This is a genomic window from Paraburkholderia sp. 32 (assembly GCF_050435345.1).
Classification (GTDB): Bacteria; Pseudomonadota; Gammaproteobacteria; order Burkholderiales; family Burkholderiaceae; genus Paraburkholderia; species Paraburkholderia tuberum.
In genome coordinates, this window is record NZ_JBNDKD010000001.1 from 172042 (window position 1) to 402727 (window position 230686).

A 230686-nucleotide genomic window follows, 5' to 3' on the forward strand; every position below is an offset into this window, starting at 1 on the left:
GATGGCGAACACCCAACGGGATATAGGTCGATTCGTTTTCGCCAAGAAGAAATTGCTCTTGCCCGCGCGTGACGTGTGCGGTTCCACACACCACGACCCAATGCTCGGCGCGATGATGATGCATCTGCAACGACAGACGGCCGCCGGGCATCACGACGATGCGCTTCACCTGAAAGCGCTCGCCATGATCGATCGAGTCGTAAAAGCCCCACGGGCGACGCACTTTTCTGTGCGCATCGGCCTCCGGCGACTTCTCGGCCCTGATCCGCGACACGAGTCCCTTGATGTCCTGCACATGCGAGCGATCCGCGACGAGCACCGCGTCGTCGGTTTCGATCACGATCATGTTGTTGGTGCCGACGCAGGCGAGAAGCCTGCCTCCTTGCGAGCGTGCGTAGGTCGCGGTGGCCCCTTCGAACAGCACGCGCCCGCTGGCCGCGTTACCGCAGTCGTCCTTCTCCATCGCTTGCCATACGGCATCCCACGAGCCGAGATCGGACCAGCCTGCTTCGAGCGGCACCACCACGCCGGAAAACGCCGACTCCGGTTTGCCAAGCTGTTCCATCACCGCATAGTCGATCGAGTCGGACGGCGAACCCAGGAACCCCTCGGCGTCCGGCATGATGCATTCTTCAGTCTTCTTCGCGTCGCGGTATGCCTGAACGCAGGCCGCGTGCATGTCCGGCTGAAACTGCTCGATGACGGAGAGCCAAACCGACGCTCGCACGACGAAGATGCCGCTATTCCACCAGTAATTGCCCGACGCGACGTACTGGGCCGCGAGTTCCGTCGCGGGCTTCTCGACGAAGCGCTCGATGCGGCGCGCGCCGTCTGGCAACGCGTCGCCGAGCCGGATATAACCGAAGCCCGTGTCGGGCCGTTCGGGCGGTACGCCTAGCGTGACGATCGCGCCGTCGCGCGCCTGCCTCGCGGCGATGTCCAGCGCGTGGTGAAGCGCTTCGAGATTCGCGATCGCATGGTCGGCGGGCATTGCGACCAGAATGGCGTCTTCGTCTTCCGCGCATGCCGTCAACGCGGCAAGCGTCAATGCCGGCGCCGTATCGCGACGCGCGGGTTCGACCACGATCCGCGCGGTCACGCCGATCTCGCGCGCCTGCTCGTAAGTGGCGAAATAATGCTCGGTTCCGCAGACGATCACGGGATCGGCCGCGACGTTCCATGCGCCATCAAAACCCGCCATGCGCCCCATGGTTGCTTGCAGCAAAGTCTGATTGCCGATCACGTCGATCAGTTGTTTTGGAAACTGTTCGCGCGACACCGGCCACAACCGGGTGCCGGAACCACCGGCGAGAATCACCTGCACGAGCGTCGGCAACTCCGCCTCGGCAGAATCCTGTCGTATCGTTTCGACATCCGCTGCGGCTGCTGCCGCGGTAACCTTGCCCATCGCTCACTCCTTCGCATTGAAACCGGCTCGGGAACGCGTTTCCCTCGAGGACACCGCATAACGCGGTGTGCCGCGATCCACGCAAATACCGTCTGATGTGATTCATGACAGGGCGTGCGCGTCAAACGGACCAGACCAGTAGTTCGGTTCGCAGTGAAAGATGCATGCGCCTACGGCGAATCCGGCTCGATCGGGAAGTACGGAAACGACTGGCCGAATCGCAATGGTCTGCTCGACAACGACGACCGGAAAACGATTGAAACGAAAGATCGAATGCGGCAAACGACCTGCATCGGATCTAGTCGACATCGTGCCCCGATGAATTCATCATAGTTAGACCGCATTGCGACGCAGCCCATCTGGCGCGAAGCGCGGAAGTTTTGGCGGTGCTCGCGGACTGGATTTAACAAGCTTGCGAACGAGCTTGCACTTCTATTGCAGGGCGCACGATTGGAAATAAGCAGCGACACGTGCTACCGTTTAACGAACGTCCCGTGGCATTCATGTCAAAGATAAACAGCGGTGTGATCCCCGCGCGGCCCACACTGTGAGTTTTCCGCTGTTCCAATCTCGCCATCATCCAGCGCATGGGCACAACCCCAACCGGCGCGCCATTCGTTTTTCTGGAGTTGCAATGGCCTATATTTCGCTAGTCGCACTTTTCCTGACGGTCACGAATTTCGTGCCCATCAGTGCGATCGGCTTTGTCCCGTTGCTATTGCTGGCATGGCGCTTTTACGGCCGCAGTTATCCCGCGTTCATCGCGCCGCTTACCGCTTTCACGGTGCTCGCGACCGTCTCGACGCTGCTCTATGATCCGCAGTCGTTCCTCGACTTCGACTTTTATCGGCGCGACGGCAATTTTTTCATTTCCTATGCGCCCATTTTTGCCGGTTTCGTGTATGCGCACCGCTGGGATCTGCACAAGGTACTGCGTGCGCTGTTCATTTTCGCGGTCATCATCAATCTGCCGATGTACGTCTACTACATCGCCACGAACGGGCTGTTCAGCATCTTCGTTAATCCGGCCGACAGTTTCGGCAGCTACTTCATTGCGCGCAACGCAGCCGGCGGCTTCCTGGCGATGCTGTTCTGTCTCGGCATAGCGTGCTACCTGCAAAAACGCAGCAAGCTGCTGATCGCGCTGCTCGCCTGCAATGTGCTGATGCTGTTTTCGACCTACAGCCGTGGCTCGCTGCTTGGCGCGGCGGCCGTTCTGCCCTATCTGTACTTTGGCCGCAAGCGCTGGATGCTCGGCACGCTGATAGCCGTGCTGCTGCTAGCCTCGGTCGCCGTCGCGATCTACCATACCCAGCCGAACGTCGACTACATGGGCTATACGTTCGCGATTCACGCCAATGACGCCAAGGTCAACAACCTCGACATTCGCTACGAGTGGTTGTGGCCGCGAGCGCTCGCGTATTTCGTGCAAAGCCCGCTCGTCGGTCTCGGCTTCGGCTCCTTCGACGACCACATCGGCAGCCTCACCTCGTACTTCCATCTGTTCGCGGTGCCGTCCGACATAGTGATCGAGCACAGCGACTCGCACGCTCACAACTCGTATCTGAATATCCTCGCCGAGCTCGGCGTAGTGGGCTTGACGCTGATCCTCGCGTTCTTCTGGAGACTGATCGAGTGGAGCAGGCAGGGGGCGGCGTATGCCGCGTTGGTCGAGGGCGGCCGCCAGTTCGCGGCGTTCCGCTTCGTGGAGATTTCGTCGGTTTGCCTGCTGGTGATGTCGGCAACCGAGCATCGGCTCGTTTCGCCGTCGAATGTATTGATTCTTTCTCTGGTGATCTCGCTACTGCTAGCCGCGCGTCCGCTGGCGGCCACCGCATTCAGGCCCGGCCCGCGCGGAGCGCGCAAGGCGGGCATCGTGGGCACGCGAGCTGCGCAGCCCGTGCCCCAGCGCCCGACTCAGGGCGTAACGTCGGCAAGATGACGTTCTTCGGCCGGCAGCGACTGACTCGGCGCATAGGGAAGAAACTGTTCGACGCACGCATACGGAAGCCGCGCGTCGACGAAGCCCATCAGGGCCTTCTTGAAGTTCTCCGACGAAAACCGCTCGGCATTCTTGCGGCACACGCGTGCGTCGAACAGGGCTGCGTTGCTCTCGAACCGGGTAACGGCTTCGAGCAACGACGCGGTGCTTTGCTCACCGAAGAAAACCCCGGTGGGTCGCTCGAGCGGCAATCCCACCACCGATTCAAGCGCGCCACCGCGGCCGAAGGCGATCACCGGCGTGCCGCATGCCTGCGCTTCGACCACCGAAATGCCGAAGTCTTCTTCCGCCGCGAACACGAACGCGCGCGCGCGCCGCAAATGATCGACCAGCACATCGGACGGCTGATGCCCGAGAATCTGGACGTTGTCGCCGGCCACCGCTTTGATCTTCTTCATCTCGGGACCGTCGCCGATCACGACCAGCTTGCGTTCAGGCGTTTGCGAAAAGGCCTGAACGATCAGATCGATACGCTTATAAGGCACCATCCGCGACGCCGTCACGTAGAAATCCTCTTTCTCCGTACCAATAGGCATGTTCACCAGGTCGACCGGCGGATAGATCACGGTCGATTCGCGCTGATAGGCCTTTCTGATACGCCGCGCAATGAACTGAGAATTCGCGACGAGATGATCGACGCCGTTCGCGGAGCGCGAATCCCAGCCTCGAATGTAATGAAGCAGCACGCGCGCCAACGCGGAGCGCAGCCCTGTGTCGAGATGGGATTCACGCAGGTACTGATGTTGCAGATCCCACGCATAGCGGATCGGCGAATGAATGTAGCTGATATGCATCTGGTTCGGCCCGGTCAACACGCCTTTCGCGACCGCGTGCGAGCTCGAAATGACGAGATCGTAGCCTGACAGATCCACCTGCTCGATCGCAATCGGCATCAACGGTAGATAGGCGCGGTATCGTCTTCGCGCAAACGGCATCTTCTGGATGAATGACGTGTTGACGGACTTCCCCTTCACGCAATCGCGGTCTTCGAGAAAATCGACAATCGAAAAGACATCCGCATCCGGGAAACACTCGATGATGTTCTTCAATACTTTCTCGGCGCCGCCGGACACTACCAGCCAATCGTGAACAATAGCGACTTTCACTTCGACCTCCTGTGACAATCCACCCAAACTCCCACACACTCACGCGCCACTTCAATCGTCCTTTGCGCCGCCCGCCTGCGTACTAAGCCCGCACACCACCCGCACCCGCTCGAGCGCGCGCTCGGCGCCGGGCAACAGCCCGACCAGTTCGAGGCGAATCAACACGCTGAGCAGCGTCACCGACAGCGCCGCTTCGCCGATCACCCGAGCAGAGGCCATGCCAATCGCGCCAAAACGCGGCGCGAGAACGAGCGCCGCTGCGAGATTGACCAGCGCCGAGGCGACGCCGGCCATCGCGAGCACCCGGTCTTTCCTGCGCGGCACGAATACATAGAGCGCGACGAACTCGTTGAAAGCCGCGAACGGGAACATCCATGCAAACACCTGCAACACGTGCACGCTCGGCTCGAACGCGGCGCCGAGAATCAGCGGCAACACGAAAGGCGACAGCGTCAACGCGCCGCACAGCACGAGCAGGCCATAGCCGAGCAGCAAGATGGCGCCGCGCCGCGTCGTGACATGCGCGCCCGCCTTGTCGCCCTGCGCGAGTTGCCGGGTTATCGTCGGAATAAAGACTTGCGCCGCGGGGGCCATCAGGCTGAGTCCGATCGTCGCGAAACGCTCGGCGGCGCCGAAATAGCCGACCTCCGCGGGCGTCGAGAACAAGGTCAGCAAATACGTCGACGATGCCGTCAGGACGACGGAGCCGGACGAATAGCAGAACAGCATCGTCGACCTGCGCACGAGCGGCAGGACGCCGGCAAACGCCAGACGCGGCCAGCCGAGTTGCCACGTCGTCAAACCGTAGGCAATGATCAAGGACGCGATACCCGCAATCAGCAAACTCGCCAACACCCATACGGCATCGTTCGGTCCTTTGACGAGAGTCAGCACCAGCACGAGACTCAGCGCGAAGCCGAACACTTCGATCATGATCGGCGTTCGAATGTGTTGCCGCCCCTGAAACAGCCAGCCGAGATTGCATGCCGACACGATACCTAGCAAGGTCGCGAGCAGGCCGATCAGCGGCCGCTCCGACAGTAACGGTGAACAGAACGTCGCAATGATGCCGATGCCCGCGCCGATCACGGCGAGTGTCAGCCGCGCGCTGACATGCAGCGAATAGATCGCATTGCATTCCTGGGTCGACTGCGCTTTCGCCACCTCGCGCATGCCGACGAAGGTAAAGCCGAAGCCGACGAGCATCCATATCACGTTCATCAGCGACATCGACGCGAGTACCCGGCCGTATTCGGCCACGCCGAGCACCCGGCCATAGAACGGCACGACGATCAGGAGGTACACGTACCTCATGAAATAACCGGCGTAAACAAATACGATCAGGTTGGCGCTCGTTCGTCTATCCATGCCGTCCTCCTTCGCCTCAGCGTCCTGCGACGCGACGGCGCGCGAGCGGGTTCGCGATATAACGCACCGCGAAATCCGACAGCGGCGAATAAGGCACGAGACACAGGCTCGACAGTACGAGCGTGCCGAGCTTCTTCTTCAGGCTCCAGAACGGATTTGCAATGATCGTGTGCAGATAGTTGCGCGAATCGAGGATCATCCAATGCCAACGCCGGAACAGGGTCGCGCGATAAACGGAAGAGCAGAATGTCGCTTTCTCGTGTGAGAAGTCGAGAAATGTTGCCGGTAGTTCTATGTCGAGCCGATCTTTGGCGATATTGCGCAGAATGGCCCAGCGCATGTTGAACGCGCGCGGTGCTTTCGTCAGTTGTTCCGAGTTCGCGAACGACACCGTTTCACTGCCCGCGTTATGCACCCGGTAGCCGCCTAGCGACTTCGACACGGTAGCGATCGGTCCAGCCAGCGCGACGCCATAGATCGCATAAAAGTCCGCGCCATAGCGATTCACGCCCTCTTCGGGAACCGGGAAGATCTGCTTGAGCGCGCTCACCCGGTAAGCATTGCCAGACGCGGGCGGGGACGGATAGAGCCACCCGCCGCGCAGCAGCCTGCCGCAGTCGTGTGGCGGCTCGCTATTCGGCACATAGGCGCCCGTCAATGCGCCTTCGTTGTCCATCACGTCGAGCCGGAATTGCACCTTGGCCCACTCGCCGCCCTCGAAAAAGCGCATGACTTCGGTAACCGCGGATGGGTACAGCACGTCATCGGAATCGAGAAGGATCACATACTCGGTGGTGAGCGACGCGATTGCGTAGTTGTAGGCGGATACTTGCCCGCCGTTTTTCTTGCACAACGTCAGTACGCGATCGCCATAGCTTTCGATGATCGCGCGCGAACCGTCGGTCGAGCCATCGTCGACGACCATGACGGTGGTCGCCGGATAATCCTGCGCGAGCGCCGAGTCGATCGCCGCGGCCAGATAGTGCTCGTAGTTGTAATTGCAAATCGCAATGGTGACCTGCTTCATGATGTGTCAACGCTATCCGTCAGGTTCGATCCGCCGGCTCCCGGCGGTCGTCATGCTCGCGAAATATCGCTATGCCACTGCCTGCGTCACACGACGCACCACGAGATAAGCCAGATGTTTGGGCGGATTATTACCAGCGCCGTTCACCCGGTCGGGTACCTTGAATCGCACGTTCATCAAATCGTTGTCCCAACTCGATGCAACCTTGTCCGCTGCGCTCGCCTCGCCGCTCAGCGCATCGATGAAATCGACCTGCACCGCGTGCGAGCGCAGCGGCTCTAGCCCGCCGATGGAAATGTTCTGCCAGCCCGCGCTGCTGCTCACCTGCATCACGAGGTCGTTGCCGGAAAGCAAGGCATTTGCAGCAACACCCGGACCGCATTGCAGCGGCTTCGAAAAACTCGCCAGATGCCCGCCCGCTGTTTGATGCAACACGACCAAGCTTCGACCGGAAACGTTGTAGGTTCGTTCAGGCGGACCGGGATGCGTGAGACGAAAAGGTTCATAGCCGTCCCAGTGATAGATCATCGACAGGTACTTGTTCGGGTCGTCCCAATTCCTGCCGAGCGCCCACACCGCGAAGTCGAAGAAATAACGCGGCAAATAGTGCGGGTCTTTCATGTACTCGTTGCCGATCTCCGTTTGCCAGATGCCGCGCGCGGGACCGTTCTTCACATATCGCTGGTACAGCGATTCCATATCGGCAACCGGCAAGTAGTGCGTGTCGATGTAGTCGACCCAATCGAGCATGCGCTCTTTCAAGACCGGACTGCGATATTCGAGCCAGCGGTGGAAGTTATCGAGGCCGCCCTGGTCCGGCCAGCCGCCATACACCACATACGCGCGATAACTGCGAATGATGCGGGCCGCCGGAATATGAATCCGTTCGACGTAATCCTGCATCGCGCGTTCGTACGGTTTCGAGCGTTTTTCGTCCTTGCTGAACTCCGGGCCGTGCCAGAACACGGACTGAGGCAAGCCGCCGGACAATTTGCCGGCCGCCTCGTTCCAGATCTGGAAATAGCGCAGGTTATAAGGCGGCGCCGAATACTTTCGCACCACCGCGTCGACATACTGCTTCCACACATCCACGTCGACGGGTGCCGAATTGCTGTCGCCCGGCACAGTCGCATTCCATCTCGGCGTATAGCCGAGCACCAACAGCGAACCGATTCCATTGCGTTCGTTTCGCAACAGTGCCGACGGCAGATCGACATCGAACGCCGAGCTCGTTTTGTCGATGCGCATCGCCTCGCCGGGCCGATCAGGTTGACCAGGGCCGACCGTGTCACGGCCCCAGCTAATGCCCATCGCTCGCCACATCTCGATGTCGGCTTCCGATCCGGCCCAGCCGTTCGTGCCGATCAGATCGGTCATCATGCGGGCGCGCGCGTTTGCGGGCGCCGGGTCCGGTACCAATGCGAGAGCGGGCCGCAGACTCGACAACGGCGCGGCCGCACCCGCCGCCAACGCGGCGAGTGTGCGCAATGCACGTCTTCTGCCAGCACGGGTCTTCATGCGATCCATGTTCGGGCCCACCCATCGCTAGCTCGCGGACGCGCGCGGCGTCAGTTCGGGCAGCCGCTCGCCAGTCTTGATATCGAGGATTTCGAGCACCGTTTGCGCCGCGCGCTCCCAGCGAAACTCGCGCGCATGCAGCAGCCCCGCGCTGCGATAACGTTGGCGAAGATCGGCGTCGCTCATCATCTGCGCGATCTTGGCGGCGATGTCGTCCGCGGAGGTCGCGTCGCAGTACATGGCGGCATCGCCGCATGCTTCGGGTATCGACGTGCGCGCCGACGCGATCACCGGACAGCCGCAATACATCGCTTCCAGAGGCGGCAGGCCGAAACCTTCGTATAACGACGGAAACACGAGGCAGCCAGCGCTCTCGTACAGTGCCTTCAGTTCCGCGTCCGAGACGAAACCTGCCCACACGACCTGCCGCGAATGCACAGGATGCTCGACGCCTGCACCGCTGAAGATGCGCGGATACTGTTTTCCCACGATGACGAATTTGACGTCGCGCAGATGCCCGAGCCGCACGATCGCATCGAGCACGCCGCGCAGATTCTTGCGCGGATCGAGACTGCCGACGATCACGCAATAGGCGTCCTTGTTCAATTCGAGCCGTTGCAGCACCGATGGGTCGGCAACGATCCGGTCGAAATGATCCGCGCCGGGCGCCACCACTTTCACACGCGATTCGTCGATTTTCAGGTGATGGCAGATCCGCATTTTCGAAAACGTCGAGACCGTCAGAACGATCGGATGCGTGCGCGGCAAGAGCGCGAAACAAATGCGATACCAGAGCCGGAATTTCCTCGAAAAGCCTTGCGGCATGTCAAGGACGGCCATGTCGTGAACCATCACGACCTGACTGTGCTTGAACAGCGGGTTCGTATTGCACAGACTCAGCAGTGTGATGCCGCGTGCGGCGATTGGCAGCGTGATCTGCTCCCACAGCGTGCCGCGCAGCCACGGAAAGCGCCGTTGCGGTTTGAGCAGCGCCCCCGGCTCGACCGCGTTTTGCGGCACGAACACTTCCGGTTCGTCACCGGGCGCGGCGCGCATCTGCATGGCCCGCGTCAGCTCATACGCAACGCGTTGAACCCCCGTGATGGACTGAGAAGTAAACTTTCCGTTGATTGCAAAGGCCATCTGGTTCTCCGTTTTACGCCATCGCGAACGCGCTTTACCGCGGTTGGGGTCTCCACACGCTCAGGCGCCTCGCGGCGCTTGCTGTCCGACGTCGTTTTCGCCGAAATCGCTGGCATAGTTCGTTTCGTAGCCATAGTTCTTCGTGCTTCGACGCAGCGGAATGCCGTTGAACACCGCGCCCGCGATGCGCCCTTCCGCGCGTTCCACCTTTCTGAGCGTGTCGGCGATCTCCTCCTCGCTTTGCATGCCCGAGCGCAGCACGAGCAGAGATGCGCCCGCCTCGTTCGCGACGATCGAGGCGTCGGTGACCGCGAGGAAAGGCGGCGTATCGATGATCACCAGATCGAACTGGCTCGACAGCCGCTCGAGCACATCCTTCAGGTGCGGCCTCATCAGCAGCGCGGCGGGGTTCTCCGGGCGCACGCCGCATGACAGGAACGTCAATCCTTCGATGCGGGTCGAGCGCAGCGCATTGCGGAGCGGCAGGCGTTCGGACAGTACTTCGGAAAGGCCTCCACGATTGCTCTCGTTGAATAGCGAGGCGAGATGACCGCGTCGCATGTCGGCATCGATCAGCACCACCCGTGAGCCGATTTCAGCGTGCAGGATCGCCAGATTCGCGGCGACGAAGCTCTTGCCGGCCGATGGGGTGGGCCCGATGATCATCACGATGTTGTTGCGTGCATGCGCGAGATCGCGCGTGACGGCGGTCCGTACGCTGCGCAGCGCTTCGACCGACGTGTCGTGCGGAAAGCGCGCGGCGAGAATCCTGTTCTGGACGCCGGAATCGAACTGAATCTCGTGCAGACTCTTCTGCATCGGCGGATGGGCGCGCCCGGCTGCGGCCGGCAGCGATTTGCGCCCTGCGGTCGCATCGCGGTCGAGCAGCAGTTGCTGATGGCTGAACAGAATCTCGCCAAACACCGGCACGCTCATCTGGCGCTCGACATAGCGCGGGTCGGTCACGCCGATCATCACGTGGCGGCGCATGAAGACCAACGCGACGCCGGACACGATACCGAGCACCAATCCGCCGCCGAGCACGAGAATCGGCTGTGGCATGACCGGCATATGCGGTCTGATCGCGCGATCGAGAATATGCGCGCCGCCCGTCGTGCTGGCGCGGCGCACCTGCAATTGCTCGGCCTTCTGCACCATGCCGAGATACACCGTTTCCGCGACCTTCTGAGCGCGGATCAGATCGACGCTCGCGCGTTCCGACGCGGGCATGCCGTTGAAATGGTCGGAGAATTTCGCTTTCGCTTCTTTTAATTGCGCCAGTTGCTCGTCGACGTTCTGCACCCAGCGGCTCTGTCCCGTATAGCGCTCGAGCATTTGCGTGCGCTGCAATTGCAGCGCCGCGATCTGCTTGTCGAGATCGAGGCCGCCCTGCAAATAGGCTTGCGCCTCGTTGGTCGGCTGCATCGATTGCGAGCTCGAGCGGAAGTTCTTCAGCGCTTCCTCGGCTTTTCGCAATTCGCCGAGTAGACGCGGAAGTTCGCCGTCAATAAACGCGAGCGTCTGCGTGTCGTTCGCTTGCCGGCTCGCCACCGCGGATGCGAGGTATTGCTCTCCCAATGCATTGGCGACGGCCGCGGCTTTGTCCGGACTCTTGTCGCGGTACTGGATTTGCATCAGCCCAGAGTCTTTCACCTTGTCGCCAATCTTGACGAGACTGGTGAAGCGCTTGATGGCATCGAGCTCATTCCAGCGGATCACCTCGAACTTCGTGCCCGGCCGCGCAGCGAGTTCCTTCACGAGCATCGACACGCCGTTCTGCTTGAGCGGCACGCCGACCGTGCCACTCGCCAGCAACTCGCCGGACGGGCCGTGCAATTCGAAGGCGCCATTGTCGAGCGCGGTCAAGGTCAGCTTCTCTTCCTCGAGTTCGCGCGGCACGTCGAGCGCGGCGATCTGCACACGCTCGCCGCCCCATGCAAACGATTTCAGCCCGAGCCACGGCGCCGCGGGCTGTCCCGGTGTAGCGAATTTTTCGGCGATGTCGCCGAGAACCGGAAGCTTGTGCGGCTTCACCGAAATGTCGAATCGGAACTGGTCCATCACCGGCTGCAAAACTGCACGGCTTTCCATGACCGCCATTTCGGTTACCGACGACGGCGTCGGTGGCGGCAACAGTTCCTGGTTCTGCAACGCGAGTCCGAGGGCATTTGGCTCGGGTGGGTCCACGCGAATGATTACGTCAGCGGAATAGATAGGCGTGGCAATCAGAAGATACGCGACCGCGAACGTGAGGACGACGACCGTCGTCACCACGATCTCCCAGATGTGGTCGCGCATTAGCGTGAGCATCGCGCGGGCACTGAGTTGTCTACGCTCGGTATCAACAGCGGGATAGAGCGAGTTTTGCGGATAGTAATCCACCGGTCTGATCCTTGCAGGTTGATGAAACAAAACGATCGGCGATCGCTTTGCGTCGCCACGTCGCTATTTATGCCGCCGGCCGGATAGACCCTCGATTGGCTGGCAGCACGGCGAAGCGACGTGCTGTGTCGGGTTAGGTCGGGGAGCCGTGTTCGGGACCTCTCGAACCACGGAAGGCTACACAGCTATTGCTTATCCACCGCGGTATTGCCGATTGTTCTTCTCACGAATCAGCAAATGCGAAGCCCGCCATTCACGTAATCCGCGATTGACAATTTCTCTCTCGATGTTGCGCTGAAGCATAGTCCGCAAAGGATCGAGGCATTCGCCGGCGGCCCAAAGTAGGGTGCTATTGGCCGATAATGCGGAGCCTTTTACAAATGAAACAGAAGCCGGAAAGGCTTGTTGCGATCTGCAATTGCTGTAACAGAGTAATACGACAGGCATCGTACATCGCGACAGAACGCCAATTGCACGGCTCAAGTGCCAGGAATGCCCTTGTTATCCCGCAAATCGCGCCGAATCCAAGCCACTCGGCGCATTCCGCCGATGCCCCAGCACTGCGCTTGCAAGAATCGCGCTAATTGATCTGGAAAAAAATTCCGTGCAACGTTAATTAGTAGCACGCATTTCTGCGAATAGCGAGGTAAGAATTTCTTGAATCCTGACGATTACGCCAAAACACCCACGCATGCCGGCCAAGCTCGTCTCGCCCAAATCGATGCGCTAATCTCAATGCGTAGATTTTCCTGACTGGAGAAGCTCGCGTGATGAAGCACATTGGTCTATTCGTCTTTCAGGATTGTTCGATGGCAAGTACCGGCGCGATCGGCGACGCGTTCCGGCTTGCCAATGAGTTCAAGAGAACGGCTGGCGAAGAGGCGCCATACCGGTTTACCGTGGTATCCGACGGCGGCGGTCTGGTGACCAGTTCGTCCGGCATATCGATCTGGACGCAAGGCCTCGAACGCTACTGCCTCGCTGATTTCCACGCGCTCTTCGTGGCCTGCCGCGACGTCACCGAAGTCGCGGAATCCAACGACCGCTTTCTGTCGTGGATCTCGCTGCAAGGATCGATTGCATCTTTCGGCATGCAACAGGGTGCGAATCTCGCGGTCGTCTGCAACGATCCGCTGCAATCGATCGTGCCGATTTTTCTGTTCGACGACAGCGGTGACGCCGCGCGCACGCAAAGCAATGTGACGCCGACCGATCTCGCGCTCGCGCAGATCGAACGCGACATCAATACCGACACTGCCCGCAAGATCGGCCGCATCCTGCAAAACGGCTACGCCGAGAAAAGCCGCTCCGAGTTCGACGACGTCAACATCACGACGACGACGGAGAAGATTCGCGAATCGGCGCGCTGGATCAAGGAAAACTACAGCAAGGCCATCTCGGTTGCGCAGGCGGCCGAATCGGTGGCGATGAGCAAGCGCAATTTCCAGCGCCGCTTCAAATGCGAGTTCGGCATGACGCCGCTCGAATATCTGCTGCGCACACGCTTCGAGATCGTTCGCTCGATGCTGAAGAACACCGATCTGCCGGTCGACAAGATTGCGCGCCGCTGCGGAATGGGCGACGGTAATCGGCTTGGGCGGCTATTCAAGGAGCGCTATGGTATGTCGCCGACGCAATTCCGCGCGCAACAGCATGTGGATGCGGACGAACGCTGGCTGACGCCGGAGGAAAGCTGGAGTGCCGCGACCGAGATGTTGCGGCAAGCGCCGCTGACGCTTTGATTTCAATTCCCGTTACTCCGAGGACGACTCGTCGACTCGACCGCAAAGGGATTAGAACATGACGATCATCAAATCCGCCGAACTGGCCGCGCAGGATGCGGCCGTCGCGCCGAAAAACATGGCCTCCCTACAGTCCGGTGACAGTGCTCTGGCCGCGCCCTGCCGGCAGCCGGGCTTGCACACCGGTGCGCATGCGGCGCACGGGCAATCGCCATCTACCGCGAGAAAAATCAAGGAAGCGGCGAAAACGCTATTGCCGGACGCCCTTTTCCTAAGCCTGTTACATCACAAATGCATTGGCCGCTATCCGAACCTGATTCGTCCGGTGACGTTCAATGAGAAGATCCTGCAGCGCAATCTTCATCCTGATCCGCGCTATATCGACCTGACCGACAAGCTTCTGGTGCGGGAATATATTGCCCGGAAAATCGGCGACAAGCATTTGATACCGCTGATCGCAGCGCCCGATGCATTCACGCTCGAAGTGTTCGACGCACTGCCGGATGCTTTCGTAATGAAAGCCAATCACGGCAGCAGCTACGTCGAAGTGGTGAGAAACAAATCAGAGACCTCGTTCGAGAAGCTGAAGAAGCTCGCCGACCAATGGTTGCGCACCGAATTCTATTACGTTGGGCGCGAGCGGCACTATCGGACGATCGAGCCGCGCGTTTTCTTCGAGCAGTTGCTGCTCGATCGGCGCGGCCAGATTCCGGCGGATTTCAAAATGCACTGCTTTGGCGGCCGTCCTGGCGGGCCGATCATCTATATCCTCGTGATCTCGGATCGATTCGGCAACGCGACGCACGGCGACGTGTACGACGCCGACTGGAATCACCTCGATATCGCAATCGGCGACTACAAGCGCAGCGCGTTGCCCGCTCCGCGCCCGCCGCATCTACAGGCCGTGCTCGATGTCGCGGCCCGTCTGTGCGAAGACTTCGACTATGTGCGCGTCGACCTGTATGCGCCGGACGACCTCGTTTATTTCGGCGAACTTACATTTACGCCCGGCGCGGGCGTGCTGCCCTTCACGCCGGACAGTATCGATTACGAGTGGGGCAAGCTGCTGGCTTGAATCCGCTTTCATTCGTAGCGTTTTGCGTCCGCCATCCGAGCGGGCGTGCCGGTCAGCGCTTTCAGCGTTTCGAAGCCGAGCATGCGCTCGCGCAAAGAGATGGAGGCGGAAAAGGCAAGGACACAAGCCTGGGCGGCGAGCGCCGCCCGCCATCAAGCCGGCGACATGCCGTTTTGCAGCTTTGCGCCGTCGGCCTCGCGCGAGGCCAGAAACGCAAGCAACGCCTGGGCTGCTTCACGCTGGTGCGCCACCGTGCAGATCGCGGCGGTGAAAGTCGTGGTGGACTGGGTGGCGGCCGGAAGCTCGCCGAGCACGTCGATGCCCGCCACGTGAATCAATTCGCTCATCTGCTGAAAGCCGAGCGCGACTTCTGCGCGCGCGACGAGCGTGCCGACCGGCACACCCGGCGGCGCCTTCACGATACGCGAAGCGATCTGCCCGGCAATGCCCCAGCGTTCGAACAGCTTCAGTAGATGCGTGCCGCTCGGCCCCGTCGAGTAACCGATACTGCGCGCACCGAGAATCGCGTCGCGCAGCGCTGCTTCGGACGCGATGTCCGGGTGCGTTTCTCCGGCCGCGACCGCGACCGCGATGCCCGAGCGCGCGAGTCCGACGCGGCTCGCCGCCTCGACACAACCCGTCACCACGAGCCGCTCGATCGCGTCGGCGGCAAGCACGACGATGTCGAAGACTTCGCCATCCTCGACCCGGCGCGCCGCATCGACGCCGCCGACCGATTCGATCGCGACGCCCTGCCCCGCGCGCCGCTCGTAGAACGCGGCGAGTTCGGCCAGCACCTGGCGCGTGGCCATCGACGAAATGCCGGTGATCGGCGCGCGCGCGGCTTGATCGTTGATCATTGCGACCACGCCTGTCAGTCCTTGTAACGCAGTCCGGCCTGCTCGAGCGGCCCGCGCATGTTGTACATGTCGAGACCGAGCACCCCAGAGGCGAGTTTCGCGCGCTTCCCGGCTTCATTGGCCTCGCGCGCCGCAGCCTTGTCGAGCACGGCTTGCGCGGCGGCCGCCGGCACCACGACCACGCCGTCCTCATCGGCAACGACGACGTCGCCCGGTGTGACCAACGCACCCGCGCACACGACCGGAATGTTCACCGAGCCGAGCGTCGCCTTGACCGTGCCTTTCGCGGAAATCGCCTTGCTCCAGACCGGGAAGTTCATTTCGCTCAGCACGCTGACGTCGCGCACGCCGGCGTCGATGATCAACGCATGCGCGCCGCGCGCCTTGAAGCTCGTGGCCAGCAGATCGCCGAAGTAACCGTCGGTGCTCTGTGCGGTGACGCCGGCGACGACGACGTCGCCCGGCCGGATCTGTTCGGCCGCGACGTGCAGCATCCAGTTATCGCCCGGTTGCAGCAGCACCGTGACGGCCGTGCCGCTCGCGCGCGCGCCGGTATAGATCGGGCGCATATACGGTTGGAGCAGGCCCGTGCGGCCCATCGCTTCATGCACGGTGGCCGAACCGAGCGCGCCGAGTTTCGCTGCCACCTCCGCATCCGCGCGCTGGATGTTGCGATAGACGACTCCGATTTCATACATGATCACAGCCCCTTCGTTTTCAGCAAGGCGTCGAGACGCGGATAGACGCGCCGCGCGTTACCTTCGTAGATCTTGTAGCGCTGCTCCGGATTCATATCCGCGGCTTCGACGTAGCGCTTCGTGTCGTCGAAATAGTGACCGGTTTGCGGATCGACGCCGCGCACCGCGCCGATCATTTCGCTCGCGAACAGGATGTTGTCCACGGGAATCACGCGCGTGAGCAGGTCGATACCCGGCTGATGATAGACACAGGTGTCGAAGAACACGTTGTTCAGCAGATGGTCTTTCAGCAAGGGCTTTTTCAGTTCCTGCGCGAGGCCGCGGAAACGACCCCAGTGATACGGCACCGCTCCGCCGCCGTGCGGAATCACGAAACGCAGCGTCGGGAAATCGCGAAACAGGTCCGAGGTCAGGCATTGCATGAACGCGGTGGTATCCGCATTCAGGTAGTGCGACCCGGTGGTGTGGAAGCACGCGTTGCAGCTCGTGCTCACGTGAATCATCGCGGGAATGTCGTACTCGACCATCTTCTCGTAGATCGGATACCAGGAACGGTCCGACAACGGCGGGCTGGTCCAGTGGCCGCCCGACGGATCGGGATTCAGGTTGATCGCGACATTGCCGTACTGCTCGACGCATTTGACGAGTTCAGGAATACAGGTGGCCGGATCGACACCCGGACTTTGCGGCAGCATCGCGGCCGGCACGAAGTTCTCGGGAAACAGCCGGCTCACGCGATAGCACAGTTCGTTGCAGATCGCGGCCCACGTGCTCGAGATTTCGAAGTCGCCGATGTGGTGCGCCATGAAGCTCGCGCGCGGACTGAAGATCGTCAGATCGAGGCCGCGCTCGCGCATCAGTTTCAACTGGTTGTTTTCGATCGACTCGCGCAGCTCGTCGTCGCTGATCTGCAATTCCGACCCCTTCGGCATCCCGGAAGGACTCTTGATGCCTGCGATCTGGCGGTTGCGCCACGTCTCCAACGCTTTCGGCGCGGTGGTGTAGTGTCCGTGAATGTCGATGATCACCGTGATTCCTCAGTAGATGAATTTATCCAGCGGCGCCCGCGAAACGCACGCGCGCCGCGTTGCCTCACGCCTCAATGCGCGATATTCGGCTGCGCCACCGTTTCGGCGCCGTTCACACGCTGGCTCACCAGGATGGCAATAGCGGCGAGTGTGGCGGGGATCGCGAGCATCGCCAGGATCGCGCCGAACTGCCAGCCGAATCCGAGCAGCGCGCCGCCGATCGCCGAGCCGAAGATGCTGCCGAAGCGGCCCATGCCGAGCATCCAGCTCACACCAGTCGCGCGCGCAACGGTCGGGTAGCGGCCGGGTGCAAATGCGTTCAGACCGGTTTGCGCGCCGCTCATGCAGAAGCCCGCGGCAAACACCAGCAATGCAAGCGACGAAGACAGCGCGCCGATGTAGCCGAGCCCGAGCACGCACAGTGCGCCGCCGATATACGCGGCGCTGATGACCGGCGCTGGACGCGCCTTGTCCATGAGCCAGCCGACGAGGATCGCGCCGATCGTGCCGCCGATCTGGAACATCGCCGTGACGTTGGCCGCGGTCGTGACCGACAGACCCGCATCCTTCATCAGCGTCGGCAGCCAGCCGGTCAGCAGATAGATCACGAGCAGGCCCATGAAATACGTGACCCACAGCGCGATCGTCATCGAGCCATAGCCTTGCGAGAACAGCACGCCGATCGGCTTGCGCGTCGGCAGCGGCGGTTCGTTCGACACGAACACTTCATTGCCCGCGAAGTGCACGCCGCACACACGGCCAAGCACCTTGCCGATACGCTGCGCGGGCGCGCCGCGCACCGCGAGCAGACGGGCCGACTCAGGCAGCAGCCAGATCTGGAACGGGATCAGCACGAGCGGCAGCGCGCCGCCGAAAATCAGCACCGCGCGCCAGCCGTGAACCGGAATCAGCCAGCCGGCCGCGAAGCCGATCAATGCCGAGCCGAGATTGAAGCCCGTGAACATCACGGTGATCAGCAGCGCGCGCTTGCGTTGCGGTGCGTACTCGGACAGCAGCGTCGTCGAGTTCGGCATCGCGGCGCCGAGACCGACACCGCTGAGCAGACGCAATGCTGCCATCGAAAACGGCGATTGCGCGAACGCAGTCGCGATCGTGAACACGCCGAACAGAAACACCGACGTAATCAGCACCCACTTGCGGCCGATGCGGTCCGATGCCGGACCCGCGAACAATGCGCCAATCACGAGACCGAGCGGCGCCGCGCTCATCACGAGTCCGAATTCGGGGCGCGAAATCGCCCAGTCATGAATGATGGAAGGCGCGACGAAACCCATGATCGCGACGTCCATGCCGTCGGCGGTCACGATCAGAAAACACAGCACGACCAATAGCCACTGGTAGGGCGAAATCGACCGTTCGTCGATGAACTTCTTGATATCAATCCTGTTACCGCTGGTAGTACTGGTCATCAAAACTCTCCTGTCTCCTTCATTGGTCTCATCGCGCGCTCGAAGCGGGTAGCTTCGCAAAGTACGTCGACTCCGTAACCATCGTGGCGATGGGCTCCCACTCGGCTTACTCAAATAACTGGCATGAAGGTACGTTTCGTCCTTCGCGGGCCAAAGCGCGGGTTAACCATTGGGTCGATGCGAGTATCCGCATTCTCAGCGTTCCGCATAGCATCGGCGAAGCCCGTCCGATTCGCGCAAAGCCCCGCTGGACAAGCGTTCAAACCAGAGTCACGGCCCTTCGAAGCGGGCTTTTCGAACGCCTGCCGGTGCACACTCTGATAAACAGAACAGATGAAGCGGGAATGAACTCGCATAGAACGGCAGTGAGACGCCCGCTTTTCCGATCAACATGGATGCGCCGCGCTGGTAGCGGATTTGCCCCACACAAAAAGGGCACAAAAAGAAAAAAGCGGCTGACCGTGCTATGGCCATTCCGGTTCGGCTGAGCCGGCCTCGCGAGACCGGTTGGTACTGAATTACCGTTGTGCGCTACCCGGCTCAGGGTGCTGCGACACCCCTTCCGCGCTGCAACCTTCGAGCCAGCGTCCGTCCGTAGTCAGGAATGTCGTATGCTGCGTTTCCCATGCGGCGGGACGGCCTTCCTGCGCGATGTGCATCGTCATTGAAAGTCGATAGCAAGAACGAAAAGATTTCAGACACGACGGAATAACCGTCGATCGATCGCGTTACCGCTTCGGGCGCAATGCCAGTCTGACGCTCGCGGCGTACCTCGTCGCCCGATCCTGCCTGCGGCCCCATACCGGCGCCGACGGCATCCCGTTGACGGCTCCCGCGGCACCGGAATGATTGTCAACGAGCATGGAGTGGCCTTGAGGCACAACATGGTTCAACCCGGATGGGTGCGAATTACGCACTGGATCAATGCTGTCGCGGTCGTGCTGATGGTAATGAGCGGCTGGCAGATCTACGACGCGTCGCCGATCTTTCCCGCAATTGAGTTTCCACCTTCGATCACGCTTGGCGGCTGGCTCGCCGGAGCGCTGCAATGGCATTTCGCAGTGATGTGGCTGCTGGTCGCGAATTTCATCGTCTATCTGGCGCTGAATCTGGCGACCGGACGCTTTCGACGCAAGCTGCTGCCTGTCCGGCCGAAACAGTTGGTCGCCGATCTGCTCGCTGCGCTGAGCGGGCGCCTGAAACACGACGACCTCGCGCACTACAACTCGGTGCAAAAGCTCGCCTATCTCGTCGTGATCGCCGACATCCTGCTGATCGTGTTGTCGGGGCTCGCCATTTGGAAGTCGGTGCAGTTCCCGCTGCTGCGCACGCTGATGGGCGGATATGACAACGCGCGCGTGGTGCACTTCATGTGTATGAGCGTCCTGGTGGCGTTTTTCGTCATTCACGTTGCGATGGTTGCGCTCGTGCCCCGCTCGCTGCTGTTGATGCTACGCGGACGGTAAATCATGACGATCCGAAAACGAACCGCGCAACAAGGCACCTTCCTCGCGACGCATGGCGAGTCGATCATTCGCGATGCTCAGCGCGAACTCAAATCGCCTGCGCGCCGGCTGTTCGGCCGCCGGCTGCTGACGTTAGGCGGCATCGCGCTGCTGTCCGGTTGCGATCTGACCGACGACAAGGCGGTGAATACCGCGCTGCGCCGCATCTCGTTCTTCAACGACGACGTGCAGGCACTGCTGTTCGATCCGAACAAGCTGGCGCCCACGTATCCGGCATCGATGATCACACGGCCGTTTCCGTTCAATGCGTTCTATGGCGTCGACGAGGTGCCCGAAATCGATGCCGCGACCTACCGTCTGCAGGTCAGCGGCCTCGCGCACGGCAAGCGTACGTGGACGCTCGACGAACTGCGCGCGCTGCCGCAGGAAAGCCAGATCACGCGTCTTATCTGTGTCGAAGGATGGAGCGCGATCGGTCGCTGGGGCGGCGTGCGCTTTTCCGAATTCCTGCGCCGCGCGGGCGCGGACACGAGTGCACAGTACGTGTCGCTTCATTGCGCGGACTACAACTACTGGACGAGCATCGACATGCCGACGGCGCTCCACCCGCAGACGCTGCTCACGCTGACTTACGACGGTGACGTGCTGCCGCCGAAGTATGGTTTCCCGATGAGGCTGCGTGTGCCGACCAAGCTCGGCTTCAAGAATCCCAAGCATGTCGTCGCTATCGAAATCACGAACCAGTATCCGGGCGGCTATTGGGAGAACCAGGGCTACAACTGGTTCAGCGGCTCGTGACGCAATGATGTTGTTCTCCTTCCATCAACCACGCACAGCGTCATGTTGACGTGACGCGGGCTGAGTCGTGTCAGGATCATTGCGCGCGGACCAATACGAGCAGTCGACGGGTTGACAAAATATTACGTTTTTCACCGTGGTAGATCGCGTAGCATAGTGGGGGTATGTCCTGCGAGCGCCCCCACTCGCATTCGTTATTCAACCGCGGAGATTTCGGAAATGAGTATTTTTGGTGACATCGTGCACAAGCTGTTCGGCAAAGCGAAGCCGGACCAACCTCCCCCCGCGACAGAACCCACCCCCGACCCGGCCGCCGCGCAAGCCGCGACGCCCAGCGCTCCCGCCGCGCCCGCGCCGCTGACCGACGTCGACGTGGCCGCCGTGATGGATCAACTCGTCAGCGAAAGCGGACAGACGTTGAACTGGCGTACGTCGATTGTCGACACGATGAAGGCACTCGGCGTCGACAGCAGTCTCGAACACCGCAAGCAACTTGCCCAGGAATTGAAGTACAGCGGGGACATGAACGACTCCGCGAGCATGAACATCTGGCTGCACAAGCAGGTGATGCAGGCGCTCGCGGCAAACGGCGGCAAGCTGCCGCCCGATCTGGCAAGTTAAGCAGGACGAAGCAGGCGTTTCGCAGTAAGCGAAGCGCAGTGGAAGTCGCGCAGTAAAAATCACGCAGTAAAAATCAAACACTCAGTCCAGGTTGCCCGGTCGAAGCACGAAACCGGGCAACCGGACACTTCTCCGCTCGGCAATCAATGCTCACACAATCGACTATCGAGAGCGTGCATTGCACACGCCCGCGACAGCACGATTGCCATCAGCCCACGTATCGAATCGCGGGTGACGGAACACATTGCGATGGAATAGACGCGGCTATTGCGCCGCGGTGAGCTTGAGTCCCGGCCGCAACGGCTGGGGAGACTCCAGAGGAGCCTTGCGTTCGTCCGATACCTGTTCGATTCCCTTTCGCGTGACTTCTTCGAGGAAGGTCAGGCGAGCCCGATAGTAATCGGCACGCAGCTGTGCGTCGAGCACGAGCTGTTCGGCCTGAAACAGTTCCATGCGCAAGTTGTTCAGCGCGCGTTCGGCCTGTTTCTCGGGAGTAGGAGCATGTTGTGAAGCCCAGTTAGCAAGCCACCTTATCATGGTGAAGCCCTCCTTGAGTTCAATGCTCTGCTGCGACAAAGGCTATCAAATTATGGATGCGGCGTGTGTTAAATCGCTTCAGGCGTTGCTTATTGTGCGAGCTACCGCGGGTCGTCGCACGATCGACTTCACCGCCGCGCCTTGACTACTGATACCACAACACGCGCGAGGCGAAAAAAACCCGCACAGCAAAGGCGGGCAATCCCACTCTCTTTGAAAGCGTGTCACGAGGATGACACGCCACAAGTTTAGAGCTCGTGCAACCCCAACGTCCGTGTGCTGGCGATCACTTTGCGCGAATATATCGATCTCCAATCATGCGTCGCGCGCTATTGCAGCTCTTGAAGCGCTGCCACATTTTTCGCAATGGCCCGCGCGAACTGCGCGATCTGCCGGCCCTGCTCGATCAGATCCATGGCGGTCCGGAACGTGACCACGTCCGCCTTGTCCGCCAGCTGAAGCTTCGCGAGCACGACCTGACGCGCGGTCGCGGCGAGCTTGTCGATGCCGGCCTTCGCGTCGATGACCTTCGCGACCTCTTCCGGATCGCGCGTCTCGATCGTGCGGATCGACTGCTCGAGATTGCGGATCACCGCCTCGGAAAACTGCGTGGTCGCCGCATCGCGCAGACGCAGCAGATCGATCTGCTGCGTCATTCGTTGTTGTCCGACCGTCATCAGCGTCAGGCCGACAATGCCGCTGATGCTCTCCAGATGACTCGTGACCTGCGTGTAGCCGACCACCTGCTGACCTTCTTCCTCCGAGTGCTGCCGCTGCGACAGGCGGCCGATATATTGAAGAATCTCGAAGGCCAGCCGGTCGCTTTCCTTGTCCTGATCGAGCATCTGATTGATCTCTTCCATCGTGCCGGTCGACACCATCTGCGAGCCGCGTTGCACAACGTCGAGCACCTGCGCGCCGAGCCGGGTCAGCTCGATACGCACGCGTTGCAGTGCAAGCGCCGGCACCGCCAGCGACGTCTCGTCGAGATACTGCGGATCACCCGCGGGTTTGGCGGCCTTCGCGCGCTTCGGCACGACCAGTTGCGCGAGCCGCGCGATCGGACCGGCAAACCAGATCAGCAGCAGCGTGTTCGCCACGCTGAACAGCGTATGCACATTGGCTACCTGACGCGGCGCCTCGGCCGCGAGGCGTGCAAGCCCTTGCAGTTCCGGATGCGACGGCGATATCCAGCGCACGACCTCCGCCATCTGCGGAATCAGGAAGAGCGCAATCACGACGCCGAGCACATTGAAGATCAGATGCACGACGCCGACCTGCAACGCTTCCGGTGGCTTGCCGATCGAGGCGAGCAGTGCCGTGCCGCAGGTGCCGACATTCGCGCCGAGAATCAGCGTGATGGCGGCTTCGAGCGGCATCAAGCCCTGGCCGCTCAACGCAATCACGACCGCGAGCGTCGCCGCCGAGCTTTGCACAACCGCGGTGAAGACCGCCCCCACGATGACGCCGACGAGCGGATTGCGCATGTCCTGCATCGCGTCGATGAACGGCTGATAGGTGCGCAGCGGATGCGTGGACTCGCCCATCAGCTGGATGCCCATGAACAGCAGCCCTAGCCCCATTACGACGCGGCCGATCTGCCGCAGCAGCTCGCGCGGGGCAAACGCGTGCAGCACGAAGCCGATCGACAGCATGTAAGGCGTCAGACGCGAAACGTCGAAGGCGATGATCTGCGCGGTGATGGTCGAGCCGATGTTCGCGCCCATGATCATCGGCACCGCCTGGGTCAACGTCATCAGGCCGGCGGACACGAAACCGACCATCAGCACCGTCGTGATGGTCGACGAATTCAGCAGCGCGGTCACGACGGCGCCCGCCACCACGCCGCGAAACCGGCTTGCGGTCAGCACGCCGATCAGCGACTGCAGTTTCGATCCCGCGATCGCCTTCAGGCCGCCGGTCAAGAACTCCAGACCGAGAAGAAACAGCGCGAGGCCGCCAATCAACAGCCCGAAGATCCCAAGGAAGTTCAACCTGTCGGGATCGATGTCAGCAAGATAATCAGCCATCCTGATGTGCCTCTGATGATCACACGAATAGAGCGGGAGCGAGGGACGGCTTCGCGCCCCGCATCGACGACCGTGCAGGCAGCCTACCGCACGGTGTCCGGGGCAGGTACTTAAGCTAACGCTAAGGGTAAGAGGAAGACGGCGCGCAGGCAAGGACGGGAGGGCGGCCGGCAGTCTCGAGCGACCCCGGAGTTCGCAAAGCATGCAACCCGCAATCGACGTAATTCATTGCCACGTCAAGCAACGATTCCACCCCTGATTTGGCAGTTAACCCGTAGGTGAAAATGCCCATCGTCCCAGCCGTTGGCCGCTGCCAATAATAGGTCCATCCTCCAATCAAACTTGCTCAATTCACCCCAAACAAGAAGGAGGACTTATGGCAAACCGTGTTGCATACGTAACCGGCGGCATGGGCGGTATCGGAACCGCCATTTGCCAGCGCTTGCACAAAGAGAACTACACCGTCATCGCGGGCTGCGGCCCGAACTCGGCGCGCAAAGCCCGATGGCTGGAAGATCAGAAAGCGCTCGGCTATAACTTTGTCGCATCGGAAGGCAACGTCGCGGATTGGGAGTCCACCGCGAAAGCGTTCGAGAAGGTCAGGAAAGAAGTTGGTGAAGTCGACGTGCTCGTCAACAACGCGGGCATCACGCGCGACGGCATGTTCCGCAAGATGACGTTCGAAGACTGGGAAGCGGTGATCGACACCAATCTCACGAGCCTGTTCAACGTGACCAAACAGGTTATCGAGGGCATGGTCGGCCGAGGCTTTGGGCGCATCATCAACATCTCGTCGGTCAACGGCCAGAAAGGCCAGTTCGGGCAAACCAACTACTCCACGGCCAAGGCCGGCATTCATGGCTTTACGATGTCACTCGCGCAGGAAGTGGCGACCAAGGGCGTGACGGTCAACACCGTGTCGCCGGGCTACATCGGCACCGACATGGTCAAGGCCATCCGTCCGGAAGTACTGGAAAAAATCGTCGCGACAATTCCGGTACGGCGTCTCGGCACGCCGGAAGAGATTGCGTCGATCGTCGCGTGGATCGCGTCGGATCAAGCGGGCTTTGCGACCGGGGCGGATTTCTCGCTGAACGGCGGTCTGCATATGGGCTAGCGGGAACGGCGCCGCGTCGCGCGCGGCGCAGCCGTTTTCCGTTATGGACGTTGTCAGGTTCCGTGATGGTGGAGCGGCCGGCGCGAGCCGGCCGCCTCAGTGACGCTTATGACCAGAAAAGCGAGCCCTGCTCGCGCTGCACCCGCGAAGTCGCCGCGCACGCACCCGAAGGCTATGCTGCGCCCGATCGTACCTGCCAAAGCAGGCGAAATTTCGCTCGACTATCACATGACGCTCGAGGCATTACGCAGCGGCGCCGCCAACCAATATCACGTCGGCAGCATGGCGCAGGCCATTTACATGGCAATGCTGCTGAATCAGCGCGGCTATGGTTCGGCCGTACCCGAGCTGTTTCGCGACGCGGAGGGCGCGATTCTGCGCTGCCGGCAGGCGGGACTCGAAACGGGCATCTGCGTGGTCGATCACGACGCCTACGCGCTACTCGGTCAGGTTCTCACGCTCTTCGATCAGCAGCTCGCGGCGGCGCCAGTACGGGAGTTGATCGCGGTCAATGCGAAGCTGAAGACGCTGTTCAGCGCCGCCAATGGCCACTGCGACGGTAACGAGAACACCGCATGACGAGGCGCGTTGGCATTTACTTGCGCAATGCGCCGCGCACGCTCGACACATCGTTTCGCGTGACCGGTCCGGCCGCATTTCCCCATGTGGTCCGAACAAACGTGAGCACGCGCGCCATTTCGGTGTCCGTCAGCTTGCCGGCGAAAGACGGCATCTTGCGCGGCTCCGGTCCCGACTCGGTATGCGGACTGCCCCCGCCTTCGACCAGCAAGCGCACCAATGACGCGCTCGACGCCGACAACACCGCGGGGTTGCCCGCGAGGCGCGGATACTTGTTCGGCACCCCCGCCCCATCCATCTGATGACAGCGCGCGCAATACGATGCGTAAATGCCCGCGCCGGGTCTTTCCACCTCCCCGGTTTTCAGCGCCCGTACGGTTTGCTGCGCGGCGGCGGAGCGGGCGTTGAAATAGCCGCTTGGCGCGCGCGGCGGCAGGCTCTTCAAATACGCGGCGATCGCCGCGAGATCGTCGTCGCTCAGGTACTGCGTGCTGTCTTCGACGACCTGCACCATGCTGCCGAACGGGATGAGTCCGCCGCCGTGGCCGTTTCGAAGGAACTCGACGATGTCGGTCGCGGAACTTCGGCCAAGCCCCGAGCCCGGGTCGGCGCTCAGGTTCGGCGCGAACCAGTGATCGTTGGTGCCTCCCGTCAGATAGGCCGATGCCGACTCGTCATAGCCGCGCTCTTCGTACGCCGGTCCGCGCGGCGTGTGGCAGGCGCCGCAATGGCCGAGCGATTGCACCAGATACGCGCCGCGATTCCATTGCGCATCGCGTTTCGCATCGGCTTTGAACTGGCCTTTCGGCGCGAATGCCCAGTCCCAGAACATCAATACCCAGCGCTGATTGAATGGAAACGGCAAGCGCGTTTGCGGGGCAGGCGCCGCGACCGGTTGCACGCCGTGCATGAAGTATGCGTAGAGAGCATGCATGTCGTCATCGGTGATCTTCGCGAACGACGGGTACGGCATCGCCGGATAAAGCCGCTTGCCCCCGGGCGCGATGCCCTCGCGCAACGCGCGTGCGAAGTCGTCATAGCTATACCGGCCGATGCCGTATTGCGGATCCGGCGTGATGTTCGACGTATAGATCGTGCCGAACGGCGAACCCATGCCGAGGCCGCCGGCAAACGGCGGTGTGGCCTCAGGCGCCGCGCCCGGATGCGGGACGCGCGGCGCGGCGGTGTGGCAACCGGCGCAATCGGCGGCTTTGGCGAGATATGCGCCGCGCGCGACCTGCGCGGCGTCGGTGGAGGCGCTGGCGGCGTTTGCGGTCGCTGCTATCGTCAGCGGGCATGCGGCCGCGATGGCGAACCTGAGCGCGTTGAGAACGTCGCGCTTCATCACCACCACCTGCACGGCGATACGATCGCGACCGCGGCATCCGTTGCGATCAATGCGAACAGAAACAGCGTGCTGCACATCACCGCGACGTGCGTCAGAAACCAGTCGAGTTCGGCACGCGTGCGGCGCTCGCCGTTCAGCGCACCGAACTTCAGTGGCGCGACGCGGCGCAAATTGCGCCACGCAACCCACGTGCCGAACGCGCCCGCGATCAGACACACGGTGCCGAGCGCGACGAGCGCCGGACGCATCCACGACACGAGCGGCGCGCCGAGCGGATGGTTGTGCGGATAGCAGGCCTGCGCCGCGAGCGCTTCCGCGAGCATCATCTGCAACAGCCACGCGAACGGCGCCGCGAGCAGACCGATCAGCACGTAGGGCATCGAGATGTGCGAGTCTCTGGGCGCTGTCGTCATGACCACTCCCGGAACAGATACGGCGTCAGATACAGCGTGCTGAAAATGAACAGCCAGACGACATCGACGAAGTGCCAATACAGCCCACCGACCGACAGCGCCGCGCAGCGTTTGTCGTCGAAATAGCCGAGCGCGGTCCAGATCGCCAGCAGCGTCAGCACGACGATCCCGACCAGTACGTGCGCCATGTGAAAGCCGGTAATCGTGAAGTACAGCGAACCATAGAGATGCGAGGTCAGCCCATAGGGGTGGTTGTGCCATTCGCGCAACTGAATGCCCAGGAAGATGCAGCCCAGCACGATGCCCACCGCCATCGACGCGACACCGAGCCGCAATCGCCGCCGACGCACGCAGCGCTCGCAGAACCAGACGAACACGCTGCTCGATAGCAGAATGACCGTATTCGCGCTGCCGAGCCCGAGCTTCGGCAATCCTTCCGGCGGCCAATGCTGCTGGCTTTGCGAGGCCAGATACAGATACGAGAAGATCAGATAGCCGAACAGCGCGCCTTCGGTCGTGATCAGCGTGAAGCAGCCCCACCAGCCGCTCGATCGCTCGCCCGCGCTGCCAACCGGCAACGCACGCGCGGTCTCGTCCGGTTCGCTCGACGAGCGATTGAGATCCAGTGCATCGCTCATGTCAGCCTCCCGCATCCTCGACCGCGACCGGCTCGCGCTGGATCAGCGCGCGCTCGGGCCACAGCCACGTGATGATCGAGACCGCGCAGCCGGCCAGCATCGCCCCCACGAACACCCAGGCGGTCAACGCGAGCCCCGCGAACAGTAGCGCGGCAAAGACCGCGAGCCAGAACGGCGCGTACGAATCTTCGGGCATCTTCAGGATCACGTCGGGACTCGCCTCGAGCGCGGTCGTGCCCAACGCTTCGCGACCTTGCGCGAGCAGATAGCCTTCGTCGAGTTGCGAGCGTGTTTGAACCGCGTCGCCCGGCTCTTCGATCCGGCCTTCCCACAACGGATGCCGGCTCGCGAGCGTCGGCACCACCGCGAAGTTGTACGGCGGCGGCGGCGAGCTGATCGACCATTCGAGCGTCGGCGCGTCCCACGGATTGTTGCCGGCGACCTTTCCGCGCCTCAGGCTCACCGCGATATCGATCAGAAACAGCAGCACGCCGGCCGCAAACAGGAACGAACCGAGTGACGTGACGAGATTCACCGTGTTCCAGCCCATGTCGGCGGGATACGTGTACATGCGGCGCGGCATGCCGAGCAGTCCCGCGATATGCATCGGAAAGAACGCGACGTTGAAGCCGATGAAGAGCACCCAGAACGCGAGCTTGCCGAGACGCTCGTTCGTCATCCTGCCGGTGAATTTTGGAAACCAGAAGTAGATGCCGCCGATCACCGGAAATACGTTGATGCCAAGCAGCACGTAGTGCAGATGCGCGACGACGAAGTACGTGTCGGTGAGTTGCCAGTCGAACGGCACCGCGGCCGTCATCACGCCGGAGACGCCGCCGATCACGAACAGCAGCACGAAGCCCGCAAAAAACAGGAACGGCACGCGATACACGGGGCGACCGGTCCAGATCGTCGCGACCCAGGCGAACGTCGCGACCGCGCTCGGCACCGCGATGACCATGCTGGCCGAGCCGAAGAACGACAGCGCGAGCGCGGGGATACCGGTCGCGAACATATGGTGAATCCACACGGCAAAGCCGACCACCATCGTCGCGACCGTCGCCAACGCGACCGGCCCATAACCGACCAGCGGCCGGCGGCAAAAGACCGGCAACGCATCCGACACGATGCCCATGGCCGGCAACACGACCACGTAGACCCACGGGTGCGCGAAAATCCAGAACAGGTGCTGCCAGAGCAGCGGCCGCCCGCTATTGAGCACGTCGAAGAAATGCGTGCCGACGCGGCGGTCCATCCACAGCATCAGAAACGCGAGGCTCACCGACGGCACCGCCAACAGATTGCCGGCCGACGCGGTCAGCGTGCCCCACACGAGCACCGGCACGCGATCGAGCGACATGCCCGGCGCGCGCATCCTCAGCAGCGTGACGACGAAGTTCATCGCGCCGACCGTCGTCGAAATGCCGAGCAGCACCATGCCCAGCGCGTACACGTCGATATTCGGGCCGTTGCTGTACTCGAGGCCGGACAGCGGCACGTAGTTGAACCAGCCGGCGTCGGGGGCCTGTCCCGTCGGAAAACTCGCATACAGGAAGATGCCGGCGAACAGGAACACCCAATACGACAGCGCGTTCAGGCGCGGAAAGGCCATGTCGCGCGCGCCGAGCACGAGCGGCCATAGATAGTTCGAAAAGCCGGACAGAACGGGCAGCGCGTACAGAAAGATCATCGTCAGTCCGTGCATCGTGAACAGCTGGTTGTACTGTTCGGGCGTCAGCACCGTTGCGTTGGGGCGCGCCAGTTGAACGCGCATGATCAGCGCTTCGACGCCGCCCATCAGCAGAAAGATGAACGCGCTCACCAGGTAGCGCAAGCCGATGGTCTTGTGATCGACCGTCGAGAACCAGCCGCGCCAGCCGGGCCGCGACTCCCAGATTTCGCGCAGCCGCTTTTCCTGCTCGCTGCCGGGCTCGACACGGCCGCGCCGCGGCGTGCGGGTCAGCGCGGGTAGCGAAGCGGAAGCGGGATGATCGGACATTGAACGGACTCCTCGAGTGCGATGCGCTTCAATGCAGCGTCGCGAGATACGCCGACAACGCGGCGGCCTCGCTGGTGGTCAGCGCGATACTGGGCATCAATGCATCGGGTTTGATCCGCTGGGCGTGCTCGATCCAGTCGAGCAGATGGTCGGGCGTGTTGCTGAGCGCGCCTGCCGCGATCGTGCGACGCGAACCGAGATGGGTCAGATCGGGCGCCTGCACGCCAGTCGCCTTGGTGCCGCGAATCGTGTGGCAACCGGCGCAGCGCTCCTCGAACAGATGCTGGCCGGCCGCGACGGCCGCGTCGCCCGCGGGCACGGTGGCCGCGCGTCCCTGCGCGTCGCGCCACGCGTTGAACGCCGCGGCGTCCTGCGCGATCACTTCGAACGCCATATGCGCGTGCTGCGCGCCGCAGAACTGCGAGCACTGCCCACGATAAATACCGGGACGGTCCGCCTGCAGCCACTGCTCGTTGGTTTGGCCTGGAATCGTCTGCGTCTTGCCTGCGAGTTGCGGCACCCAGAATGCGTGCACGACGTCCGCGCTTTTGAGCTGAATCTTCACCGGCTCACCGACCGGAATATGAATCTCGTTCGCCGTGCTGAAGTTGCGGGCGGGGTTCGGATCGTCGCGGTAATCGGCTTTCCACCACCAGTCGTAAGCGGTCACGGTGATCGTCAATTGCGGATCCGACGCGGGCGACGCCACCGATTCGAGCGTGATCAATGCATAGACCAGCATCGCCAACAGCACGACCGACGACACCGCGGTGCCGATGAACACCCAGCGGATGCCGCCGGGCTCGGCGCTCAGCGCATCCGGTTGCGCCGTGGGACGCTTGCGGACCATCGCGCCGATCAACAGGCCAGCGACGATCAGCGTGACCAGCGTCACGATCGCGGTGAAAACCCAGCCGAGGTACAGCGTGGGACGAGCCGCCGGGCCAGCCGCATGCAGGAAGTAGTTCAGCGGCGCCACCGTGTTCGCGTGTGCGGAGTTGGCGAAACCGATAGTCAGCGCCGGTAACAACGTGACGCTGCCGCGCGTGACGCGCCGGCCTGACGTTCCGGATGCTGCCGCTGCTGCCACTGAGAACCCCGCTGACAGTGATGACCTTTCGACACGCATCGTCCCCTGCGAACGAAGCGACGCCCAAGCAGGTCAGCAAAAATCAGGCCGCGTATGGCGCGGGTGCGGGGGAGGTTCGCGTTGACTGCGGCATGTCAACAGAAGGGTGCATTCGCTCGGTTATGGGAATGCGTAAACGAGTCGTTGCATAGGCGTGGATTGTTGCCGCAAGATTTTATTTTGATATTGGCCTTCTCAAAATAAATCGCCTTTAAAATGCGCGCTCGCCACAACTTGATTATCTATTAATTCACTCTTATCGGTCGATCTGGAGGATTGATGTTTCAATGCTCGTTCGAATTGAATGGCAAGCCAATGAGCGAATTTCGGATTGGCGCTCTATCGTTTCCCGCATACTCTGGGCAGGGGAGTTATATCAATAAAGCGGCTGGAACGTGCACGCCGACGTATGGTGCTATTCCCGTGGGCAGGTATTACATTTTTGATAGAAGGTCCGGAGGCGCTCTCGGCCCATGGAAAGATCGGCTCAATCTGAATGGCAATAACAAGAGCGAATGGTTCGCGCTGTACGCTATCGACAGCGATATTGACGACGACAAACTCTTATGCGACGGCATCATTCGTGGCCAATTCCGATTGCATCCTAAGGGAAGGTTGGGGAAAAGCGAGGGCTGCATAACCATCGATCAACTCGCAGACTGGCATCATATCCGTTCAATATTTACCAACACGCCGAAAATATCCGTGCCTGGATCGGGATTTAAAGCGTACGGTGAGGTGATTGTGAGATGAAAAAACTCCTAATCTGCCTCTCGGTCGGCCTCAACTTACTGTTCGCAATCTTAGTCAATGCGCTGTGGTGGATGATGAATCCAGAAGCGCCGTTGAACTTTTCAAATCCAATATGGAAATGGGCGGGTCGCATGTACGGGGTCACGACGGCATATCAGGAATCCGACTTGGCGTTCTTCATGTCATCGGCCGCTATCGTGCTAGGGTTCGTCGCAGCCGTGCTGGTTTTCCGGTGGAGCATGAAGCGCGGTCAGCGAAAAGTTGGCGACTAGCCATCTCCGGTGGAAATAGTCGCTGCGTCAGCACCGAAAGATTCGCCCGAAGCCCGCCGCCCAGCGGGCTTCGCTCGGCTAGCTCCGCTTGCACGTCCGGTCGCCCAGCCTTAAAAACCGTGTCTTGCCATTGCCGACGCCTCGCGCTTTCGGCAAGGCTTCTTGCACTCGTAGACTGAGAACATTCTTCAAGGCAGTTTTGCCTTAGAGCGTGTTAGGCACTTTTCATAATCGGTGCAGCATGAACGAGCATAAGCATGGCGAAGACGACGAAGTGCAGGCCTGCCAGGGTTTCGGGCAGGCGCTCGTAGTCGCGTGCCAACCGCCGGAAGCGGTTGAGCCAGCCGAAACTGCGCTCGACCACCCAGCGGCGGGGCAGCAGCACGAAGCCCTTCTTCGCCTCAGGCAGCTTGATGACCTGCAGTTCAATGCCTTCATCACGTGCGGCCTGTGCAGCAGTGTCGCCCGTATAGCCCTGGTCAGCAAACGCAAGTTTCACCGTCTGACCGGTGACGTGCTGAACCTGACGCGCAAGCTCGGCCACCTGCGCGCGCTCCTGCTCGTTGGCCGGCGTAATGTGCACCGCGAGCAGCATCCCCAGCGTGTCGACAGCCATGTGAACCTTGCTGCCCCGCTTGCGCTTGTAACCGTCGTAGCCCGCACGCGGCCCGCTTTCACACGTGGACTGCAATGTGCGTCCATCCAGAATGACCGCACTGGGCTGGCCCTGACGCTGTTGCGCCACGCGCAGCACCGAGCGCAAATCGTTGACCATCGCCTCGAAACAACCCGCGTTCAGCCAGCGCTGCGTTTGCTGGTAGACCATTTCCCACGGCGGAAAGTTGGTCGGCAGCATGCGCCACGATGCACCCGCGCGCGCCATCCAGCGAAGCGCGTTGAACATTTCGCGCAGTTCGTATCGGCGCTGCGGTGCATCTTCGTTCATCAAGGTCAGATACGGAGCGGCGAAGCTCCATTCCTCGTCCGAAACATCTGTCGGGTATGGCTTGCGTTCTATCATCCCGCCAGGTTACCAGGTCTGACAGAAAGTGCCTAACACGCTCTAGCACGGTCCCACCATGACGGCGGTAGCTCAATTTCTCCGTCGTCGCCTTCCGCCGATGTGTCGTATATCAGAGAGTCCTCTGTCCAGAACAGCCGGATTCGCTCCGGATATCGATAAACTCGCTCGGCGAGCAATTCCGCCGCAGTTGCGCGGTACAGCCTCAAGGCGATCCGGTCTCGGGGCAGATATGCATACCGCGCGATGTATTTCCCGTCATCTGATTTCTGATCGTGAAATTTGGCTCCTTTCATTTGCGTGACAGCGGAACGATACTGGACCGCCCCGAGCGCGATAATCACACTCATCGTTACGATGAACACCCTGGCGAGAACCGATCGCAACGCCTTGCTCCTGAAGCTATTCATTGATCAAAAATGCACGACGATCGGCCGCTGGAGACGAATTGTATTGAAATCAGAGTAGACGATGAAATCACCTCCGCGATTGTGCTTCCGTTGCCACTGTCTGAAATCCCTGTTTCTGATCGGATAATAGACCTTACCCGGATTCGACAACGCCTGTGTTGGGCCAATCACGACAGGAAAATCTATCCAGGGTGAACCCGCCAGGTTCGCCAGTTCGGTGGCGGCCGAAATTGCCACCCCTCGCCTGCTCCAATGTCCCAGGTATTGCGACGTGGTGTCCAACTCGCCCTGAAAGGAGTAGCTATCCTTCACATAAACGACGATTTTCTCGATCACGCCGATTCTTTTCTGAAAGTCGTATTCGATCTCCGAAATAGCTGCATTGATCACGAAGGAACCGAGCGCTGCAGTCAGATCATCGGGCGCATGAGCAGTCGATTGGCGCAAGGCCGTTTTTGCTTTTTGCTCGAAAGTGCCATCTACGGTCACATACTGAAACTGGAAATCTTTGTGCAGTATCCGAATATCATGGCGACAGATACCCCACGCGCTCAGATACATACGACCGAATGACGTGTAACGCGCAACTATTTGCCGAACTGCGCTAGCCGCCTTTGAACTGTAAATCCTCTCGTTGACAAGATCTTCGTACTGCTCTCTGGCGCGTCTGAATCCAAGGACCCATTTCATTTTGATTATGCCGTGGTCATACATGCTGTCTGGATACGGCTTGCCGTCCTGGTTGATCTCGTTTTTCTGATCGTCCTCAGACCTCGAATAGTTGAGTTCTCCTGCGAACCATCGGTCCATCAGTTTTGCACCGACCGGCATCATCTCTTTGCGCATCGCGGCCGGGATGTCCTGGATGTCAAACGGAGGCACGGTCGTTGCACGCTTCGTCAGTCGAGGCGGTTCAGGCGACCGCGGTACTTCGGGCTTGCTCAACTGGGTCTTAGAACGCGACAAGGCCTGCGCGTTTTTGCCGTTGTCATCCGGCAGATTTCCCCGCTGAGCAGGCGCCGGCGGCCTAGACTTCGGTTCGGCTTGTTCTACATGTGCTTTCGGCGGATTTAGCTGCGCTGGCGGAGGCTTGTCCAACGACATACCGACACCGCGCACGGCGCGCGCGTCGTCCTGCTTGGTCCAGCGCCACAACAGTTTGTTGATCTTGTACACAGAAATTTCGTTAGGCACGCTATAGCTTCTCGCTCTAGATTTAACGTTCGTGAACTACTAATGACCGGAATGCGAGTCCACTGCCTTCTAGCCACCTGACATTAATAGCTAACTGACAGTTCGAAAGAAATCAGAGCACGCCCAAAATGGGCGTCCATTCACAATCTTTCGTGACGCCGAGCGACACGCCCGTCACCGCTCAACGTTCGCCCAACCACAAAAGGCCATGCGTTCGAACGTCTCTCTGCTCCGCCGCCTCGCCGCCCTGCTGATCGCCCTGCCCGTCGCCGCCGCTCTGCCAAGCTGCGCGAGTCCCGATGCGGACAACGTCGCGCACACCGGCCCGTATCGCGCCGACATCCGCCGCACCGCGCTCGGCATTCCGCACATCAACGCCGACAACTGGGGCAGCCTCGGCTATGGATACGGCTACGCGCAGGCGCAAGACAATCTGTGCACGATGGCCGAAAGCTTCGTCACCTATCGCGGCGAACGCTCGCGCTTCTTCGGCGCCGACGCGCGGCCCACGCTCGGCGCGACGTTCGGCCAGCCCAACAATCTCAATTCGGATTTCTTCTTCCGTTTCATCGTCGACGATGCGACCGTCGCGCGTTACCGCAAAAGCCAGACCGACGACATGCGCGCGTTGATCGACGGCTTCGTCGCCGGCTATAACCGCTACCTCGCCGATCTCGCGCACGGGGATTTCCCGGGCGCGCATGCGGCCTGCCGCGCGGCGCCGTGGCTCGGCAAGATCAGCAACGCGGACTTGTACCGGCGTCAGATCGCGGCGAATCTGGCCGGTGGCGAGGCGCGCTTCATCAACGCGATCGCGACCGCGCAACCGCCCCAGCCGATGCCGGTGCCGCCGCAAAGCGCGTTGCACGACGAGGCCCCCGTCGACCCACCGCTCGCGGAATTCGGCGGCCATGCGGGCATCGGCAGCAACGCTCTCGCGTTCGGCGCGGACGCGACGCACACCGGCAGCGCGCTGCTGCTCGGCAATCCGCACTGGTTCTGGACCGGCCCCGATCGCTTCTACCAGGCTCAACTCACTATTCCTGGCAAGCTGAACGTCAGCGGCGTGTCGTTTCTCGGCGTACCGCTGATCATGATCGGCTTCAACGACAACGTCGCCTGGACCCATACCGTCTCCACCGCGAAGCGCTTCGGCCTCTTCAAGCTGACGCTCGAACCTGGCGCGCCAACCCGGTATCAGGTCGACGGCAACAGCGAAGCGATGACGCCGACGCGCGTGAACGTCGAGGTACGCGCCGCCGACGGTTCGCTGCATACCGTGTCGCGCACGCTGTATCGTTCTCGCTTCGGAGCGCTGGTCAATCTCGGCACGATGTCGCCCGCGCTCGGGTGGAATACGCAGCAGGCGTTCGCGCTGCGCGATATCAATACCGACAACTTCCGCGTGTTCGAAAACTTCCGCGCATGGAATCAGGCGGCCTCGCTCGACGATTTCATCGCCATCCAGAAGAAGAACGCGGCGATGCCGTGGGTCAACACCCTCGCGATCGGCCGTGACGATCCGCGCGTCTGGTACGCGGATATCGGCGCGACCCCGGACGTGCCCGACGAACTCACGCAGCGTTGCACGCCGCCGGTCGGTCGGGCACTGGCGCGGATCATGCCCGGCGTGCCGGTCCTCGACGGTTCGCGCAGCGACTGCGACTGGCGCGACGAGCCCGGCGCGGTACAGCATCATGCGTTGCCGGTCGCGCAGATGCCGTCGCTGCTTCGGCGCGACTATGTCGGCAATTTCAACGACAGTTACTGGCTCAGCAACCCGGCCGCACCGATGACCGGCTATGCGAAGATCATCGGTGCGACCGCGACGCCGCAGACGCTGCGCACGCGACTGGGCCATACGATCGCGGCGCAATTGCAGAGCGATCCGCGCGGCGTTTCCGCCGATGCGCTCGGCCACGCTGCGCTCGACAGCCGCTCGATGTCGGCGTTGCTGTTCAAGTCACCCGTGCTCGAACGTCTGTGCGGCAGCGACACGCTCGCGGCCCTGCCGGCCGGCCCGAACGCCGACCCGCAGCGCGCGGCGTGCAAGGTACTCGCCGCATGGGACGATACGGCCGCGGCCGACGCAGTGGGGGCAACCTTGTGGGACGAACTGTGGCGACGTCTGCTGACGATACCGCCCGCGCAGCTATACGCGGTACCGTTCGATCCCGCGAAGCCGTTGACCACACCCGCAGGCATCGCCGCCGATCCGGCGCAGCTCGCCGCCGCGCTGCAAGACGCGCTCGCGGCACTGCAACGCGCCGGCATCGCGATCGATGCACCGCGCAGCGCGGCGCTCTACGTGCAACGCAACGACGAGCGCATTGCGCTATTCGGGGGTTGCGACGCGGGCGGCTATTTCACCTCGGCGTGTGCCGTGCATCCCTTCGATGCGAGCGGCTATTCGATGAACGTCAAGCCAATGGGCGACACCTATCTGCAGATAGTGTCGTTCGCCGGCGCTCAGGTGATCGCGCGCACGCTGCTCGCACCGTCAGAATCGGATGACCCGGCGTCGCCGCACTATGCCGACGGGACGCGCGATTACGCGGCCCAACGCTGGACGTTTATTCCGTTCTCCGAAGAAGCGATTGGGCACGATCCGGCGTTGAGTGTGCGCACGGTAAGTTCGTCGGATTCCGAGGGAAAAGCGCAATAAATAAGCGGTACGACGGGCAACAGGCCCGTCGTACCGCAGAAACTCACAGATCGAGCACCAGCAGCGGCGATTTCGCGCGCGAGCAGCACGGCAGGAACTGGTCGTTTGCCGCGCGTTCCTCATCGGTCAGATACGAATCCAGATGATCCGGCTCACCGGACAGCACCCGCGTCAAACAGGTACCGCACACGCCCTGCTCGCACGACGTGATCACTTCGACGCCATGCGCGGCCAGCGCCTGCACGACCGTGCATTCGGGCGGCACGTCGATCGTCGCGCCGCTGCTCGCGATGCGCACCTGGAAGCTGCCGCCCGTCGCCGCCTGATTCGCGGCCGCGCCGAAGAACTCGTAGTGCAGCCTGTTTTCCGGCCAGCCCTTCGCACGCGCGGTCTCGAGAACGAAGTCCATGAAGCCGCGCGGACCGCAGACATACAGGTGGGTGCCGGCCGGCGCATCGCTGAGCGTCTGCTCGATATCGAACGTCGAGCCGCCCGGATGGTCATCGTGATGAAGCTGGACCGACTTCGCGAAGCCAGCTTGTGCGAGACGCTCGACGAACGCCGTGCGTTCCTTCGAGCGCGTGCAGTAGTGCATGTCGAACGAAGCGCCCGTGGCGGCAAGCCGCTCGGCCATGCAAAGAATCGGCGTGACGCCGATCCCGCCCGCGAGCAGCAGATGATGAGCCGCATCGTCGGCGAGCGCGAAATGATTGCGCGGCGCGCTGATCTGCAGGCGATCGCCTTCGCGGACCAGATCGTGCACCGCTTTCGATCCGCCGCGTCCCCCTTCGTCGCGCAGCACCGCGATCAGATAGCGATGCGTTTCTCGCGGATCGTTACACAACGAGTACTGACGCACGAGCCCGTTTGGCAAATGCACGTCGACGTGCGAGCCGGCGTCGAAGGCCGGCAACGCCTGAGCGTTTTCGCTCGCGAGTTCGAAGCTCGCGATACCGAGCGCTTCGTCGCGCCGGCGCGCCACCACCACATTCAGCACGGGATGATTCATGTCGCCGGCCGCACGGGAATGACGCGCGTCACTTCAGCCTGCGGGGCGCCCGTCTCCGCGCGTTCCTGCGCGACGAGCCGATCGATCACGCGGCGGGACATCACGCCGCCCGCATCGATATTGAGCTTCAGCAGATTGCGCTCGGGCCAGCGCAACAGGTTCTGCTGCTGACGTTCGAGCATCTCCAGATCTTCACTGAAGATCTTGCCCTGCCCTTCGCGGATGCTCGCGGTCAGCGCCGCATCGTCGGGACGGAAATTGCGCGCCATGCCCCAGAAATACCAGATCGACGTTTCCGTTTCCGGCGTGATGAAATCCACCACGATCGACGACGCTTTCTGGTCGGCTGGCGCGTGATAGCCGCCATGCCCGGCATGCGCGACGCCTACCTCGATCAGCACGTGACTCGGCGGCGTGAAGTGGCAGATCTGCCAACGGTCGACGGGCACGTCGTCGGCGAGACCATTGCCGCGCAACGCCATCTTCCAGAACGGCGGCGCCGCGACGTTTTCCATGAAACGGCTCGTGTGCACGGTATCGGCTTCGGCCATGGTTTTGGGCGCGGCTTCGTCGATTTCCTTTTGCCCGATGCTGTTCGCGTGCACATAGGTCTCGTGCGTCAGATCCATCAGGTTGTCGATCATCAGCCGGTAATCGCAGCGGATGTGATAAAGACCGCCGCCGTACGCCCATTCGGCACTCTCGGCCCACTCCAGATGATGCAGCTTGGCGGCATCGGCCTGCGCCGCATCGCCGGGCCACACCCAGACGAAGCCATAGCGCTCGATCGCTGGATAGCTTCGAATCGATGGAAAGCCGTTGACGCGTTGCCCCGGCATGCCGGTCGCCTTGCCCTGACAGCCCATTTCGAGGCCGTGATAGCCGCACACGAGCGTGCCATCGCGCACGAAACCGAGCGACAGCGGCGCGCCGCGATGCGGACAGAAGTCTTCGAGCGCCACCACGGCGCCTTCCGCGTTGCGATAGAAAACCATCGGCTCGCCGCAGATCTGCCGGCCGAGCGGCTTATCCGCGACTTCATCGGGCATACATGCGACGTACCACGCATTCTTGGGAAACATGTCAGTCTCACTCCCTGGATTATTCATGGATTGCATTCAGCCTACTCATTGAGATTCAGTGTACTCAATGCGTCTTTGATGATTAAATGAAGGTTTTCCCCTAGACGAACTTTCAATCAGGTAACACGAACGCCGGTTCGCCATTTCCATTCGCAACGAAAAGGCGCGAGGTCTTCAGAACTAATATGGTCACTTCAACCGATACCAGCACTTCCGCGATCAGCATCGATCTGTACGACCAGCCCGGCCATTTGATCCGACGCGCGCATCAGATTTCCGTGTCCATGTTTCATGATCTGATCGGACGCGAGGTGACGCCCGTTCAGTATGCGGTGCTCAGAATGCTGCAGGAATTGCCCGGACTCGATCAGGTCACGCTCGCGCAGCGAGTCGGCCTCGACACGTCGACCACCGCCGATATCGCGGTACGGCTCGAAGCGAAAGGCTGGATCGTGCGCGAAGTTCTGCCGCGCCGCCAGCGTCGTCTATTGCTGACGCCGGCTGGAGAGCAGTTGCTCGATGAATTGATCCCCGGCGTCAACGCGCTCAATCACGGCCTGCTCGACGGGATGGGAGACGAGGATGCGCGAGAGCTATTGAGACTGTTGAGAAAGTTCGTGCATCTGAATAACGATCAGAGCCGCGCGCCGCTGCGCAGCGCGAGCGACGACGCGAATCCGAACTAGCAGACAGCGCGCTCTCCGTACTACGACGCCACCTCCACCACGATCTTGCCGCGCACATGGCCTTTCGCGAGCCGTTCCAGCGCCCTGGCCGTCGCATCGAACGCAAACCGTTCGGCGACCACGACACGCACGCTGCCCTTGTCGAGCAACGACGCGATCTCCGTCAATTGCCGGCCGTCGGGTCGCGCGGTATAACGCGTGGCCCGTGCGCCATGGTTCGACGCCTCGGTCTGCGACGGCTCGTTGAGCGTCGAGACCAGCGCGCCACCGGTCGCCACGGCCGACCACGAGCGGCGCTGCGTATCGCCGCCGATCAGATCGAACACGAGGTCGATGTCGCGCGCGACGTCTTCGAAGCGCTGCGCGTGATAGTCGATCACGCGATCCGCGCCGAGCGAGCGCACGAACTCGATGCCGTCGCCGGACGCCGTAGCGTACACTTGCGCGCCCTTCTGCTTGGCGAACTGCACGGCGAAATGTCCAACGCCGCCCGCGCCCGCATGGATCAGCACGCGGCCGCCGGCTTCGAGGCAGCCGTGATCGAACAGGCCCTGCCATGCGGTCAACGCGGCGAGCGGCACGGCGCCCGCGGACCCCACATCCAGTTTTTCCGGCGCATGCGCTAACGCGCTCGCGGACACGACGACGAATTCCGCGTACGCACCCTGTCCCTGGCCAACGAAGCCATACACCTGCTCGCCCGCGCGCCATTGCCCGACGCCCTCGCCAACCCGTTCGACCACTCCGGAAAAATCGCGCCCGAGCGTATAGGGCAGCTTCTCTTCACGAATCAACGGGTACTGGCCGGAGCGCGTCTTCAGGTCCACCGGATTGGCGCTGGCCGCGCGCACGCGCACCAGCACCTGGCCGGCGCCAGGCTCGGGGATCTCGATCTTCTCGGCCTTGAACACCTCGGGACCGCCGAAGCGGTGAATGCGATATGCGAGCATCGTGCTCATGATGGCCTGCTCCTCGAAAGGTCCTGTGTCAGCGGCGCTACTTTGCCGGCTGCGCGCAATTCGCGTTCCTCATCGCTGGGTTCTTTTTCATTCGCACGGCGTGCGCCGCTGGAAAACGCAACTCGAGCCCGCGCGCCGAGGCACGAGATATGCGAAAGGTACCGGTAGGCGCGCAGTCGTGATGTACTCATTCAAGGAGGAACCATGTCACAGCACCCCGCCCATTCCCAGGATCACCGCCACCCCGGTCAGCCGAATCCCGCTGACGTCGAAAAAGCACTCAGTGGTGTGGATTACCCGACCACACGCGAAAAGCTGGCCGCGCAGGCGCGCAAAAATCACGCGAATACCGACATCGTCGATCTGGTCGACCGTCTGCCCGATCACAATTTCGACAGCCCGGCCGCGGTGGCGAAGCAAATCGCGCGTATTCAATGACGCTGCGATCCGTCGAGTCGGAGCCGGACTCCGAACCCCATTCCGCCGGACTCGACGCGCGAATGAAGAAAACCGGCGATGTGCGTATCGGCATTTCCGGCTGGCGCTACCAAGGTTGGCGCGGCAGCTTTTACCCAGAGGATCTCAAACATGCAGCGGAATTACAGTACGCGTCGGCGCTGTTCGGCACGATCGAAATCAACGGCACGCATTACAGCCTTCAATCGCTCGATAGCTGGCAGCGTTGGTACGCGCAAACGCCTGACGGCTTCGTGTTTGGCATCAAAGGCGCGCGCTATCTGACTCATATGCTGCGGTTTCGCGATGCGAGCGCACGTGTCGGCATCGCGAACTTCTTCGCGCAGGGGCTGCTCGCGTTGAACGAAAAGCTTGGTCCGATCCTATGGCAATTTCCGCCGTCGTTCCGATTCGAGCCCGAGGCAATGGAGCGCTTTCTGAGCGTGTTGCCGTCCGACATCGCGAGCGCATCGGCGCTGGCGAAGCAACATGATGCGCGTGTCAAGACGCCTTATGTCGACATCGATCGCAAGCGGAAGTTGCGTCACGCGGTCGAAGTGCGCCACGCGAGCTTTGTCGATCCGGCGTTCGTGACCTTGCTTCGGCAATACGGGGTCGCGCTCGTCGTTTCAGATTCCACCGAACCGTGGCCCGTCGCCGAAGATCTGACGGCGGACTTCGTCTATCTTCGCCTGCACGGCAGCGAAGCCAAATACTCGGGTTCATATGGGGACGACGCTCTGCAACGATGGGCCGAGCGAATCGATGCATGGCGCGGCGGCTCGCAACCGGCCGACGCGCGCTTGATCGCGCCGCAACTCCGGCCGCCTCGCCGAGCCGCGCGAGACGTCTACTGCTACTTCGACAACGATGTAAAAGCTCGGGCGCCGTTCGACGCACAACGATTGATGAAAGGCCTCGGATTACGAGCGACGCACGCGCCGGCGTCATCCTGAGCGCTTGCCGCCGTGGGCCAGCTTCTGTGCGGTGCGCAACGCTGCGACGATGCGTTCGTACACCTCGCGACGCGTTTCAGGGTCCGGCGCGCGCAGCGCAAACGACGGATGGTACGTCGCGACCACGCGTTGCTCGCCGCGCTCGAGCGTTTTGTCGAACGCGTCCTGCAAGCGCGCGTGCGAGTCGTGAACAACCGCTTTCAACGCGGTCGCGCCCAGTGCCACGACCACGCGCACATGCGGCATGTCGAGCTCCTGCTCGAGCCAGTAGCCGCAAGCATCCACTTCACGCTGAGCGGGCGTTTTGTGCAAGCGACGCTTGCCGCGCGCGATCCACTTGAAATGCTTGACGGCGTTCGTCACGTAGACGTCGTTACGCTTGACGCCCGCTTCTTCGAGCGCGCTGTCGAGTAACGCGCCGGCCGGCCCGACGAAGGGCTTGCCCTGCAGATCTTCCATGTCGCCGGGTTGCTCGCCGACCAGCACGATCGACGCATGCCGCTGCCCTTCGCCGGGCACGGCCTGAGTCGCATTGCGCCAGAGCGCGCAACGGCGGCAATCGTCGAGCTTCGCCGGATGCTGATCGGGTTCGACATCCGCTGGCTCCGATTGCGGGTCGCCATGCGCGCGCTTTTTCCGCGGCCTGTCGGTCATGGGTACGACCGCGCGTGCTGAAGCAGCTTATTTCTCACTCTTCTTCGGAATCTTCGCGCCCGACTTGCGCGCCTGATTCAACGCGATCGCGACAGCCTGCTTGTGCGGCTTGCCATGCTTCGACTCGGTCTTGATGTTGTGCGACACGGTCTCTTTCGATGTACCTTTCTTCAGCGGCATGATCTTCTCCGGGTGTAGATGACGAGAGGAAAAATCAGGATCCGCACGGAATGGCGTCCCTGCACCGAAGCTACGCAGCATATGCTGTGCCCGGGAGCCTCATAGGCCGGATCGGCCGCGTCGAAATCAACCGGAAACGCCCGCTGCCACCGCGTTCAACGCCAGCGACACGCCGCCCACCAGAATCAGACTCGACGCCCACACCGCATCGAGGTTGAACCAGCTGCGCGACACGAACCTGAGCCCGAGGTAGCGATAAACGAGCCATGCGAGCACGCCGCCGGCCATCGTCATCGCGGCCGCATGCACCGCGGAGACCGACAGCGCCATGCGCAGACTCGTTTCGATCAGCGTTTGGGCGGCTTGGTGCGCGCTGTCCATTGCGTCTGCGCGGCACAGACCGAGGTAGATCGGCACCAGCATCAAGCCAGCGCCGTGCGCGATCGCCACCGCGAACGACCAGAGCGCGAGCCGCGACGGCGGAATTCTCGTCAGTACGCGCGGATGGCGCCGGCGCATCAGCAACACCAGACCGAAGCCGATCACCAGCACGCTCGCGCCGATCTGCATCTGACGCTGCCACGCGAGCACGCTGGCCAGCATCGCGAACGGCAGCATCATCAGCAATATGGCGAGCGCGTGCCCCGCCGCGAGATAAAGAAGCGCTACGACCAGCGCTTGCGAGCGCCGCTGCATCAGCGCGTTCGACACCGCGAGCGGCCACCCCATCGCCGGATTGAGTCCGTGATACACACCGCTCGCGAGGACGGCCAGCCACAGTGCCGCTTGCGGCGACACCGCGCCGCTCAAACGCCCACCGAGGGATAGCAGAACGAATCGGTCGAGCAGTCGCCGCCTTCGAGGCGAATCTGGTGCGCGCGATAGCCGGCGGGAAACTCGACGAAGTAATCTTCGGCGAGCTCGAGACCGCCATTGGGGTCGGCATGCGCCATGACTTGCACGCCGGGCACACCATCCGGGTAGAACTGGTCGTCCCACGTCGAATAGAGCGAGTTGGTCCAGTAGATGCGCTTGCCGTCGCGACTGATCTCGACCATCTGCGGACCGCCGGCGAAAGCCTTGCCGTTCAGATGCGGCGCGCAATGTTCGATTCCACCGATGCGCACCGAGCCCGTCAATTTCGGCTTGCGCGGTTCGCTGACGTCGTACTGGCGCATCTCGCCGGTGCCCCAGCAGGAGACGTAGAGGAATTTATCGTCGATCGAAAGATCGATGTCGGTGACGAGCGGCGGCACCGCGCCGAAACCTTGCAGCAGCGGCGGCAACTCGTCGGCATGCGCGGGCTCCGGTGGAATGGTCGCGGTCTTCTCGATGTGGAAGTGGCCGCCTTCGCGCCACCAGGTCCAGATCGACCCTTCCAGATTCGTCGTATCGACCACGACGCCGATAAAGCCGTACTCGCGGCTCGGGTCGTGCGCGGGCCGCACTTCGAGCGCCATCTGATGATTCGCGCCGAGATCGAGCGTCTGCACGTTGCGCCTCGCGCGCAGATCCCAGCAATGCACGCGGTGGCCGTATTTGTTCGCGAGCAGATCTTCGGGCACGATGCCGTTTTCGAATTGCGGCGGCAGCGCCCATTCGGTCGACACCATGTAGTCGCGCGGCAGATTCCACCAGAAGTCGTAATGCTTTTCCTGCGCGCCGCGCTCGATTTCCCAGCGGCCCAGCACCTCGAATGTTTGGCAGTCCATGATGAAGATTCCGGGCGGCCCGTCGGTGCCGTCCTTGCCACCACCGCCGAGCGTGCTCACGTAGATGCCCTCCGGTCCGCAATGCACGGTGTGCGGACGCGAATAGCCGGTCTTGCGGAAAATTTCCTCCGGCTCGATGATCTTGTGAATCTTCGCCTGGGTCGGATGCGGCTTCGTATCGACGATATAGATGCGCGACGAGCGCATGCCCGGAATGATCAGATAGCGACGTTCCAGAAACGCGTGGCCCGTCAACGGCGACAACGCGGACGAACACGCGTTCCAGCCGAAGTGATGGAATTCGTCGCCCTTGTTCGGCACCGGCACCGTGTGGACCACCTGGCTATAAGTCGGCGAACCGGGCTTCACGTCGATCACGGCGAGCGCGTCGGGCTGCGAGGAGTCAGGACTTAGCAGCACCGTGTATGCGTATTCTTCCGCCGGCGCATCCATCGCGAGCTTCGGCGATGCATGAAAGGTAGGATCGGGGCGCATTCTCATGACGGCACTCTCCCTGTCGTTCGAACGGTTCTGAACGGAAGCCCGGCCCGCCAAAAATCGAGCCAGCGTAACTTTAGATTTGTAGTTCACGATAGCGACGGACGCAACCGGAAATATGCACCCGAACGCAGGTTCGATCCGACTGCTGGGCCGCATCGCACGAGAACCGCCAATTTGGTGGGGCTGAAGCGGCGCGGGGAAGGCGGTATGGCGGGGTGGTATTGGAGGAATGAAAGGATGCTAGTCGCTTGGGGATATCACGCTATCTCGCACGCCGAGCCTCGACAAAGGCCTCGACATAACGCAGCGCCTGTTCGCACTGCTCGGGCGTGAACGCGTGAATGCTCGCCGGAACCGGATCGAAGCCAAGCTCGGTCGCGACCCACCGGATCGCTTTCGCGCGGGCTTCGAACGCGTTGACACCATCGCGGCGCACCTTCCCGGCAACGAGCGGTTCGAGCGCATCGTGCAGCTTGCTCTTCGACTCGCGCAACGTCGCGTCGGCAAGGCGGCCGAGCGGCAGGTTGTGTTTGCTGCGCGAATAAACGCCGATCCACGCCTGACATGCGGTGCAGATCCACAGCGGCCCTTGATCGCTGCGATAGGGGTAGGACTCGTCGCCGTAACGCGCGAGCAACGCACGGTTGCCGCAGTAGTCGCATGACGGCTGCGGCAGTGCCTTGACGGGCTTGCCTACGCGCATGGGCAGTGCCCCGGGGAAAATTCGCCGTACTTCATCGCATCGATCCGACTGGCGGAAACGGGTAGAGCCACACAGTTTAATGGAATGCCCGTACCCGCATGCAAGACTTAGCTTCTCTGCGCGATCGCCATCACCACCCGGCGCCGCGCGGCCAGGCCTTCCGCCGACCGTCGCCGGACCAGTTCCACCACCGCTTGCGGCGCCAACGCCGGATCGCCCGCGTCGAACGGCGGGGCTGGCGCGTATTCGAGTTCGAGCTGGATCGCCTGCGCCTCTTCTGCGCCCGCCAGTTCGGCCGCGACGGTCAACCCGAAATCGATGCCCGCCGTCACGCCGCCGCCGGTAATCAGATTGCCATCGCGGACCACACGCGCATGTGTCGGTATCGCGCCGAGCGGTTCAAGCAGCGAGTGAAACGCCCAGTGAGTCGTCGCGCGCCGCCCGCGCAGCAAGCCGGCCGCGCCAAGCAGCAACGCGCCGGTGCAGACCGACGTCACGTAGCGCGCGCTCGCGGCCTGTCGGCAAACGAAGTCGATCGTTTGCTCGTCTTGCAACAGGTCGGTCACGCCGCTTCCGCCTGGCACACAGATCACGTCGAGCGGCGGGCAGCTTTCGTAGGTCGTGCTCGGCGTCAGCACGAGCCCGTTACTCGACACCACGGGCTCCCGTGTCTTCCAGATCAGATGCATCGTGGCGCCCGGCAACGATGCAAGTACGTCGTGCGGGCCAGTCAGATCGAGCTGCTGTACTTTCGGAAAGACCAGAAAACCGATTTGCAGGTTCATAGGGATACCTTATTCAGGGAGAAATCGAAACACGTGATCCGCCGCGTCTTCCAGGTGGACGGATTGATTCTATGCGCGTAGTCTTTGGCAAGACTGCCATTAACCCCAGTTTTTCTGCCACGCGCGCTCTCTCTTACAGCCCCTGTTACACACGACATGTCCAGCGCTCCCCCCTCCATCGTGCTGCTCGCCTTCCCCAACATGCAACTGCTCGACGTCAGCGGTCCGCTGCAGGTATTTGCGTCCGCCAATGAGCTCGTCGCGCAGCGTGGGCTCGACGAACTCTACTCGCCCCGCGTCGTGGCAGCCGAAGCCGGGCCCGTCACGTCGTCGTCGGGACTTGCGGTACTCGCCGGTTCGTTGCGCTCGGTGAAAGCGCCGGTCGATACGCTGATCGTTCCGGGCGGCTGGGGGATTCGTCAGGCATCGGCCGATCAGCGTCTGATCCGCTGGACGCAGCGCCATGCGCCGCATTGCAGACGCGTTGCCTCGGTCTGCTCGGGCGCGTTCCTGCTCGCCGAGGCGGGACTGCTCGACGGCCGCCGCGTCGCCACGCATTGGGGGCGTTGCGACGAACTCGCGCAGGCGTATCCGCAACTGCGCGTCGAAGCCGATCCAATCTTTATTCGCGACGGGGCTATCTGGACATCGGCGGGCGTCACCGCCGGCATCGACCTCGCGCTGGCCATGCTCGAAGAAGATCACGGACGCGCGTTGGCGCTCGATGTCGCGCGCGAGCTCGTCGTGTTTCTGAAGCGGCCGGGGGGGCAGTCGCAGTTCAGCGCGACGCTGTCGCTGCAACATGCCGACGACCGTTTCGGCGAATTGCATACATGGATGACGTCGCATCTCGCATCCGACCTGTCGGTACCCGCGCTCGCGCGACGGCTTCATATGAGCGAGCGCAGCTTCATGCGCCACTACAAGGCGCAAACGGGCCGCACGCCGGCCCGCGCGGTCGAGCAGTTGCGCATCGAAGCGGCACAGCGCTTGCTAAGCGAGACATCCTGGTCGATCAAACGAATCGCGGCGCGGTGTGGATTCGGCAGCGAGGAAACGATGCGATGCAGCTTCGTGCGTCAGTTGTGCGTGGCGCCGCAGGTGTATCGCGAGCGCTTTTCATCGACGTGACTCGTCGACGCGAAAATGCGCGGCCGTCCGACATCACTCAGTAGCGACGTTTGACGATCAGCGTCGCGCCCGTATCGTGAGAATGCAGAACCGCGACGCGCGCGGTGCCGGAGAACACCCAGTCGTCGATCGTCAAGGACAAGCGTCGCTGCGGTGACTCGCCTATCGACAACACTGAACTGTTCATCTGAACGATAGACAATTGCGGCGCGGTAGATGGACCCAGATGCAGAGGATTCGAGGCATTTTGCGCGGCAGGTTTTGCGCCCGGTTCGGACACCGGTGCGAACTCCGGTCCGGACGACACCAATGCCTTCGCAGTGCCGAGCTGGACATCGCGCGTCACGTCCACACTATAGTAATTCTCCATTTGCGCGAAGAACGGCTTGCCCTGATCCCCGTGATACTCCATCGCATAGCGCTGCTGCTCGAAGTAGTGCCGAGGCTCGGGAATCGGCGGCACGACTTCGACGGGCGACGCGACGATGTTGGCGACCATCATCGCTTGCGGCACATCGCCGAAGGGGCCGCCCGCAAACGCGTAGCCGCTCATCAAGACGAGTACCGCTCCGACAATCCTCTCGTTTTGGCACGTCATCGCATGCCTCCAGTGAAGGAATTGAAATGTCACATGACACGGCGCTCCCGTCGAACCGAGCGCCTTGCAGCGTCGCTTGCACTCAGACATTGTAGTCAGTCATTGGCGTACTGGTAGGTCAAAGTGTTAGGTATCTCGCGTGTGTGGCGAGCGCATGCGGCTTCGCGACTCAGCGCTGGAGTCGACGTCGAAGTGGACCGATTGAGAATGATTCCTGGCAACGCTCTCCGGCCTCGAAGACCGGCAAGAGCTTCTGGCGCAAGCCTCGTGAGTCGGTCGATCCCGGCAACTCTTGCGAGGTTTCGCAAGCAACTACGCTGCTCGATTGGATACCTGCACCTTCAACCGTTGCAGCGTCAACGTTCGCGCTTGCGTGAGTCAGTCGACCCGTGTCGGCCGGCCATTGAATGCCGGCGCGATCTGCAAAACGATCGTTCGAATGCGCTTTCGCCAGGCGCGCGGCCATGCGAGAACGGCATCCGGCATGAAGCGCGCGACGAGCAGCAGCAACGCGAGCAGCGCTGGACACCAACGCAGATCGGTCGGCACCGGTTCGCGGCGAGCGAAGCGCGCATCGAGCAGCGCATCGCCGAACGATGTCACGTTCAGCAGGCGCCGGTAGTCGAGGCCAGTCTGCCCCGCCACCGACGCAAGGTACTCGCCGTGCAATTCGGACAACTCCTCGTGCGTTTGCGCCTCGACACCGGAGCCTGGCGTCGGCGGCAGCTGGATCACGTCGTCGGCCTGCCAGTAGCCGATCCGGTTACCGTTGGCGTCGGTCTTCGGAATCGCTGCGGGCTGGTCGCCCCCAACGCCGATCAGCCAGCCCCTGATTCGCGCGGCATTGATGCCCTCCATCAGCGGGCGCGCCGCCGATACCGGCGGCGCCTCCTGACCATCGGTGACGAACGCGATGGCCGCGCCGCCGCCGACCTCCTGCGCGACCCGCACGGCCGAATACACACCGCCCTCGGCAATGCGGCTCCAGTTGGTCCAGCGCATGCGCCCGTCGATGCCCTCGAGCGACACCAGCAGCGCGTCGTAGTTGCCACAGACTTCGACCGGCGCCATCAGCAGCAACACCCGTTGCCCCGTGAACACGCTCCAGCCGACCTTCGAGCCGCACGGCAAGCGCCCGAGCGCGTCGCGCATCGCGGCCTGCGCGAATTTGAGCCGGCTGACCGGAGCACCGTCGAGCACCACGTCCTCGACGTCCATGCTTTGCGTGATATCGAACGTCACGATGTAGTTAAACGTGTTGCGCGGCAAAGTGACGTCCGGCATCGCGACCGCCGCGATCAATGCGACGAGCGCGAGCGGCGTCAACGCCTGACGCCATCTGGCGAAGCCGCGCTCGCGCGAGACGCCGCTCATGGCAAGTCCTGGCTCTGCGGGTCACGCAGCTTGACGTTGTGCTGCTCTTTCACATCCGGCCCGGCGAGCGCGGACGGCGTTTCCGGCGCAAGCCACAGCGCGCGCTCGAGGTTGTAGCGCGCGTCCCACTCGTCGGGCGCCGCGCGCAGCGCGAGCCGGTAGCGCGCCTTGGCCTCACCGATCATCGCGAGAGACCTGACCGTCTGCGCCGTGTCGCCGCTGCCTTCGCGCAGGTACAGGTTGCCGAGATCGAACAGCGCCGCGCGGCCGACTTCGTCAGGCGGGCTGCCCTCGGGGATCAGACCGTTATAGAGCCGCGCCGCCGCGTCATACGCGCCCGCTTTCGACAGCGCTATCGCGCGGGCCAGTTGGACCTCGCGCGCGTCGTCGCCGGCAGCCTGGTCGCGCGCAGCGGCGTTCGTCGCGAGAATGGCCTGATCGACGCGCTCCGCGTGCTGCAGACGAACGAAGCCAGACGCGGCCCACGCGGCGCAACAGATCGCCACGGTGCCGAACAGCGTGTGGATCAGCGTGCGCTTCATGCCCAGCTCCTGACCTGCAACTGGTGCAGCAGCACCAGCAGCGCCGAACAGAACAGCGCGAGCGCGAAACAGTACAGACTCAGGTCCTGGCGAGGCAGATGCTCGACGAACGTCGTCGTCGCGTTCTGCTGCCGGTTGATCTCCGCGATCGCCGCCATCATCGCCTTCGGGTCTTCGGCCTGAAACAGCCTATACGGTGTCCTGAGCGTCAGAAAGAAGCGATGCAGCTGCGCTTCGGCCGAGGTTCCGCTGACGGGCTGCGTCGCGTTGAGATCGGGACTGAAGACGCTGCTGCGCAAGTAGATGAAGTAGAGGGCGATCCGGTTGCGTCGCAGTCCCGCCTCGATGCGCCGTTGCATCGTTTCGTCGAGCAACGCGCCGCCATCGGAGACGAGCACGATCGCGCGGCGGCCCGACGACAGGCGCCCGTCGAACTGCGCGATCGCCGCGAGCATGCCGCGATCGAGCTCGGTGTCCGGCATGCCACGGCCAATCGCCGTCGCCGCGACAGCGGCCTCGATCACGCGATGGTTGTACGTGAACGGCATCGCCAGCACGGGGTTGGTGCCGAACATCATGAACGCGAGCCGGTCGTTGGGCCGCTGCTCGACGAAGCGCGTCAACGCGGCGCGCGCCACGTGGTTCTTAGAGTCGCCGCGCGGCGCCTCGACGCCCTTGCTGCCCATCGGCTCGTCCATGCTCGCGCTGCGGTCCATCAGGATCAGGATCTGCGCGCCGCTGCCGGTGCGCAGCACCTGCAACTGCGAGCGCCCCGGCCCCGCCAGCCCGACGACGATCGCGGCGATCGCCAGTGCCGCGCCGCCGCGTACGAGCCAGCCGGCCGCGCGCCCGAGATCGTCGGCGGGCAGCCACGCGACGCTCGAAAACACCAGCGTGTCGCTGCGTCGCCGCAGCAGCGGCAGCGCGGCGAGCGGCAGCAGCGCCAGCATCCACGGCAGGGCGAAATCGAGGCTCATGGTCATCGCTGATGGCGCCTCTCCGCCCGATACAACGCACGGCACAGCGCGTGCAACGACAGCTCGCCGGGATTGCCGACGGCCTTCGGCGCCGGTGTGAAAAAGCGCTCGGACGACGCCAGATAGAAACGTTCGAGCTGCGCGCGCAGCGGTTGCAGATAGGGCGCGCGCGCGAGCAACGCGGATAGCGAAGCCGCATGCACGACCTGGCCGGCGGTTTCGTTCAGTGCGCGATGCAGGCAGACCCACGCATCGTTCGATGAAGCAGCGGGCGCCTCCGGTAGCCGCTGCATCTGCCGCCATGCACGCGCGAACGGCAGCCGTGCCGCCTCGCGTCGGTTGCGCGCCCACCACCAGCTCGCCCACGCGAGCAGGGTCGCGAGCAGCAGGCCGAGCGCCCACGCGATCTGCCGACGCCAGCCGGCCGTGCCCAGCATGGGTGCCTGACGATCGGGCCGCAGCGGCTGCAAATCCCCTGCGGCGAACGCCGTTTGCGGCGTCAACGGTCCGATGCTCGCCGGCCATTCGGCGACTTGCAATTGCGTGCCCGCTGCCGACGTCAACGTCAACGCGGGCAACGTGATCTGCGTGAGCGTCTGAGGCGCATTGACGACCTGATACGCGATCACCATCCACTTGCGGCCGTTGGCATCGGTTTCGAGCGTCACGGGCCGGCGTTCGAGCCACACGCCCGTGCGTCCGACCGAAGGCGGCGTGACCGCGCCGAGGTCCCGATCGTTGGCCTGCAGCAGCACGCGCTGCGTCAGCACATCGCCGAGCACATAGCCGAACGCGCGCGGCTCCTGAACGAGCGCGCTCGCCACGGCGGCGCTGGCCGTCGCGCTCGCGGCGCCGCAGAGCGACGCGATCAGCATAAGCAGCCCCGCCCGACGAGCGACGCCACCGCGCACACCGCGCGCGCTCATACCGTCATCTCCAGAAAGTAGCGCGACATCGCTTCCGGATCGAACGCGCCTTCGACATAGAACGGCCGGATGCCGCGCGCGCCGAACCCCGCGGCGAGTTCGTCGCGACGGCGCGCGACGCCTTCGCGCCAGCGCTCGCGCACATCGCGGGAAAGCCACACGCGACGCTCCTCGCCGGACTCCGCATCGTTGACGGCCAGCAGCGACGCGTGGTGCGGCGGCGTGATCTCGGCCGCGTCCCACACGACCATCGGCACCACACACGCATGCACCAGCATGTCGAGTACCGACGACAGTCGCGCGAGCGGCCAGTGGAAATCGGACACGACGAACACGAGCGCCTGGCGTCCAGCGATACGGATCGCGCAACGCCGCAATCCTTCGACGGCCTCGCGTCCGGCCTGACCTCCGGCCTGACCTCCGGCCTGACGTTCTGCCTGGCCATTCGCCTGACGATCAGCCGTTTCACCGGCGCGTTCGCGCAGCATGCTCGCGAGCAGCGAGCCGGTGCCCCGCCCCGTGCGCGCCGGCATGAACAGATCGTCGCGTTCCCCGCGATCGAAGGCCAGCATGCCGAGCCGGTCGCCGACCCGGAACGCGCTATGGCCGAGCGCTTCGACGAAATCGGCGGCGACCTCCAGCTTCGTTTTACGGCTGCCGAACCGCATCGACGCCGATACGTCGACGATCACGAACACCGGCACCGCGACGCGCTGCAAATGCACGCGCACGAGCCACTCGTCGCGCGCCGCGCGCAAGCTCGCGCGCAGATCGAGCCGGCGTGGGTCCGGGTAGTCGAACAACCGGCCGTGCATCGCGAACTGCTGACCCGAGCCGAAGCTCGAGCCCGGATGCGAGCCGGGCCGCGCGCCGGCCGCGCGCATCGGCAGACGGTAGTGGAATTCCGCGGTGTCGTTCATCGTGGTGCGCGCGCCGCCGGTCAGCGAGGCACGGCGACGTTCGCGACGATCCGCGCGATCAGCGCCTCGGCCAGCTCCTGGCGGCGTAGCTCGTAGATCGGTGTGAAGAACACGCGATGCCCCAGCGCCGGCAGCAGCACTTCGTGAATGTCCTCCGGAAGCAGATGCGTGCGTCCCGCGAGCCACGCGACCACGCGCGCGGCCCGCAGCAGCGCGCTCATGCCGCGCGGACTTGCGCCCGCGAGAATCAGCTGCTCCATGTCGACGCCGTCGAGCGCGATGCCGAAGCGCGCCGGCGTTTCCGTCGCCTGCCAGATGTCGTGCACGTAGCGCTCGATCGTCTCGCTCGCCTGCACGCCCTGCTGGATCGCCGCGCCGATCCGGTTCAACTGCTCCCACGCCACGATCGACGGTGTCAGTTGCGCGAGCAGGCCGTCGACGTCATGGAACCTCGTGTCGAAGACGAGGCTGCGCCGCGCGTCCTCGTCGGTCGGCGTCGGCATGTTCAGCTCGAACAGGAAGCGGTCGCGCGCCGCCGACGCGAGCTCGAAGGTCTCTTCCTTCTCGACCTTGTTGCGGTCGGCGTATACGGTCATGTGCGGAAAGCGGTGCTCGCGGTCGAACGCCCACACGGAACGTTCGGCCATCGCGCGCAACAGCAGCGATTGGACCTGTGGACGCGCGCGATTGATCTCGTTGAAGAAGAAGGTGGTCAGTTGCTCGCCGTGGCGCAGCAGCGGGCCCGGTTCGATGCGCGGCTTGCCGTCGGCATCGACATAGGTGTGATAGACGAGGTCGCCCGGCATCAGATCGATCGTCCCTTCGACGCGCTCGAAGTCGCCGCCGACCACGCGCGCGAACGCCCGCAACACGGTCGTCTTGCCGACCCCGACGCCGCCTTCGAGCAGCACGTGGCCGCGTGCGAACAACGCGACGCTGATGAGCCTCAGCGTCTGCTGCTGACCGACGACGACTCTCGCGACTTCGTTTTCGATCCGCTGGGCGTGAGAACGCCAATCCTGGAGCTGCTCGCCAGAAACCATCGCTGCGATCCCCTTCCGTGGTGGCTGGCGTTTATTTGCACGACGCTCGAACGTCGACGCGCTTCAAGCGCTCGCCAGCCTTCCGTTCAAGCATGGTTTATGCCGATCGTGAGCACGGGACCCAAGAGTTAAATCGAATGCGAAAAGTTGGCAGCCTGTCACGACAGCCGGGTACAGACTGTGCCATCGACGCTGCCTGGGACGCGTCGTTCACCAGCAAGCCGACGAGCGCATGACGTTACCGCTTCGCGCCGACCGGCGGTTTCGCAAACACCCCTGCAAACTGCGCATATTCCTGCTCCAGATGCACCGCCGCATGCTCGAGCAGAAACTGCCGGAACATCATGCTGGTCGGCGAAAGCTGCTTCGTGCGCAGATGCACGACCTGCCACGCGCGTTCGATCGGCGTGCCGTTCACGTCGAGCAGCGCGATCTCGCCGGTGCGCAACTCCAGCTGCAACGTATGCAGCGAGATCAGACTCACGCCCATTGCCCGCCATCACCGCCTGCTTGATCGTTTCGTTGCTGCCGAGCGTGATGGTTTTCGCGGGTGTGAACAGATGCTGCCGGAACATCGCCTCGGCGGCCATGCGCGTACCCGAGCCCGGCTCGCGCAGCAGGAAGGTGTCGCGGCGCAACTCCTGCAGATCGAAGCGGCGCGCGCCGCACAGCGGATGATCGAGCGGCGCGATCACCACCTGAGGATGACTCGCGAGCGGCTCGGCTGTCGTATCGAGTTCGGGCGGCGGGCGGCCCATGATCGCGAGATCGATCGCGTTGTCCTGCAACAGACGCAGCAACGCGTCGCGATTGCCGACCGAGAAGTGCACGTCGACTTTCGGGTATAGATGCGAGTACATCGCCAGCAGTTTCGGCGCGAAGTAGGTCGCCGAACTGACGATGCCCACGTTGATCGAGCCGCTGTCGGCCTGCTTCAGCGACATCATCGCGTCTTCGGTGTCCTTGATTTCGCCGAGAATGCGGCTCGCGTGATGGGTCAGCACCTCGCCCGCTTCGGTCAGCGTGAGCTTGCGCGCGATGCGCTCGAACAGCCGCAGGCCGACCGCCTCTTCGAGCTGATGAATCTGCATCGACACCGCCGGCTGCGTCAGATGCAGCTCCTCGGCCGCGCGCGCGAAACTCGTATAGCGGCTCGCGACGACGAAAATCTGCAACTGCCGCAGGGTCAGCGTGCGAACGAAATTCAGCTTGACCCGGTTCGTCGCGAAACTCGCGTTCTGCATTTGATTCAGCGACTCGCTCGCGGCGCATTCGATGACGGTTTCGCCGGCGCCTTGCCCGAGGGCAACTTGTTCAGTGCCGATTGAAAGCTCAACGACTCCGTATGCGCCGGATGCGCAAAGTCGTTGTTGGGACCCGGCACGTCGGTGCGGATCTGCACGACCTGGCCCGGCACGCCGTCGGCGAGCAGGAACGTGTAGCGCTTGCCCGTGTATTGTGCAAAGCGCTCCGCGTTCGGATCGTTCAGATAAGGCTGCACGACGATGCGCCGCGCGCTGACCGGCTTGCCGCCGACCTCGCTCGGCACGCTCTCGATCTGCGGCCCCGCGGCGAGCGCGAGACGCAGACGCTGCTGGAAATAGCGGCGCTGCCCGCCGGTGAGACCCTGCATCTCCGCGATGTCGTGTTCGAGAAAATAAATGATTGCCGGATTGCACTGCAGCCCGCCGATCGGCAGGTTCACGCTGCCGCTATGGTCGGACACCTGTGCGTCGCCTTTCGCGTTGTTCTCGCTCAGCACCAGCACCTTGACGACATCGGCGCTGCGAGACGGTTGCCCGGAATCGATCAGCGCGTAGTCGAGTTCGGTCTGCGCGGCGACGCCGTGCAGATGATCGGTCAGAAAAATCAGCCGCTCGGCCGGCGTGATCTCGTCGCCGCCCGGCGCCGACGCCGGACTCGCCGCACGCGCGGCGGCTGGCGCGAGGCACAGCGCACACAGCGTCCCCATCAGCGCGGCGCGTGCCGCGCGCAGCCAGGCGCCGCGCGCGCGCGTCATTGCGACGCGTCGCCGGGCTTGCCCGCCGGCGCGTCGACTGGTTTGAGCATCGGCACCTGGTAGGTCGCGAGGATGCTGTCGATCTTGTCGTGATTCGCGCCGATCCATTGATCCACCTTGTCCTTCCACTCCTTCTCGCCGTAGCGCACGCCCATCGAAATCGTGTAGTCGAAGCGGATGCCCGGCCCCGGCGGGAACGGCACGAGTCTGACCGAATCACCGGAGCGCTTCGCGAAGTAGCCGGCAATCGGCCCCCATAGGAACACCACGTCGACGTTGCCCGCGCGCAGGTCGTGCTCGATCATCTGGCCCGGGTACACGGCCGGATCGCCGCTTTGCACCTGGTACGACACCGCCTGGTCGATCAGGTTGTGGCCGAGCAGCCAGTCCACCGCGGGGGTTTGCGAAAAGATGCCGAAGCGCAGCTTGTGCAGTTGATCGGGCGGCAGCTTCAGCAGGTCGTCGGGCGTCTTGATGCTCGCGAACTCGGGGCGGTTCGGCAGCACCATTGCGTAGGTCGAGCGCAGATACGGCTGCGTCGTCGACGTCATTTCATAGCCCTTCGGCACGCCGATGATCAGGTCGCACCGATAGCGCTCGCTGCCGTCCTCCTTCTCGCGCAGCGTGTGGCGCACGAAGCCCATGCGCTGCGGAAAGTACGTGTATTCGAGCTTGTAGCCGAAGTCGCTCGCCATCTGGGCCGCGATGCGGTTCTCGTAGCCCTCGCCCTTGTCGTTCGACAACGGCATGTTGTTCGGGTCCGCGCACACCCTGAGCACGCCGTCCGCGCCGTCGTTGTTCGGCAGCGCGGGGCCGTCCGCCCGGACCGCGGCGCTCGCGAGCGCCGCGCCGCACAATGCGGCCGCGATCACGCTGACATGCACGGACATGCTTCTCTTATCACGCATCGTGAGCCTCCGGAAGAATGACGACACGGCGTTATTTGGCGTCGATGGCCTTCAGATCGCCCGGCTTGATCTGCCCATCGGAGCGCCCTTTCAGGTACGCGTAGAGGTTTTCCCAGTTCTTCTGCATCATCTGGCTCGTGCTGAAATCGGGCATGCCCTTGTCCACCCGGCCGCCGAACACCGTGCGATGAAACTCGGTCTTGTCCAGCGTCTTGAACGCGTCGATCAGCGACGGCCCGACCATGCCCTGCTGCTGCGCGCCGTGGCAGCGTTCGCAAGCGAGCGCGCGCCACGTCTTCCAGCCAAGCAGCGTATTACTGTCCACCTTGGTGCCGTCGACCACCTTGTACGCGACCTGCGCAATCGAAGGATTGTTCTGCGCGTATCCGACGGGCAGCACGACGAGCGCTGCGGGCAACACCGTGAGCAACAGGATAGATCGGCCTTTCATGCACATGTCTCCATCTGGGAATAAGCCGCGCCCCGATGCGTTTCATCGACGCATCCACCAACGGGCGCGATCTGGGGGTGATTCAATGCTTGCGCGAGACTGACGGGGCGGCCGTGCCTGTTCAAGCCGCCCCGCTGGTTCAGCCTTTCATTGCAGCCGTTCGTTCAGCTCTTTTCGCCAGGAATCGCGAACACGAACAGCGTGCCGCCGAGCGCGGTGTACTTCGCGAGATCTTTGTAGCCGCCGACCGCACCCAGACCTTCGGTCGGCTTCTCCAGACCAGCCGCCATGCCGATGCCGGCCCAGCCGCCGATGCCCGAATACACGCCGACGTACTGCTTGCCCTGATACTCATACGTGAAGACGTTGCCGATGATTCCCGACGGCGTCTTGAAGCGCCACAGTTCCTTGCCGTCCTTGATGCGCACCGCCTTCAGGTAGCCTTCCAGCGTGCCGTAGAACGCGATGCCGCCCGCGGTCGCCAGCACACCCGACCACACCGAGAACCTCTCCGGCTTCGAGTAGACGATCTTGCCCTTGCTCGCATCCCACGCGATGAAGTTGCCCATCGCGTTGCCCTCGTTCGGGCCCGGATACATCGACAGCGTGGCGCCGACATACGGCTGTCCCGACACGTAGTCGACATCGAACGGCTCGTAGTCCATACAGACGTGGTTGGTCGGCACGAGGAACAGGTGCGAGTTCGGATCGTATGCCGCCGGTTGCTGGTCCTTCGAACCGAGTGCCGCCGGGCAGATGCCCTTCACGTTGTGATCGGAGCCGGCCGCCTGCGTCGAGTACGCCGCGTTGCGGATCGGCAGGCCGCTTTGCAGGTCGACACGGTCGGCCCAGTTCACCGCCGGGTCGTACTTCTGCGCGACCAGCAGCTGTCCGGTGATGCGATTGAGCGTATAGCCGAAGCCGTTCCGGTCGAAGTGCACGATCGCGGGCACCTGCTTGCCGTTGATCGTCAGATCGGACAGGATCATTTCGTTGACGCCGTCATAGTCCCATTCGTCGTGCGGCGTCATCTGGTAGACCCATTTGGCCATGCCGGTATTCAGGTCGCGCGCGAAGATCGACATCGACCATTTGTTGTCGCCCGGACGTTGCGTCGGGTTCCATGTGCCCGGATTGCCGGTACCGTAGTACACAAGGTTGAGTTTCGGATCCCACGCATACCAGCCCCACGTGGTGCCGCCGCCGAGCTTCCACTGATCGCCCTTCCATGACTTCAGCGACGAATCCGCGCCCACCGGCACCATCTGGCCGTTCGAGTACGTCATCGTCTTTTGCGGGTCGAGCAGCATATCGTTGTCGGGGCCCGTGCTGTACGCGGTCCAGGCCGGTTTGCCGGTCTTGATGTCGTACGCGATCAGACGCCCGCGCACGCCGAACTCGCCGCCCGAGATCCCGGTCAGCACCTTGTCGCCGAATACGTGCGGCGCGTTGGTGTTGGTTTCGCCGGCTTTCGGATTGCCGTTCTGCGCGGTCCACACCACGTCGCCCGTCTTCGCGTTCAGCGCGACGAGCTTGGTGTCGGCCTGCTGCAGGAAGATCTTGCCGTCGCCGTACGCGAGACCGCGATTGACGGTGTCGCAGCACATCACGGAGACGACCTGCTCGTCCTGTTTCGGCTGATACTGCCAGAGGAAAGTCTGATCCTTCAGGTTGACCGCAATGACCTTGTTCGGAAACGGGGAGTGGACATACATCGTGTCGCCGATCACGAGCGGCGCGCCTTCATGGCCGCGTAGCACCCCGGTCGACATGGTCCATGCGACCTGAAGTTTGCCGACGTTGTTCTCGTTGATCTGCTTGAGCGGGCTGTAGCGGTGATTCGCATAATCGCCCGCCTGGGCCGCCCAGTTGGCTGGATTTTTCATCAGCGCGTCGAGCTGCGAATCGGCCTGCGCAGCCAGAGAGCCAAAGGCTGCGGATGCGAGGATCGCGAGCCCAAGAACTACAGTGCGTAAGTTCATGTCTCCTCCAGAATTGTCCTGCTGTTCAACTCACGAATGACCCACGCTACCTCATCGCATCGTGCGCGCCTTCTCGAGTGCAGGTAACGATTAACGCGCTATCCCGATTCGATGTCGGGCTTCGCGACGCATGAACGGCCGACGCATATTCCATGCCGGAATAGCGGCAACGTTTGCCGCTATTGGCTGCGCTGGCCCGGCGACTCGGCACGCGCGAGGTGTCGCGGCACTCGGGCGTTGCACGCCGATGCTTGCATGGCGGTAAGCTGAAGGGCCTGCATCACGCGATGCGGCACATACTGTGTCACTTGCGTGATACGAATCGTGTCCTTTGCGAATCACACGCCGCGGCACGGGCCTGTCACTTGCAACGATGCTTCATTCGGCGATCGATTCGCGCATTCGAGGAGCAACAGCCATGGCAAACACCGAGCACGTCTATACCGACGAAGAGATCCAGCAGCGCCTCGTCGGTCCGCTGCAGCACTGGTATCTGGAAGATGGCTGGCTGCGGCGCAAATACCGCACCGAGGGCTGGAAGGGAACGCTGATGGTGGTCAACACCGTCGGCCACCTCGCGGAAGCCGCCTGGCACCACCCCGATCTGACGGTCTCGTACGCATTCGTGACCGTGAAGCTGAAGACGCACAGCGCCAAGGGCATCACCGACAAGGACTTCGCGCTCGCGACGAAGATCGAATCGGTAGTCCACTGGCAGCCCGGCCTCGAGGACGGCCCGCTCGAAGGCACGCCCGCCGACGATCAGCGCTTCCGCTATATCAAGTACGACGCGCCCAAACCCGCGCAAGGCAGTTGACACGCGTTCCTGTCGCCGGATGAAACAGCGCGTGACACAGTGCGCCTTCGGCGTCACACAGCGTCCATGCGGCGGCGAAACCGCGTGGGGCGCGGCGTGCCCGTTGAGAGGTTCCAGTGGGCCGAACCCGCGGCGGCGGCCGTTGCGCGTGCCTGGTACGGCTTTCGCTTGACGTCGCCGGGCGCACTATCGCTGGAACCCGCGACGCGTTGCGGACGCCCCGCGGCCGAACCCGGTCTTGCGCACCCGCAAGGACACCTGAGGACACTCGAGATGCCGCTTCAGCTCCGCCGCCTGCCGCCACGCGCCCCCATCACGATCGATGCACCCGCGCGGCTGCATCTGGGCTTTCTCGATCCGAACGCGTCGCTCGGGCGTGCGTTCGGCAGCCTGGGGCTCGTCATCGATACGCACGGCACGCGGATCGAAGCGCGGCTCGCCGAACGCGAGCAGATCGGCGGCGTGGTCAGCGAGGCCGAGCGCGAGCGCATCGCGCTGAGTCTCGCGCGGCTGCAGGCCGCCTATGGACCGGCGACACTTGCGATCGACGTGCTGGAGGCACCGCGCGCGCACACCGGCCTCGGCTCCGGCACGCAGCTGGCGCTGGCGGTCGGCACCGCGTTCGCGCGCCTCGTCGGCCAGCCGGCGAGGAGCGCCGAGCTCGCGAGTCTGCTCGGGCGCGGCGCCCGCTCCGGCATCGGCATACTCGGCTTCGAGTGCGGCGGCCTGCTGCTCGATGGCGGCCCGCCCGGCGATCTGCGCCAGAGCATGCCGCCGCTGCTGTCGCGCCAGCCGTTTCCGCAGCCGTGGCGCGTGCTGCTCGTCAGCGACAACAGCCGCGAGGGCTTGCACGGTACCGAGGAACGCAGCGCGCTCGCATCGCTCGCGCCGTTTCCGCAGCGGCTCGCCGCGCATCTGTGCCATCTGGTGCTGATGCAGATCCTGCCCGGCGCCGCCGAACATAACTTCGCGCCGTTCGCGCACGGCCTCACCGAGCTGCAGCAGACCATCGGCGAATATTTCGCGAGCGCGCAAGGCGGCGTGTTCGCGAGTCCCGACGTCGAGCACGTACTGCGCGCGGTCGCTGCCGAACGCACCGCCGGCATCGGCCAGACCTCGTGGGGCCCGACTGGCTTCGCGGTGCTCGCGAGCGCGCGCGAGGCCGACCGCGCGCTCGCGACCGCGCGCGCCGTCGCGAGCGCGCTGCCGCATATCGAATGCAGCGTCGTCGCGGGCCGCAACAGCGGCGCGGCGATCAGCGGCGCCGAGGCGCGCGCGCCGCACATCGACGCCGCATGATGCGCTGCACCGCTCAGGCCGCCGCTTACATAAGGCGCTGCCACGCGCGGCGCGGCCTTGCCTTGCGCCGTCCCCGAGATTGCCACTAAAACGAGCCCCTGCCATGTCAGAAACCCTTGAAAGGCCCTACATCCTGCACATGTTCACGGCCACGCCGCAGATGAGTCCGTTCGACGTCAACATGGCCGCCGACGCCGGCTATCAGGTCATCGTGCCGTATTGCAACGTCGAAGCGGGCATGGTCGCGAATCTGACGCAGGACGCGATCTTCTCGCGCGGCCCGAAAGGGGTGTCGCGCACCGGCATCTTCATCGGCGGACGGGACGTGATGCAGGCCGCCGACATGCTCGACACCGCGCGCCGCGCGATGGTCCCGCCGTTCGAGGTCTCGGTGTTCGCCGATCCGAGCGGTTCGTACACGACCGCGGCCGCGCTCGTCGCGCTGGTCGAGCGGCATCTGGGCAAACAGCACGGCGTGGAGCTGGGCGGCAAGCGCGTGCTGATTCTCGGCGGAACGGGCGCGGTCGGGCGCATCGCCGCGGCGATCGCCGCGTCGCGCGGCGCCGACGTGACGATCGCGAGCCACCACGACCGCAATCGCGCGCTCGGGGCCTCGGCCGAAGTCAACGAGCGCTTCGGCATCTTCACGAACGGCATCAGCGCCACGACGCCCGCCGAACTGCGCGGCGCGCTCGCCGACGCGGAAATCGTGCTCGCCACCGCCGTCGCGGGGGCGCAGGTGGTCGGCAGGGACGACCTCGTGCATGCGAAGCGCCTGCTCGTCGCCGCCGACGTCAACGCGGTGCCGCCCGAAGGCATCGCCGGCGTGAACGTGATGAACGACGGCAAGCCGATCGACGGCGTGCCGAACGCGGGCGCGGTCGGCATCGGCGCGCTGGCGATCGGCAACGTCAAATATCAGGTCGAGCATCGCCTCTTCGTGCGCATGCGCACGGGTGGTAAGCCGGTCTACCTGGGCTTCCCGGAAGCCTACGACGAGGCCCGCGCGGTCGCGGCCGGTCTCGGCTGAGCGCGGTCGTCATGAAGTCGCACCGCCCGCTCATGCATGCGCCGTTGGTCGCGGTCGTCGGGCAGTCCGCGCGCTTGCTCGCGCAGTCCGCGGCGCGCGCCGGCCTGCATGTCGCCGCGCTCGATGTCTTCGGCGACCGCGACACGCGCGAGGCCGCCGAGCTATGGTTCGACATCGGCCGTGGTGATGGCGCGCTCGGAATCCACCGGGCGCGGCTCGTCGATGCGCTTGCGCGTGTCGCGCGCTTGCCGGGTTTGCTTGGCTGGATCGGCGGCAGCGGGCTCGAACCTTTGATGCCTCAGTTGTGCCGCGAATCCGGCTTGCCGCGCTTTCTCGGCAACGCTGCCGAGGCGATCGCGGCCGTGCGCGAGCCGCGGCGTTTTTTCGCGCTGCTCGACGCGTTGCGGATTGCGCATCCGGCTGTGTCGTTCGAGCGGCCCGCGACGGCCGAGGGCTGGCTGTTCAAGCAGGCGGATGGTTGTGGCGGTACGCACATCGAGGCGGCCGACCCGTTCCATTTAACGACCGACTCCGCGCACGGCTACTTCCAGCGCATTGGCCAAGGCCGCTCGCTGTCGGCGCTTTTCATCGGCGCGCACGGCAGCGCGGATCTGATCGGTTTCGCCGAGCAATTCACCTGCGCGATCGGCGATCTGCGCTTCGTGCATGCGGGCTCGATCGGGCCGATCGACTTGCCGCCAGCGTTCATCGCGCGCGTGCAGCAAGCGCTCGACGCGCTGTGCGCAAACACCGGCCTCGTCGGCATCAACAGCTGCGACTTCCTGTCGGACGGCACCTCGTTCGACGTGCTCGAAATCAACCCGCGCCCTTCGTCGACGATGGCGCTCTACGAAACCGCGTCGCCCGATGCATGGCCGGCCGGCCTGCTCGCCTGCCACCTCGACGCGTGCCGCCACGGCCGCGCGCCGTCGGCCGCGAGCCTCGCGCTCGCCCGCGCGCCGCGCTGGCGTGCCGGTCAGCGCGTGCTGTTCGCGCAGCGGCCGTTCAGCGTCTCGGCCGCGTTCTCGGACGCCTGCCTGCGCGATCCGCAATGCCGCGACGTACCGATGCCGGGCACCCGCATCGACGCAGGGCAGCCGGTCTGCACGCTGCAAGTGCGAGCGGCATCGGTGGACGCGGTGTTCACCGCGCTCGACGCGCAGCACGAACGCGTCGTCCAACGAATCGAAACCTGCGATGAACCCGACCATGCCTGCCTCCACGCCCACAGCTGAGACTTTCCCGCCCGCCGCGTTGCCGAGCGTGAACGCGCTTTCAGAGCGCCTCGTAGCACGGCTCGTCGATCAAGCGGCACAGCTCGGCGTCGCACTGACGCGCACGCGCGATGGCACCGTGATCGCCGACGCCGGCGTCGACGCGCGCGGCAGCCTCGACGCCGGCGTGCTGATCGCGCGCATCTGCATGGGCGGTCTCGGCCGCGTCGCGGTACGCGCGAACTTCGACGCCGCGCCGCTGTGGCCGACGATGCTCGAGGTCAGCACATCGTCGCCGGTGCTCGCCTGTCTCGGCAGCCAGTACGCGGGCTGGAGCCTGTCGGCGACCAGCGAGCAGACCGGCGGCAAGAAATTCTTTTCGCTCGGCTCGGGGCCCGCGCGCGCGCTCGCGGTCAAGGAGCCGCTATTCGACGAACTCGGCTATCGCGACCGCCACGAGCGCGGCGCGCTGGTGCTCGAAGTGGACCGCCTCCCGCCGCAGGTCGTGATCGACAAGGTGCTGCACGATTGCGGCCTCGCGCCCGAACACCTGACGCTGATCGTCACGCCGACACACTCTGTCGCGGGAACAGTACAGGTCGTCGCCCGCGTGGTCGAAGTTGCGCTGCACAAGGTGCATGTGCTCGGCGTACCGCTCGATGAGATCGTCGCGGGGACGGGCTCGGCGCCGCTGCCGCCGCCCGCGCCCGACGGCATTCAGGCGATGGGCCGCACCAACGACGCGATCCTGTACGGCGGCCGCGTGCACCTGAGCGTCCAGCACGACGAGATCGCGCAACGTCTCGCCGACACCCTCCCCTCCGCCAATTCGCGCGACTACGGCCGGCCGTTCGCGGACGTCTTCACGGCCGTCAACTTCGACTTCTATCAGATCGATCCCGCGCTGTTCGCGCCCGCCGAGGTGTGGGTCAGCAGCCTCGAAAGCGGCGCGACCTATCATGGCGGCCGGCTCGACGGCGGCCTGCTGCGCAAACAGTGGGGCGGCGAGTCCGTCGCGCGATGATGATCACATCAGGCGTGCGCATCGCGATCATGACCGACGAAACCGGCTGGCACACCGGCCGGCTGAAAAAGGCGTTCCGCGCGCGCGGCGCCGAGGCGCGTTGCGTCGATCTCGCGGATTGCCGCATCGACACCACGTGGCTGCCGCACGGCCTCGCGATCCCGGGCTTCGGCCGCACGCTGCCGGACGCGGTGTTCGTACGCGGCATCGCCGGCGGCAGCTTCGAGCAGGTGACGCTGCGGCTCGGCATCCTGCACGCGCTGCGTGAATCGGGCGTGCCGGTGTACAACGACGCGCGCGCGATCGAGCGCAGCGTCGACAAGTCGATGACGAGCTTCCTGCTGCATCGCGCGGGCGTGCCGACACCGGCCACCTGGGCCGGCGAATCCGCCGCGTTCGCGCAACGCGTACTGATGCGCGAAGCGGCCGCCGGCCGTCAGGTCGTGCTCAAGCCGCTGTTCGGCTCGCAAGGCCACGGGCTGAAACGGCTCGGCGCGCGCGGCGGGCTGCTCGCGCCATTGCCGTCGCTCGCGCGTTATCGGCAGGTCGCTTATCTGCAGCGCTTCGTCGCGAGCGACCGGCCGGGTTTCGACTGGCGCGTGCTCGTGATCGGCGGCAAGGCGGTTGCGGCGATGCGGCGCAGCGGCGGCAAGGGCTGGATTCACAACGTCGCGCAAGGCGCGCGCTGCGAGCCCGCCGAGCTGACGATCCCGCTCGCACAGACGGCGGTGCGCGCAACCGCCGCGCTCGGGCTCGACTACGCGGGCGTGGACCTGATCCCGAATGCCGACGACGCCGCGCTGCCCCTCGTGCTCGAAGTCAACGGCGTGGCCGCGTGGCGCGGTTTGCAGTCGGTCGTGCCGCTCGATGTCGCGGCGGCGCTCGTCGACGATCTACTCGATCGCAGGCTGGCCGAGCAAGCCGCTAGCGCCGGGTTGCCCGAGCAGTCTCCGCAGCGCCGGGCTTGAGCGCGATGCCCGACACTCATGCGATTCCCGTCGAGCACGCGCGCGCGGCCTTCCTCGAAGCCTGCGCGCTCGACGTCACCACGCCGAAACCCGGCAACGTCAGCACCCAAAGCCCCGGCCACGGCATGCACGCGGCCCAGTTCCTCGCCAGCGCGGACGCGTCGCTCGACGCGCTATTCGCGCGCGGCGAGCGCGTCGGACAGCGCATTCTCGACGCGGTCACGCGCACGCGCGCGGCCGTCGGCTGCAATACGAATCTCGGCATCGTGCTGCTGGTCGCGCCGCTCGCCGCGGCCCTCGACGAAACCGGCGAACCGCCGGTGTCGGCGCAAGCGTGGCGCGCGGCCGTCGGCGACGTGCTGAGCCGGCTCGACGTCGAAGACGCTCGGCTTGCTTACCGCGCGATCGCGCTCGCCAATCCCGGCGGCCTCGGCGACGCGCCCGAGCAATCGGTCCACGTACCGCCGACGATCGGCCTGCGCGACGCGATGCGACTCGCCAGCGAACGCGACAGCATCGCGCGGCAATACGCGAACGGTTTCGCCGACCTGTTCGACACCGGCCTCGCCGCCTATTTCGAAGCCTCGAGACCAACGCCCGAACCCGCGCCCGCCGATCCAGGCGAAATCGCGATGCTCAACCTGTTTCTCACGTTCCTCGGCGGCTGGCCCGACTCTCACATTGTGCGCAAGCACGGCCTCGCGCTGGCGCAGAGTGTCACGCTCGTGGCACGCGAACAGCGCGCGCGCTGGCGCCAAACGCGATCCGCCGCGCGCCGGCTCGGCAAGCGATCCGCAACTCGATGCTTGGGACGCCGAATTGAAGGCACGCGCGATCAATCCCGGCACCAGCGCTGACCTCGCGGTGGCCACGCTGTTTCTTGCGCGCTGCGTCGAAGGGCGCGGTTAACCCTGAATCGTCTGGACTGAAGAAGACCCGAACAGCCGCGTCAGCAGGCCCTTAGCGACAACTGGCACGGAACCTGTTAGTTAGTACCGCCGTGCATTCCCGCACCGCTCTCGCGATGCTGATCCGGACGATCGCGGGCGGCGCCTCGTCAGCAGGTCCATACCTACTCTTTTGGAGGAACAGAATGGCCAAGATCAACCGCGTCATGATCGGTGAGTCGCTCGTCGGCGACGGCAACGAGGTCGCGCACATCGACTTGCTGATCGGACCGCGAGGTTCGGCTGCGGAAACCGCGTTCTGCAACGCGCTCACCAACAACAAGGACGGCTTCACGTCGCTGCTCGCCGTCGTCGCGCCCAATCTCATCACGAAGCCCAATACGATCCTGTTCAACAAGGTGACGATCAAAGGCGCCAAGCAGGCCGTGCAGATGTTCGGCCCGGCGCAGCACGCGGTCGCGCTCGCGGTGGCCGACAGTGTCGAGGACGGCACGATCCCGCAGGAAGAAGCCGACGATCTGTTCCTCTGCGTCGGCGTGTTCATTCACTGGCAGGCCGAGGACGACAAGAAGATCCAGCAGTTCAACTATCAGGCGACGCGCGAGGCCATCAAGCGCGCGGTCAGCGGCGACCCGAGCGCGGCTGAAGTGATGGCGAAGAAGGGCAGCGTCGCGCATCCGTTCGCGCCGAACTGACGGCGCATGCAAGCGCAGGAGACGCGGCGCCGTTGCCGGCCCCGCCTCCTCGCGCATCCCGTCGCCTCGCGGCCGCAAGGCACGCATCTCGCGCAGCGGTTCGCGAAGCAGGCTCAATGCTCTCGCAGAGGCATTCCATGACCAACAGATGTCGCGCGCTTCTCGCCTTTAGCTCGCTCCTGCTCGCCGCGCCGCTCGCGTGGGCGGGCGGCTACAACTATCCGACCGAGGGTCGCGTCGAATACGTGCTCAGTTGCATGGACGATAACGGCCACGAGTTCGCGAACGTCTACAAGTGCTCGTGCGTGATCGACAAGATGGCCGCGTCGTTGCCGTACGACGAATTCGTCGACCAGTCGACCTTCTCGAAGTACGCGACGCTAGGCGGCGAAGGCGGCGCGGAATTCCGCGTCGACCACGCCAAGGCGCAAACCAAGCGCTTCCGCGCGCTGCAAACCAGCGCATATCAGGCGTGCGGACTCGGTCCGCAGAAGACGTCGACCGTGGCGAAATGACCACGGCCTGAAACCCGCCGGGCGTTCTGCGCGTCCCGCTCGGCGCGTCCGGCTCGGCGCCCCCGGCTGGGCGCGCCCCTCAATTCGGCACCAGCCCCTCGCCCAGCGACGCGTACCGCGCGAGACCCACGGCCGCCGCCGAGCCATCGCCGCGACGCCGCTCGATCTGCACGCCGACGGCCGCGAGGTCGGCGAACTTGGCCGGCTTCGCGAGCGACACGCGCACCCAGTGCGCGCCGAAGTCGGCGATCAGCAGTTGCGCGATCGTCTCGGCAAGCGCCTCCAGCAGCCGCACGCGATGCGACGCGAACAGCTCGAGCAGCGCCCCGCGCACGGCCGCGTAGTTGACCGTATCTTCGATCCGGTCCGTCGTGCAGGCGCGGATCGCTGGCACGCCGATAGCCAGGTTCACACGCACCGGTTGCGCAACATGCAACTCACTGCTATCGATACCGATGACCGTCTGGCCGATGAAATTCTCGATGAATACGATGTCCAGGCGCTCGGGCAACGCGCCGACTTGCGGGCCGGGATTGGCGCCGAGGCTGGAAAATGCGGCAAGGCGAATAGTATCGAAACGATCCATGATTTGATCTCCGCCGCGGCGCGGCCCAGGATTGAACAGCCAGTGATGACGAGCGAAACGATGCAACAGTAGAGCGGTAGAACTGAACGACGCGCGGCACACTCTGTGCCGAAGCTGCGACAGGCATGCAACCTGCAACCCGTTTAACGCGTCGCGCATCGAGAAAAGCAAATTCCGGGCACAGTGAGGTAAACCCAGTGTGACTTTCTGTTGAACCAATCCTGCATCGGGCGTACAGTTTTCAACACCCGCCTCGTAGTAGGGCCGGTCGGGAGGGCGCAGGCGAACCGAGATTGCGCCGCGCCAGGGGCAGGCAGGCTTGATAAAGCGGCATTCGCGGCGTGCGAAGCAGTCACGCTTGCGAAATGACGCAACGGAGGCAAATCCCATGTCGTTGCTCGCTGACAGCAGTACGCACGTCCGGGAAGTTCTGAACGTGGTCAACCATCAGTTGACCACGCGCCCGACAAGCGAACCCGTAGCTCAGTCGTGGACGCGCTGCATCAACGAATTCCAGCTGGACCCCGCGCGTTTCGTGCCGCCGCCGGTGCTCACCGAGTACGAACTCAGCGCGCGCCGTGAGGCGCTCGGCGATCTGATCGCGTGTTCGAAGCTCGAGATGACGACGCTCTATCAGCAACTGGCCGATCCCGAGCTCGCGGTCGTGCTCGTCGATTCTGGCGGCGTGATCGTGCATCAGGTGTCGTCCGTGCCGTTCGCCGAGGCGGTCGCCGTCGACGGCTTTCGCGTCGGCGCGCTGTGGAGCGAACGCGAAGCCGGCACCAACGGCATGGGCACCTGCCTCGCGGAGCGCGACTGCATCGCCGTCTGTCAGCACGAGCATTTCTATCCGCGCTATACGTCGCTGACGTGCTCGGCCGCGCCGATCTTCGACGACGGCGGCGAAATCGCCGGCGTGCTCGACGTCACGAGCCGCTCGAAGCTGCTGCAGCAGCACTCGCTGGTGCTGGTCGGCATGTCGCGTCAGATGATCGAAAACCGTCTGCTCGATGCGCGCTACCGGCACGCCAACATGATCCATTTCCACAGCCGCCCGGAATTCGTCGGCACGCTGCACGGCGGCAAGCTCGCGGTCGGCGACGACAGCACCGTGCTCGCCGCGAATCGCAGCGCGCTATTCCAGCTGGGCTTCCGCTCGCTGAGCGAGCTGCGCGGCCGGCGCATCGAGGAAGCATTCAACGCGTCGCTCGAAGACATGATCGCGCGCAGCATTCGCGGCTCGTTCCATCCGGTCACCGTCTACAGCGCAAACGCGACGAACCGCTTTTTCCTCGTCGCGCAGACGCCGCAAAACGCCACGGGGCGCGTGACGCGCGTGCTCGTCCCCGACTCCGCCATGCGCGCCAACGCCTCCGAAAAACACGAGAAACATCCGCCGGTGCCGAAGCTAGACGAGATCGCGCACCTCGAATTCGGCGACCCGCGCATGGCCTCGCAGATCCAGTTGGCCGCGCGCGTGATCCAGCGCAAGATTCCGATCGTGCTGCGCGGCCAGACCGGCACCGGCAAGGAAGTCTTCGCGCAGGCCTTGCATAGCATCAGCCCGCACGCCGCCGGTCTGTTCGTGCCGGTCAACTGCGCGTCGCTGCCGGAGAACCTGATCGAGAGCGAGCTGTTCGGCTACCGCGCGGGCGCGTTTACCGGCGCGCAGCGCGAAGGACGGCGCGGCAAGATCGTGCAGGCCAACGGCGGCACGCTGTTTCTCGACGAGATCGGCGACATGCCGCTCGTGTTGCAGGCACGCCTGCTGCGCGTGATCGAGGAACACGAGGTCACGCCGCTCGGCGCCGAGACCACCGTCAAGGTCAATTTCCAGCTGATCAGCGCGAGCCACCGCAATCTGCTCGAACTCGTGCAAAGCGGGCAATTCCGCGAGGATCTGTACTACCGGCTCAAGGGCGTCGAACTGAATCTGCCGGCGCTGCGCGAGCGCGTCGACAAGCTGCCGCTGATCCATCATCTGCTCGCGAACGAAACCGACGATCCGCCCGATCTGACGCCGGAAGCCGAACACGCGCTGCTCACCTACGCGTGGCCCGGCAACATCCGTCAGCTGCGTCACGTGTTGCAGATGGCCATCGCGCTGTCCGACGGCGAGCCGATCCGCTGCGAGCATCTGCCGCCCGAGGTCACGCAACGCACGTCGGCGGTCGACCTGCCGATCGCGCTGCGCCTCGCGAACGCGGACATGGACGGCCATCTCGCCGACGAGGCGGACATTTCTTCGCTGAACGCGATCCAGCTGAACGAGCGCGAAACGGTGCTGTCGCTGCTCGACGAGCACCGCTGGAACGTCAGCAACGTCGCGAAGGCGCTCGGCATCAGCCGCAATACGCTGTATCGCAAGATGCGCCGGCTGCACATCCGGCTGTCGCATGAAGGCTCGCCGACCGACGGCATGCCGTTCGATCTCGACGCATGACCGGGTCGTCCCTCAGGTCCTCCAGCGAGTCTGCTCGCAAGGGCGCCCGCGATCTCACCGACTTCAAGCCGGATGCGCACTTCGCGTGGTGCGTGACCGGCTCCGGTCATATGCTCGAAGAATCGATCGCGCTCGCGCGGCGCTTGCCGCGCGTCGATCTGTTTCTGTCCGCGGCGGCCGAGGAAGTGCTGCCGCTCTATGGCTGGTCGCTCGACAAGCTGCGCGAACACTTTCGCGTACTGCGCGACAACAGCGCGAGCGGCGTGCCGGTCGGCATGCTGTATCACGGCGTGTATCACACGGTCGTGATCGCACCCGCCACCAGCAACACGGTCGCCAAATGTGCTTACGGCATCTCGGATACGCTGCCGACCAATATGTATGCGCAGGCCGGCAAGCAATGCATCCCCGGCATCGTCTTTGCGTGCGACACCGAACCGAGCGTGATCACGCATAGCCCGGACGAATGGGTCGAATTGCGGCCACGGGCGATCGAACTCGACAACGTCGAGCGTCTGGCGCGCTTCGAATACACGACGCTCGCGCGCTCGCTCGACGAACTCGAAGCGGCGCTCACCCAACGCCTCGCGACCCTCGACCTCGCATGGACCACCTCCTCTTCCTGACCGGCCGGCTTGCCGAACCGAGCCTGCGGCGCGTGCTCGACGGCATGGCGCCGACGCCGTTCAGTTGGGAAGTGCGCGAAATCGGCCTGCAAGTGGCCGGGTTGATGACCGCCGACCTGATCCAGCGCCGCGTGAGCGCGCCGCTCGCCGCGCAGCGCGTGATCGTGCCGGGCCGCTGCCGTGGCGATCTCGACGCGCTGGGCGCGCACTACGGCGTGCCGTTCGAACGCGGTCCCGAGGAGGTCAAGGACTTGCCGCAATTTTTCGGCCGCAAGGCGAAGCCGTTCGATCTGAGCCGCTACGACACGGAGATTTTCGCGGAGATCGTCGATGCGCCGCGCCTCGACCTCGACGGCATCGCGGCGAGGGCGCGCGAGTATGCGGCCCAAGGCGCGGACGTGATCGACATCGGCTGCCTGCCGGACACGCCGTTTCCGCTTCTCGAAGACGCGGTGCGGCGGCTGAAGGCCGAAGGCTATCGCGTCAGCGTCGATTCGATGCGCAACGACGAACTGCTGCGCGGCGGCCGCGCGGGCGCCGACTATCTGATGAGCCTGAACCTCGACACGCTATGGATCGCCGACGAAGTGCCGTCGACGCCGATCCTCGTCGCGCGCGAACCGGCCGACCCCGCTTCGCTCGACGCCGCGATCGACGCGCTGTCCGCGCGCGGCCGCGCGTTTCTCGCCGATCCGATTCTCGATCCGATTCCGTTCGGGCTGGCCGCGTCGATTGCGCGCTATGTGCGTTTGCGCGAGCGCTATCCCGACATCGCGATCATGATGGGCATCGGCAACGTGACCGAATTGACCGAGGCCGACACGAGCGGCATCAACGCGGTGCTGCTCGGCATGGCGGCTGAATTGCGCGTTGGCGCGGTGCTGGCGACGTCGGTGAGCCAGCATGCGCGGCGCGCGTTGCGCGAAGCCGATGTCGCGCGCCGCGTGATGCATGCCGCGCGCGATGCGCAGGTGCTGCCGAAGGGCATCAGCACCGAACTCGCGACGGTCCACGCGAAACGGCCATTTCCGTACAGCGCCGAAGAAATCGACGAATTCGCGCGCGGCGTGCGTGACCCGAATTTCCGCGTGCAGATCAGCGCCGATGGCATTCACGTGTACAACCGCGACGGCCATCGTCGCGGCGACGATCCGTTCGCGCTGTACCCGCAGTTGAACCTCGAAACAGACGGCGGCCACGCGTTCTATATGGGCGTGCAGCTTGCGCGCGCCGAGATTGCATGGCGGCTCGGCAAGCGCTTCGATCAGGACCAGCCGCTCGACTGGGGCTGCGCGGTCGACCGGCCTGAAGAAGATCTCAGCGCATGGTGCGCGCCGGGCGAGACGCTGAAAAAGCGCTGAAACAGCAGCGCCATCACTGCATGGCGGCCACCCCCGCGGGTTCGTCGACAGTAGCCAGTTCGCCGCGCATGCCGCGGATCGCCTGCGCGCGATCGCCCGCACCGAACACGGCCGACCCGGCAACGAACACGTCCGCGCCCGCCGTGGCGACACGCGCGATGTTCGACGCCTTCACGCCGCCGTCCACTTCGATCAGCAAGGGCCGCCCGGTGCGCTGCATCGTCGTGTCGACGCGCTTGCGCAGCAGCCGCAGCTTGTCGAGCGTTTCGGCGATGAATGCCTGGCCGCCGAAGCCCGGATTCACCGACATCACCAGCACGACGTCGAGCATCTCCAGCACGTGATCGAGCGCCGCGAGCGGCGTGGCCGGATTCAGCGCCAGCCCCGCGCGCGCACCGTGCGAGCGGATCAGTTCGATGGTCCGATGCACGTGCAGCGTCGCCTCCGGATGAAAACTGATCAGGTTCGCGCCGGCCTCGGCAAACGCCGACACCAGCGGATCGACGGGCGTGGTCATCAGATGCACGTCGAACGGCAGCGTCGTGTACGGCCGGATCGCCGAGCACACGAGTGGGCCGACCGTCAGGTTCGGCACGTAGTGGTTGTCCATCACGTCCAGATGAATCCAGTCCGCGCCGGCCGCCGTCACGTCGCGAATCTCGTCGGCGAGCCGGGCGAAATCCGCCGACAGCAGCGACGGCGCAATCAGGAATTCGCGCATTGCGTTCTCCGTGGCAGTGGCGTTAGTGGTAGCGGCTCGCCATCGTGTCGAGCGGCAGCGGCTTGATGCGCGCCGCCTGCCCCGCGCAACCGAACGCCTCGAATCGCTCGACGCAGATCGCGCTCGCCGCGGCGGTGGCGGCCTTCAATGCCGCGCGCGGATCGAACTCCGCGCGCGCATTGGCGAGCGACTTGCGCATCGCGCCGCTCATCGCGAGACGGATGTCGGTGTCGATGTTGACCTTGCGCACGCCGTTCGCGATACCGCGGCGGATTTCGTCGACGGGCACGCCGTAGGTAGTCGGAATCTCGCCGCCATATTCGCGGATCACCGCGAGCCATTCCTGCGGCACCGACGACGAACCGTGCATCACCAGATGCGTGTTCGGAATGCGCGCATGGATATCGGCGATCCGGTCGATCGCGAGGATGTCGCCGGTCGGCTCGCGGCTGAACTTGTACGCGCCGTGCGACGTGCCGATCGCGATCGCGAGCGCATCGACGCCGGTCGCGTCGACGAAGCGCCGCGCTTCGTCCGGATCGGTCAGCAGGTGCTCGCGTGTGAGCTTGCCTTGTGCGCCGACGCCGTCCTCTTCGCCTGCCGTGCCGGTTTCGAGCGAACCGAGACAGCCGAGTTCGCCTTCCACCGACACGCCGACCGCATGCGCGGCGTCCACCACGCGCCGGCTCACCTCGACGTTGTAGTCGTACGCGGCAGGGGTTTTCTGATCGGGCAGCAGCGAGCCGTCCATCATCACCGACGTGAAGCCCGAGCGGATCGCCTGCTGACACACCGCGGGGCTCGCGCCGTGATCCTGATGCAGCACGAGCGGAATGTCCGGGTGCGCTTCGAGCGCGGCGAGCACCAGATGGCGCAGATACGGCTCGCCGGCGTACTTGCGCGCACCGGCCGACGCCTGCAGGATCACCGGGCTAGCGGTGGCCTCGGCCGCGCGCATGATCGCGTGAATCTGCTCCATGTTGTTGACGTTGAACGCGGGCACGCCGTAGTCGTGTTCGGCCGCGTGATCCAGCAGTTGCCGCAGGGTGATGAAGGCCATTGCGTGCTCCTCGAAATGAAATGAAATCTTGGCGAACGGCGGGCTCAACGCGCGCGGTCCGCGACGCGCCGCGCTGCGTCGAGCGCGAGCATGCGCAGCGCGTCGGCCATCGAGCGCGTGGCGGGTGCGTCAAGCGGTTGCGCGACTGCACTCATCGAATCTCTCCTTGCGAAATGAACCTCTGTATCCGTCCGGTACCGCTCAGGCGCGCGAGCGTCGGTCGATCAGTTGCAGGATCATCGGCGTGAAGATCAGCTGCATCGCGAGTCCCATCTTGCCGCCCGGCACGACGATCACGTTCGGGCGCGACATGAACGAGTCGTGCAGCATCGTCAGCAGATACTGGAAATCGATACCCTTCGGCCGCGCGAAGCGGATCACGACGAAGCTCTCGTCCGGTTGCGGAATCTCGCGGGCGGTAAACGGATTCGACGTGTCCACGGTCGGCACGCGCTGGAAGTTCACATGCGTGCGCGAGAACTGCGGGCAGATGTAGTTCACGTAGTCGGGCATGCGCCGCAGGATCGTGTCGACCACCGCTTCGTGCGTGTAGCCGCGCATCGTCTGATCGCGGTGCAGCTTCTGGATCCATTCGAGGTTGATGATCGGCACGACGCCGATCAGCAGATCCGCATGCCGCGCGATATCGACCCTGTCGGTCACCGCCGCGCCATGCAGCCCTTCGTAGAACATCAGGTCGGTATTGGGCGCGACCTCCTCCCACGGCGTGAAGGTGCCGCCGTCCTGCTTGTACAGTTGCGCTTCGCCCGCGTCGTGCACGTAGTGGCGAAACTGCCCGCTGCCGTTTTCGCCGTAGCGCGTGAACAGCGTTTCGAGTTCTTCGAGCAGATTCGCTTCCGGCCCGAAGTGGCTGAAATTCGGCACACCGTCGCGTTCGCGCTCCTGCATCGCCGCGCGCATGCCGTTGCGGTCGTAGCGATGGAACGCGTCGCCTTCGACGATCTGCGCATTGATGTGCTCGCGTCTGAAGATATGCGTGAAACTCTTCATGACGGTGGTGGTGCCGGCGCCGCTCGAGCCGGTCACCGCGATGATCGGATGTTTGACTGACATGCGTTTGTCTCCGGATGACTGTGTTCAGTGCGCTGAGCGCGCCGTCAGTCGCTGATCACGCCGTGAAATCCGGCAGGAACAACGAGCGCGTGCCGAACAGCGGCGACGTGAACGGCTTGTCCTCGCCGCGGTCGTATTCGCCGTGATAGCGCGCAATGCGCTCGACCTCGTTCTTCGAGCCGAGAATCACCGGCACGCGGCCGTGCAGCGCGCGCGGCGCGACGTCGAGAATGCGTTCCCGGCCGGTGATCGCGAGGCCGCCCGCCTGCTCCACGAGGAAGCTCATCGGGTTCGCTTCGTAGAGCAGGCGCAGGCGTCCTTCCATTGCCGGCGTTTTCGAGTCGCGCGGATACATGAACACGCCGCCGCGCATCAGGATGCGATGCACTTCCGCGACCATCGACGCGATCCAGCGCATGTTGAAGTCGCGCGCGCGGCAACCGCTGCGGCCGTCCTTGCACTCCTGCACGTAGCGGCGCACGGGCGGCTCCCAGAAGCGCTCGTTCGATGCGTTGATCGCGAACTCGCCGGTTTCCTCCGGAATCCGGATGTTCGAATGCGTGAGCACGAAGTTGCCGATCTCGCGCTCCAGTGTGAAGCCATGCGTGCCATTGCCGACCGACAGCACCAGCATGGTCGACGGTCCATACACGGCATAGCCGGCCGCGACCTGTTCGCAGCCCGGCCGCAGGAACGCGGCTTCGCTGCTTGCATCCTCTGCCGGGTCGCGCGTGCGCAGCACCGAGAAGATCGAGCCGACCACGCCGTTGATGTCGATATTCGACGAGCCGTCGAGCGGATCGAACGCGAGCAGATACTCGCCGCGCGGATAGTCCAGCGGAATCGCGTAGACGTGCTCCATTTCCTCGGACACCATCGCGGCCAGCAAGCCGTCCCACTCGCATTGCTGCACGAAGATCTCGTTGCTCGAGACGTCGAGCTTCTTCTGTTGCTCGCCGTGCGTGTTGAGCGTTTGCGCGGAACCGTAGTTGCCGCCTAGCGCGCCCTTGGTCAGCATCGCCGAGATCGACTTGATGGCCGCCGCTACGTCGATGAGCAGCGCGGAGAGTCCTGCAGTGTCGCGCGTGTCGTCCGTACACGGCGGGCGATCGAGCGTGTCGATCAGGAACTTCGAAAGTGTCGTGCGTCCGTCCTGCATGGCGTTCTCCGTCGATGGTGTCGTGATTCAGCCCGGCGGCGCCGTGACGGCGCGCGCGGTGGAAGGCGAATGCGAGGACTGCGGCGGCGCGTCGAACACGCGGCTCGCGCGCACGTCGGCGGCATCGATCAGCGTCAGCGTGGCGGCGTCGACCGGCTCACCGCCTTGCAAGGCGCTCGCGAACAGGCGGTTCGCCTGGCGCAGCCGCGCGCGGTCGAGCGCGTTGCGCACCGAGCGCGCGTTGGCGAAATTCGGTTGACGGATGCGGCGCGCCAGATAGTCGGCGAACGCGCGGCGCGACGCGGCATCGAAGCGGTAATGCATGGTGCCGAGCATTCGTTCGGCGATTTCGAGCAACTCCGTTTCCTCGTAATCGGGAAACGTGATGTGATGCGCGATGCGCGAGCGGAAACCCGGATTGCTCTCGAAGAACACTTCCATTCGCGACGCGTAGCCGGCCAGAATCACGACCAGGTCGCTGCGCTGGTTCTCCATCGTCTGCAACAGAATTTCGATCGCTTCCTGGCCGTAGTCGCGCTCGTTCTCCGGGCGATACAGGTAATACGCTTCGTCGATGAACAGCACGCCGCCCATCGCGCGCTTGAGCACGTCGCGCGTTTTCGGCGCGGTGTGGCCGATGTACTGGCCGACCAGATCGTCGCGTGTGACCGACACCAGATGATTGCGGCGAATGTAGCCGAGCCGGTGCAACACTTCCGCCATGCGCAGCGCAACCGTCGTCTTGCCGGTGCCGGGGTTGCCGGAGAAGCACATATGCAAGGTCGGCGCGCCGCCCGCGAGACCCAGCGAAGCCCGCGCGCGCTCGACCAGCAGATGCGCGGCGACTTCGCGAATGCGCGTTTTCACGGGCGCGAGCCCGACCAGATCGCGATCGAGTTCGCCGAGCACGTCGCCGATGCCCGAGTCGCGGTACAGCGCCGCGAGGTCGATGTGGGGCGCGGCGGCGTCGCTGTGCGCGGTGGACGCGGGCAGTGCGTCCACGATGGCGGCGTCTGTCATGGTTCCTCCTCGCTGCGGGTCGTCGTGTGCGTTGTTGCGCGATCAGAGGCGTCAGCCCGCCGCGCCATAACGCTCGCCCGCTGGCCGGTCGCCCGCGTAGCCCGTCATGCTGTAGCGCTGCGTGCGCCCCTGCGCGTCCTGCCGCAACAGCCGGAAGCCCGGCTCCCCGTCCGGCCGGTTGACGATGAACGACAGGCGCATCGTTTCGAAGGTGCGCACGGAGTCGAACGCGTTGACCTTGATGTAGTGCTGCGGCCGCGCCTCGCGGCAAGCCCTGACCTCCTGCAACACGCCGGCCGCGTCGTGCAGGTCGAACATCGGCAGACCCCACATTTCCCAGTAGGTGTTGCGCGGATGCGGGTCGTCGGTGAATTCGACCGAACAGGCCCAGCCCTGGCGCAGCGCGTAGTCGATCTGCAAGCCGATTTCCTCGTCGGTCAGCTCGGGCAGAAAAGAAAACGTTCCTTGAGTAATACGCATGACGAACCTCGTGGATGGTGTCGCGTTCGGAACGGCGTCAACGATGCCCCGCGCGGTGCCGTTGCACCGCGTCGCGGATGCGCTCGTGAGGCGCTCGCGGGAAAAGCTCGGCGTGGCTAGGCCGCCGTCGGCGTGGCGGCGAAATCGGGCGTATCGGTCGATGCGTAGTTGAAGCTCACGTCGCGCCACGTATCGAGCGCCTGCTTGAGCGGCGTGCACCAGCGCGCGGCGGCTTCGAGCACGTCGGGCCCTTCGCGCAGAATGTCGCGGCCCTCGTTGCGCGCCTTCACCATCGCTTCGAGTGCGACGCGGTTCGCGGTCGCGCCGGCCTGGATGCCGGCCGGATGGCCGATCGTGCCGCCGCCGAACTGCAGGATCGCGTCGTCGCCGAACAGATCGAGCAGCTGATGCATCTGCCCCGCGTGAATCCCGCCCGAGGCGACCGGCATCACCTTGCGCAAGCCGGCCCACGGCTGGTCGAAGAAAATGCCGCGCGACAGATCGACCGCGTTGTGCGCGTCGCGGCACACGTTGTAGTAGCCCTGCACCGACAGCGGATCGCCTTCGAGCTTGCCGACCGCGGTGCCCGCATGCGCGTGATCGACGCCCGCCATGCGCAGCCATTTGGCGATCACGCGAAACGAGATGCCGTGGTTGCGTTGCCGCGTGTAGGTGCCATGCCCCGCGCGATGCAGATGCAGGATCATGTCGTGCCTGCGGGCCCAGCGCGACATCGACTGGATCGCGGTCCAGCCGATCACGAGGTCGATCATCACGATGCACGAGCCGAGCTCCTTCGCGAATTCGGCGCGCTCGTACATGTCCTCCATCGTGCCGGCCGTCACGTTCAGATAGTGCCCTTTGAGCTCGCCAGTCTCCGCCTGGGCGCGGTTCACCGCCTCCATCGCGAACAGGAAGCGGTCGCGCCAGTGCATGAACGCCTGCGAGTTGATGTTCTCGTCGTCCTTCAGAAAATCGAGGCCGCCGCGCAGGCCTTCGTAGACCACCCGTCCATAGTTTTTGCCCGACAGACCGAGCTTCGGCTTGACCGTGGCGCCGAGCAGCGGCCGACCATACTTGTCGAGCCGTTCGCGCTCGACGACGATGCCGGTCGGCGGCCCCTGAAACGTCTTCAGATACGCGACGGGAATGCGCATGTCTTCGAGCCGCAATGCCTTCAGCGGCTTGAAGCCGAACACGTTGCCGATGATCGACGCGGTCAGGTTCGCGACCGAGCCCTCTTCGAACAGATCGAGTTCATAAGCGATATACGCGAAGTACTGCGGCTCGTCGGCGCGAGACACCGGCACCGGCTCGACGCGATACGCCTTCGCGCGATACATGTCGCAGGCGGTCAGGCGGTCGGTCCACACCACCGTCCACGTCGCGGTCGACGATTCGCCGGCCACCGCGGCGGCCGCTTCCTCGGGTTCGACACCGGGTTGCGGCGTGATGCGAAACAGCGCGATCACGTCGGTGTCTTTCGGTTCGTAGTCCGGTTGCCAGTACCCCATCTCGCGGTATTTCATCACGCCCGCCGCGTACCGTTCGCGCGGATTGTGCGGATCGCGCGCTTGAGGTTCGGGCTGGATCGGCGGTTGACTGAAATCGTTCATGACGTGTCCTCGAAGGTGGCAAGCGCACTGCCGGAAGACCGAAGCGCTTGAGTTGCACTGTAGGCACGGACACGCCCAAGGTGAATTCACGATTTTATTTGGCAGACTTAACGGATCGGTTATCGCTATCACATCGTGAGGTTCTTTTTCGAGCCGTGCGACGCGAATCGGAGCAGAATGTGTTGGTGAGCGAGGCGGGCGCGGCGTGACAGCGCAATCGGATTAGCGAATCGCGATGGCACACTTTGCTTCGTTTTCGCCACACCGCGCGGCTCTTTGCGTCTGGCAACCCGCGCGAGCGCCACGGCGTGGCGCAATTCGCCGGGTGCTGTATTGGCCGTCGAATGCACGCACGCCTGGCCGGCCGGAACGCGCATGGGCACGGAGCTTGCATGATGCCGGCTGCCGTCGACACCGGGCATCACGCCGGGCCGGCGGCGCAACGCTGTTCCACCCGCTGTTTCAACCGAAGGAGAAAGCACGTATGCAATGGACGACTCCGAGCTACACCGACGTACGCCTCGGTTTTGAAATCGTGATGTATGTCGCTACGCGTTAAGCCCGCAACCGGGCCGCACGCCGCGGCCCCCTTGCGGTTCCCGTTTGTGTTTGACCTCTGCTGACGGCCGGCCTTCCGGCGCTGTCGGGACACGCGTTCCCAGCCATGATCCACGAAACGATCGTCACCACGGCAGCGTGCGATGGCCGTCCTCATATCGCGCCAATGGGCGCGCGCTACGAGGGTGAGCGCATCATCCTCGCGCCGTTCCGTCCGTCGGTCACGCTCGACAACGTGATCGCGACGCGCGCGGCGGTGCTGAACTTCACCACCGACGTGCGGATCTTCGCGGGCTGCGTCACGCACTGTGCAACCGATTGGCCGACCGTGGCCGCGAGCCGCGTGCCGAGCGTACGTCTGGCCGAGTCGCTGGCCCACGCCGAGCTCGAACTCGACGAGCTGCGCGACGACGCCGAGCGCCCGGTGCTGGTGATGAAGTGCGTGCACCGTGAAAACCACGCGCCGTTCGCGGGCTTCAATCGCGCGCAGTCGGCGGTCGTGGAAGGCGCGATTCTGGTGAGCCGGCTCTTCATGCTGCCGGCCGACAAGGTCGATCGAGAAATGGCGTATCTGCAGATCGCGATCGACAAAACCGCCGGCGACAACGAGCGCACCGCATGGAGCTGGCTCGTCGCCGCGATCGCGCGATATCGCGCGAGCCTCGAAGACGCGGCGCATCAGGCCGCCGCTTCGGCCCATCACTGAAAACCCTTCCTTCCGCGGAGAACCCCGATGACCGCATTGCTCGCGAGCGTCCGCTCGGCTGACGAAGCATTCGACGCCGCCCGCGCCGGCGCCGAGCTGATCGACCTGAAAGAGCCGGACGACGGCGCGCTCGGCGGCCTGTCGATCGGCGCCATCACGACCATCGCGCAACAACTTCGCGCGCGCTACCCGGTCAAGCCGATCAGCGCAGCGATCGGCGACGTGCCGGCCGATGCGTTCGACGAGATCGCCGCGCGCGTGATCGACGTCAGCGATGCCGGCGTCGACTATGTGAAGGTCGGCGTCGCGCGCGGACCGGCCGCGCGCCGCTGCATCGAGCAGCTCGCGAATCTGCCGGCTAGCGTCGTGCCGGTGCTGCTATGCGACGGCGGCATGGACGACGAACTGGTCAGCCACACCGCGGCGCTCGGCTTCGCCGGCCTGATGTTCGATACCGCGAGCAAGGACGGCGGCACGCTGTTCGATCACGTCGATGTCGACTCGCTCGCGCGCTGGTTGCGGCTCGCGCGTCAGCGCGGCGCGATGGCGGGCATCGCCGGTGCGCTCGGCTGGGCGCAACTGCCGCAGATCCGCGCGCTGGCGCCCGACGTGGCCGGTTTTCGCACCGCGCTGTGCGCCGACGGGCGCCGCTCGCGGCTCGACCCCGAGCGCGTCGCGCAATGGGCGAGCGCGTTGCATCGGCCGGCTGGAGAGATTCGCGTCGATAGCGCGGCGCCGTTGCCGGGCTCGACGAACGCGACGCGGCTGTAGCAGCCGGTCACATCACCGGAATATTCAGCAAACGGTCGCGCATCAGCGCGACGTTGCTCTTGTCGAGCAATTCGACCACATAGTTCGCATCGTTCACGTAGTCGACGAACTTGCGGTCGATCACCCCCGACGCGGCCAGCGTTTCGAGCGGATCGTCGACGGCGATCGGACAGGATTTGACGACGATCAGCCGCTCCGCGTTGAGCATCGTCGATAGCCAGGCGGCGAGGCTGTCCGAAGTCGTGTCCCAGTTGCTCATCGCGTCGGGCGTGTCGCGCATCAGCGCGGTCGGCGCCCACACGGCAACATGACCGTCACGCAGGGTGCGGCGAATCTTCGCCTCGCTCGACGCGATCACCAGTTCGGGCGAAACGCCCTGCATCAGCAGCGCATATTGCGTCATCGCGAGCAGACACATGTTGTGCGCGGCCAGATCGTCGAAGTTCCACTCGCCCTGGTACTGACGGACCTTGTCCGCGAAATCGCCGCCGCCGGGCACGATCACGACCCGTCCGCCGCCGACTTCGCATAGCTCACTGAGCCAGTGGCGCAGTGCCGGGTCGTGACTCAGGCTGCCTCCGATCTTGACCACCCACATGACTGTTGCCCTCGTGTCCAGTTGAGTGCCCGGCCGGGTCGCGTCGTTTCGCAACCTCGTTCATCACCGAACTTGTCCCGCTCGCCATATCGTGTCCCCTGCCCCTCTTTGCGCTACTCGTGCGCCGGCGCGCCGCGTCCCCGGATTGCGCGCCGCGCCTCTCAACTCATGCCGCGCGCGCCGCGATACCACGCGCGCCGCGCCGTTGGGCGCCCGGCTCGCGCGCCGCGAGCAGCGCGACCGCCACGCTCGGCGCGCAGGTCGCCGCCCATGCCGCGCAAGCATCGGGCACGCCCGCCAACGCGCCGAAGTCGATATAGCCGCGCGCCTCGTCGCGCGCCAATGCGGCGACGAGGAAGCGGCCGCAGCCGGCGCCCACCAGCGGCGCGGCCGCGAGCGCCGGCTGCGCGGCGACCACCCGCATCAGGTTCGCGCCGATTTCGCGCACCTGCAGCGCGCGCCAGCGCCGCGCAAAGTGCAGCCATTCGATGTCCGACGCGTCGTGCGCGTCGTGCCCGATCATGCGCGCGAGCCGCGCGCGGCTCGCCGCCTGCGTCTTCGGCCCCTGGTCGGCGCTCGGCTGCACGTCGTGCAGCGGGTCCAGTTCGCCGGTCAGCCGGTAGACGTCGGCGCTCGTCGCAAACCATTCGTTCATCACGTTCAGCATGGCGCCGCCGAATTCGATCCGCTGCGCGACTCCGCACAACGGCGTGCGCACGACGCCGTGATACACGAGTTCGCCGGTCGCGAGCCGGCCCGCATCGGTCGCGGCACGCGCGACGACGCGGCCGTCGACGATCGGAATGATGTCGGTGGTGGTGCTGCCGATGTCGATCAGCAGCGCGTTCGCCATGCAGGTAGCGACCCAGCTCGCGGTCGCGAGCCAGTTCGCCGACGCGACGTGACGCCAGCCGGCCGCGCAGTCGGCGGCGGCGAGCCAGCCGGCGGCGCCGGCGTAGAAACGCAGTGATGGACCGAGCCGCTGCGCGAGCGTGGCCACGATCGCGCGCACGCCTTCGGCGCGATCCGCGAACAGGTCGACCATCTCGCCGGTCATCGTCACCGCATGCTGCGCGGCGTCCGTGCGGGCCTGCGGCCAGCGCTCGAAGACGAGGTCGATCGCGCGTTGCAGATGGTCGAGCCCCTGCCAAAGCGGACACGGCCATTGCACGACGTCCAGCACGGCGTCGCTGCCGTCGACGAGCGACACCTTCACGTGCGCGCCGCCGACGTCCCAGCCGAACCGCGCCGCCGGGTTCGAACGGGCCGGGCTCAAGGGCGCACCTCATACGTCGGCGAATTGGCGCGCGCCGCGCCGCAGCGCTCGATGCGCACGCCATGCGCGGCCAGCAGCGCGCGCGTCAGGCCGCTGCCGCGCGCCGCCGACAGCCCCGCATAAGCGACCGTCAAACGCGGATTCACTTCGATCACGACCGGCCCGAGTTGCGGATGCCAGACGACATCGATGCCGACGAAGCCGCGCAAACCCGGGATGGCCCGCGCGACGCGATGCGCGAGCGTGTCGAGCGCGCGGCCCATGTCGCTGTGCTGGTCGATCTGATCGACCAGCACGCCGTCGAACTCGACGATCCGCGCAACATCACCCGACGCGTCGCCGCCGCTCAGCCCGATCTGCTGACGGTTGATGCTGAGGAGCTTGGTGGCGTCGCCGCGGCAGATCAGCGACAGGCTCAACGGCTCACCATCGACCCACGCCTGCAGCACCGGATTGCGCGCCCCCGCCGCGCGCGCCTCGTACTCGGCGCAGGCATCGGCGAAGCGCTCGTACACGATGGTGTCGAGGCCGCCCGCGCCGTCGTCCGGTTTGACCACCCAGCGGCCATCGTGCTGCGCGGCTGGGTCGCCGGGTTCGAGCGCCGGCGTCGTGGCAATGCCATGCGCGGCAAGACACGCCGCCGTCGCGCTCTTGCTCGACGCGACGCGGATCGCTTCCTTCGCGCAGCCGAGCCAGCGCGCGGTACCGACCGCATCGTGAAAGCGCAGCAGCAGCCCGTCGCATTCCGGCGCGACGACCCACGCGTAATCGTGCTCACGCGCCGCGCGCGCGACGAACGCCGTCATCGATTCGCCGGGCGCGGCCATACAATGGGCCTCGCCCGCCCCTGGCGTTTCGAAGCGCGAGGTCGCGAACGTGACCTGCACGCCGTCGAGTTCACGCAGAGCGTCGACCAGCGCGTCGCGCATCACGCGTCCTTCGACGATCAGCGCGCTCAAATCGGCGAGACTGCCCGGGCCGGCGAGCTGGGGGTCGATGCCGCCGCCGGTGAGATACTCGTAGACAAAGATTCTGGTCAAAGGAAAGCCCCCTATGCAGGTGATACCTGTTCTCGATCTGCTCGACGGCCAGGTCGTACGCGCGGTGCGCGGCGAGCGGAGCGCCTATCGGCCGATCCAGTCCCGCCTCGTCGCGACGAGCGACCCACTTGCCACCGCCCGCGCGCTGCTCGAAGCCAGCGGCGCGCGCACGCTCTATATCGCCGATCTCGGCGCCATCCTGCAGCGCGGCGCGCATGCTTCGACGCTCGCCGCATTGCGGGCCGCGCTGCCCGGCATCGAACTGTGGCTCGACGCGGGTTTCGCGGACTACGCGTCGATGCGCGCGCTATTCGAGCGCATCGACGACGCCATCGATCAACACGACAGCCCTGCTGCCGCTTCCCACCTCGCGACTCTCGTGCCTGTGTTCGGCTCGGAGACGCTGCGCGATATCCACGCACTGCACGCGGCTCAGCGCGCCGGCCTTGCGCCGATCCTGTCGCACGATCAGCGGGCGGGCGAACTGCTCGCCGCGGCCGCGCTCGACCGCTCGTCGGCGTGGTGGCCGCCGCGCGTGATCGCGATGACGCTCGACCAGGTCGGCAGCTACGCCGGCCCCGATCTCGCGACGTTCGAGCGCGTGCGCGCGCAAGCCGCCGCGCACACCACGCTGATCGGCGCGGGCGGCATCCGCAATCGCGACGATCTGGCCGCCGCGGCCGGCACCGGCGCAAGCGCCTGGCTGGTGGCGTCCGCGCTGCACGATCGACAGATCGACTGCGCGCATTCCGATTCCGCGTAGGCCTTCCATACAATTTCCATGCCACGCGTTCTGACAGCGCTGTCGGTAAACGCAACGCAAGCCGGACTGTTCGCGCGTGACACTCTGCTTGACACTCTGCTCCAGAACGGCACACATTTTGTATGGCGCGGTGGGCCTTTGACGCGCGCGCCGACGCAGGATCAGGCACGTTTACCGCAGGGTCGAAAGATCGGCATGGAGCTTGCTAAACCTGCCCCATGCATAGCCCCTCCATCGATCCATCGACCCCCAGCCCGAGCGCAACGCGCGCCGCGGCGCTCACACGCGACTGGATCTGTCCGTTCTGCCCTTTGCTGTGCGACGACCTGGCCGCCGCTGCCCACGACGACGGCACGCTCGATGTGCCGGACACCGAATGTTCGCGGCTCGCTCACGCGCTCGCGCAGTACGGCGCGACGGACGCGCAATGCACTTGCACCGTCGATGGCAACGAAGTGGACAAGGATGCCGCGCTGGCGAGCGCCGCGCAGTTGCTCGCGAACGCGCGCCGCCCATTATTCGGCGGCCTCGCCACCGACGTCGCCGGCACCCGCGCGCTGTATCCGCTTGCCGCCGCCTGCGGCGCGATCCTCGATCATCTGCACGGCGATGCGCTGACGCCCGCGACGCTCGCTTTGCAAGACCGTGGCTCGTTCTTTACGACGCTCTCCGAAGTGCGCGCGCGCGCCGACCTGCTGGTGTTCTTCGGCTGTCAGCCGTCGCGGCGTTATCCGCGCTTTTTCACGCGCGCGCTGGCGGGCACCGAACTCGCGCGCGAGCTGGTCTTCGTCGGCTGCGAAGCGGACCCCGCCGCGGCCGGCTTCGCGCAAACGCGCATCGACACGCTGCTGCCGGACACCGATCCGTACGACACGCTCGCGCTGTGGTCAGCGCTCGCGGAAGGACGCGACGCCGCCGCGCTCAGCCACGGCGATGGCAGCGCAGCCAAGGTGGCAACCGCGCTCGCGTCGTTGCACGCACGCATCGCCGGCGCGCGCTATACGGTGGTCGTCTACGAACCGGCCGCACTGCCCGCGCCGCACGCGGCGCTGCTGATCGAAGCGCTGAACCGGATCGTGAAGGCCGTGAATCGCACGACGCGCGCGGCATGTCTCGCGCTCGGCGGCGACGACGGCGCGTTGACGGTCAATCAGACCGTCACGTGGCTGTCCGGCTTGCCGCTGCGCACGCGCGTGTCGATGCCGGCGCACGCCGCGGGCACCGCGCCGCTCGATCACGATCCGTACCGCTATCGGACGGCTCGGCTGCTCGCCGAACGCGAAGTCGATGCGCTGCTGTGGATCGCGGGCTTCGCGCCGCACGCGTGGCCGGCGTCGCTCGATCCCGCGCTTGCCCTGATCGTGCTCGGTCATCCGGCGCTCGCCGATGCCGCCAGGGCACGCGGCGCGAACACCGTGTTCGTGCCGGTCGCGACACCGGGCGTCGATAGCGGCGGACATCTGTTTCGCGTCGATGGCACGGTCGTGATGCCGCTCACCGCCGCGCGTGGTGCCGCGCTGGAGTCGGTGGCGTCGATTGCCGCGAAGTTGAGCGGGCGATTGAGCGGGCAACTGAGCGAACGCTCGAGTACGCGCGAGGATCAGCCATGACTCTCGTCCGGCTCAAGGGCGGCACGTTGTTCGACCCGATCCACAACGTCAACGGCGAGCGCCGCGACCTGACGTTCCGCGACGGCCGCATCGTCGACGTGCCCGCCACCACGCCCGTCGATCGTGAATACGACGCGACCGGCATGATCGTGATGGCGGGCGGCATCGACCTGCATTCGCATATCGGCGGCGGCAAGACCAATCTGTCGCGCCTGCTGCTGCCCGAGGACCATCGCGCCGATGCGCGGGGCGCCCATGCGCCGCGCGAGGCCGCCTACGAAGCCGCGCGCGACGACAACGGCCGCTACCTGCGCCTGCCGTCGTGCGGCGTCTGCACGCCGGGCACGCTCGCGACCGGCTACCGCTACGCCGAAATGGGCTACACGGCCGCGTTCGAGCCGGCGATGATGCCGTCCAACGCGCGCCACACGCACCTCGAAATGGGCGACACGCCGATCATCGATCACGGCGCGTACGTGATGCTCGGCAACGACGAGCTGTTCCTGCGGATGCTCGCCGCGCGCGACGACTTCGAACGTCTGCGCGATTACGTCGGCTGGACGATCGACGCGAGCAAGGCGCTCGGCGTCAAGGTGGTCAACCCCGGCGGCATCTCGGCGTTCAAGTTCAACCAGCGCTCGCTAGACGTCGACGAGCCGCACGCGCACTACGGCATCACGCCGCGCGACGTGCTGCGCACGCTGACGCGCGCGCTGACCGAGCTGCGCGTGCCGCATCCGCTGCACGTGCACACGAGCAATCTCGGCGTGCCCGGCAACCTCGCCTCGACCATCGCGACGATGGACGCCGCCGACGGCCTGCCGATCCATCTGACGCATATCCAGTTTCACAGCTATGGCACCGAGGGTTCACGCAAGTTTTCGTCGGGCGCGCGGCAGATTGCCGAGGCCGTGAACGCGCGGCCGAACGTGTCGATCGACGTCGGCCAGATCATCTTCGGACAGACCGTCGCGGCCTCCGGTGACACGATGATGCAGTTCCGCAACGCGCCGCTCGCGCGGCCGCACAAGTGGGTGGTGGGAGATATCGAGTGCGACGCGGGTTGCGGCGTGCTGCCGTTCCGCTATCGCGAACAGAGCTACGTGAACGCGCTGCAATGGATCATCGGCCTCGAAATCTTCCTGCTCGTCGACGACCCGTGGCGCGTCGCGATGACCACCGATCATCCGAACGGCGGACCGTTCACGAGCTACCCGCATCTGATCCGCCTGCTGATGGACAAGCCGTTTCGCGATGAGCAACTGGCGAAGCTGCATCCCGAGGCGCAGGTCGCCAGCGCGCTGCCGGAGCTCAAGCGCGAATTCTCGCTGTACGAGATCGCGATCATCACGCGCGCCGGTCCCGCGCGGCTGCTCGGCCTGCGCGATCGCGGCCATCTCGGCGCGGGCGCGGCGGCAGACATCGCCGTCTATCGCGACGAGCCGGACCGCGAGCGGATGTTCACGTCGCCGGCCTATGTGTTCAAGGACGGCGAACTGGTCGCGCGCGACGGCACGCTGGTCGCGACGCCGACGGGCGGCATCCATTTCGTCGCGCCGCAATTCGATCGTGGCATCGAGACAACGCTGCGCGCGTATAGCGACGCGAACCTCGCGAGCAACTTCGCCCACGCCGCGATCAGCGACGACGAAGCCTGCCGCTGCTGCCGCGGCGGACGGCTATTGCCCGTCGAATGTCTAACCTGACGCGGCCACGATGAACGCTCCCGCCCCGCTCGACATCAACGGCACCGCGATCGACGCGACCTTCGCCGAAGCCTTTCCGATGAAGGCGACCCGGCTCGTGATCACCGCGCACACGCCGACGTGGGCGATGCACGCGGCGAACTCGCTGGCGGGCTTCGCGACCTCGGTGATCGGTTGCGGCTGCGAGGCGGGCGTCGAGCGTGCGCTCGCGCCCGCTGCCACGCCCGACGGCCGGCCCGGCGTCGCGGTGCTGTTGTTCGCGGTGTCGTCGAAGGAGCTCGCGAAGCAGATCGGGCGGCGCGTCGGCCAGTGCGTGCTCACCTGTCCGAGCACGGCCGTCTATGGCGGCATCGATCCGGCCACGAGCCGCGCGCCGCTGTCGGACCCGGCGCCGCTTGGCAGCGGGCTGCGCTTTTTCGGCGACGGCTGGCAGATCGCGAAGATGATCGACGCGGGGAACGGACCCACGCGTTACTGGCGCGTGCCGGTGATGGACGGCGAGTTCGTCTGCGAAGACATGGCGGCGACGGTCAAGGCCGTCGGCGGCGGCAACCTGCTGCTGCTCGCGCGCGACCTGGGCGCCGCGCTCGCGGCGGCCGAAGCCGCGGTCGCCGCGATGCGCCGGCTGCCGAACGTGATCATGCCGTTTCCCGGCGGCATCGTGCGCTCGGGCTCGAAGATCGGCTCGAAGTACGCGGGCGCGACCGCGTCGACCAACGACGCGTTCTGCCCGAGCCTGATCGGCCTCGCGCGGCGCAGCGAGTTGAGCGCGGACGTTGGCTGCGTGCTGGAAATCGTCATCGACGGTCTGACCGACGCCGACGTCGGCGCGGCGATGACGGCCGGGATCGGCGCGGCCGCCGGACTCGGCCGCGCGGCCGGCGTGCTGCGCATTTCCGCGGGCAACTACGGCGGCAAGCTCGGGCCGTACCACTTTCATCTGCACGAACTGGCGGCGGGGCTCAACGGGAGTCACGCATGAGCACGACCACGTTGCGCGTGAAGACACCACCCGGCTTTCGCGTCGATGCCGCAGCGCTGTCACCCTCGGCGCTGGCCAGCATGAGCGTGGCCGAGATCGAGCGCATCGTGCTGCCGGCCGGCAACGAGCGCTGCGTGGTCGGCGACGTCTTCGAGGTTTCGCGCGACGACGCGCCTGCGTCCGGCGACGACATGGCGACGCTGCTGATCGACGACGCCGCGCGGTGGCTCGACCGGCTCGGCGCGCAGATGGACGGCGGACGGCTCGTCGCGCGCGGCTCGGTCGGCGACTACAGCGGCTTCAGAATGAGCGGCGGCTTGCTTGAAATCGACGGCGACGCGGGGCATTTCACCGGCTGCGAAATGCGCGGCGGACGCGTGACGGTGCGCGGCGACAGCGGCGACTTCGCCGCCGGCGCGCTGACGGGCGATATGGAAGGCATGAGCGGCGGCACGCTGACGATCCACGGCAACGCCGGCGCGCGGCTCGCCGACCGGATGCGCCGCGGCCTCGTGCTGGTCGGCGGCAACGCGGGCGACTTCGCGGCGTCGCGGCTGGTGGCGGGAACCGTCGGCGTGGCGGGGCAACTGGGCGCGCATTATGCCTATGCAATGAGGCGTGGCACGCTGCTGCTCGCGCAACGGCCAGAGCCACTGCCGCCCCCTACTTTCACCGGCGGCGGACACGGTTTCGACGTATTCTGGTCATTGCTCATACGCAGTCTCGCGGCCGAAATCGCGCCGTTTTCGCAGTGGCGCGCGGACCGTCTGCCGGTCCGTTTCACGGGCGACCTCGCGGTCGACGGCCGCGGTGAAATACTGATCGCCGGCTGAACCAGCTATGTCAGCCGCGACTGAAACGGTGTTCGGCAAAAAAGAAACGTCCCGCAACGATGTTGCATGGAGACAGGGCATGAGGACAGCGGATTCTGCAAACGCGAAGCCTGATATCGACGTCAACGCAAATGCCAGCGCCGGCGGCCCGCGCTATGCCGGGCTGCTGATCGCGCTGCACTGGCTGATCGCGCTCGGCATCGTCGGGCTGCTCGCACTCGGGCTTTATATGGTCGGCTTGCCGAAGGGCTTGCCCGTCAAGGCGACGCTGATCAATCTGCACAAGTCGCTCGGAATGACGGTTTTCCTGCTGGTGCTTTTGCGCATCGTCGCGCGGCTGGTCCTTCACCGGCCTCCGCTGCCGCCGATGCCACCGTGGCAACGCGCCGCCGCGCGCACTACGCAGGGTCTTTTATATGTCGGCATGGTGGCGATGCCGCTTGCCGGGTATCTCGGCTCGTCGTTCAACACCTACGGCACGCGCTTCTGGGGCATCCTGCTGCCGAAGTGGGGCTGGGACGACGCGCATCTGCGCGCGCTGTTCTTCGGCCTTCACCACGCCATCGGCTTCGCGCTGATCGCGCTGATCGTGCTGCACGTGGCGGGCGCGTTCAAGCATCAGTGGATCGATCGCGACAACCTGCTCGCGAGGATGCTGCCATGACGATGCGAGGCTTATCGCGCCACACGCAGGCGGCCGCCGCGCTCGAAGTCCATACGCTGCGCACGCGCGATGGTCATCGCGTGTGGTATGCGCTGGCCGGCGCGCGCGACGGCGTGCCGGTCGCGGTGCTGCACGGCGGCCCAGGCAGCGGCAGTCAGCCCGGCGTGCTGCGGCTGTTCGATCTGCAGCGCTTTCGCGTCGTGCTGATCGACCAGCGCGGCACCGGTGCCTCGACGCCGCACGGCAGCGTGCGCCACAACCGCACCGACTATCTGATCGCCGATCTCGAAGCGATTCGCGCGCGGCTCGGCTTCGCGCGCTGGGGCGTGCTCGGCGGATCGTGGGGCGCGGCGCTCGCGCTCGCGTATGCGGGGCAGTGTCCGCGGTCGGTGACGGGCGTCGTGCTGCGCGGCCTGTTCCTGACGTCCGCGCGCGAAGTGCGCGGTTTGTTCATCGCGTCACGCAAGCGCGCGCCGCGTGCGTGGTCGAGACTGCGTGCCGCTGCTCGCTGCGAGCAGCCCGCGGCACTGGCCGCGCGTTGCGGCGACACCTTGCAATACGGCGCGAATGAAGCGCGGCAACGCGCGCTCGCGCTGGCCTGGCGCGGCTATGAAAACGCGGTGCTCGCGAGCGCATCGCCGCGAGGCGCCGCACGACGACGTGCGAACCTGCAAAACCCACGCGAACCCCAACGCCACGCGCGCAAGCTGATCGGCAAATACCGGATTCAGGCGCACTACCTCGCGCATCGCTGCTGGCTCGGCGAGACGCGTTTGCTGTCGCTCGCGCGCCGCGCGGCGGCGGCCGGGGTATCGATTGCGGCCGTGCATGGTGCGCGCGATCCGGTGTGTCCGCGCGGCAATCTGCGACGTCTGTCGCGCGCGGTTCCGTCGGCGCGCGTCGAGTCTGTCAGCGCGGCGGGTCATCTGGCGAGCGACCCCGCGTTGCATGCATGCGTCGCGCAGGCGCTCACCGCGATGTTCACTCCCACCGTCGAAGAGGGGCGCAGCAGCATGCGTCGCGCGGCATGAAGATCAAGGTACTCGGCTCGTCGGCGGGCGGCGGCTTTCCGCAGTGGAACTGCAATTGCCGCAATTGCGACGGAGTGCGTCGCGGCACGGTGAAGGCGACGCGCCGCACGCAGTCGTCGATCGCGGTCAGCGCGAACGGCGAGGACTGGCTGCTCGTCAATGCATCGCCCGATCTGCTCGCGCAGATCGCCGCGCATCCCGAACTTCAACCCGCGCGGCGCGCGCGCGACAGCGGCATCGCCGCGGTGCTCGTGATCGACGCGCAGATCGACCACGTGACCGGCCTCTTGATGCTGCGCGAACGCGACACCCCGCTGCCGCTATACGCAACCGATGCGGTCTGGCAAGACCTCCGCTCCGGCTTTCCAGTCGCGCCGATCCTGTCGCACTACTGCGGAGTCGAGCACCGCCGTATCGCGCTCGACGGCGCGCCGCTCGCCGTCGACGCGCTGCCCGGCATCCGCATCGACGCGCTGCCCGCTGTCGAGCAAGGCGCCGCCGTACTCGCCGCATCGCGATGCGCCGGAGCGCGGCGACAACATCGGACTCGTGCTGACGAACCTGCAATCGGGCCGGCGCGTGTTCTACGCGCCGGGGCTCGGCGCGATCGAGCCGCACGTGCTGGCGGCGATGCGCGAGGCCGATCTGCTACTCGTCGACGGCACGCTGTGGACCGGCGACGAAATGATCCGCCTCGGCCTGTCGAACAAGACCTCGGCGGATATGGGCCATCTGCCGCAGAGCGGCGCGGGCGGCATGATCGAAACGCTCGATTCGCTCGGCGCGAAACGCAAAGTGCTGATCCATATCAACAACACGAATCCGATCCTGATCGAAGACGGCCCCGAGCGGCGCATGCTGGGCGAGCATGGCATCGAGGTCGCGTACGACGCAATGAGCTTCGAGCTTTGAAGCGCGCAGTGAAGAGTACGGAGCGATGCGGTAACGAGGCGCGGCTGTGAACGACGATAAAACGGAGACGGCATGAACGCGAAAGACATTCAGGACACGACACCAACACGCGACGTGAGTACCACGGGAACTCAAGGCATCGACCGACCCGCCTGGAGCCGTGAAGAATTCGAGGCGCAGTTGCGCGCGAAGGGCACCGCCTATCACATCCACCATCCGTTCAACGTGAAGATGAATAGCGGCGGCTGCTCGCGCGAGCAGATTCGCGGCTGGGTCGCGAACCGCTTCTACTACCAGATCAACATTCCGCTGAAGGATGCGGCCGTGCTGTCGAACTGTCCGGACCGCGAGACGCGCCGCCGCTGGGTGCTGCGCATTCTCGATCACGACGGCTACGATGGCGCGGAAGGCGGCATCGAAACCTGGGCGCGTCTCGCGGATGCGGTCGGCCTCACACGCGACGAACTGTGGTCGCTCGAACACGTGACGCCGGGCGTGCGCTTCGCCGTCGACGCGTATGTGAATTTCGCGCGCCGCGCGCCGTGGCAGGAAGCGGTGTGCTCGTCGCTGACCGAAATGTTCGCGCCGCAGGTGCATCGCGACCGGCTCGCGAGCTGGCCCGAGCACTATCCGTGGATCGAACCCGAGGGCCTCGCGTACTTCCGCTCACGCATTTCGCTCGCGCAGCGCGATGTCCAGCACGGACTCGAGGTCACGCTTGCCCATTTCACGCGACGCGATCAGCAGGAACGGGCGCTCGACATCCTGCAGTTCAAGCTCGACATTCTGTGGACCATGCTCGACGCGATCGAGAAGGCGTTTGCGCAATGAACGACTCGACACGCGCCGACCCCGCCACGCCGCTCGCGATCGCCAAGCCATTTCGCCTGCAATGGGAGCCCGCGCAGAACGCGCACGTGCTGCTGTACCCCGAGGGCATGGTGAAGCTCAATCAAAGCGCGGGAGAAATCCTCAAGCGCTGCGACGGCACACGCGACATCGATACGCTGATCGCCGACCTCGAACAGGCGTTCAACACGACCGGCATCGGCAGCGAGGTGCGGGCCTTCATCGCCGACGCGCATGGGCGCGGCTGGCTGGAGTAGCGCGATGACCGATCTTTCTCAACCTGCCTCTCAACCCGGCGCGCAAGTGCAAAGCGACGCGGCCGCCGTCGTGCCGCCGCCGCTGTGGCTGCTCGCGGAGCTGACCTATCGCTGTCCGCTGCATTGCGCATTCTGCTACAACCCGCTCGACTACACCGATCACAACCGCGAACTGACCACCGGGCAATGGCTCGACGTGCTGCGCGAGGCGCGCGCGCTCGGCGCGGTGCAGCTCGGCTTTTCGGGCGGCGAGCCGCTGGTGCGCGACGACGTCGAAGTACTCGTCGAAGAAGCGCACAGGCTCGGCTTCTACACGAACCTGATCACGTCGGGCGTCGGTCTCACCGATCAGCGCCTCGGCGATCTGAAGGCCGCCGGGCTCGATCACATCCAGCTGTCCTTCCAGGATTCGACGCAGCAGTTGAACGACTTCCTGAGCAGCACGCGCACCTTCGAGCTGAAGCAGCGCGTCGCCGTCGCGCTCAAGCGGCACGGCTTTCCGATGGTGATGAACTGCGTGCTGCATCGCTACAACCTGCCGCATGTCGACAAGATCATCGAGATGGCATTGGCTCTCGGCGCCGAATATCTGGAGCTGGCGAACACGCAGTTCTACGGCTGGGCGCGCGAGAACCAGGCGCAACTGATGCCGACGCAACAGCAGCTCGAAGAAGCCGAAGCGGTGGTCGCACGCTATCGCCGCACGCATGGCGAGCGCTGCAAGATCTTCTTCGTCGTACCCGACTACTTCGAGCGCCGCCCGAAGCGCTGCATGAACGGCTGGGGCGCGGTGTTCCTCGGCGTCGCGCCCGACGGCGCCGCGCTGCCGTGTCACGCGGCGCGCGGCCTGCCCGGCCTGACGCTGCCGAACGTGAAGGACATGCCGTTGCGCGAGATCTGGTACGACAGCGACGCGTTCAACCGCTTTCGGGGTTTGCAGTGGATGAAGGAGCCGTGCCGCAGCTGCGATGAAAAGGACCTCGACCTGGGCGGCTGCCGCTGCCAGGCCTTCCTGCTGACCGGCGACGCGGCCAACGCCGACCCCGTCTGCGACAAGTCGCCGTTTCACGACACCGTGGTCAAGATCGTGCGGCGTGCAGCATCGGGATCTGCATCCGCAACCGGGGCGACAGCAGCGGCCCGCGAACAGCCGATCCTGTTCCGCAACGACGCCAACTCACGCAAGTTCGCGGCCGCTGCCCGCGAGCCCGACGCCGGCGGCGATAACCGGGCCTCACCCGGAGTCCAATCATGAGTGCCGACACCATCTCCGTTCTGCTCGTCGACGACCATGCGGTCGTGCGCGAAGGCTACCGGCGTCTGCTCGAACTGAATGCCGACGTCGAGGTGTGCGGCGAAGCGGGCGACGCCGCGCAGGCCTACCAGCGTTTTTGCGCGCTGCAGCCCGACGTGGTCGTGATGGATGTGGCGCTGCCGGGCGCAAGCGGCATCGAAGCGATGCGGCGCATGCTCGCGCGCGAACCGGACGCGCGCGTGCTGATCTTCAGCGTGCACGAGGAATCGATCTTCGTGCGGCGCGCGCTCGACGCGGGCGCGCTCGGCTACGTGACCAAGGCAAGCGCGCCCGACGTGCTGGTCGAAGCGGTGCGCTCGATCGCGCGGCGTGCCCGCTACCTGAGCCCGGACATCTCGCAGGCGCTCGCGCTGCGCACCGCGTTCAACGAAGGGCCGCCGGGGCGTCAGTTGTCGGCGCGCGAGTTCGAGGTGCTGCGGCTGCTCGTGCAGGGCTATACGCTGCCGAGCATCGCCGAAAAGCTGGGCTTGAGTCAGAAAACGGTGGCCAACCACCAATCGGTGATCCGGCAGAAGTTCGGCGCCGACAACGGCGTACAGCTCGCGCAGATGGCAAGCCGCCTCGGGCTTCAGTTCACGGGCTCGGCCAGCCCCGCCTGAGCGGGCACGCGCGCGCAGAACAGAAACCCGCGCTGCGGCTCGCTCGCGATGTGAAATTCGCCGCCGAGCGCCTCGACGCGTTCGCGCATGCCGATCAGCCCGAGCCCGCTGCGCGGCTTCGTCAGATCGGTGCCGGGGCCGTCGTCGGCCATCGTCACGACGATCTCGTCGATCCGCGTGCCGTTGTGTTCGCGCGGCGCGCGCACCATGAACAGTTCGACGCGCGAGCGGCGCGCGAACTTCGACACATTCGTCAGTCCTTCCTGCACGAGCCGGTACAGCGTGATCGTCAACGCATCGCTGAGGCCGCTGAAATCCCCTTCGATCGTCATCGAGAACGACGCTTCGGGCAAGCGCTCGCGCCAGCCGTCGACGCAATGTTCGAGCGCGGTCGGCAAGCCGAATTCGTCGAGACCGATCGGCCGCAGGCGGCGGATCATGCCGCCGATCTCGCGGTACACATGCGTCGCGCTCTGCATCAGCCCGAGCGCGATGCGATGAATTTCCGGCTCGCGCTCGCCCGATAGATCGCGGATGCGCGCCGCGTCGAGCGAGATCGCGTTCAGGTATTGACCCAGCTCGTCGTGCAGCTCGCGCGCCAGATGGCGGCGCTCCAGTTCCTGCGCCTGCAGCGCCTGACTGGCAAGGCGCCGGTTGTCGGCGAGCAGTCGTTCGGCCTGTTCCTCGAGCATGCGGCGATGGCGCAGTTCGTGGCGCGCATCGCGATAGCGGCGCCACGCGAACCACGCGAGCGCGATCGACAGCACGAACAGCGCGCCCGGCAACTCGTCGAGCTGGAAGCGCTCCATGCCACGCGTGAACCGGTAGACCTTCTCGCTGACATCGAAGGCGGCGCCGAGCACCGCCGCGAGCACGGTCACGGCGACGACCCAGCCGAGGTCGCGCCATATCGGCGACGATGGCGGCGCTCGGTCAGCGGAAGAGGAATGGATCGGTTCGCTTGACATGACGCTTGCATTCTACTCAGCGCCGGCACGCGCAGCGGGTTTTGCGCGAGTTTGGGAACGCTTCCCCGGCAGATCGGGAAAAGCTCCCGCGCGTCTTACAGACGCGTATGCGAAGCTTTACACCAACGTCAAACAACGCGCGACACGCGTACAAATCAAGCCGGCAGGAGACAATAACGATGAGCATGCGATCACAAGCACGCCGCAAACGCCGGCTTCAGCGGCGTGCCGGCATCGCCTTCTGCGTCGGCGGCGCGCTCGCCGGTCTGTCCACGAGCGTATGGGCGCAGGCGGAGCCGCCAGTCGCGGCCTCGGCGCCGTCCTCGGCGTCTTCCGCTGCCTCTTCCGGCGCAGCCGACGGCAACGCCAACAGCAACACGACACCCACCACGACCCTCGCGCCGATCGTCGTCGTAGGCACCACGCCGCTGCTCGGCATCGGCACACCGCTCACGCTGGTGCCGGCCAACGTGCAGACGGTCCACGCGGCCGACATCCAACGGCAGGGCCGCCAGACACTCAGCGACTACCTCGCGGCGAATCTGCCTAGCGTCACGATCTCCGACGCGCAGGGCAACCCGTATCAGATGAACCTGTTCTATCGCGGCTTCACCGCGTCACCGCTGCTGGGCACGCCGCAAGGTTTGTCGGTATTCGTCGACGGCGTGCGCGTGAACGAACCGTTCGGCGACGTCGTGAACTGGGACCTGCTGCCGCAACAGGCGATCGACACGATGCAGCTGATCCCCGGCTCCAATCCGACTTTCGGCTTCAATACGCTCGGCGGCGCGCTGTCGATCACGACGAAAAACGGCAAGGACAACCCGGTCGGCGAGGCCGAAATTCAGGGCGGCTCGTGGGGACGCAAGGCCGCGCAGATCGAACAGGGCGGCACGATCGGCCAGAACCTCGACTACTACTTCACCGCCAACGCCGCGAACGACAACGGCTGGGCCGAGCAGAACGAGAGCCGCATCCGCCAGGCGTTCGGCAAGCTGCGCTATACCGACGCCGACACGACGCTGTCGTTATCGGCCGGCGGAGCGGACAACGATCTGCACGGCGCGCAAACCATTCCGCGCTCGTTCCTCGGTAACCCCAGGCAACCGTACACGTATCCCGATCAGAATCAGAACAGCGCCGGCTACCTGACGCTGTCGGGCGATCATTACTTCAACGACAACGTCGAACTGAGCGGCAACGCGTACTACCGGCACTTTCGCAATGCCAACACCAGCAGCAACGTCAACAACGACTACGGCACGATCAATCCCGACGGCAGCGTCGATACGTTGCAGGCGACCAACGTACAGTCCACCGTGACGACCGACAGCTACGGCGCGAGCCTGCAACTGACGCTGCTCGGCAAGCTCGGCGGCATGCAGAACCAGTTCATCGCGGGCATGGCCGTCGATGCCGCCGACTCGCGCTTCACGCAGTCGTCGCAGGACGCGACGTTTACCGATTCGCGCGCGACGGTCGGCATCGGGAATTTCGCACAGCAGACCAACGCGAACACGCACAACACGAACTACGGCATCTACCTGACCGACACGCTGTCCCTGACGCCGCAGTGGTCGCTGACGCTGTCGGGCCGCTACAACTGGGCCGATGCGACGATCGGCGACGAATCCGGCACGCAGCCGCAGCTCGACGGCCACCATACGTTCTCGCGCTTCAATCCGGCGGTCGGCATCAACTGGAATCCGACGCCGGCGCTCACCGCCTACGCGACCTACAACGAGGGCATGCGCTCGCCGACCGCGATCGAGCTGGCCTGCGCCGATCCGAACGCGCCGTGTTCGCTGCCGAACGACTTCATCTCCGATCCGTCGTTGCAGCCGGTCATTTCGAAGACCTATGAAGTCGGCGCGCGCGGCAGGATCGGCGGCAACACGACATGGAGCGCGGCTGCCTACAGCACGACGCTCGACAACGACATCGAGTTCATCAGCAGCACCGGCGCGGGCAGTTCGCAGGGGTTTTTCCAGAACGTCGGGCGCACGCGCCGGCAAGGCGTCGAACTGGCTGGGCAGACGAAGTACGGTCCGTTCACGGTGACCGGCAGCTATAGCTACGTCAATGCGACCTACCAGTCGACATGGGTCGAAAGCAGCCCCAGCAACTCGAGCGCCGACGCGAACGGCAACATCACCGTGCATCCCGGCGATCACATCCCGAGCATTCCGGCGACGACCGTCAAGCTGCGGCTCGATTACGCGGCCACCGCGAAATGGCGAATCGGCACGAATCTGACGTGGCGCGGCAGCATCTACGCGCAGGGCGACGAGAACAACCAGGACGTGAACGGCAAGATCTCCGGCTATCTGTTGATCGATATGGACACCAGCTACCAGGTGACGAAACAGTTGCAGGTGTTCGCGTCGGTGTCGAACCTGCTCGACAAGCGCTATGCGAGCTTCGGCGCGCTCGGGGAGAACTTCTTTACCGGACCGGGCAATACGTTCAACGGCACGGCGCCGGTCAACGAGCAGTTCGTCGGGCCGGGTGCGCCGAGGGGGTTCTGGGTGGGGATGAGGTATGCGTGGAAGTAGTGGTGCTTGGCGGGGGCGGATCATATTGAAGCGCGGCGGCCGGGCGCCGCCATGTTTCACTTCGTGGAAGCTGTCCTGAGCACGGCAAACCGTCGCGACATTATCCAGCCTGATTCGTTGGTCGAGGCCATTGCGCGCATTCGTGGCAAGCGGGGTTGCGCCCGTTAGTGATTAGCACTCGTTTTACCAGGCTTACTCATTAATTGGCTTTGTCAGTTCATCAAGCCGGTTCCTGGTAATTCTAGTCATGCAGTCCCAAAACTCGACGAATCGCAACGATGCCTGTCCAACCTCATACACGTCTGCATAACATTCGTTGTCGCGATAGAGCTTCCAGTTCTCCTGTCCTCTCCGAAAATAGGGAAGTGCCTCGGGTTCGCCACGCGTCCGAAGTTCCTTGTCGCCGTCAGCCATGATCCGCTCTATTGCGGATACTTTCTTTTCGAGCGTCTGTGCAACGCGCTCGAAATCGTGTTGAGCGCAAGCCGAAACGTCCATTGTTGCAACGGCATCATTCTTGCAAAATCGTTGGATTTGTTCTTCAGTTTTGCCGGCGAAGTATTGACTAGTCGGCGTGGCTTTCGTGTGGTCGAACGCAGAGCCGTAGATCGAGCTTGACGGATATGCTGGCGAAGATGCCAAGAAAAGAAGAATCGCAATATTAGTGGCTCGCATCGTACATACCCGTTTCAAATAGCTTTGCTTCGGATTTTCGGCGCTTTGGCACTCGTTGCGCAATGAAAGATCGAATTACGTCCCCATTTTTTGGTACTCCCCCCGGTTGAGGTACCCGGCGAGATGATGACACCGAGTTTCTGGATACCATGCGTCAATCCTGCTGTGGTTCTCACCCGTACTAAAAAGCACTGATACGAGGGCGTCGTATTCGTACTGATGCAGAAAGACCTTCACGTCACGATTGATTTCAGCTTCGACACCCATTAAGTTCTTCTTAAAGAAAGTCGCCCTCCCAGTGCCCCGGCAACAGCCGTTGCTCGATCTGCTCGGGGCGATATTGGATGCGCAAATCCTCGGGAACATAGCTGCCGCCAGCAAGCGTCGTGCGCCGATTTCCGCGCGCCGGTTTTTCTTGGCGCAAGGCTGCGATCATGGCTGGTTTCAGCGAGCCACGTGCATACGTGTAAATGGCAGCATAGACCGTCTCGTGGCTGACGTGCTGACTTGGGTCGTCTGGATACATGGCCCGCAGTTTGGCAGCGATTTGCTGCGGCGACCAGCGCCAGTAGACCAGGTGATCATGCACATGCCGATAAAGCGCGCTGCCTTCGATCAACTTGCGCGGCCGTACGCAGCGCCGACGACGCAGCCGATAGGCCGAGGCCGCCTGCGTCGCACAGTAGCGCGGCGCGTCCACGCTGCAATTACGCGCCAGTTCGCGCGACACCGTCGAAGCGCTGCGCCCCAGCAGCCCCGCAATAGTTCTTATGCTGCCGCCCTTTTGATGTTCGATCATGATCGCCGCGCGTTCTTCCGCACTCAAATGCTTGTAGTTCTTCTTCATCGCAACACCCTACCTCATTCAAGGTGTTGCACTTGGAACTAGAGACTAAGCGATCAGCGGAATCTGCTTGAGGTCATGATCCATATCGGCGAGGACTACAGGCGCATGAACAATCGCGATCGTGAACTGTTCACGGTTCTGGCGCTCGACGCCAAGGGTATTCCGAACCGTCGTCTTACTCCCCGCGATGCGGCGGACCTGCTGGCCGATGCGGCGCAAAGCGTTCAGGACAGACTTGCGACTCTTGGCACGACCACGACGAAGCACTAACTGGCTCTGTCAGCAACCCAATGAAGGCGGCTTGATGCCGCCTTTTCAATTGCACGGCGATAAGCAGACGTCTATTCGTTTTGCATATTGTGATTGCATATGTTGTCGTACGCGTCCATCAGATAGATCTTGTTTTCAGTTTTCGTTGTTGCTCTGCACACGCTGACAATCTTTGACTTACTCGAACAGTGGCTTGAGGTATTTTCGATACGTCAAAAAATACGCTACACAGAATGAATAAGAACATGTTCAGGCTGGTTTTCAGCCAATGTAGAGGTATGCTGGTCGCGGTTGAGGAAACGGCGAGCGGCGCACGCAAGACCGATCAGGAAGAAGTAGCAGGCGCGGCACATATCGCTCAATCGAGCGGGCGGCATGCTTTCCGGTTCGCGCTGCACCCTGTGGCATTTGCCGTGCTGGTGGGGCTGGGCGGCGCGTTGTTTGCCCCGATGCTCGCCCATGCGCAGATTGTGCCGGGTGGTACCCATGCGCCGTCCGTGATCCAGACACAGAATGGTCTGCCACAGGTTGACATTAACCGTCCGTCTTCGGCTGGTGTAGACGCTGTCATTGCCCCCCTGGGGGGCGTCCAGCACGACGGTTTCGGTCGTGCCGCCTTGCTGCGATTCAGTGGGATTCATTTCGTGTCCTGTCTGCGATACTATCGGCCTACACGAACACGTATTACCAGCAGATCGCGGGCGCGAACGCGACTTTCGTTTCGAGCGGCAATGCGCAGACGGTGGACTTCAGGCTACAGCGCGTGCTCATGCGCAGCCAGAACAACGTACTTGGCGCGCAGTTCCGCCTGACGAAGCGCTTCGGTGAAAGCTTCATTGAAGACACCGACATCCCGCAGCAGCGGCGCAACAACACGTTCATCGAGGCCAGCCTTACCGATCGCCACTACTTCGGCAGCTCGCAGTTCGACGGCAGCCTCGGGTACCGTCAGGGTGTGGGCGGACTCGGGGCGACACCAGACTTCTACGAGAATGGCCCGACTTACCGCTTCCGCATGGCCATCCTCGACGCGAACCTGTCAATGCCGTTCAGGATAGCAAGCCAGCCATTGCGTTACGTGACGAGCGTGCATGGGCAGTTCACGAACAACACGCTGAACTACATCGATGACCTGACCATCGGCAGCCGCTACACGGTGCGCGGCTTCGACGGCGAAACGATGCTCGCGGCCGAACGCGGTTTCTTCTGGCGCAACGACTTGCAGCTACCGGTTGGATCGACCGGACAGTCACTTTACGCAGGCATCGACTACGGGCACGTGTTCGGACCGAACGCCGCATATCTCGCCGGTACACAGCTGGCAGGTGCGGTGATCGGTGTGCGCGGTAGTGCATCAGCAAAGGCTGGCGCGCTCGCCTATGACCTGTTCGCCGGGACGCCGATCTACAAGCCGTCAGATTTTCCCACTGCGCGCGTGACGCTCGGTTTCCAGTTGACCGCTCAATTCTGAAATTCACCCCGCCGACGCTATCCGGGTTTTCGGCGTTTCAACAAAGAGGAAAACAAAATGAAGTTATCGAAAACGAATGGGCTTGGAGCCGTTGCTGTTGCCGTTGTGATGGCGCTGGGCGGATGTGCAACCGAGTCGTCGCGCTCGCTGCCGGTGTCTCCCGTCGCCAGTGCGCAGAAGCCAGCGGTGGGCCAACCCATCGGCATTTCAGTCGGCAAGTTCGACAACCGGTCGAGCTATATGCGCGGCATCTTCTCGGACGGCGTTGACCGTCTCGGTGGTCAGTCCAAAACCATCCTGATGACGGCGCTCCAGCAGACTGGGCGCTTCAATGTGCTCGATCGCGACAACCTCGACGAAATCCGCCAGGAAGCAGGCTTCCTCAAAAAAGCACAATCGATCAAGGGGGCGCGCTTCGTCATCACCGGGGACGTAACGGAGTTCGGTCGCAAGGAGGTTGGCGACCGGCAGCTATTTGGCATCCTCGGCCGTGGCAAGAGTCAGGTGGCCTACGCAAAGGTCAGCCTGAACGTCGTCGACACGACGACATCGGAAGTCGTGGCGTCGAGCCAGGGAGCGGGCGAGTTCAGCCTTTCGAACCGTGAAGTCATCGGCTTTGGCGGAACCGCCGGCTACGACTCGACGCTCAACGGCAAGGTGCTCGATCTGGCGATCCAGGAGGCCGTCAATCACCTGGTCGAGCAGGTCGATGCAGGTACGCTCAAGGCCGCACAGTAAGTGCGCCGGGCCATTGCGGCCATCCACTTTCAACCGTAGCTGCAATAAACATAATGACGCGATTCACGATGAAACATAGCCGCATGATGCGGGGAATCTGTCTGCCAGTAATGGCGACAGCCATGCTCCTCACGGGATGCGCGGCGAACCGCCCCCAGCCGCTTTACCAGTGGACCGGCTACCAGCCGGCCGTGTACGACTATCTCAAGGGAGAAAAGGCTCCGCAGGAGCAGATCGATGCGCTGGAAAAGGCCCTCCAGGACATCAGCGGCAAGGGGCACATGCCGCCGCCGGGATTTCATGCGCAATTGGGCATGCTGTACGCGAGTGTCGGGAACGATACCCAGGCCATGCAGGAGTTCGAGTCTGAGAAGCAACTGTTTCCGGAGTCCTCGACCTACATGGACTTCCTGATGAAACATAAAACGAAACAGCCTTAAGCGAGTCGTCATGTCCAGATTCCTTTCTTTCAGACTTTGGTTTGCCCTCTCGACGTTCGCGTTGTTAGCTGCGTGTGCGCAACCCGTCAAGCATGCCGATTACACCGCTTTCAGGAACAGCCGGCCGCACTCAATCCTCGTTCTACCGCCCGAAAACGAGACGACCGACGTGCAGGCGACGAACAGCATGCTTTCGCAGATGACGATGCCACTCGCCGAATCGGGTTACTACGTGGTGCCAGTGGCGGTGATGGATGAGACATTCCGCCAGAACGGCCTGACCGTCCCGGCCGATATTCAGGCAACCTCCCCCGCGAAGCTTCGGGAGATCTTCGGTGCTGACGCCGCGCTGTATTCGAAGATCACACAGTACGGCTCCGTGTACCACATCGTCGACAGTGCAACAGTAGTAACGGCGTCCGCCAGGCTGGTCGATCTCAAGACCGGTGACGTGCTATGGCAGGGTAGTGCGAGCGCCAACAGCAATGAGGGCAACAACAATGCTGGCGGTAGCCTGATCGGCATGCTGGTCATGGCAGCGATCAAGCAGGTTGCGAATTCGCTGACGGACAGGGGGCACGATATTGCCGGAGTGACGAGCTATCGGCTTCTGCATGCCGGGCCGCCGAACGGGCTGCTTTACGGGCCACGGTCACCTCAATACGGCACTGATTGAACAATCCTCGATCAGCAGGGACCGGCTGTGGCGGCAGATGGCTCGTACGGTACTGGGTTGTCGACGGCACCGCATTTGTATTCCTGACGCAAAAGCTGCCGGTCCCTATGCAGGATCTCTTCAATCGAGGGCTTTATGGTGCGTGTGGCTTTCTTGAGCGATCTTTCTCTGGAAGGCCATCTTGCTCTGGCGGTCTTTCGATCCGGGCACGGGACGGCAGAGACGATGGTGAGTCTGCTGCGGATGCTCTATATGACGTACTTCATGCTCGGAACCGCTTGCCCGGAAGCAGACGTCGCGCTTTTTCGCGAAGCGGGGACCGTGCTGGACAGCAGCATCTCCGCTGCCGCACAGGGGCATTGCTGGCAGGTGTCGACGGAACATACCGTCACTGTCGGACAGGTCGCGTCGCGTTACGACGAGGTGCTTGGCAGTGTGCCGAAATATCGTTATATCGAATCGTGCGACCGGCTGTGCCGGTTTGTCCATTCGGCTGCGACATCGCCGTTGCCGGGTAGTCAGTCGCTGCGTAGAAAATAGGACTTGGTCAGACAGACGACGTCAGATCGTCGGTCTCAGTGCGGCCATCAACCGTCATTCGTTCGCGTCGTTACTCGGACATTCACACGTCCGTTCCACCCAGGAAGCAGCCACGATTCGCGATATTGAGCGCTGCATGATCGGGGCGCTCCCTCAAGCGTCGAGTCCTTCGCTTTGCTCGTCTCCGCCCGGAAACTTCAGTTGACGCACCTTGTGATAGAGCGTCTTTTTCGGCATTCCCAGTTCAGCGCTGGCCTCGGCGATATTCCCGTTGTGCCGCCGCAGCATATCCGCGATCAGCATGTGTTCGAAATGGGCAAGTTGCTCCGCAAGCGTTCCGGTTTTAATCCGCTGCCCGCCGGCCGGCAGCAGGCGGTCGCCATCGAGCCCAAGGACAAAGCGATCCGCGACGTTCTGTAATTCCCGCACATTGCCCGGCCACTGATGCGTCATTAGCTCCGAGACCTGGGATGCAGACACAATCGGAGCCGACAACCCAAAACGAAGTGCGGCAGCGAGTACGAAATGCTCGAATAGCAGCGGTATGTCTTCTCGACGTTCGCGCAGAGGGGGTAAATCGATCAGCGCGACGTTCAACCGATACAGCAGGTCAGCGCGGAAACGTCCGTCTGTCGCAAGTTCGACGAGATCTGCCTTCGATGCCGCCACGATCCGGCAATCGACAGCTATCGCCTCGTTCGAGCCCAGTCGCTCAATCTGGCGTTCCTGCAATACCCGCAGCATCTTGATCTGCAATGCGATCGGCATGGTTTCGATCTCGTCCAGAAAGAGCGTGCCGCCGGTGGCCCATTCGATCTTGCCGATGCGGTTCTTGATTGCACCCGTGAACGCACCGGCCTCATGACCGAATAGCTCACTCTCGAATAGCTGCTCCGGTAAGCCGCCACAGTTGAGCGCAACGAAATGATGATCGCGGCGCCCACTGAAATCGTGCAGTCCACGGGCGATCAGTTCCTTGCCCGTGCCCGTTTCGCCGGTAATCAGCACCGACACTGAGGTATCCGCCAGCCGCAGGATTTTCCGTCGAACCTCGACGATCGCGGGTGACTTGCCGAGCACAAGCGCCTCTATTCCCTGCCAGTTGTGCAATGCCGCGCGCAAACCCTGCACTTCGAGCGTTAGACGGCGCTTCTCGACTGCGCGTGTCACACGACTCACGATGTGGTCCGACGAAAAAGGCTTCTCGATGAAATCATAGGCGCCCGTTCGCATCGCCCCCACCGCTGTCGCGATGTCCGCGTGCCCGCTGATCAGTACAACAGGGATCTGTGGATCGAGCGCAAGGACACGTTCGAGCAATTTCAGACCGTCGATGCCCGGCATCCGTACATCGGACACGATCACCACCGGTGCACCCGGTGCGACCTCCGCCAGCGCCGCGGCCGCCGACTCATACGCCCGCACTGGAAAGCCAGCCAAAGCAACCGCCTGCTCGACGCCGAGACGCACGTTCTCATCGTCTTCGACCACAACAACGCTGATCTCATCGCCCATTGGCTGCCTCCTGCTCCGTCGCCACGGAGAATTCAATCGTGAATTGTGCGCCGCCGTTGGGTCGGTTTGCAGCGGAGATTCGCGCCCCAAAGCCGTCCACAAGACGCGAGGTAATCGCGAGCCCGAGACCCAGGCCGCGGCCTCGCGGCTTCGTCGTCACGAATGGTTCGAATAGATGCGCCAGAACCTCCGGCGCGATGCCCGCGCCACTGTCGCTGACGGTGAACCGCACACGGCTCGGCCGTTCGGTTCTGGAAGCTTCGATGGCGATCACGCGCTTATCCTGATCCGCGACGGCATCCAGCGCATTGCCGAGCAGGTTGACGATCACCTGCTGCAGCTGGCTCGGCTCTGCGCATATCGTCGTGCCGGCCGGGATCAGGACATCGAGTTGCACCTGCTCATCGCGAATCCGTGCTTCGTAGATCAGCACCGCATGCGCGACCGCTTCATTCAGTGACACCGCGACACGTTCGAATTCAGGCTTGCGGGCGAAGGTCTTAAGTTCGCTTGTGAGTATCGCCATGCTGTCGACGAGCCGCGAAATTCGCTCGAGGTTTCCGATGGCAGGCGCAGGCTGATTGCGTTCGAAAAACGTCCGTGCATTGTCGCAGAGCGTTTTGATGGCAACGAGCGGCTGGTTCAGTTCATGCGTCAGACCGGCCGCCATTTGTCCGAGCACCGCGAGCTTGCCCGCATGCACGACCTCTTGCTGGGAATCCCGCAGTAGCTGCTCGGTGCGTGTGCGCTCGACAATCTCCTCCCGCATCCTTTCATTGGCCTGCGTCAGTGCCGCCGTGCGCTCGCGAACCGTGATCTCCAGCCGATCATTGGCGCTGCGCAGCGCGTCCTGTGCCCTGAGTTTTTCCGCTATGGCGCGGCGGCGCTGGATCGCATAGAGGCAATACAGTCCGATGATGAGGAAGCCCCCCGTGACGAACGCAAGCGCGATTTGTTGCTGGCGCCGCGCGCTGGACACGTCGAGCAGAATCATGATCGAATCGCCGGCCTGGGGCGCGGTTCGCGACATTGCCAGGTATCGCCGCTCGTGGCCTGGGCGACTCCAGTCGGGAAAGCGTGCAAACCACGCCGAAGTGTCCCAGTCACCGAGACGCCGGTATGGCAGCGCTTCTACGCTACGGCCGGCATATTGCCGCGATGCCTGGATCTGGCGTTGCTGCTGTGCCGTTATCGGTCTAAGCGACGTGAACTTCCACGCCGGAACCGTGGAAATGACAATCACGCCGTTACTATCGATCACCATCGCCGCGACGCCCGGCACTCTCCACGCAGATTCAAGCGCGTCTACGCTGACCTTGACGGCCGTGGCCCCGATCGGCCCGCCATCCTCTCGCACCGCGCTCGCGAAATAGAGGCCAGGCATGCCGGTGTTCGTGCCGATACCGAAGAACCGGCCCGATCCATGTGCGAGCGCGTCCTGGAAATACGGCCGATAAGACACGTTGGTGCCGACGAAGCTTTCTGGCCGATTCCAGTTGCTCGCGGCGATGACCAGACCGTGCTGGTCGATCACGTCTACGGCAACGCTGCCGGCGTCGCGATTCACTGCGTCAAGATAGGTATTGACCGTCTGTAGAAGTCCGGCCGGTGGGTGGGGCATCGCACTCAACAACGCGCGCACGCTTTCCTGCCTGGCGACGATCGAAGGCATCATCTCGTAGCGTCCGAACTCGCTCCTGAGGCTGGCAGCATACAGGTCGAGCCGGTGTGCGCCGGTCTCCACAAGCGCATCGATAGAACGGTCCCACGCAAACTCGACCGCGGCGGCAGCCACACCGACGTAAAGCGCGGCGGCGGCCATCCATCCCCACAACGGAATACCGCTTATTTTCATGCCCAAGGTCGCCCCGCGGCGCTCAATTGCAGAATGACTGCCGATCCCGACGTGGGGAACGGCGTCCCGACGCTTGCCAATAGCAACTCATCATCCCATGCGCGCTAGAACGATCAGCGTGACCGTGACGACAATCGCCCCGCCAATGCGGGTGGCAATCTGCGCAAACGGCATCAGTTGCATGCGGTTGGCCGCCGTGAGGATGGCGACGTCGCCGGTCCCGCCCTGCCCACTGTGACAGGCGTTCACGATCGCTGTGTCGATAGGGTACATCTTCAACATGCGCCCGACCAGGAAGCCGGTCCCCATCAGTGTGGCCACCGTCGCGACGATCGTGACGATGTTCGCCAGCGTGAACGCAGCCATCAGTTTGTCCCACGGCGTCATCGCCACGCCGATCGCGAACAGCAGCGGATAGGTCACGGCCGTCGAGAAAAACTTATATACGACGAACGCGCCTTCCTGTAATGGCGGCGATACCGCCCGCGCGAGCTTGACCAGCACCGCGAGAAACAGCATGGCCACCGGCGCGGGCAGCCCGAACATGTTGCGACACATCAGCCCCAGCAGGTACAGCGTAATGGCAGTGATTCCAGCCGCCGCGATGTGGGAGACGTCGACGTGCCCGCGAATTTCTTCCTCCACCGGGTTCATCTGGTCCACCTCGCCGGCTTGCAAACGCCCCTGACCCGTGAGATGCGGAAAGCGTTTGCCGACCATATCGAGCGCGCCCGCGAAGATGATCGCGGTGAGACTGCCAAGCATCACGGGCGGCAGCACCAAGGCGAACAATTCGCCCTGCGGCAGATGAAGGATTTCTGAATAGCCGATCGACAAAGGTATCGCGCCTTCGCCGATGCCGCCCGCCATGATGGGTACCACGACATAGAACAACGTATGGCGCGCGCCGAGCCCGAGTGCCGTGCCGACCAGCGTCCCGACGATGCCCGCCGCGACCGAGCCGAGCCCGAGCGGAACGAAGATCTTGATGAAGCCTTGAATCAGCACACGCCGGTCCATGCTCAGAATGCTGCCCACGATGATCGACGCAATAAACAGGTACAGGAAGTTGGTCGATTTCGTGAAATCCGTGGTAAGCGTGAGGATTGGCTTGGGCAATAGGTGGTAGTAGGTCAGCGCGGAAGGTATAAAGGTCGCAAAGATCGCGGCCGCGCCGATATTGCGCACGATCGGCAGGCGCTTGCCGATCTCCGCGCAGGTGAAACCGAAGAAGGCCAATACGGCGATCGCCATTGATATCTCGCCGGGCACCTTTCCGGTGACCGCGAAACCCGCGATCAGCGCGAGCAGGATAACGTAGACCGGCAGCGGAATAATGCCGATCCGGTATTCCATCAGTTTCCACCAGCCCTCAGGCCAGAATCGGGGCTTGATTTCGGGTTGCGGCGCCGGCACCGGTACCGGCTGTGATGTGTGTGGAGTGACTGGCACGACGTGTCTCCTCGGCGTTTGAAGCCCGGTGCTGCATTCCGATAAATCAGTCGAATGCGGCCCGGTCTTCGGACTGATCAGTCGATCGTAATACAGCTTTTGGCTCTCACGCGACGAATCGCACGTTTGCCTGAGGTGTGCGAGTGTCCAGGTTGCGACCGCGATTCAAGTGGTCGTCAACCTCCGCAGCGCAGCCGATCATCCGGCCATACAGGAACACGGTAAAGGCCGCGGTCTCCAGCGCCTGACTGGAGAACTCGCCAGCCCGATGGCGCGCCCACAGCATCTTCAGCAACACCGAGGCAATCACTGCATCCACGTTGACCGCGAACACGTTGCGCGTCACGTTTTCGTCGTACAACGCCTGCACCAGCGCACGGTAGTAGTCGTGGAAGACGTTGTACTCGCCCCGAGCCTCGAAGCGTTGACGCACGAACGCCTCACGGGGATCGACGTTGATGGGCTTGCCCTTGAACACCGGATGGTTGATGCAGGGCAGTGCCGTGGCTTGCTGTGCGCCGACCTCCTTGCGTTGTGTCCGCTCCTCGCCATATGCACGTGCGAATCCGGCAGCCATCGCTTTCAGGTCGAGACCGTGCGCCGGATCACCGGGATCGGTCATCGCGACCTCCTTGAAACGCTCAAGCAGGAACGCCACCCCCTCGAAGCCATTGCCGCCATGCGCGTAGCCCGCGTGGGTGAGAAAGCCGACCATCGCTTTGTTGAGTTGGACTCGTTCCGGCGTTTCGGGACCGTCCGCCGATACCGCGCCCTTCGCGCCCTGCGCGGAAATCGCGCCCGGTCCGTTCGTGAGCAGCAGGCCCACGAGTGTCTGAAATCCAAACAGCTCAGCTTCATCCGGCTTGCCCCCAATCAACGCAGCGCACGCAACATCGGTCAGCGAGCGCTGTCCTAGCACCTCGTCCATCGCGATACCGCAGAAGCGTCCCGCTTCATGTTGTCCGGCGTCGACCGACGCGCCGATCAGCGTTCCGAACAGGCGCATCCACCATGGCAGGTTTTCGACGGTCATCCGCGATACGCGTTTGCGCATCAACGGCCCCCACGCGAGCGTCGTGGTGATTGCAGCCAGCACGGCATCGGCGCTCGGGTGTCCGTCGAGGCCCTGTAAATAGCGGATGAACGCGGACTTCGCCTCTCTATCCGTCAGGCCAGCGAGCATCGCCTGGGCCTTTTCGTCAGGCACCTCACACGTGAGCAAGGCTCGCGTCTCGGCATCGTCGGACTGCCGCAACGACAACTCGAGCCCCTCGTCGAGCGCGTCCCGCAAGGCAGCCGTGGTGCCGAGTTCGACCAACGCTCGCGCGGCCCGGCGCGCGCCGTCGGCGCGACCCGGGCCGACAATGCTCGCCGCCGCCGCGAGTACGCTGTTTGGCGCATTGCCCGCGTCACGAGCGGCCTGCGCCGCCGCGAGCGTCGTATCGCCATGCAGGTTGAGTTCGGCACCGACCGCAACACTGACGAGTTTCGCGTCGTTTGTGCCCCCCGGTTCGTGCAACAGCGCGAGGCAAAGGTTGCCCTCGAGCGAATACTGCGCGGCCTGTAGCACCGGCACGCCGTGCAGACTTGTCACCTGCGTGTCCGGGTCCATCTGCGATGCGCCCGAAGCGTCCTTCATATTCTGGCGGGGCAACACGATGCCGACCTGTTGGTTTAGCGCGGCGATCTGTGCGTCATACGGCGGCAACGCTGTGACAACCGGCAGGTCGAGCTCGGGCGGCAATGCAATTCCTATTGACGAGCGAAACCATGGCTTGAGCGCGAGACTGCCTTCTGGCGCGAAGTCGGGCCGCGCGCCGTTTTCATGCATCACCGCCGTCAGAGCCGCCGGAATGTGGGCGATATTGGTTACGAGCGCGCCTTTTGCGCTGCACACCGGATCGTCCGGTGTGAACGGTCGATCGACGCCAAACTTCTCCATGAACCAGCGCTCTTTTGATGCAGCGTCGTCGTTGCCGCCGGCCAATGCTCCCGCATGGCCGACCGCGCGCGTCAGTTTCTGCTTCCAGCGGCCGACCACGCAGGCGACCACCGGCTTGCTGAAATTCGCTTCGAGTTCGTAGTATCCGCCCGGCTCCGAGTACAGCACGGCCGCCTTGCTGCGCGCGTCATTGGCGAGCGCGAACGCGAACTCCGGCGCCGCGAAATGGATATAAACGTCCTTCCCACTCGACATAAGCGTAGTCGTTCCCCAGCCGGCCATTCGCAGGTACGTCGCGATCGTTGTCGTGAAATTTCCCGAGTTTGAGAAGATCGCGATCGAGCCTTTCCTGAGTGCCTCGTCAGGGTTATCGCCGCCGAGTGCGCCGCCGATGCGCACGCGGTTCCACGCATCGGCAATACCGAGGCTATTGCCGCCGAAGATGTCAATGCCGTTTTGCTGTCCCATCGCACGTATTTCGCGCGAATCGTGCACGGACAATTTCTCCGTGACGATGAAGATCTTCTTCAGTTCTGGATTAACGCGAATCAGTTCGGCCACACCGTCGCGCGCGGCGGATGGCGGCAAATAGATCACGCCGCAGTTGAAATGATGGCCGTCCTGCAGCCCTTCCAGCACGCTGTTGTACACGGGGATATTGCCAAGCGAAGTCTCCAGCACCTGTCCGCGGCGTCCGGGCGACGTGCCGAAAACGACGTTACCTCCCGAATACGCGTGGCCCACCGGCGTGACTTGCCGCGACTCGCCCCCGAGTATGTTCAGCACGCACACGCGGTCCTCGCGGCAGGCAGCCTGCGCGAGCGAACTGATGCCGACGTAGTATTTGAAATCTCCTGCACCTTGCCTGTACATGGTCTTCCTCCGGATTGATTTATGCTCGAGTCATGAAGGCTCAGGCTTGGGCGGGCGCGCCTTGCGCACTGTTGAGCGTCGCGGTGACCAGCTCGCGGCCGCCTGCTTTCATCCACGCGTCCGCCGCCTTCGCGTACTGGATGACTTCGCTGATATCCGAATCGAACCCGAAAATGCTGTAGGGCAGGCCGAGCGCATCGCAGGTGTCACGCATTGCGCCCATGCCGCGTACAAGATTAGGGCCGCCGCGCCCGATCACCACGTAAAGCGGCGTCGGTCCGTTCTTGCTGAAATGCTCGCGCAACGCATCGGCCATTGCGCGCAGCGTCTCGAAGATATCGGTGTTGTTCGACTTCCCGCCGATGATGAACAGCACGTTGGTCTGTTTCAGCCAGTGCTTGAAACAGATGCGAGCCACTTCCTTCATCTTTTCGTAGGGAGGATTCCCACCGAAGTCCGAGGAAATGATCGCGTCGTCGCCCAGGATCTCCGACACCAGCGAGTTGGCCCCGCCGCCAAAAGTCGGCGCGAGGATCGTGCCGCCTTCGTTGATCACGTAGACGTCGCTTTGACCCTGGTAGGTCCGCAACTGGTTGATCTCTGATTCGAAATCGGAATAGTCGACCGAGAACACGTGCGCGGGTATGTCGAGCCGCTGCCAGCGAACGTCGTCGCGATCAAAGCCGCATTTGAAATCGCATGCGACTGGCGTCAGCCGGCCATCGCGACCGGGCTGCATGCGAATCGGGTTCAGCTCGAGCGTCGTCATACCGAAGTTGTGATAGAGCTCCCACAGTTTCGGCAAGTGTTGCACCAGCGGCGAGATGATTTCCTTAGGCGCGTTCAGGCGCGACAGCGCGTTCGCGACGACGAACGCCTTCAGTCCGGTGAGCGGATCGAACGGCACGTGCACGATCATGCTCGGATCAAGTTCTTCGATGTCGACGCCGCCGTGATGCGTGAGTGTCATCGTGGGCGCCCTGAAGCGCGTCGAATCAGTGATCGAGAAATACACTTCGTGCTGCGCCGGCACTGCGCCTTCGAAGGTCACGCCATTAGCCTTGGCGGTCTGATTTCCATGCCGATGTTCGGTGAAATACAGGCGCTCCTTCTCCTTCAGTGCGGTTTTCAGGTCGCTTGCTCGCCCGATGAGTCCCGCCTTGCCCTTTTTGCCTATCCCACCCTTGAACATCGGCTTCACGAATACCGAGCCATGACGATCGATCAGGGCTTTGATCTGCTCTTCGCTTGCGTCAGGGCCGAGAACTTCGGCAGTGGGAAAACCGCCGAATTTCAACAGTCTTGAGCCGTACAACATACCAGTGACTTGCATATCGTCTCCTTGCGGGTTGCTTTCTGAAGGGACTGCGGGGTGGCATCGTCGGGCGTGCCGGATACAGTGACGAACAATCGACGGACGCATCTGTCCCGCCGTCCGCGGGAGGCAGTCGGTGACCAGGGCAGAGTGGGAAAAGTCGAGTTGCGGCTTAGTAGCGCCGCGCGCGTGAGCGCGGGGGGATAAATCGAATCATGGATGTCGTCTCCGCAGGTGAGTCCTATGTGGACTGCTTTAATGGCGTTGAATGCTCTATGCGTTAAACAACGCAAGGCCCGTGCCATCGATCGCCTGACGTGGAGGTCGCGTATCTTATTGATTTATATGGATTTCATTGACCTGAAAATGACTGGCAGACGAACCGATTCTCGAAAGTCAGAATCCGCCGGCCGTGCAGGCTGAGACTTCAGCCGCCGTAGAAAGCCGAGCGTGGAAAAATTGACGTCGCATTCGGGCATCGGGGACGCAGTCGCCAGCGCGCATTTCCCAGCTGTCCGCTGTGACCAGTGCTTCTTGCCGAAGATACCGTCAGGCCATTCCCAAAATCAGCAAATAAATCGACTGCGCGACTGACCAGGATGCGAGCGGACTCCAATGCCCGCGAAGGCCGGTTTATTGCCGTCCGATGCGGCAGGACAAGTGGCCGTTGTCGGACTTGAAAGCTGCCGCCGAGTCCCGCCGGTGTTCAGCGGCGGCAGTGGGTCGATCTGGTGCGTTCGCGGTCGGCCGCGTTCGGTCATGAAGCGTCATTCGCCCGCACCATAGCTGGGACATTCGAAAGTCGGCTCCGCTCGCAAACGGCCATTCATTTCGCAGGGTCGAACGCTGCGTTTCGGCCTTTGCCGACGTTCGTCGATCGACGCTAACGCATCCGCCCATCGCTCCAGATCGGCCCATTCACCGCGCGACGACTTCGAACGGCTGCCACCGTGGCCTCGCTGAATGCTTATGCTCGACCCCAAACTGCCATTCGGCAAGCTTGGGGATGCGATTGCGCGCGCCGGTGCCTCTTCAGCTGCCGCAGCTCCGGTTTCGGCTTCGCGGCGCCAGGCGCGGTTCTCGTCACACAAACGGGAGACGATCAGAGATCACGGCTCGTGATCTTTTCGCTAACTGGCGCAGCCTCGGGTCTCGGCTGGCCAAAATCTTGTCGTCTTCCGACTCCGCGATTTCGACGACGTCCCTGCAACTAGCATCCATTTATCCATTTCGATTCGACAGACGGGCAGTGAGAGGTCCAAAAAACCATGGGAGAAAGCAATGGCAAGCGCGCCCCTCAATATTGACGATTCGGGCTGCAGCCTTGAAATCAGCGTCGACGAGACACCGGCAAGCTCACGTCGTGTCCGGGCCGGTGACAAGCAAAATGAAGCAGCATTATTTTGCAGTGAGTTTCTCTCTGTCGACATCGATCAGATCGTCAGCGATCTAAATGTAAATGGATATTACGCCTTCCCCTCGGCGATATCGCAATACACGCTGAAAACCATCGAGCGCGACGCGACACAAACGAGACTTGGGCTGAATGAAAACTCCATCAGCGGCGTCTACTCCGAGAAACAGTACTACCTGACCAATCTTCTCGCAGTTTCGAAGACCTTCTACAACTTTGCCACCTCGTCGTTAGTGCTCAAAATCTGCGAGCGATATCTGGGCAACGAATTCCGGCTGAAAGCGCTGCGTTATTATGAAACATATGGTGGACACCATATGCAGTGGCACACCGACAACAAGACTGACAAAGCATTCGCTCATATTCCGGGAATCATCTTTATTTTTTATGTCTCGGAGGTCGAGGATGGCGAGTTTCAATATATCGAAGGCTCTCACCTTTGGTCGGGCGAAAAGGCATATAGCGACTATACCGACGAGTTTATCGAAGCGAACTACGAGTCCGCGATCAGAAGCTTCAAGATGCCCAGTGGCTCCTTGCTGATCTACAACACATACGGCATACACAGAGCGAGGCCCGTCAACAACAAGAATTTCGTCAGGAAAAGCGTCTTCCTCCAGGTAGACAGCGAAATCCAAAGGTCCGAGCCGATTATCGTCAACACCGAATTCATCACCCGGTTGAATGACCAGATCTCGATGTTTTTGGGCTTTGGGCAACGGTCCGACTATGAGGTCTTTCCAAAAACCACGCTGAACTCCTTGCCCCTCGACCAGAAGATTATCCGCGTGATGACGAGATATGTTTTGTATCGCCTCTCCCGCGGGGCTTTTTCCAGGCTCCCGCAGTCTGTCCGACTCGCCCTCAGGCGGCTCATCAAAAGGTAGTCGGTTGCGCGGCGGCTCGCCTGCTCTCTTATATAGGTTGCTGACTTAGGGAGTCCTTCTTCTTGAACGAGCTCGTTGCATCGCTTGCGGATGCGACGGATCTCATCTGGACGTCAAGTGACATGGAAATTTTTAGCGGGACGGTGACCTTCTGGTTCATCGACCGGGCACTCGCGACGCGTCGCACTTCCTGATTTCCCCGCCTGTTTCATCAACACAGCCCCGCTTCGACGGGGCTGTTTCGTTTTTTGGAGACGCGCAATGATCCTCACCCGCGAACAGCTCGCGGCGGCGGTGCTGCGCGCGAACGTACTGGTATGGCAAGACCCGATAACAGCTCATTCGCCCGCCTCGCTCAATGCGATTCGATCGAGCCGTCGCTGTGCGGATACGTGACGATGCCCCACGCGAGCGGCAGCTCACCGATCTGCTTGAGCGGCTGATAGCTCTTCGCGTCGAGCACGTAAACCGCGTCGGAGCGACCGCACGCGACCATCAGCTTCGAGCCGTCCGGCGTGAAGCTGAAATGCCAGCAGCGCTGGCCGACCGGCACATCGGCGACATGTTCGTACGTGTGGCCGTCGAACACCTGCACCACCTTGTCGCGCGCGGCGGCCACGAAAAGCCGCTGACCGTTGGGACCGAACGCGACGCCATAGGGCCCGAGTTTGGTGTCGACGGTCTTGACTACGTCGAACGTGTGCGCGTCGATCACGACGAACTTGCTGAGCGACTCCAGCGTGACAACATAATGCTTGCCGTCAGGCGACAGCCGGATGCCGCGCGGCCGCCCGCCCGCCGCGAGCTTCACGGTTCGAATCGGCGCGCCGGTTCGTGTGTGATAGATCGACACCGTATCGTCGCCTTCGTTGGTGACCAGCATCATCTGGCCGTCGCGCGAGAATTCGATGCCTTCGGTTTCGTGGCCGCTCGTGACCGAACGGATCACGTGCCAGTTTTTCATATCGATGATCGCGATTTCGGCGGGCGGCTTGTTCGCGTCGTCGTCGTCCGCGCCGGGCTTGTTGCCCGCGTTCGCTGCGGGCTTATTGTCCCCCTTCGCGTCGGGTTTGGCTCCCGGCGGCCCGCCGTCCTCGCCGGGCTCGTAGGTCACGTACGCGTAGCCGTTGCGCACCCGCACATATTCAGGGTTTTTGCCGATCTTCACGCGCTGGACGACCTTGCCCGTGGCGGTGTCGATCACCGCGAGATCGTTCGTGTTCTTGTTGGCGACCAGCAAACGCGTGCCGTCTGCGTTCAGGCTCAGGCCGCGCGGGCCACCGGCGCCGACCGGAAAGGTCTGCGTGAGCGTCATCTGGTCGAGATCTATCACGCCGACGCCGGCCTTCTCGCTCGTCACGTAGGCGAGCGGCGCGGCCGCGGCATGCGCGGCGCTCGCGGCCAGCACGAGCGCGCAGGCCAGCGCGAGGGAACGGCGTGGTGGTCGGGGGAAAATCCGTGTCTCCAGCATCGTTGTACTCCGGGTTGATATGGCGGCGCCGCGATGGTTCGCGTCATCATTTCAAGGTAGCCCACCGGGCGATTGTTTGACAACGCGGATCGGCGGGAGATTTTCCCGAATTGCTTCGCGCCGGCCGTCGCGGGTTTGAAAAGCGGGGTCGGCGGGGGACAATGAGCGCGGAGGTGGCGATGATGCTGCAAGTTGCCATGGTGAACCCAGCAAGTCCTACGAATGCCGCGGCCGGTTACCGTCGCGCGGCCATCGTGCTGGGCGCCGTGATCGCCGCGCATCTGGTGCTGCTCGCCATCGCGTTGAGCGCGCGTAACCGGATCGTCGAGCGTCCGGTCGAGCCGCGCACGATCACCGCGTCGCTGCTGAGCCCCGAGCCTCCCGCTCCGGTTGTTTCACCTCCCGCGCCGCCCCCACCCGCCGCTGTCGTTCCGACGGCGCCAACGCCGCCGGTCACGCACCCCGCCGTGCGCGTCAAACCGGCGCCGCAGCCTCGCGCGCAGGTGCCACGCAGTGTGGAAAAACCTCTGCCGAAACCGTCTCCGACACGCGAAAGCACCGCGCAGCCCGTCACGCAAGCCGCCGTGCCATCGGCGGCACCGCAGGCCGCCGTGCCAACAGCCGCCGCGCCGTCGGCGGCATCGGCTTCCGCCGTCCATCCGGCGGTGCCCGCGTCGACCGAGCCGCGCAACGTGTCGCACGTCGACTGCTCGATTCCGAAGCCCGACTATCCCGACATCGCGAAGCGGCGCGGCGAGCATGGCACGGCGATCGTGCGTTTCGTCGTCGGGCTGAGCGGGCATATCGAAACGGCGCAGCTGCAAACCAGCAGCGGCTCCGCGCGGCTCGACGACGCGGCGCTCGCCGCCGTCCATGCGGGCGCCTGCCAGCCGTACACCGAAAACGGCACGCCGGTGCGCGCCGCGTACTCGCAGTCGTTCGTGTTCGGACTGACCGAGTGACGCAACAGGGTGAGCGCAGCGCCAAACAGACCAGGGACACCAAACGAAGGAACTCGCCATGCAACACTACGGACTCGCAAACGTCTGGGATTCAGGTGATATCGTCACGCGCGGCATTCTGAGCGTGCTCGTGATCATGTCGGTGCTGTCGTGGACGGTGATCATCGTGAAGCTGTGGCAACTGATCCGCCTGAGGCGCGCAACCCGGAGCGACGCGCGCTTCTGGAGCGCGGACCGCTTCGACGACGGGCTGCGCAGCCTCGGCCATCCGGAATCGGGCGCGCACGACAACCCGCTGCTCGCGCTCGCGCTGGCGGGTCATGAAGCCGCGACGCATCATCGGCAGACGCAGCAGCATCTGCACGACCGCATCGACGTGTCCGACTGGATCACCCGGCGTCTGCAGGACACGATGGACGAGACGATCGCGCGCCTGCAAAGCGGCCTCGCGATTCTCGCGTCGATCGGCAGCACCGCGCCTTTCGTCGGGCTGTTCGGCACCGTGTGGGGCATCTACCATGCGCTGATCGTGATCGGCGAGACCGGTCAGACCTCGATCGATCATGTCGCCGGCCCGGTCGGCGAGTCGCTGATCATGACGGCGTTCGGGCTCTTCGTCGCAATTCCCGCCGTGCTCGGCTACAACGGTCTGACGCGCGCGAACCGCTCGATCGTCGCGCGCCTGAAGCGCTTCGCGCACGGCTTGCACGCGTACTTCGTGACCGGCTCGCAGTTGCCGTCGAGCGCCGGGCCGCAGATGCGCGTGGTGCCGCGCGGCACCAACGCGACGAACGCAAACCGCGACGGAGACCTCGAATGGCAATGAGCCCTTTCTCCGACGACGACGATCAAGGTCTGATGAACGAGATCAACATGACGCCGCTCGTCGACGTGATGCTGGTACTGCTGATCATTTTTCTCGTCACCATTCCGGCGCTGCAACACGCGGTCAGGATCGATCTGCCGCACGCGAGCAGTCAGCCGGAAGCGCTCAAGCCCGCGCACGTGGACGTCGCGGTGCAGGCGGACGGTACGGTGCTGTGGGACGGTCAGCCCGTGACCGACGACGCCTTGCGCGCGCGCATCGCGCAAGCCGCCCTCGCGACGCCGCAGCCGGAGCTGCATTTGCGCGCCGATCGCAAGGTGGCGTACGAGCGGGTGGCGATCGTGATGTCGGCGGCGCAGCGTGGCGGACTGACGAAGCTGGGCTTCGTGACCGATCCGCAGTTGGGCAAATGACGCGGCGCGGCGTGCGTGTTCGGTGCGTGCCGGCACACAAAGTCCCGCTTATCGGCGGCGAAAGAATCTCTGAATTTGAATCGGCGGACGGCTCGGCTATCGTGGTGCGTGTCTGAACGGCACCCCACCCTTGCGAGGACCGCACGATGCAAGCCCTCATCTTCGACGTCGACGGCACGCTCGCCGACACCGAGACTGCTCATCTGCACGCATTCAACGCCGCGTTCGCCGAAGCGGGCCTCGACTGGTTCTGGGACGAAGCGCTCTATTCCAGCTTGCTGAAAGTGGCGGGCGGCAAGGAGCGTCTGCTGCATTACTGGCGCACGGTCGAGTGCGAGGAAGCCGGGGGCCCGCGAGCGCGAGAGGCCGTCGACGCGCTGCACGCGCTGAAGACGCGCCACTACACCGAGCGCATGCGCGAGCGCGGCGTGCCGCTACGACCCGGCATCGCGCGTCTGATCGACGAGGCGAACGAGGCCGGTCTACGCGTGGCGATCGCGACGACCACGACGCCCGCCAACCTTGACGCGCTGCTGCAAGCGCATTTCGGCGCCAGTTGGCGCCATCGCTTCGCGGCGATCGGCGACGCCGGCACCACGCCGGCGAAAAAGCCCGCCCCCGACGTCTATCGCCACGTGCTCGAACAGCTCGGCTTGCAGCCCGCGGCCTGTCTCGCCTTCGAGGACTCGCGCAACGGCCTGCTGGCAGCGCGCGCCGCGCGCGTGCCCGTCGTGGTCACGCCGAGCGCTTTTACCGCGCGCGAGGACTTCGACGGCGCGCTGGCCGTGCTGCCTCATCTCGGCGATCCGCACGCGCCGATCGTTGCGATGGTGCGCGGCGAATGGCATCGCTGGGTGGATCTGGCGACACTGCGCCGTTGGCATCAAGACGCCACGCGTCCTCCCGATTCGGCTGCGCACGCCGCACTGAACGCGGACCATGGCGAACGCGAGCGCGTCACGGCAATGAACGGCGACTACCACGCTGTCCTGATCGATCTCGACGGTACGATGGTCGATACCGCGCCGGACATCGTCGCGGCTGCCGGCCTGATGCTGACGGACTTCGGCGCCACGCCGCTGCCTTACGACAGGGTGACTGGCTTCATCGGCAACGGCGTGCGCAAGCTCGTGCAACGCTCGCTGGATGCGGCGGGCCTCGGCGAGCACGTCGAACTGGACCACGCGCAGGCCGTGTTCGAGCGGCACTACGCAGTGACCAACGCGGCGCTGGGTCGGGTTTTTCCTGGCGTGATGGCCGGGCTGCGCGCGTTGCAGCAGCACGGGTACCGCTGCGCGTGCGTGACCAACAAGCCGCGGGCGCTGGCGGCGGCGCTGCTCGACAAAACTGGGCTTGCCGCTTATCTGGACGGGCTGGTCGCGGGCGACACCGTGGCGAGCCTGAAGCCGTCGCCCGAGCCGCTTTGGCACGCGTGCCGGCTGCTCGATGTCGAGCCCGAACGTTGTGTGCTGGTCGGCGATTCATCGGTCGATGTCGCGGCGGCGCGCGCGGCCGGTCTGCCGGTCTTCATCGTCAGCTATGGCTATGGCAGCGCGAGCGGCGCCGACCTGCCGCGCTGCGACGCGCTGATCGATTCGTTCGAGGCATTGCCGGCGATTCTGGCGCAAGCGCAGCCGGCATTGCGTGCGTGATTCGAGCCGCTAACCCGCCGACAACAACCCCGCGACGCGCTCCGACTTCGTCTGCACCGCGATATCTTTCGCCGTCATCCCGCGATTGTCCTTCAACGACCGGTTCGCGCCGCGCGCGAGCAACAGCTGGGCGGTCTCCGCGCGATCATATCCCGCCGCCCACATCAGCGCGGTCAGATCGTTCTTGTAGGTCCGGTTCACGTCGACGCCCGCATCGAGCAACTGACCGACGACCTTCGTTTGCCCCTGGCCCGCTGCGTATTCCATCGCGGTCTTGCCGACGCGATCGGTCGCGAGCGGCTCGGCGCCATGCGCGAGCAGCAGCGCGACGATCTCGTCGAAGCCGCCGTAGGCAGCGGCCATCAGCGGTGTATCGCCCGGCGCGTTCGCATGCTGCACGTTCGCGCCGCGCTCGATCAGCGTGCGCGCCATCGCCGTATCGCCCTTCTTGCACGCGGTGACGAGCGCGGTGTCGCCGATCCGGTTCATCGCATCGACCGACGCGCCGCGCTGCAGCGCCGCGACGACCGACTGCTGATCGTCGTCCTTCGCGGCCGCGAGCAGTTGGCGGTTGATTTCCCCCTGGTCCTGCGCGAGCGCCGGCACCCATGCGCCGAATGCGCTGGCGAGCAGAACGGCGGCCGCAAGCTGCCGAGTGAACATGTCTGTCATGGTGTCTTCCCCATGCTACTGCAGATTGTTGATATAAGCGGCCAGATGATGGATGTCGTCGTCGGACAGATTACGCGTCACGCTGGTCATGTTGCCCGCATCGTTGGTGCGTGTGTGCGAGCGGAAGTCCTGCAATTGCTTGACGATGTACTGATACTGCTGGCCCGCGACGCGCGGAATCTCGTTCTGCCCGGAAAAGCCACCCAGGTGGCACATCGTGCACAACAGCTCGGCGGCCTTCTTGCTGCCCGCCTCGATGCTCGCGCCATCCGCGTTGAACGGCACCGATACGGGCTTCTGCGCGGCGAAGTAGTCGGCGAGGTCCTGCATGTCCTCGCTCGACAGGTTCGCCGCCATCGGCGACATGCGCGGATCGCTGCGCCGTCCCTGCTTGAAGTCCTTCAGCTCCAGATACAGGTAGCGCGCGGTTTGCCCGGCCAGAATCGGATAGTCCGGATTGGTCGAATTGCCCATCGGCCCATGACAGGCCACGCACACCTGCGCTTTCGCCTTGCCCGCCTCGGCGTCGGCGCGCGCGCCCGACGGCAGCCATGCGGCGATCAGTCCGCCGCACAGCAGCGCCACCCATGCAGCGCGCGCCCCACCCGGCGCTCCCCGCGGCGCCGGCCGCCTCATGGCACCGCGAACACGACGACGCTATTGCCGCGCTTGAAGTCGATCTGCGTATTGCCGCCCGCCGCGACCGCGATGTACTGCTTGCCGTTGACCGTGTACGACACGGCCGGCGCGTTGACGCCCGCGCCGCACTGGAACTCCCACAGCTTCTTGCCGGTGGCGGCATCGAACGCGCGGAACAGGCCGTTGCCCTCGCCGTTGAACACGAGACCGCCCGCCGTTGCAAGTACGCCGCCGATCAGCGGCTGGTCGGTCTTGTAGTCCCACGCGATCTTGCCGGTGTCGACGTTGACGGCCGACAGCTTGCCCCATTGCGCCTCGGATGGAATCAGCTTGAAGGCGCCGCCGAGCCACAGCTTGCTGCCGCCCGGATAGGCGGCGTCCTCGACCTGGTACGTCATCGGCTGATTCAGGTTGGCCGCGTAGACGAGGCGCGTTTGCGGATCGAACGCGATCGGCGACCACTCGACGCCGCCGTTCGCGCCCGGCAGCATGCGCGCGCCGGCTGCTGTCGGCAGGGTCCACATGTTTTCCTGCGGAATCATCGCCTGCGAGAAGCGGATCAGACGGCCGGTCGCACGATCATGCACGTACACGTGACCGGTCTTGCCCGCATGCACGATGCCGGGGATCATCTTGCCGTCGTTGTCGCGCACGTCGATCAGGATCGGCGGGCTCACCGCGTCGAGGTCCCAGACGTCGTGCGGCACGTACTGGTAGTGCCATTTGTACTTGCCGGTGTCGAGATCGATCGCGACGAGCGAATCCGTATAGAGGTTGTCTCCCGGCCGGATCGCGCCATACAGGTCCGGCGACGGGTTGCCGACCACGAAGTACACCGTGTGCGTTTTCCGGTCGACCGCCGGCGTCATCCACACACCGCCGCCGAGCGTCTTGTAGAAGTCGCCGCCCTTGTCGGCCAACTGCTTCTTCTCCGCGTCGATGTCGCGCTTCTCGTCGCGGCCGGTCGCGTCTTTGGTGGCCCACACGCCTTCCTGGCCGGTTTCCGGAATCGTGTAGAAGGTCCACAGCAACTGGCCGGAATTCGCGTCGTACGCCTTCACGAAGCCACGAATGCCGTACTCGCCGCCGTTCGTGCCGATCAGCACCTTGCCGTCGACGACCGTCGGCGCCATCGTTTCCGAGTAGCCCTCGTCGGGATTGGCGATCTGGCTTTGCCACAGCACGTTGCCGGTTTTGGCGTCGAGCGCGACGAGCTTGGAGTCGAGCGTGCCCATATAGAGCCGGTCACCCGAAATCGCGACGCCACGATTGTTCGGCCCGCAACAGAACGTCGTGACCGGACCCATCTTGTGCTTGTAATGCCAGAACTCTTTGCCCGTCGTCGCATCGATCGCGTATACGTGATTGAACGACGTGGTCAGGAACATCACGCCGTCCTTCACGATCGGCGCCGTTTCCATCGACTCGTTGACGGCCGTCTGGAAGATGAACGCCGGCCTGAGCTTCGCGACGTTCGTCCGGTTGATCTGCGCGCCGGGGTAATAGCGCGTCTGCGCGTACGAGCCGTTCGGATGGAGCCAGACCGCCGTCATGCTGCCGGCGCGATCGAGCTGATCCTGGGTCACGGGCTGAAGCGTCGATGGCACCGGCGCGGCGGTGGTGGTCGAGCTGTTCTGTACTTCGTCGGCGGCATGAGCCGCAGGCAAGCCGAACGCGATGGCGAGCAGTGGCAGGCCGACAATTCCCTGAATACGGTTGAATGGCATGAGCGTCTCCTAGCTTTTTATTGTTCCTATGAATTGCAGCGCAGGAGTGCGACATGGATCCACGCGGACGACAGCGTGAAAGAGCACGATGGCGCAACCCTCGCAGACAACAAAAGCGTACGACTTCGAATCGTTGTTAGCTTTGTCAGGACGGGTCGGCTTCGCAGAGAGGGGGGAAGTGATGCACGGGTCCGCGGAAAACCGGCTCGTTTAAGGGTAGGCGATGTGTTGTGGATTTTCTAGATTAAATCGTTAAGGAGTGGCGAGCGATCATCGTGCACCGTTGTGGTCGCTGACCGCCGCCCTGGTCGTGGCGTTTTCACCTGGGTCGCTTCGCGTTGCCGCCGCTCGTTGAGCTGATCAGAACCGGCCGCCGCGCGAATCGGCCCCCTGCTGATAGTTCCGGTTGGTCTGTTCTGGATTCCGGTTCACCAGCGGGCGCGCGTAAAGTGGGTGATGCAGGCTCCGTACTTCGTGTTCGAGCCGGAAGCAACGCTCTCCGGATGACAGATCGAGCAGGTCGGCAAACCGGTATTGATGCGGCTCTTCTCCATATACCAGACCTTTTTCGGCGAGCCGCGCGAACGGCCCCGAAAAAGCAGCGGTGTAAATGGCGATGTGGTGTCCGTCGTATTCAGGAATGGGCTGGGTCGTTTCCGCGTACAGCAGTTGCTGATGCGTGCCGATATCGATCACCGCGCGGTGCAATCCATGCTTCTCTTCGATGTCGACGCTCGCATCGAACATATCGCGGTAGAAGCGCGCGATAGGCAACGCGCTGCCGACCGGCACATCCATCTTCACGAACGCGATACCCAGATCGATGTCCGACCACGGAGCCGGTGCGGATCGATGGAGAGGATCGAGGCACTCGTAGCGGTTGCCCCACGGACACGTCACTTCGACACTGCCTGCGCGCTCCGTCCAGCCGAACGCGGTGCCGGCGAGCAGCGGTTCGACCGAGCGCAGCCGCCTCACCAGCGCTTCGAGCTCGCCGACCACGAGACCGACACTGCCGCGCAGACGTTGCGCCGCCCCGTGCGGCAAGTGAATCTGCGACCGGCCGACGTTGATCCACATATTCTCGACCCCGGTCATCACGAACGGATCGCGCGTGAGCCCAAGGCCGGTGACGTAGAAGGCGGTCGCGAGAATCTGGTTGGGGATTTTCAGGTTGACGTGTTCGAGCAGGACCAGATTGCCGGTATCGTCGTTAGCGTAAGAGTGTTCCATGTGTTTGCCTTGTGCATGAGCCGCGAAACGCTGGACAAATTATGCATCAACAGGGCAAATGGTACGTGCTCGTGCAGCTCGGGCGGCGCGGCGGCGCCGCCATGTTCGGAGGCGTACGAAGCGACACGCATGCGTTTATTGCTTCAGAATCTTCCACGGCCCATTGCCGGTTTTGCAGACGATCGGCGTCCACGTTTGGGTCTGTCCTTTCGCGACCGCGGTCAGCGTCGCGGTCCGGCAGGTTCGATCGCCGTCCTTCGTCGTGTCCTGCGGCGTCACCGTGCCCTTGATCGAAACGGAATTGCCGGTGCCCGCATTGCTCCACTCGTACGATTCGCCATCCTTTTTTGTATCGAGCGCCTTTTGCGCCGCGTCGTTGAGCGCTTTACGGTCGGCCTCGCGCATGTAAGTAACGGGCGTGTCTTTCAGAAAGTTCAGGTTCGCTGCGTAACACAACATGGGGCTGGCGAGCAGCACCGCTGCCGCAAGCCACTGCGTGATCGTGTGGGCGTACGCGGCGTCGAGTGCGGGCGCGCCCGCGCCAGGACGAAATTGACGTGACATGGGTTTCTCCTCGAGTTCATCCGCGATTCGCGTCGTCCGCGAAATCGCCGTTTTGCTGGAATGCGTCGACGACGTCGGCCACCGAGCCGCGTCGGCCGATGTGGCCGACACGAACTTCGAGCCCCTCGGCGCGCAGCATGTCGCGCACGTCCGCGTGCGCGCCGACGACCTTCATCGCGGCGCCCGCGGCCTCCAGCGCGCCGTGCATCGCTTCGAGCATGCGCGCGCCCGCCAGATCGACGACCGCCGATGCGGACAGATCGCAAATCACGAGCCGGACCGGTTCGGGTGCGGCGTGGATCATGCGCCAGATCGTCTCGCGCACGTGCTCGACGTTGAAGTACAGCAACGACGCCTCGACACGCACCGCCAGCACATGCGCAATCGTCTCGTTCTCGGCATGACGTTCGAGATCCGAGAAATAGCGCGTGCCGGGAATACGCCCGAGCATCGCGACATGCGGATGCGCGGCGCGGTGGATGATCAGCAGCATCGACACGAGCACCGCGACGATGACGCCCTTCAGGATGCCCAACAACAGCACCGCCGCGAACGCCACCATCGAAATCGCGAATTCGAAGCGGCTCACGCGCCACACATGACGCAGTTCGCCGACGTCGACGAGGCCCGTCACGGCCACGAGCACGATCGCCGCCAGCACGACGTTGGGCAGATTCGCGAGCAGTCCGGTGAGGAACATCAGACAGAAGCCGATCGCCAGCGACGCGAATACCAGCGCAAGCGCGCTTTTCGCGCCGGCCTTGTCGTTCACCGACGATTGCGAAAGTCCGCCCGCGACCGGGAAGGCCTGGAACAATCCCGCGGCCAGATTGGCCGCTCCGAGACCCAGCAATTCCTGGCGGGCGTCGATCTCGTAACCATGTGCCTGCGCGAGCGCGCGCGCGGCCGAAACGCTCTCGACGTATGCCAGCAACAGGCACGCGAACGCCAGCGGAACGATGCCGTCGACATCGCGCAGCCGCAGCCCGGGCAGACGGAATTCAGGCAAGCCTTGAGGCAGCGCGCCCACCAGCGTGAAGCCGCGGCTGGCCAGCGGCGTGACGGACAACACGACGATCGAGGCAGCGACGACGGCGAGCGCCACCGGACGCCCCGGCAAAAACTTTTCGCCGAGCAGCAGCAACGCGATGCAAACGAGGCCGAAACCGAGCACGCCGAGGTTGGTCAGCGGAAGCTGCCCCCACAGCACGGCGATCCGTTCGAAGAAGAATTCGCCGCCGCCTTTCACCCCGAACAGCTTCGGCAGCTGGGTCATCGCGATCGTCAGCGCGGCGCCCGCCTTGAAGCCGAGCAGGATCGTCTCGCTGATGAAGCTGACGAGCGAACTCAAGCGCAGCAGCCAGCCGATCACGCACATGCACGCGATCAGCACGGACGTGAGCGCCGCGATCGAAGCCCAGCGCGACGGGTCGCCCCCGGCCATCGGCACGAGCGTCACGCCGACGAGCATCGAGATCGCCGAGGTCGGGCCGATCGCGAGCTGGCGCGACGAGCCGAATAGCGCATAACAGAGGCCGCCGACCAGATAGCCGTAGATGCCGTATTGCGGCGGCAAGCCGGCGAGCGACGCATAGGCGAGCGATACCGGAATGCCATAAGCCGCGAGCGTCACGCCGGCGACCGCGTCCTTCGCGAGCCATCGAGGCTGATAGCTTCGCAGCCACTGCGCGGGAGGAAACGCGCAGCGCCACCCGCGCGCGGGTGGCGTGGAAGACGCGCGGCCGGTGACGCTCTGTGGATGGTTCAACGTAGCGCCTCGAGTACGGAAGCGGACCTGACGGAAGCACGGGCGCGCTGTGCGGCCATCGCCTCAGCCAACCCGGAGCGGCTCAGAGCGAATCCTTGACGCGCTGCCACGTGTGATCCGGATTGAACTCGGTCACAGGCGGCGCGTGCGCGCCACGGTCCTTCTGGTAGATGACGCCGTTGTTACTGACCACGAAGGTCATCACGCCGCTCGTGCCGTACCGCGCCGGATAAGCGACCATCGCGAAACCCGCGATCATGTGGCCGTTGATCACGTAGCTGAACGCGCCGCCCGGCGCGTTCTTGCCCTGCCGCGTCAGGATGTGGAAATGGTAGCCCCGGTAAGGATCGCCCGCCGCGTGGCCTTTCAGATATTCGGAACTCGCGGCGACGAGCGGGCCGAACGGACTCTCTTCTTCGTCGCTGTTTTCGTCGGTGTGCCAGTAGAGACCGTCCTGCTTGCCGGGTGTGCTGGCCAGCTTCTGCGCGTATTCGAGCAGGCCGTCGTGGTTGCGGTCGCGCGACGCGTATTGACGCTGCGCGCCGATATAAGCGTGCAGCACCTTGATCGCTTCGAGTTCGTTGGCGCCGATCCGTCGATTGATCAGTTCTTCTTCGCCCTGCTCGGTGGCGAAGCGCCAGGTGCCGTCCTCTTTGACGATCGGTATCGGCATCGGCCACGCCTCGTCGCCGACCAGCAGAATCCGCCGGTTCGGTCCCCTGTCGTCGAGCACGTGATAGGCCTCGAGCTCCTTGCTCGCCTTGGCCCAGTTCGCCTCGTTCTCCGCCTGATCCGGCGATACCACGAGGCTCTTGTGCGCTTCGCCGAAGATCGCGACGAGCGACGCTTCGTCGTCGGTCTTCAGTGCGCTGGACAGCGCGGCGACCGCGTCTTCCGGGGTGGCGAAAGTGCGCTGCCCCGCGGCGAGCGCGGCCAACGGAATCGACAGCGCGAGCACCATCGCGCACAGCCGACGCGATGTGGCCACACGTCGCCGCGAATCGTCGCGTGGGCGCTTTCCGGTGATGCTTTGTCCGCTCATGGCTGCTCCTTATCGCCGTCCGCCGCCGCGGCCGCCACCGCCACCGCTGGGCCGCGCCGAGAATCCACCACCGCCACCGCCACGGCCGCCACCGCCGGAGAACCCACCGCCACCGGAATTTCCGCCGCCACGCGTCGATTGGCGGCTCGCCGCGCCGCGCGCGCTGTTGGCTTGCGCGTCGCGCGCCGAGCCGTAGCCGCTGAACGCATCGCCGCCGCCCCCAGGCGACGCGCGCTGACTCACCTCGCGTGTGCCCGCCGACGCCGTCGGACGCTGGGACGGCTGCGGCCGCCCTTGCGCGCCAGCACCGCCGCCCGCGAAGTTTGCGCCGGCGCCGCCACCCGCGCCGCCACCTGCATAGTTTGCGCCGCCGCCCGCGCCGCCGCGGTTGCCGCCCGCCAACCCACCGCCCGCGCCCGCGCCTGCACCCGCGCCGCCGCCGCGCGACGGCGGATCGCCGACCCGTTGCGTGCGCGCCGAGCGATCCGAGATACCGCTGACCTGGCCCGGCTTCTTGTCCGAGGTCCACGCGGAGGTGCCCCCTCCCTGCCCGCGACCGCCGCCGCGGTTGATGTCGCCCGTGTTGATATTGCCGCGCTCGACGTTCCTATCGCCGCGCTCGACGTTTCTATCGCCGCGCTCGACGTTTCTTTCGCGGTTGATGTTGATGTTGTTGTTGCCGCCGCCTCCGTAATGCGTTTCATAGTGCCCGCCGTTCCAGGCGGCGGTAATCGCCGCGCCCCAGATCAGCCCCGTCGCGAGCGCGGCGCCGGGCGCGTACGGATAGTAGTAGGCCGGATAGGGCGTGGGCGCGTAGGCGTAGGTCACGGGCGCACTGGCCACCACGATGGTCTGTGGGTTGTACTGCGGCACGTAGATCACCTGCGGATCGGCCGGCTGGATCTTGATCACTTCCTTCTCGACGACCACGACCTGCTTGTCGTCGGATTTCAGATGCCCCGCCGACTGCGTTTGCCGCCGGAAGCGCTGAATCGCTTCGAGCACCGAGCCCTGATCGGCAACGACGGCCTCGCCGAGATCGATCGTCCAGTCGAGATCGGTGCTCATGTTCTTGACGATGTCGGGGTAATTCAGCAGCGCCTTCACCGGATCGTGCCACGCGTCGTTGAGCTTCAGCGACTTGTTGTTTTTGTACTGGTCGAGAAAGCGATCGGCCTGCACGATTTCGACGGGATAGGTTGAGGCAGGAAGAATGATCGCGATCAGATCGTCCGGATATAGCGCGATCGGTCCGACGAGCTTGTCGAGCGTCGCCGCGGAAACGGGTGCGTTCGGGGCCGCGTTCGCCGGGGCGTTCGCGGCCGGCGCCTGCGCCAGCGACACCGCAGTGGAGAACGCGCCGCAGCACGCCAGAAGCGCGGCGCCCAGTACATGGCTGATGCGTCGCGCGCGCTTCGCCTCGTCGTCGAGCGCCGTTGCAAACGGGATGATGCGTGTATGAGCACGCGAATCGCGGTCCATCGATGCTTCCCCTTGCGCTTCGTCAGCGGCCCCGGGCGGCATGGCCATGATCTTTGACAGACAGTTGTCCGAAGCAATGAAAACGACCTGCACCTGTCGCATGAATACAGTTTGGAAACCATGGACGAAATTGCAAATACGACCTTGGTCCGATTGCGCGCGACAGGCCCGCGACACCATGATGAACGCGAACCTGCCATTGCTGCGCATCCACCGCGCGGCAACCGGTCCCACCAGAATTCCCATTCACGGGTGCCGGTTGCGCCCTCACGCCTGAGCAAACAGGAAGCCGGCGACTCGCACCCGCGTGTGCCCACGCAAGGAGCTGTCGTGAACAAGTCTACGAAATATGCCGTGATCGCCGCGTTGAGCGCGTCGCTATCGCTGGAAGGCCTGGCGCAATCGAGGCCGATTGCCTATCCGGCCAGAGGGCAAAGCCCGCAGCAACAGCAGCAGGACGAAGGCGCCTGCTATTCGTGGGCGAAGAGCAATACCGGCATCGACCCGACCATGGTCGCCAATGCCCCGCCCCCGCCTTCCGGCCCCGCGGTGGGAGGCGGCGAGCGCGTGCAGGGCGCCGCGCGCGGCGCGGCCGGCGGCGCGATCATCGGCGCGATTGCGGGCGACGCCGGCAAGGGCGCGGCGATCGGCGCGGCGACCGGCACGATGGTCGGCGGGTCGCGCGCGCGGCAGAACCGGCGCGCGGCCGCGGCACAATCGCAGTCGCAAACGCAGGGCTCGATGGACACGTTCAATCGCGCTTTCGCCGCCTGCATGTCGGGGCGGGGTTACACGGTCAATTGATCGCGCAAGGAGAGCAGAATGATTAACCACAAACTGATCATCGCGGCGGCGCTCGTGTGTCTCGCGAATACGGGGTTCGCTCAGACGGAGGCACCCGTCACGGTCAAGAGCGAGCCCGGCAAAGTCACCGTGTCGGGCACGGTCAAAACGACCGCGACGGTCGTCGGCATCGAGCCGGCAACGCGCACCGTCTTGCTCAAGGACCCGAAGGGCAAGGTCGTGCAGGTCGTGGTCGGCGAGGAAGCGCGCAACTTCGATCAGATCAAGGTCGGCGACGTGGTCAAGGCCGAGTATTCGCAGGCTCTGACCATCATGCTGAAAAAAGGCAACGCGCCGCTGACCGCCAACGAAACGCAGACGCTCGAACGCACTCCGGCGGGCGCGAAACCCGGCGGCTCGGCCTCGCGCGAAGTCACGATCATGGCTAACGTCATCGCGGTCAATCACCAGAGCGGCGCGGTCACGCTGAAAGGCCCGCAAGGCAATACGGTGGATCTGGTCGTGCAGGATCCCGAACAGCTCAAGCGGATCAAAAAAGGCGACCAGATCCAAGCGGTCTATACCGAGGCCGTGGCCATCTCCGTGGAGCCGGTCGCCGGCAAATAGCGAGCATGGCTCGCGTCAGATCAGGCGGTGCGCTTGCGCGAGGCCGCTGAGGGGAGGCGTAAAGTCCGCGCGTCGAAAACGCACCGTCGAGAACACCCGTATCGCATTGGGACTCGCCGGCAGACGCGCAAGGCGAAACTCGATTTCGTGCGCGGGCCGCGTATCTCCCTCTCCCAGGACGACGTTCATCCGGTCGAGCCGGTAGATGCTTTTGCGCACGTAGAAATGCGCATCCGGCGCCTCCAGTACACCGCACATCACGTCGAGATGCCGCTCCAGCGCCTCTGTCTTCAGGCCCAACTGCGCCAGAGCCTGATCGTTCTCTTCGATCTGCGCCTGCAGCTTCGCCACTTCCGCGTAATTCGACGTCGCGTCGCTACCAAGCAGCGAGCGCACGCCCGCCCCTTGCCGTTCGAGAATCGTCAGGCGCGTTTTCAGCAGCGCCCTTTCGCGTTGCAATTCGTCCTGCCGCGAGGTGTCGGCCTCGATCTTGCCGAGGGCTTCGAGCACGAGCTGATCGACGATCCGCAACACGATTTGGCGCCGCAACGCGGCTTCGGATTCTTCGCACACGCGCACCTGGTGATCGCTGAAGTTGATGGTCGTCTGCGCGAGATCGGTTTGCGTCGTTTCGCCGTGTTGCCCGACGCCGAAAATACGCCGCTCGTCCATGGCCATGCCGAGCACCGCGAATACCTGATCGGCAGCGGGATGGTCGCTGAAGAACGTGTTCAGCTCGTGTGAGCGGTTGAAGACCGGGCAAACGTCGTCGGGTGTGGCGAAAAAGGCGTGGATATACGGGTCTGTCGCCCACGCCGCCGCGTTCGCTTCGCGCGTCGGCGGCACTTCATCGGCGAGCCGGAGCAGATAGGCGGTCGTGTGTTGCACGGCGGGCCGCAGGCGCGACGCATAGTTGCGCGCGAGCCGCAACGACGGACAGAGCCCGACGATCCGCTCGACGATTTCCTTCGTCTGCTGATCGTCGCTCTCTTCGGAAGCGTTGCGCCTGGTCAGCCACCGCGACAGCAGACCCATGCCCGGCTCCCGTCGCCCGTCACGATTCGTCGCGCTCCGGCAGCAGCTGCGCGACGATCGTGTGGTTCTTCCAGAACAGGTTATGGACGCGGCTTTGCAGTATGCGCAGCCCGTCCGCGGACACGTCGTCGAAGACGACCACCGCGCCTGGCCGCGAGCCCGTGCCGTGCACCCGCTGGATCGAGCTGAAGCGCGGGAACCCGTAGCGAATCAGGAACTCGCCGATCTCTTCGTCGGAGACGCTTTCCTCGACGTTTCCAAGAAACAGTTCAGCCATGATGCTTACTCCTCCAGATCCTATGCGACGATGTTCAATCCGCCGTCGATATACAAGGTGGAACCGGACACCCGCCGGGCATACGGCGTGGCCAGAAACGCACAGGTATAGCCGACGTCCATGATGTCGACGAGTTCGCCGAGCGGCGCGCGCTGCACCGCTTCGTTGAGCAGCAGCTCGAAATCCTTCAGGCCCGAAGCGGCGCGGGTCTGCAGCGGCCCGGGAGAAATCGCGTGCACGCGGATGCCCTTCGGTCCCAGCTCGAACGCCAGATAGCGCGCGCAGGCTTCGAGCGCCGCCTTGACGGGGCCCATCAGGTTGTAGTTCGGCACGACCTTGTTCGCACCGTAGTAGCTCATCGTCAGCATGGTGCCGCCGTCTTTCATTAGCGGCGCGGCGAGGCGCGCCATCCGCACGAACGAATGGCAGGAGATGTCCATCGCGCTCAGGAAGCCCTCGCGCGACGATTGCAGCAAGCCGCCCTGCAGATCCGCTTTCGGCGCCCATGCAACGGCGTGAACGAGAATATCGAGGCTTCCCCATGTCTTCTCGATCCGGTCGAACACGGCCTCCATTTCATCCTCGCCCGTTACGTCGAGCGGCATGAAGATCTCGGCGTCGAGTGCTTTGGCTATCGGTTCCACATAAGGAAGCGCCTTGTCGTTCGCATAGGTGAGCGCGACGCTCGCGCCGAGGTCGTGAAACGCCTTCGCGCATCCGTATGCAATCGAATGCTCGTTGGCGACGCCGGTCACGAGGGCCTTCGCTCCTCGCAGAATCAAACTCGGTTGCTCGACGGACATGGTGAAACTCCTCTATGGGGCGACAGCGCGCGTATGGCGGGCGATCATCAGTTCCTCGTTGGTGGGCACGACCCAGACCGGCAGCCTGCTCGAGGCGCGGGTGATCAGCGGGCCGCCCGCCCGATTGGCCGCTTCGTCGAGTTCGGCGCCGAGCCACGCGGCATCGCGCACGATGCGCTCGCGGATTGCGACGGCGTGCTCGCCGATGCCGGCCGTCAGCACCAGTGCGTCGAGACCTTGCATCGCCGCGGCGAGACTGCCGAGTTCGCGCCCGATCCGGTAGGCGTAGACGTCGATCGCAAAGCGGGCACGCGGGTCGTCGCTGTCGAGCAGCACGCGCATGTCGCCCGAGATGCCCGACATGCCGAGCAACCCCGAGCCCTTGTAAATGAGGTCCGCGATCGACTGCGTATCCATCTTCAGCTCGTCGAGCAGATAGAGCATCACGCCGGGGTCGAGGCTGCCGCAACGCGTGCCCATCGGCAGGCCTTCCACCGCCGTGAAGCCCATCGTGCTCGCCACGCTCTTGCCCGCGACCATCGCGCACATGCTCGCGCCGTTGCCCAGATGCGCGACGACGGTGCGCCCCGCCGCCGCGGCCGGCGCGATCTCCGGCAGCACGCTCGCGATGTATTCGTACGAGAGCCCGTGAAAACCGTAGCGCCGCACGCCGTGGTCGGTAATCGAGGGGGGCAGCGCATAGGCCTGCGCGGTCTCGGTCTGCGTGCGATGAAACGTGGTGTCGAAACACGCGACCTGTGGAAGGTCGGGACGCAGCTGCGCGAGGATGCGGATCGGGGTCAGGTTATGCGGCTGATGCAGCGGCGCGAGCGGGCTCAGGCTGTCCAGCTGATCGATCACCTCGGAAGTCGCGAGGACGGGGCCGGCAAAGCGCTGCCCGCCGTGCACGACGCGATGCCCGACCGCCTTCAGTTGATTGCCGCCGCCGTGGTCGCGCAAAAAACCGCCCAGATATTCGATCGCGCCCTGATGGCCGAGCCGATGGCCATCGCCCCATTCGTGCGAGCTGGCATTACCGTCGCGATCCGTCACGCGAAAACGCGGGCTCGTGTAGAGCGCTTCGATCTGACCGCGCAAAATGAGCTCGAGTTGCGCTTGTTGCGCGTCGAAGGCGCTGAACTTGAGGCTCGACGAACCTGCGTTCAATACGAGGATCACATCCGCCATGACGTCACCCGACCACCTTGCCGGCCTCGCGCCGTGCCTTGGCCACCAACGCGGCGACCGCGCACGACGCGAGACGCGTCGACAGAGAATCCGCGCGGCTCGTCAGAATGATCGGCACGCGCGCGCCGAGCACGATGCCCGCCGCGTCCGCGCCGGCGAGAAACGACAGGCTTTTCGCGAGCATGTTGCCCGCTTCGAGGTCCGGCACCATCAATACATTGGCGCGACCGGCCACCCGCGACTCGATCTGCTTGATGCGCATGGCTTCAATGCTGATCGCGTTGTCGAGTGCGAGCGGACCGTCGACGAGCCCGCCGGTGATCTGCCCGCGGTCCACCATCTTGCACAGCGCCGCCGCTTCCACCGTCGATGGAATTTTCGGATTGACGCTCTCGGTCGCGGACAGGATCGCCACGCGGACCTCGTCAAGTTTCAGCGCGTGCCCGAGATCGATCGCGTTCTGCAGGATGTCGACCTTCTCTTCGAGCGTCGGCAAGATGTTGATCGCGGCGTCGGTGATGATCAGCGCGTTCTCGTACCCGGGCACGTCCATCACGAAGCAATGGCTGATGCGCCGCTCGGTGCGCAGGCCGGTGTCACGGCGAATCACCTCGGCCATCAGCTCGTCCGTATGCAGGCTGCCTTTCATCAGGGCCTCCGCCTTGCCTTCGCGCACCAGTTGCACGGCTGCCGCCGCGGCGGCATGGCTATGCGGCGCATCGACGATCGTGAAGTTCGAAATGTCGATGCCGTGTTCGGCGGCAATCGCTTCGATGCGCGCGCGCGGCCCGACCAGCAGCGGCGCGATCAGTCCCATCCCGGCTGCTTCGACCGCGCCATTGAGCGAACTCTGGTCGCACGGATGCGCGACCGCTGTCGGCATCGCCGGCAGCGTCCGGCAGAAATCGATCAGACGCTGATACTTCGCGTGCTTTTCCATCGGCGTATTCCTCGTGTGTACGGTGCGTTGGATTCGTGACGCGTGGCACGCCATGCTGACGGGAGCCGTGCACACGGGAGCCGTGCACACGGGCGCCGTGCACACGGGCGCCGTGCACACGGTTCCGTCACGCTTGCGTCCTGCCGCGCATCGCGCCGGTTGCTCACGTGCGAGTGGGGTCCGGCAAACGTGCGTTGCGCTTGCGGCTCACGCCCGAACCCAGCACCGCGCGGATGCGTTCGAACGCCTCCTTTTGCGCGGCGTCGGGCGCGGTGTTCAACACGCGCTCGTCGCTCGCCAGCTTGTCGAGCAGTTGTAGAAAGCGCTCGCGGTCCTCGCTGTGGGAAAGCAGCTTCGGCAGCGTGGCTATCGACTCGTCCGGTTCGAAGCTGACGATGATTTCCTGCTCGCCCCGGATCCGCCGCCAGTGATCGGGGCTGATGTCGGGCAGGTACTCCGCGTAACTTTCGGCGATCTCCTTGCGCATCTCCAGGCGCGCGAGCGGTAATGACCCGCCCTTGCGCGACAACAGATAGGCCGCGCGCGCGAGTGCCTCCGTGTAGCCGCCGTCGCCGATCGCCTGCAACGCCGTGCGCACGAACGGCAGCTCGCGCGGATCGATCGCGCCGGCTTGCGCGGCCACGCCATCGGCGGTCGGCTTGCTCAGATATGTCGCATACAGATTCGCGTACACGCTGAAGAAGCTGGCCTCGGTCCCCGCGTCGCGCATCGCGCGGTAATAGTCCAGCGACGCGCTGAACATTTGCGAGCCGTTGTGTTCGAGCTTGCTCCACGGGTTATCGGCGGCGGCCCGCTGGCGATTCTCACGAACCGACTGCGCGGCCGCCGGCAGCCAGCCAAGCCACGGGTTCATCGCGGACACGGCCCAGCGCTGCCAGCGCAGCGGATGAAACTGGCGCAGCAGGCGGGCGCTCGTTTCGTTCGACATCGCCCGCACGAACGGCTGCGCGAGCAGTTCATACATGCGCTGATTCAGATTGGACACCGCGGCGACTGCTTCGAACGGCTTTTCGTCGATGCGGCCGAAGCGGTTCAGACGCGCGGCTATCTCCTCGAGCCGCCGCTCATGAAATTCGACTTCGTATTCGATCTCCCCGGCCGCGTTGCTGGCCTCGTTGATGGTCATGCCGTAGAGTCCCGGCGGGAAGGTTTCGATGGTCTCGAGCACGGACATGATCTGTTTGTGCTCCTTCTTCGCGACTTTCCCGGACACGAAAATGCCCAGATGCCCGATGTTCTGGTGCGTCAGACCGACGATCACCTGGCCGCGCGCCTTGATCTCCTCGGTGCTGCCGTAAAGGTCCGCCACCCAGTTGAACGCCTGTTGAGGCGGCGTGATGTTGTCCCCCATCGACGCGAACAGGATGATCGGCGAGCGGATTTCACGCAGATCGAAAGCCTGGCCGCTGCTGTTCGTCACTCCGCCCGACCACAGCTTGTTGCCGACGAACAGGTTGCGCGTGATCCATTCGATCTCCTCGCGATTCATCAGGTAGTAGCTGCCCCACCAGCGCTCGAATTCCAGAAAGCGCGGCGGCTCGGTATCGACGTTCGAGAACAGGTGGTAGTACTTGTCCCAGAACGTGTTGGCGGGATTCAGGTTCTCGAAGTTCTCCACCAGATACGCGCCGTCGAACTTGCCGTTGCCAAGATCCGCCGCGTACGACGCGAGCCACGCGCCGCCCAGCATGCCGCCCGCGTAACGCATCGGGTTGTCGCCCTCGCCTTCGCTCCAGGCCGCGCTCCAGTACGACATCGGCGCACCGTTGATGACGATCGGGCCGGTCTCCTCGGGGTCGGAGCTGGCGAGCATCATCGCCGCCCAGCCGCCCTGGCAATTGCCGATGATCGCGGGCTTCGGACTGTCGGGATGCAGCGCGCGCACCTTGCGCACGAATAGCTGCTCGGCGTTGCACACGTCGAGCAGGGTCTGACCGGGCTCGGGGTCGCGAAAGAACACCACGAAGTAGACGGGATAGCCCGCGCGCAGCGCGATGCCCGCCTGCGAATCGTCCTTGAAGCCGCCAATGCCGGGGCCGTGCCCCGCGCGCGGATCGATGATCAGATACGGGCGTTTGCGCACGTCCACGCCCACGCCTTCGAGCGGACGAAGTTGCAGCAGCGCATAGTTGACCGGCCGTTCGAACTTGCGGCCGTCCAGCACCATGTCGTACTCGAAATGCAGCACCGGCGCGGGACCGCTGACGCTGCGTTCGACGAACTCGTTGCCGCGCCGGTACAGCGTGTCCCAGAACAGCAGCGAGCGCTGCGCGGCATCTACCGTGTATTGCCACGCACTGAGCGGATCGAATGGCGCGGGCATCGCGCTTGCGGTCGGGGCGCCATCGTGATCGAGCCCCAGCGTTTCGGTGACCCGTTCATTCAGATGCCGCTGGGCGATTTGCGTGCGCTTCTGCAGCACGTGGGTGATTTTTGAGGCAATGTCCTGGCTTTGTGACAACAGCGTTTCAGCGTCCATCGGAAGACTCCTGAAAGGTGCGCGTCACGATCGGTGCCGAGGCACGCGCCGTGCATTGATTGAATCGTGGAGTTGGCCCAGAGCTCTAGCAATCGGACCAAGGTCTTATTATGCGCGCGACCCGGTGCAGCGCACGGGTTCGGGCGCGGCGCGTGTCGACGTGACGCAGCGCGACGTCTCATTGAACGGGTTTCGCCTGCACCGCTGCGGCGATATCGCGGCTCACCGAGGCGAGCGCGCGATCGTGGGCGGCGATGATCGGCTCGAATCCGGGACCGGATACGCTCTCGCGCGCGACCGAGCGGCCGGTGACGGCGCGGACCTTGCCGGGCGGCCGCACGGCCCACAGCACATCGACGGTGACGTCGCGCCCCGGCACGGACTCGAAGCGCATCACGTCGATCCGCACGCGCCAGACGACGGACGGATCGCGTACCGCATCGAATACCGAAATCTGCTGCGAGTTCAGCAGCGCGCCGAGATCGGCCGCGATCACGCGGCCGATCTCGCCACCGAGCGGCTGCGCCCAGCGGTCGAATTCGTTGACCGCGACCTCGTTGTTAGCGATCCGCGTGACGATCTGCGGCCGGTCCACGATCTCGGGTATCGTGACCGGACCGATCACCGCCGCGATCGGCCGGCTCGCGCCGGTGCTGCTCAACGACTCGTCGGGGCTCAGCGTGTAGAAGTTCGTCGCCGGCGACTTGCAGGCGCCGAGCAGAGCGCCGGCGAGCGCGAGCATCAGGCCGGCCGCGAAGCGGCGCATCGCATCTGTCATGGCTTCTTGTCCTCGGACTTGCCGCGCACGAGCGATTCCGGATGCTGCGCCAGATAGTCGGCCAGCGTGCGCAGCGAGGCAGCGGTGCGAGTCAATTCACGCATTGCGTCCTCCGTCGATTGCTGCAGCGACGAGTCGGGCTGCAGCGCGGCATTCGCGGAATCGAGCGTCGATTGCGCGGACAGCAGCGTGTCGCGCGCTTTCGGCACGACCTGCGTGTTGAGCTGCCCGAGCATCGCATTGGTGGTGCGCAGCGTCGAGCGCGCGTCCTTGCCGATATCCTCGAACGGTATGTTGTTGATCTTGGCGAGCAGTCGCGTGACCGATTCCTGCAGCGATTGCAGCGTGCGCGGAATCGCGGGCATTTCGGGCGGCGTCTTGTTCCAGTCGATCGACGCCTTCGGCGCGTCGGGGAAATAGTCCAGCGCGAGATACTGCTGGCCGGTCAGCAGATTGCCGGTTCTCAACTGGAAGCGGAAGCCGTGCTCGACCAGATAGTTCGCGAGACCGCGCGGGTCGTTGGTGAGGTGTCCGCCGGCGCCGTCGTTCTGATAGCGCGACGTGAACCGCTCCGGATAGAGATTGATCTCGACCGGACTGCTGAAGCGGCGGGTGTCCGGATCGAAGCGCGTGTAGATCGCCGTCACTTCGCCGATTTCGACGCCGCGGAAATCGACCGGCGCGCCAACTGTCAGACCGCGCACCGAATCCGCGAAGTTCACCACGTATTTGACGACGATGCGATCGTGCATCTTCATCGCGTCGGCGCGCGTGGTGTACAGCTCGAACCGGGTGCTGGTATCGGCGCTCGTCTCTACCTGTGAATCGGGCGGCGATTCGAACGCGATCCCGCCGATGATGATCGACACGATCGACTGCGTTTCGACGCGCAAGCCGCTGCTGTCGAACGACATGTCGACACCGCTGGCGTGCCAGAAGCGCGTGTCGGTTCTGACGAAGCGGTCATACGGCGCGTTGACGAAGACCTTCACCGTGACGCCGTGGCCGTCCGGGTCCAACTGGTACGACGCGACCTGGCCCACCTGAATTCTGCGGAAAAACACGGGCGTACCCACGTCGAGCGAGCCGAGTCCCGTGCCGTGCAACGTGTACTCGTGCCCCGGCACGTCGCTCGCGATCACGGGGGGCTCCTCGAGGCCGACGAAACCGCGGCGCGCTTTTGGCGAATTGCCGACGTCGACGTCGATATACGAGCCCGACAGCAGCGTGCCGAGCCCCGACACCGTACCGCCCGAAATGCGCGGACGCACGACCCAGAAGCGCGTGTTGTCGACGAGCAGGTCCGACACGTCGCGCGTCACCTCGGCCTTGGCCACCACGCGCTTGTGGTCCGGCGTCAGCGAGACCGCTTCGACCACGCCGATATCGACGTCCTTGAACTTGAGCTTCGTCTTACCTGCTTCGAGACCGTCGCCGGTCTTGAAGCTGATGCTGATCTGCTCGCCGCGCTCCATCACCGCCTTCACCGCCAGCCAACCGCCGATCAGTATCGCCACGATCGGCACGAGCCAGACCAGTTGCATCCGCCAGCGCGAGCGCGGCACCGGCTCCGCGGCGGGCAGTTCGGGCTCTTCAGTCGGAGTGGACACGTTCGGTCTCCAAAGCGTCCCACATCAGGCGCGGATCGAACGCCATCGCGGCGAGCAAGGTCAGCACGACGACCGCGCCGAACGCGATCGCCGCCGGGCCGGCCTTGATCGTCGCCAGCGCCTGGAATTGCACCAGCGCGACCAGCATCGTGATCACGTAGATGTCGAGCATCGACCAGCGACCGATCAGCTCGATCAGGCGATAGATCCGCGTGCGCTGCCCGGGCAGCCATTGCCAACGAAGCTGGGTCGACAGCGCGAGATACCCGATGCCGAGAATCTTCAGCATCGGCACGACGATGCTCGCGATGAATACGAGCACGGCGAGCGGCCACGAGCCCGATACCCACAGATACACCACGCCGCTCAGGATCGTGTCCTTCTGCGTGCCGAACAGCGAACTCGTGTCCATCACGGGCAGCACGTTGGCCGGAATGTAGAGCACCATCGCGGCCACCAGATACGCCCACGTTCGCGACAGGCTCGCGGGCTTGCGCTGGTGCAACGGCGCCCTGCAGCGCGGACAGACGTGCTTGACCGCGCCGCTGGGCTGCTTGAGCAGCAGGCCGCATTCTTCGCACAGCACGAGCCCGTAGGCAGACGCCGTGATGGCGTTGCGGCGCACGCGGATCGGCGGCAACTGCCACGCCTGCGCGCCACGCGCTGCCGTGATGCGCGCCCACACCTCATGCGGATCGAAGGTCGCCGCCGCGGCCGCGAGCAGCAGCATCAGCGCGATGAACGACCACAGCGCAGTGCCCGGCACCACCTTGGCGATATGCGCGAGCTTGACGAGCGCGACCAGCAAGCCGAGGATCAGCACCTCGGTCATGCCCCACGGCCGCGCGAGCTGAAACAGACGAAAGCACTCGGCCGGCCGCCACGGCACGCGCCCGAAGCGCAGCGGCAGCAGCAGCCACAGCATCGCCGCGGTTTGCAGCACCGGCGTGACGATCGTCGTGAGGGCGACCAGCAAGGCGAGCGGCCACGAGCCGTGGCTGTACAGCATGCGCACCGAACCCGCGAGCGTCGTCTGCACGACATGGCCGTTCAGCGACAGACCGACGATCGGAAACACGTTCGAGATCACGAGCAGCACCGCGGACGCGCACGAGAATGCGAGCGCATACTCCGGCCCGTTCGAGCGTCCGCGCCTCAACTCCGCGCGGCAACGCCGGCAGCGCAACGCATTGCCGGCGGCGGGCGGCGCGCCGAGCTGAAGCAGGTCGCACTCTTCGCACGCAATCAGCTCGTTGCCCGTCATCTCGCCTCCACTGCACCCGACGTTCCAGCCGGCGCGGGCGCGTTCTGCGAGACCGGCGCCATCGCCGGCGAGTTTTGCGGCGCGGGCGGCGGCGCCGTCAGTTTTTCCGCCTCGGCCACCCAGCCACCGCCCGTCGCCTTGTAGAGCGTGACGTACGAGGCCAGCACCGCGCCTTGAGTTTGCGCATAGTTCAGTTGCGCGTTGAACAGGCTGCGCTCCGCATCGAGCACTTCGATGTAGCTCGTATAGCCGCCTTCGTAGCGCTGCCGCGCGAGGTGCGCATAGGTGTGCAGCGCCTCGACCTGGAGGTTTTGCGCATCCAGTGCCTGATGCGTCTTCTGCACGGAGATGAGCGCGTCCTCGACCTCCTGGAACGCTACCTGGATCGCCTTTTCGTACGAGTACAGCGATTCCTGCTGGCGCGCTTCGGCCTGGTGCACCTGGCCGGTGATGTTGCCCGCCGTGAAGATCGGCTGCGTGACGCTGCCGGCAAACGACCACACGCGCGCCGGGCCGGTGAACAGATTCGAGAACTGCGCGCTGACCGAACCGAACAGCCCGGTCAGCGAAATCGACGGGAAGTACAGCGCGCGCGCCGCCCCGATCAGCGCGTTTTGCGCGACCAGCGTCTGCTCGGCCTCCAGCAGGTCGGGACGGCGTTCGAGCAGATCGGACGGCAGCCCCTCGGGAATCGGCGGCGTGCCCATCTGCGACAGCTCACGGCCGCGCAGTATCGCGCCGGGATTCCTGCCGATCAACACCGACAACGCGTCTTCCTGCTGGGCGATCTGCGCTTCGAGCTGCGGAATCGTGACTTGCGCGGCTTGATACTCCGACTGGCTTTGCGCGAGTTCCATCTGCGAGACCTCGCCGTAGCGGAAGCGCGCCTCGAACACGCGCACCGATTCCGCGCGGCTTTGCACGGTCTCCTTCGCGATCACTAGCTGCCGGTCCAGACTGCGCAGATTGATGTAGGCCGACGCGACCGAGCTCACCAGCGTCAGAATCGTGGCGCGGCGGCCCTCTTCGCTTGCGAGCAGATTCGCGCGTGCCGCCTCGGTTTCCCGGCGCACCTTGCCGAACAGATCGAGTTCCCAGGACACCGCCAGCGTCGCGTCGAACTGGTTGTAGACGGGGCTCACGCCCTTCGGCACCGGCACGCCTTCGTCCTGCGAGACCCGTTGACGCGACGCGTCGGCGCCTGCCGAAAGCTGCGGGAACAGCCCGGAGCGCGTGGTCACGAACTGCCCGCGAAACTCGTCGACCCGCGCGGCCGCGACCTTCACGTCGCGATTGTCCTGCAGCGCGGCGGCGATCAGCTGATCGAGCACCGGGTCCTGAAACTGCTCCCACCACACGGCGTTGGCGATGCCCGCGGCCTCGCCCTGGGCGAAACGATAAGTGGCCGGCACGTCGACCGCCGGGCGCTGGTAGTTGGGGCCTAGCAGGCATCCGCTCAGCGCGAGCAGCATGACGGAGGCGAGCAAACGCGCCGGTGCCGTGCCGTGCATCTCATTCACCTGCCTGCGGCGCGGACGGCGCCTCGCTCGACGCACCGGGCCCCGGCACCGCCGAGGGTTCGCGTCCTGCGCCGCCGCTGGGCTCCACGCCCGGCGTCGGCTTTTTGCCTCCCTTCGAGCGCGACGACATGGATTCGAGCAGGTAATAGAACATCGGGATGAAGAATACGGCGATCGCCGTCGCGCCCAACATGCCGCCGATCACACCGGTGCCGATCGAATGGCGGCTGTTGGCCGACGCGCCCGTCGCGATCGCGAGCGGCACGCAGCCCAGAATGAATGCGAGCGAGGTCATCACGATCGGGCGCAGCCGTTCTTCCGCCGCGGTCATCGTCGCGTCGAACACCGAGGCGCCGGTCTCGCGATTGAGCACCGCGAATTCGAAGATCAGGATCGCGTTCTTCGCGGCGAGCGCGACCAGCATCGTCAAACCGATCTGGAAGTAGACGTCGTTGGACAGGCCGCGCAGCATGATCGCGAGCAGCGCGCCGAACAACGCGAACGGCACCGCCATCAGCACGCCGAACGGCAGCGACCACTTCTCGTACTGCGCGGCGAGGATCAGGAACACCATCACGAGACCGAACACGAAGACGAGCCCGGACGTGCCGCCCGACTGCCGTTCCTCGAATGCTTCGCCGCTCCATGCCACGTCGTAGCCTTCCGGCATCTGCGCGGCGATCTGTTCCAGCGTCGAGATCACCTGTCCGGAGCTGTAGCCCGGCGCGGCGTTCGCCGTGACCTTGATGGCCGGGAAATTATTGAATCGCGTGACGAGGTCCGGGCCCGTCGTAAAGCGGTAGCTTGCCACCGACTTGATCGGCACCATCGTGCCGTTCGTGCTGCGCACGAAGATCTGATCGAGATCAGTAGGCTTCAGGCGATACCGCGGCTCCGCCTGCAGGATCACCTGCCACAGCCGGCTCGAACGATTGAACTGCGATACGTACAGCGAGCCGAACATCGTCTGCATCGCGCTATAGACGTCTTCGACCGGCACGCCGAGCGTCTCCGACTTGTCGCGATCCACGTTGACCAGCAGTTGCCGCGACGCCGCATTGAACGTCATCGTGACGCCGGTCAACTCCTTGCGCGCCCGCGCTTTCTGCACGAACTGGTCGGTCACGCCCGCAAGCTGTGTGATGGTCGCGTCGCCCTTGCTCTGAATCCACACCTCCGTGCCGCCCGTCGTGCCGAGCCCCGGAATCGACGGTGGGTTGACCGGCAGAATAATGCCCTCCTGGACGTTCGCGAAGTGGCGATACGCGTCGAGCAGCACCTGGCGCGCGTTCTGCGTCCCGCGGTTGGCGCGCGTATAGCGTTCGTCGAAGCTCTTCAGACCGACGAAGAAGGTGCCGGCATTGTTCTTGTTCTGGCTGTCGAGCAGGCTGAAACCGTCGACCGTGGTGATGCTGCCGACCGCCTCCTGTTTCATGAAATAGTCAGTGATGACTTGCGACACCTGGCCGGTGCGGTCGAGGCTAGCCGCGTCCGGCATGATGACCGCGCCGAGCAGATAACCCTGGTCTTCAGGCGGCAGGAACGCCGACGGAATCGAGCGCACCATCAGCACCGCCAGCGCGATCATCGCCGCGAAGAACACGAGCCCCATGACAAAGCGCTTGATGATGAGCTTGACCGCGCGTGTATAGCCCGACGTCATGCGGGCGAACTGATTGTCGAACCAGCGGAAAAAGCCCTTCTTCTCGTGGTGCGTGCTTTTCAGCAGCAACGCGGCGAGCGCCGGTGACAAGGTCAGTGCGACGATGCCGGACAGCACCACCGAGATCGCAATCGTGATCGCGAACTGCTTGTACATCTGGCCGGTGATGCCGCCGAGAAACGCGACCGGCACGAACACCGCGCACAGCACCAGCACGATCGCCACGACCGGGCCGGCGACTTCGTCCATCGCCTTCTTCGAGGCGTCTTTCGGTGACAGCTTGTACACCGTCATGTTGCGCTCGACGTTCTCGATCACGACGATCGCATCGTCGACGACGATACCGATCGCGAGCACCATGCCGAACAAGGTCAGCATGTTGATCGAAAAGCCCAGCAGCAGCATGAACATGCAGGTGCCGACGATCGACACCGGCACCGCGATGATCGGAATCAGCGTCGCGCGAAGGCTTTGCAGGAATACGAACACGACGATCACGACGAGCACCAGCGCTTCGAAGAACGTATGGATCACGTCCGAGATCGACGCTCGCGTGAACTCGGTCGTGTCCATCGCGATTTCGTAGGTCATGCCTTCCGGAAACGACTTCTTCAGTACCGCGAGTGTCGTGCGCACCTGCTTCGCCACGTCGAGCGCGTTGGCGCCCGGCTGCTGATACACGGCGAGCACGGTGGCCGGCTTGCCCTGGAAGCGGCTGCGAATCGAGTAGTCTTTCTGGCCGAGCTCGGCGCGGCCGATGTCCTTGAGCCGCACGATCGCCGCGCCGCCGTTCGCGGCGCGCACGATGATGTTGTCGAACTGCGAAGGCTCGGCGAGGCGCCCCGTGGTCGTGACCGCGAACGACTGCTGGACCTCTCCGCTGGTCGGCGACTGTCCGATACTGCCCACCGCGAACTGCTGGTTCTGGTTCGCGACGACCCGTTGCACGTCGGCGGCCGTCACGCCGAGCTGCGCCATTCGGTCGGGCTTCAGCCAGATGCGCATCGCGTAGTCCGGATTGCCGAAAATACTCGACTGATTCGCGCCCGGAATCCGCTTGATCGCGTCAAGCACGTAGATGTTCGTAAAGTTCGCGATATACGTCGAATCGTAGCGGTTGGTGGGCGAATAGATCGCGATCACCATCATGAACGCCTGTGACTTTTTCTGTACCTGAATGCCCTGCGCCTGGACCGATTGCGGCAGTTGCGGCAGCGCGAGATTCACGCGGTTCTGCACGTCGACCTGGGCCAGTTCGGGGTTCGTGCCGATCTGGAAGTACACGTTGAGCGTCATACTGCCGGTCGACGAACTCGACGAGTTCATGTAGATCATGTTGTCCGCGCCATTGACCTGCTGCTCGATCGGTGCGGCGACATTGTTCGCGACGACCTCGGCGCTGGCGCCCGGATAGGTGGCGGACACCGTGATTTGCGGCGGCGTGATGTCGGGATACTGCGCGACCGGCAGCGAGAACATCGCCAATGCGCCGCCGAGCGTGATGACGATCGAAATGACTGACGCGAAAATCGGCCGATCGATGCAGTAGCGCGAAATGTTCATGGCGACTGCCCCGTCACTCGGCGGCGGGCGCTGCCGCGGCGCCTTGCGATGCAGCGGTCGCCACCGCCGCCTGGCTTTTCCCGCCGGCCGCCAGGGTTTTGATGATTTTCAGCTGCGAATCCGCGGTAACGCGCAGCGCGCCGTCCACGACGATGCGCTCGCCCGCCTTGAGTCCGTCGGAAACAAACCAGTTATCGCCCTGCCAGTCGCCGACTTCGACGACGCGCTGATGCGCCTTCGAGGCGCTATCGACGACCCACACGAAGTTGCTCTTCGCGCCCTGCAACACCGCGCGCTGCGGCACGAGCGTCGCATTGGGCCGGATCGCGCCGGAAACGCGGGCCCGCACGAACTGGCCGGGGCGCAAGATGCCCTTCGGGTTTTCGAAGGTCGCGCGCACGAGGAAGGTTCCCGTTTCGGTATTGAACGCCGGGTTCGCGAAGTTGATCTGGCCTTGCTCGGCATAGGGCGAGCCATCGGCGAGAATCAGATGCACGGAGAAATCGTCGTGCGCGGGAAATCGCAGACGTCCTGCCGCGATGTCATCCCGGTACTTCAGCATCTCGTTCTCGGAGATGCTGAAGTTCACCCACATCGGATCGAGCTGGTACACGTAGGTCAGCAAACCGTTCGAGGTCGCCGTCACGTAGCTGCCATCCTGCAGACGCGCGAAGCTCGACAGGCCGTTCAGCGGAGACTTGATCGTCGTGTAGCCGAGGTTCAGCAGTGCGGTGTCGACTTCGCCCTGGGCGGCGATCACCGCGGCGGCGCTCTGCTTCTCGTTGCCGACCGCGTCGTCGAGATCCTTCTTGCTCAACGCGTTCTGCGCCGCCAACGGCACCACGCGCGCGAGATTGGCCTTGGCGACTTCGAGGCGCGCCTGCTGCTGGGCCAGTTGCCCTTTCGCGGTCCGCAGCGCGGCCTCGAACGGCTTGCGGTCCATCTGGAACATCGTTTGTCCCGTCTTGACCAACGCGCCTTCGGTGTACATGCGCTTGTCGAGGAAGCCGTCCACCCGCGAGCGAATCTCGACTTCACGCGAACTCTGCGTTTGCGCGGTAAATTCGAAGTCGACCGGCGTGTCCTGTTGCGTCACGGTCATCACGGTCACTTCCGGCGCGGCGGCGACCGGCGGCGGTGGCGCCTTCTTGCACGACGCGAGCAACGTGAGCAGCGTCAGCGCCGCGACGACGGCGAGCAATGGCAGAGCGCCGCGAGAATCCGGCCGCGGCGAGACCAGGGAAACGGGTACGGTTTTCATCGCGCACTCCGCCTGATCACAAAGGCGTGCAGTTGCCGAACAGCACGAAGGCATCGTTTCTGTTGGCAATCGTCAGCGTCATCTCGCCGTCCGTCGAATCGACGACCAGCGTCCAGCCAAAGCCCAACTCATTGCCGAGGATCAGGAGCTGATCCGCCTCCTTGGTGACCGACAGCATCGGCGTCGTGCGCGCGGGACCGACGACCGCGCGTTTGTCGAAATCGAGAGTCAGGAATTTCGGCAGACCGAGATCCGCGGGCAACGCGCGCGTGCAGGCGATGCCCGGATCGCAGGCGTGCGCGTCGATCGTCGCGCAGATCAGCCGCTTGCTGCCGTCGAAGTCCGCCGCGCCCACCTGCATCGCAGCGGTACCGAGAAGAATCGCGAGACAAACCGAAATTGATTTCATCACGTGCGCTCCCGCTTTTATCCTTGAACGCTGCCGCACTCCGCGCGGCGCATCGCACGCGCAAAGGCACGCACGCGCCGCAACCTGTCCGGTTTCGAATTCGGTGCGGCGCAGCCGGTGTTCGGTTCGACGCGTTGACTGAGTTCAGTTTGGTGGTCCGAAGAAACGGCGACAATCGGACCTTGGTCTCATATCATCCGGCGCGAAGACGCGCGTTCAGGGTGTCGGCGGACCGCCGATGGCCACCTCGACCGCCTTGAACAGAATCGCGCTGGTGAAAGGCTTGCGCAGATACGCGGCCGCGCCGGCCGCGAGCGCGCTCTGGCGGACGGAGAGATCGTCATAGGCGGTAATCACGATGACCGGCACGCCCATTTGCGCGAGCTGACGCTGGACTTCCAGGCCGTTGGTTCCCGGCATCTGGACATCCAGAATCACGCAGGCAGGCCGATACGACGGAATTGCCACAAGCGCATTCAAGAACTCGTCACCGCTGCAAAACGTCTCCGCCCTGATACCTTCGGAATGCAGCAAACGCTTGATGGCTCGGCAGACCGACTCGTCATCGTCGACCACCGCAACGAATTGGTTAGGGTTGACCATATGACAGCGCGAACGCGCAGTCGCTCCGGAAAGTGGACCACTGATGCCTTAGCGTACTGGTTGAAACCCCGATGAGATATAAGACTTTGGTCCACTAGCGGTGTCGGCCAGCGCCGCTGAAAGTGGCGGCGCAACGCGGGAGTCGGCGCCTGGTTCGGGCGATTATTCTTCGTCGGCCGTACAAACGCCGCCCTTTCGCACCAGATGAACGAGGTCGACGATCGATCGGGCCTTCATCTTCTCCATCACGCGGGCCCGATGAATCTTGATCGTTTTTTCGGCCGCGCCCAGATCGCTCGCAACCTGTTTGTTCAGGCGGCCAGTCACGACGAGTTCCATGACTTCGCGTTCGCGGCGGGTCAGATGCCGCATCCGCTCTTCTATTTCCTCGCGTTCGTGGCGCCGCCTGCTTTCCACACACGCGCGCGCGAGCGCGCGATCCACCGCGGCGAGCAACAGCGAGTCGCGCACCGGCTTGGGCAGAAAGTCGACCGCTCCGCCTTTCATCGCGTCGACGCTCGAGCCGATGTCGCCGTGCCCGGTCAGGAATACGATCGGCAGCAGCTGATCGAGCTTGCGCTGCACTTCGAGTCCCGTCATGCCCGGCATCTGCAGATCGAGAACGAGGCAGGCTGGCATGCTCGTCAGATCGGCTCGTTCGAGAAAGGCCGCAGGACTGTCGAAGCATTCGACCTGGTAGCCGGAGGCGCGCAGCAAGCGGGCGAGCGCGCTGCGCACGCTGTCGTCGTCGTCGACGATGAAGACGCGAGTGTTGGTCTGGTTCATGATGATCGGGGCACGAGTCTCTGTCGGATATCGGTCGCGACCGGAAGCGTGACGTGAAACGATGCCCCTTTGCCCTCGTTGTTTTCCGCCCACAGCCGGCCGCGGTGCGCCGTGACGATCGTGCGGCTGATCGAAAGACCCAGTCCGAGCCCCTGCGGTTTGGTGGTGAAAAATGGCCGGAAAATCCTTTCCATGCTGTCGACGTCGAGGCCCTGGCCGCGATCTTTTACCGTTATCCGTATCAGTCCGTCCGCTTCCTCACGCGCTGTCGTTTCGACGAGGCGGTCCGCGGCAGGGCAATCCTTGACCGCGTCGAAAGCGTTGAGCAGCAGGTTCAGGATCACCTGCTGAAGCTGAACCTTGTCGCCGCAAATCAGCGCCAGATTGTTCGGAATGTCGAAGCTCGTGCGCACGCTGCGCGTCAACGCATCGCTGTGCACGAGCGTCGCGATGTCGCGCACGACGTTGCCGACGTCCAGCAACTGCAACTCGACATCGCCTTTGCGCACCAATGCGCGAATCCTTTGCAGCACCTCGTTCGCGCGGCAATTGTCGGCCACGATGTCTTCGAGCGCTTCGCGCAGCTCCACTACGTTGGTCGTCTCCGCATCCATGAATTTGCGCGCGGCTTGCGCGTTGAACAGGATCGCGGTAAGCGGCTGCTTCAACTCGTGCGCGAGCGATCCGGCGAGTTCGCCCAATGAAGAAACGCGCGCGAGATGCGCGAGATCCCTCGTATTTCCATCGACTTCGCCGCACGCACTGCAATCCGATATCGCGGTGATCCGCAATTCCTGATTGTGCACGCGGCATCGCGTGGTTTCCGCCTCCGCGTGAAAGCCGCCGCCATCGCGCCGCCGTGCGATCAGAATCTGCGTGGTCGTGACGCCGGGGATTTGTATCTTCGCGCCACGATTGCCTGGGCCCGACCGATCGGCATTGATGCCGTCGATCGGAAACAGCTTGGCGGTCGGCGCGCCGATCAGCTCTTCCCTCGTGTAGCCGAACAGTTGCGCCGCCCGCGCGTTCGCGAAGATGATCTGGTCCCGCTGGTCGACCGTGACGATCGGAACCGGCAACATTTCGAGCGTCTCGCACAGCGGCATTCTCGCGTCGAGCATGCGCCGCGTGCTGCTATCGCCTTCGCCTCGCAGCCACGACGCGCAAGCGGTGACATAGCGCCGCCATGCCGGCAACGCGTACGGCGGCTCGTGGGTATCGCGGGTACTCTGTCGGCTCGACACGCCGGGGATATTGCGAGCGTGCTGAAACCGGTGATGCCTGGGTGAAAACTGTCTGGAACGGTCGTGCCCGGATAGTGGAGGACCGTCGTTGCGCGCATTGTCGATCTGTGACGGGCCGCATTGACCCATGTGGCGCGGTTGCGCGTGCAGCGCCGTGAGAATTCCCGCTACCCCGATCGCCAGGTGTCTGCCGTACACGATCAGATTAATCATTGGCACCTCCGGGTCCAGTGCGAACGGATTCCGTACAACTGCGACGTCTTTATCTTTGGGCTTCGAACCACATAATTGACTTCACAATCGCTACTTCGCACGTCGGGTGGCTGGAAATCAGTATAGGCTATCCAGAATCACTTACCGAAGGGTTACCTTAATTTATGCCGCTTACTCGGGAAACTACTCAATAGTGTTCTGCGTTGTCCGCCATCAATCGGAAAATGGCGACAGAGTTTGTTAGGCAGTTAGTTATTGCCGGGCGAGGCAGTGTCCGTGCCGCCCGTTTGCACGCACAGGAAAGTTAGCAAACTGGCACGTCGCCGTACGAGCCGCAATGTTCCCCTGCGCCGTGACGGATTTGCACTAGCCCGTGAAGCCCGGCGCGATAGCGCTTTCAGATGGAAACTTCCAACCGTAAAGCTTTCATGCATCGCGAATCGCAGAGTCAGCGGGTATACCCAACGCTAATTCTCCAATTTAATTAATTGGTCGGCGATAGGTTTTTTTGACGCAATTCAACGCTTTTATCGCCCGCTATTCCAGTGCGAATCATTTGCATTCATCGATCACAAAAAAATAAAATTATGCCCGGCAGATGACTAAACGCAGCACCGCGGCGAGAACGCGTGTTTCGGCTTCGTCTTTTCTACCGGTATTGAATAAACAGGAAGGTCAGTGCAGATTGCAGGCAGCGTCGCTGCGAGTCGCGAGCGCATCTGGCTCGCAGCGTTTCGTGGGAACGACGGGAGGGGTGATAGGGAGGCTAAGTGGGGTGAGTCCGCCAAAAACTATCCGCTGCGCGTCGCCGTGCCAAGGCACGCGTAGCGTGTCGCGCGGCCTCGCTGTAACGAAACCGCAACACGCGATAGACGCGCCACCGTGCGACAGCGCCATGACGATTCGATCAAATGCCGCTGCTTGCCGCGCCCTGTTACAGATTCATGCGCGTAACCTTGGTGCCGGCCAGCGACAGGTCGGCCATCAAGCCCGTATTGGTTAAGACCATCGCGACGACCTCGGCGGTCGCCGACGTGGTATCGATCGCGCCGGTAGCGCCGACTTTCAGCAGTGAAACCGAAGCATCGACGCCCGCCGACCAGCCCTTCGCGTTGCGGAACTTCTCGAGCGAATCTTTCGTCATGAACAGGAAGAACACGGCGGTCGACTGCGCGCCGGCCTGCAATCCGAACGATGCCGCGGTGGTACTGTAATAGCCCACCGTCGCTCCCCCGACGCGCAATGCCCCTTCACCGTACTCGCCACCGACGATGAACGCCGCCTTCCTCACCGAAGGAAACACGAGCACGCCCTGCGCCTTCGATACGAGCTCGTGCGAGCCTTGCACCGTATCGAACAATTTCGACAGCGCACCGTTCACGGCCGCGTCGATCTCCTGCCGTTTGGCGGCGTCGGTAGTGGCGCTCTGGCCACTGCCTCCGGTCGTCGTGCAACCCGCCAAAGCCAGACTCGCGGCCATGGATGTAAGCGCGAGCGTGTGCACAAAGTTCCGTCTGTTCACTATCGACTCCGTTCTGGTTACGATCCGAGTCGCCAGTCCTGATGGCTGGAAGCCTCGATCTTTTTTCTCCGCCGTGAAGCGGCATAGCCGCCCAAGGAACCATCAATGCCATCGCCGCGCGTCGATTTTCTTCGGTATCCGGATGCGACGACTACAACGCTTGCAGATACATGATGTCACGCTGAAACCGCTGCGGAATCGGACCTTGGTCTTACAGGAAGCGCGGTGTCGATGATGAATGAAACGCGAAGCCAGCGAAGCTGATTAGCGGGGCCGACCTCGATCATCCGCCGAGCGCGATGATCGCCACGGTGAGCAGGACGCCGACCGCCGCCATCGCAAGGCCGGCCTGCCAGCCGCGAAATCCCGCGTAATGCCCCAGCGCCATGCCGCTGCCGAATAACATCGCGATGGTCAAGACACGGGAGACGATCAGCGCCGTCGGAACGTTCGCGAACAGCACGAAGGGCAACGCGACCGGGAATGTTGCGGCTACTACGAGCACAAAGATAGCCGCGGCGGCGGTGAAATCGTTGCGCACGAATACTGCTCGCTGCGGCAGATCCGGCCGCGCCGCAACACGCCTGCGGATGGACTCGAGCTCCGTATCGCCGATCAACGGTCTGAGCCACGCGGCCATTGCGTCTCGAAGCGTCCGAACGCCCGCGGCCGCATTCGGCTGGCCTCGCACGGAATGCGCAAGCGTCACACGCCTGCCGCGAGCCACCAGCGTACGCACGAGGAACATCACCGCGTCCGCGAGGCCCCATGCGAGATTGCAGCCGAGCGCGGTGTAGAACATCTTGTGCCCCGCGTCGGCACCCGCGCCGACGGCCGAGACGGTGCCGACGAACGTCAGCGCCATGAAGAGGCCGAAACATGACTCGCACACTCGATCGACGACATCGAGAACCGGCTCCCTATCGCCGAAGTTTTCCTGCTCCGTGTGACCCGTGGCATCCATGAGGCCTCCCGTGGCGATGACGTGAACCGAGCCCGCCCTTTGCCGGCATACGGATGAGGCGCGACGAGGACAGTCGGATCGGGCAGGCGCGAGCAGACGCCCGCATCATACTGCGCGCCCTGTACCGGCGATATTGGACCAAGGTCGTATGGCCCTGCTTCGCGTCGCGCTCTACCGTGGGAATGGATCATTGCGTAGTACGCTGGAACAGTCCGCGCTGGGGAGAAGAGAATGGCCAAAACGAAGTCGGAAAACGAGCAGCCCGAGCAAGACAGGGCGCTGTCGTACAAGGAATATCGCAAGGCGCTTTTCGATCTGCATGTCGAGCTCGTCAAGCTGCAGGAATGGGTCGTGCAAACGGGAAGCAAGGTCTGCGTCGTCTTCGAGGGACGTGACGGCGCGGGCAAAGGCGGCACGATCAAGGCGATGACCGAGCGCGTCAGTCCGCGCGTCTTCCGCGTCGTTGCATTGCCCGCGCCTAGCGAACGTGAAAAAAGCCAGATGTATGTGCAGCGCTACGTGCCGCACTTGCCGGCCGCGGGCGAGATCGTCATTTTCGACCGCAGCTGGTACAACCGCGCGGGCGTCGAGCGCGTGATGGGTTTCTGGCTCCGAGGCGGACGTGCAGACGTTCTTCAAGGCCGTGCCGCTCGTCGAGCGGGCGATCGTCGAATCCGGGGTCATCCTGCTCAAGTACTGGCTCGAGGTCAGCCCCGAGGAACAGACCCGACGTCTCGAGGCACGCATCCACGACGGTCGCAAGATCTGGAAACTGACCGAGATGGACCTGAAATCCTATAGCCGATGGTATGACTACTCGCGTGCCCGCGATGAGATGCTCGCGGCGTCGGACACCGACTATGCTTCGTGGTTCATAGCGAATTCAAACGACAAGCGGCGCGCGCGACTGAACATCATCAGCGACATGCTTCAGAGGATTCCGTACAAGCAGCCTGCCCGCAAGAAGGTCTCGCTGCCGAAACGGCAAAAGCCCGACGGATACAAGGAACCAGACTATCCGTTTAAATACGTGGCCGAGCGGTATTGATCAGGCAGTTGTTGCTCAAGCCGACTTTCAAACGTACGGCAGCGTTGCCTCGCACCCGGCTTCAACGAGGCTGCGGCGATAAGCGAAGGCCGCGAGCGGGTAGTCGAAGAAGAAGCGGCCCGTCTCCCGCTTCTCCACATAGAACGTTGCCGCCTCGCATTGCGGCATCGCAATTCGCAGCGTGCGCGCCCATGCGAACGCCAGCAGCATCCAGCCAAGCATCGCGAGATAGTCGTCCGCGACCCGGTATGCCGTCTCCGGGTCTTGCGCGTGGCGTGCCTTGATCGACCGTGTCGTGCTCTCCACTGTCTGTGCGAGCTCTGCGAGCTTCGCGCCGGCCGCACGAACCGGCGGATCGGACTCCTGGCACAGCCGCGCTTCCGCGCGCACCTGGCGAAGCAGCACATCGAACGCCACCGCCCCATCGGGCAGCACCTTCCGAATCAGCAGATCGATCGCCTGAATTTCGTTGGTGCCTTCGTACAACATCGACACGCGACTATCGCGCAACGTCTGTTCAATGCCGTACTCGTGGATGTAGCCGTAGCCGCCGAACACCTGCAGCGCGTTCGATGCAGCGCCAAAACCGTTGGCCGTAAAAAACGCCTTTGCAATCGGAGTCAACAGCGATGCGAGCTGCGCCGCCTGATCCCGTTCGGCGGCATCGGCATGACGTGCGGCGATGTCGAGCCAATGCGCGGTCCAGTAACCGATCGCGCGCTCGCCTTCGACGATCGCGCGCAGCTCCATCAGAATCCGCCGCATGGCCGGATGAAACGCAATCGGCGCAGCCTTCCCCGCTGCGACGTTCGCACCGGGCGGCACGCTCACTGCACGCATCTGCGCGCGTTCCTGCGCGTAAGCGTGCGCGCGTTGCCACGCGGCGTGCGCATGCCCGAGGCCCTGCATCGCAACCTGCAGCCGCGCCGCGTTCATCATCACGAACAGGCACGCGAGACCGCGATGCGCTTCACCGACGAGCCAACCGAATGCGCGTTCGAAGCGCATCGTGCAGGTCGGGCTGCCTTTCAGGCCCATTTTCTTTTCGATGCCTTCGCAATAGACACCATTGCACGAACGCCCACCGTCGCCGTCTTCCAGCCATTCCGGCACGACGAACAGCGACAACCCCTTCGTGCCGGGCGGCGCATCGGGCACTCGAGCGAGCACCAGATGAACGATGTTCTCCGTCAGATCGTGCGCGCCGCCGCTGATAAAGATCTTGCTGCCGTCGATGAAATACCCGTCGGTGCCCGGTGCTTCAGTCGCGCGCGAACGGATCAGGCCGACATCGCTGCCGGCCTGGGGCTCGGTCAGACACATCGTCGATAGCCACTCGCCACTCGCGACTTTCGGCAGCAATGCCTTTTTCACGCGTTCGCTGCCATACGTCTGCAAGCATGCCGTCGCGCCGTGCGTGAGCCCGGGCGACATCAACCATGCATGGTTGGCGCCCGCGAGCATTTCCTGAAGTGCGACGTCGAGAAGCTGCGGCAGTCCCTGTCCGCCGTGCCCGGTGTCGAGCGATAATGTCGGCCAACCCGCTTCGACGAATTCCGCGTAGGACTCGCGAAAGCCCGCGGGCGTCGTCACCTTGCCCGCGTCGAAACGACATCCTTCGAGATCGGCGCTCGCGTTGAGCGGCGCGATGCGCTCCTCGACGAAACGCGCCGCTTCCTCGAGCACCTGCTGCGCGGTCTGCGAGTCGAGGTCTTGCCAGTCGGGCACGTCGCGCCACCACGAAGCGGCGTCGAGCCACTCGTCCATCACGAAGCGCATGTCGCGTAGCGGCGCCTTATAAGTCAACGTCATTTGTTCCTGTCCCTGGACTAGCTGCCTCTGCGCGCATGGATCACGGTCGCGTCGGCGACGTCGGCCTCGTGCATTGCTTCCACGAGCGCGGCCCGGTGCTGGAGCACGGCGCGCTGATTGATCGAGCCTTTGTCGGTGATCTCGCCGAGGTCGAGCGACGGCGGCACGCTCAGCAGGTGCATGCGGGCAATGAACGAGGCACTGCCTGTCGCACTCCGATTCAGCTGCGCGACGAGCTCGCTGAAGAAGTCGCGCACGGCGGCCGTGTTGAGCACGTCCTCGGCGCTCGCATCCGCGGGCGAACCCGCCAACGAGCGACACGCGTCGAGGCGCGGAAAAATCATCGCGCCCACTTCGTCGCGATTCATCCCCGTAATGACGGCATCCTGAACGTAGGGCGCCCCTTCGCTGATGATGCGCGCGCGCATCGGCCCGACGCTGACGAACGTTCCCGACGCAAGCTTGAAGTCCTCCGCAATGCGGCCATCGAACATCAGGCCCAGTTCGGGACGTTGCGGGTCGACGAAACGCACGGCGTCTCCTGTGCGGTAGTAGCCTTCATCGTCGAACACGCTGCTCTGAAGCGCCGGCGATGCTCGCCAGTAACCGCCCATCACGTGAGGGCCGCGAAAGCGCGCTTCGAATTTGCCATCGACGGGCGCGAGCTTGGCCTGGCACCCGGGCGGCGGCAAGCCGATATAGCCGGCGCACGATACCGGTCCCGTCGTGAACAGACACGACGGCGCGGTCTCGGTCATGCCGAGCCCGGCCATGATGCGGATGCGTTCTCCGCAATGTTCGAGCGTTACGCGCTCGAGACGCTCCCACGCCGCCTGCGACAGCCCGGCGCCCGCGAAGAAATACATCTTCACGCGCGAGAAAAACCGCTCGCGCAGCGCCGCATCCTTTTCCAGCACGATGGTCAGTTCTTCCCAACCCTTCGGCACGTTGAAGTAGATGGTCGGCGCGACCTCACGCAGATTGCGCAGCGTCTCGTCGAATTTGCCGGCCACGGGTTTGCCGTCGTCGATATAGAGCGTGCCGCCGTTGTACAGCACGATGCCGACGTTGTGGCTGCCGCCGAACGTGTGATTCCACGGCAGCCAGTCGACGAGGACCGGCGGCTCGATGCCGAACTGCGGAAAGGTTTCGAGCAGCATCTGCTGGTTTGCGCCCAGCATGCGATGCGTCGTCGGCACGGCTTTCGGCAGGTTCGTCGAGCCGGACGTGAACAGGAACTTCGCGATCGTGTCGCCGTTCACGCGCGCGTTGGCAGCGTCGACGTCGCGCGGGGCCGTGTCGAGCAACGCGTCGAAGCGCGTCACTCTCGACGCGTTTGGCGCGGGCACCGCGCTGACACGTTCGACGTCGCTTCCCAGCGCGGCATCGAGCGCCGCTGTGTATGCACCGATATCGTCCGCGTAGACCAGACCCGGTTTGAGCAGTTCGAGGACATGGCGCAGCTTTCCGTAATCGCCCGACATCAACGAATAGGCCGGCGAAACGGGTGCATAAGCGATACCCGCCCACATCGCGCCGAGCGCGAGTTGCATATGTTCGACGCTGTTGCCCGACAGGATCACCAACGGGCGTTCCGCGCTGAGATCGCGATCGAGCAGCGCCTGCCCGATCGCACGCGCGCGCTCGAGCATCTGCGCATACGTGATGCCCTGCCACGCGCCACCGGCATCGCGTCGTGCGACGAGCAGCCGGTCGGGATGCGCGCGTGCGCCGCTCAGCAGGCGGTCCGTAAAGCGCTCCGGAAACGGACCCAGAGGTTCAAGTGTCTCGAGGTACCAGCAGTCGCCGCGTTTCTCGATCCGCGCTGAAGGCGCTCCGATGGCGACGCTCCGGTATCCGGTCGCCAGAGAGCTTGCGTGGCTGTGCTCCGATTCCAAAACCTGTCTCCTAGTTGTGCCATTTCATGCAAGGATGGGGTGGCCGCAATCGTTGCGGCCGGGAGCCGACGCCTAGATCGGATAATGACGCGGACTCGTCTGCACCGTGATCCAGCGCAACTCGGTGAACTCGGGAATCGACGCCTTGCTGCCGAAGCGCCCATAACCACTCGCCTTCACGCCGCCGAACGGCATCTGCGCCTCGTCGTGCACGGTCGGGCCGTTGATGTGGCAGATGCCCGACTCGATGCGTTTCGCGACGTTCATCGCGCGCGCGATATCGCGGCTGAACACGGCGGCCGATAAGCCGTACTCGCTATCGTTGGCGACCGTCAGCGCCTCTTCGTCGCCGTCCACGCGCTGCACCGTCACCACGGGGCCGAACGATTCATCGGCATAAAGCTTCATCTCGCGCGTCACGTTCTCGACGATCACCGGCTGCATGATCGCGCCTTTCGCCTCGCAACCGAGCGGCAACTTCGCACCCTTTTCGCGAGCGTCTTCGACCAGCGCGCGAATGCGCCGCGCAGCGGCTTCGCTCTCGAGCGTGCCGAGGATCGAGCCCGGCTGTGTCGGATCGCCTGCCTTCAGCGTGCGCGCTTTCGCGACGAGCTTTTCGACGAACGCATCGGCAACCTTGCGATCGACGATCACGCGTTCCGTCGACATGCAGATCTGCCCTTGATTGAAGAACGCGCCGAACGCGATGCCCTCGACGGCAGCGTCGAGGTCCGCGTCGTCGAGCACGAGCACCGGCGCCTTGCCGCCCAGTTCGAGCAGCGCGGGTTTCAGATGGCGCGCGGACAGCTCGGCGACGATGCGGCCGACACGCGTCGAACCGGTGAAATTCACACGCTTCACGGCAGGATTCGCGACCAGACGCTCGACGATCGCGGGCGCGTCTTCCGGCGCATGCGTGAGCACGTTGACGACGCCTTCGCCGAGACCCGCGTCGTTCAGCGCTTCGCCGATCAGCGCATGCACGCCGGGACAACCTTCCGATGCCTTCAGCACGACCGTGTTGCCGCACGCGAGCGGCATGGCGAGCGCGCGCGTCGCGAGGATCACGGGCGCGTTCCACGGCGCCATGCCAAGCACGACGCCGCACGGCTGGCGCACGGCCATTGCGAGGCTGCCCGGCACGTCGGACGGAATCACCGCGCCGTCGATCTGCGTCGTCATCGCCGCGGCTTCGCGCAGCATGTTGGCCGCGAGCATGACGTTAAAGCCGTACCAGTTCGCCATCGCACCCGTTTCGGCCGCGCCGATCTCGATGAATTCGGCCGTGCGCGCGTCCATGCGCTCGGCGGCGGCGAGCAGGCGTTTGCGGCGCTCGGTAGGCGTGAGCGCCGCCCATGCCGGGAACGCGCGCGCCGCCGCGGCGACGGCCGCATCGGCATCCTCGACGGTGGCCGCCGCGGCGCGGGTGGCAACCGCCCCCGTCGCCGGATTGATGCGCTCGAAGGTCTTGCCGTTCGACGCGGCACGTTTCGCGCCGCCAATCAACAGGTTCGTTTGATGCATGTGTTCGTCTCCTCGGTCGTCCTGCTGAAGTGCGCCGCTTAGCGCTTGTAGGTCTGCAAGCCCGGCTTGATGCTCTTGTCGTCGAGGAACTGCTTGAGGCCCTGTTCGCGGCCGCCTTCCGGATCGCGATAGTTCGCCTGGTCGAGCTTCGCGTACAGGTAGTCTTCGTTCTGCTCCCACGTGAGTTCGCGCGAACGCTTGAAGCCTTGCTTCGCGTTGCGTAGCACGACCGGGTTCTTGTTCAGCAGCTTCGCCGCGAGAGCGATCGTTTCGTCGCGCAGTTGCGCGAGCGGCACGCTTTTGTTCACCAGACCCATCTTCGCGGCTTGCGGACCCGTGAAGGTGTCGCCCGTCATGATGTAGTACAGCGCTTCACGATGACCGACGGTATCGGCCATCGCCTTGCTCACGAGGTTGCCCGGCGGGATACCCCAGTTGATTTCGGACAGGCCGAACACGGCTTCGTCCGCGGCGATCGCGAGATCGCAGGCGACGAGCGGAGAGAAGCCGCCGCCGAAGCACCAGCCGTTGACCATGGCGATCGTCGGCTTCGAGTACATACGCAGCAATTGCCATTGCCAGCGGCTCGCGTCGCGGCGAATCCGCTCCTGCAGCACGTCCGGGCCCGCGTCCACTTCGCGGAAATATTCCTTCAGGTCCATGCCGGCCGTCCATGCACTGCCTTCGCCGGTCAACACGAGAACCTGGGCTTCGGCGTCGAGTTCGAGCGTCTCGAGTACGTCGATCATTTCCTTGTTCAGCGTCGGGCTCATCGCGTTGCGCTTATCCGGACGATTGAACGTGACCCAGGCGATTCCGCCTTCGACCGCGACCTTGACCGTTTTCCAGCGTCCTTCGTAACTCATCTGCTTCTCCGTATCAATGCCGCCCTCGCGGCCTGAACTCAATTTAATATCAGGTGACCTGATAAGTAAAGTACAATATCGAAGTCTTGGTACAAACCCCTAACCGCCTATGCCGACGATCACGAGAAAGCCGTCAGGGTCTGAATCGACAGCGCGCGCCACGGTGCGGCGCAACCTGCGCGATCGAAGGCACGCTGCCGCTCCGGTGCGTCTCAGCTACCTGGCCGGGCAGCTCGACAAGATTCTCACGCGGCAGCTTTCCGAAGCGCTTGCCTCGCATGGTCTGACGTTGCCGCAATACACCGCGCTGTCGGTGCTGCGGGCGCGCGCACGTTCGTCGAACGCACAGCTCGCGCAGCGCTCGTTGATCACGCCGCAAGCGGCCAGCGCGGTCGTCAAATCGATGGAAGCGAATGGATGGGTGACGCGCGTGGCCGGTCCGCTCAACCGTCGCGTCGGGCTGCTGTCGCTGACGAAGGCCGGCGAAACATTGCTGGCTCAGTGCGACGGTGCCGCTGACAGGGTCGAGCAATCGATGCTCGGCGAAATCGATGAACACGATTCACAGATACTGAAAAACCTGCTGTCGACGTGCGTGCGCAATCTTCGCGCAGCCTGACGCATCAGCTTTGATTACACATAGGAGACCCCATTGAACATCGATCAACTGAAGGCCATCGACACCCACGTGCATGCCGAGGTGTCGTGCTGCCAACCACCGGACCTGTTTGCCAAAGAATTCGACGAAGCCGCCGACAAATACTTCGGCACCGTGCTCAAACAAGGGCGCCGCCCGACCATTCCCGAAACGATCGAGCACTATCGGGAGCGCAATATCGGCTTCGTGATGTTTACCGTCGACTGCGAAGCGAACATCGGGCGCCGTCGCATTTCGAACGAAGAGGTCGCGGAGTTCGCGCAGAACAACCGCGACATCATGATCGCGTTCGCCAGCATCGATCCGCACAAAGGCAAGTTCGGCGCGCGCGAAGCGCGGCGGCTCATCGAGGAGCACGGCGTGCGCGGTTTCAAGTTTCACCCCACGATGCAGGGTTTTTTCGCCAACGACCGCATGGCATACCCGCTCTACGAAGTGATTGCCGAGTACCGGCTGCCGGCGGTATTTCACAGTGGACACTCGGGCATGGGCTCGGGCATGCGCGGCGGCGGCGGTTTGCGCCTCAAGTATTCGGAGCCGATCTACCTCGACGATGTCGCCGCCGACTTCCCCGACATGAAGATCGTGATCGCGCATCCCTCCTGGCCATGGCAGGAGCAGGCGCTGTCGATCGCGCTGCACAAGCCGAACGTGTATATCGATCTGTCGGGCTGGTCGCCGAAGTACTTTTCGCCCGAGCTGGTCAAGTATGCGAACACGCTGTTGCGCAACAAGGTGCTGTTCGCGTCCGACTTCCCACTGATCCGCCCGGACCGCTGGCTCGAAGACTTCGATACGCTCGACATCAAGCCCGAAGTAAAGCCGCTCGTTCTGAAGGAGAACGCCGTCAGGTTGCTTGATCTGCGGGCCCGAGGCACGACGACTCACGAATGACGCATGAAAAATGGCCCGGCGCGAAAACGCCGGGCCAGTTGGGTCCATCAACGAAGAGTTAGCGTTTCGCGGCGTTGGAGCGAATGACGAGCAATGCTGTAATCGCCGCGATGATCGTCACCGGCACGCTCGCGCCGATGACGAGCGCCGAGCTCTTTCCCATCGCAAGCAATTGCCCGGCGGCTACGGGGCCGACAATCGAGCCGACGCGTCCCACCGCCACCGCGGCGCCGACTCCCGTACCACGCACGCTGGTCGGATAGCTGGCGGCGGACAGCGAATACAGCATCGACTGCGCACCGACGACGCCCATTCCGGCAAACAGCACGGCGACGGACAGCGTCTCGATGCTGGCGACTTGCGAAAGCGCGACCAATGCACCGACTATGCACGCATAGATTGCCGTGACTGACAGGCCTTGTCTGAACCGGTCCATCAGCAGACCGATGCCGAGTACGCCGATCACACTGCCGACGTTGAAAAAGATCTGGGCAATCCCGGCCTGCGAACGGCTCATGCCGCGCCCCACGGTCAACGAAGGCAGCCAGTTCAGCAGGAAGTAAAGAACGATCAGCGTGCAGAAGAAGCTGATCCAGATACCGATCGTCGCGGCGGCGCGCCCCTCGCCGAACAGGACTTCGCGCGTCGAAAGGAGCGGCTTGTCCGCCGTCGTGAATTCCCGCGATTCGGTGGCGAATTCGCGCGACTCAGGCAGCAATGCCATCAGCAGCGGAATGATGATCAGCGGTCCGACTCCGCCCACGTAGAAGATATGACGCCACGCGGTAGCACCCGCGCTCAGTACGGCGATCAATGCGGCAAGCGCGCCGCCGAGCGGCATACCGCAATACATGACGCTAACCGCCGTGTTGCGGTGACGCGCATCGACCGCCTCGGACGACAACGCGATCAGGTTCGGCATCGCGCCGCCGAGCCCGATGCCCGTCAGCACGCGAGCAATCAGCAGACTTTCGAAACTCCAGACTTGCGCGGTCGCAATCGAGAAGATGCCGAAAATCGCCATCGAGATCATCAGAACGCGCTTGCGGCCGATCCGGTCGGCGAGTCTGCCGCCGATCATCGCGCCCGGCAAAAGCCCCAACATGCCGGCGCTAAAAGCGAGCCCCAACTGGCTGACCGACAAGCCGAACTCGTGCGCCATTCGAGGCGCCGCAACGCCAGTGGACTGCAGGTCGATACCCTCCAACACCGCGACGAGAAAGCACAATGCCAACGTTAGTGCAGTACTGGAGCCCACCGCACTCGACCGATTAGCAACACTTGACATGACGTCTCCTTCATCTTTGATTGAATTGCCAGAGACGAGCCACGCTTCGTTCTTCGACGAAGCGGCCATGGGAAGGAGAAGATTTCTGACAATGATCTCGCGCCACTTATCAGAATCCTTCCCACAGCGTCCCCGGAATTGATGATGAGTCTAGTCTCAGGAGACCTGATATTGAAAGTAGAATATGATATGCCTGGTAGAAACACCTAAGGCAACCTGATAATGATCAAGACAATGGAGAAGCGGCGAACGCCCCTTGCCAAACAGGCCGGTTCAACGAAAACCGGTGCGCCACCTTCCCGCGTTTCCTATGTGGTCGGCCAACTCGACCGCCTGCTCAAACGCAGTTTGATCGATGTACTGGGTGAATTCGGGCTGACCTTGCCTCAGTTCACCGCACTCTCCGTGATCAGCGCCAGCGGCGCGATGACCAATGCGAAACTCGCCGAACGCTCGTTCATCACGCCGCAGTCGGCCAACGAAGTTGTCAAGACGATGGAAGCCAACGGTTGGGTCGGACGCGTGGGGCATCCTACCCACGGTCGACTGATTCATCTGTTTCTGACCGACGAAGGGCGTCGGGTACTGCAGGAATGCGATTCGGCGATCGACGCGCTCGAAGCGTCCATGCTGGACGGAGTAACGGAAATCCCGGTCGATACGCTGCGCAAGGTGCTGCAGCGATGTGTGTCGAACCTGCGCGGTTGAATGGACGTTCCCAATGACAAAAGAGTCGCACTCGAATGGAGCGCGACTCTTTTTCTTTGCTCCACCTACCGCGATCGTCTGCCGCATTCGGGCTGAATTCCGGTTCAGCTCAGTGAAATCCCTGGTCGGCATTTAGCCGCGTATTACCTGGCCCACTGCGTCGATCGCTATATTGCTTCTCAACGGCCGCCGCCTTCACACCGCGATAGCGCGTCCGCCTCGCCATTTCCCACCCCCTTCGAGAGGAGACGAAGCATGTCAAAGCGAATTCTTATCATCGCCGGCGATTTCGTCGAAGATTATGAGCTGATGGTGCCGTTTCAGGCACTGGCGGCAGTCGGGCATTCGGTGGACGTCGTCGCGCCCGACAAGCGCGCGGGCGACGCGATTCGCACCGCAATCCACGACTTCGAAGGCGATCAGACCTACACCGAAAAGCGTGGCCATAACTTCACGCTGAACGCCGATTTCGCGTCGGTGAACCCCGCACAATATGACGCGCTGCTCGTGCCAGGCGGCCGCGCCCCCGAATATCTGCGGCTCAACGACGAGGTGATCGGCTGGGTGCGCCAATTCGCCGAAGCGAAGAAGCCGATTGCCGCGGTCTGCCACGGCGCGCAACTGCTGGCTGCGGCAGGTGTGATCGAAGGCCGGCGCATCTCGGCGTATCCGGCCTGCGCGCCCGAAGTGAAGCTCGCGGGCGCGCAGTACGTGGCGCTCGACTGGCCTGACGCGATCACCGACGAGAACTTCGTCACCGCGCCCGCATGGACCTCGCACGTGAACTGGCTCGCGCAGTTCCTTGCGCTGCTGGGCACGCGCATCTCGCATTGAAGGAGCGCGCCTCGACCGAGGCGCGGCATCGCGGGCGACCAACCGTGTTACGCTCGATCGCGACGGCATGAGCGCCCGCGCCGCGCGCTTCGCGTCCTGCGACGTCATCATTCGCGAGAAAGGCTGAACGTATGTGCAACGTCTATGTCAACGCTGATCCGATCCTCTACGAGTCGCGTACGCGCGCGCTGCGCATTCATGGCGTCGTGACCACGGTGAGGCTCGAAAATCTCTTCTGGGACGTGCTTCGGGAAATCGCCAACCGCGAGAACGTGACGACGACCCAGTTCGTAGTGAAGCTTCACGACGAACTGGTCGCCTTGCGCGGCGAAGAGCCGTTGAATTTCGCGTCTTTTTTGCGCGTGTGCTGTTTGCGCTATCTATCGACGAGCGCCGCCCGCAACGAGGCCGCTGGCGACGTGTCGCTCAACGCCCCGTTTCAACCCAGAGTCGTGAAGACGGCTGTTTGACGGCTTCCGTCGCCTGGCGGTCGCCACGGCTGGCTAGCGCGGTGCGGTCCAGTCACGCGACGCGCTGTCTCGACGCGTCAGTCAACCGACGCATCGCAGGCGCAATCAAGGGAAGCCGCCGTGGCCGGCCGTTCCAATACAGCAAGCCGTTGCAGTGCCACGAGGCCCAGTAGCGCGAGTCCAAGTCCCAGCGTGAAGTCAGCGTGAACGCCCGCACGGTCGACAATGGTGCCCCCCACTGCCGAGCCCACCGCAATCGCCACCTGGATGATGCTGACGAACATGGCCGACCCCGCTTCGGGCAGGTCTGTCGTGCCGCGCTGAATCCACACGCTGAAGCAAAGCGGAAGCGCTCCGAACGCGATTCCCCACAGCAGCATCCCCGCGGTCTCGCCGATCGGCGAATGTTCGAGCAGCAACATCGACGACAACGCGCCCAATAGCAGCAGAACCATCGCGGCGACGGATTTCTTTAGATGGTCCGAAATCACCATCGATGTCAACGCATTGGAGAAGAAGCCGATCAGACCGAATCCGAACAGCAACAGCGTGATGGCGCTCAACGAGAAGTCGTGTTCGAGCAGCGGCGCAATATACGTGTAGGTCGAGAAATGCGCGCCGAAGACGAGCGCGACCATCACCATGCTCAACCTCGTATGAGGCCGGCCAAGCAGGGTTTTGAAATCGGCGATCCGCAACGCCGATGCCGACGGCAACGAAGGCACGAGGAACGCCTGCGCCAGTAAGGCGAGCGACACGAGGCCCGCGGTGGCGGCGAACGCCATGCGCCACGATGCAAACGATGCGATGAACGTCCCGAGCGGCACGCCGATCACGGTTGCGCAGGTCACGCCGGTCAGAATGGTCGCGGTCGCTTTGGCGGCATCCTTTGCTTGCACGAGTCGAGGAGCCGCCGCCGTCGCCAGAGTCCAGAAGCCACCCAGCGCGCCGCCAAGCAGAGCCCGTCCTACGAGCATGATCGCGAGGTTCGGTGCGATGGCACACACGACGTTCGCGATCAACAGTACCGCAGTGAGGAGCAGGAAAACGTACCGGCGGTCCATGCGGCCCGCGCTGACTATCAGCGTAGGCGCCGATATCGCGGCCATCACGCCGGGCGTGGTGACCATGAGGCCAGCGACACCGGTCGACACGCCGAGGTCGTGTGCGATTTGCGGCAACAGCCCGACAGGCAAAAACTCGGCCGTGACGAAGGCGAATGCGCTTACCGCTACCGCTATGACAGAGAGCCATTGACCCGCGGAGGTTGAATGTCCTTCCAACGATGCCGGGATTGCAGGTGTATCGATTTGCATGACGACCTTGATGCCAGATTGAAGTCTCGTACTTTAGGCTGGGTCTCATGTCGGAAAAAGAGTCGTCCGATGAAAAGACTAGAAGGTGTGGCTGAACAATGCCTCTGCGGCGATATCTCGCTATGAGTCAGCTAGTCTCGCGAAACGACCCGTACGGCTCTTTCATATACGTCGGCACGGAAGCGTTCGCCATCAGCAACCTGATGCGCATTGGCCAAACCATCGACGCTCCTACTGTTTTCTTGACAGTCTTCCACAATGTTACGAGGTCTCGTAAGTCGCGCCGCCGTGCGTTCTCCGGGCCGCCATAGAGGTATTGCAGCGTTCGCGGCGGTTTGAGGGCTTCGTTTTTTGCAGCGTGCAATGGAGCCCCCGTGATAGGTATACCAACTGATCTGATCGCACGAGGGAGGCGGATGGCGATTGACTTGAAAGTGGGGGCCCGTCGGGGCTGCACGCTCTACACGCGGCACGAATATCGCGGCAACACGTCCAGCGACGAAGTGCGCACCGGCCGCCAGTTCATTACTTCGGCAAGTTCATGGGAGCTCACGCGCGACGCGAGCCAGCTAGCCCGGCTCGCCAGGTTCATGCGCGATGCCCAGGGCGGCGCATATGCAAGCGGCCCCGCGCCTGAGCAACTCGTTCGAGCGCTACAGTGCGCCGTCGAGAGCGGCGATGTGATTGCTGTCGTGCCTAAGCCGCGAGCCTCGGGCGCACGCAGTTCGCCCATTGAGCAGACGGTCAGGCCGTACTATGCGACCGTCACGCCGTCGCAGCTCTTCCGGCGCGCGCTGGCCGCCGTGCCTGCCGCGCGGTCATTCGAGCGTCCCATACTGCCGCGGCTGGCCGCCGACGATGGTCTCGCGATCTGGTACGCTCGCCCCGGCGACGTGCTACCCGATGGGACCATCGCCACGCCGGTCTCAACGCCGCTGGGCGATGCGCAGCCGTTCGAGTACTCGCCCAACCAGGTTGACGAAGGTTCATTCGATGTAGCCAGGACTCCGAACCTCGGAGACCCGGGAACCTGGTACACAAACCCAGGTAGCGGGCAAATGCGGCTGTACGGGGATGATAGAAAGCCGGTCGTTGATCTCGACTTTGACCATGTACACAACGGATTGAAGCCCCACGCGCACAATTGGGACAACGGTGTGCGAGATGGCGGCGATTATGTTGTTCCATTCAGCCCCTGGAGTCCCTGAAGGAATTACGCGATGGACCTTATCAAGAAATTCAATGCGTTCCATGACTGGTATTTGATGGGCGTATCCGCGGACCGTGAGGCAAGCATCGTTGAGCTTGCCTTGATGTTCGACAACAGGAAAGACCGGGTTCGCGTTCAATTCAAGGGCGCGACGCGCTGTCTTGCGAACGATTTCCTCATCCAGAACGTTATTTATGAAGTAAAGGTACTCACGGATTTCCAGTCCCCTGATTATCAGCGCGCCCTCCATGCGCTAGAAAAATCATATTTCGGGAAAGAGAACCGCCCCAATATGCCGATTGCATCTGTAGGCGCCTCGTTGGGCGCGGAATTGTTCATCGAGTTCGATACGGTGGATGTCGTCACGGATCTACTCTGAACAGCAAGGGTGAACGCGTTGTCGGGCCGCCGCCTTTCGCTAAGCGAATAAAACACAGATTAATGAACGCGTCACACGCCAATTAATAAAGACCGCTCCATCTCCCGCCAGGAAATTGCAAATTTCAGGCGTTCCCGTCCGAAATCGTCTTGTCTTGCAATCTGCGCTCAGTAACATATGCTCTTTTTCAGAGCGCTTTCCGGGTCCTTTTTTCCGGGACCAAGGTGCAAAAGGTTGCGCACGGGTGCGAGGCGGCCCGGCAAACGCAAACAGCGCCGTCGGAGCGCGCCTGACGTTTCTCCATTCATCCCGGTCGAGGCTGCGCGGGCGCACACGGGCGACGTGCGCGACCTTGTTTGGTTTCCCGAGTTTTTGTCACCGACGCTTTTGTAACGTGCGCCGCTCACAAGTGGGTGAGCGGCGTGAGCGGCAATGGTGCCGACCGCACGTGTGAATGTCGCGCCCATGCGGCTCGAGTCGAGCCACCTGAGGCGAGCGTCAATGTACAAGGAGTCCTGGCGATGAAAGCTCCTCAGCGTCCTCTGCGCATCGGGTTGATGGCGCCACTGTCGGGCGTACTGGTTCCTCTCGAGAGCGTGCCCGATCCGGTCTTCGCCCAGAAGATGGTCGGCGATGGCGTGTCGATCGATCCGACCTCGGATGAACTGCTGTCGCCGCTTGCCGGCAAGGTCACGCAACTCCATAGCGCTGGCCACGCCACGACGATCACCGGCGACAACGGTCTGCAAGTGCTGCTGCACATCGGGCTCGACACCGTGTTGCTGCGCGGCGAGGGCTTCATGCCGTTGGTCAAGGAAGGCGACGCCGTCGCGACGGGCACGCCGCTGATCCGCTTCGACCCAATCGCGGTCGGCGCAAAAGCAACCAGCCTGCTCACGCAAATGGTGATCGCCAATGGCGATCTCGTCACGCGCTACGTTCCCGCGAAAGGGCTCGTCGTCGCCGGCACCGACGTCGCGCTGTACGTCGAGCTGGTCGGCAGCATGGAGGACAAGGACACGGCCAGCGCCACCGGCGCGATCCTCTCCGACGAGATCACGCTGCCGAATCCAGCGGGCCTGCATGCACGGCCCGCCGCGGTCGTCGCGGTCGAGGCGAAGAAATTCAAGTCCGAGATCCGGCTGCTGCGCGGCGATGCCAGCGCAAATGCCAAGTCCGTCGTCGCGATCATGGGGCTCGCAACGAAGTTCGGCGACAAGCTGCGCATCGAGGCCCGCGGTCCCGACGCGGCGGAGGCGGCCAGTACCGTCGCGCGTCTGCTTGGCGCGGGATCGGGCGAAAAGCCCGGCGATGCGCCCGCACCCGCGGCGGCGGCGCCAACCGCACCGGCTGCGCCGGTGCCAGCACCGACCGAAGCGGCTCCCGCCGACACCAACGAATTCATCGGCGTATCCGCTTCGCCAGGGCTTTCGGTCGGCAAGATCGTGCAGTTCCGCCAGCAGGTCATCGAGGTGAACGAAGCGGGCGAGTCGCCGCAACGCGAACGGGCGCAACTCGAAGCGGCCCAGCATCAGGCGCGTCAGCAGATCGAGGCGCTCAAGGCGACGCTCACGGATCCATCGAAAGCGCAGATTCTCGACGCGCATCTCGAACTGCTGGACGATCCTGACCTCAACGATGCCGCGATCAGCAGCATCAGCGCGGGAAAGGGCGCGGGGTTCGCGTGGCGCGATGCGTTCCAGCACCAGGCAAGCACGCTCGAAAAGCTCGACAATCCGCTGCTGCGCGAACGCGCCGGCGATATCCGCGACGTCGGCCGCCGTGTGCTCGCGCTGCTCGCCGGCGTGAAGCAGGCGCAGATCGACGTGCCGGACGAATCGATCCTGATTGCCGAGGAACTGTCGCCGTCCGACACCACGTCGCTCGATCGCAGCAAGGTGCTCGGCTTTTGCACGACGAGCGGCGGCGCGACGAGCCACGTCGCGATCCTCGCGCGCTCGCTCGGCATTCCGGCGATCTGCGGTATCGACGCGCGCGCGCTGCAACTCGCCGACGGCACGCCCGTCGTGCTCGACGGTTCGCGCGGCAGCTTGCGGCGCAACCCAAGCGCGGAGGAACTCGAGAAGGCGCGCGAACGCATCAGCCGCCAGGCCGCCAAACGCGAAGACGAAAAGCTCGCGGCAACCAAACTCGCAATGACGGCCGACGGCCACCGCGTCGAAGTCGTCGCGAACATCCGCAATGCGCAGGAAGCACGCGATGCGGTCGCGGCCGGCGCCGAAGGCGTGGGCCTGTTGCGCTCCGAGTTCCTGTTCGACGCGCGAGACACCGCGCCCACCGAAGACGAACAGGCCGCCGAATATTGCGCCGTCGCCGAAGCGCTTGGCCGCGAGCGGCCGCTCGTGGTCCGCACGCTCGACGTCGGCGGCGACAAACCGCTGTCGTATCTGCCGCTGCCGAAGGAAGACAACCCGTTTCTCGGCCTGCGCGGCGTGCGCGTGAGCCTGGAGCGTCCCGACATCTTCCGCACACAACTGCGCGCGATCCTGCGCGCGGCGCCGCTTGGGCATCTGCACGTGATGTTCCCGATGATCGCCGCGATCGAGGAGGTGCGGGCAGCGCGCAAGATCCTGCTCGAAGAAGCCGGCGATCGCGCGGCGAGCGTGAAAGTCGGCGTCATGATCGAAGTCCCCGCGGCCGCGCTGATCGCCGAGCCGCTCGCACGCGAAGTGGACTTCTTCTCGATCGGCACGAACGATCTCACGCAATACACGCTCGCGATGGACCGCGGCCATCCGCAACTCGCGAAGCAGGCCGACGCGCTGCACCCGGCGGTGTTGCGTCTGATCGGCATGACGGTCGACGGTGCGCACAAGCATGGCAAATGGGTCGGCATTTGCGGCGGCATCGCGTCGGATGCGATGGCGGTGCCGGTGCTCGTCGGCCTTGGCATCGACGAGCTGTCGGTGAGCATTCCGGCGGTCGGTTCGATCAAGGCTCAGCTTGCACGCGTGACGACCGAAGAAGCCAGGAAGCTCGCCGCCGAGGTGCTGTGTCTGGGCACCGCCGCGGAAGTCCGCGCGCATCTGTCGCGCTTTGCCGAGTGAGCGGATCAACAGGAGATCAGCCATGTTCTCGCATGCCTTCGGAGTCTTGCAGAAGATCGGCAAATCGCTGATGCTGCCCGTCGCCGTGCTCCCGGTGGCCGGCCTGCTGCTCGGACTCGGCGCCACCGACTTTCACGGTTACGTGCCGGCCGTCGTGCTCGCGCTGATGAAGAACGCGGGCGACGTGATCTTCGGCAACCTGCCGCTGATCTTCGCGATCGGCGTCGCGCTCGGCTTCACCGAGAACGATGGCGTCTCGGGCATCGCCGCAACGATCGGATATCTGGTGATGACGGCCACGTTGGGTGTGATCGGCAAGCTCCAGGGCGTCGAAACCGACACGATCATGGGCATACCGTCGATCCAGACCGGCGTGTTCGGCGGCATCCTCGCCGGTGGTCTTGCGGCATGGATGTTCAACCGCTACTACCGTATCACGTTGCCGCCCTATCTCGGCTTCTTCGCCGGCAAGCGCTTCGTGCCGATCGTGACCGCGATCGGCTCGATCGTGCTCGGCGCGATCCTGTCTTTCGTGTGGCCGCCGATCGGCAGCGCAATCAAGGCTTTTTCGCATTGGGCGGCGGTTTCCGACCCGCGCACCGCCGCGACGGTCTACGGTTTCGTCGAACGTCTGCTGATTCCGTTCGGCCTGCATCACATCTGGAACGTGCCGTTCTTCTTCGAAATGGGCAGCTACCTCGACCCGACGACCGGCAGGACGGTTCACGGCGACATCACCCGTTTTTTCGCGGGTGACCGGACCGCGGGCATCCTGGCGGGCGCGTTCCTGTTCAAGATGTTCGGCCTGCCGGCCGCGGCGATCGCGATCTGGCATTGCGCGAAGCCGGAGAAGAAGGTGGCCGTCGGCGGCATGATGGTCTCGGCCGCGCTGACTTCTTTCCTCACCGGCATCACCGAGCCGATCGAATTCGCGTTCCTGTTCGTCGCGCCGGTGCTTTACCTGATTCACGCATGCCTCGCGGCGTCGGCGCAGTTCGTGGCGAACACACTGGGCATGCGCATGGGCTTCACGTTTTCGCAAGGCGGCATCGATTTTCTGATGTTCAACCTGATCGGTGGGAAGGCCACGCACGCGTGGTACGTTTTCATCCTTGGTCCAATTTACGCGGTGATCTATTACGGCGTGTTCCGCTTCGTCATCACGCGCTTCAACCTCAAGACACCCGGCCGCGAGGACGACGCGGCGGAAACAGCGGCGGTTGCCGCGAGCGGCGCGGGAGGACGTTCGCGCGAACTCGTGCTCGCCTTTGGCGGCCGCTCCAATATCACGAGTCTCGACGCTTGCATCACGCGGCTGCGCATCTCCGTGAAGGATCCGGCGGGCGTCGACGAACCCAAGCTCAAGGCGCTCGGCGCCGCGGGGGTTGTGCGCGTAGGCAACGGCGTGCAGGCGATCTTCGGGCCGTTGTCGGAGAACATGAAAACCGACATGCAGGACTATCTGAAGACAGCGGGCGCCGAAGCGGATTTGCCGGCGGCGGGGGTGCCCGGTGTGGAAGGCGCAGCGGCGGCGGCTCCAGCGGCTGTGGCCGCCTCCGTGCAAAACTCGCCGCAGGAAACGGAGCGCGCGGAAAAGATTCGTGCGGCGCTGGGCGGCGCGGCCAACATCAGGAAGCTCGACGCGCTGGCGGCCACGCGGTTGCGTGTCGAGCTATCGGACGCGTCGCGCATCGACGCGGCCGCATTGAAAGCGGCGGGCGTGGTCGCGACGCAAGCGTTGAAGAACGGCGCACTCGATCTGATCGTGGGTCTCGGCTCGGGCAACCTCGCAGGCGCAATGCGATAGCAGCAACGAGTATCGTCAGCAACTGCCGTGCGTCGAACGCGAGGCCTGCCCGGTGGAAGCGCTCAGTCGCGTTGCTTTGTCCACCTATAGGGGGCGGCATGGAAGCAGCCAGAACTTTCCTCGAAACTCAGCCGCTGTTCGCGCTTTTTCTGACCATCGCGCTTGGCTACCTGGTCGGCGAAATCACTATCAAGGGCGTGGCTCTAGGCTCGGGGGCCGTGCTGTTCGTTGGACTGGCGCTCGGCGCGTTCGCGCCGAAATCCGCGCCGCCGGCGTTGCTGGGCACGCTCGGTCTGCTGCTGTTTCTGTATGGCATCGGCATTCAGTACGGCGCGCAGTTCTTCCGCGGACTCACGAGCCGGGAAGGCGTGAAGGCCAACGCGGCCGCATGTCTGGGCGTGATCGCTTCGGGTCTGGTGGCGTGCGCCTTCATCCATTTCGGCATCACGCTCGCCGATGCGCTCGGCATGTTCGCCGGCAGCGGCACCAGCACGGCGAGCCTCCAGGTTGCCATCGCATCGATGAAAAGCAGCGATGCCGCCGTGGCTTATAGCGTCACCTATCCGTTCGGCGTGGCCGGGCCGATCCTATTCCTCTATGTGCTGAACTCGGTCCTGAAAGCCAAAATACCGAAACCGCCCGCGAAGGTGCTGGAGACCGCGGAAATCGCGCTGCGCAATGCCAGTCTGTTCGGTCTCAGGCTGTCGGAGCTCTCGACTCGCCTGCCTGCCGGCGTAGTGATCGCGGCCGTGCGGCGCGCGCATCACAATCAGCTGCCCAGCGACGACTTCACGCTGCGCGCCGACGACGTCCTCCTTGCCACCGCCACCGAGCGCCGCCCGCTCGACGAAGCAACGGCGCTCTGCGGCGAGCTACAGCCCGGGCGTATCTCGAGTCATCGGGAAGACCTGGACTATATGCGCGTGTTCGCGTCGAGTCCGTCAGTCGTCGGCACGGCGCTCGGCAATCTGCGCTTTCCGGATGGCGTGAACTGCGCGGTCGCGCACGTGCGGCGCGGCGACGCCGATCTACTGTCGACGCCAGAGCTCATTCTCGAAGCTGGCGACCGCGTCGGCCTGCTCGTCAGTAGCGCGCATCGCGCGAGGGTCCGCGCGTTTTTCGGCGATTCGATCAAGGGCACGGCCGACCTCAGTTTCATCTGTCTGGGCATCGGCGCGGCAGCGGGGCTGCTGGTCGGCGCAATCCCGCTGCGCGCGCCCGGTCTCGGCGTGTTCAGCCTGGGTCTCGCGGCGTTGCTACTGGTCGCGCTGTGCCTCGGCAAGGCGCGCCGCAGCGGACCGTTCGTGTGGGTGATGCCGCTCTCCGCAAATCTCGTGCTGCGCAATCTCGGGCTGACGATTTTTCTCGCGCAGGTGGGTTTGTCTTGCGGACCGAAGTTCGTCGCGACCGTCGGCACTGCCGGACCGCTGCTGCTGCTTTATGGCGTGATCACGCTGCTGGTGCTGGTCGGCGTCACGGCTGTGTGCTGCCTGTGGGTCTTCAGACTGTCTTTCGATACATCGGTCGGCGTGATCTGCGGGGCCACCGGCAATCCCGCGATTCTCGCCTTCGCCAACCGCATCGCGCCGACGGATCAGCCCGACGTCATGTACGCGATGATTTTTCCGTCGATGACCATCGTCAAGGTGCTTTTCGTGCAGATCGCCATCGCGATCGCAGCCGGCTAGGCGAGACCGCCGCTGTGCGACCCTAAAGCTTCCTCGTAGACAGCGGCGAACCGCGGAGCGGCGGACAGCCGCAGACTTCCGCGAATATCAGGAACGCCGCTTGCGCCACCTGGAGCCGCGCGACGTAGTCTGGAACCATGATGCGCGGACGGCTCGGCGATGGAGGCTAGATGAAAGGACGGGTGGCGAGTGCAGGCGTGGCCGTTGTTCTGGTTGCCCTCATGGCCGCATACGGCGGACCCGCCGCGCATGCCGGGGAGCCCGCGCCGGTTGCCGTGACCGCGCCCTTCGCGGCCGGCAGCGATACCGCGGCCGCGGCGCGCGGCGCGAAGCTCGCGGCCGTTGGCAATTGCGTCGCGTGCCACACCGCGACGGGCGGCCTGCCCCTCGCGGGCGGACTGCCACTGCGAACACCCTTCGGCATCATTTACTCGACCAACATCACCCCGGACAACGAGACGGGTATCGGGGGCTGGTCGCTCGAGGCGTTCGCGCGCGCGATGCGGCGCGGCGTGTCCAGCGACGGCCATCTGCTCTATCCCGCGTTCCCCTATCCGCACTTCACGCACATCAGCGATGCCGATATGGGCTCGCTGTATGCGTGGCTGATGAGCCGCGCTCCCGTCAAGGCGCCTGCGCCGCACAACGAGCTGATCTTCCCGCTCGGCTTCAGGCCCCTCATCGCCGTGTGGAATCTTTTTTACCTGCATACCGGTACCGAAGCAGCGCCGGCCCCGCCCGAAGCGCTGGACGTCGCACGCGGACGATACCTGGTCGAAAGCCTCGGTCATTGCGGTGCGTGCCACACGCCGCTCGACCGCCTCGGTGCCGAGCGCCGCGACCGCGCGCTGCAAGGCGGCACGATCGACGGATGGGATGCGCCCGCGCTGACGGACCTCGCTTCACGCCCCACGCCCTGGACGCAGGCACAGCTCGTCAGCTATCTGCGCACGGGCCTCGCGAGCGCCCATGGGGCGGCGGCGGGTCCGATGCGCCCCGTCACGCGCATGCTCGCCGACGCGTCCGCCGCCGACGTAGAGGCGATTGCCGCGTATCTGCTGGCGTTGTCGTCCGGGGGCCCAGGCATGCCGGAGCATCCGGTCGCCTCGCCCTCCGCTTCCGCCGCGCCCGTGTCCACCGCGCCCGGCGGCGGCGCGAATCTATTCTCCGCGGCCTGTGCATCGTGCCATGCCGAAGGCGCGCCGATGTCGAGCGGGGGCGCTCGACCGTCGCTGTCCCTTTCCACGGCCGTCAACGCCGACAGCCCACGCAACATGGTCCGTATCATCCTCGATGGAATCGACTGGCACGAAAGCGATAGCGCGCCCTTCATGCCATCATTCGCCAACACATTCACGGATGCCCAGATAGCGGAGCTCGCCAACTACACGCGCGAACGCTTCACCGCACGCGACGCGTGGCCCTCGCTCGACGCCGGCGCGGTCGCGCATTTTCGCAAGGACGGCCTGCCACGATGATCACGCTCAACGTCAACGGAGTCAGTCATACGGTCGATGTCGACCCGTCAACGCCGCTGCTCTACGTGCTGCGCAACCAGTTGCAGCTCGATGGCGCGAAGTTCGGCTGCGGTCTCGGTCAATGCGGCGCATGCACGGTCAGCGTCGGCGGCGAACCGGTGTTCTCGTGCCTCATGCCGGTCGTGGCCGTTGGCGACCGGCCAGTGCGAACCGTCGAAGGACTTGGCAGCGCGGAACATCCGGGACCACTTCAGCAAGCCTTCATTGACGAGCAAGCCGCGCAATGCGGCTATTGCATCGCCGGCATGATCATGCGCGCGCACACGCTGCTGGAGCGAACCCCGCACCCGGGCGATGAACAGATCCGCCGCTACATGCAGCCGAACCTGTGCCGCTGCGGCACGCACATGCGCATTCTCGCGGCGATCCGGCAAGTCGCGACGGGTTCGCCGCGAACGGACGAGGGAGCGCAGTCGTGAGCGACGGCCGCCCGTCCTCCGTCGCTCGCGGCAGCGGCCCCGATGACCCCGCACGGCGCCGCTTCCTCGTTGGCGGCTCGCTGATGGTGAGCTTCGCGATCGTGCCCGGCATGGCCGCGCTTGCGCAAACCACCACCGAAGCGGGCACCTTCAACGCGAGCGCCCCGAAACTGCCGGGCAGTCTCAAGAGCACGCCGTTGCTCGATGCGTGGATCAAGGTCGCCCCCGACGGCCAGGTGAGCGTATTCACGGGCAAGGCGGAGCTTGGCACGGGCATTCGCACCGCGCTGCTGCAGGTCGCCGCGGAAGAGCTGGATCTCGCGCCTCATGCGATCGAGCTGATCACCGCCGACACCGCCGCAACGCCGAACGAAGGCTACACCGCAGGCAGTCACACGATGGCGGACAGCGGCACCGCGATCCTCAACGCCGCCGCTCAGGTACGCGCGCTGCTGGTCGCGAGCGCGGCGTCGCAGTTGGGCGTCGACGCAGCGGCCCTGACAACGCGCGACGGCGCCGTCATTGCCGCCGACGGAAGACGCGTGAGCTACGGCGAAGCCGTGCGATACGCGGACCTCCGTCAGAACGCGCAGCCCGACGCGCCGAAAAAGCCGCCATCGGCCTACGCGCTGATTGGCCATATGCTGCCGCGCGTGGATATACCGGGCAAGGTGACGGGCGGCGCGAGCTATGTCCAGGATCTGCGGCCGCACGGCATGCTGCATGCCCGCGTCGTGCGGCCGCCGTCTTATGGCGCGAGCCTCGTCGCAGTCGATAGCGGGCGCGTCGAAGCGCTGCCCGGCGTCATCAAGGTCGTGCGCAACGGCAACTACCTCGCGGTGGTCGCCGACGACGAATGGCGCGCGATCCTCGCGATGCGTGAGCTTGCGCTTGCCGCGCAATGGCAGGCCGGGCCGCCGCTGCCCGATCCGGCGAACGTTCACGCGCTGCTGATGAGTCTGCCTTCACAGGAAATCGCGGTGGCCGATCAGGGCGCAGCGACGGGCGCGGCCGCGCCTGTGGCAACGCTGCGGGCGCGCTATTCGAGGCCGTATCTGACGCATGGCTCGATTGGGCCATCGTGCGCTGTCGCGCAGCTCGACAACGATGTGATGACCGTGTGGACGCATACGCAAGGCGTCTATCCGCTGCGTGCGGGCATCGCCGAAATGCTCGCGATGCCACCCGACAAGGTGCGCTGCGTCCATGTGGAAGGTTCGGGCTGCTACGGACACAACGGCGCGGACGATGTCGCGGCCGACGCCGCCCTCGTTGCACGCGAGCTGCCTGGCCGCCCGGTGCGCGTGCAATTGATGCGCGAACAGGAACACATGTGGGAGCCGTTCGGCCCTGCCATGACAGTCGAGGCGAATGCAACGCTCGATTCGGCGGGCACGCTTGCCGACTGGCGTTACGAGCTATGGAGCAACACGCATAACAACCGCATCGAGAATGCGGGCCGCCTGTTGCCCGCGCAGCTCCTTGCGCAACCGTTCACCCCCGCGCCGCCGAAGCCGATTCCGATGCCGGAAGGCGGAGGCGACCGCAACAGCGTTCCGCTATACCGCGTGCCCAGCCTGCACGTGCAGCATCATTTCGTGCCGACGATGCCGATACGTGTCTCTGCCATGCGCTCGCTCGGCGCGCACATGAACGTGTTCGCGATCGAGAGCTTCATCGACGAGCTCGCCAGAGCCGCGCACGCCGACCCCGTGGCGTTTCGCCTCAAACATCTCGATGATCCGCGCGCGCATGGCGTCATTAGCGCCGTAGTCGATCAATTCGGCTGGCGAGCCCGCAGCGCGCGAACGGGCGACTCGAGCCCGCGCTCGCACGGTACCGGCTTTGCGTTTGCCCAATACAAGAACCTGATGGCCTACCTTGCCGTCGCGATGGACGTGACGGTCATGCGCGATACCGGCGAGCTCAGCATCGAGCGCGTCGTAGCAGCCGTCGATTGCGGACAGATCGTCAATCCGGACGGCGTGCGCAATCAGATCGAAGGCGGCATTTTGCAAACCACGAGCTGGACGCTCTATGAAGAAACGCATTTCGACCCGCAACGCATCACGAGCTATGACTGGAGCACTTATCCGATCATGCGTTTCTCGTCCGTACCCAAACGCGTGGACGTGCTGTTGATCGACCGGCCGGGCCTGCCATTCCTCGGGGTCGGAGAAGCGGCGCAAGGCCCGGCCGCCGCGGCGCTCGCGAATGCGATCGACGACGCGACCGGTGTGCGGATCCGCGACTTGCCGTTGCTCGGGACGAAGGGGAAGAACGTGCTCAAGGCATGAGGCTTTCGTTCCGCAAAAGTACAGATACTGGCGTGTAAAAGCCAAATAAGCCTATGGCTGGGTCAAACGAACGCGACGCGCGCGACCTTCGGCGCGGCGTCGGGACCGCGCTCAGTGGGTGGACGGAAACGCGAACGTCGCACGCGCGCTGCCATTGCCGCGGACGTTCACGGTCTCCCTTCTGGTCACGCTGCCGTAAGTGGCGTTGACCGTATAGCGCCCTTGAGGCAGCCGCACGAGCATGTACGGCCCCTTCGACGTGGCCTCGAACACGGCCGCGCCGCCAGCCTTGGCAATCTTCACCTGGACGTCGGCCACATAGCTCGCCCCGGGACCGGTGAACTGCAGAGACAACGGCCACTGCCTTCGTGCCTGCCGCAGCGCAGTCGACTCGTCGCGACCGACTCCGCCGGTCACGAACGATATGTCGCCCTGCTGCTGCGTCTCGGGCATGCCGGTCCTATGCATCTCGCTGGCGCTCTGCGGAGCAGCCGTCTGCGACACCGCGACGCCTGCCTGAGCCAGTGTGAACGCCGCGGCGAGCATCATGGACGCGATCCGGGGAGCGTTTCGTTGCATTTTCATCTTGACTGCTCCTTACAGTATTGCCGACGGTTCGTCGGACGGAAGAACGCTTGCAATAGGTTGGAAACACATCGCGCGCCGGGTATCGGCCACGAGCGAGGGTGCCTGACGACTCGAGTAAGAATACCCGTCAATTCTGTTTGGCGTCTTCATGGACCGGAGTTGGGGGGCCGCCTGCCGTTGAGGTCCCGGCTTGGGCAGGAGGGACGCGTGGCATGCGGATACCCGCGTAGGCGATCGCCACCGTCAGCAGCGGACTTACCACGCAAAATACGGCATAGGGCGCATAGCTGAGCGTCGGCACGCCAAGGGTCACCGCCATAAACGCGCCGCAACTGTTCCAGGGGATCAGCGCGCCTGTGGTCGTGGCCGAATCACCAACGGAACGCGATAACACGATGGGCGCGTAGCCGCGTGCCGCGAATGCATTTCTAAACATCCGGGCCGGCAGCACGGCTGCGATGAACTGGTCCGCCGTAACGATGTTCGTCGCGATGGTCGCCAGGACCAGGGAGCCGACCAGCGCCCCACCGCTCCTGGCCCAACCGACTACCGGAGCAATGAGGCGTTCTATCGCACCGCACTTCTCGACCACCCCTCCGAATGCCAGTGCCGTGATGATCAGCCAGATAGTATTCAACATGCTGTCCATACCGCCGCGAGTGAGGAGCGTATCAAGCACTGGATTTCCAGTCGTGGACCTGTAGCCGCTCCCAAGCGCAAGCCATACGCCTTTGAGCATCGCAATCGGGATCGGCACGCCCTCTCGCGCGGCGGCAAATGCGAGGACTCGCGCTGGCTCGACGAAAACGGCAACCACGCCACCCGCCAATGCGCCAAGAAAGATGGTGGTAAATGGCGGAAGCCGGAACAGCGTCAGCACGACGACAAGAATGAGCGGCAGGAACAGCACGGGCGATATGTAGAATGCGCTCTGCATTGCAGCAACCTCCGCGCTCGCATCGAAGGCGCCCGGGCGGCGAAGCAGATAAAACACGGCCAGCGTGATGACAATCGCGACGAGCGATGTCAGCAGCGTCTCGCGCACGTGTTGATACAGATCGGCACCCGCGGCAGCGGCCGCAAGATTCGCGGTGTCCGAGAGCGGCGAAGACTTGTCGCCGAAATAAGCGCCGGAAATCACCGCACCGGCCGTTATGGCGGGGCTCAGGCCCATGCTGTGCGCAATGCCCATCAGGCCGATTCCGATCGTACCCGCGACAGTCCACGAGGTCCCAATGGCGAACGAGATCACCGCGCAGATTCCAGCCGCCGTGACGTAAAAGTAGTCCGGGCTCAGCAATTTCAGCCCGTAATAGACCATGGCGACGATCGTGCCGCTGAGCGCCCACGTGCCGATCAGCGCGCCGACTGCGAACAGGATGAGAATCGCGCCAATACCGGAACTGACACTGGCATTCGCGGCCTCGCCCAGCGAAGCGAGCGAATGACCGCGACGCCAACCGACAAATACGGCCAGCATGGTCGCCACGACGAGTGCCACCTGGTTCGGCCCGTTCGCACCACCATCGCCGAACAGGTAGAAGGACAGACTGACGAGAAAGACGAGGCCAGCGATCGGTATCAGTGCTTCGAGCATCGTGACCGGCTGGGGTGACTCGCTCCGCTTCATCGCCACGCTCCGTTCGTTTGCCGGGTAGCCCAAACATTGCCATCCAGACCGCCCGGTAGCCGGTGAATCATCGAAACATGCGCGAACGGCTGCTTTGTTGATTCGATGTCACGGCGCAGACGTGCGGCCCCCGGTCCTGCGACTCGGCAATGGCAGCTCCGGCGGGCTCGCCGTTGCTTAAATCATAGGAAAGAATCGTTGCCGCGTGAAGAATCGCAGAATTCGTACCGAACATCCCAGTTGAGCGAAGCCCGTGCCGGGAGCCAGCGTCGCGGCGCTGGCAAGCAACGAAACTGTCAATGCAGTGTGTTTCGGACAGAATGGACAAGACCTCATGGGACACCCATATTTCGTTTGCGCAACCAAGGGTGAATAGCCTCGTATTCCAGGTCGAAAATTTCAATCCGGCACTGCGATCTCATTCAGATCGAATATCGAACCGATCACGCGATACTGTACAAACGTAGTTCCCTGCATTTACGTGCAAGGCCGCAGCGAATTCTTTTGCCGCAGAGTCGTGACCGGCCGCAGACATAAACGGTATTGCGGACTCCCTTCCGACTGCAAGTCCAAGGCTTGCCGCCGCTACACAACCCAGCCGAGGTTTCAACTTTTCATAACCGATCGTGGTTATTCATGCCTTGCAAGGATTATGGTTTTTCGTTAATTAACTGTGCGCTGATTATGTGGGTCTACCCCGCGTAGACAGAACAACGACGGAAGAATCCGACACTAATTCGAGAAAAAACGACCGTTTTTTCATCAGGCAGAAGTGAATATCCATCGGGTAACCGCAAAATTCTAGGTCAGTGAAATCCCATTTTCAATGATCCGCGGCGGCAGAAAAACTCGAACTCGCCAATCGTTCCGACCAGTAACAACTGGCCGGTTTCAATGGCACGATTCATTTGGCATAAAGCGGCCTGATCGGGTTAATCGGCCGTCCCGCGAATTTTGTCGGCGGCGCATCCGCGTTCGCAGCGAGGAACTCCTGTGATCGCTGACATGACCCAAGCCGTCACCAAAACACCAAATCGATTAACTTTCAGACGGAAGTTTTATGATTATCCGGTTCAAGTCGATGACTCTCACCGGTCGACGTATCCAATATAGTCAACGGGGTGCGGCGGACTTGCGCTACTGCTTTGGTAAGAGCAAAGCGGGCGAGCGCAATGCCGCAGCCATGTCGCCCGACCGCCCACGTGTTGGACGGAGACTGTAGTCGAACAGGCAGCGAGCGCTGCTAGGTATGCCGCTTGCGAGACCAGTAGGATCCTTCCACCATGTCGTGTCATGTCCACCGTACTGCTCATCGACGATGACCTTGAAAACCGATGCGCGCTGCAACTGGCATTGGAGAGTCGCGGACACCGTGTTGTGCTCGCGGAGAACGGTTGGGACGCACTGCAGAAGGCCCACACGGATTTTCCGGAACTCGTTATCACCGATTTGGAGATGCCGGAAATGGACGGCAAGGAGCTTTGCCGGCGTCTGAAGTGTCAGGCGGTGTTTTCCGGCTTACCGGTGGTGCTGCTGTCGGCTATGCCGGAACCTACGGGAGAGTTTCGCTGCTGGACAGCGTTCCTGCGAAAGCCGGCCTCGATAGCGGCGTTGCTTGACACCGTCGACAGGTTCATTGCAGCGCGCCTGACCTATGCGCGGGCGCCACGCGACTCCGAGTACCCCGCCGCGGCGCGCTGGCGAGCCATCGATTCGCGATGCTGGCCCTAAGCCCAAGCTGTCGGCATGCCAAGCCACACGTTACACACGCAGCCAGGCGGTGTTTGCTGGACGGCCGGTCCCGTTCTTAGCGGATGGCCTGCAAAGCGGCGAGATTGCTCAAACCCGGGTTGAGCCATCCACCTGGGTTTTCAGATTTGACTGGAATGATGCAACGGTCGTGACCCATCACATCGTCAGCAATGAGCCCGTACAGGAACCGTCGCTACAGAGCAGCGCCTGCACGCTGACACAAGGTAAAAGATGGCAAGAGATTTCGATCCCCTTCTCGCGGGCGGCAACAGCACACGCTTATTGTTCGCCACTTCCTCCGGGCATGCGTCATGCTGCACGCAGGTCAGAGATGGAAAAGCAGGTCCGAACGGGAGACGATCATGAAGTTGATAATGGCAGGAATCAGCGCAATTTCCATCATCGCTAGCGCTTGCGCATTTGCGCAGACCAACACCGGCAACGCTGCGCCAGCACACCGTGATACTCAAAACGCGCAGCCGGGTGCCGCTGGCCAGAGCATGGGCCGTGCTGCGGACGCCGGCAACAGCAAGCCCGCCAGTGGCACATTGATGCAGAAGCGTGAGCAGGCGATGTCGCCTCAAGGCGCGTCAAACTCGAACGCAACTGGCGCGATGAAACAATAATGGCGACGCGAGACCCCGATGGCGGCGACTGGCACCTTGGTTCTTCCCGCTTCAGCCGTTGCGATCCTTGCTGCGCGGTCGGGCACTTCCAGGCCGAATGCCGTGAGCCGGAGTTCGTCCGCGCAACTCCATCCTGGTCTGATATGACGGCGAAGCGTGCACGCGCGCGTTTTCTCGATGAGATCTGACCGGGTTCTAATGATCGAGGCTGATCGCGCGCATGGAGCAGCACGAACCGAATAGGTAATCGGGGCGCGCACCCTTGCTATTGCCACGATGCCGCGGATTTGCTTCATGCAGTCGTGGTCGGTCTGTGAGGACCGGCGATGGAATAGGCGCGTCTCGGCAGGTGTAAAACCACCAGCAGATCCCCCGCCCACATAATTCGTGGCATGCCCGTTACCAAGCCTGGCTCGCCTGCTACGCCCGGCGCGGCAGACGTACGGCGAATGCGGTCTCTTCTTTATCTGAGCGCGCCTCGATCGCGCCGTGATGCGCCTTGGCGATTTCGCTCGCGATATACAGCCCGAGCCCAAGGCTGCCTTGCGCGTCCTCGTTGATTTTTCGCTCGGGACCTCGCTGAAGAGGATCAAAGATGCGCTCCAGCAACAGTCCCTCGATGGCTGGTCCGCTATTGCAGACTTCGAAGCGCACCTCGGCCTCCTCGCCAGTCACCACGACGCGCACGGGCGCGTCTCGCGCGCCATATCTGAGCGCATTCAGAACGAGATTGCCGAGCAGTTGCTGCAGACGCGGACCGTCCCAGACACCCTGAACGTCACCGTGCACCTCGAGCTCGATCTGCCGGTCTGGATGGACTGCGCGCAACTGGTCCAGCTCATCAGTGAACACGTTCGTCAGATCAACGGCAGCAGGTATGACGTTAATACCTAGCCCGAGCCTTGTTCGGTTGAAATCGCACAGATCATCCAGAAGTGCCTGCATCCGGGCGCCGCTGCGCACCAGACGGGCTGCAGCTTCTGAAACGCGCTCCCCCGCATTGAGCGCGGACAGATAGGAAGCTGTCACCTGGATCGTCTGCAGCGGGCTCCGCATGTCGTGTCCGAGCATCCCAAGCAACAGATTGCGAGCCTGATCGACTTGTGTGCTGAAAAACCCGAGTGATTCGGCCAGCGCCTGATCGATGGCCTCGTTGAAGCGGATGATGTCATCCAGATGAGGCGCATCGGGCTGACACTCATCCATCCACAAACGCAGCACGCTTGCACGCAAAGCGCGGTATTCCGCGGCCAGCTGGATGATGTTGAAACCGCCTCGAGCGCGCAGGACCGCATGGGATTGCGCAGCTGTCTCCGGCGCATCCGTCAGCCGGGGTGCCCTCCCCAAGGATTTTTCGTGCTGCGCTTCCCTGGTCTGCGAAGTCTGCAAATCCCTCGCTACTGCTTCCAGAATCTGCTGCGCGTGGTCGCGCAACGCGAGGGTGCCCATGTTGCCAGCGGCTGGCAGCAGCGTGGCGGCAAACGCCTCCCACTGCGCCAGAATGGGCTCCATTTCCTGCACGATAAAATCGGACAGTCGCATGCCTACTCCGGCGAAGAAATTGAGGAGATTTTTAGCCGAACCGATATTACGCGCCAGTTCGTCGCGGGATCCATCGGGTTTACACCGTCTTGGACTACCTGGAGGTAGTCCATGTACTTGTAATGAACCGCCTGGATTTTCTGGACAGTGGTGAGCGTTCGTGTCCGGCCTTTCATGAAACGCCACAACGATTCGCCGCACGCCCCTGAGCGGGGAGAACTGGAGCGGCAGGTCGAATCGCTTCGACGCGATATCCGCCAATTGCAGCTTGAACACGACATCCTGGAGAAGACCAATCAATTGCTAAAAGAGACCTGGGCGTCAACCTGCAACTCCTGACCGACCGGGAGAAGGCGTCGCTGGCCGGGGTGGCTCTCACGTATGCGCGACGCGAAGCTGATTCGGTCGATGTCGCGCAAAGGGTGCTCGCCCGACAATGCTGCCCACGCAGTCTCCGACGGCTCTTTCTCTTTAGACCTGACGCTTAGGTGATCCGATGTCCGTACGGCCCCTGCTTTTCGAGTTCTACTCTCTAGGGTACTGTGGCCGTCAAGCGGAGGCACCGGTTTACCAGAACCGACGGGCAAGCGATTGGATCGAAACGCGTGACCAACATCCCGCTGCATCTTCCTCTGATCGCGAATGGCCGGCCTGCACGCCAATCCCTCTCTCGTTGCGTCCGTAGGCGAGACGTCTGTCAACCGAAGCGCGCGTGCAGCCAGTCCTGCGCCCAGTTCTTCGCATAGGCTATCGCGTCCTCGCGTGCGTCGAAGCCTGCCAGATCGCCACTCGAATGAATCTCGTACCCGGTGCCGTCGGCACGGCTGCCGCTGATGCGTGCGTGGGCCATGTACTCGCCGTCGGCCCGCCGGGGGGTCGGGTCGATAACGATCAGGGTGGAATTGAAGCGCATGGTATTCCTTTGGGGTTATCGCTCGATTGCGACTGTCGCAGAGGGGCGTCGAAAAGCGCGATCTAGGTGCTCAGCATGGCCATGATTTGTCCGGCCTCGCGATCCGAATCGCAGCTTTCCATGCCGCGTTCGCATAGAAGCGCACGAATCGACATGAACATCAGAAACGCGCCCGCATCGATCTCGTGACGGCGGTCATGGATGAGACCATCCAGTTCGCCCTGCGCGCCGGGCGGCAGAAACCGATCGACGATGTCACCACCATCGCACCGAATCCATTTCAGCAGGTCGTTTCTTTCCATACCACACTCCAATGATTGCAACGGCTCTGAGTCAACCACCAGCGGATGAAGTTCGAGCCCGCGGTAGAGACGGAGAACCGGTTGTGATCGGTACCTTTGAGGCCGTCTCATTGTGTAGCGGAAAAGACGGAGCGTAGCGACGTGGCCACTGCGTCCGCTCCCGTTCAGGAGGTCGGCCACGTTTCGGTTTTGGGTGAAAGCGGATCTCCGGTTCCGTCGGGTAAGCAGCTTGGCGACGCGAGGACCGGTCGCAGGTCGAGTGACCATTTCATGCTACGCCCATTGATGGATTTGTACAGAAAAACCCGTGCTCCAGGCGCCGTCAGAGAAGCACAGGGAACATGCAAGTCAACCCGGCACTTACGTACCGCAGCGCCGGTAGGCGGCGGCGATCCGAAGATCCACATCGGGCTGCCTCTCTTCTCAGGCTCATCATGTGGCGACGCAGAATGCGCCTCTGACATGCGCGGCAAGCAGTCTCGACGTCAACAATTCAACCACGGCGAAACGAAGCGCGCGAAACTGCATTGCAGCCCCGTTCGCCCTTTTTGGCGGAAATCGATTCACCCTTTCGTCAGGTAATAAGGAGTTCCAGCGTTACCCGACCGCCTGCGAGGAGACCAATGCGGTGTTTGCGCCTCTGGCACGACGCGGACGCATCCGCGACCACGCGATTGCCGAGCGTGACATGCAACAGCTATCCGGACCGGCTTCATTTCGGGGGTACGTGTTCGTCGCGGAACAGTTGGGAGGGCGTGGCCCGATTGGGCGACGAGACGGCGTGAGCCAGCGACGCCAATTGCTGCTCGACTTGCTGGTCTGCGGTAGGTTTTTGCAGCCGGCCACATCGAATCTTCGGGGAAGGCAAAATCGCGAATCGTTCGGGAGGATGATCGCCGGCGAGCGTCCCGAGCAGCACGTCGATCGCAGCCCTGTCCCGCTATTGCGGCAGCCGCCTTTTATGTGGGAGCGACGATCAGATCGGCCATCAGGCACACAGCAATTCGTCGCACGATCGAGCACATCGATGGATGCTGTCCGTCAGCGGCGTTTTCATATGTCAACGACCGAAGCGCCGCTCACCTTTCCGTCGACGATGTCCTTTCCCTGCTGCCGGGCGGCTCGCCTTGCCGTACCGAAGTCAGAGAATGTATGCGTTTGGTTCAGCCTGAAGACCCGGCTTGCGGAGGGAATTGCTGTCGCCGCCGGACGACATATCCGTACTGCAATTTCGTAACCTTCCGCGTAACGGGAATGTCCGTCAAAGCGACTGAATGTGCGGGGAAAGACAAGGGGATGAAGTTCGTACCCCTTGTAGAGAAGAATCGGGTGTGTCGACATGTTGGTCACTCCACAGGGTATGGCTCACTATACGCTGGAACGGGTTACATCGGGCGGCGCAGACGCTGAGACTGTTACCAGAATTGTATTGACCGATAGTACTGTCGCGCGTACCTTGAAACGTGGGGTCGGCAAAGCGGGGCACTGCCCGGATTGTCATAGCGTTGGCTTAGATGGCCGGCGACGGCTGCCTGCCCAGTTCCACCTCTGCGCTTACGTTGCAAACCCTTCAAGAACACCACGATCAACAGCGTCTGCTTGCCACGCGCGATGAGGCTGGCCAAGGATACGGGAGCGACCCACTTCGTGAGTTCGGGACAGTGCAGTGCCCGATCGGACAAACGTGAGCGGAATGCCGGGTGAGGGAACGCTTGCGGATGTTAAGCACGAAGCTCGGGCATCCGCGTACCGGACAGCTAGCCAGGAAACTTCGTTCCGGTCGCCTCGTCGGTGTGGCTCGGGGGCGTATCTCCTTCGGCCAAACCTGCACAACGATCAAAAACGTGCTGCTTGCTGCGGCCAAAAGGAGTGACCTGATGACAACCATTCGCCATTATCGCGGCCTCGATATTTCCCTACTCGTGTATCCGCATCGCACGACTCAACCAGGATATGGTCACAATTACGAGGAAGGATTCGATGCGTCGATTCGCATCAGCGACCCGGATTCCATGACGGACAACCCGCGAAGTCGCTTATTCCGTGTGCCCGGCAAGAGGCCCTTCGTGAATGCCGGCGACGCAAGGCGCGCGTCGGTGGCCTACGCCGAAATGCTGATTGATACTGACGGCTTTGATCGCACCATTCTGGAATCCCCTGAGCGCTAGAGCCAGAACCCGAGTCTATGCAGAAGGTACCCGTGTTCGCGCGCGCCAGCGGCACGCCATCAACAATGTGTGTGATAAAGAAGTTGACCTTCTGATCGTCAGTCGCCACATGCTCGGCAGGCTATGCCAGTGCGACCGCATTGCTGCCAGTTCCGGTCATCGCCTCCTCAGGCGTCGACCACGAAGTAGATACCGTCATGCCCGAAGGGAAGCCATGTCCATTCCATCTCGGCCGCATAGTGACCGACGGGTGATTGCCGTCCGCCCGCGCCTGCGTTCACACTTCGACCCATTCTGAAAGCTCAAGAGCGTCGTCGACTTCCATGCCGTGCGTAGCATGCCGAAGACGTCGATAGAGAAAATCCAGAAGTTCGCACTGAGCGCGGCTCAAACCGAAAGGTAACCGATCGATCGCGCGCGCCTTATTGCATGCGTCCTGATGCCTGAGATGCGTTGAGCGTGCAGATCTGGGGCATCGCCGTTAACCGCGCGTGTCGACCCAGTTGCGTGCCCAGCGTGTCGAGTGCTGCAACGCCTGCTCCTCACTCGTGAAGTAATCGAGCGAATAGAACTGGTAGCGGCCGTCCGCGCGCCCGCTATCGGCGCGTTCTAGCAGCAGGTTGGAGGAAAAACTGCCGTCGGGCAAACGATGCGCCGAGGGCTGGACGGCATAGCCGTTGTATTGTTGAATTTGTTTGTTCTGCATTTTAGTTTTAATAATGTCGAGTGCGCGCGTGCCTTGCGAAATGTGCACAGGTACGCCGATTCAAAGGCATCTCAGGCCGAATCTGAAGCAGTCGGAAAGCGAAGACGTGGCGCTAATGCCAGAGGGGAAAATGAGTGCAATGAGACGTATGGCGCTTGGCCAGCTGCCGGCGAAACCGATGCAGCCAGGAGCGAACGCGCCACTTCAGGAAACAACGCTCCGTAAGGATGTCCCTGCAACCCGGCGTCCGTTGCGGAACGCCGGGCTCTTCAAACTTTACAGCGGCTTGATGTTAGCTGCCTGCAGACCCTTCGGGCCTTGCTTCGTTTCGAAGCTCACCTTCTGATTTTCAGCCAGCGTCTTGAAGCCGTCGCCGCTGATTTCGGAGAAGTGAGCGAAAAGGTCGTCACCGCCCTTGTCCGGGGTGATGAAGCCAAAACCTTTGCTATCGTTGAACCACTTAACGGTACCGGTATCCATGAAGAATCCTTGAGAAAAAACGGGAAAATGTGCTCCGTTGAAGAGCGTATGAAGCGTCAAGGAGGGAGAGGACAACGAATACCGCTGAGGAGCGAGCAATTGATGAACAGCAATCGAACTTCTTGAACTTCATGCGGCACCTTAACCGCCGAGTGGTACCAGCGTCAATACTTATCTTGTAACTGTTTCACGGGGCGGGGCCGTTTTGCAGACGAAGCGATCCAAAGACCGGGTGCGCTGCACGAAGCTGCGAACCGGCACGCCTCGATCGATTTACGGATTGGCATACGATTTCGCTGTGCCTACATCTGCGAACGTCTCAAGCTGGACACAACGCATACACCTTCTGAATTTTTGAATTCGCGCAGTCACAGCTGCTACTGCGCCATCTGCAGATCCACGATCGCCGCGGCGAGAAACCGAGCTGCTTCGCCGCCCGTGACGACCCGATGGTCGAACGTCAGACTAAGCGGCAAGATCCGATGCACGGCCGGAACGCCACTTACCGCCACGACCTGCTCGTGAATGCGCCCCGCTCCGAGGATCGCGACAGTGGGCGGCACGACCACGGGAGCTGCGTATTTGCCGGCGATCATGCCGAAGTTCGACAACGTGATCGTATTGCCGCGCAGTTCCTCCGGTGGAATCTTGCGTGCCCGGATGTCGACACGCATCCGGTCGAGGCCGCCGCGCAGATCCGCTGCGTTGCGGTGCGCAACGTCGCGCAATACCGGTACAAAGAGGCCATCCGGTAGATCGACGGCGATGCCGAGGTCGATCTTTTCCAGTACGTGGCGCCGTCCCGCATGTCCGTCGAACCATGCGTTGAGCCCGGGTTCGGCGCTGCATCCTGCTACCAGCGCACGGATCAGGCGGATCGTCACATCGGTATGTGGCGGCCACTCATGAATGTCGGCGTCGTCGATGACGGTCGCGGCCGCCACTTCGCTCTGCGCGCGCGCCATGTTCTGCGCCATCGCGCGCCGCACGCCGCGCAGCACTTCGGGCGGACCGAGCTGAGCGAGTATCTTCGCGACGCGCTGCACGTCAGCCGCCGTGATGACACCCTCCGCCCCCGACGGTGTCACCATCGCAAGATCGACATCAAGCTTGCGCGCGAGCGCCCGCACCGCCGGGATCGCCTTGATTGTGCCGACACCCGTGCCCGGGCTGCCGCCGAGCGCCGCCGGCGCTTCGTGCACCACATGCTGGCCGACCTCCATATGACCGACCACGGTACCGGCATCGGCTTCGTCGGCCGCTCCTTCGAATGCGACGAGCGGCGCCCCCAGATGCACGATATCGCCGGGCTGGCCGAACAGCTTCGCGACTCGACCGGATTGAGGCGACGGAATATCGACGATCGCCTTCGCCGTTTCCACCGACAGCAGCCGTTGATCCGCGCGAATGTCTTCGCCGCTCTTGACGTGCCACTCGACGATCTCCGCTTCCTGCAAACCTTCGCCGAGATCGGGCAGTTTGAAGATTTTCATGGCATCCCTACGCTTCCAGCGCCTGCCTGACCGCGCCAACGATGCGCTCAGTGCCTGGCATGTATTGATTCTCGAGTCTGTACAGCGGCACCACCACGTCATAACCGGTGACGCGCTGCACCGGTGCGAGCAGCGAGTACAGTCCGCGCTCGGCGATGTTGGCGGCGATCTCCGCGCCGACCCCTCCGGCATGCGAGCCCTCGTGCACGATCACGCAGCGTCCGGTTTTCGCCACCGACGCGAGAATGGTGTTCATGTCGAGCGGCTTGAGCGTCGCCACGTCGATCACCTCGGCCATTACGCCTTCCTGCGCGAGCAGATCGGCCGCGGCCTGCACGTCTTGCAACGCGCCTCCCCAACTCACCAGTGTGACGTCTGCCCCATCGCGCAACGTAAAGCAACTGTCGAGCGGCAGCGCTTCGCCGTCATCCTCCACCGGCTGCCTGAAGAGCCGGTACAGCCGCGTCGGCTCGAAGAAGATCACCGGGTCCGGGTCCCGGATCGCCGCCAGCAGCAAGCCGTACGCGCGTGCTGGCGACGACGGCGTCACGACGCGCACCCCGGGTATGTGGGTGAACAGCGCTTCAGGGCTTTCGGAATGGTGCTCTGGTGCGTGAATGCCTGCGCCGCATGGCGCACGGATCACTAGCGGACACGTCAGTCGTCCGCGCGTTCGATGCCGCAGACGCGACGCATGATTCAGGATGTGATCGATGGTCGGATAGACAAACCCGGCGAACTGGATCTCCACAACGGGCTTAACGCCCATCGCCGCCATGCCGATCGCGCAGCCGGCTAGGGCGGTTTCGGCCAGCGGCGTGTCGATCACCCGCTGAGCGCCAAAGCGCGTCTGCAACCCGACGGTCGCGCGAAATACGCCGCCGTTCACGCCAATGTCCTCTCCGAGCAGCACAACGGCAGGGTCGTGCGCCAGTTCATATGCGAGCGCCTGATTGAGGGCCTCGACCAGGTTGAGGTCAGCCATCGCCGTTCCCCTTAGCCGGCGCGAAACGTTGCGCCATCGCCAGTTGCTCACGCATCGCTGCGGGCAACGCCTCATACAGGTGATCGAACATCGCGGATGGGCCCGCAGGCGGTATCGCCAGGTACGCGTCGACGGCCTGCTCGACCTGCGCACGGCACGCCTTACCGAGTTCCTCGTCCTGCGCCTTGGTCCAGACGTTCACGTGCATCAGGTAGGTGCGCAAACGAAGCAGCGGTTCGTATTCCCATTGCTTGCCGATGACCTCGGCGTCGCGATAGCGCGTCGCGTCATCGGCCGTCGTGTGATCACCAAGGCGATAGCTGAGCGCCTCGATCAGCGTCGGGCCATCGCCGCGGCGAGCCTTGGCGAGCGCCGCGTGGACAACCTGATGCACGGCGATCACGTCGTTGCCGTCGACCTGCAGCCCCTCTATTCCTGCAGCGATCGCTTTTTGCGCGAGCGTTTGCGCAGCGCTCTGGTGGCTGCGTGGTACCGAAATCGCCCACTGGTTGTTATTGACGACGAGCACAAGCGGCGCCTGCCAGACACCGGCCATGTTCATCGCCTCGTAGAAATCGCCCTTGGATGTGCCGCCGTCGCCGAAGATCGCCACCGCAACGCGCGGCTCGTGACGCAGCAGGAACGCGTAGGCTGCGCCGGCCGCATGGCACACCTGTGTGCCGATCGGCACACAGTTCGGAAAATCGTTACGGGGCACGCTGAAATCGCTGCCGCGCTCGTCGCCGCCCCAATACAGGAGACTTTCCGTCATCGTGACGCCGCGCAGCAATTGCGCGGCGTGATCGCGATACGAAGGGAACAGCACGTCGTCGGGCTGCATCGCGCTGGCGACACCGACACCGATCGCCTCCTGGCCGACCGACGACGCAAAGGTGCCGAGCTTGCCGGTACGCTGCAGCGCGACCGCCTTCGTGTCGAACGCCCGTGTCAGCACCATCGCGCGATAGAGCGGAATCAGCGCCGCCGGGTCACGTGCGAAGGCTGGCAATGACTGGACAGGCTCGCCATCGGGGCCAAGGTATTGCGTATAGCCGATATGAAAGCTGACAGCCGTCGTCATGTCCGCCCCCCCATGTTCTTTCAGATTTCAAATACGTGCCGGAGTTCGCGCGCGAGCGCTACCGCGCTCGTGCCGTCAGAGTTCGGCGCGTACCAACTTGAGTTTAGGCAAGGGAAACACGTACAGGGGGCCAATTCCTCGCCGCCTCAACCACACGCGGCACGGCAACCAGGAATACGGACGCCCGATTGTCGCAATGCAGCAGCGGGCGGCCGGTTGCGCGGCCCCGGAAGCAGACGGGAATTGGGCCGGCATCCCGCCGGCCGCGGCCGCTCTAGGCGAATATCGGCCGGGCAGAATCGGACGAAGACCGGAACGCGCTCGCTCAGAGCACCTTGCATCCAGCGAGGAAGATGCGGACCGCCTCACGCGCGATTCTGTTGCGCTCCGATGCGCCGGGGCGCCTCCTGGTGGCGCCAAGCAGCAGCCGCGCGCGGACTCCGCCGAGTACCAGGTGTAGAAACTGCTCGGTAGCCAGCGCAACGTCATCGAGTTGCAATGCGCCATCGGCGACTGCCGAACGAAGATAGTCCGAAAGCGGCTCCATGCCGCGTAGTTCACCCGCCTTGTTGTAATACCCGCTGATGAGTTCGGGAAAACGATAGGCCTCGGTCAGAAGCAGGCGATGCAATGCGATCATGTCAGGCCGCGTGCACACATCCAGCAGATGGAGCGCGACCTTCTCGAGGACGTGCTCCGGACGGCGCGCATCGAGCACGATATCGCCGAGCTGCGTGATCCATGAACGACGCAGCGTCTCGACGATTGCGCTGAACAGGGCCGCCTTGCTGCCGAATCGATCGTACAGCGTTTTTTTTGCAATACCCGCCTCTCGCGCGATGCCTTCAAGGCTGGTCTCGCGATATCCAGCGGCAAGAAAATGGCGCTGCGCAACATCGAGCAGGCGCTGCAGACGAATTTCGGACTCTCGCAGCGTAGGACGCCCGCCTGATCGGATAGGTTGAGTCTGTGTTTCGCGCGTCACGATCCAGGCCTATTGACAATGTCTACCGACGGCGGAAACTATACCGGCGCGTTTCCGTCAAGCTACCTGGGACTCGGGGCGAGGTCAATGGTCGATTTCTTTATCGAGCGTCCGATCTTCGCATCGTCGATCGCCATCATCATGGTGCTCGCGGGGCTCATTGCCTGGTTCAACCTGCCGGTGGAGCGGTTTCCGCAGATCACGCCGCCACAGGTTCTGGTCAAGTCGACCTATACGGGTGCGAGCGCGCAGGTCGTGGCGGACACCGTCACCGCGCCGCTCGAAGAGCAGATCAACGGCGTGCCGGGTATGAGCTACCTGTCGTCGGTGAGTGCCAACGATGGCACGTCCACGATCACCGTCACGTTCAACGTCGGCTACAACATCGACATCGGCGCGGTCGACGTGCAGAACCGCATCTCGCAGGCGACGGCGCAGCTTCCCAGCATCGTCAATCAGGCCGGCATCACCATCCAGAAGCAGAACCCGAACTTTGTTCTGGCGGTGAATCTCTATTCGCCAGACGGCTCGATCGATCCTGTCACCCTCAGCAACTACGCTTATCTCCAACTCGTCGACTCGCTCAAGCGCCTGCCCGGCGTGAGCGATGTCACGATCTTCGGCGAACGCCGCTACTCGATGCGCATCTGGCTCGACCCCAACAAGCTCGCCGCGCTCGGCATGACAGCCAGCGATGTCCAGCATGCGATCGCCGAACAGAATGTGCAGGTCGCCGCAGGCAAGTTCGGCGAGGCGCCGGCGCCGGCGGGCACGACGTTTCAATACCAGATCAACACCCACGGCCAGTTGGCGGACGCGCAGCAATTCGGCAATATCGTGCTGCGCGCCGGCACGGCGAGCGACGCAACTGTGTATCTGCGCGACGTGGCGCGCATCGATCTGGGCGCACTTCAGTACACCTCTAGCGCCTCCGTGAACGAACACCCGGCGGCGCTGCTCGCCGTCTTCCAGTTGCCGAGCGCTAATGCGCTCGACCTCGACCAGCGTGTCAAGGCCACGATGCAGACGCTTGCAAAGCGCTTCCCGAAAGGGATGGCGTGGGGCATCACCTACGACACCACCATGTTCGTGTCCGCCTCGATGGTCGAGGTGATGAAGACGCTGACCTTTGCGCTGCTGCTGGTGCTGGGCGTCGTGTTCCTGTTCCTGCAGAGCTGGCGGACCACGTTCATTCCGATGATCGCCATTCCAGTGGCGCTCATCGGCACCCTCGCGATCATGCTGGTGCTCGGCTTTTCGCTGAACACGGTCAGCCTGCTCGGCATGGTCCTCGCTATCGGCCTCGTCGTGGACGATGCGATCGTCGTGGTCGAGAATGTCGAACGCCAACTCGAGAGCGGGCTTACGCCCATGGCTGCGGCCAAGGCGGCGATGCGGGAAGTGACGGGGCCGATCGTTGCCACCTCGGCAGTGCTCGGCGCCGTGTTCGTGCCGATCGCCTTCCTGCCGGGCGTGACGGGCCGTCTCTACAATCAGTTTGCGTTGACCATCGCCATTTCGGTGGCGCTCTCGGCGTTCAATTCCCTGACGCTCAGTCCGGCGCTCTGCGCGTTGCTGTTGCGACGGGACCGGCCGCCACGCTTCATCCTGTTTCGCAAGTTCAATCAAGGCTTTAACTGGGCGCGCAGCCACTACGCGAATTCGCTGCGCGGCTTGATCCGGCTGCGCTGGCTCGCGCTGGCGGTCTTCGCGTGTGGCCTGGGTGTGACCTGGCTGCTCCATTCGACGATCCCTTCCGCCTTTTTGCCGGTTGAAGATCCCGGCTATTTCTATGTGATTACGCGACTCCCGTATGGCGCTTCGCTGCAACGCACCGAGGCCGTAATGGAGCAGACCCGCGCGATCCTGAGGGCGACGCCCGGCGTGGCGAACGTGCTGTCCATCAGCGGTCTGAATTTCATCACTCGCAGCACGACGTCGAACAGTGCGGCCCAGTTTGTGATCCTGAAGCCGTGGGACGAGCGAGGTGCGAAGCAGAGCGTCGCCAACCTCATCGCCACGGTACAGCCGAAGCTCAATCAGATTCCGGAGGCGGTGGCGCTTGCACTGATTCCACCGACTATTGCCGGCCTCGGCACCTTCGGCGGCTTCGATTTCGAAATCGAGGACCTGAGCGGCCGGGGCAGTGCCGCACTCGGCGAGGCGACCCAGGCCTTTCTCGCCCAGGCGCGGCAACAGCCTGAACTCGAGCGGCGCACCCTGCTCACCAGCTACAACACGTCGACGCCGCAATACGATTTCAATCTCGACCGCGTGAAGGCGAAGCTGCTCGGGCTCAACCTGAGCGATGTGTTCAATACGATGCAGATCTATCTCGGCTCGCTGTACGTGAACAATGTGACGCTGTTCGGCCGCACCTTCGAGGTGTTGCTCGAGGCCGACGACAACGCCCGCGGGAACCGCAGCGACCTGTCGCGGCTCTACGTGCGCAACGCCGCGGGAAGCATGGTGCCGCTGGGCACGCTCGGCCGGCTCGAACCGACGGTGGGGCCGGACACGGTGCCTCATTACAACCTCTACGGTGCCGCGGAGATCACCGGCAGTGCGGCGCCGGGCTACAGTTCGGGCCAGGCGATCGCGGCGATGGAGCGCGCGGCGCGCGTTTTGCCGGCGGATTTCGGCTATGACTGGACGGGCATTACCTATCAGGAGCTGCAGGCCGGCTCGGTCGCGGGCCTGGTCTTCGCGCTCGCGCTGTCCTTCGTGTTCCTGTTCCTCGCCGCGCAATACGAGAGCTGGACGTTGCCGTTCACCATCATCCTCACGGTGCCGCTAGCCCTGTTCGGCGCGCTGGGGCTGCTGTGGCTGCGCCACATGCAGGTCGACATCTATGCGCAGATCGGTTTCGTCCTGCTGATCGGGCTGGCGGCGAAGAACGCGATCCTGATCGTCGAATTTGCCAAGCGGCGCCGCGAAGCCGGCCTCGATATCGTCGCGGCGGTGACCGAGGCGGCCCGCCTGCGTCTGCGCCCGATCCTCATGACCGCGTTCGCGTTCATCTTTGGCGCCGTCCCATTGATGATCGCCTCCGGCGCGGGCGCCGCGAGCCGCCGGTCGATCGGGACGACGGTGGTAGGCGGCATGCTCGCCGCCACCCTGCTCAGCCTGGGATTCGTGCCGATCTTCTACACGGTGATCGAGCACTTGCGTGAGGCCGTGCTCAAACGTATCGGTCGCGCGCCTCGCGATGGCGGCGAGGCGGCGTCCGGGGATTGATCGGGGAGCAACGGCGCAATGAGAGTCGGCAAACTTCGCGTTGTAGCCACAGGCCTGGCGATCGCCGTAGTCGTCTGCGTCCTGTCGTTCACAGGTGGGGGAGCGCGACAGGCTACCGGCAGCCCGCCCGCGCCGGACCCAGCCGCCCCCACCGAGGTGCCCGTAACCCAGGTGGTCGAGCAGACCGTGCCGGTTTACCTCGAATATGTCGGCACCACGGACGCGATCCGCACCGTCACGCTTCAGGCGCAGGTGACCGGCTACCTGGCGAAGCAGGGGGTGTCCGATGGCTCGGACGTGAGCAAGGGCACACTCCTGTATGAGATCGATCCGCGCAGTTATCAGGCGGCGCTCGATCAGGCGAGGGCGCAGGCGGCAAAGGATGCGGCGGCGCTCGAATATGCCATCGCCAGCCATCGCCGCAATACGCTGATGAGCGAGACGGGCGACGTGTCGATCGATACGCTGCAGCAGTCCGCGAGCACCGAGCATCAGGACCTGGCCGCGCTCGCGGCGGATCGTGCGCTGATCGAGACGGCGCTGCTCAATCTCGACTTTACGAAGATCCGCGCGCCGTTCTCCGGGCGTCTCAGCCTGAGTCAGGTGCATGAAGGTGCGCTCATCAGCAGCACGGGGACCCAGCTCAACACCCTCGTGCAGCTCGACCCGATCTATGCCACCTTCAATCCGCCGGACACCGATCTCGCCACTATCCAGCAGGATCAGGCGAAGGGGACCATCGCGGCCGAGGTCATCGTCGGTCAGGGCGCGAGCCCGCAGTACCGTGGCAGGCTCACGTTTCTCGACAACAACGTGGGGCGCAGCAGCGGCACCATCACCGCGCGCGCGACCGTCGAGAACCCGGATCACACGTTGCTGCCGGGGCAATTCATCCGCGTGCGCCTGCACGTCGCGGACGCACCCAACACGCTGCTGGTGCCACAAGTGGCCGTCGGCTCCAACCAGCTTGGCAAATACGTCTACGTCGTCGGCGCAGACAAGCGGGTCGAGCAGCGCTACGTGACCCTCGGCTCGGACTACGGGCCACTTGTCGCGGTCAGGAAGGGCGTCGTTCGGGACGATTCGGTCGTGGTCGGCAATCTCCTCAAGCTCAGCCCCGGCATGGCCGTGAAACCGGTTGCGGCGAAGCCTTCGTAAACGGCCCTTAACATGAGGAGCGCGCAGCAATGACATCGAACCCCGGCTTTGCGCGTCACCCCCGGGCAGCATGTTGCCGCAGCGCCGCCTGCGCGGCGCTTTCGGCGGCGACGCTGCTTGGCGGCTGCGAAGTCGGACCTGACTTCGCGCCACCCGGGCCGCCGCAGGTCAGCGGCTATACGCGGGAGCCGCTGCCGGAGCGAACCGTCGCGTCGGATGTCCACGGCGGCGAGGCGCAGCGCTTCGTGCAAGCTCTCGACATTCCGGGGCAATGGTGGACGCTATTCCACTCGGCTGCGCTGAACGCACTCGTAGAACGTGCGCTTGAGGCCAACCCGAGCCTGCAGGCGGCGCAGGCCACCCTTCGCGAGGCCAACGAAGCGCTTTACGCAGCACAAGGAGCGCTGTTCCCGACGGTGAGTGCGGACATCTCGACTGCTCGCGAGAAGATTTCGGGCTCGCCGTTCGGGATCTCGACCGCGGTGCCGGTCTTCAGGCTCAACAACGCCTCGGTGAGCGTCACCTACCTGCTCGATATCTGGGGCGGTACGCGCCGGCAGATCGAATCGCTCGCCGCGCAAGCCGAGTACGAACGCTTCGAACTCGAGGCGAGCTATCTGAGCTTGACGTCGAACGTCGCCACGGCCGCCGTACAGGAGGCTTCGTTGCGGGCGCAGATTGCAGCCACGGAGGAGATCGTCGACATCGAGACGCAGCAACTCGCGGGATTGAAACGGCAATTCGCGATCGGCGCCGTCGCCAATGCGGCGGTACTCGCGCAGGCGGCCACGCTGGCGCAAACACGCGCGCAGTTGCCGCCGCTGCAAAAGCAACTGGCGCTGACCCGCAATCAGCTCACGGCCTATCTTGGCCGCTTCCCGAGTGACGAGCTGGTCGAGACGTTTGATCTCGCGTCGCTGCAGTTGCCCGACACGTTGCCGGTCAGCCTGCCGTCGACACTCGTCGAGCAGCGTCCGGACATTCGCGCGTCGAAAGCGCAACTGCACGCCGCAAGCGCAGAGATCGGCGTCGCCACCGCCAATATGTTGCCGCAACTCACGCTCAGCGCCGCCTATGGCAGTGAGACCAACGATGCGCTGTTTTCGCCGGGAAGCGCGATCTGGAACCTGGGAGCGGGACTCACGCAGCCCCTCTTCGAAGGTGGAACGTTGCTGCACCGGCGCCGCGCCGCAATTGACGCTTTCGATGCAGCAGCGGCGCAGTATCGCAACACCGTCATCTCGGCGTTTCAGAACGTGGCTGATGCGTTGCGAGCGCTGCAATCAGATGCGGACGCAGTGGTGGCCGAGGCAGCAGCCGAGCGGGCGGCGGCGGACAGCCTCGCTGTGTCCCAGCGCGAGTTCCACGTTGGCGCGATCAGCTATCTTGCGCTGCTCGACGCGCAGCGGACGTACCAGCAGGCCCGCATCAGCCTCGTCCAGAATCAGGCCACCCGGTATTCCGATACCGTCGCACTCTTTCAGGCTGTCGGCGGCGGTTGGTGGAACCGCAGCGATGTGGTGCGTAACCGCGGCTAATGATCCTCATCGCGGGCATGCCCTTCCGTCGCCCGGAACCATGCGGCACAGTCATGGTCCTGGCAAGCCATTCCGGACCGCTCGGATTGACATCCTGTCGGCTCGCAAGCAGACCGTGGCAAATCTGGTTCGAGTGGTTCAGAGTGGCCGTAAGTGGAGGGTCGACCTTCTCTATAGCGGCCGTTCGCTGCCACGCAAGATCATGGCTTCTCGAATGGCCGGATTGGCCGATTATGCAAAGCTCGTGATTATGCAAAGTTGCCGCGGAAAACCGCAAAAGTCGCGGAACACACAGAAAGCCTGACGTTCTGCAACGGGGCGCCGGGTGCGTTCCAAGGCAGCGCCCACCTCTCGGAAGATTGGACGCATCACCGCCGACAAAACGCAAATTGTGGCGCCCAGTGAAAGCCGAAGCAGGAACGCCATGCTCACCGCACGGCGATCCGGGAATCAAGCCTCAATCGGCGTTTGTGCCATCAAACTCCACGAGTTCAACCCAGTTCGCGCCCTTGCCGACCGGATACTGTCCGATCGCACTCAGCTTGCCAGTCTTGCGATCGATGTTGTAAACGCTAAGGCTCGTCGATAATTGCCCGACAGCCAGCAAGTACTTGCCGGACGGATCGATATTGAATCCACGCGGTTGCTTTTCCGTCTGGTATGTACCGATACGCGTCAGCTTGCCAGAGGCAGCGTTCACCTTGTACGCCGCGAGCGTGCTCGATGTGCGCTCCGATGCAAACAGGAATCGCCCGTCCGGGGTCAGGTGGAGATCGGCCCCCCATGGCTTGTCGCCGGAGAAATCGGGCGGCAGGATCGAGACCGTTTCGACCGGCTTGACGGTGTCGCGGGTGCTATCGAAGGCGAGTACGTGCAGCTTGCCGTCGAGTTCATCAATCAGGTACGTGAAGCGATGATCCGGCGAGAATACGAAGTGACGTGGTCCCGATTTCGGCGGCAACGAATAGGCGGGCGCGGTGTCCTCGGTCAACTGCCCATTCGAGGCGTCGAACTTGAGACGAAGCCAGGCATCCGCGCCGAGAACCGACGCGAATACGAAACGGTTGTCCGGAGCGTTGCGGATCGCATGAGCCATCGGGCCGGTCTTGACGGTCTGCTGTACGTTGCCGACCACACCATCCGCGCCGATCTGGTTCACCGCCAGAAGGTTGCCGCCATATGACGCGGAAAAGAGGTAACGGCCGTTTGCGTCCGTCGAGATATACGCCATGCTATCCGCAAGCGGCGCCCTGCCGAGTTCGAGCAGCCGGCCATCGAGCGGATTGACCGCAAAGCTCACCACGCGATAAGGCTTCGAACGCAGTCCTGCGTAGAGCCGAAGGTGATCCGGCGAAAACGCCATCGGCATCACCGTTGCACCGACGGACACAGTCTCCACGGGCGCAAGCGAGCCGTTCGACTTGTCGAGACTGAAAACCGAGATATCCTGACTATCTGCATTCGATACATATGCGTACGTCGCGGCCTGTGACACGCAGGAGAGGGAAGCACCGGCAATCAGAATTGCGGTGGCGCCCAGCACGCCTTTAACGTTCATGTTCATACCCCAGTTAGAAATGGTTTAGATTGTCTGAATCGACCAGCGCTTTGCGTCGGTCAATCGGAGCTTCTATTGCGCGGCGAGGCGGAATGCCGAGACTGCATTCGTCATTGACTGCGCCTGCTGTTCGAGCGCGCTCGCGGCAGCGGCGGCTTCTTCGACGAGTGCCGCATTCTGTTGAGTCACCTGGTCCATCTGCGTAACCGCCTGGCCGACCTGCTCGATGCCCGTGCTCTGCTCGATCGTTGCTGCCTTGATTTCATTCATGATGGTGGCCACGCCGCGCACGGCGCTAACAATCTGCTTCATCGACTGACCCGCCTGCGCGACCAGGCTATTGCCGTTAGCCACGTCCTCGACCGAGGCGCCGATCAAGGCCTTGATCTCTCGGGCGGCGTCCGCGCTGCGCAGAGCTAGACTGCGAACTTCGCTTGCGACAACGGCGAAGCCGCGTCCCTGCTCACCGGCCCGTGCCGATTCGACCGCCGCATTCAGCGCAAGAATATTGGTCTGAAATGCGATGCTGTCGATCATCCCGGTGATCTCGGCGATCCTACGCGAACTCTGGCTGATTGAATTCATTGTCTCGATGGCGCGCTCGACCACTTCGCCGCCCTGCTCGGCGACATCGGCTGCGCTCGAAGCCTGTGCACTTGCCTGCTGCGCGTTATCCGCGTTCTGTTTGACGGTGGACGTCAATTGCTCCATGCTGGCCGCGGTTTCTTCCAGTGCCGCTGATTGCTGCTCTGTGCGGCTCGACAGATCCACATTGCCCGCGGCAATCTCGCGCGCGCCGCCGTAAATGGCCTCGCAACTGTTGCGCACGTTCGCCACTGTCTGAGCCAACCCACGCTGCATCCGCTGCATCGCCGCGAATAGCTGACCGATCTCGTTGCCGCTCGCCTCGGGGATGCGCGCTGTCAGATCATTCGCCGCGATTCGATCGAGCAGATTGGCGGCGTCGTTCAGCGGAGTCGTCACGATGCGCCGCAGCGCGAAATGCGCAGCGACGATCAGGACCAGCGCCGCGCTCACTCCGAAAATGACCAGGCTGACGACCCACGTATATTCGCGATCGAGCTGCGCGATGGCATCGTTCGACAACGTGTTAGCGATGCTCTGGAATTTCTCGACATTCACCGAATACGCCACACCGGTTGACGTAATGTCGTGATCGTTGATAGCGGCGTAGGCGTTCGTATCGCCGGCACGCAGAGCATCGGAGGCTTTCTTCAGAATCGCGGCGAGGTTGACTGACGATTCGATCAACTGCTGCTTCAACCCGTCGTCCCGGCCACGAAAAACGGCGGCGCTTCGAAACGACTCGGTTTCCGCAGCCGCCCGGTTCATCGTCGTTTCGGCGCTCTTCAATGCCGAGTCTCGCGTCGTCTCGTCGTTGCGCTCCTTTAGAGCTGAGTAGGCTCGTGTCAACGCGGCTCGAGTGCGTGTGGAGTCCTTGTATGCGTCGTTGACGAGAATTTCCTGCGTCGCAATCTGATGGATGCGGTTGAGATTGGCATTCGCGCGGCTGAGCGTGGCGACACCGATCACGCCGCCCAGCAAAATCATCGCCGCAAAGATCAGGAAGACAGTCAGGAGACTATTTCGAACCGATACGTTTCTCATGCTACTTTTCAACCCGGTGTTGTACGATGACCTGTTTATCGGCAGATTCCGCGATCTCTTTAGAAAATGGGCATGCAGATAGGCTTTATGCCGGGACATCAGACTTCTGGTGGGGCGCTTCAAGGGTCTTCGTTGCCCCCGTGCGGCGCTTTGACCAGCGGACCGATGACAGTGCGACCCTCCGCGTGACACCTTGAAACCCGCTCGCCCGGGTATTGGGAGGATTGACAGGCTCAGAGATGGGAAAACTTCTTCAGATACCGTCCTCAACTAACGTATGCAGTTCGTGGGAAACTGCAATGGCGATAGTCAAATACTCGTTCTCTCGTACCTGCGCAATTGCTACGCCTGATTCGCCTCGCCAAATCGACGCGAAGGGTTGCCCTGCCGATACAGGTAGCTTATAAGCCGAGATGCGCCGTATCCCTTCGCCACTCGGCGCGCTTTTCAGCCCACCATTTAGCGCTTATCGAATCAGGATTTCATAGCCGACATGCGAAACGCGCCATACATCAAAAGCCGATTGCTGATCGTCGCGGCGTTCGCATTGCCAGCGTTCGTGTTCACCAGCGGCTGTAAGTCCACGGTGACGCCGCCCTTGACAGCGCCGGGGAAGATCGCCGCTGACGACGCTGCGCTCGCCGCCCGGGTGAAGCAGGCGCTCGTCGCGAACCCCGAACTGAGATCCTTGCCGATGAGCGTCGCGACGTATCGAGGCGTCGTGCAGTTGTCAGGATACGTGGATTCGGAGGCACAGATTCAGAAAGCGCTTGCCGTGACGCGCGGCGTGCCGGGGGTGCAATCCGTGAGCAACGATCTGCACCTCAGGCCGCAATGACGCGCGTTTGCCGGAAAACAGATGAACCAGGCGCGGACGACCTGGACGAACATCGACAGATCGTTCGGATCGAGCGCGATATTTATCCAGGAAAGCTCAAACTTCCAGGTTATCGATCAGTCGCGTGTTTCCGAGGCCCGCAGCCGCGACGACAACGAGCTTGCCCGCATCCACCTCCTGTGCGACTGGAGACCGCAAGTTGACCTGCTTGCGCACCGCTCCCGTAGCCGACAGCGGGGAGTATACATAAATGAATGTCGTATACCAATATGAACGCGCAGGGACCAACAATGGCACGGCGCCTACGGGCGAAGCGCCCGCCCCGCCTCGTCTCAGAGCGGCGCTCCCCTCGACACGTCGAGAAATCCCCCGGTCTGGAGTTTCTCGAAGATCACCTCTACGGCCATTTCGGGAGAAACGGTCAGAGTGTTGATGTGGATCTCAGGATTCCGCGGCATCTCGTAGGGCGAATCGATGCCTGTGAAGTTCTTCAACTCGCCGCTACGCGCTTTCTTGTAAAGTCCTTTCGGATCGCGCTCCTCGGCCACTTCGAGTGGCGTGTCGATGAAGACCTCGATAAATTCACCCTCCTCCATCAGTTCGCGTGCCAGGGCGCGCTCCGCGCGAAACGGCGAAATGAATGCGGTAATGACGATCACGCCCGCATCTGCCATCAATTTCGCCACCTCGGCAATGCGTCGGATATTTTCCACCCGGTCCTCGGCCGTGAATCCGAGATCCTTGTTCAACCCGTGACGAACATTGTCTCCGTCGAGCAGATAGGTTCGCTTGCCCATCGCGTGCAAACGCTTCTCGAGCAGATTTGCAATTGTCGATTTTCCCGCACCTGAAAGCCCTGTCAGCCATACAACGCCGCTCTGGTGCCCGTTCAGCACCCGCCGCGCGCGTTTGTCTACCTCCAGCGTCTGCCAGCGAATATTGTTCGCACGGCGCAATGCGAAGCGCAGCATACCGGCACCGACCGTGCTGTTGGTCATGCGGTCAATGACTATGAAACCGCCCGTCTCGTGGTTTTGCTCGTACGGATCGAAAGCAATCGCGCGATCAAACTCCAGTTCCGCGACACCGATCTCGTTCAAGGCGAGAGTCTCACTCGCCACGCGGTCAAGCGTATCGACATTCAGCTTGTATTTGAGCGGTAATATCGTTGCCGTGACGGTCCGGGTGCCAATTTTCAGCAAGTAACTGCGCCCCCGGAGCATGGGTTGGTCGCTCATCCACACGAGCGTTGCTTCGAACTGGTCGGCAACCTGCGCGGGCGAATCGGCCGTTGAAATCAGATCTCCACGACAGACATCCACTTCGTCGGCGAGCAGCAGCGTCACGGACTGTTCCGCGAAGGCCTCGTCAAGATCGCCGTCCGCCGTCACGATTCTTGCGACAGTGCTTTCCCGTCCTGATGGCTGTACCTGTATACGCTGCCCGACACGCACCACACCGGATGCAATAGTGCCTGCAAACCCACGGAAATCAAGATTGGGGCGGTTGACCCACTGCACTGGGAAACGGAACGGCTGCGCCTGCAAATGCGTTTCGTCGATCTCGACAGTCTCGAGGTGACGCATCAAGGACGGCCCTTCGTACCACGACGTCTTCGTGCTCCTTTCAACAACGTTGTCGCCATTTACGCCCGAAATCGGCATTGCAGTCACACCAGGGATGCCAATCTTTCTGGCGAATTCGCAATACTCACGAGAAATTTCGTCGAATCGTTCACGCGAGTACTCGACCAGGTCCATCTTATTGACCGCGAGAACAACGTTGCGAATGCCGATCAACGACACCAGATAGCTGTGCCGCCGCGTTTGCTGCAAAATGCCCTTGCGAGCATCGACCAGAATGATGGCAAGATCGGCCGTAGAAGCACCCGTTATCATGTTGCGGGTGTATTGCTCATGCCCGGGCGTATCAGCAACGATGAACTTGCGCCGGTCGGTCGAGAAAAACCGGTAGGCGACGTCGATGGTGATGCCCTGCTCGCGCTCCGCAGCGAGACCGTCCAGCAGCAGCGCGTAGTCTATTTCCCCGCCACGCGTACCGACCTTTTTCGAATCGGCTTCGAGCGCGGCAAGCTGGTCCTCGAACAGCATTCTGGATTCGTAGAGTAATCGGCCGATCAACGTGCTTTTGCCGTCATCCACGCTCCCGCATGTAATGAAACGCAGAAGACTCTTTCTTTCGTGCTGCTTCAGGTACCGTTCAATATCGGTCCCGATCAGCTCAGAGACGTATGCCATCAGAAGTACCCCTCCTGTTTCTTCCTCTCCATGGACGCGGCGCCGTCATGATCGATCACGCGCCCCTGCCGCTCGGAGGTCGTCGTCAAGAGCATTTCCTGGATGATTTGCGGCAATGTCGTTGCGTTCGACTCGACTGCACCGGTAAGCGGATAGCAACCAAGCGTGCGAAAGCGCACCATTTTCTCCTCTACTTTCTCGTGCGGCTTGAGTGGCATGCGCTCGTCATCCACCATCACCAGCATGCCGTCCCGATTCACCACGGGCCGCCTCGCCGCGAAATAGAGTGGCACGATGGAGATGTTCTCGAGGTAGATGTACTGCCAGATGTCCAGCTCGGTCCAGTTAGAGAGGGGAAACACGCGGATCGACTCGCCGTTGTTCTTTCGCGCGCTATATAGGCGCCATAGTTCGGGTCGCTGATTCTTGGGGTCCCACTGGTGGGTTGCCGTACGGAATGAAAAGATTCGCTCTTTCGCACGCGATTTCTCTTCGTCTCTGCGAGCGCCCCCGAAAGCGGCATCGAAGCCGTACTTGTCGAGCGCCTGCTTCAAGCCCTGGGTCTTCCACATGTCGGTGTGAACCTGCGAACCATGATCGAACGGGTTGATGCCCAGTTCTTTCGCTTCCGGATTCTGGTGAACGATCAGCTCCATTTCGGTCTCGCGAGCCATCCGGTCCCGCATCGCGTACATGTCGCGGAACTTCCAGGTGGTATCCACATGCAGAAGCGGAAACGGAGGGGGCGCCGGGTAAAAGGCCTTTTTTGCCAGGTGGAGCATGCAGGCGCTGTCCTTGCCGATCGAGTAAAGCATCACTGGGCGATTTGCCTCAGCGACGATTTCCCGCATGATATGAATGCTCTCGGCTTCAAGTCGCCGCAAATGAGTCAACGTCGGCATGGCACATCCTTTACAAAGCAGAGTCACAGCGCGGCCGCGATGGCGGCCAGCATCGATTCGGCGATCTCTCGTCGACATATGAGTAAATCGGGCATCCAGACGTCTACTCCGTTATAGATGCACGGGTTCCCGTCTATGCGGCTGGCGTGAAGGCCAGCCGCGAGCGCGACGCCTACTGGAGCGCACGAATCCCACTCGTATTGACCGCCTGCGTGCAGATACGCGTGAGCCTCGCCACGCAGTACCGCCATTGCCTTTGCGCCTGCCGAGCCCATGGGGACAAGTTCAGCATTCAGTCGCTGGGCGACCCTCAGCGCCAGTTCCGGAGCGCGGGAACGGCTCACCAGAATTTTCAGGCGCCCTTCGGGCGCTGGCGGCAACTCCGGCGGCGATAACGTTCCGAATGTGACCCCACAGGCCGGAAGCGCCACAGCGCAAGCGCGGGGTTCGCCGCAAACCGTCAGTGCCACATGGACCGCCCAGTCCTCGCGCCCCTCGTGTCGTTCGCCATACTCGCGCGTGCCATCGAGCGGGTCGATGATCCATACACGATCGAGAGCTAGCCGCTTTGGATCCGGCGCCGATTCTTCCGACAGAAAGCCGTCATCTGGTCGGGTGCGAGCGAGAATGTCTGCAATCAGCTCGTTCGCCGTGGCATCGCCGACTGCGCCCAACGGTTTGCCCGCAAGCACGGCCGACGCGCGCATCGCGTTCAAGGCGCCGCCGGCCGCCGTAGCGATGTGCACTGCGAGACGGTGATCATCGTCAACCGGAAGCGCCGTGCTGACAGCGTTCATTGGACCGCTCCATTGCGAGGCACCTGTTCCATCGCAGCGAGACCGGCAGGGGTGTACCAGATATGCTCGATATAGTGTCCGAGCGTCCCCCGGTGATCCGTATAGAAGTACCGGGCGGAACCACGGGACTGGCCGTCGATGACGATGGGCACGCCCGCGGCAGCCATTTGCTCACGCTGTGTTTCGAATGCCGCTTCGCTCTCGATCAGCTGCGCTATGTGATGATGGCGAATCGCGAAGCCGTCTCGCGGCAGGGCATCGCGATACACGCGGTCGTCGCCGCACAGCGGCTCGATCAGTTCCAGCTGAAGCGACCCGACGAACGCGAGCGCGATGTTCAGCTTGCAGCGACGTCCCGCGATGGACTCTATTTCAATACCCGGCAAGCGCGCCCACGTCGGCACCTTCTGTTCTCTGCGAAAGCGCTCAATTGCCTCGTCCACATCGGTGGTGACGTACGCGATCTGCAGAAAGCCGGAAAACGGAGAAAGCGACGGCGTTTTCATCAGTGCAGTCCATAGGTGGTCATATAGCGGGAGAAGCGCTCCCTGATCGCTGCCGGTGCAAGGCCGAATTCGTCCTGCGTATATCGATGCGCGCCATAAGCGCGTTCGGGACTCTGCTTGACGCGTCGGCGCATCGCTTCCATCGTTTCGGCGGTCAGTCCGAAGCCGAAGTGGCCGTAGATACGCGTCATGGTGCCAATCGGATCGGCGTGGAAGTCGGCCTGCCTGATATCGAGGAACTGCCGGTTCGGCAAGGACGCGCGCGCCGCAATTGCCGCTTCGCTGGCGCGCGCCCAGTTATCCAGTTCGCGCCTGCCGATCTCGTGCCTGTCGACCTGCTCGCCCTCAGAAATCCGACGCGCCATCGCCAGCACGCTCGCGAGCGAAGGCAGCGCCGCCACCGGATCTCGATGTGTCTGTACCACGCATGCATCGGGAAAGACCTCGAACAGCGCGGGTAACTGCATCAGGTGTCCGGGATTCTTCAGGAGCCACGTCTTTTCGCTGTCGCGCGCACCGATGAGACTGATCGTCTTTGCCAGGTAACGATATGCAGGCAATTCGCTCTGTTCACGCCACCAGCGATCGTATTGAGGTACACGGAACGACGAGCCCCACAGATTGCTGCAAAAGCCCTGCTTGAGTATTTCGAGGCATTCATCTACCTCGTCAGCCACGATATTGTGTGCCGCGCGCATCTCTGGCGCTGACCTGAAAAAGGCCTCGAGCCCGGCCGCGGTCGCCTGGAACTGAACATGGCTGGTCCACGTATCGCGCGGAGGCCGCGGCTGCGGAAACACGGTCAGCCATTTTTCCAAACCCTGAAATTGTGGATCAACCGAAAGCAGCTTGTGCAGTGCGGTCGTACCGGTTCTCGGTATGCCAGTGATGACGAGTGGGCGCCGCGGCGTCCGCGACAACACATCGGCGTGCTTGCGCAGCCCCTCTACCATCGTCAGGCGCGAAACCAAAGCACCGACAACAGCGTTCCACGCAAATTCCCGTCCGCCCGGCGCGAAGCGCGGACCATCTTCGTCGAGCGCGTTCAAAAGCTGTGTCAGGCCCGGCCTGTACTCAGCGCTGGAGCCGAAATCCGTCAGGCCAGCGGCAGCACTCGCGCTCGCGTGAAGTTCGTCCTCCGCACCCGTGAATCGTTTCGATACTGACATCTGTCGTCTCCCGAACCATTCTTGTCGCTACCACCGCCGTCTCAACTGCGCACCTATGCGTCTCTCGCGCAGAAGTCTGCCGCGCTCGCTCGCGTCTATGAAGCGAGTTCCTGCCGGCAAGTGATTGCGCAACTCGCAAAGCGGCACACGTTTGAGTGTCGGAACTGGTTCCGAGCTACACCCATACCATCTGCCTATCGCAGTCCCACGATTGACGCCGCATGTATCCAGCCAGTTCAGGACACCGGGATCGCGATGAGCAATCACCGCGCGAAAATGGCCGTCGTCGTCGACGTGTGCCTGATGCCCATTGAGGCTGCTTTGGTGATCGATATAGTCAAGCGCGTTGAACAGTGTGTCGTTCAATTGCACGTTCCAGTAGCGGCGCGTCTGCGGCAGCGCGGTTTCGAGAATGAGCGCTTCGTCATCACCGAAATCGAAAATGGCCTGCCAGTACGCCTGCTTCGCGAGCCCACCGCCGAAAGCGAAAAACTCGAACTCGTTCACCTTGATTCGCGTGCGCAGTTGCTGCATATGTGTAAGCCAGCGACGTGACAAACGCTCCGCGTAGCCCATCAACTCGCCGGTACGCCTCGCGATCTCCTCGTGGCCCATCGACGGCTTCAACAGCGGGGCATCGAGGCACTCGATAGCGATTCGCGCGTCGCGTTCCCTTTTCCATGCATACGAGCGCTGGCGCAGCATGGCGAAGTCAGCCTCGCGATGCAGTTCGATCCAGTTGCCGTCGTACCCGGCAGGACGCTGCGCGCTCAACAAAATTTCGAAGCTGCCGTCATCGCCAATTTCTACGTCGTCGAGGTCGAACTGACCGAGCGGCGGATGGGCTTCATCGGTAGTGCCCATGATCCCGCGGCCGAAGTCGAGCGTCAGCAAATACACGCTGCCGCGCTCTCCGACTATCCGGTATCGCAGGTCTCCTCGCAACGGTGCGACGAAATAGGTATCGTCGGGATTCGGCTGCAGCATGAAGACTGAGTTAAGGAAGGGCAGCCAGTCAGGATGAAACGGATCGGATTGGAAGTAGATGAAGTAGGCCAGCGAAAGATTCATCTGAAACTGCCGATACAGCTCCGCGCGCGTTTGAGGATCGCTGGGTGTTTCAGTCAATTCGAGCAGACTGTCCGCGGTTGCCAACTGGGAGAGATAGTCGCGCCAGGATTTCAGCTCAGCCATGGATTCACCATTACCTTGCAGTGCGTCGAGCGATTGCGCAGAGCCTCAAACATCTCGGGTAACGCGTCGAGAGAGACGCGATCCGTGATCATCGCGCGCGGTTCGACACAGCCCGCGTCGAACACGTTAGCGACATGAGTGAACTCTTGCATACTGTAGGTGACAGCGAACTGAATTCGCACTTCCTTCCACACCGCTACTGCCGGGATAAATTGATCTGGCACCGTGCAGAAGCCGAGCACTACGACGTCACCCCGCGGCTTGACGCAATGAATCGCCTTCGCAATCAGATCCTTTTGCCCTGCGCATTCGAAAACGACGTCTGGTGAACCCTTAAGAGCTTCGCCAGCCAGCGCCGCCAGATCCTGCCCCTCCTCCGGAACTACGAACTCGTCCGCACCCATGTGCCGCGCAAGCGCTTCGCGGCGCAGTGAGGAAGCGGTGACGACGATGCGTCCGGCGCCGAGGCGGCGGGCCCAGAACGTCGCCGCGAGCCCGACGGGACCCGCGCCAATCACGAGCGCTTTCGCACCCGGCGTGAGTTTTGCCAACGCAACGCCGTGCAAGCCAACCGCCATTGGTTCGATCAGTGCGCCGTCCTCCATGCTCAGCGTCTTCGGGAGCCTGGTCGTTACGCGCTCGGTCACGACTGCATACTGAGCGAAGCCGGCGGCGGCGCCCTTGAAATGCGCGCAAAAGTTGGGCTTGCCGGATAGACAAGTCGCGCAGTGCCCGCATCCGACGAACGGCAGTGCGGTAACTGGGTCGCCAACCTTCAGCTTCTCTACACCCTTTCCCAGGGCAATCACCTCGCCAGCGAATTCGTGTCCAAGTGTTGAATTTTCTGGAAGCGTGAAATGCGGAGCGTGCCCATCCGTCATGTGAAGATCCGATCCGCAAATACCGCAGCGGTGAATCTTTAGCACGACTTCTCCGGCTGCTGGACTGGGATCGGCAACACTCCTAACTTCCAGCGGCAAACCTACCCTCGTGAAATACGCGGCCCTCATCGCTCGGATCTCCGTTTGGCGTGAATGTCCTGCTCGTCACCAACATCTGTAAATCTACTTTACTGGGAAAGTATCTCGGTTAATCCAGGTGTTTGTACCGAGCGAGCACGAGAAGACAGCGCTCCAATGCGTTGCCGCGGAGCTATCGCTCGGCAAGATACCGTTGTGGGGGAGTGGTGATTGCCACCGGATGCGTCGGAGGCAACAAAAGACGCAGAAGAAGGCCCGCTAAGAACGCGGGCCTGTGACTGGTCTTGCGTCTTGCGCGCTTGTTGCCAGCCGAGATGGCGATGAGTTAGGCGTTGCTATCGAGACGGTGAGCACCGCAACTATGTCAGGCGCGCTCGGCACTCCGACGTGCGGCCTCTGCGTCCGCGAACAGATGCAGTTCCCGCAACAAAATCGACAGTGCCGCTCGCCGCTCAGGCGTCATATGACTGGATGCCACCCAGTCGGTGCCATACGTCCCCTCATGGAGAATGTTCGTTAAAACCTTGCGCGCCCGTGACTTCATTCGCACGAGAATTCCACGCCCATCCGCCGGATCCGGCAAGCGCTCCACCAAGCCGATCTGCTCAAGTCTGCTGACGCACTTGGTGATGCCGCCGAGCGTCATCGCCAGCGGTTTTTGCAGCTGCGTTGGAGACTGGGTATAAGGCGGCCCTGAAACCAGCAGCGCGTCCAATAGCAATAGTTCGGCTGCCAGCAGGCCCTGACTCGCAGCGGCTTCCTTGAGCGCCCGGTCGATGTGCGCAGATAGCCGTAGAAGTCGTTGCCCGATCAGATAGATGTTCGCGTCCTCCGCTGGCCACTCGCGCGCCCACACTGCGGCCTGTTGGTCCAACGCATCGCCATCTTCGGGGCATGCTGACTTCTGCAACGCTACGCATTCCGTCAGGAATTGTGCTTCAGCCTGAGAACGTCTCGAATAGAACGCCTCGCCATTGTCATCGACAGCAACATCGATCCAGCCGGCCTCGTCAAGCGCATTCAGGTGACGCGTCACCCCCGCACGTGACATGTTCAGTTCACGCGCCAATGCGGCTGCGCTTTGCGCCCCCTTGCTCAGCAGCGCCAACAGTTGTCGTCTGGAAGCGTCCGCTAATGCGGCAAAAAGCGAATCTGCGGCCTTGCGAGCAGTCATGCCATCATCGATCGGTGGAGACCCTCGCCTCTCGGATCGCAAAAACGCGTGCCGAGCAAAGGGGCGATTGGCATGAACCGCAATTCGACGGCCATGCCAATGCCAGACAGGTGCCGTTTCCTGTAACGCGGGTCAAATTCGGCCCCGCTAAGTTACCAGAAAGCCAGGAAAGCACAGCGAAAAGTGACGCTTTGCTGCCCGACGTACCCCGCCCGATACGGTGGCTATTGCTGGACCAGTTCGTACGCCGCAAGCGCCGCAATCTGCGTCACGCCACCGTCCACGGGTAAGCACGTGCCGGTAATGAATCGCGATTCGTCGCTGGCGAGAAACAGCGCGGCGGCCGCGACGTCCCATGCATCTCCCTCCAATGGGAGGGGCGCGATCTTGCGGCGCCGTTCGCGAGCCTTATCGTCAAGCATGCTTTCCACCATTGGCGTAAAAATATGCCCCGGAGCAATCGCGTTGGCACGAACCTGATCGCGGCCGTACATCACCGCGAGTTCACGCGTAAAGCCGACCATTCCCGCCTTTGACGAGCCATACGCGGCCGACCCGTGGCTGCGGATGCCTGCGACCGAACCGATGTTGACGATGGCCCCGCCCCCGCGCGCCACGATCTTCGGCACCGCACTTCGGCTCATCAAGAACGCACTTTTCAGATTGACGTCGATCACACGGTCCCAGGACGCTTCGTCGACGTCCTGCAATCTCCCCGGCGCGCCTGAGATACCGACGTTGTTGATGAGAATGTCCAGACCTCCATACCGCTGAACGGTCTCTTCGACAATGCGCGCACAGACAGCGCCGTCCGTGACATCGCCGGTCGATACGAACGCTCGGCCGCCCGCTTCCGTGATCAGCGCGAGCGTTTCCGCCGCCCGCTCGTACTGCTGATCGACGAGACAGACGGACGCGCCCTCCGCCGCAAAAAGGCAGGCAATGGCCTTGCCCGTGCCAAAACCCCGACCGAGCGATCCTGCGCCGGTCACGATCGCGATCTTGCCGCTTAAACGTTGATGAAAGATTTTCGGAACAGGCATGCTGTAATCGGTCGATGAAAGTCGATTGTCATCTTGAACGTTCGAGCGAGCACTTGCACGTTCACGTTCAAGCCATAACTCGCCAGGAGGCTGCCGATGGTCGAGCTTAGTCTCGCGAGGCCAATAATGCAACATATGGTTGCATTATTGGCCTGGATCATGTCGATTCGCGCACCGTGCCGTGATCCAACAATGCCGCGCCAAAGCGTGCCGCATACGCGGTGTTCACTGCTTCGGTCTGGAAGCGGGTTTCGTTAATCGCAAAGATGAAGTATCCATACGCGAGATCGCGTCGATAGTCGTTCCACGCTTCGTCGAAATCGGGCGCCTCGACCCCGCCAATCGCCAGTTGCGAAAGATAGTGTTCGAGCAGCGACCGCTCCCATGAGCGACGGTCCTCGATATCGAGTGCGCACCCTATGTGATAGGCAACCTCGAGGCTCCAAGGCGCCCGACTGACCTGGGCATCGAAAAAACCGGGCGTCCCGTCAGCTTCGACGTACAGATTTCCCAGATGCGTATCGCCGTGAATAAGGCATACCGGTTTGCTCTTATGTTCGCGCGCAATGCGCGCGAGAGATGCCATCATCCAGTCCCGATCGTGCAGATACCGGCTTACTGCCGCTCCTCTCGGCAGCGATATGTAGTGGGCCCAGACGTCCGGTTCGAGGTATCGGTTCTGGTATTCCAGCGACCAGTCCGAAAAGCGCTCTCCCACCCATTCGAGCCGACCGCCCTTGTCGAACTCCCGGCTGTTCCATGTTTGCGCGTGATAGCGCGCCATCGCACTCAACCGTAGGGCGACTTGTTCGTAGCCCTGCGATTGCTGGGCACGGCAAAACTGAACGTTACGCTCGCGCAGGTCTTCCATCACGACGACCGATTGCCAGGCGTCAGGATCCGTGCCTGCAAAAAAGCATCCAGGCGCGTTCATGTTGATGAACGGTAGAACGTCGCGATAAAACCGCATTTCGTTGCGATACATGTCTCTCATCGAAGGACTGTGATCCTCGAAACCGCCCTTGACGATCATGCGCGCCGGCAGCGCCATTGCCTGTCCCGCGTCGTTGTACTCGAGTGCGACGCGTACCTTGGTCGACGTACCCGGCAATACCTCCACGTGCCGGCACGAAGTTACTTCGGCGCCGGGAAAGCGGAACGCGATCGCGGAGGTTAGCCACTTTGCGGTCACTTCCTCAACAGCGACAGGCAACGGCATGTCACTTACCACACCAGATTCCGACAAGGTTCCTCCCGAAGATTGCAAACAAAAAGACGCGTGCGCATCGTCGCGCATACCTGCTCCCCATCGCAACATGGGGAAAACCACACCTTGCCTATCGTTGCATATTTTGAATGCCGTGCATATAGTTGCTTGCAAATGCAGCTACTTTTTTGGCAGGAAATCGATGAATCTATCCGACTCCGTCACGCTCGAGCGAGAACCGGCTGGCGCCGAACTCGCAAAGAGACTTGCGCCAGAGGAATACCGTACTGAAGATAGTGTCGCGTTCAAGATGAACCTGGTTCATCTTCTACTTGGCGCGGAAATCGACGGAAAGCTCGCTGCGAGCGAGCTTTCAGCAATACAGTGGGGAATCCTGAAAGCACTGTACGACGGACGTGCTCGCACACCTACTGCCTTGTGCCGGGTGCTGCTCGCTGACAGCAGCATCATGACCCGCAAGCTCGATTCGCTTGAAAAAAGAGGATTGATCGAACGAATTCGCAGCACTTCGGACCGACGCTGTGTCGAGCTCACACTGACTGAAAACGGCCGCCAGTTGTTGCGCGGAACCCTGCCGCACATCGTCGATGCAAGCAATCGGCAGCTTCGCGGCTTCACGGTCGAAGAAGTCCGAACCGTCAAACATTTACTCGATCGGATGATCGTCAATCTGAGCTGACTAGCGATAGCAAGCTCGGAATGGACCAGCGTCTGCGCCCCAAGTCAACGCGTATCGATATTTGAAAGGAGCTTTTATGGAGCACCCCGAAACAACGGAAAGGCAACGCGGGAACCCGGCGCAGGAGCCCAGCCTCGTGCCGCTGCCGGTTCCTCACGTATACCGCGGTCGCACTGTCACCGGAAGCGCCATCAAGCACGTGTCGCGTGATCTTGGCCAAGGTTTCTGCACGCCCAGGATCGACCTTGACGACCTCGTGTGGCCGCGAGCTGAGTCAGGTCCCGCCTTCGATATGCCGATTGCGAAGGTTATCGACTTTCTTGTCGAGCTGGGGCCGCGTTTGCATCTGGACGTCAATCCGCTGATGCAGGCCGCGCTCGAGTCAATGATCAAAGTGAGTCCGCTCGGGCGACGGATTCTTGAAAACTGTTATCGCGACATTCCCAACCTTTTCGCACGCGAGGTGATCGAGGACGAGTTGCGCGTTAGTCTTGGCGACGCGCGCCTCGTCGACGGTTGGGTGGCACGCACGCTGCGCGGGCGCCCGAGTCGTCTGCGCGCGTTTGCACCGCGCCTCGTACATGTGCTCGCAGGCAACTCGCCGATGGTGGCAGCCATGACGGTCATGCGCGCGGCGCTGACGAAAGGCGTCCACCTGCTCAAGCTGCCTTCGAACGACCTTTTCACGGCCACTGCAATTCTGCGCACGATGGCCGACATCGACCCGGATCATCCCGTCACCCAGTCGTTTTCGGCTGCGTATTGGCGCGGTGGAGACGAAAATGTCGAGTCGATTCTTTATCGTCCGCAGTACTTCGACAAGATTGTCGTATGGGGCGGCGACAGCGCGGTTCGGCACGTGATGCGCTACGCTGGCCCCGGGCTCGAGCTGGTCGCGTTCGATCCGAAGGTATCTATCTCGCTGGTCGGCCGTGAAGCCTTTGCATCCGACGAGGTGCTGCGCGACGTCGCGCGTGCCGGCGCAGCCGATGTGCTGTCGTTCAACCAGGACGCGTGCAATGCGAGCCGGTATCAATTCATCGAAGGCGACGAAGACGACGCCGACCGCTATGCCGAGCAACTGGCGCTGGCACTCGGCCAGGACTTTCGCTATGGCGACGGCCAGGGCCCGCTGGTGCCCAGCGACATTCGCGAAGCGGTTGATGTGCTGCGTGAGATGGAGCCGCTCTACCGGGTGTTCGGCGGATACGACGGCAAGGGGCTCGTCATTCGCTCGGAAGAAATGGTCGATTTTCATCCCATTTGCAAGACCGTCAACGTCGTTCCCGTGGCAAGCCTGCGCGACGGTGCGCGCTATGCGACCGTCGCCACGCAAACGGTCGGCATCTATCCGCCGCACCGGGTCACAGAGGTGCGCGACGCGCTCGCGTGCGCTGGCGTGCAACGCATCGTGGCGCTGGGCGAGTCTATTTCAGATGGGGTTGGCGGCTATCCGCACGACGGCATGTTCCCGATCCATCGATTCATGAAATGGGTCTCGGAGGAATCGGGCCCGAATCCGGAGGAGACCCAATAATGCAAGCCCTTTCCACGCTGCTTCAACTCACGGATCTTCAAGACCCCTTCCGCAACGCGCCGGAAAGCCTCCATGCCGCGCAACTGCAAGCCGTGCGCGAGCGCTTCGCGCAGCGCCGGCAGCAGATTCGCATTCTCGACAAGCGAGCCAGCGAGGCCGGAGTGACGGAAGTGAAGAGCATGAGCGACGCCGTGCCATTGCTTTTTGCCGACTCCGTCTACAAGAGCTATCCCGATTCGTTCATCGAGCAGGGAAAATGGCGCCACCTCACGGCGTGGCTTCAAACGCTCACAACCCGCAGGATCGACGGACTCGACTACGGCACGATCGCCGATCTCGACGACTGGATCCATGCGCTGCGTCGAAACGGCCACTATGTAATGAGCTCGAGCGGGACCTCGGGCAAGCAGTCCTTCATTTACCAGAGCGAAGCCGACCGCGAACTCGGCTGGCGCCTCCTCTCCCAAGGCATTCGCTGGGCGGCGAGCGGCATGCGCGATCCGTCGCGTCGCTATCCCGTGTTCCTTCTGACGCCCTCCTCCGGCTCTTACACCGGAACGGAGCGCATGGCGAAATTCGCCGAATCGATTGCGATGCCGGGCGACCTTCATTACATGTCGCATGTGCCGCAAAGCGCCGCGCACACCACGCGCATGGCGCGCATGCGGCGGGCCATCGCGGACGGCACCGTGCTCCCGAGTGAAATCGAAGCCTTCCAGAACGAAAGTCGAGAACGCAGCGAACGCGTACAAGCCGATTTCCGGCAGTTCATCGACCAACTTCTCGAACGGCGTCACGAGCCCATGTTCATCATGGGCATGATGGGCATGCTTTATCAGATCGTCGCCACGGCGCGCCAGCGTGGCATTCCCGACGCCGACTTTCACCCCGACACGATCATTAGTATCGGCGGCGGCAAGAAAGGTGCGAACCTGCCAGAAGATTTCCAGCAACAGTGCGAGCGCTTCTTCAACTTCAACGCGACCAACTTCAACGACGGCTACGGCATGGGCGAAGTATCGGGCTTTTGCCCGTGGTTTCACGAAGCGAAGGCGTGGACGGTCCCGCCCTGGCTCGTCCCGCTGGTGCTCGACTCGACCGGCGAACAACTGCTCAATCCTGCGGACGGGAAAGGCATCGTCGAGGGACGGCTCGCCATGATCGACCTGCTCGCGGATGGGCGCTGGGGCGGCGTGATCAGCGGCGACAAAGTCACCGTGGAGTTCGGTCACGGCATCGACGGCGTGCGCACGCCGATCATTCGCGACGTGGTGCGCTACAAGGATTTGCCCGGCGGCGACGACAAGCTGTCCTGCGCGGGAACGATCGACGCCTACGTCCGCGGAGAGATCGCCGACATGACCGAGGCCCGGACCGCCAACTAAATCGATGTTTGCTACTCATCTGAAGGCCAATCGACAATGACTGAAACACAGACAAGCCCAGCCGTGTGGTTCATTACCGGCGTTTCGTCCGGCTTCGGCCGCTCGCTTGCGCAGGCGGTCCTCGCCCGTGGCGACAAAGTGGTCGGGACCGTTCGGAATGACGCACAGATCACGCCGTTCGAAAATCTCGCACCCGGACGCGCGCACGGTGTGCTGCTTGACGTGACCGACGCGGCAGCGGTGCGTCGCGGCGTCGAGCAGGCCATCGAGCGCGCGGGACCGATCGACGTACTCGTCAACAATGCGGGCTACGGTCTCTTCGGCGCATTTGAAGAGGTCTCCGACTCGGAAGCACGTCAGCTGTTCGATACCAACGTGTTTGGAACGGTCAACGTGATACGCGCCGTACTGCCTCATTTTCGCGAGCGCGGCCGCGGTCATATCGTGAACTTCTCGTCGGTCGCGGGCGTGATCGGCATCGCGGGCTGCAGTTTCTATTGCGCTTCGAAGCATGCGATCGAAGGGCTTTCGGAATCGCTCGCTCGTGAACTGAGCCCGTTCGGGATTCGTGTGACCGTGGTCGAGCCGGGTGGCTTCCGCACCAATTTCGCAGGCGGATCGCTGAAGTGGAGCGAGGTCGAATCACCCGTCTATACGGAGACCGTGGGCAAGATGCGTCGTTACATGAGCAGCTACCACGGCACGCAAACGGGCGATCCGGCGAAGGCTGCCGACGCCATCGTGCGCGCGGTTTCCGCAGACGTCCCACCGCTGCGGCTACCGCTAGGTCCGGACGCCGTCGACCTCGTTCGGAAGAAACTTTCGTCCGTGCAACACGACCTCGAAGCCTGGCTCGACGTGTCGAGTTCCACCGACTTCGACCACTGACGCCTGGCAACTCATAGCCCTGGAGACGACATGTCCGCTTTGGACCCGTTCTATGCAATGCTGCGCGGTGAAAGCGACCCGTTTCGCAAGCACCCCGAGAACCTTCGCGAGCTGCAGCTCGCTGCCATGAAAGAGCGCTTCGCCGAGCGCCGCGAACAGATCAGGCTACTGCGTCGCAGAGCGGAAGATGTCGGCGTCAACGAGGTGACCCGCCATGAAGATATGGTGCCCCTGCTGTTCGCGCATCAGATCTACAAGAGCTACCCCGAGTCATTCATCGACAACGGCCGCTGGAAGCATCTTTCGGCATGGCTGCAAACGCTATCGAGCAAACGGGTAGCCGAAGTCGATCTGGACGGCTTGGACAACGTCGATGCATGGATGGACCGTCTGCGCACAGCGGGACACCATGTTTTCAGCTCGAGCGGCACATCCGGAAAGTGCAGCTTCATCAGTCAGACGCAAGCCGATCTCGACAATGTCACCGAGTCGTGCGTGAAGCTGGGCGTCTACGGCAACGCAATGATCCGAAGAGATTTCGGCAAGCGCCCGGCTTTCCTCATGATGCCGCCTGCCGGCGCGCATCGGCATATCGAACCGGTACTGAACGCAGCGCAACGGCTCGGCGCGGAAACCACGCTGATGTTCGACGAACCGGTGCTCGCCTCCGCAACGATTTCGATGGGCCGCATGCGCCGCGCAATCGCCGACGGCTCCGCGAAACCGAGCGAGGTCGCGGCGTTTCAGGAGCAGGCGGTGGCGCGCCAACGTCATACCGGCAAGATGATCGACCGGTTTCTCGACAAGCTCACCGCGCAGCGCGAAGTTCCGGTGCTGGTCCAGGGCAACTGGTCGTTGCACTGGACGCTCGTCGAGCGCGCCCGTCAGCGCGGCAGCGCCGATGGCATCTGCCATCCGGATACGGTAATCACCACCGGTGGCGGCTTGAAGGGCACCTCGGCCCCCGCCGACTATCGGGAGCAAATCATCCGCTTCTACGGTATTCGTGCCGAGAACGTCCAGAACAGTTATGGCATGTCCGAGATGATCGGAACCGGCCCCTGGTCGGAAGTTGCGCAGGGTTATGCAATCTGCCCGTGGATCGTCCCGTTCGTTCTCGACAAGGCGGGAGAGCAACTGCTGAATCCTTCGGATGGACTGGGCGTCGTTGAGGGGCGCTTCGCGTTTTTCGACCTGCTGGCCGAAGGATACTGGGGTGGTTTCATCACTGGCGACAAGGTCGTGGTCGACTTTTCACCGGCGGGGAACACCGATGGCCTGCAGGGGCCGCTGGTCCGTCAAGTCGGCCGCTATGCCGATCTCGAGGAAGGCGAAGACAAGCTCTCGTGCGCAGGCACGATGGAGTCGTATGTACGTGGCATGATCAACGTTTGAGCCCTGCTGCGCGCGGTCCGAGCCCCAGGGGCGCCATTACTGGCGCCCCCCTGGGCTCATGAGTATACTGATGTCCTGATTCCGACATCAAACACTCCCCGATGTACAAACCTATGTCAGTTCAGGCTCCCAACGGAGCCTCGCGGCTCGCTGCGGCGGACAAACCTCGAACGGCTGGCCGGCCCACCCACGACGATGCAGTTCAGTTGCGCGAGCGGCTGCTCGACGCCGCCAAATCCGTGTTCATCAGAGAAGGTTTCGGCGCCGCCAGGGTCGAGGAAATCGCATCGCTGGCTGGCGTCAGCAAAACGACCGTGTATCGCCAGTTCGGCACGAAGGAAGAGCTTTTTCGCTCCATCGTCTGGCGCGGGATGGCCGATCTGCGGGGCAAGATCTCGGAGCACCTGGAACCGGGCCGCGATTTTTCGACGAACATGGCATCCCTTATCGATGCTCTCGTCGAACACATGGCAATACCGGACAGCATGCACACTTCACGCATGGTCATTGGCGAGGCGATTCGCTTTCCCGATGTCGCAAAGCAGTTTCTGCAGTTCGTGGTGACGATGCTGGAGCCGCTAACCGGCGTTCTGGAAGCCGCCGCGCTCAGCGGCGTGATCGCCATCGACGATCCCTCGAACGCGGCGCGCGATCTTCTCACACTGGTCACAGGCGCGCCCGAAGTGCACCTCGCGGTTCAGACCACACGTTCCGAACGGAAACGCCGGGCTGAGCGGATTCATCGGCTTCTGTTGACCGCGTGGAGGTACCGTGCGGCACTGGATAAGGTTCGAGCCAGGTCAATGCCGTAACGTTCGCGCGGCCATCCAGGTCTCGCCTCGCCGACGCACTAGCTGTCAATTTCACCCATCACCTGGAATTGCCCCGACGCCTGGGCGATGCATTTCGCATTCGCCCAGATCCGGCAGTCGGAGAAAATCACGCGCTTTCCCGAACGTAGAACGTCGACGTGTGCTTCCACCCAGTCGCCCGGCTCCGCGTTCCCCATGAAATTGACCGTCAAGCCCGTCGTCAACACCCTGACGGCCGGTTGACGCGAATACTTGCTCGCCCACGTGATGGCGGTGTCTGCCAGCATGCAAACAGCGCCCCCGTGCATCATCTGGCCAAGGTTGCGATGCGCTTCGCGAGCGTACATGCCGACGACGTGTCCGCGTTCGCTCTTGCGAAAGTAGGTAGGTCCGAACATCCGATGGAAGGGACCGAACTCCGGCATCAACGCAAAGCCCTCCGGGATGAGCTTTGCGCCGCTCTCTTCGAGCGCGTCTACCGCCAATGAGTCTGCTTGCTCCAATGCAATCCTCCTGTTCAACGCCGCCGGCGAGACGGCGCCAATATCTGCTTTTTCATCGATAGAACATAGCGTATCATTATCCGCACGTAAGTCAACTATGTGAATGACCAATGAATACCACTTCGCTCTTTTCGCCTCTCACCGTGCGCGGGGTCACGCTTGCCAACCGTATCGTCATGTCACCCATGACTCGCGGCTTTTCGCCGAACGGATTGCCCGGTAGTGACGTCGCCGCCTACTACAAGCGGCGTGCGCAGGGCGAGACAGGCCTGATCATCACGGAAGGCGTCGGCGTCGATCACCCCGCGGCGCTCGGCGAAGCCGGACTCGGAGAAAATTCGATTCCCGTGCTCGCCGGAGAGGAATCAGTTGCCGCGTGGCGACGCGTGACGGACGAAGTTCACACTAGCGGCGGAATCATCTTTCCTCAGTTGTGGCATATGGGACCCATGAAAGAGGCGAATACGGGCCCCTTCCCGGCCGCTTCGCCACTGCGCCCATCGGGACTGTGGGGACCGGAAGGACGAACGACATCGCTCAACGCAGGTTACATGGAGCGCGTCATGCCGCCAACGCGCCCGATGACCGACGCCGAGATCGCGGACGTCATTGCAGCCTATGGTCGAAGCGCGCGCTATGCGACGGCCGCCGGCTTCGATGGCATCGCGATTCACGGAGCTCACGGCTATCTGATCGACGCTTTTTTGTGGGCGGAAACCAATCAACGCACGGATCGATGGGGCAAGGATCTCACGGCGCGCAGCCGCTTTGCCGCCGAAGTTGTCCGTGCCATCCGCGAAGCGATCGGCGCGACGATGCCGATCTCGTTCCGCTTCTCCCAGTGGAAGCAGCAGGATTTCCGCGCGCGTCTCGCCAACGACCCGCACGAACTCGAGCACATTCTCGCGCCGCTCGCGGATGCTGGCGTCGACATCTTCGAGGCGAGCACCCGCTATTTCAACCGCGCGGAATTCGCGGGCTCAGAGATGAATCTCGCCGGTTGGGTGAAGAAGGTAACCGGCAAGCTTTCGATGACTGTTGGTGGGATCGGCATTAACAAGGGCTACTACGATTCAATGGCCGGGGCCGCGACATCGGCGCAGCCCGACCTCACTGCCCTGCTCGATCGTTTCTCACGCGGCGAGTTCGATCTTGTCGGCGTGGGACGCTCGCTTCTACATGATCCGAACTGGGCGCGGCGCGTACGGCTTGGCGAGCCGTTCCTCGGGTTCAGCAACGACTCGCTCGCACACCTCACCTGAAAGGTGATTTGCAGTTGGCGCCGTTGACTCCGGCGTCAACTGCTATTTCCGGTTCGGGATGTTTACGTACGCCCGGTGACAGGAATCAACGCACCGGTCACCCCCGACGCGGCGCCAGACGCGAGAAAGAGAATCACCTCGGCAATTTCTTCAGGCCGTACCCAGCGGGAAAAGTCAGCGTCGGGCATATCCGTGCGGTTCTGTGGCGTATCGATGATGCCTGGCAAGATAGCGTTGACGGTAATGGAACGGCCTTTGAGTTCTTCGGCCAGCGCCTCGGTCAAACGCATCACCCCCGACTTCGAGGCCGCATACGCTCCCATGCCCGCGCCCGCCTTCAGCGCAGCGCCGGCTCCAATATTGATGATGCGTCCGCCCTCCGCGCTGTCGGCAATATGGTCGAGTGCCGCTTTCGACGCGGTCGCCGCCGTGCGCACGTTCGTCCGGTACATCAGATCCCAGGTGTCGAGACTGCCGTCCGCCAGCGTTTCCCAGCGAAAGCCTCCCGCTACATTGACGATCGCATCGAGCCTGCCAAGCTGCTCGACGACCGCGGAAAGCGCCGAGCGCGCCGCATCGAGATCAGTCAGCTCGACGCCTCCTCGCCACCAGGAAGCGTGCAGCTGCTCCGCGCTCGCGTTCTCCGGCTCGAGCGCCTTGTCGATCAGCGCGACCTTCCAGCCGTTCTCGGCAAACACGCGACCAACCGTGCGCCCAAGCGTGCCGAATCCACCCGTTATCGCCACTACCCGTTGCATGTGCATCTCTCCCTCGCCGCGCCCGGCGCCGCCTGTATCGCTAGCGCCGGACACTGTAAAAGCTCAACGTCCCTTGAACACCGGCTCGCGTTTCTCGCGAAACGCGTTGACCGCCTCTTGATGGTCTTCCGTCAGGTTCGACAGCGCCTCGTATGCAATCGACGCGTCGAGAACGGCATGCGCAAGTTGCTTCAGGCCGATGTTGATCGACGCCTTGGTCCACTGGATGGCGCGCGAAGCGCCATTTGCGAGACGCTTCGCCATCGCGTCGACCACGGCATCCAACTGGTCGGCCGGTACGGCATGATTGATGAGACCGAGTCGTGCCGCCTCTTCCGCGGTGACGAGATCCCCCGTCAACAGGTATTCCTTGGCCTTCGCATAGCCCACGAGCTGCGGCCAGATCACCGCGCCGCCATCGCCCGCCACGAAGCCGACTTTCACGTGCGGATCGCCAATCTTTGCGTGATTGGCCGCGTAGCTCAGATCCGAGAACAGCGCGATCGTCGCGCCGAGACCGATTGCATGACCGTTGATCTTGGCGATGACCGGCTTCGGACAATCCAGCATCGAGAAGACAATTTTCTTTGCACGCTGCATGCCTTCGAGAAACAGCGTGGGGTTGTCGATGACCTGCTGCATATGCTCGATATCGCCGCCCGCGCTAAAAGCCCGCCCTGCGCCCGTCAACACAACGACACGGGTCTCAACGTCCTCGGCGACATCGAGAAAGAGCCGTGACATCTCGATGTCCATTTGCTCGTCGAACGCGTTCAACGTTTCCGGGCGGTTGAGCGTAACGGTCAAGACGCCGCCTTCGCGTTCGAGCAATAGCGCCTGATAGTCCGAAATATTCATGGCTAACCTGTTCGTAATGAAGAGATCGCGCGGGACGGACAGACCGTCTGCCGCCGTCGACGGGTGCAAGGCCGATCACACGTGCAGCGGAATGAACCGGCGGCCGTTGTCGTACATGATCTTGCGCGTGTCTTCTTCCGAGAGCTCATTGCATGCTTCCGACGCGAAGTCCTTCGGTTCGGGCACGCCTTCCGCGTGCGGATAGTCGGAGCCCATCAACAGGAAGTCCGACGATCCCGTTTGAGCGATGATCTGGGCGATGTCGTCCTCCGGATACGCGACCACGAAGACATTTTCCTTGAAGATCTGGCTCGGGCGTTTCTTCAGCTGACCGCACGGCCAGTAGCCATTCTTCGCCATCCCCCGGCACTTGTCCATTTTGACGAGCAGCGAAGGCACCCATTCGGCACCGTTTTCGGCGCTGCACAGCTTGACCCGCGGGAAACGCTCGAAGAAGTTGTAGAAGATGAACGACGACAGCGTTTCCATGACCGGCCGCTCGCCGTAACCGTGCATCCAGACAAAGGCGGTCTGACGCTGGCGCGACTGCTGTACGGGCTCGCCCCACACCGCCATATGATCCTTCATGTAGATCGCTTCCGACACATGGAAGGTGACGCGCACGCCCGCTTCGTTGAGGACCGACCAGAACGGATCGAAGTACGGATCCGCAGGTGCACGGCCATTGAACGGCCCCATCGGCATCAGGATCACCCGCACACCGTTCGCCACCAGCCACCTGGCCTCGGCGACAGCCGCATCGAGATCGTCGAGCGTGACGACCGGCGTCGTGTAGATGCGGTCTTTGTAGTTGAAGCCCCAGTCGTCGAGCATCCACTGGTTATACGCATGCAATACCGCATTTGCCGCAACGGGCTCGTTGAGGTAGGAAATACACGCGACCATTTCGCCGATGTACATCGTGCAGGCTTCAACACCGAAATCGTCCATCTTCTTCAGGCGCGCGTCGCGGTTGAACATGTCCGGCGTCGGCGACACCCGCATATCGACGTTATCCTTGCCATCTTTCATCGCGCGCAGCCATTCATGCAGCTTGCCCGGCGGCGGAACGTGCCCCTCGGCCGATGTGTAGCCCTCGCTGATTTCCACCTTCCGGTCGCCCACATACATGCAGCGGTTGCCGTCTGCCGTGACACGGCTGGTAAAAGACCAGTCCTTCCTGAACTTCTCGGGCAAATGACGGTTGAACGCGTCCTCGACTTCGTAGAAGTGCGTGTCGGCGTCGTAGATCTTCCCTTGATACGTTTGCATGGTCTCGCTCCTGATCGTGGGGAGCGCTTCAGAACGTGCGCCCTTGAGAGAAGTATCGGGTCAAGCCATCGACCTAAAAACTCTCATATCGAACTCGAAAACGTCGATATCGATTTGATATCGGGCGGTGGCCTCGCGATCCTTGCGGTCGGCATCGAACTCTCCAAAAACATCAATACGAACGCCGTTCGTATATAAGTATAATCGAAACGAAGACACACAACCGGAGACGTTTATGCAAGCCGAAGTACTCTCCCAGCCGGCACACCGAGCGCAACCCGTGGTGGGTCCACCGCGCGGGTTCACGATGGCGATCCTGCTTGCCGCGGTAGCGGCCTCGTCCGGCATCACCGTCATCTACACCGTGCTGGTCACGCTCTACAAGGCTTTTCCTGCGTCGAACTCCGTGAGCTGGACCGTCACCGCGTACTGGCTCGGCTCGGCCGTCTTTGCCGCCGTGAGCGGGCGACTCGGCGACCTGTTGGGCTACCGCCGCATCCTGCTCGTGGTGATATCGGTCGCTGCGGCGGGCACAGTCGTGGCCGCATGCGCGACCGATGTCGGCATGCTCGTCGCGGGGTGTGCGATGCAATCGATCGCGGCAGGCATTACGCCACTCTCCATCGGTCTGGTTCGTGAGAATCTGCCACCCGCCAGGCTGCCTGCCGCGGTGGGGTTGATCAGCGCGGCAGGCATGGTGTCGGCGGGGCTGATCTACATCTGCGCGGGCGTTGTCGTGGACCACTACTCGTGGCAGGGCGGCTTCTGGTTCAAAGTCGCGCTTTGCGTCGTGGCCGTCGCGGCGGTACGCGCGTGGGCACCGCCGTCGCCACCGAATCCCGGCGTACGGATCGACTACGTTCGAGGTCTCGCGTTCGCTCCGGCGCTTTGCGCCATCCTCTTCGCCGTGCAGCAAATCCGCACGTGGGGGCTCGGCGATCCGCGGCTGTGGGGCTTGATCGCTGGCGGGATGATCGTGCTCGGACTCTGGGCACGCCATCAACACGGGGCGCGTCATCCGCTCATCAATGTGCGTCTGCTGAAGAGGCGCGAAGTCATGTTGGCCAATGCATGCATGGCATTCCTCGCGGCAGGCGCCATGCAACTAGGACAGGTCTTCTCGCTGCTCGCCCAGCAACCTGCCGGCACGCACGCCGGATTCGGGTTGAGCGCGACGGCAGCCGGATTACTGATGTTCAGCGTCAACATCGTCGCGCTGGTCGCGAGCCCATGGAGCGGCCGGGTTGCGGCCCGCTACAAGGCCCGGCCCGCTGCCTTGATTGGCATGCTCATACTGGCC

The 230686-nt window shown here is 63.4% G+C and carries 202 protein-coding genes and 8 pseudogenes (2 of these 210 running past the window's edge); 87 read left to right on the forward strand and 123 right to left on the reverse strand.

Annotated features, from left to right (window positions below; genetic code table 11):
• Positions 1–1408: the 5' portion of a mannose-1-phosphate guanylyltransferase/mannose-6-phosphate isomerase gene (locus tag OKW26_RS00805; RefSeq protein WP_429352351.1), read on the reverse strand. The gene continues 113 nt to the left of window position 1, outside the view; only the first 1408 of its 1521 coding nucleotides appear in the window; the start codon lies at positions 1406–1408; its stop codon lies beyond the left edge, outside the window.
• Positions 1409–2042: 634 nt separating this feature from the next.
• Between OKW26_RS00805 and OKW26_RS00810 the strand changes: the two genes are divergently transcribed.
• Positions 2043–3350: an O-antigen ligase family protein gene (locus OKW26_RS00810; RefSeq protein WP_184067481.1), complete on the forward strand. Its 1308-nt coding sequence runs from the start codon at positions 2043–2045 to the stop codon at positions 3348–3350.
• Here the strand turns inward: OKW26_RS00810 and OKW26_RS00815 are convergent.
• The 6 genes from OKW26_RS00815 to OKW26_RS00840 all read right to left on the reverse strand — a co-directional run bounded on the left by OKW26_RS00815 (position 3326) and on the right by OKW26_RS00840 (position 11954).
• A complete protein-coding gene (locus tag OKW26_RS00815; protein ID WP_184039594.1) occupies positions 3326–4516 on the reverse strand; it encodes a glycosyltransferase family 4 protein in 1191 nt (396 codons plus the stop codon). The two genes, OKW26_RS00810 and OKW26_RS00815, sit on opposite strands and share 25 nt — an antisense overlap.
• A gap of 51 nt (positions 4517–4567) precedes the next feature.
• Positions 4568–5884 carry a lipopolysaccharide biosynthesis protein gene (locus tag OKW26_RS00820; RefSeq protein WP_429352352.1) on the reverse strand — a complete coding sequence of 439 codons (1317 nt, stop codon included), beginning with the start codon at positions 5882–5884 and terminating at the stop codon, positions 4568–4570.
• Positions 5885–5900: 16 nt separating this feature from the next.
• The gene (locus tag OKW26_RS00825; RefSeq protein WP_429352353.1) at positions 5901–6911 is read right to left on the reverse strand and encodes a glycosyltransferase family 2 protein; all 1011 of its coding nucleotides are present in this window, start codon (positions 6909–6911) and stop codon (positions 5901–5903) included.
• Positions 6912–6980: 69 nt separating this feature from the next.
• Complete coding sequence (locus tag OKW26_RS00830; protein WP_429352354.1) at positions 6981–8438, reverse strand: hypothetical protein; 1458 nt, start codon at positions 8436–8438, stop codon at positions 6981–6983.
• An 18-nt stretch (positions 8439–8456) separates the two neighbouring features.
• A complete protein-coding gene (locus OKW26_RS00835; protein ID WP_429352355.1) occupies positions 8457–9572 on the reverse strand; it encodes a glycosyltransferase family 4 protein in 1116 nt (371 codons plus the stop codon).
• A 60-nt stretch (positions 9573–9632) separates the two neighbouring features.
• The gene (locus tag OKW26_RS00840; protein WP_429352356.1) at positions 9633–11954 is read right to left on the reverse strand and encodes a polysaccharide biosynthesis tyrosine autokinase; all 2322 of its coding nucleotides are present in this window, start codon (positions 11952–11954) and stop codon (positions 9633–9635) included.
• An 809-nt stretch (positions 11955–12763) separates the two neighbouring features.
• Here OKW26_RS00840 and OKW26_RS00845 point away from each other — a divergent pair.
• Together OKW26_RS00845 and OKW26_RS00850 are read left to right on the forward strand one after the other, a co-directional pair.
• Complete coding sequence (locus OKW26_RS00845) at positions 12764–13696, forward strand: GlxA family transcriptional regulator (RefSeq protein WP_176078887.1); 933 nt, start codon at positions 12764–12766, stop codon at positions 13694–13696.
• Positions 13697–13754: 58 nt separating this feature from the next.
• Positions 13755–14771 (forward strand): ATP-grasp fold amidoligase family protein, encoded by a 1017-nt coding sequence (locus OKW26_RS00850; protein WP_429352357.1) that lies wholly within the window; start codon positions 13755–13757, stop codon positions 14769–14771.
• Positions 14772–14923: 152 nt separating this feature from the next.
• Here the strand turns inward: OKW26_RS00850 and OKW26_RS00855 are convergent, their stop codons facing one another.
• The 5 genes from OKW26_RS00855 to OKW26_RS00875 form a co-directional block, all read right to left on the reverse strand.
• Positions 14924–15631, reverse strand: coding sequence for a substrate-binding domain-containing protein (locus tag OKW26_RS00855; protein ID WP_429352358.1), 708 nt, complete (start codon positions 15629–15631; stop codon positions 14924–14926).
• Positions 15632–15645: 14 nt separating this feature from the next.
• Positions 15646–16329, reverse strand: coding sequence for a 4-carboxy-4-hydroxy-2-oxoadipate aldolase/oxaloacetate decarboxylase (gene ligK, locus OKW26_RS00860; RefSeq protein ID WP_184067453.1), 684 nt, complete (start codon positions 16327–16329; stop codon positions 15646–15648).
• 2 nt (positions 16330–16331) lie between these two features.
• Positions 16332–17357: an amidohydrolase family protein gene (locus tag OKW26_RS00865; RefSeq protein ID WP_429352359.1), complete on the reverse strand. Its 1026-nt coding sequence runs from the start codon at positions 17355–17357 to the stop codon at positions 16332–16334.
• A 71-nt stretch (positions 17358–17428) separates the two neighbouring features.
• Positions 17429–18787 carry an MFS transporter gene (locus OKW26_RS00870; protein WP_429352360.1) on the reverse strand — a complete coding sequence of 453 codons (1359 nt, stop codon included), beginning with the start codon at positions 18785–18787 and terminating at the stop codon, positions 17429–17431.
• Between the two features lie 518 nt (positions 18788–19305).
• The gene (locus tag OKW26_RS00875; protein WP_167368753.1) at positions 19306–19452 is read right to left on the reverse strand and encodes a hypothetical protein; all 147 of its coding nucleotides are present in this window, start codon (positions 19450–19452) and stop codon (positions 19306–19308) included.
• Positions 19453–19671: 219 nt separating this feature from the next.
• Here OKW26_RS00875 and OKW26_RS00880 point away from each other — a divergent pair, with 219 nt between their 5' ends.
• The 3 genes from OKW26_RS00880 to OKW26_RS00890 all read left to right on the forward strand — a co-directional run bounded on the left by OKW26_RS00880 (position 19672) and on the right by OKW26_RS00890 (position 21672).
• Complete coding sequence (locus OKW26_RS00880) at positions 19672–20253, forward strand: cytochrome b/b6 domain-containing protein (RefSeq protein ID WP_187619723.1); 582 nt, start codon at positions 19672–19674, stop codon at positions 20251–20253.
• 3 nt (positions 20254–20256) lie between these two features.
• Complete coding sequence (locus OKW26_RS00885) at positions 20257–21051, forward strand: molybdopterin-dependent oxidoreductase (RefSeq protein ID WP_429352361.1); 795 nt, start codon at positions 20257–20259, stop codon at positions 21049–21051.
• 219 nt (positions 21052–21270) lie between these two features.
• Entirely contained in the window at positions 21271–21672 is a 402-nt protein-coding gene (locus OKW26_RS00890) for a DUF3597 domain-containing protein (protein WP_090809158.1), read from the forward strand.
• Positions 21673–21936: 264 nt separating this feature from the next.
• Here OKW26_RS00890 and OKW26_RS00895 read toward each other — a convergent pair whose 3' ends face one another.
• Together OKW26_RS00895 and OKW26_RS00900 are read right to left on the reverse strand one after the other, a co-directional pair.
• Positions 21937–22209 (reverse strand): hypothetical protein, encoded by a 273-nt coding sequence (locus OKW26_RS00895; protein ID WP_084754487.1) that lies wholly within the window; start codon positions 22207–22209, stop codon positions 21937–21939.
• Between the two features lie 329 nt (positions 22210–22538).
• Positions 22539–24239 carry a Na/Pi cotransporter family protein gene (locus tag OKW26_RS00900; protein WP_429352362.1) on the reverse strand — a complete coding sequence of 567 codons (1701 nt, stop codon included), beginning with the start codon at positions 24237–24239 and terminating at the stop codon, positions 22539–22541.
• Positions 24240–24615: 376 nt separating this feature from the next.
• Between OKW26_RS00900 and OKW26_RS00905 the strand changes: the two genes are divergently transcribed.
• Entirely contained in the window at positions 24616–25356 is a 741-nt protein-coding gene (locus OKW26_RS00905; RefSeq protein WP_090809155.1) for a 3-ketoacyl-ACP reductase, read from the forward strand.
• A 174-nt stretch (positions 25357–25530) separates the two neighbouring features.
• Positions 25531–25935, forward strand: a complete 405-nt coding sequence (locus tag OKW26_RS00910; protein WP_429352363.1) for a Fis family transcriptional regulator — start codon at positions 25531–25533, stop codon at positions 25933–25935.
• A gap of 16 nt (positions 25936–25951) precedes the next feature.
• Here OKW26_RS00910 and OKW26_RS00915 read toward each other — a convergent pair whose 3' ends face one another.
• Genes OKW26_RS00915 through coxB form a run of 5 tightly spaced genes read right to left on the reverse strand, consistent with a single transcriptional unit; the run spans position 25952 to position 31462 of the window.
• Positions 25952–27280 carry a c-type cytochrome gene (locus OKW26_RS00915; RefSeq protein WP_429352364.1) on the reverse strand — a complete coding sequence of 443 codons (1329 nt, stop codon included), beginning with the start codon at positions 27278–27280 and terminating at the stop codon, positions 25952–25954.
• Positions 27280–27696 (reverse strand): hypothetical protein, encoded by a 417-nt coding sequence (locus OKW26_RS00920; RefSeq protein WP_184067424.1) that lies wholly within the window; start codon positions 27694–27696, stop codon positions 27280–27282. Before OKW26_RS00920 ends, OKW26_RS00915 begins: the two co-directional genes overlap by 1 nt.
• On the reverse strand, positions 27693–28334 hold the full coding sequence (locus OKW26_RS00925; protein WP_090810416.1) for a cytochrome c oxidase subunit 3: 642 nt from the start codon (positions 28332–28334) through the stop codon (positions 27693–27695). The genes OKW26_RS00920 and OKW26_RS00925 overlap by 4 nt, the downstream gene beginning before the upstream one ends.
• Position 28335: 1 nt before the next feature.
• Positions 28336–30333: a cytochrome c oxidase subunit I gene (gene ctaD / locus OKW26_RS00930; RefSeq protein ID WP_429352365.1), complete on the reverse strand. Its 1998-nt coding sequence runs from the start codon at positions 30331–30333 to the stop codon at positions 28336–28338.
• A gap of 28 nt (positions 30334–30361) precedes the next feature.
• The gene (gene coxB / locus OKW26_RS00935) at positions 30362–31462 is read right to left on the reverse strand and encodes a cytochrome c oxidase subunit II (RefSeq protein WP_429352366.1); all 1101 of its coding nucleotides are present in this window, start codon (positions 31460–31462) and stop codon (positions 30362–30364) included.
• A gap of 279 nt (positions 31463–31741) precedes the next feature.
• Between coxB and OKW26_RS00940 the strand changes: the two genes are divergently transcribed.
• Together OKW26_RS00940 and OKW26_RS00945 are read left to right on the forward strand one after the other, a co-directional pair.
• Entirely contained in the window at positions 31742–32215 is a 474-nt protein-coding gene (locus tag OKW26_RS00940; protein ID WP_429352367.1) for a DUF2778 domain-containing protein, read from the forward strand.
• A complete protein-coding gene (locus OKW26_RS00945) occupies positions 32212–32487 on the forward strand; it encodes a hypothetical protein (protein ID WP_184039538.1) in 276 nt (91 codons plus the stop codon). Before OKW26_RS00940 ends, OKW26_RS00945 begins: the two co-directional genes overlap by 4 nt.
• 214 nt (positions 32488–32701) lie before the next feature.
• Here the strand turns inward: OKW26_RS00945 and OKW26_RS00950 are convergent, their stop codons facing one another.
• Positions 32702–33505, reverse strand: coding sequence for an IS5 family transposase (locus OKW26_RS00950; protein ID WP_143037180.1), 804 nt, complete (start codon positions 33503–33505; stop codon positions 32702–32704).
• A gap of 416 nt (positions 33506–33921) precedes the next feature.
• Positions 33922–35094 carry a DUF6402 family protein gene (locus OKW26_RS00955; protein WP_429352368.1) on the reverse strand — a complete coding sequence of 391 codons (1173 nt, stop codon included), beginning with the start codon at positions 35092–35094 and terminating at the stop codon, positions 33922–33924.
• Positions 35095–35320: 226 nt separating this feature from the next.
• On the opposite strand from OKW26_RS00955, the gene OKW26_RS00960 reads away from it, so the two are divergent.
• The gene (locus OKW26_RS00960) at positions 35321–37777 is read left to right on the forward strand and encodes a penicillin acylase family protein (protein WP_429352369.1); all 2457 of its coding nucleotides are present in this window, start codon (positions 35321–35323) and stop codon (positions 37775–37777) included.
• A 43-nt stretch (positions 37778–37820) separates the two neighbouring features.
• Here the strand turns inward: OKW26_RS00960 and OKW26_RS00965 are convergent, their stop codons facing one another.
• A complete protein-coding gene (locus tag OKW26_RS00965) occupies positions 37821–38786 on the reverse strand; it encodes a PDR/VanB family oxidoreductase (protein WP_184064788.1) in 966 nt (321 codons plus the stop codon).
• Positions 38783–39868 carry a Rieske 2Fe-2S domain-containing protein gene (locus OKW26_RS00970; protein ID WP_429352370.1) on the reverse strand — a complete coding sequence of 362 codons (1086 nt, stop codon included), beginning with the start codon at positions 39866–39868 and terminating at the stop codon, positions 38783–38785. Before OKW26_RS00970 ends, OKW26_RS00965 begins: the two co-directional genes overlap by 4 nt.
• A 185-nt stretch (positions 39869–40053) precedes the next feature.
• Between OKW26_RS00970 and OKW26_RS00975 the strand changes: the two genes are divergently transcribed.
• Positions 40054–40554, forward strand: coding sequence for a MarR family winged helix-turn-helix transcriptional regulator (locus tag OKW26_RS00975; RefSeq protein WP_090809135.1), 501 nt, complete (start codon positions 40054–40056; stop codon positions 40552–40554).
• A 20-nt stretch (positions 40555–40574) separates the two neighbouring features.
• On the opposite strand, the gene OKW26_RS00980 is transcribed toward OKW26_RS00975, so the two are convergent.
• Entirely contained in the window at positions 40575–41513 is a 939-nt protein-coding gene (locus OKW26_RS00980; protein ID WP_184067402.1) for an NADP-dependent oxidoreductase, read from the reverse strand.
• 204 nt (positions 41514–41717) lie between these two features.
• On the opposite strand from OKW26_RS00980, the gene OKW26_RS00985 reads away from it, so the two are divergent.
• Together OKW26_RS00985 and OKW26_RS00990 are read left to right on the forward strand one after the other, a co-directional pair.
• A complete protein-coding gene (locus tag OKW26_RS00985; protein WP_429352371.1) occupies positions 41718–41951 on the forward strand; it encodes a DUF2795 domain-containing protein in 234 nt (77 codons plus the stop codon).
• A 62-nt stretch (positions 41952–42013) separates the two neighbouring features.
• Positions 42014–42925, forward strand: coding sequence for a DUF72 domain-containing protein (locus tag OKW26_RS00990; protein WP_429354159.1), 912 nt, complete (start codon positions 42014–42016; stop codon positions 42923–42925).
• Here OKW26_RS00990 and OKW26_RS00995 read toward each other — a convergent pair.
• The 6 genes from OKW26_RS00995 to OKW26_RS01020 all read right to left on the reverse strand — a co-directional run bounded on the left by OKW26_RS00995 (position 42917) and on the right by OKW26_RS01020 (position 47460).
• Complete coding sequence (locus OKW26_RS00995; RefSeq protein ID WP_429352372.1) at positions 42917–43579, reverse strand: UdgX family uracil-DNA binding protein; 663 nt, start codon at positions 43577–43579, stop codon at positions 42917–42919. The genes OKW26_RS00990 and OKW26_RS00995 overlap by 9 nt on opposite strands.
• Before the next feature lie 27 nt (positions 43580–43606).
• On the reverse strand, positions 43607–43759 hold the full coding sequence (locus OKW26_RS01000; RefSeq protein WP_018437257.1) for a DUF6496 domain-containing protein: 153 nt from the start codon (positions 43757–43759) through the stop codon (positions 43607–43609).
• A gap of 126 nt (positions 43760–43885) precedes the next feature.
• The gene (locus tag OKW26_RS01005; RefSeq protein ID WP_429352373.1) at positions 43886–44557 is read right to left on the reverse strand and encodes a hypothetical protein; all 672 of its coding nucleotides are present in this window, start codon (positions 44555–44557) and stop codon (positions 43886–43888) included.
• An 8-nt stretch (positions 44558–44565) separates the two neighbouring features.
• A complete protein-coding gene (locus OKW26_RS01010) occupies positions 44566–45972 on the reverse strand; it encodes a selenium-binding protein SBP56-related protein (RefSeq protein WP_429352374.1) in 1407 nt (468 codons plus the stop codon).
• A 262-nt stretch (positions 45973–46234) separates the two neighbouring features.
• Positions 46235–46675, reverse strand: a complete 441-nt coding sequence (locus tag OKW26_RS01015) for a zinc-finger-containing protein (RefSeq protein WP_018424627.1) — start codon at positions 46673–46675, stop codon at positions 46235–46237.
• Positions 46676–46782: 107 nt separating this feature from the next.
• Positions 46783–47460: a DJ-1/PfpI family protein gene (locus tag OKW26_RS01020; protein ID WP_184067389.1), complete on the reverse strand. Its 678-nt coding sequence runs from the start codon at positions 47458–47460 to the stop codon at positions 46783–46785.
• A 156-nt stretch (positions 47461–47616) separates the two neighbouring features.
• On the opposite strand from OKW26_RS01020, the gene OKW26_RS01025 reads away from it, so the two are divergent.
• Complete coding sequence (locus OKW26_RS01025) at positions 47617–48591, forward strand: GlxA family transcriptional regulator (protein ID WP_429352375.1); 975 nt, start codon at positions 47617–47619, stop codon at positions 48589–48591.
• Between the two features lie 37 nt (positions 48592–48628).
• Here the strand turns inward: OKW26_RS01025 and OKW26_RS01030 are convergent, their stop codons facing one another.
• The 12 genes and pseudogenes from OKW26_RS01030 to OKW26_RS01085 all read right to left on the reverse strand — a co-directional run bounded on the left by OKW26_RS01030 (position 48629) and on the right by OKW26_RS01085 (position 60332).
• Positions 48629–49189 carry a hypothetical protein gene (locus OKW26_RS01030; protein ID WP_184067384.1) on the reverse strand — a complete coding sequence of 187 codons (561 nt, stop codon included), beginning with the start codon at positions 49187–49189 and terminating at the stop codon, positions 48629–48631.
• A gap of 378 nt (positions 49190–49567) precedes the next feature.
• Positions 49568–50563, reverse strand: coding sequence for an MxaL protein (locus tag OKW26_RS01035; protein ID WP_429352376.1), 996 nt, complete (start codon positions 50561–50563; stop codon positions 49568–49570).
• A complete protein-coding gene (locus OKW26_RS01040; protein WP_429352377.1) occupies positions 50560–51105 on the reverse strand; it encodes a tetratricopeptide repeat protein in 546 nt (181 codons plus the stop codon). The genes OKW26_RS01035 and OKW26_RS01040 overlap by 4 nt, the downstream gene beginning before the upstream one ends.
• A complete protein-coding gene (locus tag OKW26_RS01045; RefSeq protein WP_429352378.1) occupies positions 51102–52088 on the reverse strand; it encodes a vWA domain-containing protein in 987 nt (328 codons plus the stop codon). The genes OKW26_RS01040 and OKW26_RS01045 overlap by 4 nt, the downstream gene beginning before the upstream one ends.
• Positions 52085–53008, reverse strand: coding sequence for a calcium incorporation protein MxaA (locus OKW26_RS01050; protein ID WP_429352379.1), 924 nt, complete (start codon positions 53006–53008; stop codon positions 52085–52087). Before OKW26_RS01050 ends, OKW26_RS01045 begins: the two co-directional genes overlap by 4 nt.
• On the reverse strand, positions 53005–53928 hold the full coding sequence (locus OKW26_RS01055) for a DUF58 domain-containing protein (protein WP_429352380.1): 924 nt from the start codon (positions 53926–53928) through the stop codon (positions 53005–53007). Before OKW26_RS01055 ends, OKW26_RS01050 begins: the two co-directional genes overlap by 4 nt.
• Before the next feature lie 20 nt (positions 53929–53948).
• Complete coding sequence (locus OKW26_RS01060) at positions 53949–54971, reverse strand: AAA family ATPase (RefSeq protein ID WP_429352381.1); 1023 nt, start codon at positions 54969–54971, stop codon at positions 53949–53951.
• Positions 54972–55209: 238 nt separating this feature from the next.
• Positions 55210–56215 (reverse strand): annotated as a pseudogene (locus OKW26_RS01065) (LysR family transcriptional regulator).
• 5 nt (positions 56216–56220) lie between these two features.
• Entirely contained in the window at positions 56221–56991 is a 771-nt protein-coding gene (locus tag OKW26_RS01070; protein WP_429352382.1) for a hypothetical protein, read from the reverse strand.
• Complete coding sequence (locus OKW26_RS01075) at positions 56988–57899, reverse strand: substrate-binding domain-containing protein (RefSeq protein WP_429352383.1); 912 nt, start codon at positions 57897–57899, stop codon at positions 56988–56990. Before OKW26_RS01075 ends, OKW26_RS01070 begins: the two co-directional genes overlap by 4 nt.
• Before the next feature lie 31 nt (positions 57900–57930).
• Positions 57931–58350 carry a c-type cytochrome gene (locus OKW26_RS01080; RefSeq protein ID WP_090810412.1) on the reverse strand — a complete coding sequence of 140 codons (420 nt, stop codon included), beginning with the start codon at positions 58348–58350 and terminating at the stop codon, positions 57931–57933.
• Positions 58351–58514: 164 nt separating this feature from the next.
• On the reverse strand, positions 58515–60332 hold the full coding sequence (locus OKW26_RS01085) for a methanol/ethanol family PQQ-dependent dehydrogenase (protein ID WP_429352384.1): 1818 nt from the start codon (positions 60330–60332) through the stop codon (positions 58515–58517).
• Positions 60333–60750: 418 nt separating this feature from the next.
• Here OKW26_RS01085 and OKW26_RS01090 point away from each other — a divergent pair, with 418 nt between their 5' ends.
• The 9 genes and pseudogenes from OKW26_RS01090 to OKW26_RS01130 all read left to right on the forward strand — a co-directional run bounded on the left by OKW26_RS01090 (position 60751) and on the right by OKW26_RS01130 (position 68802).
• A complete protein-coding gene (locus OKW26_RS01090; protein ID WP_090809095.1) occupies positions 60751–61149 on the forward strand; it encodes a 4a-hydroxytetrahydrobiopterin dehydratase in 399 nt (132 codons plus the stop codon).
• A gap of 273 nt (positions 61150–61422) precedes the next feature.
• Positions 61423–62448: a beta-ribofuranosylaminobenzene 5'-phosphate synthase family protein gene (locus OKW26_RS01095; RefSeq protein ID WP_090810411.1), complete on the forward strand. Its 1026-nt coding sequence runs from the start codon at positions 61423–61425 to the stop codon at positions 62446–62448.
• A gap of 103 nt (positions 62449–62551) precedes the next feature.
• Entirely contained in the window at positions 62552–63478 is a 927-nt protein-coding gene (locus tag OKW26_RS01100) for an NAD(P)-dependent methylenetetrahydromethanopterin dehydrogenase (RefSeq protein WP_184051994.1), read from the forward strand.
• Positions 63479–63489: 11 nt separating this feature from the next.
• Complete coding sequence (locus OKW26_RS01105; RefSeq protein WP_429352385.1) at positions 63490–64713, forward strand: ATP-grasp domain-containing protein; 1224 nt, start codon at positions 63490–63492, stop codon at positions 64711–64713.
• A complete protein-coding gene (gene mch / locus OKW26_RS01110) occupies positions 64676–65716 on the forward strand; it encodes a methenyltetrahydromethanopterin cyclohydrolase (RefSeq protein WP_429352386.1) in 1041 nt (346 codons plus the stop codon). Before OKW26_RS01105 ends, mch begins: the two co-directional genes overlap by 38 nt.
• Positions 65713–66684, forward strand: a complete 972-nt coding sequence (locus tag OKW26_RS01115; RefSeq protein ID WP_429352387.1) for an ATP-grasp domain-containing protein — start codon at positions 65713–65715, stop codon at positions 66682–66684. Before mch ends, OKW26_RS01115 begins: the two co-directional genes overlap by 4 nt.
• A gap of 5 nt (positions 66685–66689) precedes the next feature.
• Positions 66690–67593, forward strand: a pseudogene (locus OKW26_RS01120) (triphosphoribosyl-dephospho-CoA synthase).
• 184 nt (positions 67594–67777) lie between these two features.
• Positions 67778–68287, forward strand: coding sequence for a formaldehyde-activating enzyme (fae, locus tag OKW26_RS01125; protein ID WP_184067342.1), 510 nt, complete (start codon positions 67778–67780; stop codon positions 68285–68287).
• A 137-nt stretch (positions 68288–68424) separates the two neighbouring features.
• Positions 68425–68802: a hypothetical protein gene (locus tag OKW26_RS01130; RefSeq protein WP_429352388.1), complete on the forward strand. Its 378-nt coding sequence runs from the start codon at positions 68425–68427 to the stop codon at positions 68800–68802.
• Positions 68803–68881: 79 nt separating this feature from the next.
• On the opposite strand, the gene OKW26_RS01135 is transcribed toward OKW26_RS01130, so the two are convergent.
• On the reverse strand, positions 68882–69388 hold the full coding sequence (locus OKW26_RS01135) for a dihydroneopterin aldolase (protein ID WP_429352389.1): 507 nt from the start codon (positions 69386–69388) through the stop codon (positions 68882–68884).
• Between the two features lie 388 nt (positions 69389–69776).
• Here OKW26_RS01135 and OKW26_RS01140 point away from each other — a divergent pair, with 388 nt between their 5' ends.
• The 3 genes from OKW26_RS01140 to OKW26_RS01150 are packed head-to-tail and all read left to right on the forward strand — an operon-like array spanning position 69777 to position 73818.
• Positions 69777–71831, forward strand: a complete 2055-nt coding sequence (locus tag OKW26_RS01140; protein WP_429352390.1) for a sigma-54-dependent Fis family transcriptional regulator — start codon at positions 69777–69779, stop codon at positions 71829–71831.
• Complete coding sequence (locus OKW26_RS01145) at positions 71828–72457, forward strand: flavoprotein (protein WP_429352391.1); 630 nt, start codon at positions 71828–71830, stop codon at positions 72455–72457. The genes OKW26_RS01140 and OKW26_RS01145 overlap by 4 nt, the downstream gene beginning before the upstream one ends.
• Entirely contained in the window at positions 72436–73818 is a 1383-nt protein-coding gene (locus OKW26_RS01150; protein WP_184052010.1) for a DUF6513 domain-containing protein, read from the forward strand. The genes OKW26_RS01145 and OKW26_RS01150 overlap by 22 nt, the downstream gene beginning before the upstream one ends.
• A gap of 13 nt (positions 73819–73831) precedes the next feature.
• On the opposite strand, the gene rpe is transcribed toward OKW26_RS01150, so the two are convergent.
• The 7 genes from rpe to OKW26_RS01185 all read right to left on the reverse strand — a co-directional run bounded on the left by rpe (position 73832) and on the right by OKW26_RS01185 (position 80948).
• Complete coding sequence (rpe, locus tag OKW26_RS01155) at positions 73832–74539, reverse strand: ribulose-phosphate 3-epimerase (protein ID WP_429352392.1); 708 nt, start codon at positions 74537–74539, stop codon at positions 73832–73834.
• A gap of 22 nt (positions 74540–74561) precedes the next feature.
• On the reverse strand, positions 74562–75599 hold the full coding sequence (gene fba / locus OKW26_RS01160; protein WP_429352393.1) for a class II fructose-bisphosphate aldolase: 1038 nt from the start codon (positions 75597–75599) through the stop codon (positions 74562–74564).
• A 201-nt stretch (positions 75600–75800) separates the two neighbouring features.
• Entirely contained in the window at positions 75801–76673 is an 873-nt protein-coding gene (locus OKW26_RS01165; RefSeq protein ID WP_184067321.1) for a phosphoribulokinase, read from the reverse strand.
• 55 nt (positions 76674–76728) lie between these two features.
• Entirely contained in the window at positions 76729–77832 is a 1104-nt protein-coding gene (locus OKW26_RS01170; RefSeq protein ID WP_429352394.1) for a class 1 fructose-bisphosphatase, read from the reverse strand.
• Between the two features lie 27 nt (positions 77833–77859).
• Entirely contained in the window at positions 77860–78852 is a 993-nt protein-coding gene (gene cbbX, locus OKW26_RS01175; protein ID WP_429352395.1) for a CbbX protein, read from the reverse strand.
• A gap of 51 nt (positions 78853–78903) precedes the next feature.
• Positions 78904–79332 carry a ribulose bisphosphate carboxylase small subunit gene (locus OKW26_RS01180; protein ID WP_184067312.1) on the reverse strand — a complete coding sequence of 143 codons (429 nt, stop codon included), beginning with the start codon at positions 79330–79332 and terminating at the stop codon, positions 78904–78906.
• 116 nt (positions 79333–79448) lie between these two features.
• Positions 79449–80948, reverse strand: a complete 1500-nt coding sequence (locus OKW26_RS01185; RefSeq protein ID WP_184039098.1) for a form I ribulose bisphosphate carboxylase large subunit — start codon at positions 80946–80948, stop codon at positions 79449–79451.
• 484 nt (positions 80949–81432) lie between these two features.
• Between OKW26_RS01185 and pqqA the strand changes: the two genes are divergently transcribed.
• The 3 genes from pqqA to OKW26_RS01200 all read left to right on the forward strand — a co-directional run bounded on the left by pqqA (position 81433) and on the right by OKW26_RS01200 (position 82983).
• Positions 81433–81507 (forward strand): pyrroloquinoline quinone precursor peptide PqqA, encoded by a 75-nt coding sequence (pqqA, locus tag OKW26_RS01190; protein WP_113062024.1) that lies wholly within the window; start codon positions 81433–81435, stop codon positions 81505–81507.
• Between the two features lie 105 nt (positions 81508–81612).
• Positions 81613–82212 (forward strand): DUF447 domain-containing protein, encoded by a 600-nt coding sequence (locus tag OKW26_RS01195; protein ID WP_018424590.1) that lies wholly within the window; start codon positions 81613–81615, stop codon positions 82210–82212.
• Between the two features lie 27 nt (positions 82213–82239).
• A complete protein-coding gene (locus OKW26_RS01200; RefSeq protein WP_429352396.1) occupies positions 82240–82983 on the forward strand; it encodes a (5-formylfuran-3-yl)methyl phosphate synthase in 744 nt (247 codons plus the stop codon).
• A gap of 7 nt (positions 82984–82990) precedes the next feature.
• Here OKW26_RS01200 and OKW26_RS01205 read toward each other — a convergent pair whose 3' ends face one another.
• The 3 genes from OKW26_RS01205 to OKW26_RS01215 form a co-directional block, all read right to left on the reverse strand.
• Positions 82991–83581 carry an aspartate kinase gene (locus OKW26_RS01205; RefSeq protein ID WP_429352397.1) on the reverse strand — a complete coding sequence of 197 codons (591 nt, stop codon included), beginning with the start codon at positions 83579–83581 and terminating at the stop codon, positions 82991–82993.
• A 166-nt stretch (positions 83582–83747) separates the two neighbouring features.
• Positions 83748–84857 carry a hydantoinase/oxoprolinase family protein gene (locus OKW26_RS01210; protein WP_429352398.1) on the reverse strand — a complete coding sequence of 370 codons (1110 nt, stop codon included), beginning with the start codon at positions 84855–84857 and terminating at the stop codon, positions 83748–83750.
• Entirely contained in the window at positions 84854–85897 is a 1044-nt protein-coding gene (locus OKW26_RS01215; RefSeq protein WP_429352399.1) for an ATP-grasp domain-containing protein, read from the reverse strand. The genes OKW26_RS01210 and OKW26_RS01215 overlap by 4 nt, the downstream gene beginning before the upstream one ends.
• A 13-nt stretch (positions 85898–85910) precedes the next feature.
• Between OKW26_RS01215 and OKW26_RS01220 the strand changes: the two genes are divergently transcribed.
• From OKW26_RS01220 to OKW26_RS01275, 12 genes and pseudogenes are all read left to right on the forward strand, one after another.
• Entirely contained in the window at positions 85911–86660 is a 750-nt protein-coding gene (locus OKW26_RS01220) for a HisA/HisF-related TIM barrel protein (RefSeq protein WP_429352400.1), read from the forward strand.
• 218 nt (positions 86661–86878) lie between these two features.
• On the forward strand, positions 86879–88270 hold the full coding sequence (locus OKW26_RS01225) for a formylmethanofuran dehydrogenase (protein WP_429352401.1): 1392 nt from the start codon (positions 86879–86881) through the stop codon (positions 88268–88270).
• Positions 88267–89976, forward strand: coding sequence for a formylmethanofuran dehydrogenase subunit A (locus OKW26_RS01230; RefSeq protein WP_429352402.1), 1710 nt, complete (start codon positions 88267–88269; stop codon positions 89974–89976). Before OKW26_RS01225 ends, OKW26_RS01230 begins: the two co-directional genes overlap by 4 nt.
• Before the next feature lie 10 nt (positions 89977–89986).
• Positions 89987–90958, forward strand: a complete 972-nt coding sequence (gene fhcD, locus OKW26_RS01235) for a formylmethanofuran--tetrahydromethanopterin N-formyltransferase (protein WP_184067288.1) — start codon at positions 89987–89989, stop codon at positions 90956–90958.
• Positions 90955–91791 (forward strand): formylmethanofuran dehydrogenase subunit C, encoded by an 837-nt coding sequence (locus OKW26_RS01240; protein ID WP_429352403.1) that lies wholly within the window; start codon positions 90955–90957, stop codon positions 91789–91791. Before fhcD ends, OKW26_RS01240 begins: the two co-directional genes overlap by 4 nt.
• Positions 91792–91870: 79 nt before the next feature.
• The gene (locus OKW26_RS01245) at positions 91871–92455 is read left to right on the forward strand and encodes a cytochrome b (protein ID WP_410451257.1); all 585 of its coding nucleotides are present in this window, start codon (positions 91871–91873) and stop codon (positions 92453–92455) included.
• Entirely contained in the window at positions 92452–93486 is a 1035-nt protein-coding gene (locus OKW26_RS01250; RefSeq protein ID WP_429352404.1) for an alpha/beta fold hydrolase, read from the forward strand. The genes OKW26_RS01245 and OKW26_RS01250 overlap by 4 nt, the downstream gene beginning before the upstream one ends.
• A pseudogene (pqqB, locus tag OKW26_RS01255) lies at positions 93483–94398 on the forward strand (pyrroloquinoline quinone biosynthesis protein PqqB). The gene OKW26_RS01250 and the pseudogene pqqB overlap by 4 nt, the downstream one beginning before the upstream one ends.
• A gap of 72 nt (positions 94399–94470) precedes the next feature.
• Entirely contained in the window at positions 94471–95229 is a 759-nt protein-coding gene (gene pqqC, locus OKW26_RS01260) for a pyrroloquinoline-quinone synthase PqqC (RefSeq protein ID WP_429352405.1), read from the forward strand.
• A complete protein-coding gene (gene pqqD / locus OKW26_RS01265) occupies positions 95226–95504 on the forward strand; it encodes a pyrroloquinoline quinone biosynthesis peptide chaperone PqqD (protein ID WP_090809033.1) in 279 nt (92 codons plus the stop codon). The genes pqqC and pqqD overlap by 4 nt, the downstream gene beginning before the upstream one ends.
• Before the next feature lie 4 nt (positions 95505–95508).
• Positions 95509–96759 carry a pyrroloquinoline quinone biosynthesis protein PqqE gene (pqqE, locus tag OKW26_RS01270; protein ID WP_429352406.1) on the forward strand — a complete coding sequence of 417 codons (1251 nt, stop codon included), beginning with the start codon at positions 95509–95511 and terminating at the stop codon, positions 96757–96759.
• Positions 96756–97418 (forward strand): response regulator, encoded by a 663-nt coding sequence (locus OKW26_RS01275; protein ID WP_429352407.1) that lies wholly within the window; start codon positions 96756–96758, stop codon positions 97416–97418. Before pqqE ends, OKW26_RS01275 begins: the two co-directional genes overlap by 4 nt.
• Here the strand turns inward: OKW26_RS01275 and OKW26_RS01280 are convergent.
• A complete protein-coding gene (locus OKW26_RS01280; protein ID WP_429352408.1) occupies positions 97388–98386 on the reverse strand; it encodes a histidine kinase in 999 nt (332 codons plus the stop codon). The two genes, OKW26_RS01275 and OKW26_RS01280, sit on opposite strands and share 31 nt — an antisense overlap.
• Positions 98387–98565: 179 nt before the next feature.
• Here OKW26_RS01280 and OKW26_RS01285 point away from each other — a divergent pair, with 179 nt between their 5' ends.
• The gene (locus OKW26_RS01285) at positions 98566–100941 is read left to right on the forward strand and encodes a TonB-dependent receptor (RefSeq protein WP_429352409.1); all 2376 of its coding nucleotides are present in this window, start codon (positions 98566–98568) and stop codon (positions 100939–100941) included.
• Between the two features lie 192 nt (positions 100942–101133).
• Here the strand turns inward: OKW26_RS01285 and OKW26_RS01290 are convergent, their stop codons facing one another.
• From OKW26_RS01290 to OKW26_RS01300, 3 genes and pseudogenes are all read right to left on the reverse strand, one after another.
• Positions 101134–101616, reverse strand: a complete 483-nt coding sequence (locus OKW26_RS01290; protein WP_429352410.1) for a lysozyme inhibitor LprI family protein — start codon at positions 101614–101616, stop codon at positions 101134–101136.
• Positions 101617–101691: 75 nt separating this feature from the next.
• A complete protein-coding gene (locus OKW26_RS01295) occupies positions 101692–101982 on the reverse strand; it encodes a glycoside hydrolase family protein (RefSeq protein ID WP_429352411.1) in 291 nt (96 codons plus the stop codon).
• Positions 101897–102463 (reverse strand): annotated as a pseudogene (locus OKW26_RS01300) (IS30 family transposase); the annotation flags it as partial. The gene OKW26_RS01295 and the pseudogene OKW26_RS01300, both read right to left, overlap by 86 nt.
• A 75-nt stretch (positions 102464–102538) precedes the next feature.
• Between OKW26_RS01300 and OKW26_RS01305 the strand changes: the two are divergent.
• The 6 genes and pseudogenes from OKW26_RS01305 to OKW26_RS01330 all read left to right on the forward strand — a co-directional run bounded on the left by OKW26_RS01305 (position 102539) and on the right by OKW26_RS01330 (position 106598).
• Positions 102539–102733 carry a hypothetical protein gene (locus tag OKW26_RS01305; protein WP_429352412.1) on the forward strand — a complete coding sequence of 65 codons (195 nt, stop codon included), beginning with the start codon at positions 102539–102541 and terminating at the stop codon, positions 102731–102733.
• 655 nt (positions 102734–103388) lie between these two features.
• Positions 103389–104204: pseudogene (locus tag OKW26_RS01310) on the forward strand (ShlB/FhaC/HecB family hemolysin secretion/activation protein); the annotation flags it as partial.
• Between the two features lie 57 nt (positions 104205–104261).
• The gene (locus OKW26_RS01315) at positions 104262–104942 is read left to right on the forward strand and encodes a CsgG/HfaB family protein (protein ID WP_429352413.1); all 681 of its coding nucleotides are present in this window, start codon (positions 104262–104264) and stop codon (positions 104940–104942) included.
• A gap of 68 nt (positions 104943–105010) precedes the next feature.
• Positions 105011–105382, forward strand: coding sequence for a DUF4810 domain-containing protein (locus OKW26_RS01320; protein WP_429352414.1), 372 nt, complete (start codon positions 105011–105013; stop codon positions 105380–105382).
• Between the two features lie 10 nt (positions 105383–105392).
• On the forward strand, positions 105393–106058 hold the full coding sequence (locus OKW26_RS01325; protein WP_429352415.1) for a DUF799 domain-containing protein: 666 nt from the start codon (positions 105393–105395) through the stop codon (positions 106056–106058).
• A 153-nt stretch (positions 106059–106211) separates the two neighbouring features.
• Positions 106212–106598, forward strand: coding sequence for a hypothetical protein (locus OKW26_RS01330; RefSeq protein WP_184061844.1), 387 nt, complete (start codon positions 106212–106214; stop codon positions 106596–106598).
• Positions 106599–106751: 153 nt separating this feature from the next.
• Here the strand turns inward: OKW26_RS01330 and OKW26_RS01335 are convergent, their stop codons facing one another.
• The 5 genes from OKW26_RS01335 to OKW26_RS01355 form a co-directional block, all read right to left on the reverse strand.
• Entirely contained in the window at positions 106752–108113 is a 1362-nt protein-coding gene (locus OKW26_RS01335) for a sigma-54-dependent transcriptional regulator (protein ID WP_429352416.1), read from the reverse strand.
• Entirely contained in the window at positions 108103–109968 is a 1866-nt protein-coding gene (locus OKW26_RS01340; RefSeq protein WP_429352417.1) for a sensor histidine kinase, read from the reverse strand. The genes OKW26_RS01335 and OKW26_RS01340 overlap by 11 nt, the downstream gene beginning before the upstream one ends.
• 90 nt (positions 109969–110058) lie before the next feature.
• Positions 110059–111384 (reverse strand): 2-hydroxycarboxylate transporter family protein, encoded by a 1326-nt coding sequence (locus OKW26_RS01345; protein ID WP_429354160.1) that lies wholly within the window; start codon positions 111382–111384, stop codon positions 110059–110061.
• A gap of 142 nt (positions 111385–111526) precedes the next feature.
• A complete protein-coding gene (locus tag OKW26_RS01350) occupies positions 111527–114235 on the reverse strand; it encodes a CoA-binding protein (protein ID WP_184061847.1) in 2709 nt (902 codons plus the stop codon).
• 40 nt (positions 114236–114275) lie between these two features.
• Positions 114276–115568: an ATP citrate lyase citrate-binding domain-containing protein gene (locus OKW26_RS01355; RefSeq protein ID WP_184061848.1), complete on the reverse strand. Its 1293-nt coding sequence runs from the start codon at positions 115566–115568 to the stop codon at positions 114276–114278.
• A 1263-nt stretch (positions 115569–116831) separates the two neighbouring features.
• Between OKW26_RS01355 and OKW26_RS01360 the strand changes: the two genes are divergently transcribed.
• Positions 116832–117851 carry a phytanoyl-CoA dioxygenase family protein gene (locus tag OKW26_RS01360; RefSeq protein WP_429352418.1) on the forward strand — a complete coding sequence of 340 codons (1020 nt, stop codon included), beginning with the start codon at positions 116832–116834 and terminating at the stop codon, positions 117849–117851.
• Between the two features lie 355 nt (positions 117852–118206).
• On the opposite strand, the gene OKW26_RS01365 is transcribed toward OKW26_RS01360, so the two are convergent.
• Positions 118207–119322: a beta-propeller fold lactonase family protein gene (locus OKW26_RS01365; RefSeq protein WP_429352419.1), complete on the reverse strand. Its 1116-nt coding sequence runs from the start codon at positions 119320–119322 to the stop codon at positions 118207–118209.
• A 179-nt stretch (positions 119323–119501) separates the two neighbouring features.
• Between OKW26_RS01365 and OKW26_RS01370 the strand changes: the two genes are divergently transcribed.
• The 5 genes and pseudogenes from OKW26_RS01370 (at position 119502) to gph (ending at position 123175) form a co-directional block, all read left to right on the forward strand.
• Positions 119502–120284 carry a TonB family protein gene (locus tag OKW26_RS01370; RefSeq protein ID WP_429352420.1) on the forward strand — a complete coding sequence of 261 codons (783 nt, stop codon included), beginning with the start codon at positions 119502–119504 and terminating at the stop codon, positions 120282–120284.
• A gap of 58 nt (positions 120285–120342) precedes the next feature.
• The gene (locus OKW26_RS01375) at positions 120343–121110 is read left to right on the forward strand and encodes a MotA/TolQ/ExbB proton channel family protein (protein ID WP_090809011.1); all 768 of its coding nucleotides are present in this window, start codon (positions 120343–120345) and stop codon (positions 121108–121110) included.
• Entirely contained in the window at positions 121101–121523 is a 423-nt protein-coding gene (locus tag OKW26_RS01380) for an ExbD/TolR family protein (protein ID WP_429352421.1), read from the forward strand. Before OKW26_RS01375 ends, OKW26_RS01380 begins: the two co-directional genes overlap by 10 nt.
• A gap of 146 nt (positions 121524–121669) precedes the next feature.
• A pseudogene (locus tag OKW26_RS01385) lies at positions 121670–122492 on the forward strand (HAD family hydrolase).
• Positions 122489–123175: a phosphoglycolate phosphatase gene (gph, locus tag OKW26_RS01390; protein ID WP_429352422.1), complete on the forward strand. Its 687-nt coding sequence runs from the start codon at positions 122489–122491 to the stop codon at positions 123173–123175. The pseudogene OKW26_RS01385 and the gene gph overlap by 4 nt, the downstream one beginning before the upstream one ends.
• 9 nt (positions 123176–123184) lie before the next feature.
• Here the strand turns inward: gph and OKW26_RS01395 are convergent, their stop codons facing one another.
• From OKW26_RS01395 to OKW26_RS01430, 8 genes are all read right to left on the reverse strand, one after another.
• The gene (locus tag OKW26_RS01395) at positions 123185–123847 is read right to left on the reverse strand and encodes an ankyrin repeat domain-containing protein (protein ID WP_429352423.1); all 663 of its coding nucleotides are present in this window, start codon (positions 123845–123847) and stop codon (positions 123185–123187) included.
• Between the two features lie 15 nt (positions 123848–123862).
• On the reverse strand, positions 123863–124483 hold the full coding sequence (locus tag OKW26_RS01400) for a c-type cytochrome (protein ID WP_429352424.1): 621 nt from the start codon (positions 124481–124483) through the stop codon (positions 123863–123865).
• Positions 124480–126213: a pyrroloquinoline quinone-dependent dehydrogenase gene (locus tag OKW26_RS01405; protein WP_429352425.1), complete on the reverse strand. Its 1734-nt coding sequence runs from the start codon at positions 126211–126213 to the stop codon at positions 124480–124482. The genes OKW26_RS01400 and OKW26_RS01405 overlap by 4 nt, the downstream gene beginning before the upstream one ends.
• A 360-nt stretch (positions 126214–126573) precedes the next feature.
• A complete protein-coding gene (locus tag OKW26_RS01410) occupies positions 126574–127446 on the reverse strand; it encodes a VOC family protein (protein ID WP_429352426.1) in 873 nt (290 codons plus the stop codon).
• Between the two features lie 135 nt (positions 127447–127581).
• On the reverse strand, positions 127582–128010 hold the full coding sequence (locus OKW26_RS01415; RefSeq protein WP_429352427.1) for an RT0821/Lpp0805 family surface protein: 429 nt from the start codon (positions 128008–128010) through the stop codon (positions 127582–127584).
• 16 nt (positions 128011–128026) lie between these two features.
• Positions 128027–129778, reverse strand: a complete 1752-nt coding sequence (locus OKW26_RS01420) for a SulP family inorganic anion transporter (protein ID WP_429352428.1) — start codon at positions 129776–129778, stop codon at positions 128027–128029.
• Positions 129779–129860: 82 nt separating this feature from the next.
• Positions 129861–130820 (reverse strand): DUF2950 domain-containing protein, encoded by a 960-nt coding sequence (locus OKW26_RS01425; RefSeq protein ID WP_429352429.1) that lies wholly within the window; start codon positions 130818–130820, stop codon positions 129861–129863.
• A 9-nt stretch (positions 130821–130829) separates the two neighbouring features.
• Positions 130830–132302, reverse strand: a complete 1473-nt coding sequence (locus OKW26_RS01430; protein WP_429352430.1) for a DUF3300 domain-containing protein — start codon at positions 132300–132302, stop codon at positions 130830–130832.
• Positions 132303–132632: 330 nt separating this feature from the next.
• On the opposite strand from OKW26_RS01430, the gene OKW26_RS01435 reads away from it, so the two are divergent.
• Positions 132633–133106, forward strand: coding sequence for a glycine zipper family protein (locus OKW26_RS01435; protein WP_018424548.1), 474 nt, complete (start codon positions 132633–132635; stop codon positions 133104–133106).
• Between the two features lie 18 nt (positions 133107–133124).
• Positions 133125–133712, forward strand: coding sequence for a hypothetical protein (locus OKW26_RS01440; RefSeq protein WP_429352431.1), 588 nt, complete (start codon positions 133125–133127; stop codon positions 133710–133712).
• A 15-nt stretch (positions 133713–133727) separates the two neighbouring features.
• Here OKW26_RS01440 and OKW26_RS01445 read toward each other — a convergent pair whose 3' ends face one another.
• The 18 genes from OKW26_RS01445 to OKW26_RS01530 all read right to left on the reverse strand — a co-directional run bounded on the left by OKW26_RS01445 (position 133728) and on the right by OKW26_RS01530 (position 155855).
• Positions 133728–134747 carry a hypothetical protein gene (locus OKW26_RS01445; RefSeq protein WP_429352432.1) on the reverse strand — a complete coding sequence of 340 codons (1020 nt, stop codon included), beginning with the start codon at positions 134745–134747 and terminating at the stop codon, positions 133728–133730.
• Between the two features lie 19 nt (positions 134748–134766).
• On the reverse strand, positions 134767–135024 hold the full coding sequence (locus OKW26_RS01450) for an RNA-binding protein (protein ID WP_184061866.1): 258 nt from the start codon (positions 135022–135024) through the stop codon (positions 134767–134769).
• A gap of 20 nt (positions 135025–135044) precedes the next feature.
• On the reverse strand, positions 135045–135827 hold the full coding sequence (gene fabI, locus OKW26_RS01455; protein ID WP_184052100.1) for an enoyl-ACP reductase FabI: 783 nt from the start codon (positions 135825–135827) through the stop codon (positions 135045–135047).
• Positions 135828–135839: 12 nt separating this feature from the next.
• A complete protein-coding gene (locus OKW26_RS01460; protein ID WP_429352433.1) occupies positions 135840–137015 on the reverse strand; it encodes an acetate/propionate family kinase in 1176 nt (391 codons plus the stop codon).
• A 4-nt stretch (positions 137016–137019) separates the two neighbouring features.
• A complete protein-coding gene (locus OKW26_RS01465) occupies positions 137020–138009 on the reverse strand; it encodes a phosphate acetyltransferase (RefSeq protein WP_184061869.1) in 990 nt (329 codons plus the stop codon).
• Between the two features lie 109 nt (positions 138010–138118).
• Entirely contained in the window at positions 138119–140455 is a 2337-nt protein-coding gene (locus OKW26_RS01470; RefSeq protein ID WP_429352434.1) for a DUF3141 domain-containing protein, read from the reverse strand.
• A gap of 178 nt (positions 140456–140633) precedes the next feature.
• Positions 140634–141233, reverse strand: a complete 600-nt coding sequence (locus tag OKW26_RS01475) for a PqiC family protein (protein WP_429352435.1) — start codon at positions 141231–141233, stop codon at positions 140634–140636.
• Positions 141230–142843 carry an intermembrane transport protein PqiB gene (locus OKW26_RS01480; RefSeq protein WP_429352436.1) on the reverse strand — a complete coding sequence of 538 codons (1614 nt, stop codon included), beginning with the start codon at positions 142841–142843 and terminating at the stop codon, positions 141230–141232. Before OKW26_RS01480 ends, OKW26_RS01475 begins: the two co-directional genes overlap by 4 nt.
• The gene (locus tag OKW26_RS01485; protein ID WP_429352437.1) at positions 142827–144107 is read right to left on the reverse strand and encodes a paraquat-inducible protein A; all 1281 of its coding nucleotides are present in this window, start codon (positions 144105–144107) and stop codon (positions 142827–142829) included. The genes OKW26_RS01480 and OKW26_RS01485 overlap by 17 nt, the downstream gene beginning before the upstream one ends.
• Positions 144104–145618: an efflux transporter outer membrane subunit gene (locus OKW26_RS01490; RefSeq protein WP_184061874.1), complete on the reverse strand. Its 1515-nt coding sequence runs from the start codon at positions 145616–145618 to the stop codon at positions 144104–144106. Before OKW26_RS01490 ends, OKW26_RS01485 begins: the two co-directional genes overlap by 4 nt.
• A gap of 1 nt (position 145619) precedes the next feature.
• Positions 145620–148853: an efflux RND transporter permease subunit gene (locus OKW26_RS01495; protein WP_429352438.1), complete on the reverse strand. Its 3234-nt coding sequence runs from the start codon at positions 148851–148853 to the stop codon at positions 145620–145622.
• Between the two features lie 13 nt (positions 148854–148866).
• Complete coding sequence (locus OKW26_RS01500) at positions 148867–150114, reverse strand: efflux RND transporter periplasmic adaptor subunit (protein WP_429352439.1); 1248 nt, start codon at positions 150112–150114, stop codon at positions 148867–148869.
• A gap of 16 nt (positions 150115–150130) precedes the next feature.
• Entirely contained in the window at positions 150131–150523 is a 393-nt protein-coding gene (locus OKW26_RS01505; protein ID WP_090808966.1) for a hypothetical protein, read from the reverse strand.
• Between the two features lie 216 nt (positions 150524–150739).
• Complete coding sequence (locus OKW26_RS01510) at positions 150740–151126, reverse strand: response regulator transcription factor (RefSeq protein ID WP_184061877.1); 387 nt, start codon at positions 151124–151126, stop codon at positions 150740–150742.
• Between the two features lie 162 nt (positions 151127–151288).
• Positions 151289–151912, reverse strand: coding sequence for a response regulator transcription factor (locus OKW26_RS01515; protein WP_429352440.1), 624 nt, complete (start codon positions 151910–151912; stop codon positions 151289–151291).
• A complete protein-coding gene (locus OKW26_RS01520) occupies positions 151909–153369 on the reverse strand; it encodes a PAS domain-containing sensor histidine kinase (protein WP_429352441.1) in 1461 nt (486 codons plus the stop codon). The genes OKW26_RS01515 and OKW26_RS01520 overlap by 4 nt, the downstream gene beginning before the upstream one ends.
• 934 nt (positions 153370–154303) lie before the next feature.
• Entirely contained in the window at positions 154304–154891 is a 588-nt protein-coding gene (locus tag OKW26_RS01525; protein ID WP_409259456.1) for a BPSL1445 family SYLF domain-containing lipoprotein, read from the reverse strand.
• 283 nt (positions 154892–155174) lie between these two features.
• Complete coding sequence (locus tag OKW26_RS01530; protein WP_429352442.1) at positions 155175–155855, reverse strand: hypothetical protein; 681 nt, start codon at positions 155853–155855, stop codon at positions 155175–155177.
• A gap of 231 nt (positions 155856–156086) precedes the next feature.
• Here OKW26_RS01530 and ppk2 point away from each other — a divergent pair.
• Positions 156087–156903, forward strand: a pseudogene (gene ppk2 / locus OKW26_RS01535) (polyphosphate kinase 2).
• A gap of 27 nt (positions 156904–156930) precedes the next feature.
• Here the strand turns inward: ppk2 and OKW26_RS01540 are convergent.
• From OKW26_RS01540 to OKW26_RS01555, 4 genes are all read right to left on the reverse strand, one after another.
• The gene (locus OKW26_RS01540) at positions 156931–158715 is read right to left on the reverse strand and encodes an acyl-CoA dehydrogenase family protein (RefSeq protein WP_429352443.1); all 1785 of its coding nucleotides are present in this window, start codon (positions 158713–158715) and stop codon (positions 156931–156933) included.
• A 17-nt stretch (positions 158716–158732) separates the two neighbouring features.
• Complete coding sequence (locus OKW26_RS01545; RefSeq protein WP_429352444.1) at positions 158733–160613, reverse strand: feruloyl-CoA synthase; 1881 nt, start codon at positions 160611–160613, stop codon at positions 158733–158735.
• 72 nt (positions 160614–160685) lie between these two features.
• Positions 160686–162137, reverse strand: coding sequence for an aldehyde dehydrogenase (locus OKW26_RS01550; protein WP_429352445.1), 1452 nt, complete (start codon positions 162135–162137; stop codon positions 160686–160688).
• A 38-nt stretch (positions 162138–162175) separates the two neighbouring features.
• Complete coding sequence (locus OKW26_RS01555; protein ID WP_429352446.1) at positions 162176–163003, reverse strand: p-hydroxycinnamoyl CoA hydratase/lyase; 828 nt, start codon at positions 163001–163003, stop codon at positions 162176–162178.
• Positions 163004–163208: 205 nt separating this feature from the next.
• On the opposite strand from OKW26_RS01555, the gene OKW26_RS01560 reads away from it, so the two are divergent.
• Positions 163209–163622, forward strand: coding sequence for a MarR family winged helix-turn-helix transcriptional regulator (locus OKW26_RS01560; RefSeq protein WP_429352447.1), 414 nt, complete (start codon positions 163209–163211; stop codon positions 163620–163622).
• Positions 163623–163655: 33 nt separating this feature from the next.
• Positions 163656–164555 (forward strand): amidohydrolase family protein, encoded by a 900-nt coding sequence (locus OKW26_RS01565; protein ID WP_429352448.1) that lies wholly within the window; start codon positions 163656–163658, stop codon positions 164553–164555.
• Positions 164556–164613: 58 nt separating this feature from the next.
• On the opposite strand, the gene mhpT is transcribed toward OKW26_RS01565, so the two are convergent.
• Complete coding sequence (mhpT, locus tag OKW26_RS01570; RefSeq protein ID WP_184061885.1) at positions 164614–165843, reverse strand: 3-(3-hydroxy-phenyl)propionate transporter MhpT; 1230 nt, start codon at positions 165841–165843, stop codon at positions 164614–164616.
• Positions 165844–166065: 222 nt separating this feature from the next.
• Here mhpT and OKW26_RS01575 point away from each other — a divergent pair, with 222 nt between their 5' ends.
• The 3 genes from OKW26_RS01575 (at position 166066) to OKW26_RS01585 (ending at position 167855) form a co-directional block, all read left to right on the forward strand.
• The gene (locus OKW26_RS01575) at positions 166066–166551 is read left to right on the forward strand and encodes a MarR family winged helix-turn-helix transcriptional regulator (protein WP_090808939.1); all 486 of its coding nucleotides are present in this window, start codon (positions 166066–166068) and stop codon (positions 166549–166551) included.
• A 255-nt stretch (positions 166552–166806) separates the two neighbouring features.
• Entirely contained in the window at positions 166807–167385 is a 579-nt protein-coding gene (locus OKW26_RS01580; protein ID WP_429352449.1) for a DJ-1/PfpI family protein, read from the forward strand.
• A gap of 131 nt (positions 167386–167516) precedes the next feature.
• Positions 167517–167855, forward strand: coding sequence for a ribbon-helix-helix domain-containing protein (locus OKW26_RS01585; protein WP_184052147.1), 339 nt, complete (start codon positions 167517–167519; stop codon positions 167853–167855).
• A 77-nt stretch (positions 167856–167932) separates the two neighbouring features.
• Here the strand turns inward: OKW26_RS01585 and OKW26_RS01590 are convergent, their stop codons facing one another.
• Positions 167933–169171: an MFS transporter gene (locus OKW26_RS01590; RefSeq protein WP_184061888.1), complete on the reverse strand. Its 1239-nt coding sequence runs from the start codon at positions 169169–169171 to the stop codon at positions 167933–167935.
• A gap of 416 nt (positions 169172–169587) precedes the next feature.
• Here OKW26_RS01590 and OKW26_RS01595 point away from each other — a divergent pair, with 416 nt between their 5' ends.
• The 8 genes from OKW26_RS01595 to OKW26_RS01630 all read left to right on the forward strand — a co-directional run bounded on the left by OKW26_RS01595 (position 169588) and on the right by OKW26_RS01630 (position 181577).
• Positions 169588–170379, forward strand: coding sequence for a hypothetical protein (locus OKW26_RS01595; RefSeq protein WP_429352450.1), 792 nt, complete (start codon positions 169588–169590; stop codon positions 170377–170379).
• A gap of 12 nt (positions 170380–170391) precedes the next feature.
• A complete protein-coding gene (locus OKW26_RS01600; protein ID WP_184032352.1) occupies positions 170392–170760 on the forward strand; it encodes a hypothetical protein in 369 nt (122 codons plus the stop codon).
• A gap of 521 nt (positions 170761–171281) precedes the next feature.
• Complete coding sequence (gene ptsP / locus OKW26_RS01605; protein ID WP_429352451.1) at positions 171282–173828, forward strand: phosphoenolpyruvate--protein phosphotransferase; 2547 nt, start codon at positions 171282–171284, stop codon at positions 173826–173828.
• 22 nt (positions 173829–173850) lie between these two features.
• On the forward strand, positions 173851–175635 hold the full coding sequence (ptsG, locus tag OKW26_RS01610; RefSeq protein WP_429352452.1) for a PTS glucose transporter subunit IIBC: 1785 nt from the start codon (positions 173851–173853) through the stop codon (positions 175633–175635).
• 98 nt (positions 175636–175733) lie between these two features.
• Positions 175734–177323, forward strand: coding sequence for an aspartate:alanine exchanger family transporter (locus tag OKW26_RS01615; protein WP_429352453.1), 1590 nt, complete (start codon positions 175734–175736; stop codon positions 177321–177323).
• Between the two features lie 170 nt (positions 177324–177493).
• Positions 177494–178801: a c-type cytochrome gene (locus OKW26_RS01620; protein ID WP_429352454.1), complete on the forward strand. Its 1308-nt coding sequence runs from the start codon at positions 177494–177496 to the stop codon at positions 178799–178801.
• Positions 178798–179280 carry a (2Fe-2S)-binding protein gene (locus OKW26_RS01625; protein ID WP_429352455.1) on the forward strand — a complete coding sequence of 161 codons (483 nt, stop codon included), beginning with the start codon at positions 178798–178800 and terminating at the stop codon, positions 179278–179280. Before OKW26_RS01620 ends, OKW26_RS01625 begins: the two co-directional genes overlap by 4 nt.
• Positions 179277–181577: a molybdopterin cofactor-binding domain-containing protein gene (locus tag OKW26_RS01630; protein ID WP_429352456.1), complete on the forward strand. Its 2301-nt coding sequence runs from the start codon at positions 179277–179279 to the stop codon at positions 181575–181577. The genes OKW26_RS01625 and OKW26_RS01630 overlap by 4 nt, the downstream gene beginning before the upstream one ends.
• Before the next feature lie 111 nt (positions 181578–181688).
• Here OKW26_RS01630 and OKW26_RS01635 read toward each other — a convergent pair whose 3' ends face one another.
• Both OKW26_RS01635 and OKW26_RS01640 read right to left on the reverse strand, forming a co-directional pair.
• Positions 181689–182162, reverse strand: a complete 474-nt coding sequence (locus OKW26_RS01635; RefSeq protein WP_187611538.1) for a carboxypeptidase regulatory-like domain-containing protein — start codon at positions 182160–182162, stop codon at positions 181689–181691.
• A 130-nt stretch (positions 182163–182292) separates the two neighbouring features.
• On the reverse strand, positions 182293–183795 hold the full coding sequence (locus OKW26_RS01640) for a Na+/H+ antiporter NhaC family protein (RefSeq protein WP_429352457.1): 1503 nt from the start codon (positions 183793–183795) through the stop codon (positions 182293–182295).
• A 1293-nt stretch (positions 183796–185088) separates the two neighbouring features.
• Here OKW26_RS01640 and OKW26_RS01645 point away from each other — a divergent pair.
• Positions 185089–185526: a response regulator gene (locus tag OKW26_RS01645; RefSeq protein ID WP_429352458.1), complete on the forward strand. Its 438-nt coding sequence runs from the start codon at positions 185089–185091 to the stop codon at positions 185524–185526.
• 383 nt (positions 185527–185909) lie between these two features.
• A complete protein-coding gene (locus OKW26_RS01650; protein ID WP_184052165.1) occupies positions 185910–186173 on the forward strand; it encodes a hypothetical protein in 264 nt (87 codons plus the stop codon).
• 420 nt (positions 186174–186593) lie between these two features.
• Here the strand turns inward: OKW26_RS01650 and OKW26_RS01655 are convergent, their stop codons facing one another.
• On the reverse strand, positions 186594–187715 hold the full coding sequence (locus OKW26_RS01655) for a sensor histidine kinase (protein ID WP_429352459.1): 1122 nt from the start codon (positions 187713–187715) through the stop codon (positions 186594–186596).
• Between the two features lie 174 nt (positions 187716–187889).
• Between OKW26_RS01655 and OKW26_RS01660 the strand changes: the two are divergent.
• Positions 187890–188077: pseudogene (locus OKW26_RS01660) on the forward strand (IS3 family transposase); the annotation flags it as partial.
• Between the two features lie 335 nt (positions 188078–188412).
• Here the strand turns inward: OKW26_RS01660 and OKW26_RS01665 are convergent.
• From OKW26_RS01665 to OKW26_RS01675, 3 genes are all read right to left on the reverse strand, one after another.
• Positions 188413–188628: a hypothetical protein gene (locus OKW26_RS01665; protein WP_018424494.1), complete on the reverse strand. Its 216-nt coding sequence runs from the start codon at positions 188626–188628 to the stop codon at positions 188413–188415.
• Between the two features lie 62 nt (positions 188629–188690).
• Positions 188691–188930, reverse strand: a complete 240-nt coding sequence (locus tag OKW26_RS01670) for a hypothetical protein (RefSeq protein WP_429352460.1) — start codon at positions 188928–188930, stop codon at positions 188691–188693.
• A gap of 1053 nt (positions 188931–189983) precedes the next feature.
• Positions 189984–190271 (reverse strand): hypothetical protein, encoded by a 288-nt coding sequence (locus tag OKW26_RS01675; protein WP_260321258.1) that lies wholly within the window; start codon positions 190269–190271, stop codon positions 189984–189986.
• 536 nt (positions 190272–190807) lie between these two features.
• Between OKW26_RS01675 and OKW26_RS01680 the strand changes: the two genes are divergently transcribed.
• Positions 190808–191098, forward strand: a complete 291-nt coding sequence (locus OKW26_RS01680) for a hypothetical protein (RefSeq protein WP_429352461.1) — start codon at positions 190808–190810, stop codon at positions 191096–191098.
• 481 nt (positions 191099–191579) lie between these two features.
• Here OKW26_RS01680 and OKW26_RS01685 read toward each other — a convergent pair whose 3' ends face one another.
• From OKW26_RS01685 to OKW26_RS01710, 6 genes are all read right to left on the reverse strand, one after another.
• Complete coding sequence (locus OKW26_RS01685; protein WP_429352462.1) at positions 191580–191804, reverse strand: hypothetical protein; 225 nt, start codon at positions 191802–191804, stop codon at positions 191580–191582.
• A 276-nt stretch (positions 191805–192080) separates the two neighbouring features.
• On the reverse strand, positions 192081–192284 hold the full coding sequence (locus tag OKW26_RS01690) for a cold-shock protein (RefSeq protein ID WP_012428559.1): 204 nt from the start codon (positions 192282–192284) through the stop codon (positions 192081–192083).
• 377 nt (positions 192285–192661) lie between these two features.
• Positions 192662–193777 carry a dihydrolipoamide acetyltransferase family protein gene (locus OKW26_RS01695; RefSeq protein WP_187611658.1) on the reverse strand — a complete coding sequence of 372 codons (1116 nt, stop codon included), beginning with the start codon at positions 193775–193777 and terminating at the stop codon, positions 192662–192664.
• 7 nt (positions 193778–193784) lie between these two features.
• Complete coding sequence (locus OKW26_RS01700) at positions 193785–194762, reverse strand: alpha-ketoacid dehydrogenase subunit beta (RefSeq protein WP_429352463.1); 978 nt, start codon at positions 194760–194762, stop codon at positions 193785–193787.
• On the reverse strand, positions 194755–195843 hold the full coding sequence (pdhA, locus tag OKW26_RS01705; RefSeq protein ID WP_429352464.1) for a pyruvate dehydrogenase (acetyl-transferring) E1 component subunit alpha: 1089 nt from the start codon (positions 195841–195843) through the stop codon (positions 194755–194757). Before pdhA ends, OKW26_RS01700 begins: the two co-directional genes overlap by 8 nt.
• Before the next feature lie 325 nt (positions 195844–196168).
• Complete coding sequence (locus tag OKW26_RS01710; protein ID WP_429352465.1) at positions 196169–196828, reverse strand: TetR/AcrR family transcriptional regulator; 660 nt, start codon at positions 196826–196828, stop codon at positions 196169–196171.
• A gap of 87 nt (positions 196829–196915) precedes the next feature.
• On the opposite strand from OKW26_RS01710, the gene OKW26_RS01715 reads away from it, so the two are divergent.
• From OKW26_RS01715 to OKW26_RS01725, 3 genes are read left to right on the forward strand one after another with little or no spacing between them, the layout of a single operon-like run.
• Complete coding sequence (locus OKW26_RS01715) at positions 196916–200065, forward strand: efflux RND transporter permease subunit (protein ID WP_429352466.1); 3150 nt, start codon at positions 196916–196918, stop codon at positions 200063–200065.
• A gap of 18 nt (positions 200066–200083) precedes the next feature.
• Positions 200084–201223, forward strand: a complete 1140-nt coding sequence (locus OKW26_RS01720; protein ID WP_429352467.1) for an efflux RND transporter periplasmic adaptor subunit — start codon at positions 200084–200086, stop codon at positions 201221–201223.
• Positions 201224–201252: 29 nt separating this feature from the next.
• Complete coding sequence (locus OKW26_RS01725; protein WP_429352468.1) at positions 201253–202761, forward strand: efflux transporter outer membrane subunit; 1509 nt, start codon at positions 201253–201255, stop codon at positions 202759–202761.
• A gap of 457 nt (positions 202762–203218) precedes the next feature.
• Here the strand turns inward: OKW26_RS01725 and OKW26_RS01730 are convergent, their stop codons facing one another.
• Together OKW26_RS01730 and OKW26_RS01735 are read right to left on the reverse strand one after the other, a co-directional pair.
• Positions 203219–204325: a lactonase family protein gene (locus OKW26_RS01730; protein WP_429352469.1), complete on the reverse strand. Its 1107-nt coding sequence runs from the start codon at positions 204323–204325 to the stop codon at positions 203219–203221.
• A gap of 66 nt (positions 204326–204391) precedes the next feature.
• A complete protein-coding gene (locus OKW26_RS01735; RefSeq protein ID WP_429354161.1) occupies positions 204392–205948 on the reverse strand; it encodes a methyl-accepting chemotaxis protein in 1557 nt (518 codons plus the stop codon).
• A gap of 493 nt (positions 205949–206441) precedes the next feature.
• Here OKW26_RS01735 and OKW26_RS01740 point away from each other — a divergent pair, with 493 nt between their 5' ends.
• Positions 206442–206786: a BON domain-containing protein gene (locus OKW26_RS01740; RefSeq protein ID WP_090808886.1), complete on the forward strand. Its 345-nt coding sequence runs from the start codon at positions 206442–206444 to the stop codon at positions 206784–206786.
• A gap of 332 nt (positions 206787–207118) precedes the next feature.
• Here OKW26_RS01740 and cysN read toward each other — a convergent pair whose 3' ends face one another.
• The 10 genes from cysN to OKW26_RS01790 all read right to left on the reverse strand — a co-directional run bounded on the left by cysN (position 207119) and on the right by OKW26_RS01790 (position 218028).
• Positions 207119–209044 carry a sulfate adenylyltransferase subunit CysN gene (cysN, locus tag OKW26_RS01745; RefSeq protein ID WP_429352470.1) on the reverse strand — a complete coding sequence of 642 codons (1926 nt, stop codon included), beginning with the start codon at positions 209042–209044 and terminating at the stop codon, positions 207119–207121.
• Entirely contained in the window at positions 209044–209946 is a 903-nt protein-coding gene (gene cysD / locus OKW26_RS01750; RefSeq protein ID WP_429352471.1) for a sulfate adenylyltransferase subunit CysD, read from the reverse strand. The genes cysN and cysD overlap by 1 nt, the downstream gene beginning before the upstream one ends.
• 23 nt (positions 209947–209969) lie before the next feature.
• Positions 209970–210743: a 3'(2'),5'-bisphosphate nucleotidase CysQ gene (locus OKW26_RS01755; protein ID WP_429352472.1), complete on the reverse strand. Its 774-nt coding sequence runs from the start codon at positions 210741–210743 to the stop codon at positions 209970–209972.
• On the reverse strand, positions 210740–211249 hold the full coding sequence (locus tag OKW26_RS01760; protein WP_184050336.1) for a VOC family protein: 510 nt from the start codon (positions 211247–211249) through the stop codon (positions 210740–210742). Before OKW26_RS01760 ends, OKW26_RS01755 begins: the two co-directional genes overlap by 4 nt.
• Positions 211249–212298, reverse strand: coding sequence for a sulfotransferase family protein (locus OKW26_RS01765; protein ID WP_429352473.1), 1050 nt, complete (start codon positions 212296–212298; stop codon positions 211249–211251). The genes OKW26_RS01760 and OKW26_RS01765 overlap by 1 nt, the downstream gene beginning before the upstream one ends.
• 147 nt (positions 212299–212445) lie before the next feature.
• Positions 212446–213612 (reverse strand): DUF1214 domain-containing protein, encoded by a 1167-nt coding sequence (locus OKW26_RS01770; RefSeq protein WP_429352474.1) that lies wholly within the window; start codon positions 213610–213612, stop codon positions 212446–212448.
• Positions 213600–214538, reverse strand: a complete 939-nt coding sequence (locus tag OKW26_RS01775; protein WP_429352475.1) for an alcohol dehydrogenase catalytic domain-containing protein — start codon at positions 214536–214538, stop codon at positions 213600–213602. Before OKW26_RS01775 ends, OKW26_RS01770 begins: the two co-directional genes overlap by 13 nt.
• Before the next feature lie 418 nt (positions 214539–214956).
• Positions 214957–215766: a MarR family transcriptional regulator gene (locus tag OKW26_RS01780; RefSeq protein WP_429352476.1), complete on the reverse strand. Its 810-nt coding sequence runs from the start codon at positions 215764–215766 to the stop codon at positions 214957–214959.
• 224 nt (positions 215767–215990) lie between these two features.
• A complete protein-coding gene (locus OKW26_RS01785) occupies positions 215991–216809 on the reverse strand; it encodes an SDR family NAD(P)-dependent oxidoreductase (RefSeq protein ID WP_429352477.1) in 819 nt (272 codons plus the stop codon).
• Between the two features lie 157 nt (positions 216810–216966).
• The gene (locus OKW26_RS01790) at positions 216967–218028 is read right to left on the reverse strand and encodes a phosphotransferase (RefSeq protein WP_429352478.1); all 1062 of its coding nucleotides are present in this window, start codon (positions 218026–218028) and stop codon (positions 216967–216969) included.
• Here OKW26_RS01790 and OKW26_RS01795 point away from each other — a divergent pair.
• From OKW26_RS01795 to OKW26_RS01820, 6 genes are all read left to right on the forward strand, one after another.
• On the forward strand, positions 218027–218716 hold the full coding sequence (locus tag OKW26_RS01795) for a MarR family winged helix-turn-helix transcriptional regulator (RefSeq protein ID WP_429352479.1): 690 nt from the start codon (positions 218027–218029) through the stop codon (positions 218714–218716). The genes OKW26_RS01790 and OKW26_RS01795 overlap by 2 nt on opposite strands.
• Positions 218717–219008: 292 nt before the next feature.
• Positions 219009–220253, forward strand: a complete 1245-nt coding sequence (locus OKW26_RS01800) for an acyl-CoA reductase (RefSeq protein ID WP_260330515.1) — start codon at positions 219009–219011, stop codon at positions 220251–220253.
• Positions 220253–221638, forward strand: a complete 1386-nt coding sequence (locus OKW26_RS01805) for a hypothetical protein (protein WP_429352480.1) — start codon at positions 220253–220255, stop codon at positions 221636–221638. The genes OKW26_RS01800 and OKW26_RS01805 overlap by 1 nt, the downstream gene beginning before the upstream one ends.
• Before the next feature lie 36 nt (positions 221639–221674).
• Positions 221675–222526 (forward strand): oxidoreductase, encoded by an 852-nt coding sequence (locus OKW26_RS01810; RefSeq protein WP_429352481.1) that lies wholly within the window; start codon positions 221675–221677, stop codon positions 222524–222526.
• 30 nt (positions 222527–222556) lie between these two features.
• A complete protein-coding gene (locus OKW26_RS01815) occupies positions 222557–223921 on the forward strand; it encodes a hypothetical protein (RefSeq protein ID WP_184061919.1) in 1365 nt (454 codons plus the stop codon).
• Positions 223922–224127: 206 nt separating this feature from the next.
• Positions 224128–224733, forward strand: coding sequence for a TetR/AcrR family transcriptional regulator (locus OKW26_RS01820; protein ID WP_260334929.1), 606 nt, complete (start codon positions 224128–224130; stop codon positions 224731–224733).
• Between the two features lie 38 nt (positions 224734–224771).
• Here the strand turns inward: OKW26_RS01820 and OKW26_RS01825 are convergent, their stop codons facing one another.
• A complete protein-coding gene (locus OKW26_RS01825; RefSeq protein ID WP_429352482.1) occupies positions 224772–225347 on the reverse strand; it encodes a PaaI family thioesterase in 576 nt (191 codons plus the stop codon).
• Here OKW26_RS01825 and OKW26_RS01830 point away from each other — a divergent pair.
• The gene (locus tag OKW26_RS01830) at positions 225347–226498 is read left to right on the forward strand and encodes an NADH:flavin oxidoreductase (protein ID WP_429352483.1); all 1152 of its coding nucleotides are present in this window, start codon (positions 225347–225349) and stop codon (positions 226496–226498) included. The two genes, OKW26_RS01825 and OKW26_RS01830, sit on opposite strands and share 1 nt — an antisense overlap.
• A 62-nt stretch (positions 226499–226560) precedes the next feature.
• Here the strand turns inward: OKW26_RS01830 and OKW26_RS01835 are convergent, their stop codons facing one another.
• The 3 genes from OKW26_RS01835 to OKW26_RS01845 all read right to left on the reverse strand — a co-directional run bounded on the left by OKW26_RS01835 (position 226561) and on the right by OKW26_RS01845 (position 229386).
• On the reverse strand, positions 226561–227256 hold the full coding sequence (locus OKW26_RS01835) for an SDR family NAD(P)-dependent oxidoreductase (RefSeq protein ID WP_429352484.1): 696 nt from the start codon (positions 227254–227256) through the stop codon (positions 226561–226563).
• Between the two features lie 63 nt (positions 227257–227319).
• Positions 227320–228114, reverse strand: coding sequence for an enoyl-CoA hydratase/isomerase family protein (locus tag OKW26_RS01840; RefSeq protein ID WP_429352485.1), 795 nt, complete (start codon positions 228112–228114; stop codon positions 227320–227322).
• A gap of 75 nt (positions 228115–228189) precedes the next feature.
• Positions 228190–229386 carry an amidohydrolase family protein gene (locus tag OKW26_RS01845; protein ID WP_184050312.1) on the reverse strand — a complete coding sequence of 399 codons (1197 nt, stop codon included), beginning with the start codon at positions 229384–229386 and terminating at the stop codon, positions 228190–228192.
• A 235-nt stretch (positions 229387–229621) separates the two neighbouring features.
• Between OKW26_RS01845 and OKW26_RS01850 the strand changes: the two genes are divergently transcribed.
• Positions 229622–230686 carry the 5' portion of an MFS transporter gene (locus tag OKW26_RS01850; protein ID WP_429352486.1) on the forward strand. Its footprint extends 357 nt past the window's final position, so the window shows 1065 of its 1422 coding nt (coding positions 1–1065); it begins with the start codon at positions 229622–229624; its stop codon lies beyond the right edge, outside the window.

Bases quoted from the DNA above. Each gene is read 5' to 3' on its own strand.
- OKW26_RS00810 (WP_184067481.1), top strand. From the start codon at position 2,043: ATGGCCTATATTTCGCTAGTCGCACTTTTCCTGACGGTCACGAATTTC.
- OKW26_RS00820 (WP_429352352.1), bottom strand. From the start codon at position 5,884: ATGGATAGACGAACGAGCGCCAACCTGATCGTATTTGTTTACGCCGGT.
- OKW26_RS00825 (WP_429352353.1), bottom strand. From the start codon at position 6,911: ATGAAGCAGGTCACCATTGCGATTTGCAATTACAACTACGAGCACTAT.
- OKW26_RS00830 (WP_429352354.1), bottom strand. From the start codon at position 8,438: ATGGATCGCATGAAGACCCGTGCTGGCAGAAGACGTGCATTGCGCACA.
- OKW26_RS00835 (WP_429352355.1), bottom strand. From the start codon at position 9,572: ATGGCCTTTGCAATCAACGGAAAGTTTACTTCTCAGTCCATCACGGGG.
- OKW26_RS00845 (WP_176078887.1), top strand. From the start codon at position 12,764: ATGGCAAGTACCGGCGCGATCGGCGACGCGTTCCGGCTTGCCAATGAG.
- OKW26_RS00850 (WP_429352357.1), top strand. From the start codon at position 13,755: ATGACGATCATCAAATCCGCCGAACTGGCCGCGCAGGATGCGGCCGTC.
- OKW26_RS00855 (WP_429352358.1), bottom strand. From the start codon at position 15,631: ATGATCAACGATCAAGCCGCGCGCGCGCCGATCACCGGCATTTCGTCG.
- ligK (WP_184067453.1), bottom strand. From the start codon at position 16,329: ATGTATGAAATCGGAGTCGTCTATCGCAACATCCAGCGCGCGGATGCG.
- OKW26_RS00870 (WP_429352360.1), bottom strand. From the start codon at position 18,787: ATGACCAGTACTACCAGCGGTAACAGGATTGATATCAAGAAGTTCATC.
- OKW26_RS00875 (WP_167368753.1), bottom strand. From the start codon at position 19,452: ATGACGATGCACATCGCGCAGGAAGGCCGTCCCGCCGCATGGGAAACG.
- OKW26_RS00880 (WP_187619723.1), top strand. From the start codon at position 19,672: ATGGTTCAACCCGGATGGGTGCGAATTACGCACTGGATCAATGCTGTC.
- OKW26_RS00885 (WP_429352361.1), top strand. From the start codon at position 20,257: ATGACGATCCGAAAACGAACCGCGCAACAAGGCACCTTCCTCGCGACG.
- OKW26_RS00890 (WP_090809158.1), top strand. From the start codon at position 21,271: ATGAGTATTTTTGGTGACATCGTGCACAAGCTGTTCGGCAAAGCGAAG.
- OKW26_RS00895 (WP_084754487.1), bottom strand. From the start codon at position 22,209: ATGATAAGGTGGCTTGCTAACTGGGCTTCACAACATGCTCCTACTCCC.
- OKW26_RS00900 (WP_429352362.1), bottom strand. From the start codon at position 24,239: ATGGCTGATTATCTTGCTGACATCGATCCCGACAGGTTGAACTTCCTT.
- OKW26_RS00905 (WP_090809155.1), top strand. From the start codon at position 24,616: ATGGCAAACCGTGTTGCATACGTAACCGGCGGCATGGGCGGTATCGGA.
- OKW26_RS00910 (WP_429352363.1), top strand. From the start codon at position 25,531: ATGCTGCGCCCGATCGTACCTGCCAAAGCAGGCGAAATTTCGCTCGAC.
- OKW26_RS00915 (WP_429352364.1), bottom strand. From the start codon at position 27,280: ATGAAGCGCGACGTTCTCAACGCGCTCAGGTTCGCCATCGCGGCCGCA.
- OKW26_RS00920 (WP_184067424.1), bottom strand. From the start codon at position 27,696: ATGACGACAGCGCCCAGAGACTCGCACATCTCGATGCCCTACGTGCTG.
- OKW26_RS00925 (WP_090810416.1), bottom strand. From the start codon at position 28,334: ATGAGCGATGCACTGGATCTCAATCGCTCGTCGAGCGAACCGGACGAG.
- ctaD (WP_429352365.1), bottom strand. From the start codon at position 30,333: ATGTCCGATCATCCCGCTTCCGCTTCGCTACCCGCGCTGACCCGCACG.
- coxB (WP_429352366.1), bottom strand. From the start codon at position 31,462: ATGCGTGTCGAAAGGTCATCACTGTCAGCGGGGTTCTCAGTGGCAGCA.
- OKW26_RS00940 (WP_429352367.1), top strand. From the start codon at position 31,742: ATGTTTCAATGCTCGTTCGAATTGAATGGCAAGCCAATGAGCGAATTT.
- OKW26_RS00945 (WP_184039538.1), top strand. From the start codon at position 32,212: ATGAAAAAACTCCTAATCTGCCTCTCGGTCGGCCTCAACTTACTGTTC.
- OKW26_RS00960 (WP_429352369.1), top strand. From the start codon at position 35,321: ATGCGTTCGAACGTCTCTCTGCTCCGCCGCCTCGCCGCCCTGCTGATC.
- OKW26_RS00965 (WP_184064788.1), bottom strand. From the start codon at position 38,786: ATGAATCATCCCGTGCTGAATGTGGTGGTGGCGCGCCGGCGCGACGAA.
- OKW26_RS00970 (WP_429352370.1), bottom strand. From the start codon at position 39,868: ATGTTTCCCAAGAATGCGTGGTACGTCGCATGTATGCCCGATGAAGTC.
- OKW26_RS00975 (WP_090809135.1), top strand. From the start codon at position 40,054: ATGGTCACTTCAACCGATACCAGCACTTCCGCGATCAGCATCGATCTG.
- OKW26_RS00980 (WP_184067402.1), bottom strand. From the start codon at position 41,513: ATGAGCACGATGCTCGCATATCGCATTCACCGCTTCGGCGGTCCCGAG.
- OKW26_RS00985 (WP_429352371.1), top strand. From the start codon at position 41,718: ATGTCACAGCACCCCGCCCATTCCCAGGATCACCGCCACCCCGGTCAG.
- OKW26_RS00990 (WP_429354159.1), top strand. From the start codon at position 42,014: ATGAAGAAAACCGGCGATGTGCGTATCGGCATTTCCGGCTGGCGCTAC.
- OKW26_RS00995 (WP_429352372.1), bottom strand. From the start codon at position 43,579: ATGACCGACAGGCCGCGGAAAAAGCGCGCGCATGGCGACCCGCAATCG.
- OKW26_RS01000 (WP_018437257.1), bottom strand. From the start codon at position 43,759: ATGCCGCTGAAGAAAGGTACATCGAAAGAGACCGTGTCGCACAACATC.
- OKW26_RS01010 (WP_429352374.1), bottom strand. From the start codon at position 45,972: ATGAGAATGCGCCCCGATCCTACCTTTCATGCATCGCCGAAGCTCGCG.
- OKW26_RS01015 (WP_018424627.1), bottom strand. From the start codon at position 46,675: ATGCGCGTAGGCAAGCCCGTCAAGGCACTGCCGCAGCCGTCATGCGAC.
- OKW26_RS01020 (WP_184067389.1), bottom strand. From the start codon at position 47,460: ATGAACCTGCAAATCGGTTTTCTGGTCTTTCCGAAAGTACAGCAGCTC.
- OKW26_RS01025 (WP_429352375.1), top strand. From the start codon at position 47,617: ATGTCCAGCGCTCCCCCCTCCATCGTGCTGCTCGCCTTCCCCAACATG.
- OKW26_RS01030 (WP_184067384.1), bottom strand. From the start codon at position 49,189: ATGACGTGCCAAAACGAGAGGATTGTCGGAGCGGTACTCGTCTTGATG.
- OKW26_RS01035 (WP_429352376.1), bottom strand. From the start codon at position 50,563: ATGAGCGGCGTCTCGCGCGAGCGCGGCTTCGCCAGATGGCGTCAGGCG.
- OKW26_RS01040 (WP_429352377.1), bottom strand. From the start codon at position 51,105: ATGAAGCGCACGCTGATCCACACGCTGTTCGGCACCGTGGCGATCTGT.
- OKW26_RS01045 (WP_429352378.1), bottom strand. From the start codon at position 52,088: ATGACCATGAGCCTCGATTTCGCCCTGCCGTGGATGCTGGCGCTGCTG.
- OKW26_RS01050 (WP_429352379.1), bottom strand. From the start codon at position 53,008: ATGAGCGCGCGCGGTGTGCGCGGTGGCGTCGCTCGTCGGGCGGGGCTG.
- OKW26_RS01055 (WP_429352380.1), bottom strand. From the start codon at position 53,928: ATGAACGACACCGCGGAATTCCACTACCGTCTGCCGATGCGCGCGGCC.
- OKW26_RS01060 (WP_429352381.1), bottom strand. From the start codon at position 54,971: ATGGTTTCTGGCGAGCAGCTCCAGGATTGGCGTTCTCACGCCCAGCGG.
- OKW26_RS01070 (WP_429352382.1), bottom strand. From the start codon at position 56,991: ATGACGCGCGCGCGCGGCGCCTGGCTGCGCGCGGCACGCGCCGCGCTG.
- OKW26_RS01075 (WP_429352383.1), bottom strand. From the start codon at position 57,899: ATGCGTGATAAGAGAAGCATGTCCGTGCATGTCAGCGTGATCGCGGCC.
- OKW26_RS01080 (WP_090810412.1), bottom strand. From the start codon at position 58,350: ATGAAAGGCCGATCTATCCTGTTGCTCACGGTGTTGCCCGCAGCGCTC.
- OKW26_RS01085 (WP_429352384.1), bottom strand. From the start codon at position 60,332: ATGAACTTACGCACTGTAGTTCTTGGGCTCGCGATCCTCGCATCCGCA.
- OKW26_RS01090 (WP_090809095.1), top strand. From the start codon at position 60,751: ATGGCAAACACCGAGCACGTCTATACCGACGAAGAGATCCAGCAGCGC.
- OKW26_RS01095 (WP_090810411.1), top strand. From the start codon at position 61,423: ATGCCGCTTCAGCTCCGCCGCCTGCCGCCACGCGCCCCCATCACGATC.
- OKW26_RS01100 (WP_184051994.1), top strand. From the start codon at position 62,552: ATGTCAGAAACCCTTGAAAGGCCCTACATCCTGCACATGTTCACGGCC.
- OKW26_RS01105 (WP_429352385.1), top strand. From the start codon at position 63,490: ATGAAGTCGCACCGCCCGCTCATGCATGCGCCGTTGGTCGCGGTCGTC.
- mch (WP_429352386.1), top strand. From the start codon at position 64,676: ATGAACCCGACCATGCCTGCCTCCACGCCCACAGCTGAGACTTTCCCG.
- OKW26_RS01115 (WP_429352387.1), top strand. From the start codon at position 65,713: ATGATGATCACATCAGGCGTGCGCATCGCGATCATGACCGACGAAACC.
- fae (WP_184067342.1), top strand. From the start codon at position 67,778: ATGGCCAAGATCAACCGCGTCATGATCGGTGAGTCGCTCGTCGGCGAC.
- OKW26_RS01130 (WP_429352388.1), top strand. From the start codon at position 68,425: ATGACCAACAGATGTCGCGCGCTTCTCGCCTTTAGCTCGCTCCTGCTC.
- OKW26_RS01135 (WP_429352389.1), bottom strand. From the start codon at position 69,388: ATGGATCGTTTCGATACTATTCGCCTTGCCGCATTTTCCAGCCTCGGC.
- OKW26_RS01140 (WP_429352390.1), top strand. From the start codon at position 69,777: ATGTCGTTGCTCGCTGACAGCAGTACGCACGTCCGGGAAGTTCTGAAC.
- OKW26_RS01145 (WP_429352391.1), top strand. From the start codon at position 71,828: ATGACCGGGTCGTCCCTCAGGTCCTCCAGCGAGTCTGCTCGCAAGGGC.
- OKW26_RS01150 (WP_184052010.1), top strand. From the start codon at position 72,436: ATGGACCACCTCCTCTTCCTGACCGGCCGGCTTGCCGAACCGAGCCTG.
- rpe (WP_429352392.1), bottom strand. From the start codon at position 74,539: ATGCGCGAATTCCTGATTGCGCCGTCGCTGCTGTCGGCGGATTTCGCC.
- fba (WP_429352393.1), bottom strand. From the start codon at position 75,599: ATGGCCTTCATCACCCTGCGGCAACTGCTGGATCACGCGGCCGAACAC.
- OKW26_RS01165 (WP_184067321.1), bottom strand. From the start codon at position 76,673: ATGTCAGTCAAACATCCGATCATCGCGGTGACCGGCTCGAGCGGCGCC.
- OKW26_RS01170 (WP_429352394.1), bottom strand. From the start codon at position 77,832: ATGCAGGACGGACGCACGACACTTTCGAAGTTCCTGATCGACACGCTC.
- cbbX (WP_429352395.1), bottom strand. From the start codon at position 78,852: ATGACAGACGCCGCCATCGTGGACGCACTGCCCGCGTCCACCGCGCAC.
- OKW26_RS01180 (WP_184067312.1), bottom strand. From the start codon at position 79,332: ATGCGTATTACTCAAGGAACGTTTTCTTTTCTGCCCGAGCTGACCGAC.
- OKW26_RS01185 (WP_184039098.1), bottom strand. From the start codon at position 80,948: ATGAACGATTTCAGTCAACCGCCGATCCAGCCCGAACCTCAAGCGCGC.
- OKW26_RS01195 (WP_018424590.1), top strand. From the start codon at position 81,613: ATGATCCACGAAACGATCGTCACCACGGCAGCGTGCGATGGCCGTCCT.
- OKW26_RS01200 (WP_429352396.1), top strand. From the start codon at position 82,240: ATGACCGCATTGCTCGCGAGCGTCCGCTCGGCTGACGAAGCATTCGAC.
- OKW26_RS01205 (WP_429352397.1), bottom strand. From the start codon at position 83,581: ATGTGGGTGGTCAAGATCGGAGGCAGCCTGAGTCACGACCCGGCACTG.
- OKW26_RS01220 (WP_429352400.1), top strand. From the start codon at position 85,911: ATGCAGGTGATACCTGTTCTCGATCTGCTCGACGGCCAGGTCGTACGC.
- OKW26_RS01225 (WP_429352401.1), top strand. From the start codon at position 86,879: ATGCATAGCCCCTCCATCGATCCATCGACCCCCAGCCCGAGCGCAACG.
- OKW26_RS01230 (WP_429352402.1), top strand. From the start codon at position 88,267: ATGACTCTCGTCCGGCTCAAGGGCGGCACGTTGTTCGACCCGATCCAC.
- fhcD (WP_184067288.1), top strand. From the start codon at position 89,987: ATGAACGCTCCCGCCCCGCTCGACATCAACGGCACCGCGATCGACGCG.
- OKW26_RS01240 (WP_429352403.1), top strand. From the start codon at position 90,955: ATGAGCACGACCACGTTGCGCGTGAAGACACCACCCGGCTTTCGCGTC.
- OKW26_RS01245 (WP_410451257.1), top strand. From the start codon at position 91,871: ATGAGGACAGCGGATTCTGCAAACGCGAAGCCTGATATCGACGTCAAC.
- OKW26_RS01250 (WP_429352404.1), top strand. From the start codon at position 92,452: ATGACGATGCGAGGCTTATCGCGCCACACGCAGGCGGCCGCCGCGCTC.
- pqqC (WP_429352405.1), top strand. From the start codon at position 94,471: ATGAACGCGAAAGACATTCAGGACACGACACCAACACGCGACGTGAGT.
- pqqD (WP_090809033.1), top strand. From the start codon at position 95,226: ATGAACGACTCGACACGCGCCGACCCCGCCACGCCGCTCGCGATCGCC.
- pqqE (WP_429352406.1), top strand. From the start codon at position 95,509: ATGACCGATCTTTCTCAACCTGCCTCTCAACCCGGCGCGCAAGTGCAA.
- OKW26_RS01275 (WP_429352407.1), top strand. From the start codon at position 96,756: ATGAGTGCCGACACCATCTCCGTTCTGCTCGTCGACGACCATGCGGTC.
- OKW26_RS01280 (WP_429352408.1), bottom strand. From the start codon at position 98,386: ATGTCAAGCGAACCGATCCATTCCTCTTCCGCTGACCGAGCGCCGCCA.
- OKW26_RS01285 (WP_429352409.1), top strand. From the start codon at position 98,566: ATGAGCATGCGATCACAAGCACGCCGCAAACGCCGGCTTCAGCGGCGT.
- OKW26_RS01290 (WP_429352410.1), bottom strand. From the start codon at position 101,616: ATGCGAGCCACTAATATTGCGATTCTTCTTTTCTTGGCATCTTCGCCA.
- OKW26_RS01295 (WP_429352411.1), bottom strand. From the start codon at position 101,982: ATGTTCCCGAGGATTTGCGCATCCAATATCGCCCCGAGCAGATCGAGC.
- OKW26_RS01305 (WP_429352412.1), top strand. From the start codon at position 102,539: ATGATCCATATCGGCGAGGACTACAGGCGCATGAACAATCGCGATCGT.
- OKW26_RS01315 (WP_429352413.1), top strand. From the start codon at position 104,262: ATGAAGTTATCGAAAACGAATGGGCTTGGAGCCGTTGCTGTTGCCGTT.
- OKW26_RS01320 (WP_429352414.1), top strand. From the start codon at position 105,011: ATGAAACATAGCCGCATGATGCGGGGAATCTGTCTGCCAGTAATGGCG.
- OKW26_RS01325 (WP_429352415.1), top strand. From the start codon at position 105,393: ATGTCCAGATTCCTTTCTTTCAGACTTTGGTTTGCCCTCTCGACGTTC.
- OKW26_RS01335 (WP_429352416.1), bottom strand. From the start codon at position 108,113: ATGGGCGATGAGATCAGCGTTGTTGTGGTCGAAGACGATGAGAACGTG.
- OKW26_RS01340 (WP_429352417.1), bottom strand. From the start codon at position 109,968: ATGAAAATAAGCGGTATTCCGTTGTGGGGATGGATGGCCGCCGCCGCG.
- OKW26_RS01350 (WP_184061847.1), bottom strand. From the start codon at position 114,235: ATGTACAGGCAAGGTGCAGGAGATTTCAAATACTACGTCGGCATCAGT.
- OKW26_RS01355 (WP_184061848.1), bottom strand. From the start codon at position 115,568: ATGCAAGTCACTGGTATGTTGTACGGCTCAAGACTGTTGAAATTCGGC.
- OKW26_RS01360 (WP_429352418.1), top strand. From the start codon at position 116,832: ATGGCAAGCGCGCCCCTCAATATTGACGATTCGGGCTGCAGCCTTGAA.
- OKW26_RS01365 (WP_429352419.1), bottom strand. From the start codon at position 119,322: ATGCTGGAGACACGGATTTTCCCCCGACCACCACGCCGTTCCCTCGCG.
- OKW26_RS01370 (WP_429352420.1), top strand. From the start codon at position 119,502: ATGATGCTGCAAGTTGCCATGGTGAACCCAGCAAGTCCTACGAATGCC.
- OKW26_RS01375 (WP_090809011.1), top strand. From the start codon at position 120,343: ATGCAACACTACGGACTCGCAAACGTCTGGGATTCAGGTGATATCGTC.
- OKW26_RS01380 (WP_429352421.1), top strand. From the start codon at position 121,101: ATGGCAATGAGCCCTTTCTCCGACGACGACGATCAAGGTCTGATGAAC.
- gph (WP_429352422.1), top strand. From the start codon at position 122,489: ATGAACGGCGACTACCACGCTGTCCTGATCGATCTCGACGGTACGATG.
- OKW26_RS01395 (WP_429352423.1), bottom strand. From the start codon at position 123,847: ATGACAGACATGTTCACTCGGCAGCTTGCGGCCGCCGTTCTGCTCGCC.
- OKW26_RS01400 (WP_429352424.1), bottom strand. From the start codon at position 124,483: ATGAGGCGGCCGGCGCCGCGGGGAGCGCCGGGTGGGGCGCGCGCTGCA.
- OKW26_RS01405 (WP_429352425.1), bottom strand. From the start codon at position 126,213: ATGCCATTCAACCGTATTCAGGGAATTGTCGGCCTGCCACTGCTCGCC.
- OKW26_RS01410 (WP_429352426.1), bottom strand. From the start codon at position 127,446: ATGGAACACTCTTACGCTAACGACGATACCGGCAATCTGGTCCTGCTC.
- OKW26_RS01415 (WP_429352427.1), bottom strand. From the start codon at position 128,010: ATGTCACGTCAATTTCGTCCTGGCGCGGGCGCGCCCGCACTCGACGCC.
- OKW26_RS01425 (WP_429352429.1), bottom strand. From the start codon at position 130,820: ATGAGCGGACAAAGCATCACCGGAAAGCGCCCACGCGACGATTCGCGG.
- OKW26_RS01430 (WP_429352430.1), bottom strand. From the start codon at position 132,302: ATGGACCGCGATTCGCGTGCTCATACACGCATCATCCCGTTTGCAACG.
- OKW26_RS01440 (WP_429352431.1), top strand. From the start codon at position 133,125: ATGATTAACCACAAACTGATCATCGCGGCGGCGCTCGTGTGTCTCGCG.
- OKW26_RS01445 (WP_429352432.1), bottom strand. From the start codon at position 134,747: ATGGGTCTGCTGTCGCGGTGGCTGACCAGGCGCAACGCTTCCGAAGAG.
- OKW26_RS01450 (WP_184061866.1), bottom strand. From the start codon at position 135,024: ATGGCTGAACTGTTTCTTGGAAACGTCGAGGAAAGCGTCTCCGACGAA.
- fabI (WP_184052100.1), bottom strand. From the start codon at position 135,827: ATGTCCGTCGAGCAACCGAGTTTGATTCTGCGAGGAGCGAAGGCCCTC.
- OKW26_RS01460 (WP_429352433.1), bottom strand. From the start codon at position 137,015: ATGGCGGATGTGATCCTCGTATTGAACGCAGGTTCGTCGAGCCTCAAG.
- OKW26_RS01465 (WP_184061869.1), bottom strand. From the start codon at position 138,009: ATGGCGTGCCACGCGTCACGAATCCAACGCACCGTACACACGAGGAAT.
- OKW26_RS01470 (WP_429352434.1), bottom strand. From the start codon at position 140,455: ATGGACGCTGAAACGCTGTTGTCACAAAGCCAGGACATTGCCTCAAAA.
- OKW26_RS01475 (WP_429352435.1), bottom strand. From the start codon at position 141,233: ATGACAGATGCGATGCGCCGCTTCGCGGCCGGCCTGATGCTCGCGCTC.
- OKW26_RS01485 (WP_429352437.1), bottom strand. From the start codon at position 144,107: ATGACGGGCAACGAGCTGATTGCGTGCGAAGAGTGCGACCTGCTTCAG.
- OKW26_RS01490 (WP_184061874.1), bottom strand. From the start codon at position 145,618: ATGCACGGCACGGCACCGGCGCGTTTGCTCGCCTCCGTCATGCTGCTC.
- OKW26_RS01495 (WP_429352438.1), bottom strand. From the start codon at position 148,853: ATGAACATTTCGCGCTACTGCATCGATCGGCCGATTTTCGCGTCAGTC.
- OKW26_RS01500 (WP_429352439.1), bottom strand. From the start codon at position 150,114: ATGAAAACCGTACCCGTTTCCCTGGTCTCGCCGCGGCCGGATTCTCGC.
- OKW26_RS01505 (WP_090808966.1), bottom strand. From the start codon at position 150,523: ATGAAATCAATTTCGGTTTGTCTCGCGATTCTTCTCGGTACCGCTGCG.
- OKW26_RS01510 (WP_184061877.1), bottom strand. From the start codon at position 151,126: ATGGTCAACCCTAACCAATTCGTTGCGGTGGTCGACGATGACGAGTCG.
- OKW26_RS01515 (WP_429352440.1), bottom strand. From the start codon at position 151,912: ATGAACCAGACCAACACTCGCGTCTTCATCGTCGACGACGACGACAGC.
- OKW26_RS01520 (WP_429352441.1), bottom strand. From the start codon at position 153,369: ATGATTAATCTGATCGTGTACGGCAGACACCTGGCGATCGGGGTAGCG.
- OKW26_RS01530 (WP_429352442.1), bottom strand. From the start codon at position 155,855: ATGGATGCCACGGGTCACACGGAGCAGGAAAACTTCGGCGATAGGGAG.
- OKW26_RS01540 (WP_429352443.1), bottom strand. From the start codon at position 158,715: ATGACGTTGACTTATAAGGCGCCGCTACGCGACATGCGCTTCGTGATG.
- OKW26_RS01550 (WP_429352445.1), bottom strand. From the start codon at position 162,137: ATGCATCAAACGAACCTGTTGATTGGCGGCGCGAAACGTGCCGCGTCG.
- OKW26_RS01555 (WP_429352446.1), bottom strand. From the start codon at position 163,003: ATGAGTTACGAAGGACGCTGGAAAACGGTCAAGGTCGCGGTCGAAGGC.
- mhpT (WP_184061885.1), bottom strand. From the start codon at position 165,843: ATGTCAAGTGTTGCTAATCGGTCGAGTGCGGTGGGCTCCAGTACTGCA.
- OKW26_RS01575 (WP_090808939.1), top strand. From the start codon at position 166,066: ATGATCAAGACAATGGAGAAGCGGCGAACGCCCCTTGCCAAACAGGCC.
- OKW26_RS01580 (WP_429352449.1), top strand. From the start codon at position 166,807: ATGTCAAAGCGAATTCTTATCATCGCCGGCGATTTCGTCGAAGATTAT.
- OKW26_RS01585 (WP_184052147.1), top strand. From the start codon at position 167,517: ATGTGCAACGTCTATGTCAACGCTGATCCGATCCTCTACGAGTCGCGT.
- OKW26_RS01590 (WP_184061888.1), bottom strand. From the start codon at position 169,171: ATGCAAATCGATACACCTGCAATCCCGGCATCGTTGGAAGGACATTCA.
- OKW26_RS01595 (WP_429352450.1), top strand. From the start codon at position 169,588: ATGGCGATTGACTTGAAAGTGGGGGCCCGTCGGGGCTGCACGCTCTAC.
- OKW26_RS01600 (WP_184032352.1), top strand. From the start codon at position 170,392: ATGGACCTTATCAAGAAATTCAATGCGTTCCATGACTGGTATTTGATG.
- ptsP (WP_429352451.1), top strand. From the start codon at position 171,282: ATGAAAGCTCCTCAGCGTCCTCTGCGCATCGGGTTGATGGCGCCACTG.
- ptsG (WP_429352452.1), top strand. From the start codon at position 173,851: ATGTTCTCGCATGCCTTCGGAGTCTTGCAGAAGATCGGCAAATCGCTG.
- OKW26_RS01615 (WP_429352453.1), top strand. From the start codon at position 175,734: ATGGAAGCAGCCAGAACTTTCCTCGAAACTCAGCCGCTGTTCGCGCTT.
- OKW26_RS01620 (WP_429352454.1), top strand. From the start codon at position 177,494: ATGAAAGGACGGGTGGCGAGTGCAGGCGTGGCCGTTGTTCTGGTTGCC.
- OKW26_RS01625 (WP_429352455.1), top strand. From the start codon at position 178,798: ATGATCACGCTCAACGTCAACGGAGTCAGTCATACGGTCGATGTCGAC.
- OKW26_RS01635 (WP_187611538.1), bottom strand. From the start codon at position 182,162: ATGAAAATGCAACGAAACGCTCCCCGGATCGCGTCCATGATGCTCGCC.
- OKW26_RS01640 (WP_429352457.1), bottom strand. From the start codon at position 183,795: ATGAAGCGGAGCGAGTCACCCCAGCCGGTCACGATGCTCGAAGCACTG.
- OKW26_RS01645 (WP_429352458.1), top strand. From the start codon at position 185,089: ATGTCCACCGTACTGCTCATCGACGATGACCTTGAAAACCGATGCGCG.
- OKW26_RS01650 (WP_184052165.1), top strand. From the start codon at position 185,910: ATGAAGTTGATAATGGCAGGAATCAGCGCAATTTCCATCATCGCTAGC.
- OKW26_RS01655 (WP_429352459.1), bottom strand. From the start codon at position 187,715: ATGCGACTGTCCGATTTTATCGTGCAGGAAATGGAGCCCATTCTGGCG.
- OKW26_RS01665 (WP_018424494.1), bottom strand. From the start codon at position 188,628: ATGCGCTTCAATTCCACCCTGATCGTTATCGACCCGACCCCCCGGCGG.
- OKW26_RS01670 (WP_429352460.1), bottom strand. From the start codon at position 188,930: ATGGAAAGAAACGACCTGCTGAAATGGATTCGGTGCGATGGTGGTGAC.
- OKW26_RS01675 (WP_260321258.1), bottom strand. From the start codon at position 190,271: ATGTCGACACACCCGATTCTTCTCTACAAGGGGTACGAACTTCATCCC.
- OKW26_RS01680 (WP_429352461.1), top strand. From the start codon at position 190,808: ATGACAACCATTCGCCATTATCGCGGCCTCGATATTTCCCTACTCGTG.
- OKW26_RS01685 (WP_429352462.1), bottom strand. From the start codon at position 191,804: ATGCAGAACAAACAAATTCAACAATACAACGGCTATGCCGTCCAGCCC.
- OKW26_RS01690 (WP_012428559.1), bottom strand. From the start codon at position 192,284: ATGGATACCGGTACCGTTAAGTGGTTCAACGATAGCAAAGGTTTTGGC.
- OKW26_RS01695 (WP_187611658.1), bottom strand. From the start codon at position 193,777: ATGAAAATCTTCAAACTGCCCGATCTCGGCGAAGGTTTGCAGGAAGCG.
- OKW26_RS01700 (WP_429352463.1), bottom strand. From the start codon at position 194,762: ATGGCTGACCTCAACCTGGTCGAGGCCCTCAATCAGGCGCTCGCATAT.
- pdhA (WP_429352464.1), bottom strand. From the start codon at position 195,843: ATGACGACGGCTGTCAGCTTTCATATCGGCTATACGCAATACCTTGGC.
- OKW26_RS01715 (WP_429352466.1), top strand. From the start codon at position 196,916: ATGGTCGATTTCTTTATCGAGCGTCCGATCTTCGCATCGTCGATCGCC.
- OKW26_RS01720 (WP_429352467.1), top strand. From the start codon at position 200,084: ATGAGAGTCGGCAAACTTCGCGTTGTAGCCACAGGCCTGGCGATCGCC.
- OKW26_RS01725 (WP_429352468.1), top strand. From the start codon at position 201,253: ATGACATCGAACCCCGGCTTTGCGCGTCACCCCCGGGCAGCATGTTGC.
- OKW26_RS01730 (WP_429352469.1), bottom strand. From the start codon at position 204,325: ATGAACATGAACGTTAAAGGCGTGCTGGGCGCCACCGCAATTCTGATT.
- OKW26_RS01735 (WP_429354161.1), bottom strand. From the start codon at position 205,948: ATGAGAAACGTATCGGTTCGAAATAGTCTCCTGACTGTCTTCCTGATC.
- OKW26_RS01740 (WP_090808886.1), top strand. From the start codon at position 206,442: ATGCGAAACGCGCCATACATCAAAAGCCGATTGCTGATCGTCGCGGCG.
- cysN (WP_429352470.1), bottom strand. From the start codon at position 209,044: ATGGCATACGTCTCTGAGCTGATCGGGACCGATATTGAACGGTACCTG.
- cysD (WP_429352471.1), bottom strand. From the start codon at position 209,946: ATGCCGACGTTGACTCATTTGCGGCGACTTGAAGCCGAGAGCATTCAT.
- OKW26_RS01755 (WP_429352472.1), bottom strand. From the start codon at position 210,743: ATGAACGCTGTCAGCACGGCGCTTCCGGTTGACGATGATCACCGTCTC.
- OKW26_RS01760 (WP_184050336.1), bottom strand. From the start codon at position 211,249: ATGAAAACGCCGTCGCTTTCTCCGTTTTCCGGCTTTCTGCAGATCGCG.
- OKW26_RS01770 (WP_429352474.1), bottom strand. From the start codon at position 213,612: ATGGCTGAGCTGAAATCCTGGCGCGACTATCTCTCCCAGTTGGCAACC.
- OKW26_RS01780 (WP_429352476.1), bottom strand. From the start codon at position 215,766: ATGACTGCTCGCAAGGCCGCAGATTCGCTTTTTGCCGCATTAGCGGAC.
- OKW26_RS01785 (WP_429352477.1), bottom strand. From the start codon at position 216,809: ATGCCTGTTCCGAAAATCTTTCATCAACGTTTAAGCGGCAAGATCGCG.
- OKW26_RS01795 (WP_429352479.1), top strand. From the start codon at position 218,027: ATGTCACTTACCACACCAGATTCCGACAAGGTTCCTCCCGAAGATTGC.
- OKW26_RS01790 (WP_429352478.1), bottom strand. From the start codon at position 218,028: ATGCCGTTGCCTGTCGCTGTTGAGGAAGTGACCGCAAAGTGGCTAACC.
- OKW26_RS01800 (WP_260330515.1), top strand. From the start codon at position 219,009: ATGCCGATTGCGAAGGTTATCGACTTTCTTGTCGAGCTGGGGCCGCGT.
- OKW26_RS01805 (WP_429352480.1), top strand. From the start codon at position 220,253: ATGCAAGCCCTTTCCACGCTGCTTCAACTCACGGATCTTCAAGACCCC.
- OKW26_RS01810 (WP_429352481.1), top strand. From the start codon at position 221,675: ATGACTGAAACACAGACAAGCCCAGCCGTGTGGTTCATTACCGGCGTT.
- OKW26_RS01815 (WP_184061919.1), top strand. From the start codon at position 222,557: ATGTCCGCTTTGGACCCGTTCTATGCAATGCTGCGCGGTGAAAGCGAC.
- OKW26_RS01830 (WP_429352483.1), top strand. From the start codon at position 225,347: ATGAATACCACTTCGCTCTTTTCGCCTCTCACCGTGCGCGGGGTCACG.
- OKW26_RS01835 (WP_429352484.1), bottom strand. From the start codon at position 227,256: ATGCAACGGGTAGTGGCGATAACGGGTGGATTCGGCACGCTTGGGCGC.
- OKW26_RS01840 (WP_429352485.1), bottom strand. From the start codon at position 228,114: ATGAATATTTCGGACTATCAGGCGCTATTGCTCGAACGCGAAGGCGGC.
- OKW26_RS01845 (WP_184050312.1), bottom strand. From the start codon at position 229,386: ATGCAAACGTATCAAGGGAAGATCTACGACGCCGACACGCACTTCTAC.